203 protein-coding genes, 1 tRNA gene and 1 pseudogene (1 of these 205 cut by a window edge) are annotated in these 227,296 nt (G+C 69.2%); 79 read left to right on the top strand and 126 right to left on the bottom strand.

Going from position 1 to position 227,296, the window contains the following annotated elements; translation table 11 throughout:
• A protein-coding gene (locus RIN43_RS07755; protein WP_309128327.1) for a hypothetical protein crosses the window boundary here: on the bottom strand, nucleotides 1-369 show its 5' portion. The gene continues 153 nt to the left of window position 1, outside the view; 369 of the gene's 522 nt are visible here — the first part of the coding sequence; the start codon lies at nucleotides 367-369; the stop codon falls past the left edge of the window.
• A 93-nt stretch (nucleotides 370-462) separates the two neighbouring features.
• On the opposite strand from RIN43_RS07755, the gene RIN43_RS07750 reads away from it, so the two are divergent.
• The 3 genes from RIN43_RS07750 (at nucleotide 463) to RIN43_RS07740 (ending at nucleotide 3,577) form a co-directional block, all read left to right on the top strand.
• A complete protein-coding gene (locus RIN43_RS07750) occupies nucleotides 463-1,038 on the top strand; it encodes an SRPBCC family protein (RefSeq protein ID WP_309128326.1) in 576 nt (191 codons plus the stop codon).
• On the top strand, nucleotides 1,035-2,513 hold the full coding sequence (locus RIN43_RS07745; protein ID WP_309128325.1) for an NAD(P)/FAD-dependent oxidoreductase: 1,479 nt from the start codon (nucleotides 1,035-1,037) through the stop codon (nucleotides 2,511-2,513). The genes RIN43_RS07750 and RIN43_RS07745 overlap by 4 nt, the downstream gene beginning before the upstream one ends.
• 95 nt (nucleotides 2,514-2,608) lie before the next feature.
• Complete coding sequence (locus RIN43_RS07740) at nucleotides 2,609-3,577, top strand: SDR family NAD(P)-dependent oxidoreductase (RefSeq protein WP_309128324.1); 969 nt, start codon at nucleotides 2,609-2,611, stop codon at nucleotides 3,575-3,577.
• Here RIN43_RS07740 and RIN43_RS07735 read toward each other — a convergent pair.
• Together RIN43_RS07735 and RIN43_RS07730 are read right to left on the bottom strand one after the other, a co-directional pair.
• Nucleotides 3,568-4,109, bottom strand: a pseudogene (locus RIN43_RS07735) (YaeQ family protein). The gene RIN43_RS07740 and the pseudogene RIN43_RS07735 sit on opposite strands and share 10 nt — an antisense overlap.
• Nucleotides 4,110-4,146: 37 nt before the next feature.
• Complete coding sequence (locus RIN43_RS07730; protein WP_309128323.1) at nucleotides 4,147-5,622, bottom strand: DHA2 family efflux MFS transporter permease subunit; 1,476 nt, start codon at nucleotides 5,620-5,622, stop codon at nucleotides 4,147-4,149.
• Nucleotides 5,623-5,736: 114 nt separating this feature from the next.
• Here RIN43_RS07730 and RIN43_RS07725 point away from each other — a divergent pair, with 114 nt between their 5' ends.
• Complete coding sequence (locus RIN43_RS07725; protein WP_309128322.1) at nucleotides 5,737-6,372, top strand: TetR family transcriptional regulator; 636 nt, start codon at nucleotides 5,737-5,739, stop codon at nucleotides 6,370-6,372.
• A gap of 41 nt (nucleotides 6,373-6,413) precedes the next feature.
• Here RIN43_RS07725 and RIN43_RS07720 read toward each other — a convergent pair whose 3' ends face one another.
• Both RIN43_RS07720 and RIN43_RS07715 read right to left on the bottom strand, forming a co-directional pair.
• Nucleotides 6,414-6,779 (bottom strand): cupin domain-containing protein, encoded by a 366-nt coding sequence (locus RIN43_RS07720; RefSeq protein ID WP_309128321.1) that lies wholly within the window; start codon nucleotides 6,777-6,779, stop codon nucleotides 6,414-6,416.
• Nucleotides 6,780-7,487 (bottom strand): TetR/AcrR family transcriptional regulator, encoded by a 708-nt coding sequence (locus tag RIN43_RS07715; RefSeq protein ID WP_309128320.1) that lies wholly within the window; start codon nucleotides 7,485-7,487, stop codon nucleotides 6,780-6,782.
• Between the two features lie 141 nt (nucleotides 7,488-7,628).
• Here RIN43_RS07715 and pdhA point away from each other — a divergent pair, with 141 nt between their 5' ends.
• Genes pdhA through RIN43_RS07700 form a run of 3 tightly spaced genes read left to right on the top strand, consistent with a single transcriptional unit; the run spans nucleotide 7,629 to nucleotide 11,048 of the window.
• Entirely contained in the window at nucleotides 7,629-8,729 is a 1,101-nt protein-coding gene (gene pdhA, locus RIN43_RS07710; RefSeq protein WP_309128319.1) for a pyruvate dehydrogenase (acetyl-transferring) E1 component subunit alpha, read from the top strand.
• Nucleotides 8,726-9,721, top strand: a complete 996-nt coding sequence (locus RIN43_RS07705) for an alpha-ketoacid dehydrogenase subunit beta (RefSeq protein WP_309128318.1) — start codon at nucleotides 8,726-8,728, stop codon at nucleotides 9,719-9,721. Before pdhA ends, RIN43_RS07705 begins: the two co-directional genes overlap by 4 nt.
• A 10-nt stretch (nucleotides 9,722-9,731) precedes the next feature.
• Nucleotides 9,732-11,048: a dihydrolipoamide acetyltransferase family protein gene (locus RIN43_RS07700; RefSeq protein ID WP_309128317.1), complete on the top strand. Its 1,317-nt coding sequence runs from the start codon at nucleotides 9,732-9,734 to the stop codon at nucleotides 11,046-11,048.
• An 85-nt stretch (nucleotides 11,049-11,133) separates the two neighbouring features.
• Here RIN43_RS07700 and RIN43_RS07695 read toward each other — a convergent pair whose 3' ends face one another.
• The 7 genes from RIN43_RS07695 to RIN43_RS07665 all read right to left on the bottom strand — a co-directional run bounded on the left by RIN43_RS07695 (nucleotide 11,134) and on the right by RIN43_RS07665 (nucleotide 18,726).
• Nucleotides 11,134-11,796 carry a dihydrofolate reductase family protein gene (locus RIN43_RS07695; protein ID WP_309128316.1) on the bottom strand — a complete coding sequence of 221 codons (663 nt, stop codon included), beginning with the start codon at nucleotides 11,794-11,796 and terminating at the stop codon, nucleotides 11,134-11,136.
• Nucleotides 11,796-12,284, bottom strand: a complete 489-nt coding sequence (locus RIN43_RS07690) for a TipAS antibiotic-recognition domain-containing protein (protein ID WP_309128315.1) — start codon at nucleotides 12,282-12,284, stop codon at nucleotides 11,796-11,798. Before RIN43_RS07690 ends, RIN43_RS07695 begins: the two co-directional genes overlap by 1 nt.
• Nucleotides 12,285-12,373: 89 nt before the next feature.
• On the bottom strand, nucleotides 12,374-13,384 hold the full coding sequence (locus tag RIN43_RS07685) for a CNNM domain-containing protein (RefSeq protein WP_309128314.1): 1,011 nt from the start codon (nucleotides 13,382-13,384) through the stop codon (nucleotides 12,374-12,376).
• Complete coding sequence (locus RIN43_RS07680; protein ID WP_309128313.1) at nucleotides 13,381-14,790, bottom strand: hemolysin family protein; 1,410 nt, start codon at nucleotides 14,788-14,790, stop codon at nucleotides 13,381-13,383. Before RIN43_RS07680 ends, RIN43_RS07685 begins: the two co-directional genes overlap by 4 nt.
• A gap of 518 nt (nucleotides 14,791-15,308) precedes the next feature.
• On the bottom strand, nucleotides 15,309-16,082 hold the full coding sequence (locus RIN43_RS07675) for an alpha/beta hydrolase (protein WP_309128312.1): 774 nt from the start codon (nucleotides 16,080-16,082) through the stop codon (nucleotides 15,309-15,311).
• A 233-nt stretch (nucleotides 16,083-16,315) separates the two neighbouring features.
• Entirely contained in the window at nucleotides 16,316-17,773 is a 1,458-nt protein-coding gene (locus tag RIN43_RS07670) for a CoA transferase (RefSeq protein WP_309128311.1), read from the bottom strand.
• Nucleotides 17,770-18,726, bottom strand: a complete 957-nt coding sequence (locus RIN43_RS07665) for an NAD(P)-dependent oxidoreductase (RefSeq protein WP_309128310.1) — start codon at nucleotides 18,724-18,726, stop codon at nucleotides 17,770-17,772. Before RIN43_RS07665 ends, RIN43_RS07670 begins: the two co-directional genes overlap by 4 nt.
• A gap of 88 nt (nucleotides 18,727-18,814) precedes the next feature.
• On the opposite strand from RIN43_RS07665, the gene RIN43_RS07660 reads away from it, so the two are divergent.
• From RIN43_RS07660 to RIN43_RS07645, 4 genes are all read left to right on the top strand, one after another.
• A complete protein-coding gene (locus RIN43_RS07660) occupies nucleotides 18,815-20,269 on the top strand; it encodes a PLP-dependent aminotransferase family protein (protein ID WP_309128309.1) in 1,455 nt (484 codons plus the stop codon).
• 82 nt (nucleotides 20,270-20,351) lie between these two features.
• Nucleotides 20,352-20,678, top strand: a complete 327-nt coding sequence (locus RIN43_RS07655) for a cupin domain-containing protein (RefSeq protein ID WP_309128308.1) — start codon at nucleotides 20,352-20,354, stop codon at nucleotides 20,676-20,678.
• A complete protein-coding gene (locus RIN43_RS07650; protein WP_309128307.1) occupies nucleotides 20,675-21,421 on the top strand; it encodes an SDR family oxidoreductase in 747 nt (248 codons plus the stop codon). The genes RIN43_RS07655 and RIN43_RS07650 overlap by 4 nt, the downstream gene beginning before the upstream one ends.
• Nucleotides 21,355-22,434 carry an alpha/beta fold hydrolase gene (locus RIN43_RS07645; RefSeq protein WP_309128306.1) on the top strand — a complete coding sequence of 360 codons (1,080 nt, stop codon included), beginning with the start codon at nucleotides 21,355-21,357 and terminating at the stop codon, nucleotides 22,432-22,434. The genes RIN43_RS07650 and RIN43_RS07645 overlap by 67 nt, the downstream gene beginning before the upstream one ends.
• Here RIN43_RS07645 and RIN43_RS07640 read toward each other — a convergent pair.
• Nucleotides 22,413-22,503: transfer RNA gene (locus RIN43_RS07640), tRNA-Ser, on the bottom strand. The two genes, RIN43_RS07645 and RIN43_RS07640, sit on opposite strands and share 22 nt — an antisense overlap.
• 105 nt (nucleotides 22,504-22,608) lie before the next feature.
• Here RIN43_RS07640 and RIN43_RS07635 point away from each other — a divergent pair.
• From RIN43_RS07635 to RIN43_RS07625, 3 genes are read left to right on the top strand one after another with little or no spacing between them, the layout of a single operon-like run.
• Complete coding sequence (locus RIN43_RS07635; protein WP_309128305.1) at nucleotides 22,609-23,538, top strand: ornithine cyclodeaminase family protein; 930 nt, start codon at nucleotides 22,609-22,611, stop codon at nucleotides 23,536-23,538.
• Nucleotides 23,539-23,581: 43 nt separating this feature from the next.
• On the top strand, nucleotides 23,582-24,565 hold the full coding sequence (locus tag RIN43_RS07630; protein WP_309128304.1) for a proline racemase family protein: 984 nt from the start codon (nucleotides 23,582-23,584) through the stop codon (nucleotides 24,563-24,565).
• Between the two features lie 36 nt (nucleotides 24,566-24,601).
• Nucleotides 24,602-25,792, top strand: a complete 1,191-nt coding sequence (locus tag RIN43_RS07625; RefSeq protein ID WP_309128303.1) for an amidohydrolase family protein — start codon at nucleotides 24,602-24,604, stop codon at nucleotides 25,790-25,792.
• A 49-nt stretch (nucleotides 25,793-25,841) separates the two neighbouring features.
• Here the strand turns inward: RIN43_RS07625 and RIN43_RS07620 are convergent, their stop codons facing one another.
• From RIN43_RS07620 to RIN43_RS07560, 13 genes are all read right to left on the bottom strand, one after another.
• Nucleotides 25,842-27,320 carry an aldehyde dehydrogenase (NADP(+)) gene (locus RIN43_RS07620; protein ID WP_309128302.1) on the bottom strand — a complete coding sequence of 493 codons (1,479 nt, stop codon included), beginning with the start codon at nucleotides 27,318-27,320 and terminating at the stop codon, nucleotides 25,842-25,844.
• Nucleotides 27,321-27,330: 10 nt separating this feature from the next.
• Nucleotides 27,331-28,332, bottom strand: a complete 1,002-nt coding sequence (locus RIN43_RS07615) for a proline racemase family protein (RefSeq protein WP_309128301.1) — start codon at nucleotides 28,330-28,332, stop codon at nucleotides 27,331-27,333.
• A gap of 76 nt (nucleotides 28,333-28,408) precedes the next feature.
• A complete protein-coding gene (locus tag RIN43_RS07610) occupies nucleotides 28,409-29,341 on the bottom strand; it encodes a dihydrodipicolinate synthase family protein (protein ID WP_309128300.1) in 933 nt (310 codons plus the stop codon).
• Entirely contained in the window at nucleotides 29,338-30,774 is a 1,437-nt protein-coding gene (locus tag RIN43_RS07605; protein ID WP_309128299.1) for an FAD-dependent oxidoreductase, read from the bottom strand. The genes RIN43_RS07610 and RIN43_RS07605 overlap by 4 nt, the downstream gene beginning before the upstream one ends.
• The gene (locus RIN43_RS07600) at nucleotides 30,771-31,016 is read right to left on the bottom strand and encodes a (2Fe-2S)-binding protein (protein ID WP_309128298.1); all 246 of its coding nucleotides are present in this window, start codon (nucleotides 31,014-31,016) and stop codon (nucleotides 30,771-30,773) included. Before RIN43_RS07600 ends, RIN43_RS07605 begins: the two co-directional genes overlap by 4 nt.
• Nucleotides 31,013-32,173, bottom strand: a complete 1,161-nt coding sequence (locus RIN43_RS07595) for an FAD-dependent oxidoreductase (RefSeq protein ID WP_309128297.1) — start codon at nucleotides 32,171-32,173, stop codon at nucleotides 31,013-31,015. The genes RIN43_RS07600 and RIN43_RS07595 overlap by 4 nt, the downstream gene beginning before the upstream one ends.
• Before the next feature lie 91 nt (nucleotides 32,174-32,264).
• Nucleotides 32,265-32,978 (bottom strand): ABC transporter ATP-binding protein, encoded by a 714-nt coding sequence (locus RIN43_RS07590; protein WP_375163724.1) that lies wholly within the window; start codon nucleotides 32,976-32,978, stop codon nucleotides 32,265-32,267.
• On the bottom strand, nucleotides 32,975-33,883 hold the full coding sequence (locus RIN43_RS07585; protein WP_309128295.1) for an ABC transporter ATP-binding protein: 909 nt from the start codon (nucleotides 33,881-33,883) through the stop codon (nucleotides 32,975-32,977). Before RIN43_RS07585 ends, RIN43_RS07590 begins: the two co-directional genes overlap by 4 nt.
• Entirely contained in the window at nucleotides 33,880-35,037 is a 1,158-nt protein-coding gene (locus RIN43_RS07580) for a branched-chain amino acid ABC transporter permease (RefSeq protein WP_309128294.1), read from the bottom strand. The genes RIN43_RS07585 and RIN43_RS07580 overlap by 4 nt, the downstream gene beginning before the upstream one ends.
• Before the next feature lies 1 nt (nucleotide 35,038).
• On the bottom strand, nucleotides 35,039-35,926 hold the full coding sequence (locus RIN43_RS07575) for a branched-chain amino acid ABC transporter permease (protein WP_309128425.1): 888 nt from the start codon (nucleotides 35,924-35,926) through the stop codon (nucleotides 35,039-35,041).
• A gap of 69 nt (nucleotides 35,927-35,995) precedes the next feature.
• On the bottom strand, nucleotides 35,996-37,180 hold the full coding sequence (locus RIN43_RS07570) for a branched-chain amino acid ABC transporter substrate-binding protein (RefSeq protein ID WP_309128293.1): 1,185 nt from the start codon (nucleotides 37,178-37,180) through the stop codon (nucleotides 35,996-35,998).
• Between the two features lie 124 nt (nucleotides 37,181-37,304).
• Complete coding sequence (locus tag RIN43_RS07565) at nucleotides 37,305-37,970, bottom strand: GntR family transcriptional regulator (protein ID WP_309128292.1); 666 nt, start codon at nucleotides 37,968-37,970, stop codon at nucleotides 37,305-37,307.
• A gap of 104 nt (nucleotides 37,971-38,074) precedes the next feature.
• A complete protein-coding gene (locus tag RIN43_RS07560) occupies nucleotides 38,075-39,121 on the bottom strand; it encodes a hypothetical protein (RefSeq protein ID WP_309128291.1) in 1,047 nt (348 codons plus the stop codon).
• 111 nt (nucleotides 39,122-39,232) lie between these two features.
• Here RIN43_RS07560 and RIN43_RS07555 point away from each other — a divergent pair, with 111 nt between their 5' ends.
• On the top strand, nucleotides 39,233-40,006 hold the full coding sequence (locus RIN43_RS07555; protein ID WP_309128290.1) for a hypothetical protein: 774 nt from the start codon (nucleotides 39,233-39,235) through the stop codon (nucleotides 40,004-40,006).
• Nucleotides 40,007-40,054: 48 nt separating this feature from the next.
• On the opposite strand, the gene cydC is transcribed toward RIN43_RS07555, so the two are convergent.
• The 4 genes from cydC to RIN43_RS07535 form a co-directional block, all read right to left on the bottom strand.
• Nucleotides 40,055-41,716 (bottom strand): thiol reductant ABC exporter subunit CydC, encoded by a 1,662-nt coding sequence (cydC, locus tag RIN43_RS07550; protein ID WP_309128424.1) that lies wholly within the window; start codon nucleotides 41,714-41,716, stop codon nucleotides 40,055-40,057.
• 121 nt (nucleotides 41,717-41,837) lie between these two features.
• Complete coding sequence (gene cydD / locus RIN43_RS07545; RefSeq protein WP_309128289.1) at nucleotides 41,838-43,499, bottom strand: thiol reductant ABC exporter subunit CydD; 1,662 nt, start codon at nucleotides 43,497-43,499, stop codon at nucleotides 41,838-41,840.
• Between the two features lie 103 nt (nucleotides 43,500-43,602).
• On the bottom strand, nucleotides 43,603-44,631 hold the full coding sequence (cydB, locus tag RIN43_RS07540; protein WP_309128288.1) for a cytochrome d ubiquinol oxidase subunit II: 1,029 nt from the start codon (nucleotides 44,629-44,631) through the stop codon (nucleotides 43,603-43,605).
• Nucleotides 44,632-44,646: 15 nt separating this feature from the next.
• Nucleotides 44,647-46,062: a cytochrome ubiquinol oxidase subunit I gene (locus RIN43_RS07535; RefSeq protein WP_309128287.1), complete on the bottom strand. Its 1,416-nt coding sequence runs from the start codon at nucleotides 46,060-46,062 to the stop codon at nucleotides 44,647-44,649.
• 237 nt (nucleotides 46,063-46,299) lie between these two features.
• Between RIN43_RS07535 and radA the strand changes: the two genes are divergently transcribed.
• On the top strand, nucleotides 46,300-47,667 hold the full coding sequence (radA, locus tag RIN43_RS07530) for a DNA repair protein RadA (RefSeq protein WP_309128286.1): 1,368 nt from the start codon (nucleotides 46,300-46,302) through the stop codon (nucleotides 47,665-47,667).
• Between the two features lie 31 nt (nucleotides 47,668-47,698).
• Here the strand turns inward: radA and RIN43_RS07525 are convergent, their stop codons facing one another.
• The 13 genes from RIN43_RS07525 to RIN43_RS07465 form a co-directional block, all read right to left on the bottom strand.
• Entirely contained in the window at nucleotides 47,699-47,941 is a 243-nt protein-coding gene (locus RIN43_RS07525) for a hypothetical protein (RefSeq protein WP_309128285.1), read from the bottom strand.
• A complete protein-coding gene (locus RIN43_RS07520) occupies nucleotides 47,941-48,351 on the bottom strand; it encodes a dehydrogenase (RefSeq protein WP_309128284.1) in 411 nt (136 codons plus the stop codon). The genes RIN43_RS07525 and RIN43_RS07520 overlap by 1 nt, the downstream gene beginning before the upstream one ends.
• 252 nt (nucleotides 48,352-48,603) lie before the next feature.
• Complete coding sequence (locus RIN43_RS07515; protein WP_309128283.1) at nucleotides 48,604-49,263, bottom strand: hypothetical protein; 660 nt, start codon at nucleotides 49,261-49,263, stop codon at nucleotides 48,604-48,606.
• A gap of 10 nt (nucleotides 49,264-49,273) precedes the next feature.
• Nucleotides 49,274-49,777: an amino-acid N-acetyltransferase gene (locus RIN43_RS07510; RefSeq protein ID WP_309128282.1), complete on the bottom strand. Its 504-nt coding sequence runs from the start codon at nucleotides 49,775-49,777 to the stop codon at nucleotides 49,274-49,276.
• A 122-nt stretch (nucleotides 49,778-49,899) separates the two neighbouring features.
• Complete coding sequence (locus tag RIN43_RS07505; protein WP_309128281.1) at nucleotides 49,900-50,289, bottom strand: Rieske 2Fe-2S domain-containing protein; 390 nt, start codon at nucleotides 50,287-50,289, stop codon at nucleotides 49,900-49,902.
• Nucleotides 50,286-50,594, bottom strand: a complete 309-nt coding sequence (locus tag RIN43_RS07500; RefSeq protein WP_309128280.1) for a hypothetical protein — start codon at nucleotides 50,592-50,594, stop codon at nucleotides 50,286-50,288. The genes RIN43_RS07505 and RIN43_RS07500 overlap by 4 nt, the downstream gene beginning before the upstream one ends.
• The gene (locus RIN43_RS07495) at nucleotides 50,594-51,859 is read right to left on the bottom strand and encodes an amidohydrolase family protein (protein WP_309128279.1); all 1,266 of its coding nucleotides are present in this window, start codon (nucleotides 51,857-51,859) and stop codon (nucleotides 50,594-50,596) included. The genes RIN43_RS07500 and RIN43_RS07495 overlap by 1 nt, the downstream gene beginning before the upstream one ends.
• Nucleotides 51,860-51,884: 25 nt before the next feature.
• Nucleotides 51,885-53,042, bottom strand: a complete 1,158-nt coding sequence (locus RIN43_RS07490; protein WP_309128278.1) for an ABC transporter ATP-binding protein — start codon at nucleotides 53,040-53,042, stop codon at nucleotides 51,885-51,887.
• Nucleotides 53,043-53,078: 36 nt separating this feature from the next.
• Complete coding sequence (locus RIN43_RS07485) at nucleotides 53,079-54,218, bottom strand: extracellular solute-binding protein (protein WP_309128277.1); 1,140 nt, start codon at nucleotides 54,216-54,218, stop codon at nucleotides 53,079-53,081.
• A gap of 84 nt (nucleotides 54,219-54,302) precedes the next feature.
• Nucleotides 54,303-56,069, bottom strand: coding sequence for an iron ABC transporter permease (locus RIN43_RS07480; protein ID WP_309128276.1), 1,767 nt, complete (start codon nucleotides 56,067-56,069; stop codon nucleotides 54,303-54,305).
• Between the two features lie 180 nt (nucleotides 56,070-56,249).
• On the bottom strand, nucleotides 56,250-57,296 hold the full coding sequence (locus tag RIN43_RS07475) for an aminotransferase class I/II-fold pyridoxal phosphate-dependent enzyme (protein ID WP_309128275.1): 1,047 nt from the start codon (nucleotides 57,294-57,296) through the stop codon (nucleotides 56,250-56,252).
• Nucleotides 57,297-57,388: 92 nt separating this feature from the next.
• On the bottom strand, nucleotides 57,389-58,069 hold the full coding sequence (locus RIN43_RS07470) for an FCD domain-containing protein (protein WP_309128274.1): 681 nt from the start codon (nucleotides 58,067-58,069) through the stop codon (nucleotides 57,389-57,391).
• A 121-nt stretch (nucleotides 58,070-58,190) separates the two neighbouring features.
• Nucleotides 58,191-59,804, bottom strand: a complete 1,614-nt coding sequence (locus tag RIN43_RS07465; protein WP_309128273.1) for a thiamine pyrophosphate-binding protein — start codon at nucleotides 59,802-59,804, stop codon at nucleotides 58,191-58,193.
• Nucleotides 59,805-59,908: 104 nt separating this feature from the next.
• On the opposite strand from RIN43_RS07465, the gene RIN43_RS07460 reads away from it, so the two are divergent.
• Together RIN43_RS07460 and RIN43_RS07455 are read left to right on the top strand one after the other, a co-directional pair.
• Entirely contained in the window at nucleotides 59,909-61,108 is a 1,200-nt protein-coding gene (locus RIN43_RS07460; protein WP_309128272.1) for a helix-turn-helix domain-containing protein, read from the top strand.
• Nucleotides 61,109-61,260: 152 nt separating this feature from the next.
• Nucleotides 61,261-62,637 carry an aldehyde dehydrogenase family protein gene (locus tag RIN43_RS07455; protein WP_309128271.1) on the top strand — a complete coding sequence of 459 codons (1,377 nt, stop codon included), beginning with the start codon at nucleotides 61,261-61,263 and terminating at the stop codon, nucleotides 62,635-62,637.
• A gap of 22 nt (nucleotides 62,638-62,659) precedes the next feature.
• On the opposite strand, the gene RIN43_RS07450 is transcribed toward RIN43_RS07455, so the two are convergent.
• The 10 genes from RIN43_RS07450 to RIN43_RS07405 form a co-directional block, all read right to left on the bottom strand.
• Entirely contained in the window at nucleotides 62,660-64,363 is a 1,704-nt protein-coding gene (locus tag RIN43_RS07450; protein WP_309128270.1) for an FAD-dependent oxidoreductase, read from the bottom strand.
• Nucleotides 64,364-64,374: 11 nt separating this feature from the next.
• Entirely contained in the window at nucleotides 64,375-65,019 is a 645-nt protein-coding gene (locus tag RIN43_RS07445) for a 4-carboxy-4-hydroxy-2-oxoadipate aldolase/oxaloacetate decarboxylase (protein WP_309128269.1), read from the bottom strand.
• On the bottom strand, nucleotides 65,016-65,675 hold the full coding sequence (locus RIN43_RS07440; protein ID WP_309128268.1) for an RraA family protein: 660 nt from the start codon (nucleotides 65,673-65,675) through the stop codon (nucleotides 65,016-65,018). Before RIN43_RS07440 ends, RIN43_RS07445 begins: the two co-directional genes overlap by 4 nt.
• Nucleotides 65,676-65,689: 14 nt before the next feature.
• Nucleotides 65,690-66,361 (bottom strand): 4-carboxy-4-hydroxy-2-oxoadipate aldolase/oxaloacetate decarboxylase, encoded by a 672-nt coding sequence (locus RIN43_RS07435; RefSeq protein ID WP_309128267.1) that lies wholly within the window; start codon nucleotides 66,359-66,361, stop codon nucleotides 65,690-65,692.
• 1 nt (nucleotide 66,362) lies between these two features.
• On the bottom strand, nucleotides 66,363-67,379 hold the full coding sequence (locus tag RIN43_RS07430; protein ID WP_309128266.1) for a hypothetical protein: 1,017 nt from the start codon (nucleotides 67,377-67,379) through the stop codon (nucleotides 66,363-66,365).
• 28 nt (nucleotides 67,380-67,407) lie between these two features.
• Nucleotides 67,408-68,409 (bottom strand): amidohydrolase family protein, encoded by a 1,002-nt coding sequence (locus tag RIN43_RS07425; protein ID WP_309128265.1) that lies wholly within the window; start codon nucleotides 68,407-68,409, stop codon nucleotides 67,408-67,410.
• A gap of 155 nt (nucleotides 68,410-68,564) precedes the next feature.
• A complete protein-coding gene (locus RIN43_RS07420; RefSeq protein ID WP_309128264.1) occupies nucleotides 68,565-70,430 on the bottom strand; it encodes an FAD-dependent monooxygenase in 1,866 nt (621 codons plus the stop codon).
• A 190-nt stretch (nucleotides 70,431-70,620) separates the two neighbouring features.
• Nucleotides 70,621-72,069 (bottom strand): aldehyde dehydrogenase family protein, encoded by a 1,449-nt coding sequence (locus RIN43_RS07415; protein ID WP_309128263.1) that lies wholly within the window; start codon nucleotides 72,067-72,069, stop codon nucleotides 70,621-70,623.
• A 148-nt stretch (nucleotides 72,070-72,217) separates the two neighbouring features.
• A complete protein-coding gene (locus RIN43_RS07410; protein ID WP_309128262.1) occupies nucleotides 72,218-73,891 on the bottom strand; it encodes a thiamine pyrophosphate-binding protein in 1,674 nt (557 codons plus the stop codon).
• A gap of 201 nt (nucleotides 73,892-74,092) precedes the next feature.
• Nucleotides 74,093-76,612 carry an ATP-dependent Clp protease ATP-binding subunit gene (locus RIN43_RS07405; RefSeq protein ID WP_309128261.1) on the bottom strand — a complete coding sequence of 840 codons (2,520 nt, stop codon included), beginning with the start codon at nucleotides 76,610-76,612 and terminating at the stop codon, nucleotides 74,093-74,095.
• A gap of 234 nt (nucleotides 76,613-76,846) precedes the next feature.
• Between RIN43_RS07405 and RIN43_RS07400 the strand changes: the two genes are divergently transcribed.
• From RIN43_RS07400 to RIN43_RS07385, 4 genes are all read left to right on the top strand, one after another.
• Entirely contained in the window at nucleotides 76,847-77,467 is a 621-nt protein-coding gene (locus RIN43_RS07400; protein ID WP_309128260.1) for a hypothetical protein, read from the top strand.
• Nucleotides 77,467-78,063: a hypothetical protein gene (locus tag RIN43_RS07395; protein ID WP_309128259.1), complete on the top strand. Its 597-nt coding sequence runs from the start codon at nucleotides 77,467-77,469 to the stop codon at nucleotides 78,061-78,063. Before RIN43_RS07400 ends, RIN43_RS07395 begins: the two co-directional genes overlap by 1 nt.
• Nucleotides 78,060-78,332: a helix-turn-helix transcriptional regulator gene (locus RIN43_RS07390; RefSeq protein ID WP_309128258.1), complete on the top strand. Its 273-nt coding sequence runs from the start codon at nucleotides 78,060-78,062 to the stop codon at nucleotides 78,330-78,332. The genes RIN43_RS07395 and RIN43_RS07390 overlap by 4 nt, the downstream gene beginning before the upstream one ends.
• A 123-nt stretch (nucleotides 78,333-78,455) precedes the next feature.
• Nucleotides 78,456-79,910 carry a dicarboxylate/amino acid:cation symporter gene (locus RIN43_RS07385; protein WP_375163721.1) on the top strand — a complete coding sequence of 485 codons (1,455 nt, stop codon included), beginning with the start codon at nucleotides 78,456-78,458 and terminating at the stop codon, nucleotides 79,908-79,910.
• Between the two features lie 87 nt (nucleotides 79,911-79,997).
• Here RIN43_RS07385 and RIN43_RS07380 read toward each other — a convergent pair whose 3' ends face one another.
• Both RIN43_RS07380 and RIN43_RS07375 read right to left on the bottom strand, forming a co-directional pair.
• A complete protein-coding gene (locus RIN43_RS07380) occupies nucleotides 79,998-81,707 on the bottom strand; it encodes a sodium:proton antiporter (RefSeq protein ID WP_309128257.1) in 1,710 nt (569 codons plus the stop codon).
• A gap of 92 nt (nucleotides 81,708-81,799) precedes the next feature.
• Nucleotides 81,800-82,435, bottom strand: a complete 636-nt coding sequence (locus RIN43_RS07375) for a phosphoribosyltransferase family protein (RefSeq protein WP_309128256.1) — start codon at nucleotides 82,433-82,435, stop codon at nucleotides 81,800-81,802.
• Between the two features lie 92 nt (nucleotides 82,436-82,527).
• Between RIN43_RS07375 and RIN43_RS07370 the strand changes: the two genes are divergently transcribed.
• Nucleotides 82,528-83,571: an LLM class flavin-dependent oxidoreductase gene (locus RIN43_RS07370; protein ID WP_309128255.1), complete on the top strand. Its 1,044-nt coding sequence runs from the start codon at nucleotides 82,528-82,530 to the stop codon at nucleotides 83,569-83,571.
• A 7-nt stretch (nucleotides 83,572-83,578) separates the two neighbouring features.
• On the opposite strand, the gene RIN43_RS07365 is transcribed toward RIN43_RS07370, so the two are convergent.
• The 6 genes from RIN43_RS07365 to RIN43_RS07340 are packed head-to-tail and all read right to left on the bottom strand — an operon-like array spanning nucleotide 83,579 to nucleotide 89,884.
• Nucleotides 83,579-84,427, bottom strand: coding sequence for an ABC transporter ATP-binding protein (locus RIN43_RS07365; protein ID WP_309128254.1), 849 nt, complete (start codon nucleotides 84,425-84,427; stop codon nucleotides 83,579-83,581).
• The gene (locus RIN43_RS07360; RefSeq protein ID WP_309128253.1) at nucleotides 84,424-85,215 is read right to left on the bottom strand and encodes an ABC transporter ATP-binding protein; all 792 of its coding nucleotides are present in this window, start codon (nucleotides 85,213-85,215) and stop codon (nucleotides 84,424-84,426) included. The genes RIN43_RS07365 and RIN43_RS07360 overlap by 4 nt, the downstream gene beginning before the upstream one ends.
• A 4-nt stretch (nucleotides 85,216-85,219) precedes the next feature.
• A complete protein-coding gene (locus RIN43_RS07355; protein ID WP_309128252.1) occupies nucleotides 85,220-86,071 on the bottom strand; it encodes an ABC transporter permease in 852 nt (283 codons plus the stop codon).
• A complete protein-coding gene (locus tag RIN43_RS07350; protein ID WP_309128251.1) occupies nucleotides 86,068-87,018 on the bottom strand; it encodes an ABC transporter permease in 951 nt (316 codons plus the stop codon). Before RIN43_RS07350 ends, RIN43_RS07355 begins: the two co-directional genes overlap by 4 nt.
• A 3-nt stretch (nucleotides 87,019-87,021) precedes the next feature.
• Nucleotides 87,022-88,671, bottom strand: coding sequence for an ABC transporter substrate-binding protein (locus RIN43_RS07345; RefSeq protein ID WP_309128250.1), 1,650 nt, complete (start codon nucleotides 88,669-88,671; stop codon nucleotides 87,022-87,024).
• A gap of 28 nt (nucleotides 88,672-88,699) precedes the next feature.
• Nucleotides 88,700-89,884: a C45 family peptidase gene (locus tag RIN43_RS07340; protein ID WP_309128249.1), complete on the bottom strand. Its 1,185-nt coding sequence runs from the start codon at nucleotides 89,882-89,884 to the stop codon at nucleotides 88,700-88,702.
• Nucleotides 89,885-90,005: 121 nt separating this feature from the next.
• Between RIN43_RS07340 and RIN43_RS07335 the strand changes: the two genes are divergently transcribed.
• Nucleotides 90,006-90,893, top strand: a complete 888-nt coding sequence (locus tag RIN43_RS07335) for a MurR/RpiR family transcriptional regulator (RefSeq protein ID WP_309128248.1) — start codon at nucleotides 90,006-90,008, stop codon at nucleotides 90,891-90,893.
• Nucleotides 90,894-90,939: 46 nt separating this feature from the next.
• On the opposite strand, the gene pheA is transcribed toward RIN43_RS07335, so the two are convergent.
• Nucleotides 90,940-91,884, bottom strand: a complete 945-nt coding sequence (pheA, locus tag RIN43_RS07330; RefSeq protein WP_309128247.1) for a prephenate dehydratase — start codon at nucleotides 91,882-91,884, stop codon at nucleotides 90,940-90,942.
• 129 nt (nucleotides 91,885-92,013) lie between these two features.
• On the opposite strand from pheA, the gene pgm reads away from it, so the two are divergent.
• Nucleotides 92,014-93,657 (top strand): phosphoglucomutase (alpha-D-glucose-1,6-bisphosphate-dependent), encoded by a 1,644-nt coding sequence (pgm, locus tag RIN43_RS07325; protein WP_309128246.1) that lies wholly within the window; start codon nucleotides 92,014-92,016, stop codon nucleotides 93,655-93,657.
• A gap of 64 nt (nucleotides 93,658-93,721) precedes the next feature.
• Here pgm and RIN43_RS07320 read toward each other — a convergent pair whose 3' ends face one another.
• From RIN43_RS07320 to RIN43_RS07295, 6 genes are all read right to left on the bottom strand, one after another.
• Nucleotides 93,722-94,825 (bottom strand): glycerate kinase, encoded by a 1,104-nt coding sequence (locus tag RIN43_RS07320; protein WP_309128245.1) that lies wholly within the window; start codon nucleotides 94,823-94,825, stop codon nucleotides 93,722-93,724.
• Nucleotides 94,822-95,850: a LacI family DNA-binding transcriptional regulator gene (locus tag RIN43_RS07315; protein WP_309128244.1), complete on the bottom strand. Its 1,029-nt coding sequence runs from the start codon at nucleotides 95,848-95,850 to the stop codon at nucleotides 94,822-94,824. The genes RIN43_RS07320 and RIN43_RS07315 overlap by 4 nt, the downstream gene beginning before the upstream one ends.
• Before the next feature lie 67 nt (nucleotides 95,851-95,917).
• Complete coding sequence (locus RIN43_RS07310) at nucleotides 95,918-96,673, bottom strand: TIM barrel protein (protein ID WP_309128243.1); 756 nt, start codon at nucleotides 96,671-96,673, stop codon at nucleotides 95,918-95,920.
• A gap of 36 nt (nucleotides 96,674-96,709) precedes the next feature.
• Nucleotides 96,710-97,576, bottom strand: a complete 867-nt coding sequence (locus RIN43_RS07305) for a sugar phosphate isomerase/epimerase family protein (protein WP_309128242.1) — start codon at nucleotides 97,574-97,576, stop codon at nucleotides 96,710-96,712.
• Complete coding sequence (locus tag RIN43_RS07300) at nucleotides 97,573-98,742, bottom strand: dihydrodipicolinate synthase family protein (RefSeq protein WP_309128241.1); 1,170 nt, start codon at nucleotides 98,740-98,742, stop codon at nucleotides 97,573-97,575. Before RIN43_RS07300 ends, RIN43_RS07305 begins: the two co-directional genes overlap by 4 nt.
• A 4-nt stretch (nucleotides 98,743-98,746) precedes the next feature.
• Nucleotides 98,747-99,904 (bottom strand): Gfo/Idh/MocA family oxidoreductase, encoded by a 1,158-nt coding sequence (locus tag RIN43_RS07295; RefSeq protein WP_309128240.1) that lies wholly within the window; start codon nucleotides 99,902-99,904, stop codon nucleotides 98,747-98,749.
• A gap of 148 nt (nucleotides 99,905-100,052) precedes the next feature.
• On the opposite strand from RIN43_RS07295, the gene RIN43_RS07290 reads away from it, so the two are divergent.
• Together RIN43_RS07290 and RIN43_RS07285 are read left to right on the top strand one after the other, a co-directional pair.
• Entirely contained in the window at nucleotides 100,053-101,048 is a 996-nt protein-coding gene (locus RIN43_RS07290) for a hydroxyacid dehydrogenase (protein ID WP_309128239.1), read from the top strand.
• Nucleotides 101,045-102,988, top strand: coding sequence for a DUF2264 domain-containing protein (locus RIN43_RS07285; RefSeq protein WP_309128238.1), 1,944 nt, complete (start codon nucleotides 101,045-101,047; stop codon nucleotides 102,986-102,988). Before RIN43_RS07290 ends, RIN43_RS07285 begins: the two co-directional genes overlap by 4 nt.
• 13 nt (nucleotides 102,989-103,001) lie before the next feature.
• On the opposite strand, the gene RIN43_RS07280 is transcribed toward RIN43_RS07285, so the two are convergent.
• A complete protein-coding gene (locus tag RIN43_RS07280; RefSeq protein WP_309128237.1) occupies nucleotides 103,002-103,979 on the bottom strand; it encodes a LacI family DNA-binding transcriptional regulator in 978 nt (325 codons plus the stop codon).
• A 144-nt stretch (nucleotides 103,980-104,123) separates the two neighbouring features.
• Between RIN43_RS07280 and galT the strand changes: the two genes are divergently transcribed.
• The 3 genes from galT (at nucleotide 104,124) to RIN43_RS07265 (ending at nucleotide 107,200) form a co-directional block, all read left to right on the top strand.
• Nucleotides 104,124-105,353 (top strand): galactose-1-phosphate uridylyltransferase, encoded by a 1,230-nt coding sequence (gene galT / locus RIN43_RS07275; RefSeq protein WP_309128422.1) that lies wholly within the window; start codon nucleotides 104,124-104,126, stop codon nucleotides 105,351-105,353.
• 116 nt (nucleotides 105,354-105,469) lie between these two features.
• Nucleotides 105,470-106,648: a galactokinase gene (gene galK, locus RIN43_RS07270; RefSeq protein ID WP_309128236.1), complete on the top strand. Its 1,179-nt coding sequence runs from the start codon at nucleotides 105,470-105,472 to the stop codon at nucleotides 106,646-106,648.
• Between the two features lie 27 nt (nucleotides 106,649-106,675).
• Nucleotides 106,676-107,200: a GNAT family N-acetyltransferase gene (locus tag RIN43_RS07265; protein WP_309128235.1), complete on the top strand. Its 525-nt coding sequence runs from the start codon at nucleotides 106,676-106,678 to the stop codon at nucleotides 107,198-107,200.
• A 6-nt stretch (nucleotides 107,201-107,206) separates the two neighbouring features.
• Here the strand turns inward: RIN43_RS07265 and RIN43_RS07260 are convergent, their stop codons facing one another.
• From RIN43_RS07260 to RIN43_RS07245, 4 genes are all read right to left on the bottom strand, one after another.
• The gene (locus RIN43_RS07260; RefSeq protein WP_309128234.1) at nucleotides 107,207-108,514 is read right to left on the bottom strand and encodes an MFS transporter; all 1,308 of its coding nucleotides are present in this window, start codon (nucleotides 108,512-108,514) and stop codon (nucleotides 107,207-107,209) included.
• Nucleotides 108,511-109,428 carry a polysaccharide deacetylase family protein gene (locus RIN43_RS07255; RefSeq protein WP_309128233.1) on the bottom strand — a complete coding sequence of 306 codons (918 nt, stop codon included), beginning with the start codon at nucleotides 109,426-109,428 and terminating at the stop codon, nucleotides 108,511-108,513. Before RIN43_RS07255 ends, RIN43_RS07260 begins: the two co-directional genes overlap by 4 nt.
• Nucleotides 109,428-110,561, bottom strand: a complete 1,134-nt coding sequence (locus RIN43_RS07250; protein ID WP_309128232.1) for an ROK family transcriptional regulator — start codon at nucleotides 110,559-110,561, stop codon at nucleotides 109,428-109,430. Before RIN43_RS07250 ends, RIN43_RS07255 begins: the two co-directional genes overlap by 1 nt.
• Nucleotides 110,562-110,628: 67 nt before the next feature.
• A complete protein-coding gene (locus tag RIN43_RS07245; protein ID WP_309128231.1) occupies nucleotides 110,629-112,059 on the bottom strand; it encodes a gamma-aminobutyraldehyde dehydrogenase in 1,431 nt (476 codons plus the stop codon).
• A gap of 100 nt (nucleotides 112,060-112,159) precedes the next feature.
• On the opposite strand from RIN43_RS07245, the gene RIN43_RS07240 reads away from it, so the two are divergent.
• The 3 genes from RIN43_RS07240 to RIN43_RS07230 are packed head-to-tail and all read left to right on the top strand — an operon-like array spanning nucleotide 112,160 to nucleotide 114,400.
• Nucleotides 112,160-112,627, top strand: coding sequence for an Lrp/AsnC family transcriptional regulator (locus RIN43_RS07240; protein WP_309128230.1), 468 nt, complete (start codon nucleotides 112,160-112,162; stop codon nucleotides 112,625-112,627).
• A gap of 31 nt (nucleotides 112,628-112,658) precedes the next feature.
• Nucleotides 112,659-114,053, top strand: coding sequence for an FAD-dependent oxidoreductase (locus RIN43_RS07235; protein WP_309128229.1), 1,395 nt, complete (start codon nucleotides 112,659-112,661; stop codon nucleotides 114,051-114,053).
• Nucleotides 114,050-114,400 carry a cupin domain-containing protein gene (locus RIN43_RS07230; protein WP_309128228.1) on the top strand — a complete coding sequence of 117 codons (351 nt, stop codon included), beginning with the start codon at nucleotides 114,050-114,052 and terminating at the stop codon, nucleotides 114,398-114,400. Before RIN43_RS07235 ends, RIN43_RS07230 begins: the two co-directional genes overlap by 4 nt.
• Nucleotides 114,401-114,435: 35 nt before the next feature.
• Here RIN43_RS07230 and RIN43_RS07225 read toward each other — a convergent pair whose 3' ends face one another.
• Nucleotides 114,436-115,977 (bottom strand): PucR family transcriptional regulator, encoded by a 1,542-nt coding sequence (locus RIN43_RS07225; RefSeq protein ID WP_309128227.1) that lies wholly within the window; start codon nucleotides 115,975-115,977, stop codon nucleotides 114,436-114,438.
• Nucleotides 115,978-116,044: 67 nt separating this feature from the next.
• Between RIN43_RS07225 and RIN43_RS07220 the strand changes: the two genes are divergently transcribed.
• From RIN43_RS07220 to RIN43_RS07210, 3 genes are read left to right on the top strand one after another with little or no spacing between them, the layout of a single operon-like run.
• Complete coding sequence (locus RIN43_RS07220; RefSeq protein ID WP_375163720.1) at nucleotides 116,045-117,565, top strand: CoA-acylating methylmalonate-semialdehyde dehydrogenase; 1,521 nt, start codon at nucleotides 116,045-116,047, stop codon at nucleotides 117,563-117,565.
• Between the two features lie 23 nt (nucleotides 117,566-117,588).
• Nucleotides 117,589-118,998 (top strand): aspartate aminotransferase family protein, encoded by a 1,410-nt coding sequence (locus RIN43_RS07215; RefSeq protein ID WP_309128226.1) that lies wholly within the window; start codon nucleotides 117,589-117,591, stop codon nucleotides 118,996-118,998.
• Nucleotides 118,995-120,374, top strand: coding sequence for an aspartate aminotransferase family protein (locus tag RIN43_RS07210; protein WP_309128225.1), 1,380 nt, complete (start codon nucleotides 118,995-118,997; stop codon nucleotides 120,372-120,374). Before RIN43_RS07215 ends, RIN43_RS07210 begins: the two co-directional genes overlap by 4 nt.
• Before the next feature lie 134 nt (nucleotides 120,375-120,508).
• On the opposite strand, the gene RIN43_RS07205 is transcribed toward RIN43_RS07210, so the two are convergent.
• From RIN43_RS07205 to RIN43_RS07185, 5 genes are read right to left on the bottom strand one after another with little or no spacing between them, the layout of a single operon-like run.
• Complete coding sequence (locus RIN43_RS07205; RefSeq protein ID WP_309128224.1) at nucleotides 120,509-122,164, bottom strand: amidohydrolase; 1,656 nt, start codon at nucleotides 122,162-122,164, stop codon at nucleotides 120,509-120,511.
• A 1-nt stretch (nucleotide 122,165) separates the two neighbouring features.
• Nucleotides 122,166-123,026 carry an ABC transporter permease gene (locus tag RIN43_RS07200; RefSeq protein WP_309128223.1) on the bottom strand — a complete coding sequence of 287 codons (861 nt, stop codon included), beginning with the start codon at nucleotides 123,024-123,026 and terminating at the stop codon, nucleotides 122,166-122,168.
• On the bottom strand, nucleotides 123,023-123,949 hold the full coding sequence (locus RIN43_RS07195; RefSeq protein ID WP_309128222.1) for an ABC transporter permease: 927 nt from the start codon (nucleotides 123,947-123,949) through the stop codon (nucleotides 123,023-123,025). The genes RIN43_RS07200 and RIN43_RS07195 overlap by 4 nt, the downstream gene beginning before the upstream one ends.
• On the bottom strand, nucleotides 123,942-125,123 hold the full coding sequence (locus RIN43_RS07190; protein WP_309128221.1) for an extracellular solute-binding protein: 1,182 nt from the start codon (nucleotides 125,121-125,123) through the stop codon (nucleotides 123,942-123,944). Before RIN43_RS07190 ends, RIN43_RS07195 begins: the two co-directional genes overlap by 8 nt.
• Before the next feature lie 47 nt (nucleotides 125,124-125,170).
• Nucleotides 125,171-126,322 carry an ABC transporter ATP-binding protein gene (locus RIN43_RS07185; RefSeq protein ID WP_309128220.1) on the bottom strand — a complete coding sequence of 384 codons (1,152 nt, stop codon included), beginning with the start codon at nucleotides 126,320-126,322 and terminating at the stop codon, nucleotides 125,171-125,173.
• A gap of 206 nt (nucleotides 126,323-126,528) precedes the next feature.
• Here RIN43_RS07185 and RIN43_RS07180 point away from each other — a divergent pair, with 206 nt between their 5' ends.
• Together RIN43_RS07180 and RIN43_RS07175 are read left to right on the top strand one after the other, a co-directional pair.
• Entirely contained in the window at nucleotides 126,529-127,971 is a 1,443-nt protein-coding gene (locus tag RIN43_RS07180; RefSeq protein ID WP_309128219.1) for a carboxylesterase family protein, read from the top strand.
• Nucleotides 127,972-128,069: 98 nt separating this feature from the next.
• Complete coding sequence (locus tag RIN43_RS07175; RefSeq protein WP_309128218.1) at nucleotides 128,070-128,969, top strand: S41 family peptidase; 900 nt, start codon at nucleotides 128,070-128,072, stop codon at nucleotides 128,967-128,969.
• Between the two features lie 8 nt (nucleotides 128,970-128,977).
• Here the strand turns inward: RIN43_RS07175 and RIN43_RS07170 are convergent, their stop codons facing one another.
• Both RIN43_RS07170 and RIN43_RS07165 read right to left on the bottom strand, forming a co-directional pair.
• A complete protein-coding gene (locus tag RIN43_RS07170; RefSeq protein WP_309128217.1) occupies nucleotides 128,978-129,838 on the bottom strand; it encodes a phosphotransferase in 861 nt (286 codons plus the stop codon).
• Nucleotides 129,839-129,942: 104 nt separating this feature from the next.
• Entirely contained in the window at nucleotides 129,943-131,511 is a 1,569-nt protein-coding gene (locus RIN43_RS07165; RefSeq protein ID WP_309128216.1) for a multicopper oxidase domain-containing protein, read from the bottom strand.
• Between the two features lie 194 nt (nucleotides 131,512-131,705).
• Between RIN43_RS07165 and RIN43_RS07160 the strand changes: the two genes are divergently transcribed.
• The gene (locus RIN43_RS07160) at nucleotides 131,706-132,905 is read left to right on the top strand and encodes a sensor histidine kinase (protein WP_309128215.1); all 1,200 of its coding nucleotides are present in this window, start codon (nucleotides 131,706-131,708) and stop codon (nucleotides 132,903-132,905) included.
• The gene (locus RIN43_RS07155; protein WP_309128214.1) at nucleotides 132,902-133,555 is read left to right on the top strand and encodes a response regulator transcription factor; all 654 of its coding nucleotides are present in this window, start codon (nucleotides 132,902-132,904) and stop codon (nucleotides 133,553-133,555) included. Before RIN43_RS07160 ends, RIN43_RS07155 begins: the two co-directional genes overlap by 4 nt.
• A gap of 4 nt (nucleotides 133,556-133,559) precedes the next feature.
• Here the strand turns inward: RIN43_RS07155 and RIN43_RS07150 are convergent, their stop codons facing one another.
• The gene (locus tag RIN43_RS07150; protein WP_309128213.1) at nucleotides 133,560-134,168 is read right to left on the bottom strand and encodes a GNAT family N-acetyltransferase; all 609 of its coding nucleotides are present in this window, start codon (nucleotides 134,166-134,168) and stop codon (nucleotides 133,560-133,562) included.
• A gap of 275 nt (nucleotides 134,169-134,443) precedes the next feature.
• Between RIN43_RS07150 and RIN43_RS07145 the strand changes: the two genes are divergently transcribed.
• Together RIN43_RS07145 and RIN43_RS07140 are read left to right on the top strand one after the other, a co-directional pair.
• The gene (locus tag RIN43_RS07145) at nucleotides 134,444-134,896 is read left to right on the top strand and encodes a hypothetical protein (RefSeq protein WP_309128212.1); all 453 of its coding nucleotides are present in this window, start codon (nucleotides 134,444-134,446) and stop codon (nucleotides 134,894-134,896) included.
• A gap of 212 nt (nucleotides 134,897-135,108) precedes the next feature.
• Complete coding sequence (locus RIN43_RS07140; protein WP_309128211.1) at nucleotides 135,109-135,474, top strand: DoxX family protein; 366 nt, start codon at nucleotides 135,109-135,111, stop codon at nucleotides 135,472-135,474.
• 26 nt (nucleotides 135,475-135,500) lie between these two features.
• On the opposite strand, the gene RIN43_RS07135 is transcribed toward RIN43_RS07140, so the two are convergent.
• Genes RIN43_RS07135 through RIN43_RS07125 form a run of 3 tightly spaced genes read right to left on the bottom strand, consistent with a single transcriptional unit; the run spans nucleotide 135,501 to nucleotide 138,694 of the window.
• Nucleotides 135,501-136,433, bottom strand: coding sequence for a carbohydrate ABC transporter permease (locus RIN43_RS07135; protein ID WP_309128210.1), 933 nt, complete (start codon nucleotides 136,431-136,433; stop codon nucleotides 135,501-135,503).
• Between the two features lie 9 nt (nucleotides 136,434-136,442).
• Nucleotides 136,443-137,399, bottom strand: coding sequence for a sugar ABC transporter permease (locus tag RIN43_RS07130; protein ID WP_309128209.1), 957 nt, complete (start codon nucleotides 137,397-137,399; stop codon nucleotides 136,443-136,445).
• Entirely contained in the window at nucleotides 137,396-138,694 is a 1,299-nt protein-coding gene (locus tag RIN43_RS07125; RefSeq protein WP_309128208.1) for an extracellular solute-binding protein, read from the bottom strand. The genes RIN43_RS07130 and RIN43_RS07125 overlap by 4 nt, the downstream gene beginning before the upstream one ends.
• Nucleotides 138,695-138,925: 231 nt before the next feature.
• On the opposite strand from RIN43_RS07125, the gene RIN43_RS07120 reads away from it, so the two are divergent.
• Genes RIN43_RS07120 through RIN43_RS07105 form a run of 4 tightly spaced genes read left to right on the top strand, consistent with a single transcriptional unit; the run spans nucleotide 138,926 to nucleotide 143,918 of the window.
• Nucleotides 138,926-140,053, top strand: coding sequence for a substrate-binding domain-containing protein (locus tag RIN43_RS07120; RefSeq protein WP_309128207.1), 1,128 nt, complete (start codon nucleotides 138,926-138,928; stop codon nucleotides 140,051-140,053).
• A gap of 33 nt (nucleotides 140,054-140,086) precedes the next feature.
• A complete protein-coding gene (locus RIN43_RS07115; RefSeq protein WP_309128206.1) occupies nucleotides 140,087-141,079 on the top strand; it encodes a Gfo/Idh/MocA family oxidoreductase in 993 nt (330 codons plus the stop codon).
• On the top strand, nucleotides 141,076-142,494 hold the full coding sequence (locus tag RIN43_RS07110) for a sulfatase-like hydrolase/transferase (protein ID WP_309128205.1): 1,419 nt from the start codon (nucleotides 141,076-141,078) through the stop codon (nucleotides 142,492-142,494). The genes RIN43_RS07115 and RIN43_RS07110 overlap by 4 nt, the downstream gene beginning before the upstream one ends.
• Nucleotides 142,491-143,918 carry a sulfatase-like hydrolase/transferase gene (locus RIN43_RS07105; protein ID WP_309128204.1) on the top strand — a complete coding sequence of 476 codons (1,428 nt, stop codon included), beginning with the start codon at nucleotides 142,491-142,493 and terminating at the stop codon, nucleotides 143,916-143,918. Before RIN43_RS07110 ends, RIN43_RS07105 begins: the two co-directional genes overlap by 4 nt.
• Here the strand turns inward: RIN43_RS07105 and RIN43_RS07100 are convergent.
• The gene (locus tag RIN43_RS07100) at nucleotides 143,908-145,323 is read right to left on the bottom strand and encodes a sulfatase (protein ID WP_309128203.1); all 1,416 of its coding nucleotides are present in this window, start codon (nucleotides 145,321-145,323) and stop codon (nucleotides 143,908-143,910) included. The genes RIN43_RS07105 and RIN43_RS07100 overlap by 11 nt on opposite strands.
• 125 nt (nucleotides 145,324-145,448) lie before the next feature.
• Here RIN43_RS07100 and RIN43_RS07095 point away from each other — a divergent pair, with 125 nt between their 5' ends.
• Nucleotides 145,449-147,863 carry a polysaccharide lyase 8 family protein gene (locus RIN43_RS07095; RefSeq protein ID WP_309128202.1) on the top strand — a complete coding sequence of 805 codons (2,415 nt, stop codon included), beginning with the start codon at nucleotides 145,449-145,451 and terminating at the stop codon, nucleotides 147,861-147,863.
• Nucleotides 147,864-147,999: 136 nt separating this feature from the next.
• Here RIN43_RS07095 and RIN43_RS07090 read toward each other — a convergent pair whose 3' ends face one another.
• Nucleotides 148,000-151,455, bottom strand: coding sequence for a bifunctional proline dehydrogenase/L-glutamate gamma-semialdehyde dehydrogenase (locus RIN43_RS07090; protein ID WP_309128201.1), 3,456 nt, complete (start codon nucleotides 151,453-151,455; stop codon nucleotides 148,000-148,002).
• 89 nt (nucleotides 151,456-151,544) lie between these two features.
• On the opposite strand from RIN43_RS07090, the gene RIN43_RS07085 reads away from it, so the two are divergent.
• Nucleotides 151,545-152,435, top strand: coding sequence for a LysR family transcriptional regulator (locus RIN43_RS07085; protein ID WP_375163723.1), 891 nt, complete (start codon nucleotides 151,545-151,547; stop codon nucleotides 152,433-152,435).
• A 70-nt stretch (nucleotides 152,436-152,505) separates the two neighbouring features.
• On the opposite strand, the gene aztD is transcribed toward RIN43_RS07085, so the two are convergent.
• The 4 genes from aztD to aztB form a co-directional block, all read right to left on the bottom strand.
• Nucleotides 152,506-153,696 (bottom strand): zinc metallochaperone AztD, encoded by a 1,191-nt coding sequence (gene aztD / locus RIN43_RS07080; RefSeq protein WP_309128199.1) that lies wholly within the window; start codon nucleotides 153,694-153,696, stop codon nucleotides 152,506-152,508.
• An 89-nt stretch (nucleotides 153,697-153,785) separates the two neighbouring features.
• Nucleotides 153,786-154,703, bottom strand: coding sequence for a metal ABC transporter substrate-binding protein (locus RIN43_RS07075; protein WP_309128198.1), 918 nt, complete (start codon nucleotides 154,701-154,703; stop codon nucleotides 153,786-153,788).
• Nucleotides 154,700-155,902 carry a hypothetical protein gene (locus RIN43_RS07070; protein WP_309128197.1) on the bottom strand — a complete coding sequence of 401 codons (1,203 nt, stop codon included), beginning with the start codon at nucleotides 155,900-155,902 and terminating at the stop codon, nucleotides 154,700-154,702. Before RIN43_RS07070 ends, RIN43_RS07075 begins: the two co-directional genes overlap by 4 nt.
• Nucleotides 155,899-156,771 (bottom strand): zinc ABC transporter permease AztB, encoded by an 873-nt coding sequence (gene aztB / locus RIN43_RS07065; protein WP_309128196.1) that lies wholly within the window; start codon nucleotides 156,769-156,771, stop codon nucleotides 155,899-155,901. Before aztB ends, RIN43_RS07070 begins: the two co-directional genes overlap by 4 nt.
• Nucleotides 156,772-156,825: 54 nt before the next feature.
• Between aztB and aztA the strand changes: the two genes are divergently transcribed.
• Nucleotides 156,826-157,533, top strand: a complete 708-nt coding sequence (gene aztA, locus RIN43_RS07060; protein WP_309128195.1) for a zinc ABC transporter ATP-binding protein AztA — start codon at nucleotides 156,826-156,828, stop codon at nucleotides 157,531-157,533.
• Here the strand turns inward: aztA and RIN43_RS07055 are convergent.
• From RIN43_RS07055 to RIN43_RS07035, 5 genes are all read right to left on the bottom strand, one after another.
• Nucleotides 157,490-158,416, bottom strand: a complete 927-nt coding sequence (locus tag RIN43_RS07055) for a DNA-methyltransferase (protein ID WP_375163722.1) — start codon at nucleotides 158,414-158,416, stop codon at nucleotides 157,490-157,492. The two genes, aztA and RIN43_RS07055, sit on opposite strands and share 44 nt — an antisense overlap.
• Nucleotides 158,413-159,462: a lipoate--protein ligase family protein gene (locus RIN43_RS07050; RefSeq protein WP_309128193.1), complete on the bottom strand. Its 1,050-nt coding sequence runs from the start codon at nucleotides 159,460-159,462 to the stop codon at nucleotides 158,413-158,415. The genes RIN43_RS07055 and RIN43_RS07050 overlap by 4 nt, the downstream gene beginning before the upstream one ends.
• 33 nt (nucleotides 159,463-159,495) lie before the next feature.
• The gene (locus RIN43_RS07045) at nucleotides 159,496-160,356 is read right to left on the bottom strand and encodes an alpha/beta hydrolase (protein WP_309128192.1); all 861 of its coding nucleotides are present in this window, start codon (nucleotides 160,354-160,356) and stop codon (nucleotides 159,496-159,498) included.
• Between the two features lie 78 nt (nucleotides 160,357-160,434).
• Entirely contained in the window at nucleotides 160,435-160,839 is a 405-nt protein-coding gene (locus RIN43_RS07040; RefSeq protein ID WP_309128191.1) for a PRC-barrel domain-containing protein, read from the bottom strand.
• Between the two features lie 176 nt (nucleotides 160,840-161,015).
• The gene (locus tag RIN43_RS07035; RefSeq protein ID WP_309128190.1) at nucleotides 161,016-161,765 is read right to left on the bottom strand and encodes a copper homeostasis protein CutC; all 750 of its coding nucleotides are present in this window, start codon (nucleotides 161,763-161,765) and stop codon (nucleotides 161,016-161,018) included.
• A gap of 94 nt (nucleotides 161,766-161,859) precedes the next feature.
• On the opposite strand from RIN43_RS07035, the gene RIN43_RS07030 reads away from it, so the two are divergent.
• From RIN43_RS07030 to RIN43_RS07020, 3 genes are read left to right on the top strand one after another with little or no spacing between them, the layout of a single operon-like run.
• Complete coding sequence (locus tag RIN43_RS07030; RefSeq protein WP_309128189.1) at nucleotides 161,860-162,300, top strand: MarR family transcriptional regulator; 441 nt, start codon at nucleotides 161,860-161,862, stop codon at nucleotides 162,298-162,300.
• A gap of 5 nt (nucleotides 162,301-162,305) precedes the next feature.
• Nucleotides 162,306-163,649 (top strand): MFS transporter, encoded by a 1,344-nt coding sequence (locus RIN43_RS07025; RefSeq protein ID WP_309128420.1) that lies wholly within the window; start codon nucleotides 162,306-162,308, stop codon nucleotides 163,647-163,649.
• Between the two features lie 60 nt (nucleotides 163,650-163,709).
• Nucleotides 163,710-164,075: a hypothetical protein gene (locus tag RIN43_RS07020; protein ID WP_309128188.1), complete on the top strand. Its 366-nt coding sequence runs from the start codon at nucleotides 163,710-163,712 to the stop codon at nucleotides 164,073-164,075.
• An 86-nt stretch (nucleotides 164,076-164,161) separates the two neighbouring features.
• On the opposite strand, the gene rocD is transcribed toward RIN43_RS07020, so the two are convergent.
• The 3 genes from rocD to RIN43_RS07005 form a co-directional block, all read right to left on the bottom strand.
• Nucleotides 164,162-165,367 (bottom strand): ornithine--oxo-acid transaminase, encoded by a 1,206-nt coding sequence (gene rocD, locus RIN43_RS07015; RefSeq protein WP_309128187.1) that lies wholly within the window; start codon nucleotides 165,365-165,367, stop codon nucleotides 164,162-164,164.
• Nucleotides 165,364-166,242 carry a dimethylargininase gene (gene ddaH / locus RIN43_RS07010; RefSeq protein ID WP_309128186.1) on the bottom strand — a complete coding sequence of 293 codons (879 nt, stop codon included), beginning with the start codon at nucleotides 166,240-166,242 and terminating at the stop codon, nucleotides 165,364-165,366. The genes rocD and ddaH overlap by 4 nt, the downstream gene beginning before the upstream one ends.
• 213 nt (nucleotides 166,243-166,455) lie before the next feature.
• A complete protein-coding gene (locus tag RIN43_RS07005; RefSeq protein WP_309128185.1) occupies nucleotides 166,456-170,169 on the bottom strand; it encodes a bifunctional proline dehydrogenase/L-glutamate gamma-semialdehyde dehydrogenase in 3,714 nt (1,237 codons plus the stop codon).
• Between the two features lie 170 nt (nucleotides 170,170-170,339).
• On the opposite strand from RIN43_RS07005, the gene RIN43_RS07000 reads away from it, so the two are divergent.
• From RIN43_RS07000 to RIN43_RS06990, 3 genes are read left to right on the top strand one after another with little or no spacing between them, the layout of a single operon-like run.
• Nucleotides 170,340-171,038 carry a hypothetical protein gene (locus tag RIN43_RS07000; RefSeq protein WP_309128184.1) on the top strand — a complete coding sequence of 233 codons (699 nt, stop codon included), beginning with the start codon at nucleotides 170,340-170,342 and terminating at the stop codon, nucleotides 171,036-171,038.
• On the top strand, nucleotides 171,035-171,610 hold the full coding sequence (locus RIN43_RS06995; protein ID WP_309128183.1) for a hypothetical protein: 576 nt from the start codon (nucleotides 171,035-171,037) through the stop codon (nucleotides 171,608-171,610). The genes RIN43_RS07000 and RIN43_RS06995 overlap by 4 nt, the downstream gene beginning before the upstream one ends.
• Nucleotides 171,607-172,203, top strand: coding sequence for a hypothetical protein (locus tag RIN43_RS06990; RefSeq protein WP_309128182.1), 597 nt, complete (start codon nucleotides 171,607-171,609; stop codon nucleotides 172,201-172,203). Before RIN43_RS06995 ends, RIN43_RS06990 begins: the two co-directional genes overlap by 4 nt.
• Here the strand turns inward: RIN43_RS06990 and RIN43_RS06985 are convergent.
• Together RIN43_RS06985 and RIN43_RS06980 are read right to left on the bottom strand one after the other, a co-directional pair.
• Nucleotides 172,089-173,558 (bottom strand): hypothetical protein, encoded by a 1,470-nt coding sequence (locus tag RIN43_RS06985; RefSeq protein WP_309128181.1) that lies wholly within the window; start codon nucleotides 173,556-173,558, stop codon nucleotides 172,089-172,091. The two genes, RIN43_RS06990 and RIN43_RS06985, sit on opposite strands and share 115 nt — an antisense overlap.
• Nucleotides 173,559-173,697: 139 nt before the next feature.
• Nucleotides 173,698-174,258, bottom strand: a complete 561-nt coding sequence (locus RIN43_RS06980) for an acyl-CoA thioesterase (protein WP_309128180.1) — start codon at nucleotides 174,256-174,258, stop codon at nucleotides 173,698-173,700.
• 109 nt (nucleotides 174,259-174,367) lie between these two features.
• Between RIN43_RS06980 and RIN43_RS06975 the strand changes: the two genes are divergently transcribed.
• Nucleotides 174,368-174,877, top strand: coding sequence for a GNAT family N-acetyltransferase (locus RIN43_RS06975; RefSeq protein ID WP_309128179.1), 510 nt, complete (start codon nucleotides 174,368-174,370; stop codon nucleotides 174,875-174,877).
• Between the two features lie 58 nt (nucleotides 174,878-174,935).
• Here the strand turns inward: RIN43_RS06975 and pntB are convergent, their stop codons facing one another.
• From pntB to RIN43_RS06950, 5 genes are all read right to left on the bottom strand, one after another.
• Complete coding sequence (gene pntB, locus RIN43_RS06970; protein WP_309128178.1) at nucleotides 174,936-176,336, bottom strand: Re/Si-specific NAD(P)(+) transhydrogenase subunit beta; 1,401 nt, start codon at nucleotides 176,334-176,336, stop codon at nucleotides 174,936-174,938.
• Nucleotides 176,333-177,889 (bottom strand): Re/Si-specific NAD(P)(+) transhydrogenase subunit alpha, encoded by a 1,557-nt coding sequence (locus RIN43_RS06965; RefSeq protein WP_309128177.1) that lies wholly within the window; start codon nucleotides 177,887-177,889, stop codon nucleotides 176,333-176,335. The genes pntB and RIN43_RS06965 overlap by 4 nt, the downstream gene beginning before the upstream one ends.
• 171 nt (nucleotides 177,890-178,060) lie before the next feature.
• Nucleotides 178,061-179,797, bottom strand: coding sequence for a cytochrome b/b6 domain-containing protein (locus tag RIN43_RS06960; protein WP_309128176.1), 1,737 nt, complete (start codon nucleotides 179,795-179,797; stop codon nucleotides 178,061-178,063).
• Nucleotides 179,798-179,799: 2 nt separating this feature from the next.
• The gene (locus tag RIN43_RS06955) at nucleotides 179,800-180,768 is read right to left on the bottom strand and encodes an electron transfer flavoprotein subunit alpha/FixB family protein (protein ID WP_309128175.1); all 969 of its coding nucleotides are present in this window, start codon (nucleotides 180,766-180,768) and stop codon (nucleotides 179,800-179,802) included.
• A 1-nt stretch (nucleotide 180,769) separates the two neighbouring features.
• Entirely contained in the window at nucleotides 180,770-181,546 is a 777-nt protein-coding gene (locus RIN43_RS06950; protein ID WP_309128174.1) for an electron transfer flavoprotein subunit beta/FixA family protein, read from the bottom strand.
• Nucleotides 181,547-181,689: 143 nt separating this feature from the next.
• On the opposite strand from RIN43_RS06950, the gene RIN43_RS06945 reads away from it, so the two are divergent.
• Nucleotides 181,690-182,226, top strand: a complete 537-nt coding sequence (locus tag RIN43_RS06945; RefSeq protein ID WP_309128173.1) for a MarR family transcriptional regulator — start codon at nucleotides 181,690-181,692, stop codon at nucleotides 182,224-182,226.
• Nucleotides 182,227-182,240: 14 nt separating this feature from the next.
• Nucleotides 182,241-182,687 (top strand): SRPBCC family protein, encoded by a 447-nt coding sequence (locus tag RIN43_RS06940; RefSeq protein WP_309128172.1) that lies wholly within the window; start codon nucleotides 182,241-182,243, stop codon nucleotides 182,685-182,687.
• Nucleotides 182,688-182,699: 12 nt separating this feature from the next.
• On the opposite strand, the gene surE is transcribed toward RIN43_RS06940, so the two are convergent.
• Together surE and RIN43_RS06930 are read right to left on the bottom strand one after the other, a co-directional pair.
• On the bottom strand, nucleotides 182,700-183,440 hold the full coding sequence (gene surE, locus RIN43_RS06935; protein ID WP_309128171.1) for a 5'/3'-nucleotidase SurE: 741 nt from the start codon (nucleotides 183,438-183,440) through the stop codon (nucleotides 182,700-182,702).
• Complete coding sequence (locus tag RIN43_RS06930; protein WP_309128170.1) at nucleotides 183,437-184,423, bottom strand: PfkB family carbohydrate kinase; 987 nt, start codon at nucleotides 184,421-184,423, stop codon at nucleotides 183,437-183,439. The genes surE and RIN43_RS06930 overlap by 4 nt, the downstream gene beginning before the upstream one ends.
• A gap of 120 nt (nucleotides 184,424-184,543) precedes the next feature.
• Between RIN43_RS06930 and RIN43_RS06925 the strand changes: the two genes are divergently transcribed.
• A complete protein-coding gene (locus tag RIN43_RS06925; RefSeq protein ID WP_309128169.1) occupies nucleotides 184,544-184,987 on the top strand; it encodes a YdeI/OmpD-associated family protein in 444 nt (147 codons plus the stop codon).
• A gap of 157 nt (nucleotides 184,988-185,144) precedes the next feature.
• Here the strand turns inward: RIN43_RS06925 and RIN43_RS06920 are convergent, their stop codons facing one another.
• The 7 genes from RIN43_RS06920 to RIN43_RS06890 form a co-directional block, all read right to left on the bottom strand.
• Entirely contained in the window at nucleotides 185,145-185,594 is a 450-nt protein-coding gene (locus RIN43_RS06920) for a putative immunity protein (RefSeq protein ID WP_309128168.1), read from the bottom strand.
• Nucleotides 185,591-186,367, bottom strand: coding sequence for an enoyl-CoA hydratase-related protein (locus tag RIN43_RS06915; RefSeq protein WP_309128167.1), 777 nt, complete (start codon nucleotides 186,365-186,367; stop codon nucleotides 185,591-185,593). The genes RIN43_RS06920 and RIN43_RS06915 overlap by 4 nt, the downstream gene beginning before the upstream one ends.
• Nucleotides 186,368-186,521: 154 nt before the next feature.
• Entirely contained in the window at nucleotides 186,522-187,406 is an 885-nt protein-coding gene (gene mmsB / locus RIN43_RS06910) for a 3-hydroxyisobutyrate dehydrogenase (RefSeq protein ID WP_309128166.1), read from the bottom strand.
• On the bottom strand, nucleotides 187,403-188,614 hold the full coding sequence (locus tag RIN43_RS06905) for an acyl-CoA dehydrogenase family protein (protein ID WP_309128165.1): 1,212 nt from the start codon (nucleotides 188,612-188,614) through the stop codon (nucleotides 187,403-187,405). The genes mmsB and RIN43_RS06905 overlap by 4 nt, the downstream gene beginning before the upstream one ends.
• A gap of 38 nt (nucleotides 188,615-188,652) precedes the next feature.
• Nucleotides 188,653-190,155 (bottom strand): CoA-acylating methylmalonate-semialdehyde dehydrogenase, encoded by a 1,503-nt coding sequence (locus RIN43_RS06900; protein WP_309128164.1) that lies wholly within the window; start codon nucleotides 190,153-190,155, stop codon nucleotides 188,653-188,655.
• Nucleotides 190,156-190,484: 329 nt separating this feature from the next.
• Nucleotides 190,485-191,504 (bottom strand): MerR family transcriptional regulator, encoded by a 1,020-nt coding sequence (locus tag RIN43_RS06895; RefSeq protein WP_309128163.1) that lies wholly within the window; start codon nucleotides 191,502-191,504, stop codon nucleotides 190,485-190,487.
• Nucleotides 191,505-191,593: 89 nt separating this feature from the next.
• Nucleotides 191,594-192,754, bottom strand: a complete 1,161-nt coding sequence (locus RIN43_RS06890) for an ROK family transcriptional regulator (protein ID WP_309128162.1) — start codon at nucleotides 192,752-192,754, stop codon at nucleotides 191,594-191,596.
• A 118-nt stretch (nucleotides 192,755-192,872) separates the two neighbouring features.
• Here RIN43_RS06890 and xylA point away from each other — a divergent pair, with 118 nt between their 5' ends.
• Nucleotides 192,873-194,063, top strand: a complete 1,191-nt coding sequence (gene xylA / locus RIN43_RS06885) for a xylose isomerase (protein WP_309128161.1) — start codon at nucleotides 192,873-192,875, stop codon at nucleotides 194,061-194,063.
• Between the two features lies 1 nt (nucleotide 194,064).
• On the top strand, nucleotides 194,065-195,447 hold the full coding sequence (gene xylB / locus RIN43_RS06880; RefSeq protein ID WP_309128160.1) for a xylulokinase: 1,383 nt from the start codon (nucleotides 194,065-194,067) through the stop codon (nucleotides 195,445-195,447).
• 33 nt (nucleotides 195,448-195,480) lie between these two features.
• Here xylB and RIN43_RS06875 read toward each other — a convergent pair whose 3' ends face one another.
• Genes RIN43_RS06875 through RIN43_RS06855 form a run of 5 tightly spaced genes read right to left on the bottom strand, consistent with a single transcriptional unit; the run spans nucleotide 195,481 to nucleotide 201,010 of the window.
• On the bottom strand, nucleotides 195,481-196,662 hold the full coding sequence (locus RIN43_RS06875) for a thiolase family protein (protein WP_309128159.1): 1,182 nt from the start codon (nucleotides 196,660-196,662) through the stop codon (nucleotides 195,481-195,483).
• Nucleotides 196,662-197,852 (bottom strand): bifunctional 2-methylcitrate synthase/citrate synthase, encoded by a 1,191-nt coding sequence (locus RIN43_RS06870; RefSeq protein WP_309128158.1) that lies wholly within the window; start codon nucleotides 197,850-197,852, stop codon nucleotides 196,662-196,664. Before RIN43_RS06870 ends, RIN43_RS06875 begins: the two co-directional genes overlap by 1 nt.
• A 43-nt stretch (nucleotides 197,853-197,895) precedes the next feature.
• A complete protein-coding gene (prpB, locus tag RIN43_RS06865) occupies nucleotides 197,896-198,807 on the bottom strand; it encodes a methylisocitrate lyase (protein WP_309128157.1) in 912 nt (303 codons plus the stop codon).
• Nucleotides 198,807-200,336 carry an MmgE/PrpD family protein gene (locus RIN43_RS06860; RefSeq protein ID WP_309128156.1) on the bottom strand — a complete coding sequence of 510 codons (1,530 nt, stop codon included), beginning with the start codon at nucleotides 200,334-200,336 and terminating at the stop codon, nucleotides 198,807-198,809. The genes prpB and RIN43_RS06860 overlap by 1 nt, the downstream gene beginning before the upstream one ends.
• Entirely contained in the window at nucleotides 200,333-201,010 is a 678-nt protein-coding gene (locus tag RIN43_RS06855; RefSeq protein WP_309128155.1) for a GntR family transcriptional regulator, read from the bottom strand. The genes RIN43_RS06860 and RIN43_RS06855 overlap by 4 nt, the downstream gene beginning before the upstream one ends.
• A gap of 183 nt (nucleotides 201,011-201,193) precedes the next feature.
• Between RIN43_RS06855 and RIN43_RS06850 the strand changes: the two genes are divergently transcribed.
• Genes RIN43_RS06850 through RIN43_RS06835 form a run of 4 tightly spaced genes read left to right on the top strand, consistent with a single transcriptional unit; the run spans nucleotide 201,194 to nucleotide 203,475 of the window.
• Entirely contained in the window at nucleotides 201,194-201,550 is a 357-nt protein-coding gene (locus tag RIN43_RS06850; RefSeq protein WP_309128154.1) for a PadR family transcriptional regulator, read from the top strand.
• 1 nt (nucleotide 201,551) lies between these two features.
• Nucleotides 201,552-201,923 (top strand): DUF1048 domain-containing protein, encoded by a 372-nt coding sequence (locus RIN43_RS06845; protein ID WP_309128153.1) that lies wholly within the window; start codon nucleotides 201,552-201,554, stop codon nucleotides 201,921-201,923.
• The gene (locus tag RIN43_RS06840) at nucleotides 201,920-202,711 is read left to right on the top strand and encodes an ATP-binding cassette domain-containing protein (RefSeq protein WP_309128152.1); all 792 of its coding nucleotides are present in this window, start codon (nucleotides 201,920-201,922) and stop codon (nucleotides 202,709-202,711) included. The genes RIN43_RS06845 and RIN43_RS06840 overlap by 4 nt, the downstream gene beginning before the upstream one ends.
• Complete coding sequence (locus RIN43_RS06835) at nucleotides 202,708-203,475, top strand: ABC transporter permease (RefSeq protein ID WP_309128151.1); 768 nt, start codon at nucleotides 202,708-202,710, stop codon at nucleotides 203,473-203,475. Before RIN43_RS06840 ends, RIN43_RS06835 begins: the two co-directional genes overlap by 4 nt.
• A gap of 98 nt (nucleotides 203,476-203,573) precedes the next feature.
• Here RIN43_RS06835 and RIN43_RS06830 read toward each other — a convergent pair whose 3' ends face one another.
• Both RIN43_RS06830 and RIN43_RS06825 read right to left on the bottom strand, forming a co-directional pair.
• Nucleotides 203,574-204,098 carry a putative glycolipid-binding domain-containing protein gene (locus RIN43_RS06830; protein ID WP_309128150.1) on the bottom strand — a complete coding sequence of 175 codons (525 nt, stop codon included), beginning with the start codon at nucleotides 204,096-204,098 and terminating at the stop codon, nucleotides 203,574-203,576.
• A gap of 26 nt (nucleotides 204,099-204,124) precedes the next feature.
• Nucleotides 204,125-204,424, bottom strand: coding sequence for a hypothetical protein (locus RIN43_RS06825; RefSeq protein ID WP_309128149.1), 300 nt, complete (start codon nucleotides 204,422-204,424; stop codon nucleotides 204,125-204,127).
• Nucleotides 204,425-204,658: 234 nt separating this feature from the next.
• Here RIN43_RS06825 and RIN43_RS06820 point away from each other — a divergent pair, with 234 nt between their 5' ends.
• Nucleotides 204,659-205,549: a nucleotidyltransferase domain-containing protein gene (locus RIN43_RS06820; RefSeq protein WP_309128148.1), complete on the top strand. Its 891-nt coding sequence runs from the start codon at nucleotides 204,659-204,661 to the stop codon at nucleotides 205,547-205,549.
• 376 nt (nucleotides 205,550-205,925) lie between these two features.
• A complete protein-coding gene (locus RIN43_RS06815) occupies nucleotides 205,926-207,320 on the top strand; it encodes a DUF222 domain-containing protein (protein ID WP_309128147.1) in 1,395 nt (464 codons plus the stop codon).
• A 326-nt stretch (nucleotides 207,321-207,646) separates the two neighbouring features.
• On the opposite strand, the gene RIN43_RS06810 is transcribed toward RIN43_RS06815, so the two are convergent.
• Nucleotides 207,647-208,609: a DMT family transporter gene (locus tag RIN43_RS06810; protein ID WP_309128146.1), complete on the bottom strand. Its 963-nt coding sequence runs from the start codon at nucleotides 208,607-208,609 to the stop codon at nucleotides 207,647-207,649.
• Nucleotides 208,610-208,648: 39 nt separating this feature from the next.
• On the opposite strand from RIN43_RS06810, the gene RIN43_RS06805 reads away from it, so the two are divergent.
• From RIN43_RS06805 to RIN43_RS06770, 8 genes are all read left to right on the top strand, one after another.
• Nucleotides 208,649-209,185: a CGNR zinc finger domain-containing protein gene (locus RIN43_RS06805; RefSeq protein ID WP_309128145.1), complete on the top strand. Its 537-nt coding sequence runs from the start codon at nucleotides 208,649-208,651 to the stop codon at nucleotides 209,183-209,185.
• A gap of 206 nt (nucleotides 209,186-209,391) precedes the next feature.
• Nucleotides 209,392-210,663, top strand: a complete 1,272-nt coding sequence (locus tag RIN43_RS06800) for an ABC transporter substrate-binding protein (RefSeq protein WP_309128144.1) — start codon at nucleotides 209,392-209,394, stop codon at nucleotides 210,661-210,663.
• Nucleotides 210,664-210,726: 63 nt separating this feature from the next.
• Nucleotides 210,727-211,686 (top strand): sugar ABC transporter permease, encoded by a 960-nt coding sequence (locus RIN43_RS06795; RefSeq protein WP_309128143.1) that lies wholly within the window; start codon nucleotides 210,727-210,729, stop codon nucleotides 211,684-211,686.
• On the top strand, nucleotides 211,686-212,582 hold the full coding sequence (locus RIN43_RS06790; protein ID WP_309128142.1) for a carbohydrate ABC transporter permease: 897 nt from the start codon (nucleotides 211,686-211,688) through the stop codon (nucleotides 212,580-212,582). Before RIN43_RS06795 ends, RIN43_RS06790 begins: the two co-directional genes overlap by 1 nt.
• A 2-nt stretch (nucleotides 212,583-212,584) precedes the next feature.
• Nucleotides 212,585-214,492, top strand: a complete 1,908-nt coding sequence (locus tag RIN43_RS06785) for a hypothetical protein (protein ID WP_309128141.1) — start codon at nucleotides 212,585-212,587, stop codon at nucleotides 214,490-214,492.
• Complete coding sequence (locus tag RIN43_RS06780) at nucleotides 214,489-215,295, top strand: ribonuclease activity regulator RraA (protein ID WP_309128140.1); 807 nt, start codon at nucleotides 214,489-214,491, stop codon at nucleotides 215,293-215,295. Before RIN43_RS06785 ends, RIN43_RS06780 begins: the two co-directional genes overlap by 4 nt.
• Nucleotides 215,265-216,209, top strand: a complete 945-nt coding sequence (locus RIN43_RS06775; protein ID WP_309128139.1) for an aldo/keto reductase — start codon at nucleotides 215,265-215,267, stop codon at nucleotides 216,207-216,209. Before RIN43_RS06780 ends, RIN43_RS06775 begins: the two co-directional genes overlap by 31 nt.
• Before the next feature lie 2 nt (nucleotides 216,210-216,211).
• Nucleotides 216,212-217,009 (top strand): amidohydrolase family protein, encoded by a 798-nt coding sequence (locus tag RIN43_RS06770; RefSeq protein WP_309128138.1) that lies wholly within the window; start codon nucleotides 216,212-216,214, stop codon nucleotides 217,007-217,009.
• A gap of 7 nt (nucleotides 217,010-217,016) precedes the next feature.
• Here RIN43_RS06770 and RIN43_RS06765 read toward each other — a convergent pair whose 3' ends face one another.
• From RIN43_RS06765 to RIN43_RS06755, 3 genes are read right to left on the bottom strand one after another with little or no spacing between them, the layout of a single operon-like run.
• Nucleotides 217,017-217,670 carry a GntR family transcriptional regulator gene (locus RIN43_RS06765; RefSeq protein ID WP_309128137.1) on the bottom strand — a complete coding sequence of 218 codons (654 nt, stop codon included), beginning with the start codon at nucleotides 217,668-217,670 and terminating at the stop codon, nucleotides 217,017-217,019.
• Nucleotides 217,671-217,688: 18 nt separating this feature from the next.
• Entirely contained in the window at nucleotides 217,689-218,291 is a 603-nt protein-coding gene (locus RIN43_RS06760) for an SGNH/GDSL hydrolase family protein (RefSeq protein WP_309128136.1), read from the bottom strand.
• Complete coding sequence (locus tag RIN43_RS06755) at nucleotides 218,282-222,349, bottom strand: Ig-like domain-containing protein (RefSeq protein WP_309128135.1); 4,068 nt, start codon at nucleotides 222,347-222,349, stop codon at nucleotides 218,282-218,284. The genes RIN43_RS06760 and RIN43_RS06755 overlap by 10 nt, the downstream gene beginning before the upstream one ends.
• Nucleotides 222,350-222,695: 346 nt before the next feature.
• Here RIN43_RS06755 and RIN43_RS06750 point away from each other — a divergent pair, with 346 nt between their 5' ends.
• The 4 genes from RIN43_RS06750 to RIN43_RS06735 are packed head-to-tail and all read left to right on the top strand — an operon-like array spanning nucleotide 222,696 to nucleotide 227,223.
• Nucleotides 222,696-223,550, top strand: a complete 855-nt coding sequence (locus RIN43_RS06750; RefSeq protein WP_309128134.1) for a sugar ABC transporter permease — start codon at nucleotides 222,696-222,698, stop codon at nucleotides 223,548-223,550.
• Complete coding sequence (locus RIN43_RS06745) at nucleotides 223,547-224,455, top strand: carbohydrate ABC transporter permease (RefSeq protein ID WP_309128133.1); 909 nt, start codon at nucleotides 223,547-223,549, stop codon at nucleotides 224,453-224,455. The genes RIN43_RS06750 and RIN43_RS06745 overlap by 4 nt, the downstream gene beginning before the upstream one ends.
• 34 nt (nucleotides 224,456-224,489) lie before the next feature.
• Nucleotides 224,490-225,815 (top strand): extracellular solute-binding protein, encoded by a 1,326-nt coding sequence (locus RIN43_RS06740; protein WP_309128132.1) that lies wholly within the window; start codon nucleotides 224,490-224,492, stop codon nucleotides 225,813-225,815.
• A 10-nt stretch (nucleotides 225,816-225,825) separates the two neighbouring features.
• Complete coding sequence (locus RIN43_RS06735) at nucleotides 225,826-227,223, top strand: BNR-4 repeat-containing protein (RefSeq protein ID WP_309128131.1); 1,398 nt, start codon at nucleotides 225,826-225,828, stop codon at nucleotides 227,221-227,223.
• The last annotated feature ends 73 nt before the right edge of the window (nucleotides 227,224-227,296 follow it).

Genomic DNA, 227,296 nt, shown 5'->3' with positions numbered 1-227,296 from the left:
GATCAGGCAGAGGCGCAGCGCAACGGTCTCCACCTCGACCCGAGCCTCCCCGCCGTCGGTGCGCCAGCGAAGCATCCGCACCTCGTTGAGCGACGCGATCATCAGGGCGACGACCGCTCCCCCGATGCTCACGAGCGCGAAGCCGATCGCCCAGCCGCCGGCGAGGGTGAGCAGGTAGGGCAGCAGGTCGAGCCCGGCCCCCGAGAGGTACCAGGGCGCCGCCACTGCGAGCAGCCGGATGCCCCACAGCCAGGCGCTACGCCAGGGCCGCAGCCGCCGCGGCGTCGGCGCGAGGACCTCGGGTGCACGGATGTCGGCATCCACGGCTTGTCTAGAGTCCGCGTCGAACTCGCGATCCGCTGGCGGCATGCCACACGGCGCACGAGGACGCAAGCCGTTCGTGCCCGTCCGTGCGAGGGTCTAACGTCGAACGCACGAGGACGACGACGGAAGGCCGAGAACATGTCGCGCAACGTGAGGGTGTTGCACTGCGCCCCTGAGGACGTGTTCGAGGTGCTCTCCGACGGCTGGCTGTACCCGTCGTGGGTGGTCGGCGCCTCCCGGATGCGAGAGGTCGACGAGACCTGGCCGATGCCAGGGGCGCAGCTGCATCACTCATTCGGAGTGTGGCCGGTGCTCATCAACGACAGGACGGTCGTCGAGGAGATCGCCCCGCCGCGCACCATGGTGATGCGTGCCCGCGGATGGCCCGTCGGAGAGGCACGCGTGACGATCGATGTGAAAGCCAGGGGCGACGAGACGGTGGTGCGTATCCAGGAGGAGGCCATCGCCGGCCCCGCCCGGTTGGTGCCGCGCCCGATCATGGACGCCTTGCTGCTGTGGCGCAACGCCGAGACCCTGCACCGCTTGGCGTACCTCGCCGAGGGTCGGGCCGTGATCCGCTCGTCCAGCACGACGGCTGATCGAGAACTGGCCGACGACGAGGATCGGATCAAGGCGAGCGAGAAGGACGAGCGAAACGGGTCGCGCAGGCAGCCGGAACCGCACGCGGACGGTCAGGAGAGCCGGGAATCGTGAGGGTGCACCGTCGGCGTGGCGACGCAGGTCTGGATGCTGTCGTCGTGGGAGCCGGTCCGAACGGCCTCGCGGCAGCCGTCACGCTCGCTAGAGCCGGGCTTCGCGTGCGAGTGTACGAGCGCGCCGATCAGGCGGGGGGCGGCACGGCGACCCGTGAGCTGACGCTGCCCGGCGTCCGGCACGATGTGTGCTCGGCCGTGCATCCGATGGCGTTCGAGTCGAGGTTCTTCCGCGAGTTCGGCTTGCGCAGACGCGTGGAGTTCGTCACGCCGGAGGTGTCGTTCGCGCAGCCGCTCGACGGTGGCCGCGCCGGCATCGCCTATCGCGATCTCTCGCGCACTCGCGAGGCGCTCGGCGTCGACGGACCGGCGTACGAGCGGTTGATGCGTCCGCTTGCGGACCGGTCGACGAAGGTGGCCGACTTCACGGGATCCACGTTGCTGCGCGTCCCGCCCGATCTGACCACCGCCGTCCTCTTCGGACTCCGCGCCCTCGAGCAGGGCACCGGTGCGTGGAACGTCCGCTTCCGCGAGGATGCCGCACCGGCGATGCTCACCGGCGTCGCCGCTCACACCATCCTGGCGCAGCCGAGCGTGGCCGGCGCGGGTGCCGGACTGGCGCTCACCGCGTACGCCCATGCGCAGGGCTGGCCGATTCCGGTAGGCGGGAGCCAGGCGATCGCGGATGCGATGGTCGACGACCTTCGCGCCAACGGCGGAGAGGTCATCCTCGACCACGAGGTGAGCTCGCTCGACGAGCTGCCTGCCGCGACGGTCACCCTCCTCGACGTGACCCCGAAGGCCCTGATTCGCCTGGCCGGAAGCGCCATGCCCGTGCGCTACCGGCGCGCACTGGAGCGTTTCCGATACGGCGACGGCGTGGCGAAGGTCGATTTCGCGCTGAACGCGCCCGTCCCCTGGCAGCATCCCGAACTGCACCGCGCCGGTACCGTGCATGTCGGCGGAACGCGGGCGGAGGTCGCGGATGCCGAGAACCAGGTGCATCGCGGCCGCCTGCCCGAGCATCCGTACGTCCTCGTGTCGCAGCCGTCGCTGTTCGACGCCACGCGCGCGCCCGACGGGATGCACACCCTCTGGACGTACACCCACGTGCCAGCGGGCAGCACCGCTGATCGTCAGGAAGCCGTGGTGCGTCAGATCGAACGTTTCGCTCCCGGCTTCCGCGACACGATCGTCGCCAGCAGCTCGCGCACCGCGCGAGAGGTGGAGCAGCACAATCCGAATTATCCAGGCGGTGACATCGCGGCAGGAGCGCCGGACCTGTGGCAGCTCTTCAACCGCCCCGTCCTGAGCCCTGATCCCTGGCGGACGCCGATCCCGGGTGTCTATCTCGCCTCCGCCTCCGCAGCGCCGGGGCCGGGCGTCACGGGAATGCCGGGCTGGCTCGCCGCGCTCAGCGCGTTGCGGCACGATTTCGGAACACGGACCCTGCCCGACCTCTCCCCACGTCCCTGATGTCGCCATCCGCCTGCGCTGTCAAGGGGGACGCCGGGAGGCATCGTCCCGCATAGCCTCACCCGCATGGACTCCGACCTGGCCTCAACCCGAGCATGAAGTCGAAGCGCATGCCCGTCGTCGTCATCACCGGCGCGTCGAGCGGGATCGGCCGGGAGACGTCGCGGAGATACGCCCGCGAGGGCGCGCGGCTCGTACTCGCCTCGCGCAGCCGGGCAGCCCTCGAGACCGTCGCGCAGGAGTGCCGCGAACTGGGCGGGCAGGTGCTGGTCGTGCCGACCGACGTATCGGATGAAGGAGCCGTGCGCGCGCTCGCCGCAGCGGCCGTGTCGAGATTCGGCCGTATAGACGTGTGGGTGAACAACGCCGGGGTGTTCGCGTACGGCGCCTTCGCAGATCTGCCTTCGGACATCTTCCGGCAGGTGGTCGAGACGAACCTCATGGGTCAGGTGCACGGCGCCCGTGCGGTGCTGCCGTACTTCCGGGCGCAGCACGGCGGAACGCTCATCCTGGTCGGCTCGCTGTACTCGCGCGTCGGCTCACCGGCGATCACGCCGTATGCGACGAGCAAGTTCGGTCTGCTCGGATTCGCCGAATCGCTGCGTCCCGAGCTGCGACGCACCGGCATCCGCCTGCGCCTGATCGTCCCCGGCTCCGTGGACACCCCGGTCTACCAGCACGCGGCGAACGTGACCGGCCGCCTCGTGCGCCCGCTGTCCCCGACGACGTCACCGGCGCGAGTGGCACGCGCAATCGTGCGAGCACCGCGGCGTCGCCGCTTCGCGACCTATATCGGTCGCGCGCAGACCGCGATCCTTCCCGTGCACGATCACGCCCCTCGTGTATTCGACGCCCTGGCGTCGTGGCTGATGGATCACGTAGAGCTGCACGGACGGAATGCTGAGCGCTCGGCTGGCACCGTGTTCGCGGCGCCAGAGGAGGCGAGTCCCGTAACGGGCGGCTGGCGCAGAACACGACTGCGCGTGCTCGTGGGGGTGATCCTGACGGTCACGGTGCTGACAGCGGTGCGGACGACGAGTCGAGCCGTCGACGTTCAGCCGTGAACGGGCTGCTCGTGCAGCGCCGAGCTGAGATGCACTCCGTTGATCTCGAGATAGAGCTGACGCTCGGTGACCGAGACGGTGAGGGTGTTGCGGCGCTCGAGTGCGCCGGCGGCGCCATCGATGAACCCGGGGTCGAAGCTTCGCAAGGGGATCCGATCGGCCTCGTGAATGGTCTTGCCCGCCCACTGCAGGGCGACCTTCGCGGGATCGCGGTGCGTGTAGACGACGGTGCGATCGGCGAGCTTGCTGCCGAAATGCAGCCGTGAGGCGTCCGGAGCGCCGACCTCGATCCAGGCGGTGACGCGACCGGTGAGGTCGCGCACCAGCACTGCGGGCTCATCGACCGAGGAGATGCCGGCGGTGAAGGCGATGCCCTCCTCATGCTCGAGGCAGTACGCGAGCAGTCGCGTGACCATGTAGGCGTCGGTCTCGGAGGATGCCGTGCCACGCGCAGTGACAGCTCCTCGTAGACGCCCCTGTCGACGTCCGCCAGGTTCACATCGAAGGTGTGGATCGTCGCGCCTGCTGCCATGAGTGTCGAGCTTACGGGTTCGCCGTCGCCGGCGATGTCAGTGGTGAGGCGCCGGGGCCGGCTCCTCGACGGCGGCCGGGCGCCGCACGAACAGCGTCAGCGCCACGGCAGCCGAGGCGACGCAGGCACCGAGCAGGAACGCGGCGTGCACACCTTCGCTGATCGCCGTGACGGCATCCGCACCGGCGGCCAGCGCCTCGGCTGATCCGACCGACATCAGCGTGACGAACAACGCAGTGCCTGCCGCGCCCGCCACCTGCTGCAGCGTGCTGGTCATCGCGCTTCCGTGGGAGTAGAGGTGATGAGGCAGCGAGCCGAGCGCCGACGTGAGCAAGGGCGTGAAGACGAAACCGAGCCCGAGGTTGAGCGCGACGTGCACCGCGATGATCCAGCCGACCGAGGTGTGTGCGTCGAAGGTCGCCATCCCCCAGAGTGCTCCGGCGGCGACGACCATACCGGGAAGGACCAGCGGCCGAGGACCGTAACGGTCGAACAGCGATCCGACGATGGGGGCGATGACTCCCATGAGGATGCCACCGGGGAGCAGCATAAGGCCGACCGCGAGCGTGTCGAGCGCGAGCACCTGCTGCAGGTAGATGGGCAGCAGGATCAGCGAACCGAAGAGCGCCGCCATCACGACGACGACCAGGACCACGGCCAGCGAGAACGAGCGGGAGGTGAAGGTGCGCAGGTCGAGCAGGGCGGAGTCCGACTTCTGCAGGCGCAGCTGCCGAACCACGAAGACCGCCAGGGATGCGGCGCCGACGACGAGAGGGATCCACACGGGGACGGGCGCATGGCCCGAAGCGGATTCGCCGATCGAGCTCAGTCCGAAGACCAGCCCGCCGAAGCCGAGGGCCGAGAGCACAACGGAGAGTGCATCGAAACGCGCGTGCCGGGTCTCAGTGATGTTTCGCACCCAGACCGCGCCGAGCGCGAGCGCGATGACCACGATGGGCAGGACAAGCCAGAACATCCAGCGCCAGTCGAGGGCGGAGAGGATCACGCCGGAGACGGTCGGGCCCACCGCGGGCGCCACGGCGATGACGATCGAGATGACACCCATCATGCGCCCGCGGTGCGTAGCGGGGACGACGTTGAGCACGGTGGTGAACAGCAGCGGCATCATGATCGCCGTTCCGGATGCCTGCACCACACGCCCGGCGAGCAGCATCTCGAAGCCCGGCGCGACGGCGGCTATCAGCGTACCGGCGGCGAACAGCGACATGGCGGTGATGAAGAGCGAGCGCAGGGGGAACCTCGCCAGCAGGAAGCCGGTGAGCGGGATGACGATAGCCATCGTCAGCAGGAATCCGGTGGTCAGCCACTGCGCCGTCGCGGCGGTGATGTCGAGGTCGACCATGAGCCGCGGCAGCGCGACGCCCATGATCGTCTCGTTCAGGATGACGACGAAGGCCGAGGCGACGAGCAGCGCGATGACGGAGCCCGTTCGGGCTGGCAGGACGGCATCCGTCGGGACGGGAGCGGTGGCCGGGTTCTTCTCGAGGGTCACGGGGTGCTTTCTGGTCTGTGCGCGAGGCGGCGGACAGGCACACCGGTGGGCCACGAGGTTACGAGTATATATGGCAGACACTGCCAATACGGCAGAGGGTGCGAGAATAGTGGTGTGATCGAAGCACCGAGATCTGCGGCATCCGCGGCGCCAGGATTGCGGGAACGCCGACGGCGTGACACGCGGCGTGAACTCGCCACCGCCGCGCTCGAGTTGTTCGAGCGCAAGGGGCTGCGCCACACCACGACCGAGGAAATCGCCGAGGCCGCCGGCATCTCGACGCGGACCTTCTTCCGCTACGCGGAGACGAAGGAGCACGCGCTCTTCGCGGATGACGACGGCTTCGACATTCTCGTCGAGCGCGTGCGCGACGCACTCGACGAGAACATCGACGTCATCACCGCCATCGAGCGAGCGCATCTGAAGCTGATCGACGACTTCGACCGGGAGTCGGCGGATCGTCAGTCGCACGCCCTGCGCGTGCGACGCCTGGTGATCGCCGAGCCGAGCCTTCTCGCGATCGCTCTGGCCGCGGATGCCGAGCGCGCGCTCGTGCTGCTCGAGATCGTGACGAACGCGGACGCAGCGATCGGCGAACTCCAGGCGCGCACAGTGCTGACCGCGATGGGCACAGCGGTGCGACTGAGCTTCGACGAATGGGTGATCAGAGTGGAGCGCGGCGAGCGCGTGTCGGTGCGGTCACTGCATCAGCAGGTGCTCGAGAGACTGACCGCGTACTTCGGGCGGTGAGCCTCGATCGACAACACCGAAGCCGGGCCACCGGCGAAGGGTCAGTCGAAGACCTGCAGGGGAGCGGTCATGTCACCGCCGGCATCGCCGGTGTTGACTGTGCCTTTCCGCTCGAAGAGGATCGCATGGACTTCAGCTTCGGCCTTCGGGCGGTGCTCCACCCCCTTCGGGACGACGAACGCGTCGAGGGGCCCCAGGATCACGTCACGATCGCGCAGCTGGATTGTCAGCCGACCGCTCACCACGACGAACAACTCGTCGGCTTCGGGGTGCGAATGCCAGACGAACTCACCGAGGAGCTTGACCACCTTCATGTCGTAGTCGTCGATGCTCGCCAGCCTGAACGGCTGCCAAGGGCCCGGGACCTGTGCGAGTGCTTCGGCGATGTTGCGCGCACCTTCAGACATTCAGTCGACCTCCGTTCGTGCCGCCGAGGGGATCCGCGGTTCTTCCTGTGCATCGACCGGCCCTGAGGAATGCCGACGCCCGTTCGGGCTCCGACTTCCGGGTGCACCGTCGAGGCCGAGAAGGCTGAGCGCTTCGAGCGCGTACAGGCGAGCGGCATCCTTCGTCGGAGCCGGTGACAGGCCGAGAAGTCTGCGGCGATGCGGTTCGCCGAGCAACAGCCCGAAGAGGGCTTCGGCGACCTGCGCCGCGTCTTCGGCGATGGAGGTCTTCGTGAGAATGGACGCAAGCAGCTCGACGTATCCTCGCGGGCCGCTGTCATAGAAGTTCGACGCCAACTCCGGGAACTGCTGGCACTCGCTGATCATGAGACGGTGCATGCCCACCGCATCGTCCGCATGCAACACCTGGATGATCCCTGCGGACACGTCTTCGATGGATCTCGCGGGCCGCGCGAGATCCTTTAGCGCACGGAGGCGGAATCGTTCGATCGCCGCCGTGAAGACCTCGGCCTTGTCGCCGAAGTACGTGTAGATCGTCCGCTTGGTGACGCGAGCGGCAGAAGCGATCTCATCGATCGTGACGCGGCCGTATCCGTGCGCTGTGAAGAGCTCTACGGCCGAGTCGAGTATCTGGTCGCGACGTTCCGCCCTCTCCACTTCGGTGGGGCGGCCCCTTTTGCGGGATGTGCGTGCCGGCTTTTCGCTCACGTGGTCCTCTCGCTCGCCCTGCCGGTCGCGACCGGCGCTTGCACCATCCTATAATGACACGTACTCGTATCATTACATCACTCGACCATCACCGAGCGATGGACACCAGAGCCCGGGTAAGGGCGTGACAGGAGGAGCCCGATGGCCGGCCGCAAGTCGACGACATCACGGAAGCCGATCGCCACCGCGCCGCGGAAGGAGGAAACCGCTGATCGCGACGGGCTACTGGCCTTCTACCGGCAGATGGTGCTCATCCGGCGGTTCGAGGAGCGCGCGGCCCGGTCGTACACCCAAGCGGAGATCGGTGGATACTGCCATCTGAACCTGGGCGAGGAAGCGACCGTCGTCGGCGTGACCTCCGCCATGCGGCCGAGCGACTACCTGTTCGCGAACTACCGGGAACACGGATATGCGCTGGGTCGCGGAATCGCGCCTGGACGGATCATGGCCGAGCTCTACGGGCGCAGCGGCGGCGTATCCAGAGGATGGGGCGGTTCGATGCACCTCTTCGACATGGAATCGCGACTTCTCGGCGGTTACGGCATCGTCGGCGGTCAGCTGCCCCTGGCCACCGGAGCAGCCTTCGCCGTCGACTACCGTCAGGGCACCGAAGCGGTCGTCTGCGTCATGGGCGACGGCACGACAAATATCGGCGCGTTCCACGAGTCGCTGAACATCGCCGCGCTCTGGAACCTGCCCATCGTCTACGTCATCGTCAACAACGGACTCGGAATGGGAACCACGGTCGAGAAGGCATCCGGAGAGCCCGAGCTCTACAAGCGCGCCGCGTCGTATCGGATGTCGTCGGCGCGAGTGGACGGTAACGATCCTGTCGCGGTCCACGACGCGACTTCGGCCGCACTGTCCATGGCGCGTGAGGGAAGGCCTTTCCTCCTCGAAACCGTCAGCGCACGCCTGAAGGGCCACTCGGTCGTGGATCCGGCGAAGTACCGGACGAAGGCTGAGGCGGAGACGTTGAAGGCCGGTGATCCGATCGCCGCATTCGCTGTGCGCCTCGCAGAAAAAGGAATCCTCACCGATGAGGCGATCACCGAGATCGATGCAGCAGCCGCCCAGGACGTCGCCGATGCCGTCGCATTCGCCGAGGGAAGTCCGCATCCCGCGACCGACACGCTGTTCGACTACACGTACGCCACGCCGGTACCCAACGACTCGCGGCGGCTGCCAGGGCAAGCGCTGTTCGAACCGGCACCCTTCGCCACGATCGGAGCATCCGAATGACCCTCATGACCTACCGGCAGGCCCTGCACGACACGCTGCGCTCGGAGATGTTGCGCGATGAGAACGTCGTCCTCCTGGGTGAGGAGATCGGCGTCTTCGAAGGCTCTTACAAGATCACGGCGGGCATGCTCGCCGAGTTCGGCGAGAGGCGGGTGCGCGACACGCCCATCGCGGAGGAAGGATTCACGGGCGCGGCGATCGGGGCCGCGATGCTGGGGCTGCGCCCCGTCGTCGAGATCATGACCATCAACTTCTCACTCCTCGCCCTCGATCAGATCGTCAACCACGCGGCGAAGATCTACGGCATGTTCGGAGGGCAGGCCAAGGTTCCGCTCGTCATCCGCACGCCGGGCGGCGGAGGCCAGCAGCTCGGTGCGACTCACTCGCAGAACATCGAGCTCTACTACGCCTTCGTCCCAGGGATGAAAGTGGTGGCGCCGTCCAGCCCGGCAGACGCGAAAGCCCTCCTCCTCGCGGCGATCCGCGACGACGACCCCGTGCTCTTCCTCGAGAACCTCGCTCTCTACAACAGCAAGGGCGACGTCCCCGATGAGGACGTGCCCGCGGAGATTGGTCGCGCGGCCGTCACCCGAAAGGGAACGGACATCACCGTCGTCGCATACTCGCGCATGGCCGCGGTGGCTCTGGAGGTCGCAGAGCGTCTCGCCGAGTCCGATGGGATCGACGTCGAGGTCGTCGATCTGCGAAGCCTGCGTCCTCTCGATCGCGAGACAGTCATCGCCTCGGTGAGGAAGACCCACTGTGCGGTCGTCCTCGAAGACGACTGGCTCACCTACGGCATCGGTGCCGAGATCGCCGCCACGATCTCGGATGGCGCGTTCGACTGGCTCGACGCCCCCGTGCGTCGCGTCGCCATGGCCGAAGTGCCCCTCCCCTATTCCAAGCCGCTGGAGACGGCGGCCCTCCCCTCCGCGGCCGACGCGGAGACCGCGATCCGGCAGACGCTCCTTGCCGTCTCGCGCCGCGCCTGAAGGACGACTGATGATCGACATTCACATGCCCCGCCTCTCCGACACCATGGAAGAGGGCGCCATCGCCGCGTGGCACAAACGACCTGGCGACACAGTCGCCGTGGGCGACGTCCTGGTCGAAATCGAGACCGACAAGGCCGTGATGGACTACGAGGCCTACGACTCCGGAATCCTGCGAGAGATCCTCGTCCCGGCCGGGGAGGAGGCGGCCATCGGTACCGTCATCGCCCGGCTGGACGACGGCGCGGAGGCGGCGGCGACGGAGACCCCGCGCCTCACCGCCGCCGATGCCGGCGGTGAGGATCGGGGTAGCGAACCGGCGACCGGTCAGGGCGTCGCGAACGTTCGCGCCACGTCGGTTGATCGCGTGGCGCAGGCCGATGCCCGGGCTTCGGCGGCGATCTCGAGCGCTCGCCCAACGGGACGGGTACTCGCCACCCCTCTCGTGCGTCGGCTCGCCCGCGAGCACTCCGTCGACCTCGACGCGGTCAAGGGATCAGGTCCCGGAGGCCGAATCGTGCGTGCCGACATCGAGGACGCGCTGGCGCACCACGGCACGAACGCAGAGTCGGAGGCGACGGTGTCAACGGCGCCCGAGGTGCCGGTGGCGAGGGACGCATCCGATCCTCGGGGCTCCGAAGCAGTGCCGTTCGACAAGGTCCGTCAGGTCATCAGCCGTCGCCTGGCCGAGAGCAGCAGCACGACGCCTCACTTCTCCGTGACTGCTGTGGCCGATGTCGAGGATCTGCTCGCCCTCCGAGCGGAACTCAACCTTCAGCTCGAGGAGTCTCGCACCAGGATCAGCGTGAACGACCTCGTGGTCCGCGCCTGTGCGATCGCCCTCCGGCTGCACCCGGATGTCAACGCCTCGTACTCGGCAGAGGATCGAGGAAGCACGCTGCTTCACGGACGCGTGAACATCGGCATCGCAGTTGCATCGGAAGCCGGCCTGGTCGTGCCGGTCATCCCGGATGCCGATGAGAAGACCGTCTCCCACATCGCTGCGGAGTCCAAGCATCTGGTGAGGCTCGCGCAGGCGCAGGGTCTCAACGCGACTCACCTGACGGGTGGCACGTTCACGATCAGCAATCTCGGAATGTACGGCGTCGAACAGTTCACGGCGATCATCAATCCCCCCGAGGGTGCGATCCTCGCCGTGGGTAGCGCGCTGCCCGAAGCCGTCGTCCGCGACGGCGAGATCGCAGCCAGACACACGATGCGTCTCACCCTGTCCGCCGACCACCGCATCATCGACGGCGCACTCGCAGCACGGTTCCTCGACTCGCTCACCACCCTGATCGAGCATCCGATGCGCCTCCTCGCGTGAACGGGCGTCCGCCCGGTGTGCTGACGACTGGATCGCCAGCACACCGGTCGAGGTCTCGCCGGCCGACGTTTACGACTCGTCGGTCTCAGGACGATTCGATCCGCTGCCCTTCGTCCACCAGATACGAGCCCGCGTCCATGCGGCCCACATACGCAGCGCGCAGTGTCAGCGCCACGGTCCCGTTTCCGAGAATCCGTGACTCCGCCGAGTCCACGGTGTAGCCCGCAGGCACGGCATCCACCGGGAAGAGACGCTTCCCGGAGCCGACGACGACCGGGAACTGCAGGATCCGGACGATGTCCACCAGCCCCGCATCGTGCAGCGCGCGAGCCAGCCGCCAGCTGCCGTGTACCTGGAGCTCGCCATCACCGGGCGTCTGCTCCTTCAGCCGTCGGATGTTCTCGACGAGATCGCCGCGCAGAACGGTCGTCGGCCCCCAGGCGGCATCCTCGTCGGAGAGCGTGTCGCTGACGACGTACTTCGGCCAGGTGTTCAACGCGGTGGCGACGATGTCATCAGGATCGGTGACCCGAGACCAGTAGGCGCGCATCATCTGGAAGGTGTTCCGTCCCACCAGAATCGCGCTGGCTTTGCGGAACCAGCCGTTGACCACGGCGTCGGATTCGTCCGTGACGAGTGGAACGATCCACCCTCCGCGGTCGAACCCACCGCTCTCATCTTCGTCGGGAGCTCCCGGTCCCTGCATGACGCTGTCGAGACTGACGAACGTGTTGACACTGAGAAGCATCATCCCTCCTTCGTTTCCTGATCCATCGCGGGCTGCCCGTGACGGGCGGCGTTCGCGACGATCGCGTCTCTGAGCCACTCGGCGGCGCCGGGACGCGTGTTCTCTTCGATCCCTGCGCGGAATCGCGGATCATCGACATAGAGGGCGCTCTTGAGCACCTGGAAAGCGTGGTCCATCGGATAGAACCACCGGTCGATGTGGGCGCGCTGCGCCTCGGCGACAGCCATCGCCTCTTCGCTCGCCGGTGAGCATCGCGCATCCATGAGCTCGGCGATGCGGATCTCGATCTGCGCGTTGGCGGCGTTGATCAGTTCCCATTCCTTTCTGCCGTATTGGGATACGCGACGAGCCGACTCCTCGTAGGCCGCACTGTCACCCCAGCGGGCTTGGACCTCATCGAGAAGCTCTTCCTCGTGATCGGCGAACTCACCCCAGAGTTCTCTCTTCTCTGCGCCTGACAATGGCGACTGCATCCTTCGTGTGGTCATGACGACGACGGTAAACCTTTACGCAACGTCAAGCTCAACAGTGGATTTCCGAGAGGTGGTGAGGGGCAGGTCGATGGATGCCCGCGGGCTCAATCGTCGCCCGGCGCGCCAGGCAGCACTTCGGTCAGCAGGTCGTCGAGCGTCACGACGCCTATGAGTCGCCCTTCCTCGACCACCGTGGCCAGCTGCTCTCGACCGCGGCGCATCCTTGCCAGCGCTTCGTATGCGGGCACGTCCGGTGCGAGCACGAGCGGTGCGCGGGCGACTGTCGCCGCGGGCACCCCTCCGTCCAGGCCGAGAGTGTCGCGCACGTGGGCGACGCGGGCTCCCGGGCCGGTTCCTACGAGGATGCGCAGATGGCCGGACGCCGCAGCCGCCGCCTGCAGATCTGCGACTGTCGCAGATTCCGGGACCGCGACGGGGTCGTGCTCTATTCGCGCGACGTCCGCGATGGTGAGAGTGCCCAGGGAGAGCACACGGGCAATCGGCGTGGAGTACTGCTCCTCGAGGGTTCCCGCCGCCTGCGAGTGCGCCACGAGCGCACGGATCGTCTCGACGTCCTGACCGCCGACCGCCGCCTTCTCCACGGGCTCGACTCCTGACGCCTTCACCAGACGGTTGGCAATCTGGTTGATCCATGTCAGGAACGGCCGCAATGGCCAGGCGAGCGCGCGTGCCGCGATCGCGGTGGCCTTCGCCGCTGTCTCAGGGTGCGCGATAGCCCATGACTTCGGCGCCATCTCGCCGATCACCAGGTGCAGGAACGTCACAAAGATCAAAGCCAGCACGAATGCGGTCACGTCGGAGAGAACGTCCGGCATTCCCCAGGTCGCGAACAGTGGCGACAGCGCGTAGTCGATAGCCGGCTTCGTGATCGCGCCCAGGAGAAACGTGCATGCCGTGATCCCGAGCTGCGCGAACGCAAGCATGATGGTGAGCTCGTTGACACCGCGAAGCGCCGCGCGCACAGACGCGCTCCGCTCCGCCTGCTTCTCAAGTCGGTGCGTTCGCGCCGCGAGAAGCGCGAACTCGACGATGACGAAGAACGCGCTGGCGACGATGAGCACTCCGGTGATGATCGTCACCATCCACCAGCTCATCGATTCACCTCCTCGTCGTCGGCGAGCGGTCCTTCCGCGCTGTCGTCATGGTTCCCCGAGGGCTGCACGTCGTGCAGCCGGAGCTCGAGCCGCGACGGTACGTGCCGCCCGACTTCTGTGACCTCGATGTCCAGCCAGCGCTGTCTGCTGTTGCCCTGGACGGCCTCGCGCGGACGTTCGGGAAGATGAACGCGAACCACCGTGCCAACGGGCGCGAGGTCGCCGTGCACCCCGATGACCAGGCCTGCGACGGTCTGAGAGTCATGCGGGATGTCGTGCCCGATCAATCGCTCGACCTCGTCGAGCGGTACCTCTCCGGGCAGCGACCAGCGGTCGCCACCGAGGGGCACGACCTCATTCACATGCAGGTCGTACTCGTCCTCGATCTCTCCGATGACTTCCTCGGTCAGATCCTCGGTCGTCAGGATGCCGTCGAAATTGCCGTACTCGTCGACGACGCAGGCGAGCTGGTTGCCTGATGCGCGCATTCGTCGGAGCGCGACGGGAAGCAGCATGGACGTGGGGACGATGACGGCATCACGCATGACCGACAATACGGGCGCATCCAGCGAATGGGGCTCACGCAGCAGGTCCACGAGTTCGACCACTCCCAGCGGTTCGTCCTCGTCGCCGACAACGGGGTAACGCGTGTGGCCGGACGCCATCATGGTTCGCACCTGTGCGATCGGGGTGTCCGCCGTGACCGATTCGACCCGCGAGCGCGGCACCATCGCGTGCTCCACATCTCGCCGCGGAAAGTCCAGGATCCGATCGATGATCAAGGAGAGGTCGTCTGGAAGGTCGCCGGTCGCGCGTGAGTCCTCGATGATCGCCTCCAGGTCGCGTGGAGTCGCGCTTTCATCGACATCTTCCAGGGGCTCGATGCGCAGCAGGCGCAGGAGGGAATTGGCTGCGATGTCGAACACGGTGATGAGCCACCCGAAGAGAAGCAGATAGATGCGGGTCGGCACGGCCAGCGCTCGCGCCAACGGCTCGGGGCTCGCGATGGCCAGATTCTTCGGGTAGAGCTCGCCGAAGATCATGGTGACGACCGTCGCGAGCAGCAGAGCGCCGGTCGTGCCGATCAGCACTGAGACGGCCGGTTCGACACCGACTCCGCCCAGCAGTGTTCCGATCGACTCGCCGATGAGCGGCTCCGCCACGTAGCCGATGAGCAGCCCGGTCACGGTGATGCCGAGCTGCGCACCTGACAACATGAACGATGTTCGCCTGGTTATCGCGAGGACACGCTGGGCTTGCGCGTCTCCCTCCGCCGCACGGGCGGCCATCCGCGACCGGTCGACAGACATGTATGCGAACTCCTGCGCAACGAAGAAGCCGCAGGCGGCGATGATCGCCAGAGTCAGCAGGATGCCGAGCAATAACGTCAGCGTTGCTTCGAGCATCAGATCTCACCCCCTCTCAGAACGAGGGGGTACGAAGATCGACCCTCCTGATCGGTGGAGGTGCGTTGGTGGCTCACGGGGTACTCCTCGTGGGTCAGATGTAGTTTGAGGCTCACAATAGCGGTCGCGTCCTAGGCGAGAGATGTGTGGCGCCTCCGGCTCAGGGCCGGCGTGCTTCGATGAGGTGCCTCGTGGAGTGCGCCACGAACGAACCGTCACGTTGGATCAGGTCGCGGAGGTCACGCCGCCGCCGGTCTGGATGTCCAAGGAGGATGATGCCGCGCTCAGCCGCTCCGCGAGCCGATCGGCGTATCGCCACGGCGGGCGCTTCACTGCGGCCCGGCCGTCCAGCCAGGAGAAGTCCCAGCCGGAGACGTCGGCAGACGCCCCCTCATCGATCAAGGTCTCGAACGACGTGCTCCTCCGTCGATTCCGGCACCGACGCGCCAACGGATGCTTCGAGCAGACCAGCCCGGCGCGACGCGGATCGCTCGGCCACCGAGTGGACGCCAACGCGCCTACTGCCCCACCGTCCGAGGATGCTGCAGCACCTCGCGAAGCCTGGCGGCGAAGGCCTCGGGCTGGCCTGCGTAGCCGAACTCCCCGCCCATGAACCCGCCGTGGTGGCTCGGGAACACAGTCGGCTCCTGCCCGAGCTGCTCTGCCAGCGCGATGGCGGCTCGACCGGTGTAGACCTTCAGCGACTCCTCACCGACCGCGATCACGATCCGCGTCGACGCGGCCTTCAACGCCTCCAGGTCGGGCCGGTAGAGGGGCACGGCCCACGACGCGTCGGAGAGCAGCGGATCCGATCGGTCGCCGTCGTCCTCGGTCGGCATCCCGAACGCCGCCGGGTCCGGCGCCGGCTGGGCGAGGAACTCGTCGGTGACCTCGCCCTCCCACGCGGTCATCGCGATGAAAGCTGCCATGCCGGCGCCCCAGCCCTTCTCGCGGTATACCCGGGTGTAGGCCTCCCTCGCCCGCTGGACGGCATCCGCGTCGGGCAGCACAGCGTCGATCGGAGGCTCGTGCGCGACGAGGGTCGCCACATCCGTGGGGTACGCGGTGACCAGGGCGAGCGCGGTCACCGCGCCTCCACTGCTGGCGAACATGTCCACCGGGCCTGCGCCGAGCGCTTCGATGAGTGCATGCACGTCCTCGGCCTGAGTCTCGGGCTCGTTCGTGACGCGCCCGTCTTTGCGCGTGCTCCGACCAAGACCGCGCGGGTCGTACGTCACGACGGTACGGTCCTCGAACAGCCTCACCTGCGCCTGGAATCCGCTCGCGTCCATCGGCTGACCGATCATCATCAGCGGTGGGCGCCCGTCCGCGGTCGCAACGGGCCGTGCACGTCATAGACCAGATCGACTTCGGGCAGAGCCAGCGTGTACTGCACCATGGTTGTCTCCCTCGCGGATCGAGTCCCTCGGATGCTATGACGCGCGGCGCCGGTCGCGCTAGGCCGATGGGACCGGTTCGGTCGGTCGGTCTCGGCATCCACGCCCATCCGGACACGTGGTCCACCTCATTCGACGACCCATCGAGGCTGATCGCTTCCCCACACATGAACTGGTGACGGGTACTCGCTCGGCGCTCCCGGGAACGCGAGCGCCGGCGGTGCGCAGGTGACGGCGGTCGGCCCGTTCCCAGTCACCGGCCGGATCGAGACCTGCGTAGTGAGCAGCTCCGGCGTTTCCCTTGCTTCCGGCGCGCCGTGCGAACGGCCGGCCGCGAGGAGCTCATCGGCGATTCTCGCGAGGCTGATGTTGATCGCATAGGAGCCACCGCTGGTCCGTTGCGCCCGGAGCGCGGTCACTATGGCCGCGGACAAGAAGTGACCTGCCGAATGGTCCAGGGCTTGCACGGGCAGCGCACCGGGCGTCGCGCCGTCGTCGGGGCTTTCGATCATGGCGATGCCCGTGGCGGCCTGAGCGAGGCTGTCGAATCCGCGTCGATCTCCCCACGGACCTTGTACGCCCCACGCTGAGAGCTGGGCTACGACGATCCCCGGGTACTCCTCGTGCAGAGTCTGGGCATCGAGTCCGAACTGCGAGAGCGCGTTAGGACGGTAGCCGTGAACGAGAACATCAGCGTCGTCGAGCAGGGCATGCAGTCGCTCGAGGTCGGCGGCGTCGGCGAGGTCGAGCAGGGCGGATCGCTTCTCCTGGCCGGTGTCGAGATGCTGCCATGCTGCCTCCGGAAGCCAGGGAGAATCGATGCGCAGCACATCGGCACCCGCGATGGCGAGGTCCCTCGTGGCGACGGGACCGGCGATCACCCGAGTCAGGTCGAGGACACGAATCCCGGACAGAGGCCGGTCACCGCGACCCGACCACGCACGGGGACCGGCTCCTGATACGGACTCCAATCGCACGACGGGGCTCTCACGGAGCGCCGCGTGCTGCGGGTGCGCCTCCCACTCGGAGGAGCTCCGGACCGCTACGGCGAGCGCTCCCGCCTCGGCCGACCGTCTCTCGAGTTCGAATCGAGACCAGCCGAGCATCGCACGCTCCACGGAGGATCGGTCGGCGGTCGCCGGAACACCGAGCAGCCGCGCGAGCCGCTCGGCGTGATGGGGATAGTTGCCGTGCGTCCGCACCCAACCGTCGGCGACCTTCCAGAACCCGGAGAGCGGCGCCCAGATCGATGGCGCGACGCCATCGACTCGGAGCACCTTCTCGCTGCCGAAGGATGCCTGCACCTTCGCGGCGTCGGAAGCGACACGTTGATCATGTGGTCGGATGCCGCTACGGTCCGCTCCGACGAGCGCGACCGCCAGGGAGGCGAGGGCCACACTGTCGTACGCGAGTTTCCCGACTCCGAGGTTCGACCTCCAGTCCGGCAAGGCTTGAACAGGACTGAGGGCCGCCAGTTCATCGGCGTCGATGCCGATGCTCTGCGCGACGTTCGCACCGAATTGATGGAGCGCTGAGGATCGGCTGGTCGCCGAGCCGCTTTGACCGCGCGTGGATGAATCAGTCATGATGCCCCGCCTTCATCCAGGTCATGCGGCCAAGCCCTCGCTTCGGTCGCCGCTCGCGTGCGATGTCGGAGGGCTGCGATCACCGCCGCCATGTCATCTCCCGAGCGACCGAGAGATTCCGCCTCAGCGTACAGCGCAGTGCACACTTCCATCAGCGGGGTCGCATTGCCGGTCTTCTGCGCGTGATCTTGAACCAGGCGGCTGTTCTTGAGGACATCGGGAATCGCTGCGTGAGGCGTCCAGTCCTCGGCCGTGATCTTGGCGCTCTTCGCACGAGAAACCGCCGATGCCATCGGACCGACATCGAGGATCGAACGCAGCAAGTCCCGATCGAGGTCGTTGGTCTCCGCGAAGTGGAACGCCTCGGCGAGACCGGTGACGAGGGTGATGAGAAAGGTGTTCACCGCGAGCTTCATTGTGAGACCCGACGGTACGGTGCCGCACCGGAACGCCGTCGTGCACATCGTGCGGATCAGTGGTTCGACGTCGTCGAGTGCGCTGTCGTCTCCGGCGAGCATCGAGATCAGAGTGCCGTCTATCGCGGGTTGCCGCGATCCGGAGACCGGTGCTTCGACGTAGGCCCCGCCGGCTTCTCTCACTCTGCCCGCTAGCGCTTCCGAGAAGGACGGGGCGACCGTGCTCATGAGGACGACGGTTCGTCCCCTGATGGAATCGGGATCGACAGCCATCAGCACGGCGTCGATGGCGTTCTCGTCCGAGAGCATGATGAACACGACAGCGGCGTCGTCGAACACCGCTTGGGCCGAGGGGGCGACGATCGCGCCCGCGCTGCGGAACGGCTCGCAAGCCGTGGCGGTGCGATTCCATACGACGAGCTGCGCCTGCTTCTGCAGGTTCGCGGCCATCGCCGACCCCATGAGACCCAAGCCGATGAACCCGACCCGTGCGGTGGGCGTCTGCGGCGTGGAGCTCAGCCAGGGATGCGCGTTCATCAGGGTTCCTCGACTAGGGATGACCAATGAAGCGATCCAATCTGATGGTGACGCACGACGGACAGTGCCACCTGAATAATGTGGACTTATGGCCGCTGGAGCTGGCACCCGCATCTCCGCCCGTCAACTGATCGGGTTGATAGGCGAGCTCGATCCGGGCAAACCCGTCTACGACGCGTTGGCCGAACGCGTACGTCTCCTCGTCACGGATGGTCGCATACCAGCGGGAACCCGCCTTCCCTCGGAGCGGGAGTTCGCCGTTCAGACGGGCAGAAGCCGCACGACCATCGTCGCCGCGTATCAGTCGCTACGAGATGCGGGTTATCTCGTAAGCCGACGAGGCTCGGGGAGCCGTGTCACACTCCCCGGATCGGATCGGCGCAACGCCGCGGCAGGATCGCGGACGATCGATTTCGCGCGGGCAGTGCCGCCGCCCGTGGAGGGACTGCGCGACATCGTCGTCCGCGCCGGCCACCGAATGGCCGAAGCGCTGGATGGGCCAGGGTTCGACCTACTCGGAAACGTCACGCTGCGCGGCTCCATCGCCCAGCGGTACACAGAACGCGGTCTTCCGACGACCCCTGATCAGATCATGGTGACGATGGGCGGCCAGCATGCCATCTCCCTGATCGCGCACACGTTTCTCGCGCGCGCCGACGTCGCTCTGATAGAAGCGCCCACCTACCCGCACGCCTACGACGCGCTCCGGCGCGCGGGCGCCCGCCTCGTCACAACGCCTGTGACCACCGCGGGATGGGACCTCGAACATCTGCGGGATACCCTCGCAGCCGCAAGGCCGGCACTGGCGTATCTCGTCCCGGACTTTCACAATCCGACCGGAGCATCCATGCCGCCCGAGGTCAGGGTCGAGGTCGCCAGAGCAGCCCGTGCGCTCGGCACGACCCTCGTCATAGATGAGACGACGGCCGACCTGAACATCGACCGCGCCTGGGACGACGGCCCGTTCGCCCGCCACGCGAAACGCCGATCCCCGTCGGACGGATCGGGCATCATCACGGTGGGATCGTTGAGCAAGTCGATCTGGGGCGGCCTGCGACTGGGATGGATACGCGCTGACACGGCAGTCATCCGTCGTCTCGCGAACGCACGGCCCGCCGGCGATCTCGGCACCCCGCAGATGGAACAGATCTTGGGCGAACAGATCCTCGCTGCGATGCCGCAACTCCTTGGCCGCCGCCAAGAGCTGCTCATCGAACATCGGACCGTGCTGACGAGGTTGCTGCAGGAGCATCTGCCGCAGTGGATCGTGCCGCATCCCGAAGGCGGGCTGTCGCTCTGGGTTCAACTGGACAAGCCTGCAAGCTCGGCGCTGACGAGTCTCAGCGAGGCGCACGGGCTCTCACTGGTCGCCGGGCCGAAGTTCTCCGTCGACGGTGCCTTCGAACGCCACATCAGACTTCCGTTCACCTCGCCGATCGCCGATCTGGAGGACGGCGTTCTGCTGCTCGCTCAGGCCTGGAAGCAGTTCAGCGTCCGCGACGTGGCGGGACCCGAGGCGCCACGCCTTCCATCGATGGTCTGACACCGCACGGGTCCACTTTGTTCAAGTGGACATGTGGTGCACGCGTGTGAGGTGGTGGACTCCCCTGAGGAGGAACCCGCGCATGGAACAACTCGTCAACCCGCCACAACAGGCCGATCGCATCGCGTACACGGAAGTGCTGAGGGTGCCGACGATGAGCGTCGGCACCTACCATTTGCCTGCTGGAGCGACAGACCCGCAGAGCCCGCACACCGAAGACGAGGTCTACGTCATCCTCAGAGGGCAAGGCATACTGCGCGCCGAGAGCGGAGACGCTCTCGCCGTGCCAGGAGCTGCCCTCTTCGTACCCGCAGGCGAACACCATTCCTTCGTGGAGATCGTCGAGCCGCTGCTCATGTACGTCGTGTTCTCGCCCGGCGAGGGAACCAACGCGACAGCAGATCTATGAGCAGGACGGTCGCTATCGTCACCGGCGGAAGCCGGGGAATCGGCGCAGACATCGTCCGCCGTCTGGCACGCATCGGCCATCACGTGCTCCTGGTCTACGGGCACAACGAAACCGACGCCGCTGCGACGGTTCGGCGGTGCGCAACGCAGACCACGAAGGTCATCTCCCTCAAGTGCGACATCTCCGGGCTGGACGCGCCGCAACGCGTCTTTCGTCGCGCGTCGGAGATCGGCACTCCGGTCGCGCTTGTGAACAACGCGGGCATCACCGGTCAGATCAGCAGGCTCGAAAACGCGCACGAAGACACGATCCGGCGCACGATCGACGTCAACCTCACGGCGACCATCATGCTCTGCCGGGAGGCGATGCGACACTGGTCGGCGCCCGGCGCCGACACTCCGCGGAGCATCGTCAACGTCTCGTCCATCGCCGGCAAGACCGGGGCCCCTGGCGAGTACGTCTGGTACGCCGCGGCGAAGGCGGGTGTGAACGCGCTCACCACCGGCCTGGCAGTCGAAGGCGCGAGACTCGGCATCCGAGTGAATGCCGTGAGTCCTGGAACCACCGCCACGACGATCCACGCCAAAGCGGGCAAGCCCAACCGCGCCCAGGAAGTCGGCTCACGCTCACCGATGGGCAGACCCGCCACCACCGACGAGGTCGCCGCTGCCGTGGAATGGCTCATCAGCTCGGAGGCGAGCTACGTCAACGGGGCGATCCTCGACGTCACGGGCGGCACGTGATGACCGATTTCGATGGCGAGGATGTCGAAGTTCGTTGCGATGACGGCCAGGTGATCAAGGCCAGGTTGTACGCGCTCAGGGCATCGGAAGGAGAACCGCGAGGCGTGATCATCGCCCCCGCCACCGGAGTGCAGAGCAGTTATTACCGGCGGTTCGCGGGCTACCTCGCAGACAACGGCTTCAACGTCCTGGTGCCCGACTTCCGTGGGATCGGACGCTCTGCCCCACCCGACGCGAACGAGTATCGACGCCTCAAGGCGCGCTGGCACGAGTGGGGGACTCAGGACGTCGAGGCGTGCATCGCCTGGCTCCTGGATCGGCTTGGAGGCCGGCCACGGATCAGCGCCGTCGGCCACAGCTTCGGAGGATTCGCGAGCCTCCTCGCGGAGCACGCCCACCAGTTTGAGCGAGTGATGTTAGTGGGAGCACAGCACGCGCACTGGACGGACTACGACAGGCATCGACGTCTCGCTTTCATCCTCAGATGGCACGTCTTCATGCCGGCCGTGACCATGCTGCTCGGATACTTCCCCGGAAAGAAGCTCGGCTGGCTGGAGAACCTGCCCCGCGGAGTCGCGCTCGATTGGGCTCGCGGAGCCTCCGATTACGCGAAAACCATCGGCACCGACGGCGAGAGGATCATGCACCGGGTCTCCCAGCTCACGCTGCCCGTGCTTTCGGTGAACCCCACGGACGATCCGTACGCCACGCCGGCGGCGGTGCGAAGAACGCTCCGGTATCTGTCATCCGCTACGTGTGAGGAATGGTTCGTCGATCCCCGAGACCTCGGAGTGGACGAGATCGGACACTTCGGCCTCTTCCACCAGCGATTCCGCGAAACCTTCTGGCCGAAAGCGCTTCATTGGCTTCTCGGCACGGAAACGACGATCGACATGCGGCCCGATGACGCGCATCGCGACGCACGGTGTGATGACCTTCCGCGACTGCCCCTCCGCATACGCGAAAACCCCCGATTTCTCGGGGGTTTCCATGGCGGTGACGGTGGGATTTGAACCCACGGTAGGGGGTTACCCTACACAACTTTTCGAGAGTTGCACCTTCGGCCGCTCGGACACGTCACCGCGGACAAGTTTACGGTAAGCCGGCCCGCCGCGCGAATCGGGCATCTCGGTCCGCGCCCCGACATAGCGCGTGACATATTACTGCTCGCGACTTACATTGGAATCATGCTCGATGTGATCGCCAATCTCGCCCTCGTCAGTGCCCGACAGGTCGAGGAGCGCGTCAGCATGTCCGGTGCGATCGCCGCCATCCAGACCACCCTGCGCGACGGCTTCGACCCCGAGGACGACCTCGCCCGTTCGATCGTCGACGTGCCGAACGGGCAGCTGCTGCTCATGCCGGCGGCGGCGGGCGGTGCGGTGGGCCAGAAGCTGGCGAGCGTGGCGCCAGGCAACCCGGCACGGGGTCTCGAGCGCATCCAGGCCGTCTACATCCTCATGGACGGCGACACCCTCGCCCCGATCGCCCTGCTCGACGGCACCGCACTGACCAGCCTGCGCACCCCCGCGGTCTCCGCCGCCTGCGCCGACCTCGTCGCTGGCCCAGACGCCGGCGATCTCGTCGTCATCGGAACGGGTCCGCAGGCCATCCGCCACGTCGAGGCGTTCGCGGCCATCCGCCCCCTCCGCACGGTGCGCCTCGTGGGCAGGGATGCCGGACGCGCAGCATCCGCCGCCGAAGCCGCCCGCGGGTACGCACCCGAGGCCGACGTCCGCGCCGGAAGCCTGGACGACATCACCGCCGCCGACCTCATCGTGTGCGCGACCACGGCATCCACTCCCCTGTTCCCCTCCGACGTCGTGCGCGACGATGCCACGATCGTCGCCATCGGGTCGCACGAGCCCGACCGCACCGAGCTCGACCCGGCCCTCCTCGGGCGTTCGCAGGTGATCGTCGAGAGCAAGCGCGTCGCACATACCGAGGCCGGTGACGTCATCGTCGCGGTCGAGGCCGGGATGCTGCGCCACGACGACCTCGTGACCATGCACGAGCTGTTCACCGCCGGCTTCTCGCCTGCGGGCGACCGCCCGCGCGTCATCAAGACGTGCGGCATGGGCTGGCAGGATCTCGCGGTCGCCCGCCTCGCCGTCTGACCCCTGCCCCAAACGGCACGACCACCGGAAGAGGAGCCCGCTAATGCGCTGGAGCACCGAGGACTGGCACACCGCCGGCGAGCCGTTTCGCATCGTCGAGGGGGTCGCGACGCACGGTTCCACCGTCGCGGAACGCCGTGTCGAGGCGATCGCGGGCGAGGCGGATGCGGTGCGCCGCTTCCTCTGCCTGGAGCCGCGCGGCCACGACGACATGTACGGCGGCTTCATCACCCCGCCCGACGACGACGGCGCCGACTTCGGCGTGCTGTTCTGGCATAAGGACGGCTTCTCCACCGCGTGCGGGCACGGCACGATCGCGCTCGGCGCCTGGGCCGTGCGCACCGGTCGCGTGCCGTCAGACCCCGACGGCGAGACGACCGTGACCATCGACGTGCCCAGCGGCCGCGTGCAGGCGCTGGTGCGGCGCTCCGGCGGCGCGATCGACGAGATCGTGTTCCGCAACGTCGAGTCCCGGGTTCTGGAGCGCGGCATCCGGCTGAGCACCTCGCGCGGCGAGGTCGACGTCGACCTCATCTTCGGCGGCGCCGTGTACGCCACGCTCTCGGCAGCATCCGTCGGGCTCGAAGTCACGCCGCAGAACACCACTGACTTGATCGCGATCGGTCGCGAGATCAAATGGGCGCTCAACGAGCATCCGTCGGCGCAGCTCGCCGACGACCGCCTCTCGGGTGTGTACGGCACGATCCTGTTCGACGACCTCGGCCGCACCGACGACGGACCCTGGCAGCGCAACGTCACCGTCTTCGCCGACGGCGAGGTCGACCGCAGCCCCTGCGGCTCAGGCACGGCCGCGCGCGTGGCGCTGCTCGCGGCAACGGGGGAACTCACCGAAGAAGAGGTACTCACGCACGACTCGATCGTCGGCACCCGCTTCCACGCCCGCATAGCCGAGCGCACCCCAGCGGGTGTGATCCCAGAAGTGAGCGGACTCGCCTTCAGGGTGGGCTCGTCCTCCTTCGAGCTCGACGAAGGCGATCCCCTGCCCGACGGCTTCAGCCTCCGCTGACAATCCCACCGCGAACGTTCAAGGAGCAGAGCGAGCATGCCAGAAGAGTCATTGTCGATCATCGGCGCCTACGTCTGGGACGGTGCGGCATTCACCCGTCGCGACGTGCACATCTCAGGGGGCAGAGTCGCAGCGGAGGCGGCTGAGGGCACTGCGACCCTCGACGCCGCGGGAAGATGGCTCGTGCCCGGCCTGATCGACGCGCACTTCCACGCCTACGCGACCAGCATGGACGGTCTCGAGAACGAGCGAGGGCCGCTCAGCTATGCCGCGCTGAACGGCGCGCGACGCCTGACCCGCGCGCTGCAGCGCGGCTTCACAACAGTCCGAGACGTCGCCGGCGGCGACATCGGGCTCGCACAGGCGGTGGATGCCGAACTGTTCCCCTCGCCGCGGTACCACTTCACCGGTCCTGCACTCAGCCAGACCGGCGGGCACGGCGACGCACGCTCGGCACACGTGGACGTGTGCTTCTCGCACGGTCACATGTGCGAGGTCGTCGACGGGGTCGACGCGCTGCGTGTGGCCGTGCGTGAACGGCTTCGCACTGGAGCGCACGCCATCAAGGTGATGGCGTCAGGGGGCGTCTTCTCGCTCACCGACCCGATTCGCATCCCGCAGTACTCCGCCGACGAGCTGCGCGCCGTGGTCGATGAGGCCACTCGTCGCGGAAGCTACGTCGCCGCGCACGCCTATTCGTCAGAGGCCGTGCAGCACGCCGTCGCGGCCGGCATCCGATCCATCGAGCACGGCAACCTGATCGATCGTGAGACGGCCGGACTCATGGCCGAGGCAGGGGCGTACCTGGTGCCAACGCTCGCCGCCTACGACGCCATGGACCGTCGCGGTGCCGAGATCGGCCTCAACCCGGTCTCGCTCGCGAAGAACGCCGAGGTGCTGTCCAAGGGCCAGGAGGCCGTCCGGCTTGCGCACACGGCCGGCGTGCGCGTCGGATTCGGCACCGACCTGATGGGCGATCTCGAAGACGATCAGCTCACCGGCGTGAAGCTGCAGATCGAGGCGAGCGGCCCCGCGGCAACCCTGCGATCGATGACCGCGGTGAACGCCGATCTGATCGGTGACTCCGCACTGGGGCATCTGGACGAAGGGGCGTACGGCGATGCCGTGCTCTTGACCGGGGACCCCCTCGCCGACCCTTCGGTGCTATGGCGGCAGGAGGCGCGGGAAGCGGTGATCCGCGGCGGGCGGCGGGTCGTGCAGCCCTGACGGCGGGAGCCCCTCACGATCGACATGAGGGGCTCCCTCGCCGAGTGGTTCAGCCCGCGAAGGAACCCCACGACGTCGAGTGCCCTGGCTCGCTGCGCTGCTGCGGCACGCCCCACGGGTTGTCGTCGCGCAGCGGCGCGGGCAGCAGCTCCTGCGGAGCGCCCTGGTATGCGACACCGCGAAGGAAGCGCGTGATCGCGGCGGTGCCGACGCTCGTCGCGTCGCTGGTGGTCGCCGGGTACGGTCCGCCGTGCTGCATCGCAGGGGTCACCGAGACGCCGGTCGGCCAGCCGCCGAACAGCACGCGACCGCTCGTCTCCGCCAGCGCGTCGACGAGCTCCGAGAGCGACCCGTCGGCGAGCTCCTCGGCGCGGGCATGCACGGTCGAGGTGAGGTTGCCCGGGAACAGCTCGGCGTGCAGCGCGGGCAGCGCGTCGCGGTCGGCGTAGCGCACGATCACCGACAGCGGCCCGAACGACTCCTCCAGCAGGGCCTCGCGGTGCTCGGCCAGGGTGTCGACGTCGACGGTGACCACGGTGGGCGTCGCGTAGGTCTGACCCGCGTCGTCGACACGCACCTCACCCTCCGAGAGCACGGTCACTCCCTCCGCGCCGAGCACGTCGTCACGGCGCTGGGCGAACGCCCGGCCGATCCCGGGGTTCAGCAGGCGGTGCTCGCTGACGGATGCCGCGGCATCGCCGACCGAGCTCAGCTCCGCCCCTTCGGGCACGAACAGGAAGCCGGGCTTGGTGCACAGCTGTCCCGCAGAGCCCGAGACCGATGCGACGAAGCCGTCGAGCAGCGCGGCATCCGCATAGGTGGCGTAGACCGGGTTGACGCTGCCGAGCTCGCCGTAGAACGGGATCGGCACCGGCCGGGAAGCGGCGATGTCGGCCAACATCCGCCCGACGTGCGTGGAACCGGTGAAGGCTCCGGCGCGGATGCGCTCGTCCTTCAGCAGCGCGACGCCGTTCTCCTGGCCGGAGATGAGCTGGAACACGCCGTCGGGCATACCCGCTCGTTCCAGCGCACCGGCGACGACCTCGGCGGTGCGGCGCGAGAGCTCGGGATGCCCGGAGTGAGCCTTCACGACCACCGGGCAGCCGGCGGCGAGCGCGGCGGCGGAGTCGCCGCCGGCGACCGAGAAGGCGAACGGGAAGTTTGATGCCGCGAAGTTCAGCACCGGCCCCACGGGCTCCAGCATCCGTCGCACATCCGGCCGAGGGCCGATCACGTAATCCGGGTCGGCCGGGTCGATGCGCGCGTCGAGGTAGCCGCCGTCGACGATGGTGTCGGCGAACAGCCGCAGCTGCCAGGCGGTGCGACGCAGCTCGCCGGTCAGCCGCGCCTCGGCCAGGCCGGTCTCGCGCATGGCGATGCCGACCAGTTCCGGGCCGGCCGCCTCGAGGGCGCCTGCCACGGCGACCAGCGCCGCACCGCGCTCGCGGGGGCTGGTGCGGGCGAACGGGCGTGCCGCGGCGGCCGCGCGGGCGGCCACCTCGTCGACGGTGATCTCGTTGTCGGTCACGTTTCTCTCCTTAGAAGACGAATCCCTCGGGGAACGGGTCGTTCTCGTCGAGCATGTACTGCCCCAGCCCGGTCACCCAGGCTCGCCCGGTGATGGTCGGAATGACGGCGGGCCGGTCACCCACCGCGGTCTCCCCCACCAGCCGGCCGGTGAACTCGGTGCCGATGAACGACTCGTTCACGAAGGGGCTGTCGAGGGCGAGCTCGCCGCGCGCGTGCAACTCGGCCATCCGGGCGCTGGTTCCCGTACCGCAGGGCGAGCGGTCGAACCAGCCGGGGTGGATGGCCATGGCGTGGCGCGAGCGCACGGCGTCCGATCCCGGCGCGATGAACTCCACGTGGTGCACGTGGTTCGCTCCCTCGAGCACCGGGTGCACGGGGGGCGCCTGCGTGTTGATGGCGTCCATGATCGCCAGGCCCGCCGAGAGGATATCGTCCTGACGGGCGCGATCGAACGGCAGGCCGACCTGGTCGAGATCGACCAGGGCGTAGTAGTTGCCGCCGAAGGCCACCGAGTAGGTGATCTCGCCGATGCCAGGCACGTCGATGCGCTCGTCGAGCCTGTCGACGAAGCTCGGCACGTTTTCGATGGTCACGTCGACCGCGCGACCGTCCTCGACGCGCACGCGGGCGATGACCAGCCCGGCGGGAACATCGAGGCGGATCTCGGTGACCGGCTCGGCCACCTCGACCATGCCGGTCTCGACGAGCACCGTCGCCGCTCCGATCGTGCCGTGTCCGCACATCGGCAGGAACCCTGATGCCTCGATGAACACGATGCCCCAGTCGGCGTCATCACGGGCGGGCGGCTGGAGCAGCACACCCGACATAGCGGCATGACCGCGAGGCTCGTTCATCAGGAACCCGCGCAGCCCGTCGAGATGCTCCATCGCGTACAGGCGCCGGTCGTTCATGGTGGCGCCGGGGATGCGGCCGACGCCACCGGTCACGACGCGCGTCGGCATCCCCTCGGTGTGGGAGTCGACGGCCTGAATGGTGCGGCGAGCGCGCATCAGCTGCCTCCATGGAGAGTGGGGGTCTGGCGGGGACGCCGCGCCGCGGCATCCCCGCCAAGCATTGTCACACGTGTTACGCGGCCACTGTCGCGCGGGCGGCGAGAGCAGTGAGCGCGCGCTCGGTGTCGGCGGTCACCTGGGCGCGCTGCTCGTCGGACAGCGGGCCGCGAGGCGGACGCGTCGGGCCGCCGTAGGAGTTGCCGCAGATGTCCATCGACAGCTTGATCGCCTGCACGAACTCGGTGCGCGAGTCCCACCGGAACACGGCGACGAGCTGCTCGTACAGCGCCTTGGCCTCGTGCCACTGCCCGTCACGGCACAGGTTGTACAACTCGACGGCCTCGCGCGGGAAGGCGTTCGGGTAGCCGGCGAACCAGCCGACAGCGCCGTTGACCATGAGCTCGAAGAGCACGTCGTCGGCTCCGGCGATGATGTCGATGTCGCAGAGCTCCTTGATCTCGTAGACACGACGGACGTCGCCCGAGAACTCCTTGATGGCGACGACCTCGGGGATCTCGGCGAGCTTCGCCACGAGCGAGGGCACCAGGTCGACCTTGGTGTCGAACGGGTTGTTGTAGGCCATGATCGGCAGGCCGACCTTAGCGACCTCCTCGTAGTGCGCGATGACCTCTGACTCGTTGGCGCGGTAGATGGTCGGCGGCAGGAGCAGCACGCCGTCGGCACCGTCCTCGCGGGCGTACTCTGCCCACTTCCGCGCTTGGTGGCTGCCCACGCCGTGCACGCCCGCGATCACGATGCCGCGACCGTCGACGGCCTCGACGGCGACCTGGATCACCTTGCGGCGCTCCTCGTCGCTCAGCGACGAGTACTCGCCGAGCGAGCCGTTCGGGCCGACGCCGCGGCATCCGTTCGCCATGAGGAAGTCGACGTGCTCGCCGAACTTGTCGTAGTCGACGGCGAGTCCTGCCGGCGCCGACGCGTCTTCCTTGAACGCGAGGGTGGTGGCCACGACGACGCCGCCGAGGTCCATGTTCTGCTCAGTCATCTCTTCTCCTGTGTGGTGTGAGCTTGTGTGGTGTGGAAGTGCTCGGCGTGTGTGGCCGAATCCGCCGCGTCCCCGGGGTCGGGGGCTGGGCTGCAGTGCGCGGCGAGCTCGCCGATGCGCACCGAGGAAAGCACGGGCCGGCGGTCGAAGCCGAACGGGGCGCCGAGGATGTCTTCGACGCTGCGGCCGCAGGTGCGGCCCTGGCAGGCGCCGAGCCCGGCGCGGGTCGCGAGGCGCATTCCACGCGAGGAGACCCCGGAGTACTCGTCGATCGTCGCCTTGCGCACCGACTCGCATCGGCACACGATGGTGTCGTCGTCGAGCCAGGTGGTCCAGCCGGAGCGGATGCCGTGCACGTCGAGCCGGGCGGCGAAGGCGCGCATGCGGCGGCGCGCGGCCAGCGGAGCGCGGTAGCGAAGGTCGGCCTCGGCGACGCCGGCGGCGGCGAGCCCGGCGATCTCGCCCTCGGCGAGCGCGGCGTCCGCCCCGCCGATGCCCGTGATCTCACCGGCGGCGTACACGTCGGGCGTGCTGGTGCGCTGCTGGGTGTCGACGCGCACGAAGCGATCCGGCGTGACCTCACAGCCGAACTGCAGGGCGGCCTCCAGCCGGGGCGTGAACCCGTGGCCCAGCGCGACGGCGTCGCACTCGACCGTGCGCGCGGTGCCCGCGATGGGCCGCCAGTCGCGGTCCACACGCTGCACGGTGACCGCTTCGACGCTCGAGCCGCCGTGGATGCGGGTGACCGCGCTGCCGAACCGGTAAGGGGTGCGGCGCCTCAGGAGCGATGCGACGTACGAGCCGAGCTCGCCGGCCTTGTCCACCGCCGCCGTGAGCTCCCAGGCACGCGCGCCCCAGCCCCGCAGAATGGTGCCGACGGATGCCGCCTCGACGACCTCGGAGACCTCGCCGCCGAGCAGCGTGATGCTCTGCGCCACCGGCAGCAGGAACGGCCCGGCGCCGGCGACCACGGTGCGGGTGCCCAGCGTGATGCCGTCGCGCTTGGCGAGGGCCTGCGCTGCGCCGGCAGAGGTGACGCCGGGCAGGGTCCAGCCCGGCACCGGCAGCACGCGGTCATGCGCGCCGGTGGCGATCACGACGGCATCCGCCACCAGGGTCTCGCCGCGGCGGCCGGCCCCGTCGGCCGGGCCGACCAGGGCGTGGACGCGCAACGGCATTCCGGGTTCGACGCGCCAGACGCTCGCAGACGACAGCATGCGGACGCTCTCGAGGGCCTGCCTCAACGCCGCGAAGCGACCGAGCTGATGCTGCAGCCGACCGTCGGTGAAATCCGGGTGATGGCGCCAGAACTGGCCACCGACGCGCTCGCCCTCGTCGACGATCACGACCTCTGCCCCGGCGGCGGTGGCGGATGCCGCGGCCGCGAGCCCCGCAGGCCCGGCACCGATCACGACGACGCGGCGGATGCTCATGAGCGCCCCTCCCGCTCGATGACGTCGCCGTCGCACGCGGTGCGCTGGCAGGCTCGCACGCCCTCGACGCCGTTCACGGTGAGAACGCAGTCCTGGCAGATGCCGATGCCGCAGAAGATGCCCCGCTCCGCTCCCGCCGCATCCCGCCACGTGCGGCGGCCGTTCGCGAGCAGGATGCCGGCGATCGTCTGCCCCTCGCGCCCGGCGAGCTCGTCGCCGTCGAACCGGATGCCGACGCTCATGCGGCCACCCCCTGCAGGGTGCTGCGCGACGGCAGGAAGGGCGTCGGGTCGAGCGGCGCGACGGTACCGAGCACGGCGTGGGCGATCAGCGCGCCTGTCGTCGGGGCGAGGCCGATGCCTGCGCCCTCGTGCCCCGCGGCGTGGAAGAGTCCGGCGATGCGAGCGTCGGCGCCGATGGCGGGCAGGTGATCGGGCGCGTACGGGCGGAATCCGAAGTAGGTGCGCAGCAGCATCGTGTCGTGCAGGAACGGGAAGAGACGCGTCGCCTTCGCAGCGATCTCGGCCAGTGGCGGCAGCAGGCCGTGCTCCGAGAAGCCGACCCGCTCGCGGCTCGATCCGATCAGCACGGTGCCCGACGGGGTCGATTCCACCACGGTGGAGGTCTGCAGCGCGGCATCCCCCGAGCCGACGGCGCCGACGTAGTCCGCGTCGTAGACCTTGTGGAAGACGCGCTGCGGCATCGCGGTCGTCACCAGGATGGTGCCGCGGCGCGGGCGGATGTCGAGTTGAGCCCCGAACAATGCTGCCGCCTCACCCGCCCACGGGCCCGCGCAGTTCACGACCGCATCCGCGTCGATCCGGCCCTCGCCGGTGAGCACGCTGCGCACGCGATCGCCGTCGACGACGGCGCCGGTCACCTCGGTGATGCGCAGGCGGGCGCCCAGGTGACGGGCTCGGGCCAGCATCGCCTGCGCGGCCAGGCTGGGCTGCACCTGCGCGTCGTCGGGGTAGTGCACCCCGATCGCGAGATCGGGTGCGAGGTGCGGCTCAGCGGCGCGCAGGGCCCGCTCGTCGAGCACGTCGACACGGATGCCGATCTCCCGCTGAGTGGCGGCGAAGCGCTCCAGCGCGGAGGCTCCCTCGGCGAACGCGACGACGACGCCGCCCTTCGCCTCGAACTCGGTCGCGGGCTGACCCGGCACACGGTCGGCGTCGAGCCGCTCGGCCAGCTCGCGCCACGCGCGATTCGCCTCGATGGCCATCAGCGCTTCGGCGCCGGGTTCCTTGTCGGAGACGAGGATGTTGCCCTCGCACCGGCTGGAGGTTTCGCCGGCCACCCCGCTGCGATCGACCACGATCACCTCGGCGCCGGCCTCGGTGAGGGCGAGCGCGCAGGCGGCGCCGACCGCGCCCGCACCGATCACGATGATCCGCATCCCGACCCCCTTCCAACTTAGTGACGTGTGACATATTACCTTGGAAGATTGAGACGCACCACCCCGTCATCGGGATGGCGCGTCTCCCGATTCACCCGCCCAGGTACGCGTCGATCACGCGGGCATCGGCCGCCAGCTCCGAGGCCGGGCCCGACATGGTCGCCTGCCCGGTCTCGACGACGTAGGCGCGGTCGGCGATCTTCAGCGCGGCCCTGGCGTTCTGCTCGACGAGCAGCACCGTGGTCCCCTGCGCGTTCACGGCCTGGATCGTCTCCATGACCTGCTTCACGACCAGGGGCGCGAGACCCATCGAGGGCTCGTCGAGCAGCAGCAGCTTGGGCCCGCCGATGATGGCACGGCCGATCGCGACCATCTGCTGTTCACCGCCCGACAGCGTGCCGCCCTGCTGCTTGCGCCGCTCGGCCAGCCGCGGCATCAGCGAGTAGACCTGCTCGACGCGCTGGGCGATCACCTTCTGATCGCGAACGGTGTACCCGCCCAGCAGAAGGTTCTCGTGCACGGTCATGGTCGAGAAGATCCGGCGCCCCTCCGGCACGTGGATCAGCCCTGCGGCCACGATGTCCCAGGGCTTGGCCGTGGTGAGGTCCATGTCGCCCCACCGGACCGCCCCCGACTTCGGGCGTACCAGCCCCGACAGCATGTTCATGGTGGTCGACTTGCCGGCGCCGTTGTTTCCCAACAGGCACACGATCTCACCCGCGCGCACCTCGAAGCTCAGCTCGCGCAGGGCGTGCACCCGGCCGTAGTAGACGTCGGCGGCGTCGACGGTCAGCGTGCTCATCAGCGCTTCTCCTTGCTGTTCTTCTCGAGCAGCGACAGATCGACGGTGCCGGTCTGCAGCTTCGTGTCGTCGAGTGGTTCGTCCTCGACGCCGAGGTAGGCCTCGATCACGATCGGGTCGTTCTTGATCTGCTCCGGCGTGCCCTCGGCGATCTCCTTGCCGTAGTTGAGCACCACGATCCGCTCCGCCAGCTCCATGATCAGCCCCATGTCGTGCTCGATGAGCACCACCGCGACGCCCAGGTCGCGGATGCGGCGGATCAGCTGCATGAGCGCCTGCTTCTCGTTGAAGTTCAGGCCGGCGGCAGGCTCGTCCAGCAGCAGCAGCTTGGGGCCGGTGGCGAGCGCTCGGGCGATCTCGACCCGGCGCTGTTCGCCGTAGGGCAGCTGCGTGACGTACAGGTTCTCGTCGCCCGTGAAGCCGACGAAATCGAGCCACCCGCGAGCCTGCTCCGCGCACTCCTGCTCTGCCCGGCGGTAGCCGGGCGTGTGCAGCAGCGTCGCCCAGAAGCCCTCGCGCAGGTTGGCGTGCATCGCGGTCTTGACGTTGTCGAGCACGCTCAGCTCACGGAACAGCCTCAGGTTCTGGAACGTGCGTGCCATGCCCCACTTGGTGACCCGCGAGGGCAGCACCCGGTAGAACCCGAAGCTCTGCAGCAGATCGACCATGCGCAGGGTGCGCCAGAACGCCGGCGCCTCGCGCACGATGTCCTTGCCGTCGAACACCACCGAGCCGGAGGTGGGCAGGTAGAACGCCGAGATGCAGTTGAACGCGCTGGTCTTCCCGGCACCGTTCGGCCCGATGACGGCGAGGATCTCGCCCGCCTCGACAGAGAAGCTGAGCCCGTCGACGGCCTTCACGCCGCCGAACTGCAGGCGGAGGTCCTTGACTTCCAGCAGAGCGCTCATCGGTCCTCCTCGCGTTCCACGGGCTCGAGATCCTCGTTCGCCGACGCCTGCGGCACCGCCATGAAGCCCGCTGTGGCCGGCGGAACGGGCCGCTTCTTCTTCAGCCACGGCAGCACGGCGGTCGCCGGCCACAGCCCCGCCGGGCGGAACAGCATGACCACGATCAGCAGCAGGCCGAAGATCAGGAAGCGCCACTCCGAGAAGTCACGCAGCAGCTCGGGTGCGAGCGACACGAACAGCGCGCCGATGATCACGCCCGGGGTTGAGCCCATGCCACCGAGAACGACCGCCATCAGGATCAGGGCCGAGTAGAGGAACTGGAAGCTGTTCGGGCTGATGGCAGACAGGTGCGTGGCCATCAGCTGTCCCGCGATGCCCGCCCAGACCGCGCCGATGATGTAGGCGGTGATCTTCGCGACGTAGGTGTTGATGCCCATCGCCTCAGCCGCGTCCTCGTCGTCGCGCACCGCCTTCCACGCCCTGCCGAGCCGACCCCTGGCGAGGCGGCCGGCGCCGATCACGCCCACGAGCACGACGACCATCGCGACGAAGTAGTAGAAGACTACGCGCTGCGGGAACTCCAGGCCGAACAGGCTGAACCCGTCGGCGAAGCTCCAGTCTCCGAAGGTCCAGGTGGGGATGCCGTGGATGCCCGAGGGACCTCCGGTGATGTCGAGGTTGTTCGCGGTGATGCGGATGATCTCGCCGAAGCCGAGGGTGACGATGGCGAGGTAGTCGCTGCGCAGCCTCAGCGTGGGCGCGCCGATGATGATCCCGGCGAGGATGCAGGCCAGGATGGTGGCCGGCAGCGCCGCCCACATCGGCCAGCCGACCACCGTGGTGAGGATGCCGGAGATGTACGCGCCGACGGCGAAGAAGGCGATGTAGCCCAGGTCGAGCAGCCCTGCGTAACCGACCACGACGTTCAGACCCATGCAGAGCATGATGTAGATCAGCGCGCTGGTCGCGATCGACATCGTGTACCGAGAGGCGTCGAGGAACGGCAGCACGGCCAGCAGCACGATGCTGAGCATTCCGAGCGCGCGCAGGAATCCGCTGTTGGAGGTGAAGACGCCGCGTGCCGCGGCTGGGCGTTCGAACTGCGGCGAGGGTGCGCGCAGCGCCGCGTCTCGCGTGAGAGTGGAGCGGGACATGTCACATCCTCTCGACGACGCGGGCGCCGAGCAGCCCGGTCGGTTTGAAAGTGAGGAACAGGATGAGGAAGGCGAACGAGAAGACGTCTCGCCATTCGCCGCCGAACCAGGCCGACCCGAAGGATTCGAGAAGTCCCAGCAGCAGCCCGCCGAGCATGGCGCCGTAGAGGTTGCCGATGCCTCCGATGACGGCTGCGGTGAACGCTTTCAGCCCGATGATGAAGCCCATCAGGAAGTCGATCGAGCCGTAGTACGCCCCCGCCATGACACCGGCGGCGCCCGCCAGCGCCGAGCCGATGAAGAACACGGTGGCGATAACGCGGTTGACGTTGACGCCCATCAGCTGGGCGCCCTGCGGGTCGAGGGCGATGGCGCGCATCGCGCGACCCTGACGGGTGCGCTCGACGATGTGGGCCAGCACGAGCATGAGTCCCGCAGCGATCACGACGAGGACGATCTGCGAGGCGGTGATACGCATGCCGGCGAAGTCGAAGCCGCTCGAGGCGAGTCGCACCGGGAACGCCTCGGGGTTGGGGCCGAAGATCTGGCGCACCGCGTACTCGAGGGTGAACGAGACGCCGATCGCCGTGATCAGCACGGCCAGCCGTGGGCTCTTTCGCAACGGCCGATAGGCGACGCGCTCGATGCCGACGCCGATCAGCCCCGTCGTGACCATCGAGAGCAGCAGGATGACCAGCAGCAGGGGGATGGAGGTCTCGTTCGAGATGCCGAAGGCCGACATGGCCGCGAAGCCGGCGAACGCGCCGAGCATGTAGATGTCACCGTGGGCGAAGTTCAGCAGCTTGATGATCCCGTAGACCATGCTGTACCCGAGGGCGACCAGGGCGTAGAACGAGCCGACGATCAGGCCGTTCCAGATGAGTTGCATCACTGAGGATGTCCTTCCGCGTCGAGGGACGACGAGAGCGGGGCGGCTCGCGCCGCCCCGCCTGGTCGATCAGCCCTGAAGGTCGTCCTCGAGCACGAAGCTGCCCGTCGCCGGGTCGATGCCGACGATCACGAATCCACCGCCGGAGAGCGTGTGGTCCTCGGTGAAGGTCAGCGGTCCCGCGAAGGTGTCGAAGTCCTTCAGCCCCTCGAGTGCGGCGACCACCTCGTCGAACTCGGTGCTGCCCGCCTCCTTGATCGCCTCGGCGATCACGCGCACGGCATCGTACGACTGGGTCGAGTACGGCCCGGGCTTGCCGCCCGCGAGTTCCTCGTAGTCGGCGATCCAGTCCTCGGCACCCTCGATCATGTCGGGCGTCTGCGTGAACGTGCCGAGCACGTGCTCGGTGTACCCGTTGCCGGCGATCTCGGCGAACTTGGCGTCGACCGAGCCGTCACCCACGAGGAACGCCCCTTCGTAGCCGGCGTCCGTCGCCTGGCGGACGATCAGACCGCCCTCCTGGTAGTAGCCGGTCCAGTAGACGAGGTCGGGCTTCTCGGAGGCGAGCTGCGTGGCGACGGCCGCGTAGTCGTTCTCACCCGGCGTGACGGTGGCCTCGAACGACACCTCGAGCCCGGCGGCCTCTGCCTGCTCGACGAACGACTTCGCCAGGTCGGCCGAGTACGCCGTGGCGTCGTCGATGGTGGCGACGGTGGTGGCACCGCTCTTCTGCGCGTACGTCACCGCTGCCTCGGCCTGCTGGGTGCCGGTGCCGTTGATGAGGAACACGCCAGGCAGCTGCTGCTTGACGAGTTCGTTCGAGTTCGCCGCCGGGATGACCATGGGGATGCCGGCCTCGTCGAAGATCGGCAGCGTGGGCAGCGTGGCGCCCGAGCAGTATCCGCCGACCGACGCGACGATGCCTTCTGTGACCAGCTTGTTCGCCGCGGACACGGCCGCGGTCGCGTCGCACGCATCGTCTTCGACGACCAGCTCGAGCTCGCGTCCGTCGATTCCGCCGTCCGCATTGATCTCGTCGACGGCGAGCTGCGCGCCGTTCTGCATGTAGTCGCCGAAGGCGGACTCGCTTCCCGAGAACGGAGCGAGCATGCCGAGCTTGATGGGCCCTTCCTCGGACCCGCCGTCGTCACCGCCGCCTGCCAGACCACCGGAGCAGCCTGCGGTGAGGATGATCGCACTGGCCGCTGCTGCCAGCGAGAGTGCGCGCGCGAGGCGCGGGGTTCGGGTGTTCATGTGATGGACCTCCTGGATGCTTCGTTGCACTGCGACCGGATAGCACGTGACACATTACTCAGTGGGTCGTCGAAACGGAACAGCCGAGATGAATCCGTGACCGAACGATCGGTCAGCGCGTCATTCAGTGCTCGTCGCGTCCGCTCCACACGCCGCCGACATGCCGGATGTGCTGCCGCATGAGAGCCTCGGCACCTTCGCCGTCGCCGGCCACCAGCATGTCGACCAGCTCACCGTGCTCGAGCGCGGTCGACATCAGCGCGTCGGTCTCGGCCAAGTGCGCCAGCCCGACGAGGCGCGTCTGCTGCCTCAACTCGCGGACGACCTCCACAAGCGTGCGGTTACCCGCCATCTCGAGGATGCGCAGATGGAACGCCGTGTCGGCGGCGAGATACTCGGCGAACCGGCCGTCCCGCCCGGCTTCGACGATCTCATCTGCCAGCGCGCGCAGCTCGGCGACGACCGAGTCGGTCAGAGTGCCCGCGATCTGCCTCATGGGCGGCGCCTCGAGCAGCGTCCGCACCTCTCCGAGCTCACGGAGCTCATCATCCGAGACCTCGGTCACCTCGAATCCGCGGTTTCGGATCGGGCGCAGGAACCCGCGGCGGGCGAGATTGAGCATCGCCTCGCGCACCGGTGTCGCGCTCACGCCGAAGTCTCCGGCGAGGGTGGGCACCGTGAGCACCTGCCCCGGCGGGATCTCTCCCGACACGATGCGGGAGGACAGCTGATTCTCGACCTGCTCCCGCAGGCTCTCGGCGGGCGCGAGCAGCGTGCCGAAGCCGCTCACGCTGCACCTCCAACATGTGTCATGTGGCACATGCTACCCGGGGAGGAGCCCGCGAGCACAGCGGCATCCGGAGGTTGCCGGCCACGCAGATGCGCGCACGCGGGTCACCAGGCTGCGGCGACCTCGGCGTGCGTGTGCAGGATCGCCTCCGTCGTTCCTCGGGGCGCCCTGCCGATGCCGCATTCCGTCGCCACACCGTAGTCCGTGACGAAGCGGGATGCGGCCGCGATGCGCCGGCGCGCACCCTCTGCACCGTCCTCGCGGTGCACCAGGCCGAGGTACAGCTCGGCGACGGGCGCGAGCTGCGCCAGCGGTGCGAAGTAGGCATCGTCGTCGCGGTCGATCGGCACGGGCAGATGCAGCCAGTCCAGCCGCCTGGTGGATGCCGCGATCACGGCGTTCGCGTAGCGCACCAGCGGTCCGGCATCCGTCGGCTCGATGAAGTGCCGCTCCCCCGCGTCGCCGTAGCAGAGATGCACGCCCGCCTCGACCCCGGTGGGTACGGCATCGACCAGCGACACGAGCCGCGCGACGAGCCCGTCGAAGGGGTCGCCCTCCCACCAGGCCTCCATCGTCTTGCCGTATCCGGAGGCACGCTCGATGATGCCGAGCTCACTGGCGACGTCCCACTGGATCGCGAGGTCGCCATGCGGGATGGCATCGAGGATCCGTGCCAGCTCGCGCAGGAGAGCCTCCGCGTACACCGGCTCGATGGCTGCACGATCCTCACCGGAGAAGAACGACGACACGACGGCCACGGGAGTGGGCAGCGACACCTGGAAGCGCACGCCCTGCGGCACGTCGCCGGATTCGCGGAGTCGCGAGAACACCGAGTACGACGAGATCGCCGCATCCGCGTATCCGAGTGACGGCAGCTGGATGGGGGCTGCATCCACGCCGTCCGCGATGCGCAACGGGCGGGCGTCGAGCCCCGCGCCGAACGGGATCGGCTGCTCGCCGACGCGCTCGATCCCTTCGGCCTGCCCGAGCACGTCGGGCTGGAACATGATCCAGTGGAATCTCTTGCCCACCTCGCCATCCGGGATGCGCCTGAGCCGGTCGCCGAGCACCTCCGCAGCGGTTCGCATGGTCTTCTCGGCGTCGTCATAGTTCACGCTGCCGACGAGCAGCGCACCTTGAGGCTGGGTCATGACTCCAGGCTAGGCCGCGCGAACGCGCTTCTCGCTCACGGCCGGGCTCACCGACCCCACACGCAGACGGATTAGGATCGCCTCAGTACGGATGCCGGAACGGAGATCGCGATGGGATTCCTCACCTCGGCCGCTTTGAGCGCCACCGGTTACGTCGTGCTCGATCGCGACGAACGGTCGGTCGACCCATCGGAATGGCTCGACCTGGAGTACATCGGCTGGCGCTCCTCCGGCATCACCCGTTTCGCACCACTGGCCAGCTACGCCGGCGACCTCGAGTGCAACGGCTTCTGGAATCACACGCCGCCACGCGCCGACAAGGACGGCGTCTGGGTGCGCTCACAGATCGAGAAGGCTCCCACGCTGCAGAGGCTCGCCCTGGAACCGGACGCGAACGTCGGTCGCTGCCGGGTGATCGAGCTGCAGCCCAACACCTACGCTGACGCGATCTACAACCTGCATCAGGACGACAACAACCGTCTCAACGACGACGGAACCGGCTGGGTGGTGCGCTCCTGGCGCAACCTGACCGACGACGCCGATTCACTCCTCATCCTGCGCTCAGACCGCTTCGATCCGACGACCGAGGTGCGCCTTCCCCTGCCGACCGGCTCCCGGATCATCGTCGACACCCAGCGCTTCTGGCATGCCGTGTGGCATCGCGGCGGCGCTCCGCGCTACGCGCTCATCACGTCGTGGACGTCCGGTCCCGAGCTCGACGCTTACATCGCCGATGGCAACGGCGACCCGAATCCGCGCTCCGTCGACCTGCCCGAGGCACTCGTCGCCGAGGCGCAGGCCGAGATGCATCGCCGCATCGAGGAGCGCCGCCTGGCCTTCGAGGCGCACGGCATCGTCATGGAGCCTCCGGCGCCACTCAACTGACTGACGGCGAAGGTCGGCGCTTGCGCAGGACGGCAGCCGTGAGAGCGCTCAGACCGTGCGCCCGTCGGCGATCCGCAGAGTTCGATCGACCGTTCCGTCGGGCGGAGCGACGTGCGAGATCAGTACGACGGTCTGCTCCCCGGCCGCACAGAGCAGGTCTGCCAGCAGGGCGTCGGACGCCTCAGGATCGACTCCCGCGGTCGGCTCGTCGAGGACGAGCACCGGGAAGCCCCGCAGAAGGGCACGTGCCAGCGCGATGCGCTGCGCCTGGCCCCCCGAGACCAGTGCGCCCCTGTCGCCGACACGCGAATCGAGCCCGCCGTTCCTGCGCACCCAGTCGCCGAGGCCGACGCGGTCGAGCACGTCGAGCAGCTCGTCATCGGTCGCGGTGTCGCGGGCGAACAGCAGATTCTGGCGAAGGTCCTCGTCGAACAGCTGCGGCGTCTGCTCGCACAGGCCCACCGTTGCCCGCAGGGCAGGACCGGGGATGCTCCTGGCGGCAGTGCCGTCGACCTCGTACAGGCCCTCGTGTGCCAGGAAGCCGACCAAGACGGCGGCGAGCGTCGACTTGCCCGCACCGCTCGCGCCGGTCACCAGCACGCGTTCCCCTCGTGCGACATCGAGGTCGACGCCGTCGAGCGCGGGCCGGGATGCGCCGGGCCAGGATGCCCGGATGCCCCGCAGTCGCAGCGCCGGGCCGCCGCCGGCCGAGCCCTCTACCGCCTCCGGTTCGTCGCGCCTCAGCTCTGCAGGGATCGCGTCGGGGAGCACCCCGTCGATCCGCTCGGCGCTCGCCGCCACTCCCCGCCACCAGGCCGCCGCCTGCGGCACCACGGAGAACACCTCGAATACGGCCATCGGCAGTAACACGGCCACGGCGAACCACGCCGCGTCGGACGCACCGCCGGGCGCCCCCGGCACCGCGACCGCCAGCGCCCAGATGGAGGCGGCCCCCGCCGCGGCCGAGACGACCGCAGCCGAAAGCGACTGAGCCAGGGTCGCGCGACCGACCGTGCGGCGAAGATCCGCATCCGCAACGCGGATGCGCTCGCGGGCGTCTGGCTCCACGCCGTAGGCGATCAGGACATCCAGTGCGGTGAGGTAGTCGACCAGCGCGGCCGACAGCTCGGACCGCCGGGCCGCGACCCGCCGCTCGGCACGGGCACCCAGCACCCAGCCGATCAGCACGGCGATGGCGACGGTGACGACGAGGCACACCGCGAGCGCCAGCGCGGCGGCCGGCGAGACGATCGCCATCACGGCGATCGACGCGAGAGCGACCAGGCTTCCTGTGACCAGCGGCTGCACGACGCGCAGCGGCAGATTCTGCAGGTTCTCGACGTCGTCGACGAGCGCCGACAGCACCGCTCCGCGGTCGGTGGCTCCGAGGCCCGCAGGGGAGAACGGGATGAGTCTGCGCACGATGCCAGAGCGCAGCTCAGCGAGCTGCCGTAGCGCCGCGTCGTGCCCTGCGAGCCGCTCCAGGTAGCGGAACACGGCGCGCGACACCGCGAAGAAGCGCACGCCGACGACCGCCATCGACAGCGGTACGAGCGAGTCGACGACCGAGGCGCTCACGATCAGCCAACCACTGACCAGCAGCAACCCGATCGCCGCAGCGCCCGAGAGCACTCCGGCGATCAGCCCGGGCGCGAAGCGGCGAAGCGGCGGCATCGCCTGCCGCAGGATGCCGCGAGTGTTCGCGCCCATCATGACGGCATCCGATCGGCCTGCGCGCCCCGAGTCTGAAGGACGAACGCGATTCTGACGGATCGCAAGGCGCCGAGCACCCTGAGTTCCTGCAGACGTCCTGGAGTCGTGCGCACCGCACTCATGCCGGCACCCCGAGTTCGACGACGGAGTCGGCGACCTCGCGCGCCGAGCGGCGGTGCGAGACGAGCAGCACGGTCATGCCGGCGTCTGCCGTCGCGCGCAGCGAGGTCCACAGTCGCCCCTCCGTGTCGGCGTCGAGCGCACTGGACGGCTCGTCCAGTGCGAGCACACGGATGCCGCGCGTGCCCGTGCGATACAGCGCGCGGGCGACGGCGACGCGCTGCGCCTGACCGCCGGAAAGCCCCCCGCCCTGCACACCGAGCACCGTCGCCGGATCCAGGCCCGATGCGCACGCCGTGTCCAGCGCGCGGCGGACCCGCGCAGCATCCGGCCGCTGATCGCCCAGGGCGACGTTCGCGGCGATGCTGCCCTGCAGCAATCCCGGTCGCTGACCCGCCCAGGCCAGCCAGTCCGCCGGTTCGAGCAGCCGGACGTTGACGTCGTCGAGGCGTGCTTCGCCGGAGAAAGGCGCCGCTCCCCGCAGCGCCGCCAGCAGGCTCGATTTGCCCGACGCGCTCGGCCCTTCGATGAGCGTGATCGTGCCAGGCGTCGCGTCGAACGATACCGGAGGCAGCCCCCGCACCCGCAGTTCGCGCACCTGCAGCATCCCCGCGGCTCCTGAAATGTCGCGAGCGGGCGAGACCGGAGCCGTCTCGCGACCGACCTCGGCGCTCCGGGAGGTCTCCGCCTCCTCCGAGCCGACGGCGCAGCGATCCTCCGCCTCGAGCACTTCGAACACCTGCTCGGTCGCGGCGACACCTTCCGCCGCGGCATGGAACTGCACTCCGACCTGACGCAGCGGCAGGAACGCCTCGGGGGCGAGCAGCAGCACGAACAGGCCCACCCCCAGCTCCATGTCGCCCGCGAGCAGCCGGAAGCCGACGGCCACCGCGATGAGCGCGACGGCAAGGGACGACAGCAGCTCAAGGGCGAAACCCGACAGGAACGAGTACCGCAGCACGCGCATCGTCTCGGTGCGGTACCGGTCTGCGGTGTCACGGGTGCGCGCGGCAGCGCGACGCTCCCGGCCGAAGATCCGCAGGGTCGACAGGCCCTGCACCGTGTCGGTGAAGCGAGCCGCGAGCTGTTGCAGCACCTGCAGCTGGCGGCGCTGCACACCGCGCGTCGCCAGACCGATCAGCACGAGGAACAGCGGGATCAGCGGCAGAGTGAGCGCCGCTGTCAGGCCGCTCGGCCAGTCCGACAGCCATATCACCCCGACGATCACCGGCGTGGCGACGGCGGTGAGCACCAGCTGCGGGATGTAGCGAGAGAAGTACGGGTCGAGCGCATCGAGCCCGTGCCCCGCCGTGACCGCGAGAGCCGCCTGGTTGCGATTCGCCAGCCACGCCGGACCGCGCCGGCCGATCGCCGCGAGCAGCGCCGCGCGCAGTTGAGCACCCGCCCTCGCGGCGGCTGCCGACCCCCACGCCTCCGACGCCCACAGCAGGACGCCGCGCGCGACGACGATCAGAGCGAGCAAGGCCGGCGTCGCGGCATCCGATCCTCGGCCCTCGACGACCGACGTGATGCCGTCGGCGATCAGCCACGAGAAGGCGATGGTCACGGCCGTCTGCGCCATCGCGATCAGAGCGGATGCCGCCAGGTACCGGCGGGCTGAGGGCGCGTACCGCAGCAGCCGGGGGTCGACCGGCTTCATGAGCGGCGCCCGTTCAGCGGATGCCGTCCCGATCTGCCCACGTTCTCACCGAATCCCTCCGCAGATTGGGACGAAGTCCGCGAATGGTGACCGCACACCTGGCTCATGCGTGGGCCGGCGCCGCCTCGATCGACCTGCGGGTGACGCGCTTGCGGAACACCCAGTATGTCCACGACTGGTAGGCGATCACCAGCGGCAGGGCGACCAGGGCCGTCCAGCTCATGATCTGCAGGGTGTACGGCGTACTCGACGCGTTCTCGATCGTCAGACTGTTCGCCTCGGCGATGGTCGAGGGCAGTACGTACGGGAACAGCGCGGCGAACAGCATCACCACGGCGAACAGCACGGCGACCACTCCCCCGGCGAACGCGCGTCCGTCCCGCTCCCGCACGGAGAGCACCACCGAGACCAGCAGCGCGACCGCAGCGACGACGCCGGCTGCGATCACCGCCCACAGCCCGGGAGCGTCGCGGCCGGAGGCCAGCAGCGCCGTCCAGATCACCGTCGCCGCGGCCGCGAGCAGAGTCGGACCGGCCGCCAGCTTCGCCAGACGACGAGCATCCGCCTGCACCCGCCCGTCGGTCTTCAGCGCGACGAAGTACACGCCGTGCAGGAAGAACAGCATCAACGTCGTGACGCCCACGAGCAGCGCGTACGGGTTGAGCAGTGCGAAGACGCCGCCCACGTGGACGTGATCGGCGTTCAGCGCCACGCCCTGCACGATGTTGCCGAAGGCGACGCCCCACAGGAATGCGGGCACGACCGAGCCGATCACGATCATGCGGTCGAAGCGGGCCCTCCAGGCCGCATCCTCACGCTGATGCCGGTATTCGAACGACACCCCGCGCAGGATCAGCGCCAGCAGGATGATCAGCAGCGGCAGGTAGAACCCGCTGAACAGCGAGGCGTACCACTCGGGGAACGACGCGAACAGGCACGCGCCCGCGACGATCAGCCACGTCTCGTTGAGATCCCAGATGGGGCCGATCGTGTTGATCACCTGCCGGCGCGAGATGTCGTCGCGGCCGAGGAACGGGAGCGTCATGCCCACGCCGAAGTCGAACCCGTCGAGCACGAAGTAGCCGACGAAGAAGAAGGCGATGAGCCAGAACCAGAGGTAGGAGAGGTCCATGAGCAGTCCTTCCGATCAGTAGACGACCGACGGCACAGGGGCGGCCTCGTCGTGGGTCTCCGTGGTGTCTGGGCCCTTCTGCGCGGCCCTGACGATGAGGCGGATCTCGACCACGGCGAGCGCGGCGTAGATAGCGGTGAAGGCGACGAGAGAGATCAGCACGTCGACCCCGTTCACCCCCGGCGAGACACCGTCCTGCGTGGTCATCAGGCTGAAGACGATCCAGGGTTGGCGCCCCATCTCGGTGAAGACCCAGCCGACGATGTTGGCGCCGAGCGCCAGCGGGTACGACCAGATCGCGATCTTCCACATCCACGGCGCGGGCGTCGTCTTCGCGCTCTTGCGGGTGACCCACAGTCCGACCAGCGCGATGAAGGCGTGCAGCATGCCGAGGCCGATCATCCAGCGGAACGCCCAGTAGGTGATCCACAGCACCGGGGTGAAGTCGGTGAGCCCTGTCGCCTCGCCGAACCGGTCGACGTACTCGGCGTTGAGGTCGTTGATGCCGTGCACGCAGCCGTCGAGTGTGTGATTCGACAGCACCGAGAGCAGATACGGCACGCGGATGCTGAACAGCTCGGTCTTGCCGTCCGGCGTGCCGAGCGTGAACAGGCTGAACGCGGCGTCCTTTCCGCACACCGTGTTGAACGTCGCCTCGGCCGCGGCCATCTTCATCGGCTGCGTGGCGTACATCGCCAGCCCCAGCTGATCGCCGGTGAGCACCACGCCCGCGGTGGAGACGAGCATCGCCCACAGGCCGAACTTCATCGACACCCGCATGACGTCGGTGTGCTGGCCTCGAGCGAGGTGCCATGCCGAGACCGAGATGATGACACCGGAGGCGAACATGAACGCGCCGAAGATGGTGTGCGGGAACGCGGCGAGCGCGACCGGGTTGGTCAGCAGCGCCCAGAAGTCGACCAGCTCGGCGCGGTTCGTCACCGGGTTGTACTCGTAGCCGACCGGGTTCTGCATGAACGCGTTGGCAGCGATGATGAAGTACGCCGAGAGGGTGCTGCCGATCGAGACGCACCAGATGGTGGCGAGATGCAGCTTCTGCGGCAGCTTGTCCCACCCGAAGATCCACAGCCCGATGAACGTGGCCTCGAAGAAGAAGGCGAGCAGCCCCTCGAAGGCGAGAGGGGCGCCGAACACGTCGCCGACGAACCGGGAGTAGTCCGACCAGTTCATGCCGAACTGGAACTCCTGCACGATGCCGGTCACGACGCCCATCGCGAAGTTGATGAGGAAGATCTTGCCGAAGAACCGTGTGAGGTGCAGGTAGTGCACCTTGCCGGTGCGCACCCACGCGGTCTGGAAGATCGCCGCGACGGTCGCCATGCCGATCGTCAGCGGCACGAAGAGGTAGTGGTAGATGGTGGTCAGCCCGAACTGCCACCGCGACAGCGCCAGGGGGTCAAGCCATTCCATGCACGTGTCCTCGCTCTCGTCCGGAAGAGGTGGGGCGCGGCGCTGCGCGGGGTGGGATCGGCCCCGGGCCGGGACCGCCGCCTGCTCTGCCTCCATTATCGGCCGGTGGTGTCGCCCGGCAGGGGTTTCGGACAGTGAAAAAGCCCCGATGACGATAGGAATGCCGGATGCCCGTGATAGCGGGGGTGCATCATGCTCCGGCGAACGGATGTCGTACGGCGCGGATACCCTTGCAGCATGGCCACCCGCAAACCCGCACCACCCGCCTTCGTCTGCACGGAATGCGGCTGGACGACGGCGAAGTGGGTGGGCCGTTGTGGCGAATGCCAGCAGTGGGGAACCGTGCAGGAGCAGGCCGCGAAGACGGGCATTGTCCGCCAGCTCGATGCCGTGACACCCGCCCCCGGGCGCACCGCTCGCCCCATCACGCAGATCACCACGGCGGATGCTCCGCGGCGCACGAGCGGCGTCGGAGAGTTCGACCGCGTGCTGGGCGGCGGCATCGTTCCCGGCGCTGCCATCCTGCTCTCCGGCGAACCCGGCGTCGGCAAGTCGACGCTGCTGCTCGAGGTCGCCGCGTCCACCGCCCGTGCCGGACGACGCGTGCTCTACGCGAGCGCCGAGGAGTCGCCGGCCCAGGTGCGTCTGCGCGCCGAGCGCACCGGCGCGCTGCATGATGATCTGTATCTCGCGAGCGAGACCGATCTCGCCACGATCCTCGGCCACATCGACGAGGTGCGCCCCGAACTGGTGATCGTCGATTCCGTGCAGACGGTGTCTTCCGGCCTCGTCGACGGCTCAGCCGGGCAGCCCAGCCAGGTGCGCGAAGTCGCCGCCACGCTGATCCGCATCGCCAAGGAACGCGATCTGCCGATCATCATCGTGGGTCACGTCACGAAGGACGGCCAGGTCGCAGGGCCCCGCGTGCTGGAGCATCTGGTCGACGTGGTGTGCCACTTCGAGGGAGATCGTCAGACCGCGCTGCGCTTCATCCGCGCGCTGAAGAACCGCTTCGGACCGACCGATGAGGTCGGCTGTTTCGAGATGACCGGTGCGGGCATCGCCGAGGTGCCGGATCCGAATGGGCTGTTCCTCTCGCAGGGCGCCGCCGAGCCCGGAACCTGCGTCGCGATCGCTCTCGAGGGCCGGCGAGCCATGCCGGTTGAAGTGCAGGCGCTCACCATCGAATCGAACGCGCCGAATCCTCGGCGGGTGGTGCACGGACTGGACTCGTCGCGCGTGGCGATGGTGCTGGCGATCCTCGAACGACGGGCGGGAATCGCGACCTCGAAGCTGGATGTCTACGTGTCGACCGTGGGCGGGGTGCGCTTCACCGAGCCCGCCGCTGATCTCGCGATCGCCGTCGCCGTCGCCGGTTCGATCCGCCAATTCTCCGTGCCGCGCACCGTCTCGGCGGTGGGCGAGCTGTCACTGGCGGGCGAGATCCGGCCGGTCACTCAGGCCGCGCAGCGGCGCAGCGAGGCCGCCCGGCTGGGATACAGCCAGGTGGTCGACGATCGTTCGAAGACGCTGCGCTCCGCTCTGGCGGACGTGCGCTCGCGGGCGACGGCGCGTCGCGCGGAGGAGGAGATCCCGGCGTTCTGATCGCGTGGGCGCCCCGGCGGTTCGCGGCGGTTCAGGTGCGGCGAGGATCGCTCGGTCCGCCCCTGGTGCCCTTGTGCGCCTCCTCGATGATCCGCACGTTGCGCACCTCGACGGTGGCCGCCATCAGCAGGTCGAGCGAGGTGACGAACAGGCGCCCGATCTCCTCGTCGGTGGCGTCGGGTCCGGGCAGATCCACGCGGAACCCCTGGGCTTGAAGCGCGCCGTCGTTGGCGAACGTCACTTCGGCGTCGAAGACCGCACGGTACTGCGGCATCAGGTCTCCAGGGCTCTGAGCAGCTCGGACGGCGGCGCCTGCATGGGATGAGGGCCGGCGATGTCGAGGAACACGGTGGTGATCGTGTCACGGTGCGAACTGAGGAACGACTTCAGCCACGCCGGCGAGTAGATGCCCACCCCGGGCGGGAGGTTCGCCGGCTTGTTCGTGGCGTCGCTGAACAGCAGCAGGGCCACGTCGCCGGTGTTCGGGTCGCGGTAGGTCCACACCTCTCCGCCGTCGAGCGGGTTGTCGCGCGCACCGGGCTTGATCAGCGGCACGACGGTGTTGCCGTTGCGCAGCGCGAGGGCGACAGCCGCCATGTCCTGCTTCTCGAGCGCCTGTGCGAGCGCTTCGGAACGGAAGTCCTCGGGAGCGGGGCGCTTGCGGGCAGGTCTCTTCTTCGCCATGAGTCCAGCCTAGGAGAGCGTGCCCCTGCGGACGTGATGGGGCCCTCTCGAATCCTCCATTGGGGACTGGGGAACTCGAGAGGGCCCTCTGGCTCTCAGAGCGGCGACTGTCGAAGCGCTGGGGACGCTGGAATCGACACCACTGGGGATGGCTGTGCCGCATGATCCGGAGAACCAGATTCCATGGTATCCCAAGATTCTGGCCGTGTCAGCCGTATCCGCACCGGGATTCGGCCCGGCGTGGAACCGGCCTCAGCGCAGGATGATCTGCTTCGTCATGGCGCTCTCGAAGCCACCGATCGACACGGCCAGGTGGTACGAGGCACCGTTGCCGGGTGCCCGCGGACGGTTCTTCTGATCGCAGGTGTCGACCGACGAGCGGGTGCGATCCCACACCACCGGTGTCACGCTGCTCACGTCGGTGCCGGCCTTCAGCGTGACGATCATGTCGCTCGGATCGGTCTGGCAGTCTGTCGATCGCCACCACACGTCCGTACCGCTGGAGACCGTGAACTTCTGGGTGCTGGAGCCGACGTTGATCGTGCAGTCCTGGTCGCTGACGTTCGAGAGCGCGATCGACAGCTGCGGCAGATCGTCGGCGGCGTACGAGTCCGCATCCGTCACCGCCTTCACCTCGACGTCCTTGGCCGTGCACGCGACGATCTCGGGCGTGCTGGACGGCTCCGGCTCGGCGGAATCGGTCGGAGCGGGCGATTCGGACGCGTCGCCGGACGGCGTCGCGGTGGCCGTGGAGCTCGGCGCCGACACGGATGCCGCATTCCAGGGTTGCGCGATGGCGAGCCAGGCCCCCGCTGCGACGGCGGCGACCACCAGGACGAGCACCATGAGCACGGCCAGCCTGCGGCGGCGATAGACCGCCGGCGAGTGGCGGCGTGCGGGAGTTCCTGGCATGCGTTCCAGGCTAGTTCAGGTGCTTGAGCATCCTGGTGTTGCCGAGCGTGTTCGGCTTGACGTGGGCGAGGTCGAGGAACTCCTCGACGCCGGCGTCCCCGCTGCGAAGCAGCTGCGAGTAGACGTCGGCGTCGACGATCTGCTCGCCGATGGGCGCGAACCCGCGGCGGGTGAAGAACTCAGTCTCGAAGGTGAGGCAGAACAGCCGCGACAGGCCGAGTTCGCGCGCGCGGCGTTCGAGATCCTCGACGATGGCGCGGCCGACTCCGTGGTGCAGCCAGTCATCGCGCACGAGCAGGGTGCGCACCTCGCCGATGTCTTCCCACATCACGTGCAGGGCACCGCAACCGATCAGCACGCCGTCGGCCTCAGCGACGACGAACTCCTGCACAGCTCCGTACAGCACGGCGAGATCCTTGCCCAGCAGGATGCGCTGGTCGACGAGGGGCTCGAGGAGGGCGTGGATGTCGGCGATGTCGGTGCTGCGCGCCGCGCGCACGATGTAGTCGCTCACGGTTCAAGCCTAGAACCGCCCGGTTGGGAGCATCGTGTGCGACCCGGTGTCGCGGAGACGACGAAGGGGCGCGGATGCCGCAGCATCCGCGCCCCTTCGAGTGGGTTCCCGGTCTGGACGCCTCAGAGCGTGACGATGACGTCGTCGCCCTCGACCCGCACCGGGAGCGGTCGCAGGCCGACTCGCTGGTCGGCCGGGTGCTTTCCGGTGAGGATGTCGAACTCGAACCCGTGCCAGGGGCAGACAATGTTGCGGTCGGTGGGGTGGAACCCCGGCCCGCCGCTCTTCAGGCCGTCCTCGCCGCGCACAAGCTGCACAGTGCGCGGCATGATCTTTCCCTGACAGACCGGACCGCCCTGGTGGGGGCAGATGTTGTGCCAGGCGCGCACCTCACCGGCATGGAAGTACAAGCCGAACTCGGCGCCGTCGACGTCGAGCACGATCCGCTCACGCTGTCTGAGGTCCTCGAGGCTCGCGACGACGATGTCACGACGCACTATGGCGGCGCTCATACGGCCCTCCGGTACCAGATCGCCATATCGAACAGGTTCACATCCGCAGCATCCAGCAGCGCCGTCACGAGCACGACGGTCTCGGTCGCGTTTAGCGCATCTTCGCGGATCGGCCAGGCGATCTTCCCGACCCGATCCTGCTTCGCAGAGAACAGTCGTGCGGCGGCGTACAGCACGTCCGCGATCTGCTCATCGGAGACCTCAGCGCCGAGCTCCCGTTCGGTGACATGGCGAGTCAGTTCACCGAGACGGGAGACGAGGCCCTGCAGCTCCGCGAGCTCCGCGGCGGCGATCGGTTCAGTCATCACGAGACTCCTGGTCGGTTCTGGAGCACCTGCTCCGCGGTGGGCTTCTGGCGGTCGGTTGGGAGGTTGAACACCCGCGCTGCGTTCAGGCCGAGGATGTTGCGCTTCGCCTGCTCCGACAGGAACGGCAGGCGAGTGATGGTCGACGGTGCATCCCAATCCCAGTGCGGCCAGTCCGAGGAGTACAGCAGCTGCGTCTCGGCGTTGAACGACTTCATGGTCGCTTCGAGCAACTCCATGTTGGTGCGCTCCATCGGCTGCGTCGTGTACCACATCTCCTTCATGTACTCGCTCGGCAGCCGCTTGAGCCCTGGCGCCTCGCTCGGGCGCATGAGCACCTCGTGGTCGAGTCGCTGCATCAGGAACGGGATCCACGCCAGACCGCTCTCGACCCACACCATCTTGAGCTTCGGGAACCGCTCGGGCATGCCGTTGATGATCCAGTTGGTCACGTGGATCTGGTTGTAGTGCGTGAATGACAGTGCGTGCATCGACAGGAAACGGTTCAACTGCGCGAACGAGGGGTCTCCCCAGTGGTAGCCGGAGTGGAACGCAAGCGGCTTGCCGCTGTCCTCGATGAGCTTGTACAGGCGCGTGTAGACGTCTGAGTGCACCGGGTTGTTGCGAGTCGAGCACACCGTGTAACCGATGATGCCCGGGTCGTCTGCATACTTCTCGACGAGCTCCTCGCAAACCTCGGGGGTGTTGTAAGGCAGGTAGAGCATGCCCTTCAGGCGCGGGTTCGGCGGCAGGATGGCCTCCGTCAGCCAGCGGTTGAACGCTCGGCCGAGCACGACCTCCACCTCGTCCTGCGGGTGCATGCCCAGCAGCAGCATGGCGCTGGGGAACACCACCTGGTAGTCGAGGCCCATGGCGTCCATGCCGCGCTTGGCCGCGGTGACGAACGGATGGCCCTCGGTGCCCTCCACGGGCTCCTTACGGCCCTGATGACCGATACGTCCGCCGACGCTCTGGTGTGACATTCCGGGCTGGATGTTCAGCAGCGCGTTGTTGCCGGCGAAGCCGGCGTACTGACTCATGCCCAAGTCGCGCCACACGTCGTTGTCGATGAGCTCGAGCACTTCACCCCAGAAGTGGTCCTCCGAGACGTGAGCGTCGATGTCGACGATGAAGTAGTCGTCGTAGTCGTCCTTTGCCTGCTTCGTAGCGTGTGCGAGCACGTCGCGGGTGTCGGAGCGTCCTCCGATCTCGGCTAGCTCGCGGACGCGCGGCCCGTCGGAACGGGGGGCGGGCAGATCACTCATGTTTTCCTCTCTGCGGTCGGGTGCGTCAGCGGGGCGAGACGATCGCGTTGGTCTCGACGGTCAGGTAGTCGTCTTCGGCGGATGCCTGCGGGATCACGACCGCACGGGCGGGGTTGACCGCGAAGCGCAGCGCGTCGCCGACGCCCGGCACGTCCTCGGCGCGCAACTCCGAGGTCTCCACCCGCACACGCAGCGGCAGGCCGTCGGCGCGGACGAGCAGGTTCACGGCGCTGCCGAGGTAGGTGCTCCGCTCGACCGCTCCCTCGAAGCGTCCGGCGCCGGCGGCGGCATCCTGCGCATCGATGCGCACATGGGCCGCGCGGAACGCGACGTCGGCGCGATCCCCGACGGCGACGTCCTCAGTGGCCGTGCCGGCGATCACGAGGGCGGTGCCGTCGACCCGCACGTCGGCGATGCCGTCCGACACGGCGACGACCGTGCCGGGCAGGATGTTCTGGAAGCCCATGAAGTCGGCGACGTATGCCGAACGCGGGCGGTCGTACAGCTCCGCCGGCGCACCATCCTGCACGATCGCGCCCTCGCTCATCACGATGATGCGGTCGGAGAGGGTGATCGCCTCCTCCTGATCGTGGGTGACGTAGACCGAGGTGGTCTCGAACCGGTTGTGCAGCGCCCTCACCTGCTGACCCATCTGGTAGCGCAGCTTGGAGTCGAGGTTCGACAGCGGCTCGTCGTAGAAGATGATGCCCGGTCGGGCGGCCAGCGCACGCGCGAGTGCGACGCGCTGCTGCTGACCGCCCGACAGGGCCGTGACGGGACGGTTCTCGAGATCGGCCAGGCCGACGGCGCCGAGCATCTCGCGCACACGCTTCTGCCTGTCCTGCCCACCGAGGCCTGCAACCTTGAGCGGGTAGGCGACGTTCTCGGCGACGCTCATGTGCGGCCAGAGCGCGTAGCTCTGGAACACCATGCCCACGTGCCGCTTGTCGGCCGGCACGAACGTGCGCCGCTCGGTGTCGACGACGATGCGCTCACCCATCGTGATGCGGCCCGTGGTCGGCCTCTCCAAGCCTGCGAGGCAGCGCAGCGTCGTCGTCTTGCCGCAGCCCGAAGGGCCGAGCAGGGTGACGAACTCCCCCGAGCCGATCGTGAGATCGAGCCCGTGAAGAGCGGACTTGCCGCCGTATCGCTTGGTCAGTCCGGAAACCTGGACCTCAGTCATGCTGATGTGCGCTCTCTCTGTCGTCCCGTGCGGTTCTTACTGGGCGTTCGGGTTCTTGAACGTCTTCTCGATGTACTCGAAGAAGGGCTTGTTGAACTCGGGGTCGGGGTTCGCGAAGGGCAGCTTGTCGATCTTGTCGAGCGACGCCATGCCCTCCGGGCCGGGGGCGGTGGGCGTGTTGCCGTACGAGAGGTCCTTCTCGGCAAGGGCCTGCTGGCCCTCCTCGGTGAAGATCCAGTTCACGAACAGCTCGGTGGCCTCAGCCGCGGGGCCGTCCTTGGCCGCGCACAGGCTGGAGCGACTCAGGAAGTTGCCGCCGCCCTCGAGTGGGAAGACGAACTCGACGTTGGCGCCCTTCTCCTTCTGCTGCAGGTAGTAGCCGTAGAACACTCCGGCGCCGACCGGGAAGCGGCCGCTGGCAATCTCGGCCGAGACGTTGCGCTCGGGGTCGACGTACTGCAGGTCCTGCGCGGCGAAGTCCTCGATGAACTCCTCGCCAAACTTGTCCTTCTGCCCGTCGGGGCGCAGCATCCCGGTGAAGATGTGACGGAGGGCACCCGCGTTCGGGTCGCCCATCGCGATCTTGCCCTTCCACTCCGGCTCGAGCAGGTCGTTCCAGCTCTTGGGCACCTCGTCCTCGCTGACCTCGTCGCTGTTGTAGGCGAAGCCGAACATCCGGTACGCGAAGTAGATCAGGCGGTCCTCCTCGGCGGTCGGCGGGTCCCAGCCCTCGGGGCCGGTGACGACGTCGATCGGCGTGCAGATGTCGGCCTCACGTGCGGCCTGGATCGAGTCGCCGCCCCACCACAGGTCGCCGACGCGCTGACCGGTGGCGGCCTCGGTCTGCATGGTGGTCAGGATCTGCGCGTCGGCCATGTCCTTCAGTGTGACCGAGACCTCCGGGAAGCGGTCGGTGAAGACCTCGAGGAGCGCCTGGGAGGTGCTCGCCGACGGACCGTAGAACACGATGTCGGTGTTCCCCGACTCCACGGCCGCCTGGTACAACTCGTTGAGCTTCTCGGTGGCCTCGGCGCTCGCGCCGGGGATCTCGATCGTCTCGCCGGAGCCACCCGGCTCGGCGGGCGGTGCGGCGGAGCTGGAGCAGGCGGCGAGCGAGGCGAGGCTGCCGATCGCGACGGCGGCTGTCGCGACGCGCAGGGCGGATGTGAACTTCATCATTCTTCTCCTTGGTGGTTCGGGACGGGTGCGGCGCTGGATGTTCGTCGGGTCACGATGTCGGTCTTGGCGCCTGGGTGATCGTCAGGATGCGATGTGGGAAAGGGAGGTGCCGGATCGGCCCCTGCGGGCCTGCAGCGCCGAGACGGCCTTCATGATGACGGCACCGGCCACCACCACGACCGTGGCGGCGAGCAGGATGATCATGAACAGCGCGGCTCCGGTGCTCATCTCACCGGAGAGGAACAGCTCGTACGCCGCCATGGCGACCGGGGTGACCTTCGGCGGGGCGAGCAGCAGCGGCACCGCCAGGTTGCCGATGATGAACAGAGCCGCGAGGAACCATCCGGCGAAGAAGCTCGGCAGCACCAGGCGCAGCACGATGCTGACCAGCACCCGCATCCGGTTGGCGCCGGAGATCGCACCGGCCTCCTCCAGCTCGGGCGACAGCTGCGCGAGCGCGCCCTCGGCGATGCGGCTGGAGACCGGGATGGTCGCGACGATGAGCACGATCGTCATCAGCGCCGAGGTGCCGTACAGCGGGCGGAATGCCGGGATGTAGAGGATCGCGAACATGTAGGCCAGGGCGAGCACCAGTCCGGGCAGGGCCCATGGGATCCACACCGCGAACGAGGTGTAGGCCTTGAGGAAGCCGCCGCGCCGCGCGACGACGTAGGTGGTGAGCAACGCCACGGCCATGGAGCCGAAGCCGCCGAGCAGGGCGAGCTGCGCGGTGGTGGTGAGTGTGGCGCTGAGCTTGGGGTCGTCGAGGATGGCGACGTAGTTGTCGAGCGAGAGTCCGAGGCTCATCACGCCGTAGATCTTCTGCATGCTGCCGATGATCATGGCCGCCAGCGGGAGGATCAGGTTCAGCAGCATGAAGATCCAGATCAGCACCGCGAACACCCAGCGGACCGGCCCGAGCTCCTGCGGCTCGCGGCGCGATGTCTTGCCGGTGAGGGTGGTGAAGCTGCGTCCGCGCAGCAGGGCGCGCTGCAGCAGGAACAGCACGAGCACCAGCACGATCAGGATGAGGGCCAGCGCGAAGGCCCGGGTGTACTCGGCCGGCACGGAGTCGCGGATGTAGCGGTAGATCTGCGTCGAGAAGACGTGGATGCCGGCCTGGCGGCCGATCATCTGCGGGCTGTCGAACGACTGGAACACCAGCACGGCGATGAGCAGCGCAGCCCCGGTGATGGCGGGCCCCACCGAGGGGATGGTGATGGTGAAGAAGGTGCGCAGCGTGCCCGCGCCGCTGATGGCGGCGGCCTCGTCGAGGGCCTGGTCGCGGTTCTTGAACGCGCCCAGCATCAGCAGGTAGGCGAAGGGCATGTAGCCAAGCGACAGCAGCATGATCAGTCCCGGCCAGGACTGGATGTTGATGAAGCCCTCGGGCAGGCCGACGAGCTGGGCGAGCTGGTTGAGCAGTCCGTTCTGCTTGTTGCCCAGCATGAGCCAGCCCATGGTGTGGAACAGCGGCGGAATGAAGAGGTTGATCACCATCAGCGGGGTGAGCCAGCGCCGGCCCGGCACGTTGGTGTTGGCGCCGACCCAGGCGAACATCGCACCGCCGGCGACCGCGATCGCGCCGCACACCACCACGAGGATCGTGGAGTGCAGCAGCGTCTCCCAGGTCATCTCCGACGTGAAGGCGTCGAGGAAGCCCTGGAGCGTGAGCGGTGCGGCCTGTGTGGGCAGCCCGTCGCGGAACGTGCCGATGATGATCATCGAGACCGGGTACACGAAGACCAGCGCGAGAGCGAGCACGAATGCCGACCACAGCGCACCGCCGGTGATCGAGCGGCGCAGCGAGGCCCGCCGGTCGCGCTCGAAATCCATCGTCGCGGTCACTGCCACTTCCCTTCGCGCAAAGTGTGGGCGTCGTCGCGGTCCCGCTTCGGGTGCGGACCGCTGCGTCCGTGGTGTCTGGTCAGCGTACGAACCGAGGGTCGGGATGAGCATCGGTCGCCGCTCCGAAGTCCTCCCCGGCCTCTCCGACACAGTGTCGGAGGCCGGTTCGGACAGGTCCGCTCAGAGCAGGGCGGACAGGGCCGCGTCGTTCTCCTCCGGCAGCCCGACGGTCACGCGGGCACCCCCGGACTGCGGGAACGGGCGGGCGAGCACGCCCTGCGCTGCGAAGCGGGTCATCAGGTCCTGCGCGTCGCCGTGCAGGAAGATGAAGTTCGACTGACTGGGCAGGAACGAGACGCCTGCGGCGCTGAGCGCCTGCTGCATCCGCTCGCGCTCGGCCGTGATCGCGGCGATGCGCTCTGCCGACACGACTTGGGCCTCGGGGCCGAAGGCGGCGATCACGGCGGCCTCGGCGACGCCGTTCAAAGCGAAGCCGACCGAGGTGCGTCGCAGCGCCTCGGCGACGCGCGGCGAGGCCGCCGCGTAGCCGGCGCGGATGCCGGCGAGGCCGTGCGACTTCGACAGCGTGCGCAGGATGACCAGGTTCTCGAACTCGTCGAGCAGCGTCTGCGTTGCATCGACCGGCTCGGCGGTCACGAACTCGCGATAGGCCTCGTCGAGCACGACCAGCACCTTCGAGGGCACGGCGCTCAGGAACTCGCGGATGCCTTCGACGCCGACGAACCCGCCGGTCGGGTTGTTGGGGTTGCACAGGTAGACGATGCGGGTGTCGTCGCCGATCGCCGCCTGTATGGCGGGCAGGTCCATGGCGCCGTCGTCGGCGAGCGCGACAGGCGTGCGGCTGGCGCCGGCGAGGCCGAGCGCCGCCGGGTAGGCCTCGAAGGAGGGCCAGCAGTACACGCCGTTCACGCCGGTCTCGCACACCAGCCGGGCGAGACCGTGCAGCAGCGAGCCGGAGCCGTTGTCGATCGCGACGCGCCCGGCGTCGAGCCCCATCGAGGCGGCGACGGCCTCGCGCGCGGCGGTGCGGTGGTAGTCGGGGTAACGGTGCGCGGTGCGGGCGGCCGCCGACATGGCGTCGACGATCACGTCGGCGGGGCTCCACGGCATCTCGTTCTGGGAGAGCCGGATGGGCGGCGGCGTGGCCCCGGCCGGTCGGTTGGGGGCGGCCAGCATGTCGTCGATGACGCTGCGGAACTCGAGCATCAGGCAGCTCCTTCTGAGCGCAAGAAATTATTAATATTGAATATGAACATTAGGTGGCCAACGGTCTGCTGTCAACCCTCTGCAGGGGCGGATCAGGACAGCACGTCGGCCATCGAGGTGCCGCGATGCCGCTCCACGGCGGATGCGGCGAGCGCATGATCGCGGCGTGCGATGGCCTCGGCGAAATCGAGGTGCGTGCGCAGCCGCTCGGGGGTGCTCGGGGCGGTCGCGCCCTCCAGCTCCTCGAGCGTGATGTAGTCGACCAGGTTCGTGTACAGACTGCGCAGCAGCTCGTTCGGCGTGACCCGCGCGATGCGCGCATGCAGGACCCAGATGGCGGATGCGGCATCCGGCGCGCCCCAGGCGGCCTCGAGCTCCTGCGCGAGACGGCTGATGTCGGCGATGTCTGCCTCGGTGGCGTGCTCGACGGCGTCGAGCAGCACGGCGCCGTCCAGCGCGTCCAGCACCCGCAGGCAGTTCGTCAGGGTCGCGCTCCCCTCACGCAGCCGCAGCAGCTGGTCGCTCAGCTGCATGAACGGCGAGCGCGCGGCGACGAAGATGCCCCCACCCGGACCCGGCTTGGCCTCGACCACGCCGCGGGAGCGCAGCAGCTGGATGGCCTCGCCGAGCGTCGCCGGAGCCACGCCGAACCGCGCCGCGAGCTCCTGCCTGCGCCCGACGAAGTGCCCGGGACGCCAGCCGCCCGAGGTGATCTCCTCCTCCAGGGCACGGGCGACCTGCACCGCGACGGCGGCGTTGGTGATCTGCGACATGACGCTCCCCTTCGATTCCGACGACGACCACCGAGGGCAGGCGTGTCTACAGATTAGACATACACGATGCATCCCCGCGCGCGCCGCCGTGACGGACCCGCATCCGGCACGGCGGGCGCGGTCAGTGCTTCTTCTCGTGGATGAAGCCCCACGGCGACGGGAACACGTCGACCGGCACCTTGATCACCGCGGGTCGGCCGGCGGTGATCGCCTGGCCGATCGCCCGCTGCACGGCATCCGCATCCTCGGCGAGCGTGAAGTCGATGCCGAACGCCTTGACGAGCAGCTCGAAGTCGGGGTTGGTCAGGTCGGAGCCGATGAAGCGCCCACCGTAGGTGTCACGCTGGATGCGCCAGACGTTGCCGAACCGGTTGTCCTCGAAGAGCACCGTGATCAGCGGGATACCGTACTTCTTCGCCGTCGCGAACTCCTGCAGCGACCAGCCGATGCCGCCGTCGCCCGTAACGACGACGACCGGGCGTCCGCCGGCGCCCACGGCCGCGCCGAGCGCGGTCGGCATCGCGTAGCCGAGCGTGCCCTGGTAGCCGGGCCAGACGTAGGAGTGCGGGGCGTGCACGGGATAGCCGTAGGTGGAGACGTAGCCGATCTGGGTCAGCTCGTTGACGAAGATGCCGTCGGCGGGAAGCGCGGAGCGGATGGCGTCGACGAAGGCCATCTGCGGGGCGACCTCGGCGCGCACCCGCGCCTCGCACTCCTCGCGAAGCCGGCGCAGTTCGCCACCCCAGCCCTCGCGGCGCTCGACGCGGTCGACCAGCGCCTCGAGCACGGCGGTGGCGTCGGCGTTCACTGCGATGTCGGGCCGGCGCGGCGCGCGCAGGTCATCGGCGTCGATGTTGACCAGCGCGAGGCGGGCGTCGCCGATGTTCAGCTGCTGGCCGAAGGGGGTCAGGAAGCGACTGCCGAACGAGACCACGGCATCCGCGGTCTCACGCAGCCCCCACAGCGCGAACGCCGGCAGCGCGTGCGGGTCGCGGGCGTCGATCGCGCCACGCCCGTTCTCGCTCATGACCACGGGTGCGTCGACCAGGTCGGCCAGGCGGGCGACGAGCTCGAACGCCTTCGGCCCGCGTACGCCGCCGCCCACGTGGAAGACCGGCTTGCTGCTCGCGGCCAGCATCGCCGCGATCTCGGCGACCCCGTCCTCGGGGGCGACCGGCGCCTCGACGGCGAAGGGATCGCCGACCTCGAGATCGGCGACGGCGTGCAGGATGTCGGGGCCGAGTTCGAGCGCCACGGGGCGCGGACGCCCGGTGCGCATCTGGCGGAAGCCCTCGTGCACGAGCTCGGGGATCTCCTCGACCCGGGTGGGCCGCGCGGTCCACTTGGTCAGGCCCTCGATCGTCTCGGTCTGCTTCGGGATCTCGTGCAGCGCGCCGAGGCCGGAGCCGACCAGCGTCGATGGGATCGTGCCGGCCAGCAGCATGACCTGCGAGGAGCAGGCGTAGGCGGTGGCCATGCCGGCGCCGGCGTTGAGCACTCCGGGACCGGGCACGACCATCGCGACGCCGGGACGGCCGGTGACGCGGTGGTACCCGTCGGCCATGTAGGTGGTGCTCTGCTCGTGGCGCGGCACGAGCAGGTCGAGCTCGTCCTGCCGGCGGTACATGCCGTCGGTGAGGCCGTCGAGCTGCACTCCCGGGATGCCGAAGACGGTCTCGGTCCCCTCGCTGATCAGGGCCTGGGTGAGCGCGTCGCCGCCTGTCATCTTCGCCATACGTTTTCGCCTCTCTCGGAAAATAACTATATTGAATATAGATCGTTGTTCCGGGGGCCACAAGTCGCGCGGCCCCGGCTCGGACGACGACATACAATCGGGCGGTGCGCGCACCGCGCCGCGTAGTGAGGTGGGCGATGAATCTCGAAGGGCAAGTACAGGCGTACGCCGACCGGCTCGGCCGGCCGATCATCGTGTTCGACGTCGACTTCAACGTCATCGCCTTCAGCGTCCACGACCGCGACGTCGACCATGCCCGGCTCGCGATCATCCTTTCGCACCGCGGATCTTCGCGCGCCCGCGACTCGATCCGCGAGTACCGGGTCGGGCAGGCCGACGGCCCCGTGCGGATCCCGCCGCTGGACGGCGGGAAGACCCGCCACGTCGCGCCGGTGCGCCATGAGGGCCACCTGGTCGGGTACATCTCGGCGACGATCCCCGACGAGGCGCCGGATGCGGAGCTCGTCGAGGACGACGCGATCCGCGAGGCGAGGGCGCAGATCGGCATGATCCTCGCCGCGATGGCCCTGGGCAACCGCGAGGACGAGGACCGCGCGCTGCGACTGGTGACGGCGCTGCTCGACGGCGACCCCGATCAGCGCGCCAGGGCGGCCGACGAGCTGCTCACCGGCGGGCTGATCTCGCCCGTGCCGCACTACACCGTGATCACCCTCTCGCCCCCGCCGGGCGCTGATGCCGGCTCGGCGACCCTGCGGCTGGCGCTCGACCGCGCACTGGCCTCCATCCCGGTGTTCCCCTCGCTCAAGGCGGTCGGAACCGTGATCGACGGCGAGGCCGTGCTCGTGGTGCCCTATGAGATCGATCGGGAACGACTCGCGGCGCTGCTGGCCCTGCCCGCCTTTACGTCGTTGCGCGCGGGAGTCGGCGGGGCGCACTCCCCGCTGGCCGCTGCGCACCGCTCGCGCCGCGAGGCCCGGATCGCCGCTCGCGGCGCGTCGATCGATCCCACCAGGGGCCCCGTCGTGCACTGGGACGAGCTGGGCCTCGACCGGGTGCTGCTGCAGCTGCCGCTCGAGAGGATCACCATGAGCGACCTGCCGGCGCCGGTGCAGCGACTGCTCGACGAGCAGTCGGGTCCCGACCTCGCCCGCACCCTCGAGGCCTACCTCGACTGCGGTTGCGATGCGCAGCGCACGGCGCAGGAGTTGCACGTGCATCGCAGCACGCTGTACTACCGACTCGACCGGGTGCGCGCGATCACCGATGTCGATCTGTCCGACGGACTGGTGCGGCGGGAGCTGCACGCCGCCCTGCGCGTCGCGACGCTCGCCGGCCTGCGCTGAGCCCCGCCCCAGCCCCGCGACTGTGAGCGGACCGACCAGGTGGCACACCGGCGGCCGGGGCCTGGCGCCACATCTACGAATTGAATATATTGAATGTATCTCATAGCTCGCGCGGCGACGGCGCCGTCCGCTCCGCCGGGAAAGGACCCGCAATGAACGCACTCCTGTCCGCCGTGTCCGCCGATGCCGGCACCGGTCGCCCGATCCTGGATGCCGCGACGCGGGAGGTCATCGGCCATGCGCCCGTGCAGACCGTCGCCGACCTCGATGCGGCGATCGTGGCCGCGTCCGCCGCGCAGCCCGCCTGGGCCGCCCTCGGGCACGCCGAGCGATCACGGCTGATGCGCCTGATCGCCGACGACATCGACGCGCAGGCCGAGGAGCTCGGCCAGATCATCACGCACGAGCAGGGCAAGGTCGCCGGCGCCGGCGAGGCGCACGGCGCGGCGCACTGGCTGCGCGATACCGCCGACATCGTCCTCGAGCCGCAGCGCATCGGCGACGGCGCCGAACTGCATTACGTGCCGCTGGGCGTCGTCGCCTCGATCGGGCCGTGGAACTTCCCCGTGATGATCGCCGTCTGGCACATCGCCCCCGCCCTGCGGATGGGCAACACGCTCGTCATCAAGCCGTCCGAGAACACGCCGCTGAGCGTGCTGGCCCTCATCGAGATCTTCAATCGGCATCTGCCCGAGGGCGTGGTCACCGCCGTCTCGGGCGACCGAGAGGTGGGCGCGGCGCTGGCCTCGCACCCCGGCGTGGCGAAGATCGTCTTCACCGGCTCGACCGCCACCGGCCGGCGCATCGTGGAGAGCTCGGCGAACAACCTCGCCCGCCTCACGCTCGAGCTGGGCGGGAACGACGCGGGCATCGTGTTGCCTGGCACCGACGTCGACGCCGTCGCGGACAAGCTGTTCTGGGGCGCGTTCATGAACACAGGCCAGGTGTGCGCGGCGCTCAAGCGGCTGTATGTGCACGATTCGGTCTACGACGAGATGGTGGCCGCCCTCGCCGAGCGCGCGGCATCCGCTCCGATGGGCTCGGGACACGACAAGAGCAACCGCCTCGGCCCGGTGCAGAATCCGTCGCAGTTCGACATCGTCTCGCGTCTCGTCGACGACGCCCGCGAGCGCGGCGCCCGGATCGTCACGGGCGGCGAGCCCGCCGCCGAGCTCGGCCCGCTGTTCTACCGCCCGACGATCATCGCCGATGTGGAGGACGGCGCCGCAGTCGTGGACGAGGAGCAGTTCGGTCCGGTGCTGCCGGTGATCCGCTACTCAGACGTCGACGACGCGGTGCGTCGCGCGAACGGCACCGAGCAGGGACTGGGCGCGTCGGTGTGGGGTGCGGATGCGGATGCGGCAGCGCAGGTCGCCGAGCGGCTGCAGGCGGGCACGGTGTGGATCAATCAGCACGGCGGCGTCGACCCGCAGGTGCCCTTCGGCGGCACCAAGGCCTCGGGCTACGGCCTCGAGTTCGGCGTGGAGGGGCTCAAGGCCATGGCCGCGACCAAGGTCATCCGCCGCTGAGCACGGCGTGGAAAGGGGCCGGTCACCGTCGGGTGATCGGCCCCTTTCCATCGTGCGATGCGCGCTCAGACGGATGCCGTGACCGTGCGCCGCGCAGCAGCTCCCACAGCTCCGCAGCGCGGTCGGCGTCGACGGCCTGTCCGCGCCACACCACCTGCTGGTCCTGGCGGACCAGGGTGAGCGGCATCCGGTACTCGGGCGGCAGCGCGGTGGCGTCGACCTCGACGATCCGGAACGGGATGCCGCGGGCCTCGGCCTCCGCGGCGAGCGCCGCCGCATCCGTCCCCCGCCGGGCGACCAGCGTGTACCCCGCCGAGAGCCGGTCGTACAGCGAGGAGCCGTCCTCGAGCGGGAAGTGCGGCGCGCGGCATCCGGGCACCGTCGACGGGGTGTACTCCCCCATCGAGTACCCGGGCGCCTGCTCCCCGTCGTACGCGATGATCGGCGAGGCGTCGTAGACGTAGCCGTAGTTGAGGCCCGCGGCAGCGAACTGCGGTTCGTTGAGCGTGCGCACGGCGGCGCCGAACGCGGCCCTGGCCTCCTCGCCCTCCGGAGTGGGATCCTCGAGCTCGACCGGCAAGGCCGGCTTGGCCAGCTTCCGCTGGTGGTTCATGGCGAAGTGCGACACCTGTTCGGTGATCGGCCTGCGCTCGGCCTCATAGGCATCGAGGATGCCCTCCTCGGCCCAGCCGCCCAGGTGCGCGCCGACCAGCCAGGTGAGGTTCAGCACGTCGGCGATGCCGGCGTTCATGCCGAAGCCGGCGAACGGTACCCACAGGTGGCTGGCGTCTCCGGCGATGAAGACGCGGCCGTCGCGGAAGCGGTCGGCGAGCAGCCGGCGCGCGATCCAGTCCTCCTTCGAGACGACCTCGTACTCGAAGTCGTCGTCGACGCCGAGGATGGCGCGGATCGCGGCGTCCCTGTCGACCGAGCCGTGCTCGGCCTCCTCCGACGTGAGGTACGTGTGCACCAGGAAGGTCTCGCGGCCATCGATCGCGTAGACGTGCCCGAGCCGGCGCGCGTTGAAGGTGTAGTACCCCCACGCCCGCGGCTCGGCAGCGGTCATGCGGTCGTAGAGCTCGGCCGAGCGGATGCACGTGGACTGCACGTGCTGCAGCACGGGGTCGCCGCTCAGCTTCGCGCCGATCTGCTTGCGCACGTTCGAGCGGCCACCGTCGGCGCCGATCAGGTAGCGGCCGCGCAGCTCCCGCTCGTTCTCGCCGTCGAGGTCGGACACGACCACGGTGACGCCCTCGGCATCCTGCCGCAGCGTGTGGAACAGGGTGCGGTTGAGCAGCGTCACCCCGGGCGCCTGCGCGGCGTGACGCGCCAGGATCGGCTCGAGGAAGGTCTGGTTGATGCGGTGCGGCGGCTCCGGTGTGCGCCAGCTGGTGTCGGGGCCGGCGCGCGAGGTGTACCGCTCGCCGCTCGCCGGGATCGGGATACGGGCCAGCTCGACGCCGGTGAGCGCCGTGCGGAAGGCGACATCCTGCGGGTAGTCGGCGGGAAGGCCGGCCTCGCGCACCTCGGCGGCGATGCCGAGCCGGCGGAAGCTCTCCATGGTGCGCGAGGCGACGTGGTTGCATTTCACGTTCGGGGGCTCGAGGAACTCGCGCTGCTCGACCACGATGACCGACACGCCTCGCGCGCTGAGGTCGAGGGCCGCGACGAGGCCCACGGGCCCTGCGCCGATGATGAGGACGTCCGCGTCCGGCTTCTGGCTCATGTCTCTCCGTCTCAGCGGTCGGTGCCGTGGATCGGCTCGCCGAGCCCGCGGAAGTCGTACACGTCGAGGGTCGTCTCGCCCGCGCGCAGCCGCGCCATGAAGGCGTCCTCCTTGACCGCACGCTCGCGCGAGGCGGCGAGCACCTCGTCGTAGCGCTCGGCGGGGATGACGACGATGCCGTCGCGATCGGCGACGATCACGTCGCCGCGGCGCACCACCCGGCCGCGCAGGGTGATCGGCGCACCCACAGCGCCCGGCCACTGCTTGATCGTGCCGCGGATCGAGATCGCGGTGCTGAAGGCGGGGAACCCAAGGGAGGCGAGCTGGGCGGTGTCGCGCACGCCGCCGTCGATCACGAGACCGTGGATGCCGCGCGCCTGGGCGGCGACTGTCATCACCTCGCCCCAGTAGCCGTACGCCCCGGCGCCCGCGTCCACGACGAGCACGTCGCCGGCGCCGGCCGACTCGATGCCGTGGTGCAGCGCCAGGTTGTCGCCGAGCTGCGCCGACACCGGGAACGCCCGTCCGACGAGCTGCGCGCCGCCCCACGCCGGGCGGAAGGCCGGGTCGAGGAAGAGGTCGCTGCGGGATGCCTCGTAGAGGGTGGCTGTGCCCAGTCGCAGCAGCTCTTCGGCATCCCGATCGAGGTCGGTCATGCCTCCGCTCCCGCGCGCTGCAGGTCGTGGTACCCGAACTGCGCCCGCGCCTCGGCGATGGACGCGCCGCCGAGCGCGGCGGCGAGGATCGACTCCTCCCGGGCGTGGATCATCTCGGCGGTCTCGAGGATCTGCTCCTCGATGTCCTGCGGGATCGCCACGACCCCGTCGGAGTCGCCGAGAAGGATGTCGCCGGGGCGCACGGTGACGCCGCCGATCGTGACGGGCCCCTGCTCCTCGGCCACCTCGACCCGGTCCTTGCCGGTGCGCATGAACCGGCCTCGGCTGTAGATCGGGTAGCCGATCGACAGGGCGCGATGGGTGTCACGGCAGACGCCCTCGATGACGGTGCCCGCGATGCCGCGGTGGTGGGCGACGGCGGTGAGGATGTCACCCCACACCGTGCAGTCGACGCGGCCGTCGTTGTCGAGCACGACCACCTGGCCCGGCTCGACCTGGTCGATGAAGTCGCCGACGGTGCCGGCGGGCACCTGCGCGCTGACGTAGCGCACGGTGAACGCGCGACCGGCCATGTGCTGGCCGTCGGCGAGCGGCGCGAGGCCGAGCAGGCTGCCGGGGCGCTTGTGCTTGTCGAGCGCGTCCGAGACGGTGGCGGTGCCGAGCGCGGCGAAGCGCTCGATGAGGGTGTCTGACATGTCTGCTCCGGCTGCTAGTGCTGGTCGGCGGTGACGGTGGGGAACTGCGAGTCGTGCATGACCTCGCTGACGTCGCGGCCGCTGCGCACGGCCTCGGCCATGCGCGCCTCACGGTCGGCGATGCGCTGCGCGAGGGCGATCACGCGTTCGGCCTGATCGGCTGCGACGAACACGACGCCGTTGACGTCGGCGATCACGTAGTCGTGCGACGCCACCGAGACGCCGGCGACCTGGATCCGCTCGTCCATGGCCTGCTGCACGATGCGCCCGCGGGCGCTGACCGGCACGGCCTGGCGTGCGAAGACCGGCAGGGCGAGCGCCTCGCTCTCCTGCACGTCGCGGCAGGCGCCGTCGACGATCACGCCGGCGATGCCGCGCTGCACGGCGGCCTCGGCGAGCAGGCCGCCCCAGCACGAGACGTCGATGCGGCCGTGGTTGTCGATCACGACGACGTCGTCGGGCTCGGCGATCGCGACCAGCGGCGTCGCGATGTGCGTCGCCGGCCCGGCCGCCGCCTTCGGCGCCGCGGTGACGGTGCGCACCCGGCCGGCGACCGTGCGGCCGGCCGGCCACATCGGCCGCAGCACGGTCACCGCACCGGGCAGCCCCAGGGTGTCGAGGGCGTCCGACACGGCGCAGCTGTCGAGCATCCCCAGCGCCGCGACGATCTCGGATGGCGAGGTCATCTCAGGCGCGCTCCCAGATGACGAAGCCCATCGCGTTGCCGGTGCCCGCCTCGGTGCGGTAGCACGGCTCGTAGTCGACGCCGGTGACCTGCAGGCCGACCTCGTCGGCGATGCCGGCGACGGCGATCCAGTTGCGCAGTTCGGAGGCGCCCGACATCATCTCGGATGCCGGCACCGACGACAGGTACTCGGCGTCGTGTTTCCGCATCGCCTCGATGAACTCGCTGTCGAGCTTCTCGTCGATCACGAAGTGGCTGAGGCCGCCGGAGGCGACGACGCCGACGCGCAGGTCGCCGGGGAACGACCTGATGGCGCGGCCGACGGCGCGGCCGAAGTCGTAGCAGCGCTTGGCGCTGGGCGGGTTCGGCTCCCAGAAGGTGTTGATGAAGATCGGCACCATCGGCACCGTGGACTCCTCGCCCATGAACCGCTGGTAGATGAAGCCGAAGCCGTGCGGGATCGAGTGGTTCTCGTAGCGACCGGCCGGCACGATCTCGGTGGCGCCGGTGTCGAAGTCGTCGGCCTGGGTGGACTGGATGATGTGCTTGCCCAGTTCACGGTGCGTCGGGCGGACGATGGTGTGGTCGGGCACGTCGCCCATGGCGGCCTCGGCGAGGCCGGGCGCCATCTCGTCGAGCTGCGCCTGGGTGAACGGCACGTGCGCCACCTCGTCGCCCCAGAACACCGAGAACGGCGCGAGCCACTCGTCGCCGTAGGTCTCCTTGTGATCGCTCGACACGATCACGAGCACGTCGACATCCTGCTCGGCGATGAAGCGCGACAGCTTGTCCATCGACGCCTGGCAGCTGTCCCAGCGGCGCTGCATGACGTCGTGCGTGATCTCGTGCGAGAAGTCCTCGCGCAGCTCGCGCAGTTCGTCGTAGGTGTAGGTGCCCCCGCGGAACTTCAGGCCCTTGCTACGGCGATCCGCGACGCCACGCGTCTCCCATGCCTCCGGCGGGGCGGCCTTCAGCTGCGGCCCGTGCGAGGTGCCGAATCCGGCGACGATCTCGGTCATGGTGGATTCCCTTCTCGAAGTGCGTTGCTCAGAGCCGGAACAGGCTGCGGGCGTTGTTCTCGAGCACGTCGGCGCGACGGTCGGAGTCGAGCCACTCGATGTCGTCGATGAGCAGGTGGATGTCGTCGAACCAGCGGCCTGTCTCGGGGTCGATCTGCGACCCTGTCCCCGGCTTCTCGGAGCCGAACAGCACCCGGTCGGTGCCGACGACCTTCATCAGCAGCTCCAGGCTGTCCTGCGTGTACAGGCAGGAGTCGAACCACAGGCTGCGGAGCTTGTCGAGGTACGAGACGCCGGTGCGCACCACCGAGGGCAGGAAGCGCCCGACCTGGTAGGGGATCGCGCCGCCGCCGTGCGAGACGATGACCTTCAGGTCGGGGAAGTCCTTCAGCACCTGCGAGTTGACCAGGCTCCACACCGCGACCGTCTCCTCCTGGATGAAGTGCAGGCTGTACGGCTCGCGGGCCGGGGGCTTGCAGCCGGCGGAGTGGATCATCACCGGCACGTCGAGCTCGCACAGCGTCTCGTACACCGGATACCAGTAGCGCTCGCCGAGCGCGGGCGGCGTCTCGGTGCCCTCATGCGGGTCGGTGTTCAGCATCGCGCCGACGAAGCCGAGCTCGGCGACCGTGCGGCGCAGCTCGTTCGTCCATTCGGCCGGCGACAGGTCGGGGCTCTGCGGCATCCCGGCCACGCCCTTGAAGCGCCCGGGGAACAGCTCGGTCGCGCGGTGGATGAGGTTGTTGGTCTCCTCGGTGAACCACTGCACGAGCTTGGCGGGCCGCTCGCTGTGCATCATCTGGAACGGACGCGGCGAGATCATCTGCAGGTCGATGCCGGCGCCGTCGATGTGCGCCATGTGCGAGACGTTTCCGAAACTCGGGTGCGGCGCGTTGTACGACTCGATCAGGGCGTCGTCGCTGATCACGGGAGGCTTGCCGCCGTGCGCACCCCGATGGGAGAGCAGCGAGGCCTTCCACGCGTAGTACGCGTCGGGGGCGGACATGTGGCCGTGGACGTCGATGATCACGGTTTCTCCTTGAGGCTGCAGAGGTCGGGAAGCGGCGCTGGTTCGACGCTACGAGAGCGCCGTTCCGAGAGGATCGGTGCGCTGCGGGAAACTTGCGCCAACCGATCCGACACCGTGTACGAACAGGCGGTGCGACCGGCGCGAGCATCCCGTCATCACTGCACCAGCACGTTGGCCGCGGCCCGGATGCGGCGCAGGTACGGCTCGGCGGGGTCGTGGTCGAGGCGGTCGCCGCCGCGCACGATCACGGCGAGCGCGTCGGCCAGCGCCGCCGCCGGATCGGCCGGGAGGGATGCGGCACGCCACGCCACCTTGCGATCGGGGCGCACCAGCAGCGCGCCGTCGTCGCCGGTCTGCCTGGCGTCGCGCCAGGCGACGTCATCGTCGGCGATCGCTACGACGACGACGGGCATGCCGCCGCCTGCGGCCTGGACTGCCTCGCGCCAGGCGGGCGCCGCCGACGCGGAGGTGAGCAGCGTCAGTCCAGCGGGTGCGATCAGATCGTGCGAGGAGACGTGCTCGCCCTCGGTCGACAGCCACACGTGCGGCAAGTGGTGGCCGGGGCGGGAGGTCGGGTGAAAGGCGACCGGGTCGGACGGGTCGCCCGGCACGGGGGTGCCATCGGGCACGAGCGCACCGTCGTCGTAGTGGTACCCGGCCTCCACGCCGAGCTGGCTGTAGTCGTGCGCGTTGTGCGCCACCTCGGCCGCGACCTGTGCGCGCATCGCCTCGCCATCCTGGGTGTCGCTGACGAACACCTCGAGGTTGCGGAAGCCCTCCTGCTCGTCGTCGCCGAACCCCAGCGCCGCGGCGATCGGAGGATGCCGGTTGGCGTTCTCGAGCGAGTGCGCCGTGTACCAGGCGACGATCGGGCGGCGCTCGGCCTGATAGCTGTCGAGCAGAGCGTCGGGCGCCTGACCGGCGATCACGGCCCCGATCTTCCAGCACAGGTTCTGCGCATCCTGGATGCCGCTGTTGAGCCCGAGCCCGCCGGTGGGTGGATGCTTATGCGCGGCGTCGCCGGCGAGGAACACCCGGCCGACCCGGAACCGGTCGGCGACCAGGCCGTGATAGCTCCACCGGGTCATCGAGTGCATGGTGATCTCGTGATCGTCGGCGAGTCCCAGCATCCGCCGGATGGAGGCGAACAGGGCCGCCTCGTCGTCGGTGTCGCCCTCGACCATCCACGCCGCGACCGACACCAGCCATTCCTCGGAGTCCCGGTTGTAGTGCGTGGGGCCGAGCGCCTGGATCGTGCCGCGCCGGCGCGCGCCGCCGGCGGGGTGCAGGAAGTGGCCGAGCAGGGCGTCCGGCTCCGACCACGCAGAGAGGTCCATGCTGACGTGGTAGTTGACCACCTCGCGCATGTCGCGCGGGCCCTCCAGCCCGACGCCGAGCATCTCGGCGCTGTCGCGCCCGCCATCGGCAGCGATCACATAGTCGGCGCGGATGCGGCGGGTCTCGCCGCTGTCGCGATCGCGGATCGTGACGACGGCGGAGTCGGCGTCCTGGTCGATGCCGATGACCTCCTGGCGCTTGCGGATGCGGCCGGGCGCAGCGTCGAGCGCGTGCCGGTACAGCAGGGGGTCGAGGCGCAGCTGCGGCATGTTGGCGAACGCCCGCGGGCTGGAGGAGCGGTAGCGCTCGGCATCCTCTCCCCCGCCCCACGCGGGCACCTCTCCGATCTTCATGCCGTCGAAGCGGCCGGGCCCGGTGGCAGTGGTGTACCAGACGGCCTTGCGCCAGCGGTCGTGCGTGGGGGTGGCCGCGTAGATGTCGTCGGCGACGCCCATGTCGCTGAACGCCTCCATGGTGCGAGGGTTGAGCAGATGGGCGCGCGGGAAGCGGAACACGAAGTCGCGACGCTCGACGAGCAGCACCTCGATGCCCTGCTGTGCGAGCAGCATCGCGCACGACAGGCCGACGGGCCCTCCGCCCATGATCAGGACCTGCGTGTCGTTCCAGACGTCTTCGTCGATGGGCGGCAGCGGGGCGCGGGGGCTCTTCACGGATGCGGGCACGGACTCCTCCTCGGATGCGGGAATCCCAGGCTAGGAAGCGCCGATCCGGCGCCGATACGTGAGGAAGATGCGAAACTCCGCGGCTCGTTCCGACACGATGTCGCATCGCGGCATCCGCGCGGGCACGACGAAGGAGAGCGGGCCATCCCCCTCAGGCCGACCCGCCCTCCTCCCTGGCGCAGGCCGGGTCTCAGCCTGTGATCGTCGGGACGGTCACCCACTGCCAGTAGGTGAACTCGTCCAGGTTCCAGTGGCCGCCGTGGCGTCCGCCGTTGCCCGAGGCGCCGATGCCACCCATCGGGATGTGCGCGGCGTCGTAGATGGTCTGCCCGTTGAGCGCGACCATGCCGGCGCGCAACCGCGACGCGAAGCCGAGCGCCTTGGCGACGTCGCGGCTGTGGATGGCGGCGGTCAGGCCGTAGTCGCTGGCATTCGCGAGGGCGAGGGCCTCGTCGTCGGTCGAGAAGCGGGTAACCGGCGCGACGGGTCCGAAGATCTCGCTGCGGAACGCGGCGTTGTCGGGGGCGACGGCATCGAGCACGGTGGGCTGGTAGAAGACGCCGTCGTGCGATCCGCCACGCACCAGGCGGGCGCCGTCGGCGAGAGCCGTGTCGACGATGCCCTGCACCCGCTCGGCCTGGCCGACTGTGATCAGCGGGCCGAGCGTGGTGCCCTCGGCGAGCGGGTCGCCGAGTCGCATCCCGTCCGCCGCGGCGGCGAGCCGTTCGACGTACTCGTCGGCGACGCTCTCGTGCACGAGGTGGCGGCCGGTGGCCATGCAGATCTGGCCCTGGTGGCGGAACGATCCGCCGACGCCGCAGGCCACGGCGTGGTCGAGGTCGGCGTCGGGCATGACGATGAAGGCGTTGTTGCCGCCGAGCTCGAGCACCACCCGCTTGAGCATCCCGCCGGCGACCTCGCCGACGCGCCTGCCCGCGGCCGAGGAGCCGGTGAAGGAGATGACGCCGGTGTGCGGCGAGCGCACCACGGCCTCGCCCGTCTCGGGTCCGCCGGGCAGGATGTGCAGGATGCCGTCGGGGAGCCCTGCGCGGCTGAAGATCTCGGCGATGAGCGCGCCGCCCGAGAAGGCGGTCTTCACGTCGGGCTTGACCAGCACGGCGTTGCCCAGGGCGATGGCCGGGGCGACCGAGCGGATGGCGAGCATGAGCGGGGCATTCCACGGCGAGATCACGCCGACCACGCCGACCGGGATGCGGCGGGCGATGCCGAGCGTCGTCGGGTCGTCGACGGGCAGCACGTCACCCTGCGACACGGTGACGAGGCTCGCCGCCTCGACGAGCTCGTCGATCGCCTTGTCGATCTCGTGCCTGGCCTTGGCCGGCAGCGAGCCGCTCTCGCGGATCAGCACGTGCTCGGCGTCTTCGCGGATGTCGCGCAGCGCCTGCGCGGCCCTGGTGAGCACGCCCGCGCGCTCGCGGTACGACGCGGCGGCCCAGGCGGGCTGTGCCTCGACGGCACGGGCGCCGGCGCGCTCGACGTCCTGCTCGTCGGCGATGCCGACGGTGCCGACGAGTCCGCCATCGCCGGGCGAGCGAACGGGCTGGTTGCCGCCGCCGGGCTCGCGCCAGCCGTCGGAGTGGATGCGGCCGTCCACCGCCTCCCTGTCCCAGCGCGCCATCGCGCCCTCCTGCCTGTCGCCTGTTCGGCCGTCGCGTGATCCGAAGCCCTTGCGATGCTAGCCGCTGCCTGAGCGGGCCGGCTTCCGCGCCGCGTAGCGAAATCGGAGAGCCGCATCCGACGCGGTGTCGCGGTCGGCCTCTGCGCCGCTACTGCCAGAGCGCGTCGCTGACGCGCACCTCGATGAGCCGGGGCCCGTCCTGCGCGGTGCGGCCGAGCTCAGCTGCGACGGCCGCCCGCAGTCCGGCGGCCCCGGTCACCGTCTCCGACGGGATGCCGAAGGAGCGGGCGAGCCCGCCGATGTCGAGACCGCTGATGTCGGTGAGCGGGTACTCCCCGGTGCGACTGGCGGCGCCGCCGCTCTTCATCAGCCCCGAGATGACGGCCTGATAGCGCCCGTTGTTCACCACGAGATAGGTCACGGGGATGCAGTGGCGCGCGGCGGTCCACAGCGCGGGCACGCCGAACTGCAGCACGCCGTCGCCGACGACCGCGATGGTGCGCTCTGCCCTGGCCAGCGCCACGCCGGCCGCCGCGCCCATCCCCCAGCCGAGCGATCCGCTCGCAGTGGCGAACAGCGAGTCGTCGTCGTCACGTTCGAGGAATCGCAGCAGCGGCAATGTCGAGGTCACGCCGTCGAGCACGAGCACTCCCTCGGTGCCGAGGGAATCGGCGAGCACGCGCATGGCGACGGCGGCGTCGAAGGCCCCGCCCTCGGCATCCGCCGGGACATCACGCCGCCACCCCGCGAGCCGGGACTCGTGCTCGGCTCGGGCCTGCGCGAGATGCTCGCGCTGCGGGGCGGAGTCGACGACGTCCCGCGTCGCGGCGTCGAGGGTGGCGGCGAGGTCTGCCAGTGCGGCGGCCGTGTCGCCCACCAGTGCCGCGGCCGGCGCGTAGCGCCGTCCGGCCTCGGCCGCGTCTTCGGTGATGTGCAGCACCGGCACGCCGTGCGGCAGGATCGCGACCTCTGCCGAGAACTCCAGCGGCGTCGGCATACCGGCGAGGATCACGAGGTCGCTCTCCGCGACCGCCGGAGTGCGCGGATCAAAGAGACCGCAGTGGTGCGGGTGCGAGGTGCGCAGCGGCCACCTCTCCAGGTCACGGCGGGACTCCGCGTACAGCGGCGCCCCGATCCGCTCGGCGATGCTCTCGAGAGCGGCGGTCGCCCGCCTGCGCGCCACGTCGGAGCCTGCGACGATGACCGGCCTGCGGCTGGCGCGGATCGTTTCGACGGCGCATACAACGGATTCCGCGGAGGGGCGCTGGCGCGCCGGCATCCTCCGTCCGGCACTGGTCCCGGTCGCGTCCGCGGCGGCGAGGTGATCCTGCGGGACGGCGAGGATCGAGGGCTGCTCGGGCACCACGGTGCTGCGCCACAGGGCGCGGTCGACGTCGTCGACGAGCGCGTCGGCGCGCAGGTTGAGCCACGCGTGCCCGACGTACGGCGCCGCCGTGTCGAGCAGGCGCGGGGAGGTGGTCAGAGCACGGTGCGGCAGCGTGGCCGTGCCCTTCACACCCACGATCACCGCGACGCTGCTGCGGGCGACCTGCGCGGCATAGAGGTGCGCCAGCCCGTTCGCCAGGCCGACGTTGGTGTGCAGATAGGCGACGCCGATGCCACCGGATGCGCGGGCGTAGCCGTCGGCCCTCGAAACCGAGATCGCCTCGTGCGTGGTGAGCACGAACCGGGGGTCGCGATCGCTGTACTCGGGTTCCGCCAGGGCATCGAGCAGCGGGATCTCGCTCGTACCCGGGCAGCAGAACACGTGCGGCACGCCCCAGGCCCGCAGCGTGTCGAGCATCTGGCTGGCGGCGGACATCGCGCTCCTCGCGGTCGGTGTGCCCCCGACGCTACGAGGCCGGCCGGCCGGCCGCCTCCCCCACGGTGCCGGAACCCCGGGGGCGCGCGTCCGACGCCGTGTCGCCCGCCGCACCACGGGTCGCGTGCCATCCCCTGAGACGACGAAGGGGCGCGGATGCCGCAGCATCCGCGCCCCTTGGAGCGGTTTCGATCAGTCCGTTCAGCCGGCGGCGAGATCCGGCGTGGCGGAGATGCCGCCACCCGTGTTCACGCCCACCGAGACCTTCTCGCCGCGCGGAGCGTGCTGGAAATCGAACTTGCCGTCCACGACGTCGACCTTCACATGGTCGCCGGCGTTCAGCTGACCGTGCAGGATGCGCTCCGAGAGCTGGTCCTCGATCTCACGCTGCATGGCGCGGCGCAGCGGCCGGGCGCCGAGAGCCGGGTCGAAGCCGATCTCGATCAGCTCGTCCTTGGCGGCATCCGACAGCTCCACCGTCATGTCGCGATCGAGCAGGCGATCCCCGAGCTGCTTGGTGAACAGACCCACGATCTGACGCAGCTCGTCCTTGTTGAGCTGCGGGAAGACGATGATGTCGTCGACGCGGTTGAGGAACTCGGGCTTGAAGTGGCGCTTGAGCTCCTCGTCGACCTTGCCCTTCATCCGCTCGTAGGTGGTCTGCGCGTTGCCCTCGATCTGGAAGCCGACCGGACCGCCCGCGATCGCCGACGAACCGAGGTTGGTCGTCATGATGATCACGGTGTTCTTGAAGTCGACGATGCGTCCCTGACCGTCGGTCAGACGACCCTCCTCGAGGATCTGCAGCAGCGAGTTGAAGATGTCGGGGTGCGCCTTCTCGATCTCGTCGAACAGCACCACGGAGAACGGCTTGCGGCGCACCTTCTCAGTGAGCTGTCCGCCCTCTTCGAAGCCGACGAACCCGGGAGGGGCTCCGAACAGACGCGAGACGGTGTGCTTCTCGCCGAACTCCGACATGTCGAGCGAGATCAGTGCGCCCTCGTCATCGAAGAGGAACTCCGCGAGCGCCTTGGCGAGCTCGGTCTTTCCCACGCCGGTGGGACCGGCGAAGATGAACGAGCCCGAGGGGCGCTTCGGGTCCTTGAGACCGGCGCGCTGACGACGGATCGTGCGCGACAGGGCGGCGATGGCCTCTTCCTGGCCGACGACGCGCTGGTGCAGCGCCTTCTCCATGAAGACCAGACGGCTGGACTCCTCCTCGGTGAGCTTGAACACCGGGATCCCGGTCGCCTGGGCGAGCACCTCGGCGATCAGGCCCTCGTCGACCACGGCGTGCGACTGCACGTCGCCCGCGCGCCACTGCTTCTCCAAGCGCAGCCGCTCGCCGAGCAGCTCCTTCTCCTGGTCGCGCAGCGCGGCTGCCCGCTCGAAGTCCTGCTCCTCGCTGGCTGTCTCCTTCTGCTCGCGCACGTTGGCGATGCGCTCGTCGAACTCGCGCAGCTCAGGCGGGGAGGACAGGATGCTCAGGCGCAGTCGCGCACCGGCCTCGTCGATCAGGTCGATCGCCTTGTCCGGCAGGAAGCGGTCCGAGACGTAGCGGTCGGCGAGGTTCGCAGCGGCCACGATCGCGCCATCGGTGATCTGCACCTTGTGGTGCGCCTCGTAGCGGTCGCGCAGGCCCTTCAGGATGTTGATGGCGTGCGGCAGCGTGGGCTCGTTGACCTGCACCGGCTGGAAGCGGCGCTCGAGCGCGGCATCCTTCTCGAAGTACTTGCGGTACTCGTCGAGCGTGGTCGCGCCGATGGTCTGCAGCTCGCCGCGGGCGAGCAGCGGCTTCAGGATGCTGGCGGCGTCGATCGCGCCCTCGGCAGCGCCCGCACCCACCAGGGTGTGGATCTCATCGATGAAGACGATGATGTCGCCGCGGGTGCGGATCTCCTTGGTGACCTTCTTCAGACGCTCCTCGAAGTCTCCGCGGTAGCGGGAGCCGGCGATCAGCGAGCCGAGGTCGAGCGAGTACAGCTGCTTGTCCTTCAGCGTCTCGGGCACGTCGCCCTTGACGATCGCCTGCGCGAGGCCCTCGACGACGGCGGTCTTGCCGACGCCGGGCTCGCCGATGAGGACGGGGTTGTTCTTGGAGCGGCGCGAGAGGATCTGCATGACCCGCTCGGCCTCCTTCTCGCGGCCGATGACCGGGTCGAGCTTGTTCTCGCGCGCGGCCTGGGTGAGGTTGCGGCCGAACTGATCGAGTACCTGCGAGCCACCCTGCGCGGACTGCTGGTTCTCGTTGGCGGTCGCCCCGACGGCCGCGGGCTCGCGACCGGGTGCCCCGGAGAGCAGCTGGATGACCTGCTGGCGCACCTTGTTCAGGTCGGCGCCGAGCTTGACGAGCACCTGGGCGGCGACGCCTTCGCCCTCGCGGATCAGACCGAGCAGGATGTGCTCGGTGCCGATGTAGTTGTGGCCGAGCTGCAGCGCCTCACGCAGCGACAGCTCGAGCACCTTCTTGGCGCGCGGGGTGAAGGGGATGTGGCCGGTCGGCTGCTGCTGACCCTGACCGATGATGTCCTGCACCTGCTCGCGCACTGCGTCGAGGGAGATGCCCAGACTCTCGAGCGCCTTGGCGGCGACGCCCTCGCCCTCGTGGATGAGGCCGAGCAGGATGTGCTCGGTGCCGATGTAGTTGTGGTTGAGCATCTTCGCCTCTTCTTGGGCGAGGACGACCACTCGACGGGCTCGGTCCGTGAATCTCTCGAACATGCTGTGACTTCCTTTCGCACGCGGCGAAGCGGCGGTAGCGCCTTGTACATCGAGCGTAACGAGCGAGCGGATGCGGCAAGGCCGTGTTCGCCCTCGGCATAGCGGGGTTGATTTCCGGGCAGTGCGCGAGATCGGCCCTGCAAGCGGATCTGCCGTTGACGCCCTTATCGACTGTCGTTATGTTAACGAAAAGCGATAACAACGACTGTCGATATGGAAGCGAGCAGAACGATCATGAACGGTGCCTCTCCCCTGTCCCGCGCCGACGGCTTCGGCCTCGGCCTGATTGCGACGGGCGCGGTGAGCGTCGCCGTCGCCGCGCTGGTGGCCGTGGTCAGAGGCGCCCTCGAGGTCTTCGGCGCGGACGTGGCGGTGCGGATGCCGGTCGATGGCGGCGCAGCCGCACCGCTCGCTGCGCTCGACGGGGTCGACTCCGCCGCGTACTCACAAGCGGAGGTCACCTTCGAAGCCCTCTCGGCCGGTGCCAGATGGATGCTGCTGCTGGAGGGCGCGCTGCCCGCGCTCGCGACGGTGGGGGTGTGCGCGGTCGCCTGGCGGCTCGGAGTCTCGCTGATCCGCGGGCGTCCGTTCCGCAAGACCATGTCGACGACCATCGGCATAGCGGCATGCCTCGTGGCGGCGGGCGGATTGTTCAGTCAGATCTTCGGGGCCATCGCCCGCGCGATGATCGTCGACCGGCTGGCGGCATCCGACGATGGCGTCTACGACTCCTTCGCCGCCTTCTCGCTCGATCTCGATCTGGCTCCCCTCGGATGGGGCTTCGCCCTCGCCCTCGTGGCGATGGCGTTCACCTGGGGCACGCGCCTGCAGCGCGAGACGGAAGGACTGGTGTGATGAACGTGAAAGCCCGTGACAGACTCACCAGCGGACAGCTCATCGGCACGATCATCGTCGCCGTGTTCACGATCGTCGGCATCGCGTTCGTCGCGGCGAACCGGTTCCTGACGGCGTTCACCGCCGATGGGCTCGCGCTTGAGGTGCCGATCCCCGCGGAGCATGGCGCCCCAACCTCTCCTTCCGGCGCAGCCTTGCAAGTGACGCAGGCGATCGTGACAGTACCGAGCGCGAATGCCGGCCTCGCGGCGCTGGCCGTCGGAACTATCCTGCTCGCCGCCTTCGCGGGCATCGCCGTCGTGATCCTGTATCTCGCGCTCGCACTCGAAATCTCCCGCGGCCGGCCGTTCTCGCGCAGGTCGAACCGCCTGCTGGCCGCGATCTCGGCTGTCGTGCTGCTCGGAACCACTGGCTGCTATCTGCTCGACAGCGCGATCGCTCGCAGCGTGCGGTCGGCGGCGGGGTTCGGAGAGATCGGGAGCTGGACGCCGCTGAGCTACTGGATGGGCTTCGCGATCGTCGGCGCGCTCGGACTCATCGCCTACGCGTTCCGTCGTGGTTCGGTGTTGCAGCGCGAGACGGAGGGATTGGTATGAGCCCCGCGGATGCGGACGAGGAGTTCACGGGCATCCACTGCCGGCTCGACGAGCTGCTCGCGGAGCGCGGAATGACGCTGACCGAGCTCAGTGCGCGCGTCGGGGTGAGCATCGTGAACCTGTCGGTGCTGAAGAACGACAGGGCGAGAGCGATCCGATACTCCACACTGCGCGCTGTGTGCGAGGCGCTCGAGTGCGAAGTGGGCGATCTGCTGGTCCTGGCCCGCGAAGCAGCATCCACGCGATCGAAGCCGAACCGCATGACCTGAGTGGCGACTTCGACGTCTCCTCCCATCCGTCATCCTTCGTCATATCCGCCCCGGGAATTCCTGGCTGCTCCTAACGTTGACTCCCATGGCGCGCACCGTGCGCGCGGAAGACATGGAGATCCCGTGAGCACCAACGCACGCGCACAGAAGGCGCCAGACACCCGAGGACCGGTCCGCAAGCTGCTGACCTCCTTCGGGTTCCAGATCATCGCAGCTCTGATCCTCGGCATCGCCGTGGGTGTCATCGGACGCAACCTCGGCGCCAGCGCCGACAACCCGACCGTCCTGTCGGACACCCTCGACACGATCGGCGGTTCGTACGTCACGCTGCTGAAGGCCGCCGTGGTGCCGCTCATCTTCACCGCGATCGTGGCGAGCATCTCGAACCTGCGCCGCGTGCAGAACGCCGCCCGCCTGGCGGGGCAGACTCTGCTGTGGTTCGCGATCACCGCATTCATCGCGGTGACGATCGGCATCGTGCTGGGTCTCGTGATCCAGCCCGGCTCACGGGCCGGTGCGGGCCTCGAGACCGGTGAGCCGCACAGCGTCGGCACCTGGTGGAACTTCCTGCTCGGCCTGATCCCGCAGAACTTCCTCGGCATCGGCGCGTCGACGTCTCTGGACCTCGAAGCCGGCACAGCCACCACCGGCGTCAGCTTCAACATCCTGCAGGTCATCGTCGTCGCCGCCGTCGTCGGCATCGCCGCCCTCAAGGCGGGCAAGAAGGCCGAGCCCTTCCTCGTCTTCACCGAGTCGCTGCTCAAGGTCATCCAGCGCGTGCTGTGGTGGATCATCCGCATCGCCCCGATCGGCACCTTCGGCCTGATCGGCTCGGCGGTCATCAAGTACGGCTGGGACAAGCTCACCTCCCTCGCCTGGTTCGCCGGCGCGATCTACATCGGCCTCGCTCTGGTGATCTTCGTCGTGTACCCGATCCTGGTTCGCACCCACGGACTTTCGATCAAGCAGTACTTCTCGGGCGTCTGGCCCGCCGTGCAGCTCGCCTTCGTCAGTCGCTCGTCGATCGGCACCCTGCCGCTCACCGAGCGCGTCACCGAGCGCAACCTCGGCGTGCCGGCCTCGTACGCCTCGTTCGCCGTGCCGTTCGGCGCCACCACCAAGATGGACGGCTGCGCCGCGATCTACCCGGCCATCGCAGCGATCTTCGTCGCCCAGTTCTTCGGCATCGAGCTGAGCTTCATCCAGTACGTGCTGATCGTAGTCGTCTCGGTGCTGGGCTCCGCGGCCACCGCGGGCACCACGGGCGCCACCGTGATGCTCACGCTGACCCTGTCGACCCTGGGCCTGCCGCTCGAGGGCGTCGGACTGCTGCTCGCGATCGACCCGATCCTCGACATGGGACGCACCGCGGTGAACGTCGCAGGGCAGGCGCTCGTGCCGACCATCGTCGCCAAGCGTGAGGGAATCCTCGACGAGGACCTGTACAACGCTCCGCGAGGCGGCCTGCCGTTCGCCGACGAGGACATCGATGACGCGGATGCCGCCGCCGACGCAGCTGCGGAGAGCCCGGAGGCCGAGCCCGGTGCTGCCGGCAAGGAGTCCGTCGGCGCACGCTGACCCCGTTCCTCATTCAGAGCGCCTCGCCCCTCCCGGGGCGGGGCGCTCTGTCGCTCCCCTTGAACAGCCTCATCGTGTGCGACCGATTCACGCCCGCGGCTGCGGACGCGTGGCGCCGCGGGTGTCGAGCGCGAGCTCCTCGGCATCCATCGCCGTGATCAGCTCGTGCATGACCTCCTCACTGAGGTTGCCGGCATCGCGCTCCTCGAGGAGCACCTGCCTGCGCACCGCCAGCCAACCCTTGGACAGCGTGAGGAGCTGTTCGTAGGTCGGTCGCGGCTGCGCCTCGGCATCAGCACGCTCGGCATCCGACTCGATCTTCACCAGCCGCTTCGCGAAGGCGTCGAACGCCGGCAGTGCAGCATCCCCCTGATCGCTCGCCCACTCGCGGCGCATCGAGCGCAGGTACGCCTTGCCGGCCTCGCGGCTTCTCTCCCGCACTGCGGCGAGCTGCCTGGCATCCTCCTGCGCCTCCGAATCGTCCACGACGTCGAGGCGACGGATCAGCCACGGAAGGGTCAGCCCCTGCAGCAGCAGCGTTCCCACCGTGACCACGAACGCCACGACCACGATGGCGTGAGCCGCGTCCTCCTCGAGCCCTGCGAGGTCGGCGGCGGCCAGCGCCGTCGCCAACGTGACCACTCCGCGCATGCCCGCCCACGAGATGACGGCGTTGTCGCGCCACGACAGGCTCGTCTCGGCGAGTCGGCGCCGCAGCTGCTCGTCCGTGAGCGGATGCCGACCCCGCCTCGTCTGCACCGTAGCCTGGCCGTGCAGCGCCTGGATGCGCTCCCATTTGCGCAAACGCATGCGCGTCCACCACTGACCCCATGCACCGGCCGGGTAGACGAACAGCGGCCGCACCACCAGCACGACCAGCAGCACGACCCCCGACAGCAGCAGCACCGGGCCGACGTCGCCGTCGTTCAGTTCGCTGATGACTCGCGGCAGCTGCAGACCGATGTAAGCGAACACGAAGGACTCCAGCAGGAAGTCCGCCGAGAGCCACAGCGGCGCCTCCTGCTGACGGGTCGTGTAGCTCGTGCGGGGTGCGTTGAACCCGACGAAGAGCCCCATCGCCACCACGGCGAGAACGCCCGAGCCGCCCAGCGCCTCGGCGATCGCGTAGGCGCCGAAAGGGGCGAGCAGCCCGAACGTGCCATGGACCACGGGGTCGCTGACGCGCATGCGCAGCTGATGCATCGCTGCGCCGAAGAGGATGCCCACGACCACGCCCACGATGACGGCCACCACGAACTGCCAGATGGTCTCGCCGAGGTCGAACGCCGCGGAGCCGGCCACGATCGCGGCGAACACGCGATACATGGTCAGTGACGTGGCATCGTTGATGAGGCTCTCACCCGACAGCACTGTCATCACCCGCCGCGGCAGCCCGAGCCTGCGGCCGATCGCGGCGGCCGATACCGCATCCGGCGGGGCGACGATCGCTCCGAGCAGCAGCGCACCCGGAAGCGTGAGCGACGGCATCAGCCACCAGGCGACCAGTCCCACGATCACCGCGGTGACGACAACCAGGCCGATGCCGAGACGGCGGATCTGCGGCAGGCTCCGCTGAAAGCTCACGAACGATACGTCCAGGGCCGCGGAGTACAGCAGTGGCGGCAGCACGAGGTTGAGCAGGACGTGCCCGTCGATCGCGAGGTCGGGGATGAAGGGCAGGAAGGATGCCGCGAGCGCCACGACCGTCACGAGCAGCGGTGCCGGCCAACCCCTCGATCGTGCCACCGCCGCCACGGCGACCGCTCCGACGATGACGACGAAGATCCCAGCGTCCATGCGGAAAGGTTAATGCCCGGCTCCCACCCGTCCGTGGGCGCATCGCCGCGGTCACCGCACTGCGCAGCTTCGTTGAGCTCGCGCCGTGCCCATCAGCCCGCGGCCGCGAGCAGCCGGACGACCTCCTCGTCGGACGTCTGCCGGAAATCGATGTAGTGCATCCCGACCGCCATGAAGCTGCTCGGGGCGGTAAGCACCACGATCTCGTCGGCCGTCGTGCGCAGCTCGTCGATCACCTCCGGAGGTGCGACGGGCACGGCGACGACGATGCTCGCGGCGCCGCGTGCGCGCGCGATCTCGCATGCGACGCGGATGCTGGCGCCGGTGGCGATCCCGTCGTCCACGATGATCGCCGTTCTGCCCTCGATCGGCTCGGCCTCCCGACCTGCCCGCAGCATCCGCGATCGCCGCTCGACCTCTGCTCGCTCGCGATCCTCCGCGGCGGCGAGCGTCCGCTCGTCGATGCCGGCCGTGTCGACGACGGCCTCGTTCCGCACGGCGGCGCCATCCTCCCCCACCGCCGCCATCGCGACCTCCTCGTGACCCGGGACCCCCACCTTGCGCACGATCAGCACGTCCAGCGGCACCGCCAGCGCGCGAGCGACAGGGGCCGCGACGGGAACGCCGCCGCGCGGAAGCGCGAGCACAACGGCGTCCTCCTGCGCACGATGGCTCAGCCGCCTGGCGAGCTGCCATCCGGCGTCCGTGCGGTCCTCGAAACTCCACATGACGTCTCCTGCCACCTGGACTACGCCACCCGAGCCGAGACGGTCAAGCCCCTCGCGGAATGCTCGAAGCGCACCCGCGGTTGCCCCTGAAGATGACTTCTCCCGCACTCTCCATACTCGACCTCGTCCCCGTGCGCACCGGCCAGACCAGCGCGCAGGCCGTGGCAGCGTCGCTCGACCTCGTCCAGCGGGCCGACGAGCTCGGCTACCGCCGCTACTGGTTCGCCGAGCATCACAACATGCCGTCGGTCGCATCGACCGCCCCGCCGGTGCTCATCGCGGCCGCGGCCGCGCGAACCGCCCGCATCCGGGTCGGGTCGGGCGGGGTGATGCTGCCCAACCACGCGCCTCTCATCGTCGCCGAGCAGTTCGCCGCGCTCGAGGCGATCGCCCCCGGCCGCATCGATCTGGGCATCGGACGAGCGCCCGGCAGCGACCCGGTGATCACGCAGCTGCTGCGCGCGACAGGCACTGCAGGCGACGTGGAGCGCTTCCCCTCGCATGTGCAGGACATCGCGCTGATGCTGCGCCCGGAAGGGGCGACGGTGCAGTTCACGAGCGGCGGGGAGTACGCGGTGCTGGCCACGCCCGCGGCATCCGCCGTGCCGGAGATCTGGTTGCTCGGTTCGAGCGACTATTCCGCGCAGCTGGCAGCGTCGCTCGGCATGCCGTACGTCTTCGCGAACCACTTCTCCGGGCAGGGGCTGGAGCGGGCCCTCGACCTCTACCGTTCGGCGTTCCGTCCGAGCGAGACCCTTTCGGAGCCGCGCACCTTCCTCACGGCCAATGTGGTCGCAGCCCCGACGGCGGAGGAGGCGGAGGAGCGGGCGCTGCCGCAGCTGCGGATGATGGCGCGGCTGCGCCGCAACCAGCCCCTCGCTGCGCTCGAGACGGTCGAGCAGGCGAAGCAGGGGCTGCAGGCCACCGCCGATTCCGAGGAGTGGACGCTCATCGACGGCATCCGCTCTCGCTGGTTCGTCGGCGGCGCGGCGGGCGTGCGTTCGTCGGTGGCTGAGTTCGCCACCAGGCACGGCGTCGACGAAGTGATGATCTCACCTGTCGCCGGGGCCTACGACTCCGAGCCGCTCGACGCCGCCGCCGGTCGCGCCCAGTCCCTGGAGCTGCTGGTCGGGTGAGCGGGGATCAGGCCTCGGTCACGACGGACATGCGCTGTGTGAACGTCATCCTCGCCTGGGCAACTCGTTCCGGCTTCCAGTCGGGACCGGGGGTCGACGCCAGCAGCAGCTGGGTGTACGGGTGGTCGGGCGCGTCGAGCACCTTCCGCGTCTGCCCCCGCTCGACGATGCCGCCTCGGAACAGCACGATCACCCGCTGGCAGATCTCCTGCACGACGGCGAGGTCGTGGCTGACGAACAGGTAGCCGACTCCGGACTCCCGTTGGATCTCGCCGAGCAGGTCCAGCACCTGAGCCTGCACGGAGACGTCCAGCGCGGACACCGCTTCGTCGAGCACCACGAGCTTCGGCGAGACGGCTAGCGCCCGGGCGATCGCGACGCGCTGGCGTTGTCCTCCCGACAGCTCGTGTGGCTTCGCCTCGGCGTGCCGTTCAGACAGTCGCACGCGATCAAGGAGCGCTAGCGCCTCGGAACGCGCGGCGACGCGTCCCGAGACGCGACGATGCAGGAGAAGCACCCGCTGCAGCGATTCTGTGACCGACAGCCGGCGGTCGAGTGAGCCGTTCGGGTCCTGAAAGACCATCTGCGCAGCCTGCGCCCGCGCCAGCCTCGCCCGCCGCCCATGAACCGGTCGCAGCCGGTCCACGCCGTCGATGCGCACCGCGCCCGAATCGGCGCGCTCGAGACCGACGAGGATGCGGGCGATCGTGCTCTTGCCGGATCCGGACTCGCCGACGAGTCCGAGCGCCTCGCCGGCATCGATGTGGAAGCTCGCCCGGTTCACGGCCGTCACGTCATCGGCGCCGCGCCCCATGCGGAAGACGCGGTGCAGGTTCTCTACCTCGACGAGGCTCATGATGCGGTCCTCCGCTCCAGCGCCGGTGCGGCGTCGATGAGTGCACGGGTGTACGGATGCTCGGCTGCGTCGAACAGATTGCGCCCTGCCAGAGTCTCCACGATCTCACCGGAACGCAGCACGTACACGCGGTCGCAGATGGCTCCGGCGAGATGCAGATCGTGTGTGATGAGCAACATGCCGAGTGCACGCTCCCTCATCTGGCTCTGGAAGATCGCAACGATCTCCGCCTGCGTGGTCACGTCCAGTGCGCTCGTGGCCTCGTCCGCCAGGATCAGCTTCGGGTCCGTGCTGAGCGCAGCTGCGATCACGACGCGCTGCAGCATCCCGCCTGACAACTCGTGCGGGTACTGCCGCATGCGTCTGGCGGGCTGGGTCAGCCCGACCTCGGCGAGCAGATCGAGGATGCGCCGGTCGGCTTCTCTGCGTCGCATGCCGTGGACGCGCACGAGCCGTTCGGCGAGTGAATCCCCGATCCGGCGCACCGGGTTCAGCGCCCCCCGGGGATCCTGCTGGACCAGGGCCACGGACGAGGCGCGGGTTCGCCGCAGAGTCGCCGCGTCGGCACCGACCATCTCGGTGCCTTCGATCCGGATGCTTCCCGTCACCTCCGCCTCGTCACCGTACAGCCGCAGGGCGGCACGGACGGTCGTCGATTTGCCGGAGCCGGATTCGCCGACGAGGCCGACCATCTCGCCGGGCGCGACCTGCAGGTCGATCCCGTGCAGGATCCGCGTCGGCGTGTCGCCCGCGAAGCTCAGATGGAGGTTGTGGATGTCCAGGAGCATCAGCTCATCCCTTCGCAAGCAGGCGGTCGGCGATACGGACTCCGACGACGTTCACTGCGACCACCACGAGGGCGATCGCGACGCCGGGGACGAGGGTCGGAAGGAAGTGCCCCTGCACGAGCCCTGCCTGACCTTCCTGCACCATCAGCCCCCACTCGGAGCTCGGCGGCTGCGCACCGAATCCGAGGTAGCTGAGCGTCGCCAGGCTCATCAGCGCCTCACCGAACAGCACAACGAGATAGCCGACCAGGGCGGGCAGGAGGTTCGGTATGACGGCGCGGATGCAGATCGCCAGCCCGCCCAACCCTTGCACGCGGTAGGCATCCACGTACGGCCGCGCCATCTCGCTCAGCGCGAGACTGCGCGTGTACTTCGCGATCACCGGAGCGTACGCGAGGGCCAGAGCGATCACAGCGGTGACCGGCCCCTTGCCGAAGACAGCGATGACGAGGACGACGAACAGAAGGCCGGGGAAGGCGAACATCACGTCGGTGACGCGGGCGAGCAGCGTGTCGATCCATCCTCCGTGCCAGGCGGCGAACACGCCGATCGCGACGCCGAGCAGCGAAGCGAGGATCAGCAGCAGGACAGGGCCGACGAGTGTCTCGCCTGTGCCGACGAGGAGCCTGGAGAGGAGGTCGCGCCCGAGTTGGTCGGTGCCGAGCGGGTGCGCGACGCTCGGACCCGACCAGATTGCGCCGAAGTCGATCTCGTCGGATTCGTGCGGGGCGAGCACCGGGCCGAGCAGCGCTGCTACGACCGCCAGCACGAGGAAGCCGAGCGCCACCCAATAGCCGATGGCCGGGCCGGAACGGCGTTGTCTCGCGCGCAGTCGCGGAAGCACCAGAACGGTCATGACGAGACCACCCTTCGGTTGATTCGCGGATCGAGGACCGGCAGGAGCAGGTCCACGATCGTGGTCACGACCATGTAGGCGACCACCATGAACAGCAGCACGGCCTGCACCACCGGGAAGTCATGCGTGTTGATGGCCTCGACCAACAGCGAGCCGACGCCCGAGAGGCCGAACACCGTCTCGACGGCGACCGTTCCCGCGATCATGCTCGCGATGACGAGGGCGACCATCGTGATGATGGGCCCCCATGACGCGCGAAGCACGTGATCGCGGACGATGAAGCGCTCGGAAAGGCCGGTGGCACGCGCCGCCTCGACGTGCTCGGACGAGAACTGCTCGATCATCGATTGCCGGGTCACACGGCTCACGATCGCCAACGCGCCGATGGCGAGAGTCACCGCAGGCAGCGTCAGCGCATACAGCCGATCCGGTCCGCCCGTGCCGGCGCCCGCAACGGGAAACCACCGCAGCTGCACGGCGAAGAGCGCGACCAGCGCGATGCCGACCACGAAGGAGGGGACGCTGGCGGCGAGAGTGGTGGCGCCCACGACCAAGGTGTCGGGGGTGCGTCCGCGTTTCACCGCTGCCAGCACGCCCAGCCCGATGCCGATCACGATCAGCAGGACCGCCGCGTATCCGACGAGGGCGAGAGTGACGGGGATGCGCGCCGCAAGGATCGCGCTGACAGGCTGGTGATACTGGAACGACTGGCCGAAGTCGCCGGTGAGCGCGCCCGCGGCCCAGTGCCAGTACTGGGCGAGCATCGGCTCGTCCAGATGGTACTGGGCCCGGACGCTGGCGATCCGCTCCGGAGTCATGTTCTCGGGGTTGCCGATCAGGAAGGTGACCGGGTCTCCGGGCGCGGCGAACATGGCGACGAAGATGATGAAGGACGCGACGACGAGCGTGATGACCATGCCGCCGAGCTTCCGGATCGCGTGGAACATCGCTCAGCCCTTCGTGCTGCCCAGGTCGACCGCCCACGGGTAGTAGATGTATGCCGCTGAAGACGGCACGCCCGTGACGGTGTTCGCCATGATGAGGGTCGATGGCGTGGCCACGACCGGCAGCCACACGGCGTCCTCGACCCAGCGGCGCTGCAGATCGATGGTGATCTCCGCGCGCTCGGCATCGTCCGTGGCCGCGTACCCGGCGGCCACCAGCGCGTCGTACTCCGGGTCCGCGAAGACGCCGAAGTTCACGCCCGCGTCCGACTTGCCGTTCTTGTAGAACCCGAGCGGGTCGTTCTTCGAGATGTAGTACTCGTCGGGCCACAGGTCTGCCTTGTCGCGCAGCTCGGCATCCGAGTAGAAGTCCCCGTACTGCGCCTCCGGCACGACGGTGATCTCGGCGTCCAGTCCGATCGACTTCGCCGCAGCGACGAGTGCGTTTGCGATCACGTTGTGCGTGGACGATCCGTTCGAGGCGACGATCAGCGGTTCGGACGGCACGCCGGCCTCCTGCACCAGCTTCTTCGCCTGCTCGAGGTCCTTCGCGCTCGGCTTCGACGGTGCGCCGGTGAGTTCGTCGTACGCCGCCTGGAACTCATCCGCCTCGTAGCCCCAGGCACCCGCGCCGACCGGCGTCTTCCACGGCTGAGCGAGGCCACTGAAAGCGGCCGCCGAGATGCCCTCACGGTCGAGCGCGAGGGAGAGCGCCCGCCGCAGCCGCACGTCGGTGAGGGCCCCGCGATCGGTCGTCTCCAGAACCCAGGCGTTCGTCGAGGGCCCTTGGAACACCGACACGCTGTCACTGCCCGCGAAGGTCACGGCCGCACCGGCGTTCTCGAGGTAGGCGCCGTGCGCTTCTCCCGTCGTGAGGCTGTTCACGGTGGCCGACTCATCGGCCCAGCGGAAGACGACCTTCTCGGCGAGCGCCTCGACCTCGGCGTCCCAGTAGTCGTCGACCTTCGTGATGGTCAGCTGCGAACCGGGCTCCCACGACTCGATCTGGTACGGACCGCTGCACGCGGAGGCCGAGGCGGGCCCTCCGAAACCATCACCTTCCGCCTCGATGACCCGCGGGTTCCACACGATCCCGCCGTCACCGGCCATCGCCTGCAGGAAGATCGCGTCGGGCTGCGTCGTGGTGACGGTGATCTGGTCATCTGCGGTCTGCGACATCGAGACCACGTTCTGGTACTCATCGGACTCAGCAGCCCCTTCGGCCGCATGGCGGTTCATGCTCCACAGCACGTCGGCCGTGGTCACAGGACTGCCGTCGTGGAACACGGCATCCTGACGAATCGTGAACACGACGTGGGTGTCGTCGATCCACTCGGCCTTCGACGCGATGCCCTGGCCGAGAGTGAGGTCGGGCTGCACCTGCATCAGGCGATCGCAGGTGTTGGCGAGCACCGTGTCGTCGGCGGTCGTCGCATCGATGTCGGCATCCATGGTGGTCGGCTCCGAGCCGAGCATCCAGGTCACCGACTCGATGGGACCCGCTGCCTTCGCCGTCACCGCCGCGAAGGGCGCGTCGAGCTTGACCTCGGGCTTGTTCTGTTCTCCGCCCGCCGCGCAGCCTGTGAGCGCGAGCGCCGCGATGGCGGCGACTCCCAGGGCGGTGCGGGGCAGACGGCGGTGCTGTGATTTCTTCATTGAAACGCCTCCTTCTCGGGATTGACAGTCAGGGGTTCCGCGGAGCCTCCCCCGGGCCGTCATACAGGCTCCAGGGCAGTGCTTCGTAGTCGGTCTCGCACGGGAATCCGGCGGCGATCCGGTAGACGCCGGTCGTCAGGTCGACGCAGCTCGACAGCAGGGTCGACCACTGCCGCAGCCTCGGCGCGCCCGGATCGGGATGCGTGCAGACGCCCTCCGGGTAGCCGAGGTGGTCGGACATGGCTGCCTTGACGCGAGCGACGCTTTCGGCGTCGTCCTTCGCATCGGCGACCTCCGCGAGTCTGGCACGCACGCGCGGCAGACGCAGCAGCGAGTCGGCGGAGACAGGCCGGTAGCGTCCCGCCAGCTGGGGCGGAACGGACGCCTGGAAATGGTTCGCGTGCGCGATGACGCCGTGATCGTCGGGGTAGATCCAATCCACTCCGTCAGGGGTCGTCTCGACATCGATCGCGTAGCCGCTCTTGTGAGCGAGCAGTGCGTTGCTGGCGATGTGCGGGCGCGTCTTCACGAGCGTGTTCAGCGCCCCGGCGAGGTTCGACTGATCGAGCACGAGGCGCCGGATGAGGGTCTGCGGCAGTCCGATGGTGTCGCCGAAACTGCCCCCCAGCCCGTTGGCGTTGAGTGCGATTCCCGCCGAGTTCGCGCCATGCCTTCCGACCTGGCCTGCTTCTACCTGCATGACGACGGTGGGCAGCGGATCCTGCACGATACGGATGACGAGCGTCGTGTCGGCGGTGAGGGTCCGCCAATCCCAGTTCTGTCCGACGAGCGTATGGCCGGTTCCACTGGCCGCCCCGGTGAGGAAGAAGGAGGTGCAGCCGTCGACGGCGTCCCGCTCCTCATCGTGCTCGAGTGCCGAATCCCGGGCGGACGATCCCGACACTCGGGAGTCGTAGACGAACTCACCGCGGACGTTGAGTGTGAGCACCTCCGCGAAGGAAATGCCTGCCCCTTCGGCGATGCCGCGCATCTCTTCCACGAGGTGCGGCGCGAGCTGCTCGGAGATCGGAAGCCACTTCGACACCGAGTCGGTGATCTGGTTCCAGGTCAGTCCGGTCTGCTGGGTGAGCGCTTCGGCGTAGTAGGCGAGAGAGGCCGCGATGAGATCGCGGGCGCCCTCGCCGTGCTGGCGACCACGTTCGCGGGCGCTGCCGCTGACCTCGAGCACGCGGATCTGCCGTACATCGCCCATCAAATCCTCCTCGATGTCTCACGGCGTGGCCGCGTTACAGGGTTGCGATTCCCTGCGGCCCAGAGAATGATGGTGGAACATCCGTTACGGATTCCCTCCACTGGGAAGAGACGATACATCAATGGACTCATTTGTAACAACCGATACAGACAATCTCGCGCTGACTCGACTCCGCGATCGCATCTCGGAACGGTGGAATGAACTGTCGAAGTCGGAACGTGCAGTCTGCCGCGTGCTGATGGCGATGTCGGCCGAGCGGATGCTCTACTCAAGCGCGGCAAGCCTTGGAACGCAGAGCAACACGTCGAACGCATCCGTGGTGCGCACCCTGCAGACCCTGGGTTACTCCGGTCTGTCGGAACTGAAGCAGGAGGTCGCGACGCCGTTCAGTTCGAGTGTCGCCCCCGACGTGCGCCTGCGCAGTCGTCTGGAGCACCTCGGCCGTGATCTGGCTCAGATCCAGCGGGAGATCTGGGCCGAGGCCGAGGAGCTCATCGACCTCGCGAGTCGCACGAACAGCGATGCGGAGTACGAGGCGGCGGTCGGCCTCATCGTCCACGCCGACACCGTCTTCTCGTACGGCCTCGGTGCCTCGGGAATGCCCGCCGAGCATATCGCGCTGCGGCTGCGGCGGATCGGCGTCTCGACACGGCGCCTCACCGCCGACGGCTTCCGCCTCGCCGACGAAGCGCTGGCTCTCGGAGCGCGAGACCTGCTCGTCCTCTTCGCGCCCGGCCGTGTCACGCGCGACATGGAGGTGTTGCTCGATCAGGCCCAGCTCGTCGGCGCGAGCACGCTGCTGATCACCGATGAGCTGCACGAGGTGCTCGCCTCACGGGTGAACGTCGTGCTGAGGGCACCGCACACGCCGACAGGCCTGACCGCCGAGGGAATGCCGGGGGTCCTCGTCAGTGACGTGCTCGTGCAGGCGGTGTCGGCAGTGGCACCCGACGCGGCGCTGCGCTCATCGCAAGCGCTCAATGATCTACGGGCCAGGTTGGGGTATTGACCTTCCCCGTCGACACCGGGGCTCGCCGACGCGGATCGCGCCGGCGTCAGCCCTCTTCCGGCTCGCCGGCGATGAGTCCGCGCAGCCAGTCGCGCGCTTCGACGAAGATCTCGTCGGCGTAGCGGTCGGGGTACTGCACGATGCGGCGGTCGGCGCGAGGGTACGAGCCCAGGAACACCACGCGGGGGCTGAAACGACGGATGCCGAGCAGGGCGTCGGCCATCCGCTCGTCCTGGATGTGCCCGTCGGCGTCGAGCACGAACCGGTACCGGCCGAGCTCGTCGCCGATCGGACGGGACTCGATGAGCGACAGGTTGATGCCGCGGGTCGAGAACTGCTCGAGCATCTCGAGCAGCGCGCCTGGCCGGTCATCGGGCAGCTCGACGATGAGGGACGTCTTGTCGGCCCCGGTCGGCTCCCCCGGCGCCACGGTGCGGGCCACCAGCACGAAGCGGGTGACGGCGTTGTCGTTGTCTCCGATGTTCTCGGCGAGCACCTCGAACTCATGGTGCTGCACGATGCCGGGGGCCGCGATCGCGGCCTGCGCGGGCAGGGTGCCGTCGAGGATGCCGAGGGCGGAAGCCACGTTGCTCGCGGCGGGCACGTGCGCGTGCCGAGGCAGATGCGCGCCGAGCCAGCTGTGGCACTGGGCGTAGGCGACGGGGTGTGCGGCGATCACGGTGACGTCATCGAGCGAGATGCCCGGATTCGCGACCAGCACGAAGTTCACCTTCACCAGGTACTCGCCCACGATGCGGAGTCCCGGTTTCGTGGCCAGCGCGTCGAGAGTCGTCGACACGCCTCCCTCTATCGAGTTCTCGATCGCGATCATCGCCGCATCGCTGCGCCCCTCGAGCACGTCGGCGAGCGCCTCGCCGACGTTGTGCACGGGCTTCCACTCATGCCCGCGCGCCTCGGGCACCTGGTCGAGCGCCGCCTCGGTGAAGGTTCCGGCAGGGCCCAGATAGCTGTAGGTGCGGCGTTCGATCACCCGGCAAGCCTACTGGCGGCCCGCGCGCTCCGACTTCCCGTGCCTGTTCGGTTACAGATGATGCCGGACGCCGGAGGCCGGTTGCACACCGAGGATGCATCCCGGCGCCCAGCGGGGCAGACTATCCCCATGACGAGCCGAGCTGGCCTCCCCGCGGAGGAAAAGGACCTCATCGACGTCGACGAGCTGATCGCGGCGTACTACGACCGGCATCCGGACCCGCAGGTCGCGACCCAGCGCGTCGCCTTCGGCACGAGCGGCCACCGAGGCTCCTCCCTGTCATCGAGCTTCAACGAGGACCACATCCTGGCCACCACCCAGGCCATCGTCGACTACCGCCGCGAGCAGGGCATCGAGGGGCCTCTGTTCCTCGGTCGCGACACGCACGCCCTGTCGTTGCCGGCCGAGCGCAGCGCCATCGAGGTGCTGATCGCGAACGGCGTCGACGTGCGCACCGACTCCCGCGACTCCTGGGTGCCGACACCAGCCCTCAGCCACGCCATCCTCACCTACAACCGCGGCAGGGCCGCGTCCGATCGGGGTCGGGCCGACGGCATCGTCGTCACCCCGAGCCACAACCCGCCCCGCGACGGCGGCTTCAAGTACAACCCTCCGCACGGCGGTCCCGCCGACACCGACGCCACCGGCTGGATCGCGCAGCGCGCGAACGCGCTCATCGAAGCGGGCCTGGAGGGCGTACAGCGCATCCGCTACGCAGACGTCGACGGCGACTCCATCGGCGAGTACGACTTCCGTGACGCCTACGTGCGCGATCTGCCGTCGATCATCGACATCGACGCGATCAAGCGTGCCGGTGTGCGCATCGGCGCCGACCCGCTCGGCGGAGCATCCGTGGAGTACTGGGCCCTGATCGCCGAGATGCACGGGCTCGACCTGCGTGTGGTGAACCCCGAGGTCGACCCGACCTGGCGCTTCATGACGCTCGACTGGGATGAGAAGATCCGCATGGATCCGTCCTCACCCAGCGCCATGGCGTCGCTCGTCGCGAAGCGCGGCGACTACGACGTGCTCACCGGCAACGACGCGGATGCCGACCGGCATGGGATCGTCACGCCGGACGCCGGCCTGATGAACCCGAACCACTACCTCGCCGTGGCGATCGACTATCTCTTCTCTCACCGCGCGGACTGGCCTCGGGACGCCGTGATCGGCAAGACGCTGGTGTCGTCGATGATCATCGACCGGGTCGCCGACTCGCTGGGGCGCCGCCTGCTCGAGGTACCGGTCGGCTTCAAGTGGTTCGTTCCCGGCCTGCTCGACGGCACCGTCGCGTTCGGCGGCGAGGAGTCCGCCGGCGCCTCCTTCCTGCGCATGGACGGCAGCGTCTGGTCGACCGACAAGGACGGCATCCTGCTGTGCCTGCTCGCGGCCGAGATCATCGCGGTCACCGGCAAGACGCCGTCGGAGCGCTACCGCGAGCTCGAGGAGTCTTTCGGGTCGTCCGCCTATCAGCGGGTCGACGCGCCGGCGACGCCGGATCAGAAGGCGACGCTGGGCAGGCTCGCGCCGGATGCGGTGGGCGCCACGGAGCTGGCCGGCGAGCCGATCACCACGAAGCTCTCGCACGCGCCCGGCAACGGCGCGGCTATCGGGGGGCTGAAGGTGCAGACCGAGCACGCCTGGTTCGCGGCGCGCCCGTCGGGCACCGAGGACGTCTACAAGCTCTATGCCGAGAGCCTGCTCGGGCCCGACCATCTCGCGCAGGTGCAGGAGGAGGCCAGGTCGGTGGTCGCCGCGGCGCTGGACGCCTGAGCACGCACCCGACGGGGAGCGGAGCACCTGCCGCCGGCGCCGTCGGTCCCACGCGCGGCCGGGGTCAGCCGAGCTGGCGCGCCAGCCTGATACCCGCCTCGTGCAGCCAGCGTGCGGGCTCCGCCAGGGCGGATGCCGGCGAGCCGGCGAGGTCGGTGAGCGATGCGGATGCCGCGAACGGCCGAGTGTCGGCCTCGGCGGTGATGCGTCCCGCGACGAGCGCCGCGCGTGCCCCGGCCTCGGCGGCCAGCTGCGCGACGAACGACGGCACCTTGCCTTCGCCCGACTGACCGTCGTACGACCCTTCGCCGGTCACCACCACGTCTGCTGCGGCCACGGCGTCGCCGAGTCCGATCAGCCGCGCCACCTCCGCAGCGCCGGGCAGGAGCTTCGCGCCCCATGCGACCAGAGCTCCGCCCACGCCGCCCGCCGCGCCGGAGCCGGCCACAGTGGGATCCAGTCCGAGCAGTCGAGCGAGACGCCCGAGGCCGGCATCGACGAGCGCGCGGTCAGTGGCATCCGCGAGCCCCTTCTGGGGACCGAACACTTCGGCGGCTCCTCGCGGCCCGATGAGCGGATTGGTCACATCGGTGAGCACCAGCGCCTCGGGCACGGGGCGCAACTGCGAGAGATCGACGTGCACGACCGCTGAGAGGCCCCGCGCTCCCGACGCCACGGGCATTCCGGTCGCGTCGTCGAAACGGGCGCCGAGGGCCCGCAGCATCCCGATGCCGCCATCGGTCGATGCGCTCGATCCGATGCCGAGCACCAGCCGTGACACCCCGTGATCGAGGGCGGCGGCGATCGCCTGGCCGAACCCCGTCGAGTCGGCGTCGAACGGGCGCAGCTCGTCGAGCAGCTCGATGCCCGACGTCGATGCCAGATCCACCACACCCGTGCCGTGCGGGGCACCGTCGGAGGGTGGCAGCAGCAGCCACGACGTCTCGACCGGGCTGCCGACGGGACCATCGACCACGATCGGCATCCGCTCCGCACCGGGAACCGCCGCCGCGAACGCCGCGACCGTGCCCTCCCCGCCGTCGGCCATCGGCCGCAGCACGACATCGGCCTCGGGATCGACCGTTCGCCAGGCATCCGCCAGCACCAGGGCCGCATCGGCCGCCGTGACCGTGCCCTTGAAGCTGTCCGGCGCGAAGACGACCCTCATCGGGCGATGCCGGGCGTGCTGTCGCGCAGCAGCACCTCGAGTTCAGCCGGTTCCTGCTGCCACTCGGCATCGACCGTCGCCCGGAACGCCTGGTACCCGAGATCGCTCAGCGGCACGCGAACGGTGGTGAGCTGCGGAGTGACGTCACGGCTGACCGGCACGTCGTCGAAGCCGCATACCGCGATGTCGGCGCCGACCGCACGGCCAGCGTCGCGGACGGCCGTCATGGCGCCGATCGCGACCACATCGCTGAGCGCGAAGACGAGAGTGCCCGGCTCGATCCCGTCGGCGAGCGCCCTCGCCATCGACTCGGCGCCGGACTCGCGCTCGAAGGTGCCGCGGTACACCCGCTCGACTTCTCCCCCTCCCGACTCGAAACCGGCGGTGAAGCCGTCGAGGCGATCGTCCGAGGTGCGCACACCCTCGACAGCTCCCAGTGCCACGGCGCGCCGGTAACCGAGCCCGGCCATGGCGCGCCCCAGCCGCTCGGCACCTCCGCGGTTGTCGATGCGTATGCTGCGGTCACCCCCTGGACCGAAGGTGACCGTTCGTCCGCCGAGCGCGCGGAAGGCGGCCAGCTCGCCGGAGGTCATGGTCTCGCCCTCCTCCGACCTGGATGCCGCGAGGATCACACCGCGGGGTCGCTGTCCGCGCAGCGCGTGAAGGATGCGGGCCTCGCGCTGCGGTTCGCGTTCGGTGATCGCGACGGTGACGATCAGGCCGTCCTCGTCGGCGCCGCGCGCGACGCCGGAGGCGATCAGGCCGAAGTAGGGGTCGGCGATATCGGCGACCAGCAGTGCGATGACCTGCGAGGTGCCGCGCGCGATGGCCTGCGCCGAGAGGTTCGCGGTGTAGCCGAGCTCGGCCGCCGCCGCCTCGACGCGCTCCCGGAACGAGTCGGCGACCTTGCGCTCAGAGCCGTTCAGCACGCGGGATGCCGTGGCCAGGGAGACGCCGGCCGCCCTCGCCACATCGTGCAGCGTCGGGGTGGTGGCGCGTCCCGCACGCCGTGCCGCATCAGTCATGTGCAGAGCCTATCGATCGACATCTCGAACTCGTGGGTGCGACGGGAGCGCTGATCCTCCGCGACCATCACTGCGCCGCGGCGATCCAGCCGCGCAGTGTCGCCGCCTCGGCGGGGAGCAGAGCGGGGTCGTCGCCGGGTACGAATTCCAGCAGGGCGTCGCGCGGCGGGGAGGGCAGAGCTGATGCTTCGCCGAAGAGCCGCTGCCAGAGCGCTTCCCTCTCGTGCAGGCGCAGCCGCTCGGCCGCCGGCCACCACGAGAAGACGTGCACGGCATCGACATGCGCGGCGATCGCGTCGAACTCGGCGAGCGCCTGGGCGTCGGGCGCGTCCACCGCCGGCTGCCAGTACGTGCCCAGGCCGGGCACGTACTGCAGCAGCCGGTTCACCGACGCGGGGTCGGGGGCGAGAGTTCGACGGTGGTACTCCAGGGAGAGACGGATGCCGCGCTCCGACGCCTCGGAGACGGCATCCTTCAGGCGGCCGGTCACTGCCGCCCAGTCGGCGTCGTCGGCGTCGGAGGCGTCGACCGTTCCCGCCCAGACGCGGACGCGGTCGGCCCCCAGAGCCTCGGCGCTGTCGAGGATCGGGGTGAGCTGCTCGTCGGCGCCCGCGCGGAAGTACGACCCGTACGAGCACACCTCGAGTCCGGCATCCGTCGTCGCCTGCGCGACCTCAGCCGCCCGCTCGGGGTCGCCGGGCGGCACGTGCACGTCGCCGCCCCACTCGATCACCTCGAGACCGGCGCCGGCGGCTGCCGCCACGACCTGCTCGGCGGTGAGCTGCCGGAACGTCACCGAGCAGAGTCCTGGTCTGATCGTCATCTGCCCATCCTCTCGTGCTGCCGATCCCCTCGCCGGTCAGGGCAGGTGCGGGCTGATCGCCTCGGCGAACGAGGCCGCGGTGCGCGCGACCACGCGTGCGGGGTCGTCGGCCCAGATGTCGGCGTTGAAGATCTCCACCTCGATGTCGCGGTCGTACCCCGTCTCGACCACCGCGCGGGTCAGCGAGCCGAAGTCGATCACGCCGTCGCCGGTGTAGTGCCTCGACAGCAGCACGTCCTCGGCGAGCGGTGTCCTCCAGTCGCACACCTGGTACGTCGCGATACGACCCTCGCGTCCGGCGCGGGCGATCTGCTCCAGCACCTGCGGGTCCCACCAGATGTGGAAGGTGTCGACAGCAGCGCCCACGACCGACGCGTCGAAGTCGGCGGCGATGTCGAGCGCCTGTCCGAGCGTCGACACGACGCAGCGATCCGAGGCGTACATCGGATGCAGCGGCTCGATCGCCAGCGTCACGCCGCTGCCCTTCGCGTCGTCGGCGAGGTCGCCGAGCGCGTCGCGCACCCGCTCCCGGGCGCCGACCAGGTCGCGGGAGCCGGCGGGCAGTCCGCCGGCGACCAGGACGAGCACCGCGGTGGAACCCTCGGCGCCGGCGGCGGCCAGCGTCGCGGTCTCCTCGATCGCGCGACGGTTGTCGTCGAGCGCGGCAGAGCGCTCGGGGCCATCGGGCAGCGTGAAGAACCCGCCGCGGCAGTGCGTCGTGAAGCGCAGCCCGGAGTCGGCCAGCATCTTCGCCGCGACGTCGAGGCCGACGGCGTTCACCGGTTCGCGCCAGAGCCCGATCGCCTGGATGCCGGCATCCGCCGTCACCGCCAGAGCGGTCTCGAGGTCGGCGTACTTGATGGTCGCCTGGTTGATCGACAGGCGGGGATCGACGGCGCTCATGCGTCCACTCCGTTCAGGCGCAGCATCCCGTGCCACCGTTCGCGTGCGAGGTCGGGATTCTCGAGCGCGAGCGACGCGTTCGCGAGCTCGACGATGCGCGACAGGTGCGGCAGGCTGCGCGCGGAGTGCAGGCCACCCACCATCTGGAACGCAGGCTGATGGCCGTTCAACCAGGCCAGGAACGCGACGCCGGTCTTGTAGTAGAACGTCGGCGCCGCGAACACCTGGCGGCTGAGCTCCTCGGTCGGACCGAGGATGCGCTCGTACGAGGCGGGGTCGCCGGCGTCGAGTGCCTGGATGGCTGCGGAGGCGACCGGAGTGATGGCTGCGAAGGCACCCAGCAGCGCGTCGGAGTACGGCCGCTCGCCGACGCCGGAGTCGCCGATCAGCGAGACGTAGTTGAAATCGTCCCCTGTGAACATCCGCACGCCCTCGGGAAGGCGCTCTCGCACCGAGATCTCGCTCTCGGCGTTCAGCAGGCTCATCTTGACGCCCGCGACCTTCCCCGGGTTCTCCTGGATGATGTCGAGCAGCACGCCGGATGCCGTCTGCCAGTCGTCGGCGCCGAAGTAGCCCTGCAGCTCAGGGTCGAAGGCGGTGCCGAGCCAGTGCAGCACCACAGGGGTGGTCGCCGACTCGAGCACCGATCGGTACACGCGACGGTAGTCGTCGGCGGATGCCGCGACCCTGGCGAGGTGACGGGACGCCATCAGCACGGGTCCGGCGCCCTGCTCCTCGGTGAGATGCAACTGCTCCTTGTAAGCGTCGATCACCTGATCGAGCGCGATGCGGGCCTCATCGACATGGTCGGTGTTGACGCCGACGACGACCGAGCCGCCCTCCTCGCGCGCGACCTCGGCGCTGCGAGCGATGAGCTCGCGGGTCGCCGCGGCGTCCAGCCCCATGTTCCGCTGTGCCGTGTCCATGGCGTCGGCGACGCCGAGGCCCCAGGAGTAGACGTTGCGGCGGAACGCCAGTGTCGAGTCCCAGTCGATGTCGGCCGGCTGACCAGGAGTGTTGTCGGCGTGCACCTTCGGCACGACGTGTGCGGCGGCATAGGCGACCCGGCTGCGAAGTGCCGACGAGGGCCTCTCGTACCCGCCGGAGTCGTTGAGCGCAGCATCCGTCGCCGTGCCATCGGCGGAGAGAAGACGAAGAGTCCTCATCGGATCAGTCCAGGCTCAGCGCCGACAGCGAGATCTTGCGGCCCTCGGCGCTGGAGGCCAGCCCGGCCTCGGCGAACTGCACACCGCGCGCGCCGGCGAGCAGGTCGAAGGCGTAGTCGGTTCCGAGCACGTACGAGGTCAGGTACTCCTCCCACTGCTGGCGGAAGCCGTTGAGGAACACATCGTTCGTCGGCACGGCCTGCCAGTCGGCGTCGTAGTCGTGCGCGTCCTCGAGGTCGGGGTTCCACACGGGCTTCGGAGTGGCGTTGCGCGGCTGGATCTTGCAGCCGAACAGCCCCACCACGGCCGAGCCGTGCGTGCCGTCGACCTGGAACTCGACGAGCTCGTCGCGGTTCACGCGCACCGTCCACGAGGAGTTGATCTCGGCGATGATGCCGCCCTCGAGCTCGAAGATGCCGTAGGCGGCGTCTTCCGCTGTGGCGGTGTACTTCTCGCCCTTCTCGTCCCAGCGCTCGGGGATGTGCGTCGCTGCCTGCGCGTAGACGCTCTTCACCTCGCCGAACAGGTTCTCGAGCACGTAGTTCCAGTGGGGGAACATGTCGCTGATGATGCCGCCGCCGTCTTCGGTGCGGTAGTTCCAGCTCGGACGCTGCGCGGGCTGCCAGTCTCCCTCGAAAACCCAGTAGCCGAACTCGCCGCGCACCGAGAGGATGCGCCCGAAGAAGCCGGAGTCGACCAGGCGCTTGAGCTTCTGCAGGCCGGGCAGGTACAGCTTGTCGTGCACGACGCCGGTCTTCACGCCGGCGCTCCTGGCCAGGCGCGCGAGCTCCATCGCCTCCTCGACCGACTCGGCCGTCGGCTTCTCGGTGTAGATCGCCTTGCCTGCCGCGATCGCCTTGCGGATCGCGGTCGCGCGCGCCTTCGTGACGAGGAAGTCGGCGTAGATCTCCCACCGCGGGTCGGCGAGGGCGGCGTCGAGGTCGGTCGTGTAGTCGGCGATGCCGTGCTTCGCAGCGATCTCAGCCAGCTTGCTCTCGCTGCGGCCGACGAGCAGGGGCTTGACGGTGACCTTCGAGCCGTCCGGAAGCTCGATGCCACCCTGATCGCGGATCGCGAGGATCGAGCGCACCAGATGCTGCCGGTACCCCATGCGCCCGGAGACGCCGTTCATGATGATGCCGATCTCGCGCACGTCTGCCATGGTTGTCCGTTTCTGTCGTTCGGGGTGGGAAGCTGATACGCTTCGGGTAAACGCTTTCCGCCATGAAAGCAGGTTCTCGCCGTAACTGCAAGCCTGCGGGCGGTCCGCACTGTGGCAGGGTGCGTGTAGGACTCACCAGGGAGACGATGTGGCAAGAATCCGCGCGCAGGCGATGATGGCTGCGGACGCCTTCGCCCTGCTGTTCGATGACACCAGGCGAACGCGATTCGCTCAACTCGCCGAGGTGACGGGCCCCATGCTGGTGAGTGACGACCCGGCGGTGGCGGGCGCACTCGCAGAGACCGAGGTTCTCATCACGTCATGGGGCGCGCCTCGGCTGGATGCGGCCCGTCTCGAACGGATGCCGCGCCTGCGCGCGGTGCTGCACGCCGCGGGAAGCGTGCGCGACATCGTCACCGAGGAAGTGTGGGCACGGGGCATCAGGGTCACGTCGGCCGCCGACGTCAACGCCGTTCCCGTGGCCGAGTTCACGATCGCCGCCATCCTGTTCTCGGGCAAGCGGGCGCTGACTCACATTCGCGCGCCTTACGACGGGACTTGGGACGCCTGGTCGCAGCGGAGCATCGGCAACGTCGACCGCACGGTCGGCATCGTCGGCTTCTCACGCATCGGCCGCCGCGTCGTGGAGCTGCTGCGACCGTTCGACGGCCTCCGCGCCGTGGTCGCCGATCCCTTCGCCGACCCGGAGGCCGTGGCAGCCGCCGGGGCCACGCTGATCCCGCTCGACGAGGTGCTGCCCCAGGCCGACATCCTCTCACTGCACGCCCCCTCCCTTCCATCGACGCGACACATGATCTCGGCGCGCGAGCTCGCGATGCTGCCCGACGGTGCGACGTTGATCAACACCGCGCGCGGCGCGCTGGTCGACCATGAGGCGCTGCTCATGGAATGCCGCACGGGCAGGATCGATGCGCTGCTCGACGTCACCGAACCTGAGCCTCTGCCAGCCGACGCGCAACTGCGTCGGCTGCCGAACGTGGCGATCACACCGCACCTGGCCGGATCGCTCGGCACGGAGGCTCGCAGGCTCGCCGACGCCGCGCTCGACGAGCTGGCCGCATACGCGTCGGGGAAGGCGCCTCTGCATCCGGTGACGAAGGCCGAATTGGAGATCAGCGCATGACGATCGCCCTGCCCGCCGAAGACCCGGCGATCTCGCCGTACACGGGCTGGACCCGCGCACACTGGACGACCGTGGCCGACTCGATCCTCGACGGGGCTGCGCGGTACGCGAGCCCGGCGGGATCGCTGATCTGCTACCCGGGCGAGCCGGGAGGCCTCGGTCGCGACATCGACCGCCTCGAGGGCTTCACTCGCACGTTCATGCTCGCGTCGTTCCGGATCGCCGGCGATGAGAAGGCCACCGCGCATCTCGCCGAACGATACGCACAGGGCATTGCGGCCGGTGTGGACCCCCGTCACCCGGAGCGCTGGCTGCGTCCCGACGAGCACGACCAGGCCAAGGTCGAGGCGGCGGCGCTCGCGCTGGGTCTGCACCTGACACGCGACACGGTGTGGGCGAGGCTCGATGCGAAGGCTCAGCAGCAGACCATCGACTATCTGGCGACATTCATCGGCGCCCCGTACCCGCCGAACAACTGGGCGTGGTTCCGCATCATGGTCGAGCAGTTTCTCGAGAGCGTGGGCGGACCGTTCTCCGACGCCGACCGGGAGCAGGACTTCGCTCTGCTCGATTCCTTCGACCGCGACGGCGGATGGGTAGCCGACGGTGACGGCCGCAACTTCGATCACTACTGCGGCTGGGCACTGCCGTTCTACCCCGTGATCTGGGCGGACATGGTGCGCGACGATCCGCAGCACTCGAGCCGAATCGCGCGGTACGCCGCCCGCCTGGACGATTATCTCGACGATGCCCTGCATCTCATCGGCGCCGACGGTGCACCGCTGCTCCAGGGACGCAGCCTGACGTACCGCTTCGCCGCCGCAGCGCCCGCATGGGCCGCCGCGTTCCACGGTCGTTCGCGGCACGATCCTGGGCTGCTGCGCCGCGCGGCCAGCGGTCAGGTGAGGCACTTCGTCGAGCACGATGCCCCCGACGCCGACGGCGTGCTCACCCTCGGCTGGCACCACCCGTGGCGGCCCCTCGCTCAGACCTACTCAGGGCTGGGCTCGCCGTACTGGGCGTCGAAGGGGATGCTCGGGCTCGCCCTGCCCACCGAGCACCCCGTCTGGACCGCGCGGGAACAGCCCCTGCCCATCGATCGCCGCTCGTTCGCACGGGTCATCGCCGCGCCGGGCTGGCTGGCCATCGGCACGGCCGACGACGGCATCGTGCGGGTCGTCAACCACGGCACCGACCACCGCGTCGAGGGCACCCTGCACCCGGACGCCCCGTTGTATGCGAAGTTCGGATACTCCACGGCCACCTCACCCGTGCTCGACGGCGCCACCGCGATCGCTCCCGTCGACGGCACGGTCGCACTGCTGCGCGACGGGCAGCCCAGCCACCGGTCGGGGTTCGTCGCGGGGCGCACGGCGCGGCTGGACGACCAGACCCTGATCGGTTCGTCGACGGCACGCTCGCACTGGCCGATCGGCTTGCGGCTCGCCGCCGACATCGGAGTCGGCACGCACGCCGGCCGCACCGACGAAGGCCCCTGGATCGACACGGTCTCGGTGGTGCGCGGTGCGTGGGAAGTGCGGTTCGTCAGGGTGCGCGAAGCGGATGCCGCGGCATCCGGGCGACTGCGCGTCGGCGGCTGGGCCCTCACCGCGCCGGACAGCCAGGTGCGCGAAGGGGCATGGGCGCAGTCGCCTCGACTGGCCACTCGCGTCATCGCGCTGCACGGCCTGAAGGACGTGACCGAAGGGGTGCTGCTGCAGGACGACGTCACGCCGCTGAACGGGCGCACCGCCGTTCCGTGGATCGAGACGGAGGCGTCACCGGGAGACTGGCAGATCGTCGCCGTCTTCCTGGGTGCGCCCGCCGCCGCCCCGCCGGCACCGTCGGCAGAGGCCGCCGGTTCGCCGGTGTTCCGCATCACCTGGCCGGACGGCGAGCGCACCGAGATGCGGCCGGACGAGGCGGCTGCACTGCGCTGAGCCGGGTGACGCGTCAGCCGCTTTCGCGCATCACCAGCTCGGGCACCAGCCGCAGGTCGCCGGATTCCTCGCCGGCCTCGACCGCGGCCACGAGGGCGCGCACGGCGTGTTCGCCGAGCGCGTCGAAGTCCTGGCGCACGGTGGTGAGCGGAGGGATGAACTCTGCCGCGTCTGCGATGTCGTCGAATCCGATGACCGCGACATCCTGCGGCACGCGCCGCCCCGATTCCGCGATAGCGCGCAGCGCGCCGAGCGCCATCTGGTCGTTGGCCGCGAACAGCGCCGTGACCTGCGCATCGAGCATCCGCTCCGCCTGAGCACGGCCGGAGGCCGATGTCCAGTCTCCGCGCAGAGGTTCGGATGCCGGCGCCCCGGCGGATGCGAGGGCCTCCCGCCAACCTCGCTCCCGCTCGGCGGCGGCGAAGGAGCCGGATGGGCCCGCAAGATGGTGCACCGTGTGGTGCCCTGCCGCGAGCAGATGCTCGGTCGCGGCCCGCGCCCCGGCGGCGTGATCCGTCGCCACCACCGTGAAGCGCTCGTCGGGCGGCGAGTCGACCACTACCAGTCGCAGGCCGGCGGATGCTGCGCCGCGGGCGAGGGCGCTCGCCTCGTTCAGCACGATCGCACCGTCGACACCCTGATCGTGCAGCCGATCGAAGGCACCGGCGATGTCACCGTCTGCGCCGAGCGTCACCACGGTGAGCGCGTATCCACGCGCGGCCGCGGCCTCGGCGACCGACTGCAGCATGCGCGAGTTGCCCACGCTCGCGAGCGTCTGCGCGACGAGTCCCAGCGTGTGCGTGCGACCGGTGCGCAGGGCGCGGGCGGCCCGGTTCGGCCGATAGCCGAGCTCGGACATCGCCTGCTCGACCCTGCGCCTGGTCTCCGGGTCGACCTTGGGGCTGTCGTTCGCCACCCTCGAGACGGTCTGCCCCGACACCCCGGCACGCTCGGCCACCATCGCCATGGACACGCGTCTCGCCTGCGGCATCCGCTCTCCCCGCACTCCGCAACTCTCCTACCGGCGTTGCCGTGCATGCGGCACGACGACCCGGCCCCGTCGCGGCCGGCCCGTGCCGGGCATGGCCGCGTGTTGACGCTACCACGGTCGACGGACTATCGTGTTTACGTGAACATGCCGAGATCCGCTGAGCTGAGCACCGAGACACTCGGGGCAGGCGTCACCAAGCGCAGCGACCTGCTCGCCGACGGACGCGAGCTGTTCTACTACGACGACCCCGGAACGTCGCTCGGTCCCGAGCGCAGCGTGGACGCGCGAGCACTCGACCCGCGCCCGGAGTCCGCCACCATGCGGCAGGACGTGCTCAGCGGCGACTGGATCACCTTCGCCACCAAGCGCCAGAACCGGGTGATGCTGCCCAGCGCCGACGCCGACCCGCTCGCCCCGCAGACGCCGTCCAACCCCTCCGAGATCCCTTCGCGCTACGACGTCGCGGTCTTCGAGAACCGCTCCCCCTCGTTCGGCCCGGCGCTTGCCGAGGCGACCGGCGGCGCACCAGCGGCATCCGACGCGCCGCGCGGCCTCGGCGATCTCGCCCACCTCGGCCTCGGCCGCACCCGCACGAGCATCGGCCGCTGCGAGGTGGTGTGCTTCAGCCCCGACCACTCCGGCTCCTTCGGCACGCAGTCGGTGACCAGGGCCCGGACGGTGATCGAGGCGTGGGCCGACCGCACCGCCGCCCTTTCCGCGCTCCCGGGCATCGAGCAGGTCTTCCCGTTCGAGAATCGTGGCGAGGCGATCGGCGTGACCCTGCCCCACCCGCACGGCCAGATCTACGCTTACCCGTACGTCACGCCGCGCACCCAGCGCCTGCTCGAGAGCATCGACCGCACCGCACCCGATCTGTTCGCCAGAGTGCTGGCGTTCGAGCAGGCCTCCGAGCGGGTCGTGCTGAGCGGCGAGCACTGGACCGCCTTCGTGCCGTTCGCCGCGCGCTGGCCGCTGGAGGTGCAGCTGATGCCGCACCGTCACGTACCCGATATCGCCGCGTTGAGCGACGCCGAGCGCGACGAGCTCGCCCCGTTGTACCTGCGTCTGCTGCGGGGCGTCGACGCGCTGTATCAGCCCGAGCGCAGTGCGCCCGCTGCCGAGGGCTCGCTTGAAGTTCCGGCACTGGCGGCCGGCCCGACGCCCTACATCGCCGCATGGCACCAGGCGCCGGTGCACGTCGGACGAGACACCGTGCGACTGCGCCTGGAACTGACCAGCCCCCGACGCGCTGCCGACAAGCTGAAGTTCCTGGCCGGATCCGAATCGGCGATGCACGCCTGGACCGCCGAGATCCTGCCCGAGACGGCAGCCGAGCGACTGCGCGCCGCCGTCGAATCCGTCCCCGCCCCCTGACCCCCGCCCGCACCACCCTCGCAGATCTGCGCAGATTCGCAGAGGTTCCGACCGCCGCATCCGCAGAACGGCAGATCTGCGACGAAGCGTGACCTCCGATCCTTCCGGGAGACACCATGACCGCCCTGCACGACGCCCGCACGCTGTTCGCCGACCTCACCGGCCGAGAGCAGGACGGCGTGTGGTCGGCGCCCGGCCGGGTGAACCTCATCGGCGAGCACACCGACTACAACGAGGGCTTCGTGCTGCCGTTCGCCATCCAGCACCGCACCTTCGCCGCCGCGGCGGCGCGCGATGACGACCGCATCCGGGTGGCCTCCACCTTCGCCGACCACCCGGTCGAGGTGTCGCTCGGCGATCTGAAGACGCTGTTCCCCACTGCTCCCGGCACCATTCCGGCCGTGCCGGAATGGTCGGCGTACGCACTGGGCGTGGCGTGGGCGCTGGGCGCGCTGCGGGTGGACGCCCCGATCGGTGTGGACATCGCGATCGCCTCCGACGTACCGGTCGGCGCGGGCCTGTCGTCGTCCGCGGCCATCGAGGGCGCCGTCGCAGCGGCGCTCGACGAGCTGTGGGCACTCGGCCTCGACCCGGTCGCGCTCGCCCAGGCCGGACGGCGCGCCGAGAACGAGGCCGTCGGCGCCCCCACCGGCATCATGGATCAGATGGCATCGACGCTCGGCCGAGCGGATGCCGCGACCTTCCTCGACTGCCGGACGCTCGAGACGCGCTCCATCCCGACGGGTTTCGAGGCCGCGGGTCTCGAACTGCTGGTGATCGACACGCAGGTGAAGCATGCGCACTCCACCGGGGGCTACCGTGAGCGGCGGGACGCCTGCGAACGCGGGGCCGCCCTGCTCGGCATCCGGTCGCTGCGCGACGCGACCACCGCCGACCTGCCCCGTGCGGCCGAGCTGATGGACGACACCACCTTCCGCCGCGTGCGTCACGTGATCACCGAGAACCAGCGCGTGCTCGACACCGTCTCGGTGCTCGAGACCGAGGGTCCGCGCGGCATAGGCGACCTGCTCGTCGCGTCGCACGCCTCGATGCGCGACGACTTCGAGATCTCCATCGCCGAACTCGACACTGCCGTCGACACCGCCCTCGCTCAGGGGGCGCTCGGCGCCCGGATGACCGGCGGCGGCTTCGGCGGCGCGGCGATCGCCCTTGTCGAGCGCTCGCAGGTGGCCCCCATCGCCGACGCCGTGGAACGGGCCTTCGCGGAGGCGCGCTTCACCGCCCCGCACATCTTCACGGTCACCCCCTCCGACGGGCCGCGACGCGACACGTGAGGCGCTCGCCTCGGGCAGAATGATCGGATGCTGACAGGCGAACTGCTGTTGAGGACAGCCGAACCGCGCGACGCGCACGGCATCGCCGTGGTGCACGTGCGCGGCTGGCAGAGGGCGTACCGCGGTCTCATGCCGCAGGATGTGCTGGACGGCCTGTCGATCTCCGACCGCGAGGCCGGCTGGGAGCGGATCCTCGACGATCCCGATCGGCGCTCGCTCACCCTGGTCGTCGAGCGCGACGGCACTGTCGCGGGCTGGGCGGGGTTCGGCGCCGCCCGTGACGAGGATGCTCCCGGAACGGGCGAACTGTGGGGCATCTACGCCCACCCCGACGCCTGGTCGACCGGGGTCGGTCATGCACTGCTCGGCGGTGTCGAGGAGGCACTGCGCGCCGCTGGCCACGAGATCGCGTACCTCTGGGTGCTCGCCGGCAACGAGCGTGCCATACGGTTCTACGAGAGACACGGCTGGCACGCCGACGGCGGAACGAAGATCGAGGAGAGGCCCGGTCTGGTGCTGAACGAGCTGCGTCATGTGAAGAGGCTCGGCTGAGCCGTCTCACAGGTCGCGCGTGCGGATGGGGTACAACCAGAAGCACAGCCAGGCGAGCGCCGTGAGCGCGAGGGGTACGAGCGTGAGCATGATGCGGATGCCGCCGTCCACCGAGTCGGGCTGAGCGTCGCCGAGCGCTGCGTCGAACCCGCTCGCGTTCAGCACCCAGGCGGCCACGACGGCCTGCAGCACGACCGAGCCGCGAACCACGAAGCCGTTCACGCCGAAGTACACGCCCTCGCGGCGGTGTCCGGTGCGAGCGGCGTCCTGGTCGATGATCTGGGCGAGGACCACCTCGAGCAGCTGCAGCAGCCCGCCGACGCCCACTCCCACGAGCGCCGCGCCGAGCACGTCGCCAGGCAGCAGATAACCCACCACCGCAACGCCGAAGACGGCGACCGACCACAGCAGCGCGGTGCGCGGGGTGGTGCGGCGCACCACGGCGCTCCACAGCACGATCGCGGGGATGGCGGTCACGAACACCGCGCCGAGCAGGATGCTTCCGCTGGTCTCATCGGCCCGCAGCGAGAACTCGACGTAGAACGGGATGGCGGCGAGGATCACCGCGATCGCGCTCTGCACGAGAAGGGAGCCGAGCACGTACGGCACGAAGGCGCGGTTGGCGAACGTGTGGCGCAGCTGATCGCGCCACGGCATCGGCGGAGCCGTCGCCACTGCGCCGTGCCTCTCGATCATGCCGCCCGCGAACGACCAGATCAGCAGCACGAGGCACACCGCGGCGAGCGCGATCGCCATCCCGTGCCAGCCGATCGTGCCGTACAGCAGCGGCGCACCGGCCGTGCCGAGCACCATGCCCACGATCGCGAAGATCTGCCGCGGCACGTTCCCTCGCGCTCGCTCCTCGGTGGTGCGGAACATCTCGGGGAACAACGCGGAGATGTTCAGCACGACCACCACGAACGCGATGTCGTAGACGGCGACGACGACGAGGAACCATGCGATCAGGCCGGCGGCCGGCAGAGCCGGCGGCATCCAGATCAGTGCGAAGGCGGCCGCGAGCGGCACGAGCCCCACCCCGATCCAGGGGATGCGGCGCCCCCACGGCGAGCGGAGCCGGTCGGACAGCGCACCGACGACGGGGTTGAGCGCCGCGTTCAGGACGCCGTGCGCGATCATCGCGACGGCCACCCAATCCGCAGGCACTCCCAGTCGGGCGACGTAGAAGTACACCACGAACGCCGAGAAGGTCTGCGTCATCAGCTGGATCGGGAATCCGGATGCCCCGAAGGCGATCGACTGGGCGCGCGTCGGCGCCCCTTCGAGGCGACGCTCGCGGATACCGGCGAGGCTCACGCGTCTGCTCCGCCGAGGCGCTGCAGGTCGCGCAGTGTGCGCCACCGCAGCCGCACGAGCCCTTCATCGGCGATGGTCCGCTCGACCACGGGGTCGGCAAGCAGACGCAACTCGTACCCGCGTTTCGCCGCGCCGTAGTCGACCGCGCCGCGAAGCTCATCGCCGTCCGCCATCGGATGCAGATATACCTCGGTCACACCGGCGGGCACCTTCCGCAGCATCGCGATGAAGGCGTCGCGCACCTGCTCGTACGTCTCCTCCTGCGGCGTGCCCTCGCCGGCAAGCTCGAACGCGTGCGTCCAGAGCCTGTCGGGGATCACCACGCCGGCGGCATCGGCCGCAGCCACTGCCTGCTCGAAGCGCTGCAGTTGAGCGGCGTCCAGCTGCAGGCCCTCGGAGATTCGCGGCAGCCGGAACGGCAGACCGTGGCGAGCGGCGAGCTCGAGCACCGGTGCGAGGAAGTCACGGCCGGTCTCCATTCCGTAGACAGAGCCCATGTGGTTGTCGAGATGCGTGACGTCGACTCCGGCCGCGAGCGCCGCGTCCAGCTGTGCCTCCAGCTCACGAGCCACCTCCTTCGCATCCGCGCGGTCCTCGACCTCGCGGACGGTGCGAGGGAAGTACCCGCCTGCGTCGGTCAGCGTGGCGGCGGGGGTGAGCGGGCGCCAGCGGTAGTTCGACCATTCGCTGGTCAGCACCAGGTGCACGCCGACGTCGAGATCGGTGCGGGCCGCCGAGAACGCCAGTGCCTCGGGCGACCAGGCGCACGGCACCATGACCGTGGCCGAATCGAGGCGGCCCTCGTCGAGCAACGCCGCGATCGCCTGGTTCGCGGCATGACACATGCCGAAGTCGTCGGCGTTGAGGATGATCGCCCTGGCCTCAGCGCCGAGACCGAGCCGGGTGGTGAGCATCAGCGTCTCCTGTTCTCGGGCGACAGCGCGTGGGAGAAGAGCGTCGAACGCAGAGCGGAGGCCGCCTGGGCGATGGCTCCGACCAACGGAGCCTCCGTTCCGAACGATGCCGCCGCGAACTGCAGCGGCAGCCTGTCGGCGAACTCGGCCGCAGCGTCGTGGACGGCCGCCGCCAGCAGCGGGTGCGTCGCGGCCCCCGCGAGCACGAAGACCTCGGGGTCGAGGATGAGGGCGATGCTGCCGCAGGTGAGGACGATGCGCCTGGCGACCTCGGCCACCACCTTGTGCGCGGCGGGATCGCCGTGCTCGGCTGCGGCGATCTGCGCTCGCAGGCCCAGAGCGGGGTCGCCGTCGTGCGCCAGCGCGAGGTCGGCGATCACCTCGGGGCTCAGCACCGGCGCACCGATGGGCAGCGGTGTCTGCGGCACGTACTGCACTTCGCCCGCCAGGCCGGAGGCACCGCGGTGCAGCACGCCGTCGATGATGAAGCCTGCGCCCATGCCGTCGTCGAGCAGCGCGAGAAGGGCGAAGCTGCCGGTGACGGCACCGACCGGGCCGGAGAGCTCGGCGAGCGCGGCGAGGTTCACGTCGTTCTCGATGCGCACCGGGCATCCGAGCAGCTCGGCGAGCGTGTGGCGCAGGGCACCGCCGTCCGGACCGAGGTCGTCGCGGACCTGGCCGTCCCCGGTGACGATGCCCGGCGCGGCCACGACCACCGCGTGAAGCGGCGCGGAGCGGCGGCAGCCGTCGACCAGTCGTGCGATCACCTCCGCGCGCTCCGAACCGGCCGGCAGGGGTGCGCTGTCCTGTGCCCGCACGTTGCCTGCCGGGTCGACGATCACGGCGTGCGCTGTGCGGTGGTCGAGATGAACGGCGGCGGCGAAACCCAGCTGCGGGTGCAGCGAGACGCGAGCGGCGGCGGGCCCCTTCGGCGTGCGGTCCTCGCCGGCCGGCGCCACGAAACCTCCCCCGTCGAGCATCCGCAGCACCTGTGTGACGGCGGTCCTCGACAAGCCGGTCTCGCGCATGAGCTCCGCGCGGGTCAGCGCGCCTCGCCTCGCCAGTGCTTCCAGGATGGCCCGCGCGTTGAGGGATCGCAGCAGGCTCTGCGGTCCGGCAAGCGGTCGTGTCACGGTGGTCCTCGCGTGTCGATCGGGCCCCAGTCTGGCACCTCGCGTCACACGTGTCGAGCCGTTCGGCTCAGTCCAGCGCGGTCATCACGTGCTTCACGCGCGTGTAGTCGTCGAAGCCGTACTGCGAGAGATCCTTGCCGTACCCGGAGTGCTTGAACCCTCCGTGCGGCATGTCGGACACGAACGGGATGTGGGTGTTGACCCACACGCAGCCGAAGTCGAGGTCCCTCGTGAAACGCATGGCCCTGGCGTGGTCCCTCGTCCACACCGAGGCGGCCAGCGCGTATCGCACGCCGTTCGCCAGCGCGAGTGCCTCGTCGTCGGTCTCGAACGACTGCACCGTCAGCACGGGCCCGAACACCTCGTTCTGCACGGCCTCGTCATCCTGTCGCATGCCGGACACGATGGTCGGCTCGAAGAAGTACCCTCTGTCACCGTGGCGGTGCCCGCCCGTCTCCACCCGTGCATGCGCGGGGAGGCGATCGACGAACCCCTGCACCTGGGCCAGCTGCGCCGCACTGTTCAGCGGCCCGAAGAACACTCCCTCTTCGTGCGGCCCTCCCGTGCGGGCGTGCGTGGCGGTGCGGGCGACCAGCAGGGCGATGACCTCATCGTGCACCGATGCGTGCACGATGAGCCGCGTCGCGGCCGTGCAGTCCTGGCCGGCGTTGAAGAAGGCGGCGCTGACGATGCCCTCCGCGGCCTTGTCGAGCGGTGCGTCGCCGAAGACGACCGCAGGGGCCTTGCCTCCGAGCTCCAGATGCACGCGCTTCAGGTCGGATGCCGCCGACCGGGCGACCGCCATTCCGGCGCGCACCGAGCCGGTGATCGCGACCATCTGCGCCGTCGGGTGCCCGACGAGCGCCGCACCGGTCTCCCTGTCCCCCAGCACCACGTTGAGCGTTCCGGCCGGAGTGTGCTGCGCGACGATCTCTGCGAGCAGCAGCGTGGAGCGCGGGGTGGTCTCGGCGGGTTTGAGCACGACGGTGTTGCCCGCGGCGAGCGCGGGTGCGATCTTCCACACCGCCATGTTCAGCGGGTAGTTCCACGGCGTGACCTGGCCGATGACGCCGATCGGCTCACGACGCACGAACGAGGTGTGGCCGGCGAGGTACTCGGCTGCCGCGCGGCCCTCGAGGCTCCTCGCGGCGCCGGCGAAGAAGCGCAGCTGGTCGACGGACTGGTCGATCTCGTCGGTGACGAGCGTCGCTCGGGGCTTGCCGGTGTCCTGCGACTCCAGATCGGCGAACTCCTCGGCACGCTCCGCCATGGCGTCGGCGATGCGGAACAGCGCCAGCTGCCGCTCGGCAGGGGTCGTCTCGCGCCAGATGGGGAAGGCTGCGGCGGCCGCGGCGTACGCGGCGTCCACGTCGGCGGCATCCGAGATCGGGATGCTGCCGTGCACGTCCTCGGTCGCCGGATCGATCAGGTCGAGTCTTCCCGTACCGGCAGCGTCGCGTGATGCCCCGGCGATGTGGTTCTTCAACGTGGTCTGCATGCGCCACACGATAGCCGTTCTGCTACGAATTCGGCACTGTTGAGACAGAAACTCTGCGAATTCAGTTGCCAGAGACGTCTGGTATTGACAGAATCGACACATGAGCGACAAGACGAAGGCTCCCGTGCTCGACGATGTGTCCAAGCGCATCATCGAGCTGCTGCAGCAGGACGGCCGCCGCCCGTACGCCGAGATCGGCCGCGCTGTCGGCCTCAGCGAGGCCGCCGTGCGCCAGCGCGTGCAACGCCTGACCGAGTCGGGGATCATGCAGATCGTCGCCGTGACCGATCCGCGCCAGCTGGGCTTCGCACGGATGGCGATGATCGGCATCCGCGTGCAGGGCGACCCCCGCGAGGTCGCTGAGGCCGTGAAGGCGTACGACGAGATCGCCTACGTCGTCGTGACGCTCGGCGCGTACGACGTGCTGGCGGAGGCGATCTGCGAGACCGACGAGGATCTGCTGGAACTGGTCTCCACGCGGGTGCGCACCATCCCGGGCGTCGTGCACACGGAGTGCTTCCTCTACGCCGGTTTGCACAAGGACTTCTACAACTGGGGAACGCGCTGAGCGTGTGACCGTTCGCAACGGAGCGACACTCATGGGAACAACCGTCTTCGAACGGCTCCGACCCGCCGCGGCAGTCGTGGACCACGCGCTGCACGACACGCGTCACAGCGTGTTCTGGCTCGACGAGCTCGAGCGCACCGCCCACCCGGCACTGAACGGCGAGGTGCGCGCCGACCTCGCCGTGGTCGGCGGCGGGTACGCCGGGCTGTGGACCGCCATCCGCGCGAAGGAACGCGATCCGCAGCGCAGCATCGTGCTGCTCGAGGCGAATCGGGTGGGCTGGGCGGCATCCGGACGCAACGGCGGTTTCTGCGAGGCCAGCCTCACCCACGGTCGCGAGAACGGCATGAACCGGTGGCCACGGGAGATGGTGCAGCTCGAGCGGCTGGGGCTGGAGAACCTCGACGGCATCCAGCACACCATCGAGCGCTACGGCATGGACGTCGAATGGGAGCGCACCGGGCAGCTGGCAGTCGCCGTCGAACCCCACGAGGTCGAGTGGATGCAGGGAAAGGACTTCCTCGACCAGGCGGAAGTGCAGTCCGAAGTGGCCTCGCCCACCTACCTCGCCGGATCATGGGATCGCGAAGGCTGCGCCATGGTGAACCCGGCGAAGCTCGCGCTGGAGCTGGCCCGCGTCGCGACCGAGCTCGGTGTGCAGATCTTCGAGCGCACGCGTGTCACCGGGGTCTCGGGCAACGGCATCCAGACCGTGAGCACCGAGCGGGGATCGGTCGTCGCCGAGCACGTGGCGCTCGCCACCAACGCCTTCCCCTCCCTGCTCAAGCGCAACCGGCTCATGACCGTACCCGTGTACGACTACGTGCTGATGACGGAGCCGCTCACCGCCGAGCAGCGTGAGGCGATCGGCTGGCGGAACCGTCAGGGCCTCGCCGACAGCGCCAACCAGTTCCACTACTACCGGCTCACCGCCGACGACCGGATCCTGTTCGGCGGGTACGACGCGATCTACCACTTCGGCGGCAAGGTGCGCGAGCGCTACGAGGAGCGTCCCGAGAGCTTCCGCCGGCTCGCCTCGCACTTCTTCACGACCTTCCCGCAGCTGGAGGGACTGCGGTTCACCCATCGCTGGGCGGGAGCGATCGACTCGTGCAGCCGGTTCTGCGCGTTCTTCGGCACCGCACGAGGCGGCCGGGTCGCCTATGCCACCGGTTTCACCGGGCTCGGCGTCGGCGCCACCCGGTTCGCCGCCGACGTCATGCTCGATGAGCTCGCAGGCGTGAGCACCGAGCGCACGGAGCTCGAGATGGTGCGCACCCGCCCCATCCCCTTCCCACCTGAGCCCGCGGCGGCGATCGGCGTGAACCTCGTGCGGGCGGCCATGAACCGGGCCGATCACAACCAGGGCAGGCGCAACCTGTTCCTGAAGGCGCTCGACGCGGTCGGCATGGGATTCGATTCATGACACCGCTCAATCCCGGCACGGCGGCGGATGCCGCCGGCGTCTCTCTCGCACATGAGCCGCTGCCGGCATCCGACATCCGGGCGGGAACCCCGAGCGCGGGCGCGCTCGAGCTCGGCGCATTCGGGGGCGCCGAGCTCGGGGTGTGGGAGATGACGCCGGGGGTCGCGGCGGATGTCGAGAGCGATGAGGTGTTCGTCGTGCTGTCCGGCCGGGCGCGGATCGAGTTCGAATCACCCGCGCTGCCGTCCGTCGACATCGGCCCCGGCTCCGTCATGCGCCTGGCGTCGGGCATGCGGACGGTGTGGACGGTGACCGAGACTCTGCGCAAGGTGTACCTGACTCGCTGACCCGCACTCGTCGTGCGCGGGTTCCGACCGTTTCCTCAGGAGCGATGCGCGAGCAGGGCGAGATGCAGCGCGGCGAGCGTCTCGCCGTCGTCCAGATCGGCGCCCGTGAGTTCGGAGATGAGCGCCAGCCGCTGGTAGAACACCGACCGCGACAGATGCGACGCCGCCGCGGCGGCCGTGCGACTGCCCGGATGCGCGACAACCGCGCGCAGCACTCGGAGGAGATCACCGCCGTTCGCCGCGTCGTGGCGGATCAGCGGCGCCAGAAGCCGCGTACTGTGCCGGCGGAGCCTGTGATCGCCGCCCAGCTCCGCCGCCAGGCGCGCGAGGGGATGCTCGGCGACCCGCAGCACCTCCCCCGAGCCGGTGGTGCGTGCGAGCCGGCGCACCACTGTGAGCGCCGATCGCAGTTCCTCGACTGAGCCAGCTGCATCGCTCACGGCGAGCGCACCCAGCCCCGAGAGGATCTCGTCCGGCAGCCGGCGCCCTCCGGGCAGCGAGACCAGCACGAGAAGCTCGGGGCCGACGGCCGCCGACAGGCACCGCGCGCCGTGCTCCGCGAAACGCTCCGCCAGTGCCTGGGGATGCCAGGCAACGTCGTGCACGGCCGGCCCAGCGGCGATCGCGTGGAGTGCGCGCCCGTGCACGGGGAATCCGGATGCCTGCAGGCGCGCCTCGATGTCGGACTCGGCGACGAAGCGCTCGCCCAGCAGCGCCCCGAGCAGCAGATCGCCTCGCAGCCTCTCCCACCGGTCCGATGGCTCGGCCAGGCGCGAGAGGGCGAGGGCCGTCGCCGCCTGTTCGAGCACGGTCGCCCGGCCGGCAGGATGCGCAGGCCCCTGCAGAGCGACCAGCTCTCCCCAGTGGGTGCCGCGGGCGGCGACCGGAACGCGCGTCCACTCCGCCGGCCGGCGCGCCGAGCGGTCGACCCACCCGCCGAGAGCCTCCCCGTCCGGGAGGTCGAACGCGTCGGCGACGATCACCTCGTGCGCGAGGTCCTCGAGGACCACCGGTGCACGCAGCGCGCGTGCGGTCTCCTGCACGACCACCTCGGCGGCGGCACCGCGCAGGCTCAGGCCGGTGAACAACTCATGCAGCCGTTGACGCTCCTGCAGCGCATCGAGCTGGCCCGTGATGATCCGGCGGTGCACGGCTTCGGTGACGGTGACGAACTTCACCTCCCGCTCCAGTGCGATCAGCGCGAGTCCCCGTTCACGGCATGCCGCCGCGAACGCCGGCGGCACGACGGTGAACCGGGTGCCGAGTTCGAGCACGACTCCCGCGACGCCAGCCTCGGTGAGGGATGCGGCCAGCGACACCAGAGCTCCCGTCGTCCCCGGCCATCCGGCCGCCGTCGTCAACAGCAGCTCGCCTCCGTCGAGCAGGGCAGCCACCCTGTCGCTGTCCGAGACGTGCACCCAGCGCACCGCGGCGTCGAGCGCGGTGCCGCCGACGAGCACCTCCGGCTCGCCACGGCGCAGCGCCTCGACCTTCAGCACGTCACGCACACTGGGCAGCGCCACAGCATCCGTACGCTCTGTACGACGATGTGCCAGATTCCGACGATCTGCAGGCATACATCCATCCTGTCCTCTGAAACCATGGGCGACAACATGCATCGTTGCGCTCGGTCAGAGTGTACGGATGCCCGAACCTCGACCCATCCACCCGGGAGCAGCAGTGACCACGATCCGACACTTCATCCACGGCGCCGAATCGGGCGAGGCCGCCCGCACACTACCCGTCTACGACCCGGCCACGGGCGAGGCTCACCGCCAGGTCGCCGCCGCCTCGACTGCCGAAGTGGGAGAGGCCATCGCCGCTGCGAAAGCGGCGCAGCCGGCATGGCGGGCCTCGAGCCTGATCAAGCGCGCCGATGTCTTCTTCCGGCTGCGCCAGCTGCTCGCGGAGCGCACCGACGAACTCGCGGCGATCGTCACCAGCGAACACGGGAAGGTGCTCTCGGATGCGGCGGGCGAGGTGTCCCGAGGCATCGAGAACGTCGAATTCGCCGCGGGCCTGCTGCACCTGCTCAAGGGCGAGCGGTCCGAGCAGGTCTCGCGCGGGGTCGACGTGCACTCGGTCAAGCAGCCGGTCGGGGTCGTCGCCGCCATCACGCCGTTCAACTTCCCTGTCATGGTGCCGCTGTGGATGGTGGCCAGCGCCATCGCCTGCGGGAACACCGTCGTGCTCAAGCCGAGCGAGAAGGACCCCTCGGCGGCGATCTGGCTCGCGAGGGCCTTCCAGGAGGCCGGTCTGCCCGACGGCGTGCTCAACGTCGTCAACGGAGACAGGGAGGCGGTCGACGCACTGCTCGATTCCGACGACATCGCCGCCGTGAGCTTCGTCGGATCCACCCCCGTCGCGCAGGCGATCTACCAGCGCGCGGCCGCGAACGGGAAACGGGTGCAGGCGCTGGGCGGCGCGAAGAACCACATGGTCGTGATGCCGGACGCCGATATCGACGGCGCCGCGGCCGCGGCGGTCTCTGCCGCCTACGGATCGGCGGGCGAGCGCTGCATGGCCGTGTCGGTGCTGGTCGCCGTCGGCGACGTCGCAGACGACCTCGTCGAGGGCATCCGCTCGCGCATCGCACAGCTGCGCATCGGTCCCGGCACCGACCCGGCCAGCGAGATGGGCCCGCTCATCACGCGCGAGCACCGCGACAGGGTCGCCTCGTACGTCTCGGGAGCCGAGGCGGAGGGCGCCACCGTGGTCGTCGACGGCACGAGGAAGACCTTCGAGGGCGACGGCTTCTTCGTCGGCGTCTCGCTGATCGATGGGGTGCGACCCGGCATGAAGGTGTACGAGGACGAGATCTTCGGCCCCGTGCTCGCGGTCGTGCGCGTCGACTCGTACCAGGAGGCGGTCGAGCTCATCAACGCCAACGCGTTCGGCAACGGCACCGCCATCTTCACCCGCGACGGCGGCACCGCCCGCCAGTTCGAGTTCGACGTCGAGGTCGGGATGGTGGGGGTGAACGTGCCCATTCCCGTCCCGGTCGGCGCGTTCTCGTTCGGCGGCTGGAAGAAGTCGCTGTTCGGAGACTCGCACATCTACGGTCCGGAGTCGATCCACTTCTACACGAGGTCGAAGGTGGTCACGACCCGCTGGCCGGACCACACCCCCGCCCAGGTCGACCTCGGTTTCCCGAGCAACCACTGACGCCGACGACGAAGGAGCACGACATGGCACAGTTCACCGACCGGCACGGCGTGACGCACCCCCTCCCCTCCGCCGAAGCCGAGGCGCAGGTGCGAGCAGACGACCGCGCGCACGTGTTCCACTCCTGGAGCGCCCAGGCCCTCATCGACCCGGTGCCGGTGGCCGCGGGCGAGGGGTCCACCTTCTGGGACTATGCGGGCAACGAGTACCTGGACTTCTCCAGTCAGCTGGTGAACCTGAACCTGGGCCACCAGCATCCCGACCTGGTCGCCGCCATCCAGCGGCAGGCCGGTCGCCTCGCGACCATCCAGCCCTCCGTCGCCAACGATGTGCGCGGCGAGCTCGCCCGGCTCATCTCCGAGGTCGCACCCGCCGGCTTCGAGAAGGTGTTCTTCACGAACGGCGGCGCGGAGGCGGTGGAATACGCGGTGCGCATGGCACGGCAGTCGACCGGCCGCCGCAAGGTGCTGTCGATGTATCGCAGCTACCACGGCTCCACGTCGACGGCGATCTCGCTGACCGGCGACCCGCGCCGCTGGGCGAACGATCCGGGCGACAACGGCGCGGTCCGCTTCTTCGGGCCGTATCTGTACCGCTCTCCGTTCCATTCCGAGACGCCCGAGCAGGAAGCCGAGCGCGCGCTCGCCCACCTCGAGCAGACCGTGCTGCTCGAGGGCCCTTCGACCATCGCCGCGATCATCATCGAGACCGTGGTCGGCACCAACGGCGTCATCCCGCCGCCGCCCGGCTACCTGCAGGGCGTTCGGGAGCTGTGCGACCGACACGGCATCCTCTACATCGCCGACGAGGTGATGGTCGGGTTCGGGCGCCTCGGCGAGTGGTTCGGCATCGACGCGTTCGACGCTGAACCCGACCTCATCACCTTCGCGAAGGGCGTGAACTCCGGCTACGTCCCACTGGGCGGGGTGGTGATCTCGGATCGGGTCGCCTCGCATTTCGACACCGTCCCGTTCCCCGGTGGGCTCACCTACTCCGGTCATCCCCTCGCCTGCGCCGCGGGCGTGGCGACCTTCGAGGTCTTCCGGCGCGACGGCATCCTGGAGCGCGTGCGCGACCTCGGCGAACGCATCGTCGAGCCGACCCTGCGCTCGTGGGTCGACACGCACCCGAGCGTCGGAGAGGTGCGCGGCCGCGGCCTGTTCTGGGCCGTGGAGCTGGTGCGCGACAAGCAGACGCGCGAGCCGCTGGTGCCGTTCAACGCGACCGGCGCCGACGCCGCCCCGATGGGCGCGTTCGCGGCGGCGGCGAAGAAGAGCGGCGTGTGGCCGTTCATGCATTTCAACCGCACTCACATCGCGCCGCCGCTGGTGATCTCGGAGGAGGAGCTGGTACGCGGCCTGTCGGCAATCGACGAGGCGCTGTCGGTGGCGGATGAGTACGCGGATGCGGCAGGCGAGAGGACGACGGCATGAGCGCGCAGAGCGAGCGGTGGCAGCAGCAGGCGTCCGACCACCTGTGGATGCACTTCACCCGACAGTCCACGATGCACGCCGGGCACGTGCCGATCATCACCAGGGGCGAGGGGCACCACATCTGGGACGCCGACGGGCGAAAGTACATCGACGGACTGGCGGGGCTGTTCGTGGTCAACGCCGGGCACGGCAGGCGCCGCCTCGCCGAGGCCGCGGCCAGGCAGGCTGAGGAGCTGGCCTTCTTCCCGCTGTGGTCGTACGCGCATCCTTCGGCGATCGAGCTGGCCGACCGGCTGGCCGAACACGCCCCGGGCGATCTCGACCGGGTGTTCTTCAGCACCGGCGGAGGTGAGGCCGTCGAGACCGCGTTCAAGCTGGCCAAGCAGTACTGGCGGCTGGTCGGCAAGCCGGGCAAGCACAAGGTGATCTCGCGATCGGTCGCGTACCACGGCACCCCGCACGGCGCGCTGGCGATCACCGGCATCCCCGCGATGAAGGAGATGTTCGAGCCCGTGGCGCCGGGTGGCTTCCGGGTGCCGAACACGAACTTCTACCGCGCCGCCGAGATGGGCGCGCCGTCCGACGACCCCGAGGCCTTCGGCCGCTGGGCCGCCGACCGCATCGAGGAGATGATCCTCTTCGAAGGCCCGGACACGGTGGCAGCGGTCTTCCTGGAGCCGGTGCAGAACTCGGGCGGGTGCTTCCCTGCCCCTCCCGGCTACTTCCAGCGGGTGCGCGAGATCTGCGACCGGTACGACGTGCTGCTGGTCTCCGACGAGGTGATCTGCGCGTTCGGGCGGCTGGGCCACATGTTCGCGTGCGACGGGTACGGATACGTGCCCGACATGATCACGTGTGCCAAGGCGATGACCAGCGGCTACGCGCCGATCGGGGCGACGATCGTGTCGAACCGCGTCTACGAGCCGTTCTCGAAGGGGCAGACCTTCTTCCCGCACGGCTACACGTTCGGCGGGCATCCGGTGTCGGCGGCCGTGGCGCTGGAGAACCTCGACATCTTCGAGGAGGAGGGTCTGAACGCGCACGTTCGCGAGAACTCTCCCCTGTTCCGCGCCGAGCTCGAGACGCTGCTCGACCTGCCGATCGTGGGCGATGTGCGCGGCGACGGTTACTTCTTCGGTATCGAGCTCGTGAAGGACAAGTCGACCAGGGAGACCTTCGACGCCGATGAGTCCGAGCGGCTGCTGCGCGGGTTCCTGTCGAAGGCGCTGTTCGACGCCGGCCTGTACTGCCGCGCTGACGACCGCGGAGATCCCGTCATCCAGCTCGCCCCGCCGCTGACCATCGGCCAGCCGGAGTTCCGCGAGATCTCCGGCATCCTGCGCGGGGTGCTGAGCGAGGCGGCCGGCATCCTCTGACCTCCGCTGCGCGGGCGCCGCGCCACCGACGCGCCCGCGCAGCGGGCAGTCGCCGAGAACAGGAGATTCGCCGAGAACAGGACGATCTCGCGAGAATCGTCCTGTTCTCGGTTACCGTCCTGTCGTGGCGCGCCTCATTCGGCGGTGTAGACCCGCTCGCCCTCGACCCACGTGCCCAGCACCCGTGTGTTGCCGATCTCGTCGGCGGGGCCGTCGAACGGATCGCGGTCGAGCAGGGCGAGGTCGGCGAGCATCCCGACCCGGATGCTGCCGGTCTCGGGCAGACTGTTCACCCGAGCCGAACCCGCCGTGTACGCCTGCAGTGCCGTGCCCAGGTCGATCGCCTGCTCGGGCAGGAACGCCGGATAGTCGCCCTCCCACTCCGACGGCGCCGAACGACGGTTCACCGCCGTGTGGATCGCCGCCATCGGGTCGGGAGTCGACACCGACCAGTCGCTGCCGGCGGCCAGCGCGGCGCCGGCACGGAGCAGGTCGCCGAACGGATACTGCCAGCTCGAGCGCTCATCCCCGAGGAACGGCAGCGTCAGCTCCACCATCTGCGGCTCAAGCGTCGCCCACAGCATCTGCATGTTGGCGGTCACCCCCAGCCGGCGGAAGCGCGGCACGTCGTCGGGGTGCACCACCTGGATGTGCGAGATGTGATGCGGGTTGCCCCGCGGCCCGTTGCGGCGCAGCGCCTCCTCGACGGCGTCGAGGCATTCCCGCACCGCACGGTCGCCGATGGCGTGGAAGTGCAGGGTGAACCCGAGCGCGTCCAGCCGGGCCGCCGCCTCCTTGAGCAGTTCCGGTTCCACGAACGAGATGCCGGAGTTGTCGGTGCGGTGCCCGTGTCCGTCGCAGTACGGCTCCAGCATCGACGCCGTGAAGTTCTCGGCCACACCGTCCTGCATGATCTTGATGCTCGTCGCGGCGAAGCGGCCTGCTCGGCCGGCCTCGCGCATCGCGACGAGGTCGTCGATCTGCTCGAGCCCGCGATTGCGGTCCCACCACAGCGAGCCGACGACGCGGGCAGAGAGCTCGTCCGCCTGCGCGGCCGCGACGTACACCGGCAGCGGATCACCGGCGTCGCCGTACTGGGTTCCCACGATGGCGTCCTGCCAGGCGGTGATCCCGAAAGAGTGCAGATGCCGCTGCCCGACAGCGAGCGCCTCACGCAGGCGCTCGTGCGGCTCGGGCGGCAGCAGCCGGTTCACGAGACCCATCGCACCCTCATGCAGCGTGCCGGACGGGTTGCCGTCGGTGTCGCGCTCGATCCGGCCGTCCGCTGGATCCGGTGTGTCGCGGGTGATGCCGGCGAGCTCCAGCGCGCGGGTGTTCACCCAGGCGCCGTGTCCGTCGCGGTTGGGCAGGAAGGCCGGCCTGTCGGCCACGGCGGAGTCCAGCGCCGCCGCCGTCGGGGTGCCGCCGGGGAAGGCCGACATCTGCCACCCGCCGCCCAGCACCCACTCGTCGTCCGGATGCGCGCCGGCGTAGCGGCGGATGCGATCCAGGTACTCGTCCTGCGTACCGATATCGGCCAGATCGCAGCGCAGCATGTCGAGCCCACCCCACAGTGGGTGCACGTGGGCATCCTGGAACCCGGGGATGAGCAGGCGCCCATCGAGGTCGACGACCTCCGTGCCGGTGCCGATCAGCTCAGCGGCATCCGTACCCACGGCGACGATTCGGCCGTCGCGGACGGCGACGGCGTCCGCGCGGGCGCGCGACGCGTCGGAGAGGAACACGCGCCCGCCGAAGGCGCCTCCGGTGAAGACGAGATCGGCGTGCATGTCAGCCTCCTGCCATGGTGCGGGCGATCTGGGACGCCGAGTCCCCGGCGCGTTTGAGCACGAGGGCGACCAGTCCGAGCGCGATCAGGGTGAGCGCCAGCATGACGGTCGACACCGCGGCGATCTCCGGGCGCAGGCCGCTGCGCAGTGAGCTGAGCACGTACACCGGCCACGGGGTCGTTCCCGACACCTGCACGAAGGCCGACACGATGGTGTTGTCCAGGCTCAGGGTGAACGACAGCAGGAATCCGGCGAGCACCGCGGGCATCGCGAGCGGCAGCGTCACCTTGAGGAAGGTGCGAGCGGGCGTCGCGTAGAGGTCGGCCGATGCCTCCTCGAGGCGCGCGTCCTGCCCGACGAGGCGGGCTCTGACGATGTACGACACGATCGCGATCGAGAAGAGCGAGTGGCCGATCACCAGTCGTGCCGTCCCGTCGCTGAACAGTGCCATGCCGAGATCCTGGCCCAGGAACACGAGCCAGGGCAACAGCGCGACGGCGTCGACGATCTCGGGGGTCACCGAAACCAGCAGCAGCAGCCCGAGGAACCACCACGTCCACCGGCCGGGGCGGCGCGCCATGGCGATCCCGGCGAGCGTTCCCAGCAGCGACGCCAGCAGTGCGGCGATCAGGCCCGTGCGCAGCGACACCATGACCGCCTCGCGGATCACCGGCCGCTCGACGAGCGCGGCGAACGGCGCGAGGCTGAAGCCATCCCAGGCGACCAGCAGGCGTCCCGAGTTGAAGGACGAGATGATGATGACCACGATCGGCAGGAACAGGAAGGCGAACACGAGCACAGCCCAGACGGTGAGCAAGCGGTCGCCGACGCGGCCTGCACGCCGCCGTGACTGCGCGGTCATACGGCCGCCTCCTTCGTGACGGGGCCGGCGGTGGAGGCCGTCGGTTCGGGGCCGAGGACGAGCCGGTCTCGCAGGCGGAAGGGCAGCGAGACCAACCAGAGCGCGGCGGCGGCGACCGCCACGGTCAAGGCGATGACCAGGATCAGCATCACAGCCATCGCCGAGCCGAGCGCCCAGTTCTGCGCCGTGCCGAATTGGCTGGCGACGAGCTGGCCGATCATGTTGCCCTGCGCACCGCCGAGGACGGTCGCCGTGATGTAGTCGCCCATCAGCGGGATGAACACCAGCAGCACGCCGGCGATGATGCCGGGCTTGGCGAGCGGGACGGTCACTCTCAGGAACGTCGATGCAGGGCCTGCTCCGAGATCGTTGCTCGCCTCGCGCAGCGGGGCGGTCACGCGGTCGAAGGCGACGAACAGCGGCAGGATCATGAGCGGCAGGTAGTTGTAGACCACGCCGATGAGCACGGCCGAGCGCGTGTAGAGGATCTCGAGCGGGCCCTCCGTGAGCCCCACGCCCTGAAGCAGCGACGACAGCCAGCCCTCCGGCGCGAGCACGACCTGCCAACCGAGGGTGCGCACCAGGAAGTTCGTCCAGAACGGCACCATCACGAGTGCCAGCAGCAGTCCCCGGCGTTCCGGCGGCGCCTTCACGGCCATCCAGTAGGCGACCGGCAGGCCGATGATCAGGCACAGCACCGTGCCGAGCACCCCGACCCAGAGTGTGTTCTGGAACGTGGCGAAGAAGGTCGGCGAGAGCGCCTCGAGGTATCGGTCGAAGGACAGCCGGTCGTTCGCGTGCGTGCCGAAGATGCCCGGCTTGTACCCGAAGCTGAACCACACCACCATCGCGATCGGCGCGACGAAGAAGAACAGCAGCCACGCCCACGCAGGCAGCGCCAGCGCGAAGCGCGGGCTACGCACCGGCAGCGGCCTTCGTCTTGTTCCAGATCTCGACGACGCGCTCCTGCGCCTCGGTGACCTTGCCCTCGTGCATGGTCTTGACCTGCGCCTCGTCGAAGAACACCATGTCGAGCATCTCGAGCCCAGCCTCCTCCGCCGCCTGGCGGATGCCCTTGGCGCCGGTGTCGTATCCGATGTAGTCGACCTGGGCGAGCTGGTTCTCGGGGGTGAGGATGAAGTTCAGGAACGCGTGCGCGGCTTCGGGATGCGGCGCGCCGGTCGCCAGAGCCCAGTTGTCCATCCACAGCTCGGTGTCGGGTGCGCCGAGCACCCACTGCCAGCGATCCGGGTCGGGAGACTCCATGATGCCGATGCGCGCGTCGCCGTTCCACACCTGCATCAGCACGTGCGACGCCTGCGGGATGGCACTGCCGCCGGGGTAGGAGTCGAACGCCGAGATGTGGGGGGCGAGCTCTTCGACGAGGAACTTCTCGCAGGCGTCGAGGTGTTCAGGGTCGGTCGTGTTCCAGTCGATCCCGTTCGCCCAGTAGTAGATGCCGCCCAGCGGCGCAGGATCATCGAGGACGGAGGTCTTGCCGGATGCCTCGTTCTGCGCGGCGTCGATGAAGTCGCTCCAAGTCTTGAGCTCACGGGTGATGACGGTCTTGTCGTACACGAAGCCGGTGGTGCCCCACGCCTTGCAGATCGAGTACTCGTTCTCGGGATCCCACGCGCGACCGAGGAACGCCGGGTCCATGTGCTCGATGTTGGGGATCAGGTCGAGGTTGAGCTTGGCGAGCAGGCCGTTCTCGATCATCTGCGGGATGAACACCCCGGTCGGCACGACGAGGTCGTAGCCGCTCGTGCCCTTCGCCGCGACGAGTTTGGCGATCATCTCCTCGTTCGATGCGAAGGTGTCCATCACGACCTTCGCGCCGTGCTCGTTGGTGAACGCCTCGACGACCTCCGGGGCGTCGTACTCGCCCCAGCTGTAGACGGAGAGCGTGTCCTCGACGGTTCCGCCGGTGGCCTGCGGTGCGGGCTGCCCCCCGCCCCCCGGCGAGCACGCGGTGAGGACTCCCGCGGCCCCCAGCGCCGCGAGGGTGCCGATGAAGCCGCGGCGCGTGAGCTGATGCCGCAGCACGGGTGCGAGGCTGCTGTCGGCGAGGATGCGGATGCCGGGTGCGTCGTTCATGTCTGCACTCCTTCGTGCTTTCGGGCTGTGGTCGGTCGGTCTTCTGGTCAGGCTCGCACGGTCTCGGGGAGCGCGATGACGTGCGTGGCGGTCGTGGGCACACCCTCCGCCCCGAACAGCCGCACATGTTCGGGCGACCAGGTGCAGCGCACGGGATCGTCTTCCTGCACGCGGGGCGCGGTGGGTGCCGGGGTGCGCACGAGCAGGGTCTCGCCGTCTCCGATTCCGACGACCACCTGGAGCGTCTCGCCGAGGTGTGAGACGCCGAGCACGCGCCCGTCCACGCCGGTCCCGACGGAGTTCGCCGGTTCCAGTCGGATGAACTCGGGCCGGATCGCCGCGAGCGCGGCTTCTCCCGCGGCGACCCGCTCTCCACCCCAGCGCCCCTCGAACCTGCCCCGTGCGGTCTGCACGTCGTCCGCCTCGCCGGCGGTGCCGTGCAGGAAGTTCTGCTGTCCGATGAACGAGGCCACATAGGCCGAGGCGGGCTCGGCGTAGATGCTCGAGGAATCGCCGAGCTGTTCGATGCGCCCGTTGCGCATCACGGCGATCCGGTCGCTCATCGACAGCGCCTCGCCCTGATCGTGGGTGACGAAGACGAACGTCGTCCCCAGACGCGCCTGCAGGAGCTTGAGCTCCACCTGCATCTCCTCGCGCAGCTGACGGTCCAGCGCCGCGAGCGGCTCGTCGAGCAGCAGCACGCTCGGGCGGTTGATGAGCGCTCTCGACAGGGCGATGCGCTGCTGCTGGCCGCCCGACAGCTGCGTGGGCTTGCGGTCGGCGAATCGGCGCAGCTGCACCATGTCGAGCGCTTCGGCGACCCTCTGCCGCTGCTCGGCCTTGGGCACGCGGCGCTGCTGGAGCCCGTAGGCGACGTTCTCGGCCACCGTCATGTGCGGGAAGAGCGCGTAGGCCTGGAAGACCGTGTTGACTTCGCGCCGGTGCGGCGGCAGGCCCAGCACGCTGCGCCCTGAGATCCGGATATCGCCGTCGTCGGGGTGTTCGAACCCGGCGATCATGCGCAGCGTCGTCGTCTTGCCGCATCCTGACGGCCCCAGCAGCGAGAGGAATTCTCCCGGCTGGACGGACAGCGACAGGTCATCGACGGCCGTTGCGTCGCCGTAGGTCTTCGTGACCCCGGCGATCTCGACCCCGCCTGTGCGCGTGCCGCCATCCGACGACGTTGCCTGAGCACCCATTGGACCTCCGCATCGAGGAATACCGTGCCGACAGTCAACCACAAGGAGACCGAGTTCGGAAGCGAAAAGCGAAGAACATTTCGCAGAATGCGACGGGATCCGTTGTGAGATCACCTTTCGACAACGAATACGTGGACAACACTCGCGTCGTTCGTCTGGATGCCGTATGCCAGCACGACCGCGATACTGGAGGCGAGGTGATGCTCATGACAGAAGCGCCGATCGTGCAGACCGCAGAGGGCCCGGTACGCGGTCTCCGCCGCGACGACGACCTCGCATTCCTCGGCATCCCGTATGCGGCACCGCCGACAGGCCGGCGCAGGCTCCTCGCCCCGCAGCCGGTCGAACCATGGACCGAGGTGCTGGATGCGACCACGTACGGCGCCACACCGCAGCGACGTGAGGAGCCGAACGCGCTCATCCCCGAACCGAGCGTGCCGGGCGCGAGCACACTGAACGTGAACGTTTTCACCCCCGCCGTGGAAGGCTCTCTCCCAGTGCTGGTGTGGATCCACGGCGGCGGGTATTCCGCCGGTTCCCCTGCGAGCCCCTGGTACGACGGCCGGTCGTTCAGCCGCGACGGCGTGGTGACCGTCACCCTGTCCTACCGGCTCGGGTTCGACGGCTTCGGCGTCATCGACGATGCGCCCGACAACCGTGGGGTGCGCGATTGGCTCGCAGCCCTCGAGTGGGTGAAGCGCAACATCGCGGCGTTCGGCGGAGATCCCGAGAAGGTGACCATCGCCGGACAGTCCGCCGGGGGCGGGGCGGTGCTCACGCTGCTCGGCATGGCGAGCGCCCAGCATCTGTTCCGCGCCGGGATGGCGTTCAGCGCGGCACTCGGCGATCTGCCCCGCGAACGCGCCCGTCGGCGCAGCATCCAGCTCGCGGGGATGGCAGGCGTGACCGAGGCGACGCTCGACGGGTTCAGAGCGGTCAAGGAGCGTGAGCTCACCCGACGCCAGTACGAGGCGTCGCTGCTCGGCAAGGCCGGACTCGCCGCGACCACGGCCGTGCTCACCGACGGACTGCCCTGGGGCCCCGTCATCGACGGTGAATTGATCGAGCGCCCGGCGCCGGAGTCTCTGGCGGCGGGCGTCGGCGCCGGCAAGCCGCTGCTCCTCGGGGCCACCGACGACGAGTTCACGATGGTGTTCGACACCGCACCGCGGATGCTGCGCCGCATCCCCGCGCGTCTCGCCCTTCGGCTGCTCGAGACGGCCGGCCCGCGACGCCGCCGATGGCTGCGGGCGAACCGCACCCGCCGCGGGGCCGTCGCCGTGCTCGGCCGATTCGTCACCGACAGGGTGTTCCGCTCGCTCGTGGTGCGCGTGGCCGAAGCGCGACGCGGCTCCGACACCTGGGTCTACCGGTTCGCGTGGGTCTCACCGGCGCAGGGATGGTCGTGTCACTGCCTAGACGTGCCGTTCTGGTGGGACTGCCTCGGCGAGAAGCACGTAGCCGCCCTCGCCGGCGAGGACCCGCCGCAGTGGCTCGCCGACGACATGCACGCCGCCGCCGTCTCCTTCGTCCGTGACGGCGACCCGGGCTGGCCCGCCTGGCGCACCGAGCCAGGCATGACCCGGGTGTTCGGCGATCAGCCGAAACTCTCGCGTTCGGCGTACGACGACGCGCTGCCGCTGGCTTGAGACACCGATCGACGTGAGTCGTCGCTCTGGGGCGACATCGCCCGGACCGACGGCTCACTATCGTGGCGCATCCATGGACTCACAAGAGGAGATACGTCGTGACGAGCACCACCACCCCTCCCGGCCCGACGATCCGCTGGGTCACGGCGGCCGCCCAGCGGCAGGCACTCGACGGCCTTGCGGACCTTATCGAGAAGCACTACGTCTTCCCCTCCGTTGCGGACGTGTGCGCGGACGGGCTGCGTCGCCGTCCGGTGCGTTCCAGCGGACTCTCCTCCTCGGCGCTCGCTCGCGAACTCACTGCGCAGCTGCGCACCCACGACCGTCACTTCGCGGTGACCTGGGGGGCGCCATCATCGCTGATTCGCTCGGTTCCCCAGCGCGATGCCGATTCCGATTCCGCGATGAGCTTGCGCGCCGTGGGCGGGATCGGGATCCTCGCGGTCAGCAGGTTCGACGACGCGATGTCGGCGGATGCGGCCGCACTCGCCGACGACTGCCTGACCGGTCTGGAGCACTGTGACGCGGCCATCGTCGATGTGCGTGGCAACCCTGGCGGCTGGCCGTCGATGACCGAGCACCTGCTGTCCGCATTCCTTGGGCCGGATGCCGTGCACGTACTCACCTTCACCCGCAGAGGCGAGCCGGCACGCGTGGTCCGCACTCGTCCGCGCCGTCCGGCAGGCCGGCTCGCGGATATTCCGCTTGTCGCCCTCGTGGATGAACGAACGGCGTCGGCGGCCGAGAGCCTGACCTACACGCTGCAGAGTACGGGCAGAGCCGTGATCGTCGGGCGGCGGACCGCCGGTGCAGCCAACCCGGTGGAGAGCTTCGCCGATCGCAGCGGCTTCCATGTACTCATCCCGACCGGGGCCCCGGTCGATCCGCGCACCGGCACCAATTGGGATCAGAACGGCATCACTCCGGATGTCGTCGTCGGCGATGCCGATCATCCGCTGGCGCGTGCTCTGGCGGAAGCGCGGCGGCTGCTGCGCTGACGGCACGCTCACCGCGTCGTGGCGAAGGTGTGCTCGAAGGTGCGGTCGGCGTTCGCGAGATAAGCCGCGCGGTGCACCGGATCCTGCACAGCGAACGCCATGTCTTCGATCCATTTGCATCGGGCGTGGAAGACGATCCTGCCGAACTCCGCTTCGGTCACCGCGATGCTCAGGCCTGATGCCGCCCCGCGCATCACGTTCTCGCCGAAATCGCGGAAGATGGACCCGAGGTCGCGGGCGCGGTCCGCTCGTGCGGCATCGGCCCAGTCGACGATCCCCGTCACCCGTCCGGCTTCATCCACCAGGATGTGCTCGGCACCGAGGTCGTTGTGCTGCGGCTCGGATTCTCCTCGGGTCGGCGGCGGGGGCTCGTCGAGGAAATCCTCGACGAGTCGGATGCGCTGGCCGGAGAGGTGCCCACGGACCGCACGAAACCCCTCGACCGCGTCTCGGTGCCACGCTTCGTTCGGATACAGGTCGGCGAGCAGCCCTACGGGCGGGCCGACGCGGCGCAATGCCGTCAGCACGTCGACCACTGCACGCTGCACGGATGCCGGGTCGCATCGCGAGCCCCGGATGACCGGCGTGCCGCGAAGCCGTCGCGTGACGAGCACCCCGAGGGTCGCCTCGTGGACGAGGGGAGTCGGGACGGGAACACCCCCCGCACTCGTGAGAGCGGCGAGCAGCGCGGCTTCCCGTGAGACGGCCTCGCCGTCACCGTGCCGGACGATGCAGCCGCCGACGGCGAAGGTCGTGCTCTCGACGCTCCTCGCGAGTACGTCGACCGCGTCCGAGCGGCTCCAGAGCCGGTGCCGGCTGTTCACGCGCCGGAGCAGGTCCCTTTCCTGCTCATCGGGTTCGATGCTCAACGTCGGACCTCTTTTGTCCGGGCCGGGGCGGTCTCCTCGCGGACCACACACCACAGCGATCGTGCCAGCACCGCCGCCGCGAGATCCATCTCCCGGTCGCGCCGTCAATGCCCGTGGCCGTCACCGGAGCCGCCCATACCGGAGTTGCGGCTGGGACGGTCATCGCTGACCACGAACTGCGACATGAGCCCCTCGTCCTCGTGGAGCAGCAGATGGCAGTGGATCATGTACGGATTCTCGTCGTCGACGTAGTCCTCGAATCGCATCATGATCCGGTACCGCCGTCGCGGTTCGAGATAGATGGTGTCCTTCCACCCTCTGAGCTCTTCCGGCGGAGCCTTCCCATCGATGTCGAGCACCTGGAACTGCACGTCGTGCACGTGCCAATTGTGCGGGAAGAGATCGCGATTGGTGACGTTCCAGAGCTCGGTCGAGCCCACCTGCATCACTTCGTCGATGCGGTCCATATCCATGCGCTGGCCGTTGATCTCCCGATTCTGCACCTCGAACGTCCGGGTGTTGTCGGCGTCGGATTCAGCGAATCGCTCTATCTCGGCGAACTGCTCGGCGAGCGGTGCGGACGGCTCGAGCACGTCGGCCGCTCGCAGCAGCATCACGTCGAACTCGGAGTTGCCTCCGAAGGCGAACGGCTCGGCGACGTCACCGAGGTCGGGAGGCAGCGACCGCAGCATCGTCTCCGTCCCGGGCTGCATCGCGACGACGATCTCGGCGCGCTCACCGGGCGAGAGACGCACGTGATCGGTGGTGACCGGCCGTTCGAGTAGTCCTCCGTCGGTGGCCACGAGAGCGAAGTCCCGTCGGTCGTCGCGGGCGAAGTCGTAGGTGCGGGCGCTGGAGCCGTTGAGGATGCGCAGGCGCACGAGTTCGGTGGTCACGTCAAGCATCGCACCCCATGCACCGTTGACGAGCACCATGTTTCCCAGCAGGCCGATCTCGTTGCCCTCGGAGTCCAGCGCGAACTCCCCGTCGGAGCGGAGGCGTTTGTCCTGCACGATCACCGGAACGTCGTCGACGCCGTACTGGGAAGGCAGCCCAAGAGCGCCGGATCTCTCGTCGTCGAGGATGAACATCCCGGCGAGTCCGCGGATCACATGCTCCTCCGTCTCGCCATGCGGGTGCGGGTGGTACCAGAGGGTCGCCGCCGGCTGGTCGATCCGCCACTGCGGACGCCAGTTCCCGCCGGCCTCGATCGGCTGGTGGGGCCCACCGTCCATAGCGGCGGGGAGGTGCATGCCGTGCCAATGCACCGTGGTCGTCTCGGCGAGGTGGTTCGACACTTCGACAGCGACGTCCTCGCCGCGTTGCGCACGAAGCGTCGGCCCGAGATAGTCGCCATTGAAGCCCCAAGTCGTGGTCATCACGCCGTCCACGAACTCCGACATGCCTTCCTCTGCCGTCAGCGAGAAGACCCGCACGCCGTCGATCACCTCGGAATCGGCCAGCGGCGGAATGGGCAGCGCCATGTCGAAGGACGGCGGGCTCTTTGGCGCGAACACCGTCGAGTCCGAGCGGAGATCCGACTCGAAGGCGCAGGCGGTGAACGTCGTCGCCACGACCAGCACGGTCGCGCCGAGGAGAATTCCAGGACCGATCAGCCTGCCGGTGTGTTTCCGACTCCGGCCGTGCCGGCTGCGATCTGCTCTCTGTGTCATGTCGTGCACGTTAGGGATGGCGAGGAGGCCGCCGCGTACGTCGGTGATCGACAGACCCGTCGTCCGGAGGCGACAGCGCCGCGGAGGTCCGTTCGCGTGGGTCCCGCTTCGGACCCTCACCGCGCCCGCGCCGCGCGCGGGATGTCGCCTGCGGGCGACTCCGCGGTGGTGACCGCAAGATCTAGCATGACTGCATGACAGGCAAGGCCCACGCGGAGGACGACCGCATCGCGCACCCGCGGCCGCGGTTCCTCGACGTCATACTCGGGGTGGGCGTGACGCTCATCGTGTCCCTGTTCATCGCGGCGGACATCGAGAACGCCGATCCGGACGGGTGGGCGTACCTGTGGGCATTCGGTCTGGGCGGTCTCATGCTCGCTCGCCGGCGGTACCCGGTCGTGGTCGTCGTCCTGTCCGCCGCCGCCGTCCTGTCGTACTATGCGGCGGGATACCCCGCCATCGGCGTTGCGGTGCCGCTCGCCGCGGCCGTGTTCTCCGCCGCGGAGCGCGGACGGATGACGGCCGCCATCATCACGTCGGCCGCCCTCCTGCTGATCTCCGTCGCCTACCGCCTCGCCGCCGGCCAGGACCCGGCCGTGGTCGTCGGCTACGACCTGCCGGGCCACGCACTGCTCCTCGGCGGAGCCATCGCGTTCGGCGACAGCGTGCGCTCCCGGCGATCGCTGCGACAGCAGGCATCCGAGATCGCGTCGCTGGTCGCGGAACGGTCCCTGCGAGAGGCGGAGAAGCAGACGATGTCAGAACGGCTGGCGATCGCCCGAGAGCTGCACGATTCGGTCGGGCACGCGCTCACGGTGGTGACCCTGCACACGCAGATCGCCGAGGAGACGCTCGACGCCGACGAACGACCGTACCCGGACGACGCGACCATCCGCGACTCGCTTCGGGTGATCTCCGAGACCGCGTCCGGCTCGTTCGAGGAGCTTCGGCGCACCGTCGCGCGCCTGCGAAAGGAGGACGGAGCGGGTCATGCGGCGCCCAGGCTCAGCGAGTTGGAGACGGCGATCCGTCCCGCGCGCCAGTCCGGTCTCACGGTACACACGCACGTGTCGGTGCCGTCACCGCTGCCGCCCGGGGTGGAGGAGGCGATCTACCGGATCGTGCAGGAGTCGATCACGAACGTCGTGCGCCATGCCGCGGCGTCCCGCGTCGACGTGAACATCATCCGGCGGGAGGGCCATGTGGACGTCAGCGTCGTCAACGACGGGGTGGGGGACCGCACGCCTGCGGACCCGCGAAACCGAGTGTGGAAGGGACGCGGCCTTGCCGGGATGCAAGAGCGAGTACTGCTCCTCGGTGGTAGCTTCTCGGCCGGTCGGGAAGCATCCGGATTCGCCGTACGCGCGTCGCTTCCGGCGGAGGCTGCGTCATGACCTCCGTCGTGCTCGTCGATGACCAGGATCTGGTGCGGACGGGGCTGCGGACGCTCCTCTCCCGCGACCAGTCGATCCGCGTTGTCGCGGAGGCCACCGACGGGCGTCGCGGTGTCGAAGCGGTGCGCCGACACCGGCCCGATGTGGTCCTGATGGATCTGCGGATGCCGGTCATGGACGGCATCGAGGCGACACGGATGATCCGCGCGGACGACCGTCTCGCCGAGACCAGCGTCGTGGTGCTCACGACGTTCGACGACGACCAGGACATCGTCGAGGCCATTCGGGCGGGCGCCGTCGGCTACCTGCTGAAGAACACGCCCCGCGACGAGCTGCGCGCCGCCGTCCACCGCGCTGCGAACGGTGAGCGCCTGCTCTCGCCCGCGATCACCGAGCGGCTGATGAACATGGTCGCGACGGGGCGGGCCGCAGCTGCACCCGACCCGAGGCTGGCGTTCCTGAGCGCCCGCGAGCTCGAGGTGCTGGCACGGATCGGACACGGCGACACGAACGATGAGATCGCGGTCCGGCTGCATCTGAGCCCGGCCACCGCACGAACCTACGTCAGCCGCATCCTCGCGAAGCTCGGCGCCCGTGACCGACCGGAGCTCGTGGTGCTCGCGCACAGATCCGGGCTGGTCGAGGAGTGACCGATCACCCCGCCGGTCGGCGCATGAACCACGTGGGCACGCCGAGCACATCGGCTTCGCCGATGACCGCGTAATCGAACCGGTTGTAGAAGCCCACCGCCTCGGGGCGGTCCGTCTCCAGGTATCCGACTGCACCGATCGCGTCCAGTCTCGCGACGTGACGCAGAAGGAGCAGACTACCGATGCCGCGTCCGCGGAGGTGGCGGTCGACCGACACCGGCCCGAGATGCACGTGTGGTTCTGTCGGGTCGTGACGCGCCCACGTCCGGTTCCATTCGAGCAGCCGCGAGAGGATCGGCACGCCCAGCGTCGAGGCCGTCGCCAGCAGCCTCAATCGCGCCGGGGGATACGGCTGGCATCGTCCTGGCGCGGCTGAGGCGGCGACGCCGATGAGTTCGCCCGCCTGCTCCACGCCCTCGATGTCCAGCGCCGACGTGGTCAGCAGCGTTCGAGTGAGCCGCGCGTGGCAGCGGGCACGGTGCTCATCGCCCCCTCGGTACACCGCGACGTGGACGGGATTGTCTGCCATTCCTCTCCCGAGCAGCACAGCGGCGCGGTGCGTAGCGGTGCGGTCGAGGGTGATGACGTTCAGGTTCGGCTCTTTGATGCTCACGACGGTCCTCGCTCGTAGTGGACGATGCACGGACAGCCTGCTCGGCGGGTGGTGTCGGTGAAGCCCTCGAGGGGCGACTTCCACTGCTGATCCGCGACGGAGGCTGCCGTCGCTCCGGAGCGACGTCGCCCGTCGACGGGCGACGTCCGGGGAACGGTGCACGACCGGCACGATGAGTAGTCAAGCGGGTCGACGCGGATTGTCTCCTGCGCGCGACCGCGTTGTCGTCACCAAGCGGATGACGTGTCCCGATCCGGCCGCCTACCGTGGCGGGCATGACTCATCACGCGCCCTCCGAAACTCCACGGAACACCGGCCTCGGGTTCCCCTTCGTCGCACTGGTCGGCCTAGCGGCCCTCGGACTCCCCCGGGTGATCCTGCACGACCTTCACATCATCGAGCAGAACCACATCCTGAGCTGGGTGCTCGCTCTGGGTCCGATGGCGATCTGGATAGCAGCTGCCGTGATCAAGAAGGTTCCCAGCCCGTTCATCACGGTGCTGATCATCGGCGTCATCTTCGGCGTGATGCTCGTCACCACCCACCAACTGCTCTGGGAGGCGGCCTACCAGGGCCACCCACCGGCGCTCGGAGAGAGTCCGGGCGCGACCGTCATCCCCCGAATCGCGGCGCTGTTCAGCGGGATGTTCACCAGCGCGCTCACCGGCGCCGTCTGCGGCCTCATCGCGTGGGGCGCCCAGTCGGTCGTCAAGAGGACGAGTGCCTGACGATTCTGCGAGGCGGCGCCCTGCCCTCGAACTGGAGATGATGTTCGGGCTCCCGACGCCGACGCGCGATCATCGGCATCGTCGTGGCGTTGCTCGTCGACCGTCGCATCCGGCGGCGATGAACGGGCGGCCCTCGCCCCGGAAGACTCTGTACTCCGATTGTCCGGAAAGCCATCGCACCATCGATACGGTGCTCGAGAGGAGACATCATCATGTGGATCGCCTATTGGGCCGCGGCCGGCTCTCTCACCGTCCTCTTCCTCGTGGCGGGCGTCACCAAGCTGCTGCGGTCGAGATCCGCGCTCAAGACCGCCGGCATGGGTTACGTCGATGACTTCACCGATGCTCAGGTGAAGCTGATCGGCGCAGCGGAGATCGCGGGGGCAGCTGGGCTCGTTCTGCCGATGCTGTCCGGAGTCGCGATGGGCCTCAGCCCCGTCGCCGGGCTGTCGCTCGCCGCCCTCATGGCCGGCGCGATCGTCACGCACGCGCGTCGCGGCGAGCCGTTCCTGGTTCCCCTTGTGCTCGCTGTCGGGTCGGTCGCCGTGGCGGTACTGGGCCTCCTCGTCATCTTCTGAGGGCGCCGGCTCACTCGCCTGCCCGACTACTTGCCCATGCCGAGGGTGAGCCCTTCGGTCAGTCGTCGACCCAGCCACAGGTAGATGGCGAGCATCGGGAGCACGACGATGCACAGCCCGGCGAAGAGCCCTCCCCAGTCGGCACCGGAGTATGTCTGCTGCTGGATGAAAGAGATGAGCGCAACCGGGAGAGTGTACTTCTCGGTGGACTGGAGCAGCGTCAGCGCGAGCAGGGTCTCGTTCCAATGCGAGATGACCTGCAGCACGAATGCGGTGAGGATGCCACCCTTCGCGAGCGGTAGCGTGATGCGCCAGAACGTGCCGAACGCGGTGGAGCCGTCGAGCGCTGCCGCCTCCTCCATCTCGAGGGGGAGAGAGCGGAAGAACGCCGTCAGCAGGAACACGGTGAACGGCATCGAGACGCCGATGTACACCAGGTTGAGCCCGATCAGGCTGTCGGTCAGGTACACCTCGTTCAGCATCACGAACAGCGGGATCACGATCACCTGCGCGGGGATCCCGAGGCCGAGCACGAAGTAGAGGGTGAGGGAGTTCGTGACGCGGTTCTCCACGCGGCTGAGGTAGTAGGCGGCTGGGGCTGCGACCGCGACGGTGAGGAACGACGACACGACGGTGGTCACGACGCTGTTCATGGTGGCGGTCGCGAAATCACCGACGGTCCAGGCCGCGACGAAGTTCACCGGATCGAGGGAGGTCGGCAGCCCCCAGGGGTCGTTGAGGATGGAGCGGGTGTCGCGGAACGCCTGGATGACCATCCACACCATCCACGCGATGTTCAGCGCGACGAACAGCCACAGCAACACGAGGCCGATCCCGCGCAGCAGGCTACGGTCGCGTCCGATGGCGGCCCGCCTGGGGCGTGGTCGGCGACGATCAGGCGGGATCACGACGGTTCGGGTGGTCACGTCGGTGACGGGCGGCATCTCTGTCACGGTCACGGTCTTCTCCTAGAACTCGATCGCGTCGCGCTTCATCACGCGGCGCAGCAGCAGCACCAGCACCGACACCAGCGCGAGCGACAGCACCGCCGAGGCAGAGGCGGCGCCGTAGGCGGGCACGGATTCGCCGGAGAACGCGGTCACATAGGTGTACACGGCAGTCGTCCAGGTCTGAGTGGGCGGCATGCCCTGTCCGCTGGAGCCGCCGAAGATCCAGATGATCTCGAAGATCTTCACCGACGAGATCGTCCACAGCACCGCGCAGGTGCCGAAGACATCCCAGGTCAGCGGGAGGATGACGTAGCGCAGACGTTGGAAAGCGCTGGCTCCGGCGAGCGCGCAGTCCTCGTAGTAGTACGGCGGGATGCGGTCGACGCCCGCCATGAGGATGGTGGTGAAGTATCCCGTGGTTATCCAGGTGAGCATCACCATGATGAGGGGGAACAGATTGTCCTGCGACAGCCATGCCGGCGGCTCCTCGACGCCGAGACCGGCGAGCAGCGTGTTCACGAGCCCGCCGGGATTGAAGATGAAACCGGCCAGGACGCCGAAGATCATGGCGTTCACGAGGTGGGGGAAGAAGATCACCGACCGGGCGACCTTGCGCCCGACCATGTCGCGCAGCACCAGCGTGAGGCCGAAGGCGATGACGAAGATCGCCAGGCCGACGACGAACAGCAGCAGCAGCGTGTTGCCGAAAGAGCGCAGGAACAGCTTGTCAGCGAAGAGCCGCGTGTAATTGCCGAGTCCAACGAACTCCATGGGCCCCGCACCCGCCCATCTGTTGAAGCTGATCCAGACGGCGAACACGGCCGGTGCGACGAAGAGCACGGTGTAGAAGAGGAACGCCGGGCCGACGAAGGGCACGAACAGCCTCCGCCGGGCCTTGTCGATCGTGGTGCCCCCGCCTCGCCGTCCTCGCGGGACGGCGGGGCGGGCCACCGGCACCGTGGCCGCCTCCGTCATGAGTTCTGCTTCCAGTAGTCGATCTGGCCGTTCTTCATCGTCTTCACGAACTCGCCGGCGCCGGTCTTGCCCAGCACGAGGTCGTTGATCGCCGGCCAGAGCAGCTTCTCCGTGTAGCCGGGGAAGCTGATCCCGTCGTTCTGCAGGAAGTACCCGTCGGCGGCATCCAGCGCAGCCTTCACAGTCGACATCTCCTCGCTGACGGCAGCGTCCTGTCGGATCGGCAGGATTTTCGCGTCAGTGCCGAGCGCGTCCTGGTACTCCTTGCGCAGGAAGAACGAGGCCAACTGCTGCGCGTTTCCGGCGTTGTGCGCTCTCGCCGGCACCGCGAAGCCCACGAAGTCGGCGCGCTCGGCGTTGCTGCCGCCGTCGACGAGCGGGAACGGGAACGAGGAGTACTCCATGCCGTCCGCGGCGTAGGGCCCGGTCTCGGTCGGGATCCACGTGCCGTTGAACAGCAGTGCAGCGTCATCGCCGGCCCACGCCTGCTGCTGCGCCGGCCACTTGCTGGCGTTGTAGCCGTCGATGAAGTAGTCGCCGTCGACGAGCTGCTCGACGAGCTCGGCGGCCTCGATCGCCTCGTCGGAGTCCCACGCCTCACCGGTCTCGTCGGCGGCGATCTCCTTGAGCGACCCAGGACCGGCGACGCGCACCATCGCCGACGTGAACCAGTAGGCGTTGTATCCTGCGACATCGCCATCGATCGCGAGCGGCGTCTCGCCCTCAGCCTTCATCTCGTCCATGACCGCGAGGAAGTCCTCCCACGTTCTCGGCGGGCTGTCCGCGAGCTCGGGGTGACGCGCAGCGTTGAACCAGATCGCGTCGCTGGTGAGCGAGTAGGGCAGCATCCAGGGCGCGTCCTCACCCTCCACCGTGAGAACGTCACCCTTGAGATACGCCTCGGGCACCAGCGTGGAAACCTTCTCGCCGTCGACCTCGGCGTCATACGCCTCGACGAGCGGCTTGGCCTGCCCGGTCTCGGCGAGGACGGGCGCGAGCTTCGCGAACGATCCGTCGACCAGATCGGGGACCTTGTTCGTGTTCAACGTGGGGACGACCTTCTTGATGTTGTCGCGTCCCTGCCACTGCACCTTCACGTCGATGCCGGTCTCCTTCTCGAAGTCGGCGATCGCGGCGGCGACGACCTTCTGCTGCGCCTCGCCCTCCTTCCACATCGACCAGTAGGTGAGTTCCGTCGAGTCGGCGGAGCCGCCTGCGCCGGACGCGCATCCGGCAGCGGAGAGCGCGACCGCGCTGATGAGGGCGACTGCTGAGAGCTTTCGGATCTTCGCCATCGGATTTCCTTTCCCGTCTGAGAGCGGCGTCTTCGCCTGCGTCGGTCGACTCTCGCGCCAGTTGAAGTGAGCATTCAAGGAGTAATCGCAAACTCGTGGCGAAGAGATGATCGTCGAAACCGCCTCCATTCGGCAGCCACCGGCTAAACGGACCAGAGGAATCGGAAAATACGTCTTTATTCCTTCCTTACACGGCAACAGAATCGTAGGAAGCACGACGGAGGGATGGGCATGCCGGGAAAGCGCACAGCCGTGCGCGACGCGGAGTCGCGCGGGTTGAAGTTCGAGGTGCTCGCCGACCAGCTGCGCCGCGGCATTCTGGCCGGCACCTGGACAGCCGGCCAGAAGCTCCCGACGGAACAGGAGCTGTCGAAGGAGACCGGCCTGTCCCTGACCACGGTGCGCCGGGCGTTCGACGAGCTGGTCGCCGAGCGGATCGTTGTGCGCAGGCAGGGCGCTGGCAGCTTCGTGGCCCAAGCGCGACCGCGCGAGCAGAGCGTGCGCCGGCGCATCGGTGTGCTGCTGCCCGACACCCAGCTCTACTACCCCCGGGTGCTGCAGGGCATCGACGAGTCGCTGTCGGCGGCCGGCGCATCGCTTCAGCTCGCGACGTACCGATATCGCCCCGAGCGTGAAGACGAATCGATCGCCGCGCTCCTCGAAGCCGGAGTGGACGGCCTGCTGCTCGCGCCGACCCTGACGGGCATCGACGCGCCGTTCGAACGCGCTCAGCAGCTCATGGCGCTGCCGGTTCCCGTGGTACTCGTCGAGCGCAGCCTTCAGGAGCTGGGTCCGGCCGACACCACCGAGCACGTCTGCTCGGATCACGCGGGGGGCGCCTTCGACGCGGTCGCGCATCTCGCCCGGCTCGGCCACACGCGCATCGCGCTTCTCACCCGCTCCCGCACTGTGACCGAATCCGGCGTGATTCAGGGGTACCGCCGCGCTGTCGAGGATCTCCGGCTGCCCGCCGGTCTGGAGTTCTCGCAGGGCAAGGCGCAATGGGAGGCCGACGGCGCGGCATCCGCCTTCCGTGCGCTGCGCGAGTTCGAGGCCACTGCAGCGCTCATCTTCGGCGACCGCGAGGCGACCATGCTCGAAGGCGCCGCGCGCCGAGGAGGGGTCTCGATCCCCGACGATCTCGCGCTGGTGTCGTACGACGACGAAGTGGCGGATCTGGCCGAGGTCCCGTTGACCGCCGTCGCGCCGCCGAAGTATCGCATCGGCAGGATGGCCGGCGACATCATGCTCCGGCGACTCATCGAGGGAGATGAGTGCCCGCTGCATCAGATCAGGCTCCGCCCCCGGATCGTGATCAGGCATTCGTGCGGCACGAACAGCCGCCAAGAGAATCACTGACGAACAGCGGACCAAGGCCGACGAGGAGAAGACGTGCGCATCGGGTTGATCGGAGCAGGAGCGGTCGCACCGTTCCACATCACGGCAGCGACCGTGCTGGACGGGTTGGAGATGGTCGCGGTCTGCGACATCGACGAGAAGGCGGCACGGCGAGCGGTGTCCGGCCGTTCGGCAGCGATCTTCACCGACCACCGCGCAATGCTCGACGCCGGCGTCGTCGACGCGGTGATCGTGAACACGCCGCACGCCCTGCATCTGCCGATGACCCTGGACGCCGCGGCTGCCGGCGTGCACGTGATGGTCGAGAAGCCGATGGCCACGACCCTGGAGGACTGCGATCGGCTCGTCGAAGCCTGCGCAGAAGCCGGCGTGTCCCTCACGGTGGGTCACATCCAGCACTTCATGCCCGACAAGCTCGCCGCCCGCCGGATCATCGATTCGGGCGAGCTCGGGGCCGTCCGAATGATCCGCGACAACCGCAGCACCGACTATCGGCCGGGTACGCGCTCGGACTGGTTCTTCTCCCCCGCGGTCGCCGGCGGCGGAGCGCTGATGAACATCGGCGGTCACTGCCTCGACCGCTCGCTCTGGCTGGGCGGAGGGCGCGCAATCGAGGTGCTCGCCAGCGCGGTGAACCGCTTCGGATCGCCGGTCGAGACCGACGGCGGGATGCTGGTACGGCTCGACAACGGCGTCGGCGTCACGATCGCGGTGATCAGCGACCCGGCGACTCGCGGGGACAGCATGACGCTCGTATGCGACGGCGGCGTCATAGAGCTCGATCCGCGTCGCGGTGCCACCGTGCACGTCGACGGGCGTACTCGCGAGGTACACACCGCCGACGACGACGATATCCAGCGGGCGTTCACCGCACAGCTCGCCGACTTCGCCGCGGTCGTCGGCGGAGCCGAACCCGCCGTGCCGCTCGCGCACGCGCGCCACGTGGTCGAGGTGGTGCTCGCCGCGTATCGCTCCGCGCACGAGCGAGCCGCGGTGTCGTTCGACCGAGTGGATGCCGTCGTATGACCGCCTCTCCTCCGAACCTGGTCGTGATCGTCAGCGACGACCAGGGACCGTGGGCACTCGGCGCTGCCGGCAACCACGAGATACGCACCCCCGTGCTCGATGACCTTGCGCGGCGTGGAGTGCGCCTCGAGCGCTTCTTCTGCGCCTCACCCGTGTGCTCGCCGGCGAGGGCATCGCTGCTCACCGGCCGGATACCGTCGGCGCACGGCGTGCACGACTACCTCGACGGCGCGCACGCCGGCCCCACGAGTCGCGACCACCTGCAGGGTCTTCCCACCCTCACGGATGCGCTCGCGGACGCCGGCTACCGGCTGGGACTGTCGGGCAAGTGGCACCTGGGCGCGAGCGACGTCCCCCGCCGCGGCTTCGTGCACTGGTACGCGCTTGAGGGCGGGGGCAGTCCGTATCACCGCGCGGTGATGTATCGCGATGGCGTTCCGGAGCACGTCACCGGCTACCTCACCGATGTCATCGCCGACGACGCCGCGGCCTTCATCGACGCCGAGCAGGAGCATGACACCCCCTTCTTCCTGGCGGTGAACTTCACCGCGCCCCACAAGCCTTTCGCCGGACAGCATCCCGACGAATACACCGACGTGTACCGCGACTGCGCGTTCGAGACCTGCCCCCAGGAGCAGCCACACCCCTGGCTGCAGACACTGCACGGCGCCCCGATCGGCGGTGAGGTCGACACCCGCGAGGCGCTGATCGGGTACTTCGCCGCCGTGACGGCGATGGACGCCGCGATCGGGCGCATCCTCGAACGGCTGCGCGCGCACGGAATCGAGGACGACACGGTCGTCGTGTTCCTCAGCGACAACGGGTTCAGCTGCGGGCAGCACGGATTCTGGGGAAAGGGCAACGGCACCTTCCCGATGAACATGTACGACGAGTCGGTCATGGTGCCGTTCATCATCTCGGCACCGGGCATGCTGCCGCAGGGCGCGGTCAGCGACCGGCTGCTGAGCGCCTATGACCTGCCCGCCACACTTCTCGACCTGCTGGGCCTGGATGCGGGGCCGTTCGAGTCCGGGCCCGGCCGCAGCTTCGCCGGGATGCTGCGCGGCGAAGACACGGACGAAGCCGAACGGCCGGTGGTCGTGCACAGCGAGTACGGCCCGGTGCGGATGATCCGCACCGGCGACCGCAAGTACGTGCACCGGCATCCCTATGGTCCGCACGAGCTCTACGACCTGACGACCGATCCACGCGAGCGCGACAACCTGGTCGACGACCCCGCGCGGGCCGACGAGATCGCGCGGATGCGGCGCATGCTACGGGACTGGTTCGCGGCGTATAGTGTCGCGGACGCCGACGGACAGTCGCTGCCGGTGTTCGGCGCCGGTCAGATTCGGCCGCTGGACGATGACCCGCTCGGCGCGTTCGCCCTGCCGGCTTGGGACGGTGCCCGATGAGCCGGCCGAACATCCTGCTGATCGTCTCCGACGATCACGGCCACGCCGACCGCTCCGCCCTCGGCACCCCCGGCGTGCACACGCCGGTGCTCGACCGCCTGGCGGCCGAGGGGGCAACCTGCACCGACGCCTACGTCTCGGCCCCGATCTGCTCGCCCTCGCGAGCCGCGATCATCACCGGCCGTTACCAGCAGCGCTGGGGAGGCCTGTGGTTCGATTCCGCCGACATCGGCACCGCCCCCACCATCGCCGAGCGGCTGCGCGATGCCGGGTACACGACCGGCTACTTCGGCAAGGTGCACTATGGCGACGAGACCGTAGCCGACAGGGGCGCACCTCCTCACCACGGCTTCGACGAGTCGTTCTACGGTCTGGCCGGGCAGTCGATGGGCCGATTGCACTACCTGCACCACTCCGACGTGGCGGTCGCCGAATATGGCGAGGCTGCCCACCCGTTGGGGGTGCAGCCCTTCTGGTCGGGCGAGGAGCCTGCCGAGTTCGACGGCTTCACCACCGACGAGATCGCCGATCGGGCCATCGAGTTCATCGGCCGCCAGGCCGGAGAGGCGCCGTTCTTCGCGATGGTCGCCTTCAACGCCGTGCACAACTTCTGCTGGCAACTGCCCGAGGACGAGCTCGAGGCTCGCGGGCTCGCGGGTCACGCCGACTGGCACCCGGGTGCCGCTGAGTACCTGGACTGGTACGACGGTGCGATCAGCCCGAACCTGCCGAACGGGCGCGCGTTCTACCTCGCGCAGCTCGAACTCATGGATCGGGCGATCGGCCGTCTTCTCGATGCGCTGGAGGCGCAGGGCGCAGCCTCCGACACGATCGTCGTCTATCTCACCGACAACGGCGGATCGCAGTGCAACTACGGCGACAACGGCGGGCTGCGCGGCACGAAGTACACGCTCTGGGAAGGCGGCATCCGGGTGCCGTTCCTGGTGCGCTGGCCCGGCGTCGCCGAAGCCGGCTGCATGGTGAGCACACCGGTCAGCGCGCTGGATCTTGCCGCCACGTTCGCTGCCGCGGCCGGCGTGCCTGGGTCGGATGACGACGACGGGAAGGACCTGCGGCCCGTGCTAACCGACGCGGGGCGCGCCGCGGGCGTCTCTGCGCGTGCCGCTGGTGTGTCGGCGCCGGACCGCGAGCTGCACTGGGACTGCGGCTGGCAGTGGGCGGTGCGCCGTGGCCGGTGGAAGCTGCTGTCCGTCTCGGGGAACGACCCGACAGCGGCCCACGTGCGCGAGATCGAGCACACGGAGACCGGAGACGGGCTCATCCTCACCGACCTCGCCGGCGACCCCGGTGAGCGCGACAACCTCGCCGCCCGACGACCGCAGCTCGTGCAGGAGCTGGAGCGGGCGCACGTGCGCTGGCGTGCGGAGGTCGGGCTTCCGCCGGACCCTTCGATCAGCCCGTGACGCGAGCCCCTGCCGGGTAGGCCGCGGTGAGCGCGCTGCGGCCCGCCCACGGGTCGTCGGTCGCGTCGAGCACCCGCAGCAGTTCGCCGGCGAGCGCAGCCGCGTCCGCGCAGGACGGCCGGCTGTCGAGTTCGAAGGGGTCGCTCACGAGGTCGAAGAACTGCACATCCAGCCCGGTTTCGGGATGCCACGTCGCGATGACCTTGGCAGTCCGAGTTCGCAGGCCCCGCCCGCTGGCCGGGTCCGCGCGCGACGCGTGCCGCAGATACAGTGCGGCCTCGCTGTCATCTGCGCCGGCGGCTGACGACTCCGCCTCGAGAAGCACCGCGGAGCGATCCCGCCCGACCATCCGCGGGTCGTCGGCGGGTATGCCTGCGAGGCCGAGGATGGTGGGCGCGAAGTCCAGGGAGTCGATGATCAGCCCGGTCTCTCCCGCCGGAACCATCCCCGGCGCATGGACGATGAGAGGCAGGCGCACCGACTCCTCGTAGGCGACGTTCTTGTACAGCAGCCCATGACTGCCGAGCTGCATCCCATGATCCGAGGTGAAGAGGGTGACGGTGGGGCGCGACCCTTCGCGGCGCGCGACCGCCTCGGCGAGGCGGCCTACCTGCTCGTCGACGCCGGTGACCGCGGCGAAGTAGTCACGGGCGATCGCGGCGGCCTCCTCCGCGACGGGCGTACCGTGCGCCACGTTGGGGCGGTTGAGCAATGTCCGCTCGTCGAGATCGGCGTACGGCGCGCGGTAGCGGTCGGGCACCTGATCGAACGGCTGATGCGGTGGGTTGAGCGAGACCATCAGCGCGAAGGGCGCGGCATCGTCGAGGTCGGCCAGATACGCGATCGCGACATCGGTCTCATGCTCGGCCGACCAGCGGTCCACCTCGACGCGCTCGTGTCGTTCGGCGTCGGTCGTCCAGTAGTGCGGCGCGAGGTGACGGTCGGTGGCGCCGTAGGAGTACCAGAAGTCGAATCCGAACCGGCGTGCCGGCGGGGACCAGGCATCCCACACCTTGCCGTCGTCCCTGCGCCCTTCGCCGTGCAGTTCGTCCTCCGCGACGGGCGGTTCGAGATGCCATTTGCCGATGTATCCGGTGCGGTAGCCCCGGTCGCGCAGAAGGCTCGCCCAGGTGGGCAGCCCGTCGCGCAGGCCCACTCCGTCGAGCGCCGACTCGGAGTGCACGTTCAGCGTGACGCCGTTGACCTCGGGCCGCATGCCGGTCAGGAACATGGCCCTGTGCGGGCTGCACACGGGGTACGAACTGACCGCCTGCGTGGCGAGGCACCCCTCCCTCGCCAGACGATCGAGATTCGGGGTGTGCACCGGATCCTCACCCAGGACGCCGAGCGCCGAGGCGCGGAACTGATCGGCCATCACCACGAGGATGTTCGGTCGCATCGCCATGGGCTCCCTTCACGCCCGCGAGTGCGAGCACCCGCTCATTCAAGGCGCCGTGAAGATGAGGAATCAACATTGATTCCTCATCTTCATCGCTCCTAGCGTCGCTGCCAACGACCGAAGGAGTTCGCATGTTCACCCCCTCTCGACGCACCGTTCTGCAGTTCGGCGGTCTGGCCGCCGCCGCCACGCTGCTCACCGATGCGAGCCGTCCGGCAGCCGCGACGGCATCCGTCCGACCGTTCGCCGTCGACGTCCCCGAGATCGAGGCGCTGCGCGCCCGATGGGTCGAGACGCTCACCGGGCGCACGATCATCTCGGGTTCGCCCACTACCTTCGCCTCGGCGATCGCGCGCCAGGACAGGGCCACCGATGCGCTGCTCAGCAAGGTGAGCCCCACCGCCACCCGGTTCTTCTCCGATCAGGACTGGGCGATCGGCGCCACCGAGATCGCGAAGTCGAACTCGATGCGCATGAACTACGTCGGCATTCAGGCGCTGGCCGTCTCGTGGGCCACACCGGGATCGAAGCATCAGGGCTCCTCTGCGGTGCGGGATGCCGCGCTGCGCGGCCTCGCGCACATGCACGAGCGCGTCTACAACACCGCGACCTCGTGGTGGGGCAACTGGTGGTCGTGGAACATCGGCGCCGCGCAGCCCCTCGCCAACACGATGGCGATCCTCCACGACGAGCTCGAACAGGCCGACATCGACGCCTACTGCGCGGCCATCGATCACTTCCTGCCGGAACGCGACCCGCGCATGCAGCAGCATCCGACCGGGCCCAAGGAATCCGACGGCGCGAACCGCGTTGACATCTGCCAGGCGATCATCGTGCGGGCGATCGCGCAGCCCGATCCCGACCTGCTCACCGCCGCGGTGGCCGCACTCGGCGACACCTGGCAGTACGTGACGGAGGGGAACGGCTTCTTCCGCGACGGCTCGTTCATCCAGCACTCCACGATCGGGTACACCGGCACATACGGGCTGGTGCTGCTCGGCGGTCTGGCAAAGCTGTTCGCCCTGCTCGCGGGCACCGCGTTCGATGTCGCAGACCCCAGCAGGACCAACGTCACCCGGGTCGTCGAGGCGTCGTTCGCGCCGCTGATGTTCCGCGGCCAGATGATGGATGCGGTGCGCGGCCGCGCTGTCGCCCGCTATGCGGAGCGCAGCATCACGAACGGCAACGATCTCATCGAGCACACACTCCGTCTGGCGCAGTCGGCGGATCCCGCGACGGCTGCACGCTGGCGTGGGCTGTGCCGGCAGTGGATCGAGGGGAACTCTGCGGCGAACATCACCTCGACCACGAACGTGGTGCGGCTCTCACTGGTCACCGAGCTGCTCGCATCCGATACGGCGCTCGTGACCGATCCCACCGGCCCGCGCTTCTTCCCGGCGATGGACCGCCTTGTGCATCGCTCCGCGGATGGTTCTTGGGCGGTGTGCGTCGCGATGTGCTCGAACCGCATCGCCTGGCACGAGGGCACCGAGGCCGAGAACTTCGAGGGCGTGAAGACCAGTCAGGGCATGACCTACCTCTACCTGCGCGGCGACGAGGACCACTTCGACGACGAGTTCTGGTCGACGTCCGACCTTGCTGCTCCTCCCGGCACCACCGTCGATCTCACACCTCTGCCCCGCAATCCCGAGGGCGAGTGGGGCGAGCGCACACCTGGCAACGAGTGGACCGGCGGGGTGACCTTCGAGGACACCGCGCTCGCCGCGATGCATCTTGTCGCGCCGGGTGGCACTGGGCTCGTCGCCCGCAAGGCATGGCTCACCCTGCCCGACGCGTTCGTCGCACTGGGCGCCGACATCTCCACGGGCAGCGACGGCGAGGTGCGCACGGTGATCGAGCATCGCAACCTCGGCCAGCAGGCGAGGCGGCTTGTCGTGGACGGCGCCGGGGTGACGACGGAGAGGACCGTCGAAGGGGCGCGCTGGGCGCATCTCGAGGGGGTCGGCGGCTACGTCCTCCTCGACGATTCCGCAGCGCTCATCGCCGGCGTCTCGACTCGTGAGGGCACCTGGCGCCGTAACAGCACGAACGCAGTGGCAGGCACAGACGTGGTGCAGCGCAGGGTCTACGGTTCGCTGAGCCTGTCGCACGGCACGGGCACGGACGTCGGCGGGACCTACGCGTACGTCGTCCACCCGGGTGCCGACGCCGCAGCGACGGCTGACGCCTCGCGCTCCCCGCGCGCGGAGGTGCTTCGCAACGACGAGGGGGCCCAGGCGATCACGCACTCCGGGCATGTGACCGCGGCGGCCTTCTGGAGGGCGGGCACGGCGGGTGCCGTCAGCGTCGACCGAGCCGCATGCGTGATCGCCAGGATCACGCCCGGGATGGTGCGCATGTCTGTGAGCGATCCCACGCAGGCAGGTGCGGTGTTGACGGTCGACGTCGCCGGCACGGCCGCGACGCGTGTCAAGGGCTCCGATGCCGGCCGGGTCGCCCTCGCGCGGCACGGCGACGGCGTGCGCCTGACGATCAACGTTTCCGGCACCGCCGGCGCCACGCTCTCGTTCTCCCTGCACAACTGATCCTCGCTGCGCGGATCGGATACGCACCCCCGCTGACGCCGGAACCTGCGCCTCTGATCCACGTCGGCTTCGGCCCAGCGCATCGCGCCCCGGCATCCAGAGCGGATGCCGGGGCGCGGGGCGTTCAGGCAGGGGCTCAGCGCACCGGGTCGAGCAGCGGGATCTCGTAGCGGTGCGGGGTGCCGAAGCGGTGGGCGGTGACCGAGACCGCCTGCTCGCGCAGGAACGTCAGCATCTCCACGCGGCCGGCAGCGACCACGGGGTTCGCGTACAGCGCGAGGCTCGGGGAGCCCTTCACCGCCGACGCGGTCTCCGACACCTCGGCGCCGATGAGACGCACGCGGCCGCCGGTGCCGGCGAGACGGCGCGCATGTGCGGCCCAGGTCTGGGCGTCCTCGGTGGTGACGGCCACGTCGTGGGTGCCGAGCCAGGTGAGGATGCTCGCCGGCAGCGCAGCCGCCGCACTCACGGTGATTCGTGCGCGAACGCGCAGACCTGCGGCCACGACGCGAAGAAGCTCGGCGACCCGGTCGCCCTCGAATCGCACAGTGACGGGCAGAGCCTGGTAGCGCAGCGCGTTGTGCTCGGTGGTCAGGCCCGTGGCGTCGCGCACGACGCCGAACTCGGAGGACCAGGCGTCGATGTCGGTGGCCAGTGCACCGCGCAGCCACGCCGTGTCGTCGCCGTCGGCCAGAGCGAGGGCCGATCGTCCCAGCTCGTCGAGTTCAGTGGTGCTCGAGACCGGAGCATCCGCCCACTCCGAGAGGCCGACGAGGTAGTTCGGGCCGCCCGCCTTGGATCCGGCGCCGACGGCGGCCTTCTTCCAGCCGCCGAACGGCTGGCGCTGCACGATCGCGCCGGTCGTGCCGCGGTTGACGTACACGTTTCCGGCTTCGATGCGCGCGAGCCACTGCTGGATCTCGTCGTCATCGAGGGAGTGGATGCCGCTGGTGAGCCCGTAGTCGATGTCGTTCACGATGTCGATCGCCTCAGCGAGCGAATCCGCGGTCATGATGCCGAGTACTGGCCCGAAGTACTCGACCCTGTGGAACTCGCTGCCGCGCTGGACCCCGTCGCGGATGCCGGGGCTCCACAGCTGACCGGCGTCGTCGAGCTTCTCTGGCTGGAGCAGCCAGGACTGACCGGGGTGGAGTTCCGTGAGCGCGCTGAGCAGCTTGCCCTCGGCGGGACCGATCAGCGGGCCGATGCGGTTGCTGCCGTCGCTCGGGTCGCCCACCTCATAGGCGCGGACCGCGTCGACGAGCTGACGGCGGAAACGCTCCGACTTCGCCGCCGACCCCACGAGCACGACGAGGGATGCCGCCGAGCACTTCTGGCCGGCGTGGCCGAAGGCCGAGTACGCGACGTCCTTGGCGGCCAGGTCGAGGTCGGCCGACGGGGTCACGATGATGGCGTTCTTGCCGCTGGTCTCGGCGAGCAGGGGCAGGTCGGGACGGAAGCCGCGGAACAGCTCGGCGGTCTCGTAGCCGCCGGTCAGGATGACGCGGCCGACGGCCGGGTCGCTGACCAGCTTGGTGCCGAGTTCGCGCCCGTCGAGCTGCACGTACTGCAGCACGTCGCGCGGCACGCCGGCCTCCCACAGCGCTTCGACCATCACCGCGCCGGAGCGGCGCGCCTGACGGGCGGGCTTGATGATGACGGGCGAACCGGTGGCGAGCGCCGAGAGCACGGAACCGGCCGGGATCGCCACGGGGAAGTTCCACGGCGGGGTGACGACGGTGAGGCCGACGGGCTGCATGACGGCGCCGTCCACGTGCACGAGCTTCTTCGCGCTCTCTGCGTAGTAGTGCGCGAAGTCGATCGCCTCGGAGACCTCGGGGTCGCCCTGCTCGATGACCTTGCCCGCCTCGGAGCCCATGACCTCGAGCAGTTCTGCGCGACGCGCCTCGAGAACATCACCGGCGCGGTGCAGGATCTCGGCGCGGCCTTCGGCGCCCAGCGCGCGCCAGGCCTCGCCCGCAGCGACGCCCACGGCGATGCGCTCCTCGACCTGCGCGATCTCGTCGAGCGTGTTCGCCGCGACAGTGTCGTCCCCGAGAGTGGAGTCCTTCATGCGAGCACGGATGGCGTCACCCCAGGCGCGGTTGGCGGCGAGCGACGGGTCGGTGTCCGGAGTGTTCTCGAAGCGGTCGCGGGGGGCGGGAGCGGCCGGCTGCTGGCGGTTCTGTACACGGTTCGGGCCCGGCACCTCGGCGGGCATGGTCTCGACTGATGCCAGGAAGCGCTGCTTCTCGCGCTCGAACAGCGCGGGATCGGAATCGAGGTCGAAGACGGCCGACATGAAGTTCTCGTGCGACGCACCCTCTTCGAGCCGGCGGATCAGGTAGGCGATGGCGACGTCGAACTCATCCGGGTGCACGACGGGCGTGTACAGCAGCAGCGAACCCACGGTGCGCTTGACGACCTCTGCCTGCGCCGAGGCCATGCCGAGCAGCATCTCGAACTCGATGCCCTCGGTCACCCCGCGCTGCTCGGCGAGCAGCCACGCGAGCGCGATGTCGAACAGGTTGTGACCGGCGACGCCGATGCGCAGGTTCCTGATGTGCTCTGGGCGCAGCGCATAGTCGAGCACGGCCTTGTACGACGAGTCCGACTCCTGCTTGGTCGACCAGGTCGCCGGCGCCCAGCCGTGCGATTCCGCGTCGACGATCTCCATGGGCAGGTTGGCGCCCTTCACGACGCGCACCTTGATGGGCGCTCCGCCGGCTGCGACGCGGGCGGCGGCCCACTCCTGCAGGCGGATCATGGCAGAGAGGGCGTCGGGCAGGTAGGCCTGCAGCACGATGCCTGCTTCGAGGCTCTTGAACTCCGGGCGGTCGAGGATGCCGGTGAAGACCGCGATCGTGAGGTCGAGGTCCTTGTACTCCTCCATGTCGAGGTTGATGAACTTCCCCGACCTGGCGGCGATGTCGTACAGCGGGCGCAGCGCCTCGGCGGCGTGCTGCACGGCCTCGTCGAACGCCCACGGGCTGTGCGGGGCGACGGTCGAGGAGACCTTGATCGAGACGTAGTCGACGTCGTCGCGCCGTAGCAGGCGGCGGGTGCCTTCGAGGCGGCGGGTGGCTTCCTCCTTGCCGAGGATGGCCTCGCCGAGCAGATTGACGTTGAGGCGCACGTCGGCGGTGCTGCGGATGCGCTTGATGGCCGATCCGAGCTGAGAGTCGCGCGCGTCGACGATGAGGTGGCGCACCATGCCGCGCAGCACGCGGCGGCTGATCGGCACCACGATGCCGGGGAGGATCGGGGCGACGGCGCCCCCGAGGGCGATGGCGCCGCGCAGGGGTGCGGGCAGGAACTTCGGCGTCAGCGGCACGAGCTCGCGCAGCTTGCGGGCGGCGACCCTGGTGTCCTCCGGGCGCACCACGCCGTCGACGAAGCCGACGGTGAAGTCGAGCCCGTTCGGGTCGCGCAGCACGCCGGCGAGGCGCTGGGCGGCGACATCGACGGGGATGTCGCGGCTCTCGGCGAGCCAGCGGCGCACCAGCGCGACGGCGTCGTCAGCGAGGGCGGCGAGTTCGGCGCGGGATTCGGGGATGGATGCCGCTGAGGGGGCGGCCGCAGTGGTGCTCATGATCTCAGGATGAGGCTTGCGACTCACTATGAAAAGCGACTGTTTCTGAACGATAATATTCGAGATAATCGAATGGATAGGAGCGCATGGTGTTCGAGCTGCGCCGACTGCGCCTGCTGCACGAGCTGTCGCTGCGCGGCACGATCGCGGAAGTGGCGGCATCGCTGTCGTACAGCCCCTCGACCGTGTCGCAGCAGCTTGCGCTGCTGGAGCGCGAGGCCGGCGTCGCACTGCTCGAACCAGACGGACGCCGAGTGCGTCTGACCCCGCAGGGACGGCTGCTCGCCGAGCACGCCGCACGCGCGCTGGAGCTCGACGAGTCCGCTCGTTCGGCCCTCGCGGGGCACGCCGGCTGGGAGCCGGTGCGCTTGGCCGCGATGCCCACCGCCGCCGAGACCATCGTCCCCGCCGCGCTCACCCTGCTCGCCGAGCGCGCACCCGAGCTGCGCGTGGAGCTGGCGGAGCTGCCGCCAGAGGAGAGCCTGTTCGAGCTGTGGGCTCGACGCTTCGACCTCGTGATCGCCGAGCAGTACCCCGGCCATACGCGGGAGCGCCGCGACGGGGTCGTGCACGAACTGCTCGGCGAGGACCCGATCCGACTGGTCCTGCCGCCTGCCGAGCGTCCGGTGCCACTGCACGAGCTGCGCGACCGTGCGTGGGTGATGGAGCCGGAGGGCACCGCTGCTCGGCAGTGGGCGGTGCAGCAGTGCCGTGCCGCCGGCTTCGACCCCGACGTGCGCTTCGACGCCGCCGACCTGACCGCACATGTGCGGCTGATCGCCGCCGGTCACGCAGTCGGGATGCTGCCCGATCTCATCTGGGGCGATCGCGAACTCGAGGTCGTGCTCGCTCCGCTGCCCGGCGATCCGGTGCGCGAGGTGTTCACCGCGATCCGCGCGGTCAGCCGATCCGACGGCATCCGCGCTGTTCGCGGCGCTCTCGCCGATGCCCTCGCCTCCCACCGGGCCGCCGCCTCCTGACGGGAACGATTCCCGCTCCCGCCGGAGTCGGCCGTCGACGAAGGTCGACCCGCGACGGGAGCGGACGCCGTCATTCGACGGCGGCGATCTCGTTCGGCACCTCGGGGAGGTCGCCGCGCGCGAGGACTTCACCTGTGCCTGCGTCGAGGGCGACGATCTCCCGGTTCGCGGAGTCCGTCACGTACGCCACTTCGCCCACCACGGCGATGGCAGGGTGGGGCTGCTGCCACTCCGACGGACTGTCCCAGGCCTCGATCGCCTCGTGCGATGCGGTGATCTCGCCGGTCGCGGGGTCGATCACATGCAGACGGCCGTCCGAGCCGATCATGAGCGCCTCACCGGATTGCGCACGCACGACGCCGCGCCACGTGTAGCGGATCCCCTCGGGCAGTGCGGCCGTGGTCAGGCTCTTGGCCTCGGTGTCGACAAGGGCGAGCTTTCCCAGCAGGTAGCCCTCGGCATCCGGGTCGTCCTTGTAATCCATGACCACCAGGCTGCTGTCCTCCGTGGCATACGCGTTGCCGATCCGCCCGAACTCGTCGGGAGCTGCGAGCTTGGTGATCTCGCCGTCACGGTATAGGAGCGCACCGTCCTCGCAGCCGAACACCAGGGCCTCGTTCTGCGCCGCGCCTTCGCCGTGAACCCCGGGGCAATCGGCGCTCACCGCGATCTCGGACCCGTCGGGCCCTGTCACGCGGATGCCGGTGCGGCCCGTCTCATCGCCGACGGTGGTGGCGAACTGGCCGTTCTCGAGCACGACGGACACACCGTGGTGCGCTTCGACGCCGGGGACCACCTGCGACTCGGGAAGCTCGTCGTCCATGCCGGCGAGCTCTGCGCTCTCGAAGATCGTGGTGTCGCTGGTGGCGTCGTCGTAGAGGACGGTGCGCCCGGCGTGGCGCACCACGTGGCCGGCCGCTGCGGCCGGGACGACGTGCTCGGTGAGCGCGGGTTCGCGCATGTCGAGGAACTGGAATCCCCGTGAGGTCGTGACCACGACATGGCGGTCGTCGCCGGCCGGGTTCACCCTCACGAACTCCTCGGAGGCGAAGTCGTCGACCACCTCCAGCGTCTCGCCGTCGATCACGAGCACGCCTCCCGCGTACGCGACGGCGACGCGGGGACCGTCGTGCGCGGCAGCCGCACCCTCGGGCGACGCCTCCGCAGCGGGCTGTGCGGCGCATCCCGCCAGGACGGCGACGGCGAGGCCGGCGACCGCTGCGAGACCGACGGCGCGAGCGCTCCGATCAGATCCTGTCATGGTGTTCTTCCTTTCTTCTCGCCCCGTCGAGTGCAGGGCCGTTGTGGTCAGCGGGCCCTGATGGCCAGGGCTTCTGGTGGTCGGGCCGGTCATGGGCTGAGTCCGGCGACGATGCGCTCGGTGTTCACGCGCATCATGTCGAGGTAGGTGTCACCGGGGTCGCCCGGCGAAGCGAGGGACTCGGAGATCAGCTCGACGACGGCGACCTCCCGGTCCGCCTCCTCCGCCAGCACCTGCACGAGCCGGTCGGGCTGCGAGGACTCCGCGAAGATGGTCGTCACGCCCGCCTCGTCGATGGCGTCCACGAGCTCCTGGAGGTCGGCGGGGCTCGGTGCCGCGAGGGTGGTGCCACCGGGGATGACCGCGCCGAGGATGCGCACATCGAATCGGCGGGCGAGATAGCCGAACACATGATGGTTCGTCACCAGTGCGCGATGCTCCTCGGGGATGCCGCCGAGCGCGGTCGCCATCCGCTGCTCCAGCGTGTGGAGGCTGCGGCCGTAGTCATCGGCTCGGGCGAGCACGTCCTCGCGCCGGTCGCCGGCGAGGGGGGCGAGCGCCGCTGAGAGCTCCTCGGCGACAAGCGCCATCTGGCCGGGATCGGTCCAGAAGTGCGGGTCCGGCGCCGACCCCTCCGCGTACTCGACGACATCGACGTGGTCGCCGGCGGTGAAGACCCGCACTCCGTCGTCGGCGGCGGATTCGACGTGGTGCAGCAGTCCCTCCTCGAGGCCGAGGCCGTTGGCGACGATCAGATCGGCGTCCCGCATCCCTGCCGCCTGCTGCGCCGAGAGCTCGAAGGAGTGCGGGTCGGCGCCTGGAGGCATGAGAACGACGACCTCGAGATCGTCGCCCGCGATGGCCGCTGCGACATCGCCCAGGATGTTCGTCGTGACGTACACGGTCGGGCGGTCGTCACCGGCGGGTGCGCAGCCGCTCAGCGCGGCGGCCAGCACCAGCGCGGCGGAACCTGCTGCGAGGCGGAACCTGCCGCCGCGCAGGCTCATCGGCCGGTCCCTGCGAGGTGCAGCGGCTCGTCGTCCGTCGTGAACACGCGGGCGATGCGCGCGGCGTCCGCCGGATCGATCTCCCAGAGTGTCCTCTCCTTCGGACCGTTCAGGTACGCCCGCTTCTGATCCACCACGAAGCGGACATGGCCGGCCGTCTCGTCATCGGCCAGCGACTCCGCCACCAGTGGGGCGGTGCGCGCCACGACCGCACCGTCCGCCATCACCAGCACAGAGCCGTCCGCGGCGAGGACGAGCATGCGATCGTCGGCGTCGTCGATCGCCGTGGCGCGCACGATCTGCTGCCCTGCGTCCCAGACGGTCCAGCGCCTCGCCCTCGTGTCCAGGACCCAGAAGACCGATCCTCCTGTCGTGGCGGCGACGCTCGGACGGGCTTTGCGCGCGGCGAACTCGACCGCTCGCGAGGGCGCCTGCGCCGGGTAGGGGATGCGCTCGGTGTCGGTCGCATCACCGCCGACGGCGAGCAGGGCGCCGTCCGCGCATCCCACCACCACGCCGACGACGGTGGTGATGGTCCCCGCGGCGCGGGCGCACGGCAACCGGCCGCTCTCTTCGCCGGCTGCCGTCATCACCCGAACCTCCTGCGGTACGCCGTCGGCATCGGGAGCGGTGACGAGCGCGCCGGCGGCGAGCGGCACGACGAGCCCGTCGTGCTCGTCGACGTCGACGCGGAAACGCTCCACGATGTCGCCGTCGGCAAGAGCCGGTGAGTCGAGCAGCACAGCCACGTCGTCGAAGAGGATGCCCGTGCCGGTCTCGCCGGGCACGACGGTGGCGACGCCGCGACCCTTCACGTCCCCGATCACGCGTGATGGGGCCTCGTAGTAGTGGAAGTGGTCGATGTGGCTCCACGTCCAGACCCCGCTGTCGATCACTGTGACCGCGCCCTCACGGATCGCGAACAGGTAGCGCCCGTCGGTGATCACCTCGGCGGCCGGCTCTACCCGGGCGATCACGTCGCTGCGCTCGTCGAGCAGATCGAGGTGAGCGACCTCGCCGTCGGCCGACACTGTGGCCAGGTGCAGCGCCGGCTCGGCGAGCTCTCGCGCACCGGCGACCTCTCCGTGCCCGGCATCGCCCGAGGGCGGCGCCACAGGCGCCGGCGCGGGCGCCGCGGAGCATCCGGCCATGACGGCGATGAGCACGAGCGATGCTGCGGCGATCAGGGGGTTTCTCATGTGGTCCTTTCGACGGGGAGGTTCAGGGATGCGCCTCGGGTTCGCCGGGTGCGTGCGACGGTGGTCAGCTGCCGCAGCAGCGCCGAGAGCCCCGCCGCGAGGATGGCGATGAACGCGATCGTCGATCCGGCGGCGGTACCGGCGTGCCAGGAGATGAGCAGTCCGATGACCACGCTCCCCGCGCCGATCAGGGCCGCAAGCGCCATCGTCGAGACGATGCGCGCCGTCCACCGGCCGGCGGCCACCGCGGGGCCGAGCAGCATGCCGACGACGAGCAGCGAGCCGACAGCCTGGTACGCCGCGACCACGGCGAGCGTGACCATGCCGACCAGCTGGATGTGTGCGAGTCGCGGCCGCAGGCCCAGCAGCTGGGCCTGACGCGGATCGAGGGTCAGCGCCACGAACGCTCGATGGCCGCTGACGGCGAGCGCGAGGGTAGCGGCCGCCACGATCCCCAGGGTGAGGATGTCGCTCGCTTCGGCCGCCAGGATGTCGCCGAAAAGGATCGCCGTCGCATCGGTGGCGAAGCTGCGCGAGGCGGAGATGATGATCACCCCCAGCGCGAGGCTCGCGACGAAGAGCAAGCCGATGCTGGTGTCGGCCGACAGCCGCCCACGCCGCTGCAGCACGGCGATCCCCACGGCCATCGCCGTGGCGCTGACGCCGGCGCCGATAATCGGGGGCGCTCCGGCGATCGTGGCCACCGCGACGCCCGGCAGCATGCCGTGCGCCACCGCCTCACCGAGGAAAGCCATGCCGCGCAGGACCACCCATGTGCCGACGACTGCGCAGATCAGCGCGACGAGAAGACCCGCGGCAAGTCCGCGCTGCAGGAAGCCGGCGGCGAAGGGTTCGAGGAGAGAAGGCACCCGACAGACTGTAGCAGTTATTGATAACGATTCTCATTTGCAATAATGGAACCCATGACCGATCCCCCGCTGCTCGACACGACGCGCGTCCTGACCCTGCGCGATATCCACGTCGACCGAGAGGGCCACGTCGCTCTGCGAGGGGTGGATGCCGATGCCCACGCCGGCCGACTGCTGGCGGTGGCCGGCGCCAACGGCTCAGGCAAGTCGACGCTGCTCGACGTCGCCGCCGGGCTGCTCCAACCCCAGCGGGGTACGGTGCGACGACGTGATGATCTGAGAATCGCCCTGCTGCCGCAGACCACGGCTCTGCCGCCTCACCTGCCGCTGACGGTCACCGATGTGGTGTCGATGGGCACGTGGGCGCGTCTGGGGCCGTGGCGCAGAGCGCGACGCTCCGACAGGGCGGCCGTCGCGGACGCCATCGACGCCGTCGAGTTGCGACCTCACGCCACTCGGCGCATCGGCGCCCTGTCGGGCGGGCAGCGCCAGCGCGCGCTCCTCGCCCAAGCCCTCGTCCAGAGGGCCGACCTGGTGCTGCTCGACGAGCCGATGGCGGGCCTCGACACGCGCTCTCGCCGCATCATCGCCGACGCGGTCGACCGTCTCACCGCAGACGGCGCAGCCGTGATCGCCGTCACCCACGATCTCAGCGAGTTCCGCCGCGCAGACGAGGTCCTCACGCTGCACGAGGGCAGCGTCACCCGATCGGCCGCGCTCAGGAAGCAGTCACGCGCGCGTGCGGCATCCGCTCGCGCATGACGCGGATCGCCTCAGGACTGTGGTCGACGAGAACGGCGTCGCGGCCGAGCGCCGACGCCACGGCGCCCGTCGTGCCGGAGCCGGCGAACAGGTCGAGCACCCGGTCGCCGGGCCGGCTGGAGGCCTGCACGATGCGGCGCAGGATGCCCTCTGGCTTCTGCGTCGGGTAGCCGGTCTTCTCGCGGCCGGTCGTCGGCACGATCGTGTGCCACCACACGTCGGTGGGCAGCTTGCCGCGCGCGGCCTTCTCGGGCGTCACCAGACCGGGTGCCATGTAGGGCTCGCGATCGACCTCGTCGGAGTTGAACACGTACTCGCGCTGGTTCTTCACGTAGACCAGGATCGTGTCGTGCTTGGTGGGCCAGCGCCGGCGCGACTTCGCGCCGTAGTCGTAGGCCCAGATCAGTTCGTTCAGAAACGCGTCACGCCCGAAGACGGCGTCGAGCATGACCTTGGCGTAGTGCGCCTCGCGATAGTCGAGGTGCAGGTAGAGGGTGCCGTCGTCGGCGAGCAGCCGCCAAGCCGCCTCGAGCCGCGGCATGAGGAAGTCTCCGTAGTCGTCGAAGCGATCGTCGTACGCGCGCAGCATCCCGCGCACCCGCTCGTACGCGTGACCGTGGAAGCCGTGCCGGATCTCCTTCGCCGTGACCGGCGCCGGCGCCGACGACACCGCCTCTTCAGTGCTCGCAGGGTGGCTTCGGCGCGCCTCGATCACCTGGCGCTCCTGAGCGCGGCCGGTGTTGAACGGCGGGTCGAGATAGATGAGGGTGAAGGATGCCGAAGGCAGCGTGCCTGCCACGAGGAGGTTGTCACCCTCGATGATCTCGACGGATCCGGGCGGTTCATCCCGCTCTTCCCGCTCCTCGTGAGGCGCCGGGGTCATGGGACCCGGTGCAGCCATGCCTCGGTGGCGAACTTCGTCTGCACGAGCGCCTCCGCGTCGGCGTACTCGTCTGCGGCGATCGAGCCGTCCTCGGCGCCTGTGAGCGCGCGGAAGGTGTCTTTGAACCGCTCGATGATCTCGGATCGCGCCATGCCGGTCTGGGTGCGCAGCGGATCGACGCGCTTGGCGGCCGATGTCGTGCCCTTGTCGCTGAGCTTCTCCCGGCCGATGCGCAGCACCTCGGTCATCACCTGACCGTCGATGTCGTACGAGATCGTCGCGTGGTGCAGCACCCCGCCGTTGGCGAGGCGCTTCTGGGCCGCTCCGCCGATCTTGCCGGTCGGGGATGCGATGTCGTTGAGGGGCTGGTAGGTCGCATCGACTCCGACCGACCGCAGCGCGTGCAGCACCCAGTCGTCGAGGAAGGCGTAGGAGTCGGCGAAGGTCATGCCCTGCACCAGCGAGGCCGGCACGTACAGCGAGTACGTGATGATCTGCCCTGCCGCCATCAGCATCGCTCCGCCGCCCGAGATGCGGCGCACCACGTCGAAGCCGTGCTTGGCGGCACCCTCGGAGTCGACCTCGTTACGGTACGACTGGAACGACCCGATCACGACGGCCGATTCGTCCCACTCCCAGATGCGCAGCGTCGGCCGCCGACGGCCTTCCCCTACGCGGGATGTGAGCACCTCGTCGAGTGCGAGGTTCATGCGCGGCGACACGGCCTTCTCGTGCACGATATCCCAGTCGAAGTCGCGCCAGCCCGGCGCGGTGACCAGTGCGCGGCGCACCACCGTTCCGACGGCTTCGGGCGAGAAGCCGAGCAGCTGAGCGCCGGCCGGCAGCGCGCCGCGCACGGCGGCCGCGATCGTCGAGGCATCCGCTTCGACCGGCATCCCCTCGACGGCCGCGTTGATGGCGTCGAGCGCCGTGTCGGGCTCGAGGAAGAAGTCGCCGGCCAGCCGGAAATCGCGGATCAGCCCGTTCTCGACCTCGAGGTCGACGACGACGAGCTTCCCACCTGGGACCTTGTACTCACCATGCACGTCTCCAGCTTAGGCGGGCAGGCGGTGCAGAGTTCAGGTGCGGGCGGGCATGTGCTTGTCGAGCCACGCGAGCACGTCGGCGCGCACCTCGGCCTGGTTGATCTCGTTGAACAGTTCGTGTCGCGCGTCGGGGTACACCAGCGTGGTGACGTCGGTCAGACCCGATCGCCTCCGGTAGGCGTCGGCGAGCTTGTGCACGCTGCGCGGACCTCCCACCGGATCATCGCGCCCGACGATCAGCAGCAGCGGCACGTCGCTCTCAAGGTCCCGGCGCGGGCGGCCGTACAGCCGTGCGGCCTCGACGGGTCCGAACAGCTTCAGCAGCGGCGTCTCGGTCGTCAGCGGATCGTCGTGGAACGCCTGCCAGACCGCCTGGTCGCGCGACAGCCATTCGAGCCCGTCGGCATCCGGACCCTTCCACCGCGCGTTCAGCGGCGCCGCGTTCAGGTCGGCAGGGGTGAGATGCGCCGATCCGCTCAGCACGACGGCGTCGTAGGCCTTCGGGTCGCCGTTCAGCAGCTTCTGGGCGAGGAACGACCCCCAGGAGTGGCCGATCAGCACCAGCGGGAGGTCGGGATGCTCGGCGCGGATGATGCCGGTCAGCTGTGCGCAGGCCGCAACGGCCGCGCGCAGCCCCCCTGGCCCGAGCCGGCCCAGCTTCGCAGGACCGCCGTGCTGGCGTATCCCGGTGCGGCCGTGCCCGCGATGATCGTCGGCGTAGACGTGGAACCCCGCTGCCGTGAGCGCCTCGACGAGCGCGGCGTACCGTCCCGCGTGCTCGCCAACGCCGTGCAGCAGCTGCACGACTCCCCTCGGCGTGCCGGCCGCCTCGTGCACGTCGTAGACGATGGCGATCCCGTGGGCGTCGGTGAACTCCGTCGTGGTCGCGGTCATGGTGCGAGTCTACGGACAGACACGCTCATCGCCCCCGGTGGGCAGACCGACCGCCTCAGGGGTGCTGCGGGAACGCGCTCATCGGTAGTACGGGAACGCGGGATACACGTACCCCGCCGCCCAGAAGGGCGTGTAGCCGTAGTAGCCGAGCACGCTCTCGTTGTACTCGCGGTCGTTGATGAGCTCGGGATCGTAGCCGGGAGCGCCCGCCAGGTGCTCACGGCTCTGATCGACGCGCACTTCGTCGTCGTCAACGCCCGTCACGGCGTCGACGGGAATGTACGACTTGTGCTCGCCGAGGCCGAGGAACCCGCCGGACGCGACGACCAGGAAGCGCACCTTGTTCTCGGTCGTGTCGATCAGCAGTCCTTCGACCTTTCCGACGTCCTCGCCGTCGGCATCCCTGACGGTCCTGCCCCGGATGTCGTCATCCTCTGCGACGGTGCGATCGGTGTCCTGCAGCGGCACCAGTTCGTTGTCCATGTCGCTCTCCTCTCGTCTCGGAGACCACGATGCTCTTCGACGATGGCGAGCGCGAGGGGCTGGCGTCGCCGCATCCGAAGACGCATACTGGCTTCATCCGAGCCGCGCGAGGCGATTCTCGCGAGCGCGCGCCGGGGAGGGAACCTCTACGGGCGGACGGCGCTCTCGGGCCTCGGTCACACGGCGGCGAGTGCCGTCACGATCTCCAGTGCGGTCTCGCGGTCGGTGACCTCGTGGCCTCCGACGCCGTCAGCGGCCGACCCCATCCGCACCGAGCCACCGGCGCCTGCGATGTCGGACTCCACGGCGCGCTTGGCCGAGAAGTGCACGGCATCGACGCCGGTCGCCGCGATCTCGGCGACGTTCGATGCGCTCACGCCGCTGCCCGCCATGATCTCGATCACACCCGCAGCCTCGGCGACCAGGTCGCGCAGCACGTCGAGTCCGTCGATCGCTGCCGACGCACCACCGGAGCTGAGCACCCGCCGCATCCCGAGCTCCCTGGCGATGCGCAACGCCGAGACGGGGTCGGGAGTCACGTCGATCGCGCGGTGCAGGGTGACGGATGCTCCGCCGGCCGCGTCGACCAGACGGGCGAGAGCCTCGCGATCGAGGGCGCCGTCCGCCCGCTGGCATCCGATGACCACGCCGTGCGCGCCGGCGGCGAGAGCATGGCGGATGTCGCGCGCGGTGAGCGCGAGCTCGTCGGCGTCGTAGTGGAACCCGCCCGCGCGCGGACGAACGAGCACGTGCACCTCGGGCCCGCCGTCGCCTGCCGTCTCGAGCGCCGTCTCGATGGTCGCCGCGGAGGGAGTCAGCCCTCCCAGCGCGAGGGCCTGCCCGAGTTCGACCCTGGCGGCGCCGATCTCGCGGGCGATGCGGATTCCTGCGGGGTCCTGGACGGCGATTTCGAACGCGAGGGGCATTCCGCCATTTTCTCATCCCGACGCACGGCACCCGCGACCGCATGTCGCACCGAGGTGGATTCGCGACCAGAAGATTAGTTAGACTATCTAAGTAATGACTGCCTCCCCCGAAGATCTCGACGACACGGCGACGCAGTTGCGCCTCGCCGTCTTCCGCCTCGCCCGGCGGCTGCGCTCCGCCAGGGCCCTCGACGCCATGAGCGATGCCCAGCTCGCCGTGCTCGCCGCACTGCGCCTGCACGGGCGGCACACCCTCTCCCGTCTCGCCGAGCGGGAACGCGTGACGGCGCCGACCATGAGCTCCATGATCAACGGCCTCGCCGACCAGGGGTTCGTGGTGCGCATCCCCGACGACGAGGACCGCCGGCGCGTGCACGTCGAGATCACCGAACAGGGCGCCGAAGTCGTCACCGAGACCATCCGCCGCCGCGACGAGCTGCTGGCCGGCATGCTGCGCGACGCCGACCTCGACGATCACGATCTGGCGGTGCTGCGCGAGGCGGCCGCGCTGTTGCGAAGGGTGGTCGAGGCATGAGCGCGATGTTCCGATCGTTCCGTTCGTTCAACTACCGCACCTGGTTCTTCGGCGCGGTCGTCTCGAACATCGGCGGCTGGATGCAGGCCACCGCGCAGGACTGGGTGGTGCTCACCGAGCTGACCGACAACGACGCGACCGCCATGGGCGCGACGATGGCACTGCAGTTCGGCCCTCCCCTGGTGCTGGTGAGCCTGACCGGATGGGTGGCGGATCGCTTCGACCGGCGCCGCGTGCTGCTGGTCACGCAGTCGACCCTGATGCTGCTGGCCGTCGCGATCGCGGTGCTGCTGCTCACCGGGGTGATGACCCTGCCGCTGATGCTGTGCTTCGCCGCCGCGTTCGGCATCACCAACGCCTTCGACGCTCCGGCGAGGCAAGCGTTCGTGTCCGACATGGTGAGCCTGGAGGACACGTCGAACGCCGTGGCTCTCAATTCGGCCTCGTTCAACATGGCGCGCCTGATCGGTCCCGCGGTCGGCGGTCTGCTGATCGTCGCGCTGGGCTCCGGCTGGGTGTTCATCGCGAACGCCGTGACGTTCCTCGCGATGCTGGTGGCGCTCATGCTCATCCGCACGAGAGAGCTCGTTCCGCGGGTCGTGAACAGCCGCAGCGGCGGCGGCCTCGCGGCCGGCTTCCGCTACGTGATGGGTCGTCCCGACCTGGTGGTCGTGTTCGTGATGGTCTTCCTGATCGGCGCGTTCGGCATGAACTTCCCGATCTTCGCCTCGACCATGGCGCTGGAGTTCGGCAGAGGCGCCGACGGCTACGGCCTGCTCAGCTCGGTGCTCGCCATCGGGTCCCTGGCCGGTGCCCTGCTGGCCGCCCGCCGCGACCGCGCCCGCGTGCGGGTGCTGGTGCTCGCCGCAGGCGGCTTCGGGGTGGCATCCGTCATCTCCACGCTGATGCCGTCGTACTGGACGTACGCCGCCGTCCTCGTGTTCGTCGGGTTCTCGACAGTGACGATGCTCACGACCGCCAACGGGTACGTGCAGACGACGACGGATGCCGCGCTGCGCGGCCGGGTGCTGGCGCTGTACATGGCCGTGATCATGGGCTCCACCCCCATCGGCGCCCCGATCGCGGGTTGGATCGTCGATGCGTTCTCGGCGCGCACGTCGATCATGGTCGGCGGTCTGGCCGGCATCGTCGCCTTCTCGATCGGCATCGGATGGATGCTGTGGTCGGGTCGGCTGCACCGTCAGGAACACACCCGCTTCCTGCTCACGCTCGACGAGACGCGCCCGCTGTCGGTCGTGCGCGCCATGGAGCCGACCTCCTTCGACGATCGCACCGCCGCGACGACGCCCATCCGCCTGCCGCGGGACGACGACCGGCGAGCCGACTGAGCCGGGCGCGTCTGTCAATGCCCTCGTACGGGGGAGGATGCGCCGTCTAACCTCGCTCCCATGAGCGATCAGCACAGCAGCCCGCGAGACGACGCCGGTCAGTATCCGCACTCCCCCGGGCAGGATCCGGACGGCAGCGGCGAACCGCGCCAGCCCGAGCCGACCGGCCAGGAGGACTCACCTCCGCGCAGCCCCGTCGTGCCGGAGTCGCAGCGCGACACCGCCGGCGGCGCCGAGCAGCCCGGCGGCCACACGGGCGCGCCGGAGGACATCCCCGCGCACAACACCGCCCCCGATGGGCAGCCCGGCGACAGCGGCGACGCGCCGCTGGGCGGCGACGAGACGACTGAGCAGCAGCTCGAGGCGGACACCGCCGTCGAGCGAGATGCTCTGAAGGGACTCGACCCCGACGACTCGCCGGCCTGAGACCGCAGCGGCCCGGCGGGAATCGACCGCCCGCACGAGACCCGCCGTCGTTGCCGACGTGTCTCGTGCGGGCGGGATGCTCCGGGTCAGCCCTCGAGCACCAGGCGCAGCTGCTCGACGGCCCAGTCGAGCTCGGTGGCGCGGATCACCAGCGGCGGGGCGATGCGAATCGTCTGCCCATGGGTGTCCTTGACGAGCACACCGCGATCGAGCAGCTTCTCAGCGATCTCCCGACCCGTGCCGATGGCAGGGTCGATGTCGACTCCCGCCCACAGTCCTGCGATGCGCACGGCGGTCACACCCTGGCCGATCAGGGGCTCGAGCCTGCCCGCGAGATGAGCGCCGAGGGCACGGGCGCGCTCCTGGAACTCGCCGGAGGCGAGCATCTCGACGACCTGCGTGCCCACGGCGGCGGCGAGCGGGTTCCCGCCGAAGGTGGAGCCGTGCTCACCCGGGTGGATCACGCCGAGCACGTCGCGATTGCCGACGACGGCCGAGACCGGCAGCAGGCCGCCTCCCAGTGCTTTGCCCAGCAGGTACAGGTCGGGCACGACGCCCTCGCGATCGCAGGCGAACGTCTCGCCCACGCGACCGAGGCCCGACTGGATCTCGTCGGCGATGAAGAGCACGTTCCGCTCATCGCAGATCTCGCGGATGCGGCGCAGGTAGCCCTCCGGCGGGATGATCACACCACCCTCGCCCTGGATGGGCTCGATGAGCACAGCGGCGGTGTCGTCGGTGACGGCGGCGGCGATCGCCTCGGCGTCACCGTACGGGACGATGTCGAATCCCGGGGTGTACGGACCGAAGTCGGCGCGCGCCTGCTCATCGTCGCTGAAGCTGACGATGGTCGTGGTGCGCCCATGGAAGTTGCCGGCGGCGACGATGATGCGCGCCTTCCCGGCGGCGATGCCCTTGACGCGGTAGCCCCACGCACGAGCGACCTTGATGCCGGTCTCGACCGCTTCGGCACCGGTGTTCATCGGCAGCAGCATGTCCTTGCCGCACAGGTCGGCGAGCGCGGCCGCGAACGGCTCGAGGCGATCGCTGCGGAACGCACGGCTGACCAGGGCGACCCGGCCGAGCTGCTCGGTGAGCGCGGCGACGAGGGCGGGATGCCGGTGTCCGAAGTTCACCGCCGAGTACGCGGCCAGCAGGTCGAGGTAGCGCTTGCCGTCGGCATCCGTCACCCAAGCGCCCTCGGCGCTCGCGATGGAGATCGCCAGCGGGCTGTAGTTGTTCGCGACGTGCGGCTCCACGGCCGTCGTCGTCTCCGACACGACCGCGGTCACTTCGCGCCTCGCAGCTCGAGGGTGCAGCACTTGATGCCGCCGCCGCCGAGGAGCAGCTCGGAGAGGTCGACGGTGATCGGGTTGTAGCCGCGCTCGCGCAGCTGCTTCTCGAAGCCCGTGGCGCGCGGCGAGATGATGACGTTGTAGCCGTCACTGGCCGAGTTCAGACCGAACACGGCACCATCGTCGTCCGAGACGAGGATCGCGTCGGGGAAGCGCTCCTCGAGGATCGCGCGGCTCGCGTCGTCGAAGGCACCGGGCAGGTACGCGATGTTGGCGCGCTCCGGCCCGCCGTTCTCCGCACCCTGCACAGGGTCGAGCACCGCGATCGCCGTGTCGAGGTGGTAGAAACGGGGGTCGATGAGGTTGAGGGTCACGACTTCGCGGTCGAACACCTCCCCGACTTCGCTGTGGCTGTCGCCGGTCGAACGGAACCCGGTGCCGGCGAGGATCACGTCGCCGACGAGCAGGAAGTCGCCCTCGCCTTCGTTGACCTCCTTCGGCATGACGGTGTCGAAGCCGTTGGCGCGGAACCATTCGGCGAACGCCGGCGCCTCGCCCTGTCGCTCGACGAAGCGGAACTCGGGCACGTAGGCCCGACCGTCGATGACGAAGCCGCCGTTGGCGGTGTAGACCATGTCGGGGTAGCCGGCGAGCGGTTCGATCAGCTCGACCTCGTGACCGAGCTCGAGATACAGGTCGTACAGCCGCTGCCACTGCGCGATCGCCTTGGCCGTGTCGGTCGGCCTGGCCGGCTCCATCCACGGGTTGATCGTGTAGCTGACGGTGAAGTGCTCGGGGCGGCACATCAGATAGCGCCGGTGATGCGCGGTGCGTGCCGGCGCGGTGGCGGTCGCGGTCTCAGGCGTGGACATGGATGCTCCTCATGAAGACGCGGCGGACGCTGTCCAGGGGCCCGGCGGAAGTTCGACCCGCGCCGCCCGTACCGGGCAGCGCGCGGGGAAGATGCGACACGGGCACGCCACCTATATTTTTGCATCCGGAGCCTGGGCACCGCCAGGGCGGGTTCAGCTGATGACTTCAAGCGGCAGCGACACCTTTTTCGACCGCAGGCGCCCGCCGGCCTCTCAGATCACCCCGGCACTCCATGAGTCGGGATTGCCGAAGCGGTGCGCGGTGATCGAGATGGCCTGCTCGTGCACGAACGGAAGCAGCTCGATACGGCCGGCCGAGGTGACCTCGTCGGCGTACACCGCGAGGTCGGGGTCGCCTCCCGTCGCAACGGCCAGCGACGAGTGCAGTTGGGCGACCGTCTCTCGCCCGCCGACGAGGCGCACGCGCCCCGCGACCGCCGGCGCAGGCGTCGCGGGCTGCGCGCCCTCGCTCGGCGGTTCCTCCCGGCGGAGCATCCGCTCGACCCATTCCGCATCGCTCTCCACTGCGACCATCACGCCGAGCGCTCCCAGCTCGGCGCGCACGGCGGCGGGAACGCCCTCCGGGATCGACACGAGGAAACCGGCCCCCGACCGGATGCCGGCGAGCACCACGCGCAGCACCTCGTGCAGTCCGGCATCGGATGCCGCCCGCACCATCACCGGCACGGGGCGATAGCGGAACAGGTTGCGTTCCACACCAAGCTGCGACACGTCGCGCACCTGGCCGAACTCGCGATCCCAGGCGACGGCGTCCGACAGGGCGGCCTGGCGCAGCCACTCGAACTCCTCGAAGCCGAGCGACGGCTGGGCCGATTCGATCAGGCCCGAGATGCGGCTGTCCAGGCCGCGAAGGTGAAGCGTGCTCGACGACTTGCCGCGGGGCCGCGAGTGCCAGGAGCCGAGGCCGATGAGGTAGTTCGGACCGCCCGCCTTGGCTCCTGGCCCGACCGACGAGCGCTTCCAACCGCCGAACGGCTGACGCTGCACGATCGCGCCGGTGATGCCGCGGTTGACGTACAGGTTGCCGGCCTGCACGCTGTCGAGCCACAGCGCGAGGTCGTCGGGATCCTGCGTGTGCAGGCCTGCGGTCAGCCCGTAGGCGACGGCATTCTGCATCTCGATCGCGGCGCTGAGCGTCGGAGCGTGCATGATGCCGAGCATCGGCCCGAAGAACTCCTCCAGGTGCGTGCGCGCACCGGGCTGCACGCCGACGCGGATGCCGGGGCTCCACAGCCTGCCCCGATCCTCGGGCGCGCAGGGCACGACGTCGTCGAGCAGGCGCGGCTCGATCAGCCACCTCTCCTCGCCTTCGAGCTCGGAGAGGGCCCAGGCGAGCTTGCCGTGCGGCTTCTCGATGACCGGCCCGATCTCGGAGCGTGGATCCGACGGCCAGGCGACGTGCAGAGAGCGAGTCGCGTCGACCAACTGGCGGGCGAAACGCTTGGAACGGCCGACCGGGCCGACGAGGATGGCGAGGGATGCCGCCGAGCATTTCTGGCCGGCGTGGCCGAACGCGCTCTTGACCAGGTCGGCGACGGCGAGGTCGAGGTCTGCGGTGGGGGTGATGATCATCGCGTTCTTGCCGCTGGTCTCGGCCAGCAGCGGCAGATCGGGGCGCCAGGAGCGGAACAGCGCCGCCGTGTCCCACGCGCCGGTCAGGATGACCCGGTCCACGTCGGGATGGCTGATCAGACGCCGCCCGAGTTCCCGCTCCTCCAGGTCGACGAGCACCAACACGTCACGCGGGATGCCTGCCTGCCAGAGGGCCTCGGCGATGACGGCGCCACAGCGGCGCGACTGATGCGCGGGTTTGAACACCACGCCAGAGCCGGCGGCGAGCGCCGCCAGCACGCCGCCCGCAGGGATCGCGAGCGGGAAGTTCCACGGCGGGGTGACGACGGTGACCTTCGCGGGCTCGAAGGCGGCGCCCGTGATGCCGTCGAGCTCACGGCAGGTCGCCGCGTAGTACTTCGCGAAGTCGACCGCCTCGCTCACCTCGATGTCGGCCTCGGCGAAGACCTTGCCCGTCTCGTCGGCGGCGACCTCGATCAGCTCCGCTCGCCGTGCCGAAAGGGCCGCTGCCGCGCGCAGCAGGATCTCGGCGCGTTCGGACGCCGGGCGCGCTCCCCATGACGCGGCGGCCGCCTTCACCCGTGCGACGGTCTGCACCAGCATCCCCTCGTCATCGATGCGCGATGCACGCACGGTGGCGACGCCGAGCGGGGATGCGGCGGCGGCCGCGAGCCGGTCGAACACCCCCCTCGCCCAATCCCGGTTGGCGGGCAGCGCCGGGTCGCTGTCGGGGGTGTTCGCGAACCCGGGAGCTCCCGCCGCCGCCCCCGCTGCGGACAGCTCCTGCCTGGCGTACACGGCCGTCTCGAGGAACGCCTCGCCGGCGTCGTCGTCGGCAGAGCCGCGGGCGATGCCCAGCACGACGCCGGTGAGATCCTCGTCGGCGGTCGCCGGTTGCGTGAGCGGGCGCACGGATTCGTGCATGGGCGCCCCACGGTCCTGCGTGCGGCGCGGCCCGGCGAGCAGGGAATGATCCTTCGCCCGGCTGACGGAGTCGACGAAGCGCAGTCGCTCGCGTTCGAACAGCGAGGGGTCGTCCGCGAGGTGGAAGGCCGCGGAGAGGAAGTTCGATGTCGAAGCGTTCTCCTCCAGTCGGCGCACGAGATAGCTGATGGCCACGTCGAACTCGTCGGGCCGCACCACGGGCACGTACAGCAGCACCGGTCCCACAGTGCGCGACACGGCGGCGACCTGCGCCTGCGCCATGCCCAACAGCATCTCGAACTCGACGGCGTCCCGCACGCCGCGCTCGCCTGCGAGCAGCCAGGCGTACGCGATGTCGAACAGGTTGTGCCCGGCGACGCCGATACGCACCGCCGCGGCGTCACGGGGCTGGAGGGCCGCATCGAGACAGCGCAAATAGTTCGCGTCGGTGTCGAGCTTCGAGCCGTACGGCGCCTGCGGCCAGCCGTGCATGACGGCATCCACCCGCTCCATCGCGAGGTTCGCGCCCTTCACGAGCCGCACCTTGATCGGCGCGCCGCCGTGCTCGGTGCGCTCCCGCGCCCAGGCCGTCAGCTCGCGCAGCGCCGGCAGCGCGTCGGGCAGATAGGTCTGCAGCACGATGCCCGCCTCGAGTCGCTTCAGGCGGGGATCCTCGAGGATGCGGGTGAACACCGCGATCGTCAGGTCGAGGTCCTTGTACTCCTCCATGTCGAGGTTGATGAAGGTGCCGTCATCCGCGGCGGTGACGTACAGCGGCGTGAGGCGCGACACCACCTCGTCGACCACCTCGTCGAACGCCCACATCGAGATGCGGCTCATGATCGCGGAGACCTTGACCGACACGTAGTCGACATCGGGGCGGCGCACGAGATCGTGGATGCCTTCGAGCCGGCGCTTCGCCTCGGCTTCGCCGAGCACCGCCTCACCGAGAAGGTTGAGGTTGAGCCTGGCGCCCGATTCGCGGATCTTCTCCAGCACGGGCCCGAGCTTGTCGGGGCGGGCGTCGACGATGAGGTGCCCCACCATCTCGCGCAGCATCCGCCTGGCCACCGGCACCGTGGGCATGGGCAGCACCGGCGCGACCCCGCCTCCGACGCGCACCAGCCCGCGCAGGTACCAGGGCAGGAACTGCGGTGCCAGCGGAGCCACCCGGCGCAGGTTGGATGCCGCGGCTGACAGACTCTCGGGCCGCATGACGCCGTCGACGAAACCGAGTGTGAAGGACAGCCCGTCCGGATCCTGCAGCACACCTGCCAGCCGCTCCGCCGCGGGGTCGACGTCGGCGGCGGCGGCCTCCTGCACCCAGCGGTGCGCGAACTCGACGGCCGCGTCGGAGAGACGCGCCTCTGGCGCACTCGGATACTGTGCGGGCGACGACTGCTCTGGCATGCGTCCAGCCTAGGCACGTGGTCGGCCGGAAGGCGGATGATCGAGGCGGTGGCGTGCGAACCGCCGCGCAGGCTTCGTACGAGCCGTCCGTGGATCGGAAGGCAGCGCCGAGACCGGCGCCGGATGCCTCTTTGATCCACCGTGCCGAAAGCCACCCCTATGCTGATGCCGTGAACAGCACACCGCCGGAGGGGACGGCGCCGCAGCAGGATGCCGCCGCCGTGGCGCGCTCCAACGCCGACGCGCGCGCGAAGGTGCTCGCGTGGGCTCGGCGCAGCATCGACCTCATCCCCACGAAGTGGCTGATCACGGGCGCTGGTGCGGTGCTGCTCGCGGCCACCGCCGTCTTCGGCGGACTGGAGACGGTTCCCGCCTCCCCTGTGCCTGAGCTCGCGGTCGGCGACACCTTCGCCGGATCGGACTTGGAGGTGACCGTGCGGGCCGTCGAGCTCCGCGATGAGCGCGGTGACGCCGCGGTCTTCCCCGACGAGGGGAAGGGCGAGAAGGCGCTCGTCGTCGTGCTGGACGTGGTGAACACGTTCACCTCCGCGCGCAGCGCCGCGACGGCCGATCGGCCGTCGCCGGCTCTCGACGGGATCCGCGTCGACGGCGTGGAGGGAGCGCCGGCGCTGACTCGCGCGGGCGACGAGGGGCTCGTCACTCCGCGGCTGCAGCCCGATGTGCCCGTCCGGGTGATCGCCGCGTGGGTCGTCGGTCCGAAGGATCTGCGGCCCGGTGAGTCCGTGCGCATCTCGCTTCCCGATTCGACCCACTACGTGGGAAAGAGCGTGATGAGCGGCGACTACTGGGCGGATGTCCGGCTCGGAGCCTGGGTCGACGCCCGGATCGAGGCGGTGGCGGCGCCGTGACGGCGACGTGGCTGCGCTCGAAGCCCGCGATCTGGCTGCTCACCGGGGTGCTGCTGGCCTGCGCCTGGGGCGTATCGAAGATCACACTGCCGGAAGACGCCGCCAGCGCCCCGTTCCCCACGGCGGCGCAGTTGGGCGAGCTGGCGACCGCGCGCGATCTCGAAGTCACCATCGACGAGGTGCGCGCCGCGAAGCGGGTGACCGATTCCACGGGCTGGTCGGCCGAGGGCACGTGGCTCGTCGTCGACCTGGAGGCCTCCGCCGTCCTCTCCCAGGGCTCAGTCCTGGGACTGCACGACCTTGTGATCGGGGAGCGCACCTTCACGGCGACGGAGCGCGGCACCACGTTCCGCGGCCAGGCGCTGATCCCGGGTGTCCCCCGCGAGGGCAGCCTGGCCTTCGAGCTGCCGGCCGACGCCCTGCACGGGCAGGCGACGCTGCGACTCGGCGCGCCGAGCGGTCCTCGGCTCGACGCGCCACTCGACGGCATCATCGAACTGCGCCTCGACCTCGACCGGGTTACGCGGCACGACGAGATCACCCTTCGCGAGAACGGCTGGGCTCGCCGATGACCATTCCCCCCGTACCCGCCGCCCCCGCCGCGACGGACGAGTCCGAAGCCGCTCTCGCCTCCCACCCGGCATCGTGGTGGCGGAGGAACCGCTGGGCGCTGCTCGCGATCGCCGTCCTCGCCCCTGTGACCGCGATCGCCATCGGATGGCACGAGTGGCACGGCTGGTACGGCTACGGCGCCCGCCCCTACATGCCGGTCGTCGCAGAGGAGAAGGAATCCCTCGAGCTGGCGGACGCCACGTGGGGGCCGGTGCGCAGCGCTGAGATCGACGATCTCAGCGGCCTTGATGTGCCAGGGGGAACGATGGTCATCGCGGCCGCCATCCCGGTCGACCCGGAGGTCGAGGGGGTGGCCTGCGCGACACCGGAGCTCGTGCAGCAGAGCACGGGGCGCACGTGGAGGCCGGTGCGATCGGAGATCGGTCTGGGCTACGACGCCGACGAGCCGTCCACCTGCCTCTCGACCGAGACGACGCCCTACGAACTCGTCGTCGCGTTCGTGCTGCCCGACGACGTCGAAGGACCGTTCTGGGTCGACGTCGCGCCCTCCTCCACTGCGGGTGCGTTCGTGAGATTCCGGATCGACCCCTGACCGCTCACCGCGTCGCGGTTCTGGGCCGTGACCACCGCGGCGGCGACCGCATCGACGGATGCGGGCAGCAGTCCTGCGGCGTCCGCCACTGCGCGCACCTCGGCTTCTGCTGTCGAGAACTGCCCGGCCTCCGGACGCTCGCTCTGCCTGCGACGCAGCCGCCCGAGCGTGGCATCGTACGCACCGGCGATCACCGCGATGCGCAACGGCTCGACGATGAGCGCCGGGATGAGGAAGAGCACGGATCCGGCGACCGCCCAGAACAGGAACTCCTGCGGTCCCACGAGCCTGCTGACGGCGAGGCCCAGGTATGACTCGAACGCTTTCACCGCCACGTAGACCAGCGCGTACGAGGCGACCAGCAGCGGACCGGCGCGCCACATCAACAGCAGCGCCCTGCCGATCGGCCGGAAGCGAGCCCCGAGTTCTTCCCCGAGGTCCTTCAGCCGCCGCATCAGCGGGTTCGGCACGAAGGCGGCGTGCTCGCGCAGCCGGGTGAGCACGCGGTGCTCGATCCGCAGCTTCTCTGCGACGATGGCCTGGCCGTAGACGATGCCGCCGATCGTCAGCCACGCCAGCGGCGCCAGCAGCACCGGTCCCGCCTCCGCGGTGACCCAGCCGATCGCGTCCCACAGCCAGCGCAGCGGCGCGACGGCGTCCAGCACCTGCTCGCGCAGCCGCTCGAGGAACGCGATCGCGGCTCTGCTGTCGATCCAGCCCTTGACGGAGTCGGTGACATCGCCGATGACCATCACCGAGAAGAACACCCACACGACCTCGAAGTACACGGCCAGCGGCGACAGCCATTTCGCCAGCCGTGCCGACCATTTCGACCACGCCCAGCGCGCCGCGAACGACACCACGATGATCGACACGGTCCAGACGTTGAGGGGCAGGTTCAGGACGGTGTCGACGCTGCTCACCGGCTCCTCGCCCGTCAGGGCGGCGACGACGACCACGTCGGTGCGGATCTCCAGGGCGCGGGCGGAGTACGCCTGCACGTCCTCACTGAGCAGACCCTGCGCCCAGTACACCGCGAAGAACGGCAGGATGCCGGCGAGCAGCGCCGAGAGGAAGGTGCGCCGGCGCTCAGCCGGCGACTCGGGAAGCGGCGCTATCGCGCCGAGCTCGCGCAGCCCGTCGCGGAGCACGAGGAACATCGCGACATAGCTGATCAGCCTGGCGAGGATCGCGAGCGGCAGGATAAGGAATCCGAGCGTCGCGGATCGGCCGCCAACGGCTCCGGCGAGCTGCACGATGACGTAGTGCGCCAAGATGCCGGCGAGATACCACGCGAGCATGGCCGGCCAGTGCCGCCAGAGGCTCCGGCCGGTCGACACCAGGATCTCCCGCACGCGCTCAGATTACCGCGCGGCGGACCCGCGACCCACACCAGGCCGGATCGGAAATGCTGCTCCCGGCCGCGGCGAGCAGCATCTTTGATCCGCGCAGGCGCAGCGGCGGAAGTCCGGGGTCCGTCGGGCGGGCGCGCCGTCAGCGCCAGACGCTCGGCGCCGGTCGCTTGGTCGAGGGCAGAGCCGATGCGGCTGCCCACTCATGGATCCATTCGGCGATGTCGGGCACACCCTCGGGCCGGCCGAGTGTGGCGAACAGCTCGTCGTGCGGCACAGTGCCGCCGGTGCGGCGCAGCATCCGGGCCCTGACGATGACCCTGGCGTACATCTCACCGTCGACGACCACCCTGTGCTCCATGAACAGCGCGCGGTCGTCGTGGCCCGTGAAGCGCGACTCGATGTCGAAACGCTGCCACAGCTCCAGCGACTTGCGGAACGTGACCGTCTCGCTCGACACCACCGCATACCAGCCGCGCTTGCGCATGGCGTCGAACAGGCCCGTGCGGATCAGCAGGTCCCAGCGACCGAGGTCGAACAGCGACAGGTAGCGGCCGTTGTTCATGTGCCGCAGGATGTCGAGGTCGGTCGGCAGGGTGGTGAGCCGGATGCGGCCGACCGCCGTGGGCTCGAGGGTCTCGCCACGGCGGGCGCGCCGTCGGGCCTGCCAGATGATGAGGAGAGTGCGCCAGATCACGTTCACGGTCAGCGATGGTAGCCATCGTGGACGGACACCCAAACTCCATTGGCGTATTTCTACAGGGGCGGCGCCCGATTTCACCTGTGGCGCGAGCGCGCGTAGAGTCACGGGCATGAGCGCCGAAGCCCAGCCCGAGATCATCGTCCGTCCGGTCCGCGATGTGGATGCGGAGGCTCTGGGTCGCGTGCATGCGCAGTGCTGGCACGAGACCTACGACCACCTGATCAGCAAGGCCGCGCTGGAGAAGATCTCTCCGCGTCGCATGGCCGAGCTCTGGACCCACTGGGCCGCCCAGGGTCCCGAGTTCAAGATGAGCGCAGCACTCGTCGACGGCGAGATCGTCGGCTTCGTCGGCTCAGGCCCCGCGCGCGACAAGGATGCTCCGGCGTTCCGCGAGCTGTACTTCATCTATCTCCTCGATCAGTGGCACGGCACCGGCATCGGCCAGAAGCTGTTCGACGCGGCCGTCGAGAAGGACGAGCCGCTGTACCTGTGGGTCGCAGAGGACAACCCTCGCGCCCACCGCTTCTACACGCGCAACGGCTTCTCGCTCGACGGCGCCAGCCACACGGAGCCCTTCCTGGGCGAGACCCTCACCGAAGTGCGATTCGTTCGGGCCTGACCTCGCGATGAAGCCCCTCCCGCGCTCAGCGGGAGGGGCTTCATCGTGTGCGGATCCGTCACAGCGCCTTGATGATGTCCTCCACGCGCTCCTTGGCGTCGCCGAACAGCATCTGCGCGTTCGCACGGAAGAACAACGGATTCTGCACACCCGCGTAGCCTGCGGCCATCGACCGCTTGAACACGATCACGTTCTCGGCCTCCCACACCCGAAGCACCGGCATCCCGGCGATCGGGCTGCCGGGATCCTCCGCGGCCGCGGGGTTGACGGTGTCGTTGGCGCCGATCACCAGCACGACGCTGGTCGACGCCAGATCGTCGTTGATCTCGTCCATGCCGAGGACGATGTCGTACGGCACCTTGGCCTCGGCGAGCAGCACGTTCATGTGCCCCGGCAGACGCCCGGCCACGGGATGGATGCCGAATCGCACTTCCACCCCGCGGTCGCGGAGCCGCGAGACGAGCTCGGCGACGGGGTACTGCGCCTGCGCGACGGCCATGCCGTAGCCGGGAGTGATCACGACGCTCTTCGCCTCGGCGAGCAGGGCTGCGGCAGCATCCGCCGTGACCTCGCGGTACTCCCCGTATTCCTCGTCGCTCGAGGCGGAGGCGACGATGCCGAATCCGCCCGCGATCACCGACAGGAACGAGCGGTTCATGGCCTTGCACATGATGTACGACAGGTACGCACCCGACGAGCCCACCAGTGCACCGGTGACGATGAGGAGATCGTTGTTCAGCAGGAAGCCGGCGGCGGCGGCGGCCCAGCCCGAGTAGCTGTTCAGCATCGAGACGACCACGGGCATGTCGCCGCCGCCGATCGACGCCACCAGATGCCAGCCGAGGGCGAAGGAGAGCGCCGTCACCGCGATCAGCAGCCAGAGCTGCTGATCGACGACGAACCACACCGTGAGCGCCAGGAACGCGGCGAGCGCGAGCACGTTCAGCACATTCTTGCCCGGCAGCATGAGCGGACGGGAGGAGATCTTCGCCGAGAGCTTCAGGTACGCCACGATCGAGCCGGTGAAGGTCACGCCGCCGATGAAGACGCCGATGAACACCTCTGCGTTGTGGATGCCGACCAGCTCGGCCGGCAGCACCGGATGCGCCAGGTGGCCGTTCCAGCCGACGAGCACGGCGGCGAGGCCGACGAAGCTGTGCAGCAGGGCGATGAGCTCGGGCATCCCGGTCATCTGCACGACCCGTGCGCGCCACAGGCCGATGGCGGCGCCGACGAGCACGGCGACGCCGAGCAGCACGAGGCCGGTCGTGGAGCCCGCGCCGCCCCACGCCTGGGCGACGGTGAGGGCGATGGTCGCGACCAGTGCGATGGTCATGCCTGCGATGCCGTAGATCACGCCCGCACGGGCGGACTCGTGGCGGCTGAGCCCCGCGAGACTCAGGATGAACAGCAGGGCGGCGACGATGTACGCCGCGCCGGCGAGCGCGTCGACAGTCACTTCCGGCCGCCCTTCGCGGAGTTTCCAAGGGTGAACATGGCGAGCATTCGTCGGGTCACGGCGAAGCCTCCGAAGATGTTGATGCTGGCGACGAGCACCGCGATCGCGGCCAGTGCCTGCACGAGCGGGTTCGCGTCGGTGATCTGCAGCATGGCGCCGACGACGATCACGCCCGAGATGGCGTTGGTGACCGACATCAGCGGGGTGTGCAGCGCGTGGTGCACCTTGCCGATGACGTAGAACCCGATCACGACCGAGAGCATGAGCACGGTGAAGTGCTGCGGCAGCGGGGCGGGTGCGAACAGGTTCACGAGGAAGAGGGCCACGACGCCGGCGGCGATGAGGCCCGCCTTGCGTCCGACGCCCATCGGCTTCTTCTCGGCCGCGATCGCCGGCGCGGGGGGCGGGGTGGATGCGGCGGGCGCCACGGCGACCTGCACCGGAGGCGGTGGCCAGGTGATCTCGCCGTCGCGCACGACCGTCACCGCGCGCTGGACGACGTCGTCGAAGTCGATCGTCAGCAGGCCGTCCTTGCCGGGGGTGAGCAGGGCGATGAGGTTGGCGACGTTGGTGCCGTACAGCTGCGACGCCTGAGTCGCGAGACGCGAGGCGAGGTCGGTGTAGCCGAGGATGACGACGCCGTTGTCGGTGACGACGCGCTCCCCCGCCACCGAGCCCTCGACGTTGCCGCCCTGGGCCGCGGCCATGTCGACGATCACGCTTCCCGGCTTCATGAGGGCGACGTCGGATGCGGTGATGAGCCGCGGTGCGGCACGGCCCGGGATCAGCGCAGTGGTGACGATGATGTCGACTTCCGCGGCCTGCTCGGTGTAGATCTCGGCTGCGCGGCGATCGTAGTCGGCGCTGGTGGCCTTGGCGTAGCCGTCGGTCGACTTCTCCACCTCCACGTCGACCGCGAGGTAGGTGCCGCCGATCGACGACACCTGGTCGGCGACCTCGGGGCGCGGGTCGGTGGCCCGCACGATGGCGCCCAGACTCGAGGCCGCACCGATCGCGGCGAGACCCGCGACGCCGGCACCGGCGACGAGTACCTTGGCGGGCGGCACCTTGCCGGCGGCGGTGACCTGCCCGGTGAAGAAGCGCCCGAACTCGTGGGCGGCCTCGACGACGGCCCGGTAGCCGGCGATGTTCGCCATGGAGCTCAGCACGTCCATCGACTGCGCGCGCGAGATGCGCGGAACCGCGTCGAGCGAGATCGCGGTGATCCGCCGCTGCGCCAGCCCCTCGACGAGATCGGGGCGCAGCGCCGGCGAGAGCAGACCGACGATCGTCGCGCCGTCCGAGAGCCGGGTGATCTCAGCATCCGTGGGTGCGGCGATCTTCAGCACGATCGCACTGGCCCACGCGTCGTCGGCCGTGACGATCTGCGCGCCGGCCTCGCGGTAAGCCTCGTCCGGATATGACGCACGGCTGCCCGCCCCTGCTTCGACGGCGACGGCGTACCCGAGCTCCAGGAGCGTCCTGACGGTGGCCGGCGTCGCGGCGACCCGCGCCTCATCCGGCCCTTCCTGCACGATTCCGATCTGCAACACTGCGATCCTTCCATCCGGCCACTGCGCCGGGTCGACGGCCGCGTCGGGGGTGCGGCCTGATGCTCCGCTCAGACTACTGACGCGTCTGGAAGGAATCGGGGTGCATCGCGCCGGATGACGCAGAAAGAACTCCGCTTCTTGTTTCCGGGGAAAACCCTGTGTCGAGTGGACTCAGCGCCCCGAAACCTGCCCGAACAGCTTCGCGATCGGCGCCAGCACGAGCGGACGCGCGGCGAACCAGCCGACGGCGATCACCGCCATCGCCGCGACGAACACCCAGAACCCGAGCCAGCTGTCCGACTGCTGCGAGGCGAACATGTGGTTGAGGTTGCCGAGCATTCCCGTGAGGAACACCAGCGCCACGTGCGCGATGATGAACGCCACGAAGTACAGCATGATCGGGAAGTGCAGCGCGCGCGCCCACTCGACCGGGTAGGCCTTCGAGAGCTTCTCGGCCTTCTTCGGCCACAATCCCGACATGCGGAACCCGGTGACGGTGGCCAGCGGCGCGGCGACGAACACCGTGATGAAGTAGGCCAGCTGCTGCAGGCTGTTGTAGTTGTTCCAGCCGTTCTCCGCCGGCCAGTCGAACGACACGTACTGCAGCCCGGCCGAGACGGCGTTCGGGATGACCTCCCAGCTCGTCGGCACGATACGCGCCCAGTGGCCGGTCGCGAACAGCAGGATCACGAACATCACGCCATTGATCAGCCAGAGCAGGTCGAGCGACTGGTGGAACCACAGCGTGAGGCTGATCTTGCCCTTGCTGTCGCGACGCGGGGTCCAGAACACGGTGGGACGCTTCTCGGAGCGCACCCGCAGGCCCGAGCGGATGATGAGCACCATCAGGAACATGTTGAAGAAGTGCTGCCAGCCGACCCACGGGGCGAAGCCCGGCTCGACGTGCACGGCGGGTTCGTACTCGCCGGGGAACGCGACGAGGAAGTCCTGCATGAACGGCAGGCTGAGGAAAGCACGGACCAGGGCGATCGCCGCGAGCCCGAGGATGCCGAGTGCCGCGGCGCCGAGCAGACCCGAGATGGCCTGGGTCCAGGTGGGGCGCAGCTTCGATCGCTCGGGCTCGGCCACGCCGTGGCGAGGAGCCGTGCCCTGCCACACCGTGCGCGTGAACGGCAGCGGCGAGGAGACGTCGGGCCTGGTGGCGACGACGGCGGCTGGGGAAGCGACCGCGACAGCGGACGAATCGGCGGACGGCACACCACTCGTCGGGCCGGATGCGGGAATCGGTCCGACATCCGGCGTGTCGGCCCCCTGTGCGGGCTTCGGCGCAACCCGGGGTGCAACTCCGGCCTGAGGCCACGGTTCCCCGCCCTTGACGCGAGGCAGTCCTCGACGCAGCGCCGCACTCCCTGTTGCCGAGCCCGCACTCAGAGGCCGCGGGTCGAGTGCACCGCTCGCGGTCGACTGCACGGCTTCCTCGGGCACGGAGCCGGTGCGCTCGGCGGCATCGCGCGCACTCGGCGGCTCTCCTGCATCCGCGGGCGCGGCAGCCGCGGCGGGCGCCGCGGCGGCTGCGGAGGCGGATGCGGCGCTGACCCCACCGGCCGGAGGCCATGCCTCGCCGCCCTTCACCCGCGGAAGGCCGCGACGCAGGCGTACGCCTTCGGCATGCGGTGCAGCCGCCGTCGCACCCGCCGCATCCGCATCCGCGCTCGCAGCACCCGCCACCGCGGGGTCCGCCACGCCTCGGAGCGACGGATCGGGGGCCGAAACGCCACTCGCCGGACCGGATGCCGGGATCGGTCCGACATCTGGCGTGTCGGCCCCCGGGGCGCCGGCCCCCAGAACGTCATCCGCAGCGTCCGCCACGTCGACGGCACCGACGGGAGGCCAGGGCTCCCCGCCCTTCACCCGCGGGAGGCCGCGGCGCAGCATCCGCTCTGCCATGACTACTTCTTCCGCGCCTCGAGCGCCTCGATCACCTGCGGCACGACCGTGAACAGATCGCCGACGATGCCGAAGTCGGCGACCTCGAAGATGGGCGCATCGCCGTCCTTGTTGATGGCGACGATGGTCTTCGCGGTCTGCATGCCCGCGCGGTGCTGGATCGCGCCCGAGATCCCGAGGGCGACGTACAGCTGCGGCGAGACCGAGACACCGGTCTGACCGACCTGGTGGGCGTAAGGGATGTAACCGGCGTCGACGGCGGCGCGCGAGGCGCCGATCGCGGCCCCCAGGGCATCGGCGAGCTGCTCGACCAGCGCGAACTGCTCCTTCGACCCGAGGCCCCGCCCGCCCGAGACGACCTTCGTGGCGCCCCGCAGCTCGGGCCGGGAGGAGGTCTGCTCGACGGCGGCGATCTCGCCCGCCGTCGCCGCCGCAGCCCCGGATGCCGTCACGGCGAGCTCTTCGACGACGGGCGTGGTCGCTTCGGCACGCGTATCGACAGCGCCCTGGCGCACGGTGATGACCGGTGCGCCGTACGTGGGCGCGGAGTCGGTGAGATAGGAGCCGCCGTACACGGAATGATGCGCGACGATGCCCTCGTCATCGCGCGAGACGCCGATCGCGTCGACCGAGACGGCGAGCTTCTCGCGCACGGCGAAGCGCCCGGCGACGTCGCGGCCGGTGATGGAGTTCGAGATGAGCACGGCGTCCGGGCGCACCTGCCGGTACGCCGCCTGCAGCGCGTCGACGATCGGCACGGTCAGTGCGGTGGCGTCTCCGGCGGCCGTCAGCACCACCTGGGCACCGGCGGAAGCCGCGGCATCCGTGGCCGCCTGGCTGCCGCCGACGATGAGCGCGACAGGGGCGCCGATCGTCGAGGCCGCGCCGATCAGGGCGGCGGTGCTGCTCGCCGCGGCGCCCGAGGGGTCGACGTCGACGAGGACGAGGATCGGGTTCTCCGGGTATGCCATGTCACACCAGCCTGTTCTGTACGAGGAACTCGACGAGCTGCGCTGCGGCGTCGCCCTCATCCGTGATCTTGACGCCCGCGGCCCGCGGCGGCTTCTCGGCCACCGTGGTCATGATCGTGCGGGGGGCGGCAGCGGGATCGGCAGAGACGCCGAGGTCGGTGAGCGAGAGAACCTCGAGAGGCTTCTTCTTCGCGGCCATGATGCCCTTGAAGTTCGGGAAGCGCGCGTCGGGCAGTGCCTCGGTGATGGAGATGACCGCCGGCAGCGGAACCGTCACCTGCTGGGAACCGGCATCAGCCGCGCGAGTGCCGGTGAGCTGCCCGTCGCCGATCTCGACCGCGCTGAGCGCCGTCGCCTGTGCGAAGCCGAGGTGCTCGGCGAGCATGGCGGGGATCATCCCGCCGGAGCCGTCGGTGGAGAGGTTCCCGGTGATGACGAGGTCGGGCTCGCCACGGCGGATGGCGGCGGCCAGCACCTCGGCGGTCAGCCCCAAGTCGGCGCCGCGCAGCTCTTCGTCTACGACGTGCACAGCGGATGCCGCACCGATCGCGAGCGCCCGGCGGACGGATGCCGTCGATGTCTCGGGCGCCATCGACAGGGCGACGACCTCGGTGCCGGCGTTCTTGTCTGCGTACGACAGTGCCACTTCGAGCGCACGCTCAGTGATCTCGTCGAGCACCACATCGCCGGCCGCGCGATCGGCCAGCCCGGTCTCGAGATCGAGCTTGCGGTCACCGTAGGTGTCGGGCACTTCCTTCACCAGGACGTAGATCTTCATCGACATCTCCTCACGCCATGGCCGAGTCTATCCGCATCTGGGTCTATGTACCCAAAGCGGCTCTGACCACGCGGAACAACACACGGAACGCGGGCGTATGTATACATAACCGGGCGTTTCGTCACGAGCGATACGCTGAGACGGTGCCTCGTCCCCGCCCCCTTCCCATCGATCCGCTCGCCGAGGCGAAGCGCCAGTGGCTCGCTCACGGGTGGACGGATTCGGCCGACGGCATGGCCGTGGTGATCTCGGTGATGCGCGCGCAGCAGCTGCTGCTGGCGCGGGTGGATGCCGCGCTCAAGCCCTTCCGCCTGAGCTTCGCCCGCTACGAGGTGCTGCGCCTGCTCGCCTTCAGCCGCAACGGCCGACTGCCCCTGTCGAGCGTGGTGGCCCGTCTGCAGGTGCACGCCACCAGCCTCACCAGCACGGCGGAGCGGCTCGTGCGCGACGGCCTGGTCAATCGCGAACCGCATCCGCACGACGGTCGCGCTGCGATGCTCACCCTCACGGATGCGGGTCGTGAGCTGGTCGAGCGGGCGACCCTCGCGCTCAACACCGAGGTGTTCACGAATCCGGGAGTGGACGCCGACGACGCCGGCGCCCTGGTCGGGATCGTGGCGCGGCTGCGCCGCAACGCCGGCGACTTCACCGATCCGCGCCCCCTGCCCGACCCGCTCTGACCCGGACATCGTCGATGCCGTCGTTCGTGCTGGAGCGTGTGGTCCCCGCTTCGCCCTCCGAGGTGTTCGACCTCTCTCTCGACGTCGGGCTGCACGTGCGATCACAGAGGTCGCACCGCGAGCGCGTGGTCGCCGGCCCGACTTCGGGGATGCTGCGGGAGGGCGACTGCATCACGTGGAGCGCCAGGCATTTCGGCATCCGGTTCCGGCTGACCTCGGCGGTGTACGACCTCGACCGCCCGCACCGGTTCCGCGACAGGCAGGTCCGCGGCCCGTTCGCGTCGTTCGTGCACACGCACGAGTTCCTTCCGGATGCGGATGGCACGCGAATGCGCGACACGATCGAGTTCCGCTCGCCGTTCGGTCTGCTGGGCCGCGTCGTGGACGCGACTGCCATGCGGCGTCACCTGATGGCCGTCATCAGCGAGCGCAACGACGGGATCAGCGCCCACTTCTCCTGAGCGAGGCTCGCATCAGACGATGCCCAGCGGCACGTGCGAGACGGGATCCAGTCCCGTCACGGTGATCCAGCCGTCGGCGAGCTGCGCCGCGTCGCTGCCGGGGACAGGGTCGCGCGGAAGGTCCTCGACGGCGAGGCGCACGTTGTGCTCGTCGTGCTGGGTGAGTGTCGTCTGCACGATTCCGAACGGAGCGAGGTCGGCCTCGACGACGCCACGCCTGTCTGGCGTGTTGGGCACGTTCACGTTGATGACGGTGCCACGCGGATGCCGCAGCAGAGCGGGCACCAGGTCGGCAGCCGCCTCGGCGGCGGCATCCCACTGGAACTCCCGCGGCGCCAGGCCCACATCGAGTGAGACCGCGACGCCCCACGCCCCGTTGAGCCCGCCGGTGAGTGCGGCGCCCACGGTTCCCGAGTGCAGGATCGCGCGCCCGACGTTCGCCCCGTGGTTCACCCCGGATGCGACCACATCGGTCGGGTCGCCGAAGGCTCCCCTGGCGGCGATGAGCGCGATCAGTCCCGGACCGCCGTGCACGGCGTACGCCGGAATCTCCTCCAGCCCCTCCAGGGTGCGGCGCTCGACGCGGATGCGCCCTTCGGCATCCTCCGCCATGATCGATGCGCTCGATCCGCTGGACTGCGCCACCGGCGCGGCGATCACCACGTCCATCCCACGGCCGAGGAGGGCTGTGGCGAGGGCGTGCAGCCCGGGCGAGGCGATGCCGTCGTCATTGGTGACCAGGACGCGGGTCATCCTTCCTCCTCCGTCTCGATCAGCGATGCCAGGCCGTCGGGGCTCACACCCCGGCTTTCGTCGTCCTCGTGGCCGAGTGGACGCGTGCGCACGTGACCCCTGAGCTCGGCGATCGTGTCGGCGTCGCCCGTGCCGAGGCCGTGCCTGGTCACGTTCGTCGTTCCGGCGGCCGCTCCGAGCGTGATCGCCGTACGCGCCGGCTCACCGCGAACGAGGCCTGCGACCACTCCCGCAATCAGCGAGTCGCCCGCGCCCCGACTGTCTGCGACCTCGAGCTTCGGCGGGGTGACCTCGAGCATCCCCTCCGAGTCGAGCATCAGCAGTGGTTCAGCGGCACGGGTGACGATGACTGTTCCGGCGCCGCGCGATCGCAGCGAAGCCATCGCCTCGGTGAGCGCCTGCATCGAGCCGGTGTCGAAGCCGTGGTCGCGCAGTTCCTCGTCGCTGACCTTCAGCAGGTGCAGCCCGCCCTCGAGCGCTGCATCCAGCCGCTCGCCGGAGAGGTCGGCGACGACAGTGCATCCCGCCTCTCGCAGATCGGCCGCCATCCTGCGGTACGTGTCGGCCGGCAGCACGTCGTCAGCCACGGGCCCGCTGAGTATGACGGTGCCGGTGCGTATCCCCTCGCGGATGACCGCCCCGTAGAGTTCGTCGAGTTCGTGACGCGCGACCGGGTCGCCGATCTCGGCGCCGACCTCTCTGCGTTCGCCCCGGCGGCGGTCCTGCACATAGGCGGATGCACGGCCCGGCCGCTCGATGCCAACGACCTCCACCCCGTCGTCCTCGAGCAGGTGCCGGATGACCGCTCCGGCTTCACCGGCGAGGGAGCAGCACATCGTCACCGAGACGCCGAGCCGGCGCAGCATCCGGGCTTGCCACACCCCCTGCCCGCCCGCGTGGATGTGGATCTCGTCGGCGTCGCCCGCGTTCTCGACGGTCACCGTCAGTGTCGGCGAGGGGGCGAAGATCGTCACGTCGCTCATGGGTCGACGATAACCAGCCGCCTCCCCGCGCCGGACCCCCTTGCGAGGAGCCGCCTGCCCGGTTAGGCCTGCACGATCACCGCTGTCGACGTGAGAACCCCGCCGCGTATGATGCCTGGCATGAGCGAACTCCGCCTGCACACCGTCCTTCAGCCCATGGGTCCCGCCGGTGCCATCGTGCTCGATGATGAGCAGGTCGCGACGCTCAGCGCGGCGAAGACGTTCCCGGTCGTCGTCACGATCGGCGAACGCGCCGCGCGGCTGCGCCTCGCGCGGATGGGCGGGCAGAACCTGATCGGCTTCAGCAAGGCGGCGCGTGCCGAGATGGGTGTGGAGCTCGGCGATGAGTTCGATGTGGTGATCGCGCCAGACACCGCCGAACGGACGGTCGAGGTTCCCGAAGCACTCGCCGCTGCGCTGGAATCGGATGCAGACGCCAAGGCCGCCTTCGACGGACTGTCGTACTCGCGCCGCAAGGAGATCGCGCGCTCGATCGCCGAAGCCAAACAGGATGCCACCCGCGAGCGCCGTCTCGCGAAGGCGCTGGAGGAGCTGCGCAGCTGACGCTCGCGCCCCGTGTCGGCGCGCCCCGCGCGTCCGCGAGAAACCACGTTCGGCATGAGAACCCACGTGCGCGCGGGTGTTTCGTGCCAGAAGTGGTTTCTCGCGCAGGAGCCGTGTTCCGCCTGTGAGAGCGCTCGCGCCGGGCAGCGCGTCGACGCTAGTCGCCGTGGTACACGTAGTGGTCGAAGCGTTCAGGCACCTGCATGCGCTGCCAGGCGAGTTCCTCGTCGCGCCGCGACCGGTCGCCGGGGAACGCCTTGGCCGTGTAGCGGGGCACCTGCCTGGCGTGTCCCGCCATGTGCGCCACGGCGGCCGCCTGGCCGCACACCCGAGCCGCCGCGATGGCCGACGGATCGCGAGCTTCGCGCGCGGCGGCATGGCAGGCGAAGGCGCGCTCGCGCACCTCGCCGATCTGCAGCTCACCCCGCAGGAAGGCCTGTGCGGCGTCGAGCGCCTCACGGGGCCGGTCGTCGTCCGGTCGCTCCGCACGGAACAGCGGCAGCAGTCGCTCGGCGCACGCCACCGTCCACTCGACGAGCGCGCGACGATCGGTCTCGGGAAGAGTCAGGTCGGCGTCGTCGGGCAGCACGTCGATCGCGCCGCTCATCGGTGCACGAAGTGAGGGGGGCGCTTCTCCCGGAATGCGGCCATCCCCTCCTTCTGGTCGGCGGTGTCGAACAGTGCCGCGAAGGCCTGCTTCTCGTGCGCGAGGCCGTCGGACAGGGAGGTCTCCATCGCCGCATCCAGCGCCGCCTTCGCCGCGTACACCGACGGCAGCGACTTCGAGGCGATGGTCTCGGCGAGCTCGCTCGCCTCTCGGAGCAGATCGGATGCCGGCACCACGCGCGACACCAGGCCGATGCGCTCGGCCTCGTCGGCCTTGATCAACCGGCCCGAGAGGATCAGCTCGGCGGCCTTGTAATAGCCCACGGCGCGGATCAGGCGCTGCGTGCCACCCATGCCCGGCATCACGCCGAGGTTGATCTCGGGCTGGCCGAAGGTGGCCGAATCCGCGGCGAGGATGATGTCGCACATCATCGCCAGCTCGCACCCGCCTCCGAGCGCGTAGCCGGAGACCGCGGCGATCACCGGGGTGCGCACGGCGGCGAAGGTGTTCCATGCGCCGAAGTGGTCGGTGTCGAGCATCTCGGCGCCGGTCTTCGACTCCATCTCCTTGATGTCGGCTCCGGCCGCGAACGCCTTCTCCGATCCGGTGACGACGATCGCGCCGATTCCCTCATCCGCGTCGAATGCGGACGCCGCCGCAGAGACCTCTTCGGAGACCCGGCCGTTGAGAGCGTTGAGGGCCTCCGGCCTGTTGAGGGTGATCCATCCCACCCGTCCTCGCTGTTCCACGAGGATCGTCTCGTACTCGGACATGTTCGCTCCCTCCGCCGCGGCGTTGCGGCCCCTCCAGTATTCCAGGCGTGCGCACGCCCGGGCGTCGCAGGCCCCCGTCCGCGCACTCGTTCACCGCCTGTTCCGCCGATGCGAACCTCGGACAGCAGCTCGCGCCGATCGCGCGGCCGGCCGCTCAGCCCGCGACGCGGATATCCGTGATGATGCCGGAGAAGTCACGTCCGGCGCCGGAGCCCGCGGCGAAGGCGGCGTAGATCTGCTCTGCGAGACGCCCCATTCTGGCATCCGTCCCCGTGCCCTCGATCGCCTGCAGCGCGAGCCCGAGATCCTTGGCCATCAGCGCCCCTGCGAAGCCCGGCTGATAGTCGCGGTTCGCGGGGCTGGTCGGCACGGGTCCGGGCACCGGGCAGTTGGTGGTGAGCGCCCAGCACTGACCTGACGCCTGCGAGACCACGTCGTAAAGGGCCTGATGCTCGAGGCCGAGCCGCTCCCCCAGCACGAAGGCCTCCGCGACGGCGATCTGCGATATTCCGAGGATCATGTTGTTGCACACCTTCGCCGCCTGCCCCAGACCGGGCCCGCCGCAGTGCACGATGCGCTTGCCCATCGCCTCCAGCAGCGGCAGGGCCTCAGCGAAGTCCTCGTCGGAGCCGCCCACCATGAAAGCGAGCGTCCCGTTCTCCGCCCCGACGACGCCGCCGGAGACGGGGGCGTCGACATTGCGGTGCCCCGCGGCGATCGCCATCTCATGTGCTTCGCGCGCCTCGTCGACCGCGATCGTGGAGGACTCGATGAACAGCGTGCCCGGCTTCGCCGCGCCGAGCAGTTCGTCGCGGTACGCCGCGATCACGTGCTTGCCCGCGGGGAACATGGTGATGACGACGTCCGCGTCGGCGACGGCGGCAGCGCCACTGTCTGCCACGGGGATGCCCGCCGCCCTGGCCGCCTCGTCCGCGGCGGGCACGACGTCGTAACCGTGCACCTCGTGTCCGGCGGCGACGAGGTTCTTCGCCATGGGCAGTCCCATGTGCCCGAGGCCGAGGAAGGCGATACGGGTCATGATGCCTCCCGGTCTGCGCCGCTGCGCTGGAGCGAGGCGGAACCCGCGGGCCGCAGCATCTCGCGCCCGACGATGAGTCGCATGATCTCGTTCGTCCCTTCCAGGATCTGGTGCACGCGCAGGTCGCGCACGACCCTCTCGATTCCGTAGTCCTGAAGGTACCCGTAGCCGCCATGCAGCTGAAGGGCCCTGTTCGCGACGTCGAACGCGGCATCCGTGGCGAACCGCTTGGCCATGGCGCAGCGCATCGTGGCATCCGGCGCCTTGTCGTCCACCGCCTGCGCACCGTCACGCATCATCAGCCGCGCCGCCTGCAGATCGGTGCGCATGTCGGCGATGGTGAACAGGATGGACTGCTTCTCTGCAAGCGGCTCGCCGAATGCGACCCGCTCGTGCACGTACTGCACGGCGCGGTCGAGCGCCCACTGCGCACCGCCGATCGAGCAGGCCGCGATGTTCAGTCGTCCGCCGTTGAGCGCCGACATGGCGATGGCGAACCCCTCGCCCTCGCCGCCCAGCCTCGAGGAAGCGGGAACCCGCACCCCGTCGAAGATGACCTGTCGGGTGGGCTGCGCATGCCAGCCCATCTTCTTCTCGGGGGCCCCGAAACTCAGTCCCTTGGCGTCGCCGGGAACCAGGAACGCCGAGATACCCTTGGCGCCGGAGGAAGCGGAGCCGGTGCGTGCCATCACGACGTACACGCCGGCTTCGCCCGCGCCGGAGATGAACTGCTTGACGCCTGTCAGCACGTAGTCGTCGCCATCGCGCATGGCACTGGTGGCGATGTTCGCCGCATCCGATCCCGCGCCCGGCTCGGTGAGGCAGTATCCCCCGAAGGCCTCCATCGCCGCCAGCGGCGGCACCCACTGCACTCGCTGCTCCTCCGTGCCGTACGTGTCGATCATCCAGGCGACCATGTTGTGGATCGAGATGTACGCCGCGACCGCGGTGTCACCCTTGGCGAGTTCCTCGAAGATCGCGACCGTGTCGACACGGCCGAGCCCGGTGCCGCCGAACTGCTCGCGCACGTAGATGCCGCCCAGCCCCAGCTCGCCCGCGCGATGCAGGCTCTCGCGGGGGAAGATGTGCTTCTCGTCGCGCTCGGCGGCGAACGGCGTGAGCTCGGCTTCGGTGAACTCGCGCACGGCGCCGAGAATCGCCTCGCGCTCCTCGGCGGTGGTCGTGACGGTGGTGGCAGTGGTGGTCATCTTCAGTTCCTTGTACGAGGTGGTCCTGGGAGCGGGGATCAGTGCAGAGTGGGGATCACGAAGCTGGCCCCCTCGCGGATGCCGTGGGCCGGCCAACGGCTGGTGACGGTCTTGGTCTTGGTGTAGAACCGGAACGCGTCGGCCCCGTGCTGGTTGAGGTCGCCGAATCCGCTGCGCTTCCAGCCGCCGAACGTGAAGTACGCGATCGGCACGGGGATCGGCACGTTCACACCGACCATCCCGACGTTGACCCTGGCGACGAAGTCGCGGGCGGCATCCCCGTCTCGCGTGAAGATCGCGACACCGTTGCCGTACTCGTGGTCCGAGGCCATGGCGAGCGCCTCTTCGTAGTCGGATGCTCTGGCGATCACGAGCACCGGCCCGAAGATCTCTTCGCGGTAGATCGCCATGTCGGTCGTGACATGGTCGAACAGGGTGGGCCCGAGGTAGAAGCCCTCCTCGTGCCCCTCGACGGTGAAGCCGCGACCGTCGGCGAGCAGGGTCGCTCCCTCGTCGACGCCCTGCTGGATGTACGCGGTGACCCTCTCGACCGCGGCGCGCGTGACGAGCGGGCCGTAGTCCATGCCCTCGTCGAGCGAAGGGCCGACCTTCAGCTCGGCCACACGCTCGGTGAGCTTGGCGGCGAGCGCATCAGCGGTCTGCTCCCCGACGGGCACGGCGACCGAGATCGCCATGCAGCGCTCGCCTGCAGATCCGTACCCGGAGCCGATCAGGGCGTCTGCGACCTGGTCGAGATCGGCGTCCGGCATGACGATCATGTGGTTCTTCGCACCGCCGAAGCACTGTGCGCGCTTCCCGTGCGCGGTCGCCGTGGTGTAGATGTACTCGGCGATGGCCGTCGAGCCGACGAAGCCGACCGCCCGCACGCGCGGGTCGGTGATGAGCGTGTCGACCGCCTCCTTGTCACCGTGCACGACGTTGAAGACGCCGGCGGGCAGACCCGCCTCGAGGAACAGCTCGGCGAGGCGCACCGGCACAGACGGGTCGCGCTCACTCGGCTTGAGCACGAACGCGTTTCCGGATGCGAGTGCCGGGCCCGCCTTCCACAGCGGAATCATCGCGGGGAAGTTGAACGGCGTGATGCCGGCGACGACGCCGAGCGGCTGGCGCATCGAATACACGTCGATGCCGGCACCCGCCCCTGTCGCATACTCGCCCTTCAACAGGTGCGGTGCTCCGATGCAGAACTCGATCACCTCGATGCCGCGCTGGATGTCACCCTTGGCGTCGTCGAAGGTCTTGCCGTGCTCGCTCGACAGCAGCCGGGCGAGCTCGTCCATGTCGCGGTGCACGAGCTCGACGAAGCGCATCATCACGCGGGCGCGCTTCTGCGGGTTCGTCGCCGCCCATTCCGGCTGGGCCGCCTCCGCGTTCTCGATCACGGTGCGAACCTCGTCGGCGGTGGCGAGCGGCACGCGCGCCTGCACGGCCCCCGAGCTGGGGTCGAAGACGTCCGCGACGCGGCCGCCGGCGGTCTCGACGTGCCTTCCGCCTACGAAGTGTGGGATCAAACGAGTCATTGTGCTGACGCTCCTCCGTGCCTTCTTTGGCACAGTGATCAGGATAGTCGGCGGGCAGACGAAATACTAGGGACACCAACTATCTGTCGACCCCGCCCAGCTCGACCCGCTCGTCGGCTCGCCTCCGCCCACCCGATGGGGCCGCCTCGCAGATGTTCCAGCCGCGTTCACCGACGCGTCACCTTGCGCAGGTACAACTGTCTCTGCGCGGAAGAGACTCAGACCGGATCGGGTGCTGCCGAGATCTCCGCGCCGCGGTGAGCGATGCTCCCGCCGCGGTCACGGACCGCGAGACCCCCGCCGAATCGGGTCGGCGGGGGTCTCCTTCGTCAGTCTTCGATGTCGACGACCACGATTGCATGGTTGTCGGGCTCTCCGGCCTCATGCACCGCTGCCATCGTCGCCGCCACCGCGGCGTCGGCATCGCGCTCCGTCAGCAGCGCGCTCAGCTCGGCCTCGGAGAAGAGGGCGTGCACGCCGTCCGTCGTCAGCACCAGCCGGTCTCCCCGCCGGACCGTCGTGCCGATGACATCGGGATCCGTCGAGGTCCCCGAGGTGAGCGCCCGGTTGAGCATCGCACGACGAGGATGCAGCCGCGCCTCCTCCTCTGACAACCTGCCTTCCTCGACCAGAGCAGCGACCTCGGTGTGGTCTGTGGTCAGCTGGCGCAGCACGCCATCGCGCAGCAGCCACGCGCGCGAATCGCCGAGATGCGCGATCGTCGCGACGTCGCCGCGCAGAGAGATCGCCGTGAAGGTGCTCCCCCGCGCTTCACCGCCGATCTCCGCCGCGCACTCCGCGGCCAGCAGATCCCACCGCTCGGCGCTGATCGGCTGCGGCTCGGCGGCCAGCAGGTCGACGAACCGGCCGCTCACCGCCGGCGCGCCGCCGAAGCCGTCGGCGACCGCCCACAGCGCATCGGCGATATGAACGGCGTCGAGCTGCTCGGCTCTTGCGCCCAACCCGAGGGCGTGAGCGACACGGGTACCAGGGGTGCGTGCAGTCGTCATGGTGCTCTCCTTCGATCGAAGGTCGGCGATGAGGGCGAGAACCTGGGTGCGCCGTGAGCGCAGGTCGGCCTCGGTCTGGCGCCAGAACGCAGTGACCTCGGCGGCGACCGCGGCGTGTGGAAGGGCGAGCGCCACCCGGATGCGCTCGAGTGGCATGCCGACACGACGCAGCGCCGCGATCAGGCGTGCGGCTTGCAGCTGATCGGCCGCGTAGTACCGGTAGCCGTTGCGCTCGTCGACTTCAGCCGGACGCAGCAGGCTCAGATCGTCGTAGATGCGCAGAGCCTTGGGCGTCAGGCCTGCAGCTCGGGCGAAGTCGCCGATCGACATGAGTTCCATGCGTTCCCTCTCATCGCGTCGGCGACCTTCGCCGACACCGCAACGGTGGTGTCTCCCCCCGGGGCAAGGTCAAATACGGCTCTTGCTCATCAGCCGAGCGGGTCGGCGAGCAGGCGGTCGAAGGCCGCGTCGGCGGCCCCGATGAGCAGCCGATCAGCGGCGAGCGCCGCAGACGAGAGCAGCACGCCCTCTCCAGACGCCGCCAGTGCGCGCCGGCTGACCTCGCGGTCGAATCCGTCTGCGTCGGTCTCGCGGAGCACGCCCAGGAATCCGGCAAGCACGATCATCGACGGGTTCAGCACGGTGACGGCATTGCCGAGGGTCGCGGCCAGGATGCGGCGCTGGCGCGCGACCTCCTCGGCCGTCTCGACCGCGCCGGGTGCGGTGAGCGCCTCTTCGAGTCGGGCGTCGTCCGCATTGTGCAGGCCGGCGGATGCCAGCAGCCGCGCGCGATTCACCTCGTCCTCGAGCACGCCGCCCTGGACCCGGCGATCAGCCGGGTCTGAGAAAGCCGCAGCCGTCTGCCCCCACTCGCCCGCATACCCGCCCGCCCCGCCGATGAGCCGTCCGTGCAGGATCAGCCCGCCGCCGATCCCGCTCGCGCCGCCGTTCAGGTACACGATGTTCTCGTGCTCCTGCGCAGCGCCGAACGTCCTCTCAGCGCGAGCGCCGAGCGAGGCGTCGTTGCCGACGGTGACGGGCAGGCCGAGGGCGGTCGCCAGAGGACCTGCGATGTCGGCGTCCCGCCACTCCAGGTGCGGCGCCAGACGCACGAGCCCGTCGGCTGTGCGCACCAGACCGGGCACGGCGACGCCGGCCCCGATGATGCGGCATCCCGCGAGCGCGCCATCCCGCCACCCCGCCACCACCTGCGCCACCACCTCGACGACCTCGGCGATGCCCGGCTTGTCCGCGTCGATGCGCGTGCGCTCACGCACGCGACCGCCCAGTGACACCGCACCGATCTCTATCGCGTCGATCTCGGGATTGACGCCGACCGCCAGAATATCCCGGCTCGGCGCCACGATGGGCGACGGCCTGCCGACGCGGCGGGTGGGATCGGGATCGCGTTCGTCGACGAGCCCCGCACTCACGAGCCTGGCGACGAGGTCGGACACGGTCGAGCGGTTCAGGCCGGTCTCCGCCGTGAGCGCGGCGCGTGAACGGGGTCCGCCGTGATGCACGAGTCGCAGGACGTCGCCGAGGTTCGCGCGACGGACGCCTTCGATCGTCGTGGCGCGTTCGATCATCCCGCCCTCCCGCCGCTGTGAGTCTTCAGGCTACCGACCGCTCCAGCGATGCACGACGGACGCCTGTGATATGTTTGACTCTACAACAATTCATCGACGACGCTGAAGGCTGATCATCATGGCACCCACACCCACCAGGGCCGACCGGTTCTCGTTCGGTCTTTGGACCATCGGCTACAACGGCACCGATCCGTTCGGCGGCCCGACCCGACCCGCGCTCGACGTGGTCCACGCCGTCGAGAGACTCTCGGAACTCGGAGCGTACGGCCTGACCTTCCACGACGACGACCTGTTCGCCTTCGGCTCGACGGATGCCGAGCGGCAGAGCCAGATCGACCGCCTGAAGCGGGCCATGGCCGACACCGGCATCGTGGTGCCGATGGTCACCACGAACCTCTTCAGCGCACCGGTCTTCAAGGACGGCGGATTCACCTCGAACGACCGCGGGGTGCGCCGTTTCGCGCTTCGCAAGGTGCTGCGAAACATCGACCTCGCCGCCGAGCTGGGTGCGAAGACCTTCGTCATGTGGGGCGGTCGCGAGGGTGCGGAGTACGACTCCGCCAAGGACATCCGCGCAGCCCTCGAGCGCTATCGCGAGGCGGTCAACCTCCTCGGCGACTACGTCACCGACAAGGGCTACGACATCCGCTTCGCCATCGAGCCGAAGCCGAACGAGCCGCGCGGTGACATCCTGCTGCCCACCCTCGGGCACGCCATCGCCTTCATCGATTCGCTGGAGCGGCCCGAGTTGGTCGGCCTGAACCCGGAGGTCGGTCACGAGCAGATGGCGGGGCTCAACTTCGCGGCGGGCATCGCTCAGGCGCTGTACCACGGCAAGCTGTTCCACATCGACCTCAACGGCCAGCGCGGCATCAAGTACGACCAGGATCTCGTGTTCGGCCACGGCGATCTGCACAACGCCTTCGCGCTCGTCGATCTGCTCGAGAACGGCGGCCCCGGCGGTGTGCCCGCGTACGACGGCCCACGGCACTTCGACTACAAGCCCAGCCGCACCGAGGACGAGGCGGGCGTATGGGAATCGGCCGCGGCGAACATGCGCATGTACCTGCTGCTGAAGGAGCGCGCCGCGGCCTTCCGCGCAGACCCCGAGGTGCAGGAGGCGCTGGCCGCCGCCAAGGTCGCAGAGTTGTCGCAGCCCACGCTGGGCGAGGGCGAGAGTTACGAAGACCTGATCGGCGACCGCAGCGCGTTCGAGGACTTCGACGCCTCCGCCTACCTCGGCGGGCACGGCTTCGGCTTCGTGCGGCTGCAGCAGCTGGCGACGGAGCATCTGATGGGCGCTCGCTGACGTGAGCCTCGTCATGGGCGTCGACTCGTCGACGCAGTCGTGCAAGGTCGTCATCGTCGATACGTCGACGGGTCACCTGGTGCGCTCAGGGCGCGCGTCGCACCCCGACGGCACCGAGGTCGACCCCTCCACGTGGTGGGAGGCGCTGCAGGCCGCAATCGCGGATGCGGGTGGCATGGACGACGTCGAGGCGTGGTCGATCGCCGGTCAGCAGCACGGCATGGTCGCCCTCGATGCGCAGGGCCGGATCATCCGTCCTGCGCTGCTGTGGAACGACACGAGATCGGCCGATGCCGCCGCCGATCTCATCGACGAGGTCGGCGCGATGCGGTTCGCCGAGCGCACCGGGGTCGTACCCGTGGCCTCGTTCACCGCCGCCAAGCTGCGCTGGCTCGCCGATCACGAACCGGGCGACGCGGGACGTGTCGCCGCCGTGGCGCTGCCGCACGACTGGCTGACGTGGCGGCTGCGCGGATTCGGGCCGGAGAACCCCGCCCTGGAGGAACTCATCACGGATCGCTCCGATGCCAGCGGCACGGCCTACTGGGGCGAGGGCGGCTACGATCTCGACATCCTCTCGCAGGCCCTGCGTCGTGAAGCCGCGGCGGTGGCACTGCCCCGCGTGCTCAGCCCGGACGAGTACGTGACGGATGCCGATGGGCGACGAGTCGCACCCGGTGCCGGTGACAACGCCGGCGCCGCCCTCGGTGTCGGGGCGCACAGCGGCGACGCGGTGGTGTCGATAGGCACCAGCGGCACCGTGTTCGCTGTGACCGATCGTCCGGTGCGCGACGCGACGGGGACGGTGGCGGGATTCGCGGATGCCGCAGGGGGCTGGCTTCCGCTCATCGCGACCCTCAACGCCGCTCGCGTCCTGGACGCGGCGGCCGATCTGCTCGGTGTGGGGCACGACGAGCTGAGCGCCCTGGCGCTCACCGCCTCGCCCGGCGCAGGCGGGCTGGTGATGCAGCCGTGGTTCGAGGGCGAGCGCACCCCGAACCGCCCTGATGCCACGGCGACACTGTTCGGCATGACGCTGGCGAGCACCACGCGCGCGAACCTCGCCCGCGCGGCGATCGAAGGCGTGCTGTGCGGACTCGCCGAGGGCCTCGCCGCGATCCGAGCCCAGGGCGTCGAGACCCACCGCATCCTTCTCATCGGCGGCGGCTCCCAGAGCGCGGCGGTGCGCACGATCGCGGCGCAGGTGTTCGACCTGCCCGTCGTCGTTCCCGAACCCCGCGAGTACGTGGCACAGGGTGCGGCCGTTCAGGCCGCCTGGGTGCTCTCCGGTTCACGACCGGGCTGGGAGACGGGCTCGACTGCGCCCACGGGCGGGGAGAGCAATCCGGTCATCCTCGAACAGTACCGCCGGCGGCTGCCGTAGTCAGGACCGCCCTCGTAACGTCACCGCGAGACCTCATCCCCTCTTCAGCAGTGCGGCCAGCGCCTGGCCCCCGCCGATGCACATCGTCACGATGGCGTACTCCTCACCGGTCCGCTGTAGCGTGAGCGCGGCGCGCACCGTGAGGATCGCACCGGTCGCCCCGACCGGATGCCCGAGAGCGATCGCCCCGCCGTAGGGGTTCGTCCTCTCGGGATCGAGCTCGGCATCGCGGATCACCGCGAGCGCCTGAGAGGCGAACGCCTCGTTCAACTCGACCGTCGACACGTCGGCGGGCGTCAGCCCTGTCTGAGCGAACAGCTTCCTCAGCGCGAGAGTCGGCGCGTAGCCCATGATCTCGGGCTCCAGCGCCGCGGTGGTCACGGCCTCGATCGTGGCGAGCACAGGAGCACCTTCGGCCCGCGCGTCGGCCTCGCGCATGAGCACGGTCGCCGCTCCGCCGTCATTGATCCCGGAGGCGTTGCCGGCGGTGACGGTGCCGTCCTCGACGAAGGCGAACTTCAGTTCCGCGAGAGCCGCCAGTGTGGTGTCCGGTCGCGGATGCTCGTCCTTCGAAACCCGAACGGGTCGGCGACCCGAGGTGGTGACGTCCACGATCTCCTCGGCGAACGCCGTCTGCGCGGCATCCGTCGACGCCCTCCGCTGGGATTCGAGCGCGAAGGCGTCCTGCTCCTCGCGCGTGATGCCGAAGCGGTCCGCGACGTTCTCGGCGGTGACGCCCATGTGCCGGTTCGAGAACGGATCGGTGAGCATCGCGATCGTGCCGTCGAGCAGCTGACGGTGTCCCAGCCTGTCGTTGAACCGCGCGTCGAAGTCGTAGAACGGCATCCGGGTCATGTTCTCGGCGCCGCCGGCGACCACGACGTCCGTGCTGCCCCACAGCAGCTCCTGCGCTCCCGACCAGATCGCCTGCAGGCCGGAGCCGCACAGCCGGTTCACCGTGAAGGCGGGGGTGTTGACGTCCAGTCCTGCCTCGAGTGCGATCCTGCGCGCGATGTAGGCGTCGCCTGCGACCTGCCCGATCGTGCCGATGACGACCTCGCCGACGCGGGCCTGGTCCACCCCCGAACGGCGCAGCGCCTCGACGACTGCGACCGCACCGAGTTCATGCGCTGGTGTGTCCCTGAACGCCCCGCCGAACCGCCCGACCGGCGTGCGTGCACCGGAGACGATCGCGACCTTCTGCCGGGCGGTCATCAGCTCGCCGCCTCCTCGGGCCGCTCCAGCACCTCGATGGCTGCGGTGTCGGGCTCGTATTCCTCGATGTGACGCTCGTCGGGGCCGTTGTACGCCGAGAGCGGCCGGATGAGCGCGTTCGACGACTGCTGCTCGGCGATGTGCGCCGTCCAGCCGGTGATACGCGCCGCGATGAACAGCGGGGTGAAGGTCAGCGTGTCATAGCCGATGAGGTTGTATGCCGGGCCCGACGGGTAGTCGAGGTTCGGGTAGATGCCCTTGCGCGAGACGAACTCGCTCTCGAGCGTCTCGTACAGCTCGGCGACATCGGGGCGGTCATAGTGCTCGACGAGACTGTCGAGCGCGGCCTTCATCGTCGGCACCCTCGAGTCGCCACGCTTGTAGACACGGTGACCGAAGCCCATGATCTTGCGCTTCTCGGCGAGCGCCCTGTCGAGCCAGGGCACCACCTGGTCGGCCGAGCCGATCTCATCGAAGATGTGCATCACGGCCTCGTTCGCCCCGCCGTGCAGCGGGCCCTTCAGCGCGCCGATCGCGCCGACCACGGCTGAGTAGAGGTCACTGAGGGTCGACGTGATGACCCGCGCGGTGAACGTGGACGCGTTGAACGAATGCTCCGCGTACAGGATCATCGATCGGTTGAAGGCGTCGACGACGACCGGCTCCGGGTCCTCGCCGAAGGTGAGCCAGAGGAAGTTCGCGGCGTAGTCGAGATCGTCGCGCGGCTCGATCGGTTCCAGGCCGCGTCGGCGGCGCTGACCGTACGAGACGATCGCGGGCAGCGCGGCGAACAGCTTCAGACTGCGGTCGAGGTTCTGTTCGGGAGTGCCGACGGCGTCGAGCACGTTGCCGGAACCGGCCGTCTCGATCGCGCCGATGACGCTGACGGCCGTACGCACCTCGTCCATCGGATGCGAGTCCAGAGGCAGCCGGTCGATGGCCTCCTTCACCTCCGGGGCGAGCGCGCGATTCGCACGCTCGGTCGCGCGGAGATCGGCGAGCTGCTCCGGCGTCGGCAGTTCACCGTGCCAGAGCAGGTGCGCGACGGCCTCGAACGGCTGCGTCGCGGCCAGTTCCTGCACGGGATAGCCGCGGTAGAGCAGGCTGTTCGTCTCGGGGTTGACCTTGCTGATCGCGGTCTCGTCTGCGACGACCCCGGCGAGGCCCTTCTTGATGTCGCTGTCAGCCATTCCGTGCTCCTTCGTCAGGTACGTTCCGTCTTGCTTCACCCGCTCAACGAGCGGAGGATCGTTCGATCGTGAAGTTGAAGACCCCCGAGTCGAACCGGTTGTAGGACTCGTAGTCGATCAGGTCGTAGAGGTCGGCGCGGTGCTGCATCTCGCCCAGCCTCGAGGTCAGATGCCCCTCGTCGTTCAGCGTATCCAGCGCACGCCCCGCTGCGCCCATGGCGATGCGCAGAAGCGAGACCGGCCAGATGACGATGTTCACACCGACGTCCCGTAGCTGGGCTGCCGAGAACAGGTCGCTCTTTCCGAACTCGGTCATGTTCGCCAGGATCGGCACGTCGACCGCATCCCGGATGGCCGCGAACTCGTCGAGCGACCGCATGGCCTCGGGGAAGATCGCGTCGGCTCCGGCATCCACCAGCGCCTTGGCACGGTCCTTCGCCGCCTCGAGACCCTCGACGGCGGCGATGTCGGTGCGCGCCATGATGAGGAAGTTCTCGTCGCGACGCGCGTCGACGGCGGCCCGGATGCGCTTGAGCGCTGTCTGCTCGTCGACGACAGCCTTGCCGTCGAGGTGCCCGCACCGCTTCGGATTGATCTGGTCCTCGATGTGCGCGCCGGCGAGCCCGGCATCCTCGAGTGTCTGGATGGTGCGGGCGACGTTCATCGGTTCACCGAAGCCGGTGTCGGCGTCGATGATGGCCGGCAGCTCGGTCATGCGGGCGATCTGCTGCCCGCGTCCGGCGACCTCGGTGAGCGTGGTCAGCCCGATGTCGGGCAGGCCGAGGTCGGCCGAGAGCACCGCCCCTGAGATGTAGACGCCTTCGAACCCCTTCTGCTCGATGAGCCGCGCGCTCAGGGGATTGAACGCACCAGGGAATCGCAGCAGCTCGCCCGAGGCGAGACGCTCACGCAACAGCCGCCGCTTCTCGTGCGCAGGGGTGGACGAGTACAGCATCAGAACAGCCCCTTCGGCGCCTCGGGCGCCGACGCCAGCACGCCGGGTCTGGCGACGATCGACAGCTCGGCCACCTCAGCCGCCGTCAGCTCGGGAAGACGCTGCACGAGCGCCAGGAAGCGCTCGATCTCGGCGGCGTCCAGCACGGGGTCGGCCAGGATGCGGAACTTGCGGATGTACTCCTCGCGACCGAACGGACGCGCCCCCAGCGGATGGGCGTCAGCGACGGCGATCTCGTCGACGATGGTCTCGCCGTTCGCGAGCGTGATCACCACTCGTCCGCCGAACGCCTTCTCGTCAGGGTCGACCGAGTGGTAGCGACGGGTCCACTGGGCGTCCTCTGCCGTGGTGATCTTCCGCCACAGCTCGACGGTGTCGGCGCGTCCGGCGCGTTCGGGGGCGTAGGAGTCGACGTGGTGCCAGGTGCGGTCCTGCAGGGCGACGGCGAAGATGTACGGGATCGAGTGGTCGAGGGTCTCGCGCGATGCCTTCGGGTCGTACTTCTGCGGATCATTCGCGCCCGAGCCGATCACGTTGTGCGTGTGATGGCTGGTGTGGATCACGATGCTCTCGACGTTCGCCGGATCGCTCAGCTCGGGGTGCTCGGTACCGAGGCGACGCGCCAGGTCGATCAGCGCCTGCGCCTGGTACTCCGCCGAGTGCTCCTTCGTGTAGGTGTCGAGGATCGCTCGCTTGGCCTCGCCCTTCGCGGGCAGTGGCACGTCGTAGGACGCGTCTTTGCCGTCGAGCATCCACGCGATCACGCCGTCCTCGCCCTCGTAGATGGGCGACGGCGAGGTCTGGCCGCGCATGGCCCTGTCCACCGCTTCCACCGCCATCTTCCCGGCGAAGGCCGGTGCGTGAGCCTTCCACGTGGAGATCTCGCCCTTGCGGCTCTGCCGCGTGGCGGTGGTGGTGTGCAGCGCCTGGCCGACTGCCTGGTAGATCGTCTCGGCGTCGAGGCCGAGGAGCGTGCCGATGCCGGCGGCGGCCGACGGACCGAGGTGGGCGACGTGGTCGATCTTGTGCTTGTGCAGTGAGATGGCGCGCACCAGGTCGACCTGGACCTCGTAGCCGGTGGCGATGCCGCGCACGAGCGCGCGGCCGTCGCACCTGGCGTGCTGCGCCACGGCGAGGATCGGCGGGATGTTGTCTCCGGGGTGCGAGTACTCGGCCGCGAGGAAGGTGTCGTGATAGTCGAGCTCGCGCACGGCGACGCCGTTCGCCCACGCCGCCCACTCGGGGCTGGTGCGCTCGGCGAGCTTCGCGCCGAACACCGTTGCCCCGTCGCCGCCAGTGGACACCGGGTGCGAGAAGGCCTGCGCGCGTGCGGCCACGATCGGCGCACGCGTGAGGGATGCCGCCGCGACCGAGGCGTTGTCGATGATGCGGTTGATGATCATCTCGACCACCTCACTCTCGACCTCCACGGGGTCGACGGCGACCTCGGCGATCCTCCAAGCCAGCTGCTGCTCGCGAGGAAGCTCCTCTTCGCTGCGGTAGACGCGGACGTGATGGGTGAGGGTCATTTCGTTCCTTCCGGGAGCGAGCTCTGCTGATCCAGAGACGCGAGGATGCTGGCGAGCGCGTTGTGCAGATGCACGTGCGTGGCGTGGGCGGCGAGGTCGGAGTCGCGCGCCGCGAGGGCGCGCGCGATGAGCAGGTGCTCGGATGCGGATGCCGCCAGCCGCTCCGGCTTGTCGCGCGCCATCCTGCGCACCCTTACGAGATGGGTGCGCACCGTGCGCAGCGCGGAGGTGAGGTAGTCGTTGCCGTGCGAGACGTCGAGTTGGGCGTCGAGCCGGGCGATCAGGGCGTAGTAGGCGTCACGGCCCTCGGCACGGCTCAGGTCGACGTGCTCGAACCCGTCGGCGAGCGCGGCGAAGGCGGCCGCGTCACCGCGCAGCGCGGCCAGCCGGGCCGATGTCTCCTCGAGGGCACGGCGGATCTCGAAGAGCGCCCTGATGTCGCCGGCGTCGAGGCCCGCGACGACGGTCACGCGCGGAGACTGCTGCACGACCAGGCCGTCGGCGGCGAGCCGCCGGAGTGCTTCGCGTAGCGGTGTGCGGCTGACGCCGAGCCTGGCCGCCTGCTCCACTTCGGCCAGCACGGCGCCGGCCGGCAGGGAACCCGACTGGATCTCGTCGAGCAGAACGGCATAGGCGCGGTCGCTCGCGCGGATCGGCTCGACAGCAACGGTCATGACCTCAGCGTATACACAAAACCATCCTTGGGCGACCCTTTATGGAATTCGATGTCATCTACGTATACATAATCTTTTCTGATTCAGGGCTTGCGCTCCAGCTACTCAGTAGTACTATGTAGTGGTAGTCAACATCACTGAGTACTAGTAGCCAGCATCACTGAGTAGCGAGTGGAGATCGCGATGGGAAAGCAAATGACCGAGATGCTCAAGGGCACTCTCGAGGGCATCGTGCTCGCACTGCTCGCCGGCCGGGCCGCATACGGATACGAGATCACCACGCAGCTGCGCGAACGGGGCTTCGAGGAGATCGCCGAGGGAACCGTGTATGCGCTGCTCGTGCGGATCGAGCAGAAGGGCCTCGTCGACGTCGAGAAGGTTCCGAGCGAAAAGGGACCGCCTCGCAAGGTCTTCACGCTGAACACGCAGGGCGAGCAGGAGCTCGCGGAGTTCTGGAGGACGTGGACCTTCCTCACGGAGCGCATCGAGCAGCTCCACACCCCGAACAACACCGAGAACACCTCTGAAGGAGATAACTGACATGGCCGCAAAGTGGATCGAAGCGCTGACCGGATCGCTCGAGCAGAAGAAGCAGTACAAGAACGCCAAGGCGCGGATCGAAGCGCTGAACGAACCCCACCGCTCCGCGGCGAACGCCATGCACCGGTATCTGCTCCATTACGGGGGCGTCACCGACGGCGACACCCTGGTGCAGATGTTCGTCGACCTCGCCGACCTTTGGGAGCGCGCGGCGATCGACGGCACGCCCGTGAGCGACATCGTCGGCGACGACCCGGTCGACTTCGCCGAGACGTTCGCGCAGTCGTATGGCGGCGCGCGCTGGATCGATAAGGAGCGCACCCGTCTCATCGAGGCGATGGAGGGTGCGAAGAAGAAGGAGAACCGCTCATGACCACCCCGACGATCTCGGTGCGCGGCATCGAGAAGTCCTACAAGGATCTGAAGGTGCTGCGCGGAGTCGACTTCGACGTCGAGCGCGGCAGCATCTTCGCCCTGCTCGGCTCGAACGGTGCAGGCAAGACCACCATGGTGCGGATCCTCGCGACGCTGCTCAAGGCGGACGCGGGCACGGCATCCGTGCGCGGTTTCGACGTGGCGGCGGAACCGCTCAAGGTGCGCGAGTCGATCAGCCTGACGGGCCAGTTCGCTGCCGTCGACGAGATCCTCTCGGGGCGCGAGAACCTCGTGCTCGTCGCCAAGCTGCGCCACCTGCCCGACCCCGGTCGGGTGGCGGACGACCTGTTGAAGCGCTTCCGCCTCACCGAGGCGGGCGCCCGCAAGGCGGGCACCTACTCCGGCGGTATGCGCCGACGGCTCGACATCGCGATGAGCCTGGTGGGCGACCCCGAGGTCATCTACCTCGACGAGCCGACCACCGGCCTCGACCCCGAGGCGCGAATCGAGGTGTGGGAGGTCGTCAAGGAGCTCGCGGGCAACGGCACGACGGTGGTTCTCACGACCCAGTATCTCGACGAGGCCGAGCAGCTCGCCGACCGCATCGCGATCCTGCACCAGGGGCGCATCATCGCGAACGGTACTCTCGCCGAGCTCAAGCAGCTGCTGCCGGCCGCGAAGGTCGAGTACGTCGAGAAGCAGCCGACCCTCGAGGAGATCTTCCTGGCGCTGGTCGGCCCGTCGACCACACCGGCGGCAGAGGACGAAAGGAAGGATGCAGCATGAGCACCCACTTCATCGCCGACACGGCGACACTGACCGGCCGATCGATGCGGCACATCTTCCGCAGCGCCGACACCATCATCACCACGGCGGTCACCCCGATCGCGCTGATGCTGCTGTTCGTGTTCGTCTTCGGAGGGGCCCTGCGGCAGAGCATCGGATCGGAGAGCTATGTGAACTACCTGCTCCCCGGCATCCTGCTCATCGCGATCGCCTCCGGTATCGCGTACACCGCGTTCCGTCTGTTCACCGACATGCAGGGAGGTGTCTTCGAGCGCTTCCACTCCATGCCGATCGCGCGATCCAGCGTGCTGTGGGCGCATGTGCTCACCTCGCTCGTCGCGAACGGCATCACCATCGCGATCATCTTCGCGGTCGGGTTCCTGATGGGCTTCCGCACCGGCGCAGGACCGCTCGAGTGGCTCGGCGTGATCGGGATCCTCGGTCTTTTCACGCTGGCGCTCACCTGGCTGGCCATCATCGCGGGCCTGTCGGCGAAGACCGTCGACGGTGCGAGTGCGTTCTCGTACCCGCTGATCTTCCTGCCGTTCATCAGCTCGGCGTTCGTTCCCACCGACACGATGCCCGGGCCGGTGCGCTGGTTCGCCGAGAACCAGCCGGTCACCTCGATCGTCAACACGATCCAGGCGCTGTTCGCCGGCGAGCCCGTCGGCGGCGAGATCTGGGTGGCGCTGGCCTGGTGCGTCGGCATCCTCGCCGTCGCCTACGCCTTCGCAATGCGCGCCTACCGGCGGCGCATCGGTTGAGCGCCCGACCGCGAAGCGCGCCTCGAAGCCCCGGATGCCGACCTCGGTCGCATCCGGGGCTTCGTCGTCGCCCTGGCACCTGCCGGGCTGACCGACCGCTACTGGGCGGCCCGCGCGAACAGCCCCGGGTAATCGATGACGAGACCCTCGTCGTCGACGGTCAGGGTGCGGCGGAAGTCGGAGTCGCGTGATTCGTACAGGTACTCGTTCGCGCTGAGACGGGTGTACCGCTGCGGATCGGCCATGACGTCGAGCCCCGGCACGCGAATGTACGCGGTGGTGATGTCGGCGCTCTCGCCGACGGCGAGGCGCAGCCTTCTGATCGGAAGGGTGTTGCTCAGCGGGGACGCCGAGATGTCGACCTCATGCGCCTCGCGCAGATCGTCGCGCGACAGGCCCGCGACCTTCCATCCGTCCGCGGTCCGGCGCACATCGAGCACCCTCTCCCCCACGCGAACCGCGATGTCGGTGAAGATCCAGTCATGCGTGGCGCGCAGGGTGTACGAGCACAGGATGCCGCCGTCCCGGATGGCGCTCCGCACGTGCACGCCGCCTTCGTCGACGTGGATCTCACACGTCTCCTGAGTGCGGCTTTCGATGCCGTTCCAGACGATCGAGGTCATGCCGGCTCCTTCGTCCCGCCGCTCCGCTAACCGCCGTCGTGACGTGAGCGATCGCGGTTGTGGATGGTGATCGCGACGAGCGCGGTGACCGGCCCGGCGACGACGATGATGAGTGGCCAGAACCAGGATTCGGTGCTCAGCAGCACCGCGCCGAGCACCAGCAGCCCGGCCCCGGCTGCCCTCAACGCGATCGAACCCGGCGGCACGATGGCCGCGTTTCGGCGGAACGGGACACGGACCGCCGAGTTCGCGCGCAAGGTCATGCCGAGCGACACATGGAACAGAATCGCCCCGACCGTGGCCGCGAGCACACCGAGCGCGAACATGATCCGACGCTACCGACCGCAACGGGACACGGGAAGGATCGCGTCCGATCTCACGCCATGAGACGAGCACACCGTGACGACGCGAGTCGGAGGATGCGATGAGCACTTTGCTCTGCATGGCGATGCCTGTCGGGAAAATGCGCCTCGACTGCGCCTCGGCTCCTGTGCCGGAACGTCGGAAAGGCCGATCCGGCGAATTCGGTTCCGACAGGAGGTGCGGCCGACCCAACCGGCGTGCAGAGCGTGATCCGCGCCGCGATCGTCGTCTGCCGAAAACGGTCGTTTCCGACGGAGCAGAAATCCTGCAACGGCTACTCTTCGACTGTGAACGAAGACCGCCTACGAGCACTCGCGGACGACTTGTGTGACGTCCGCGGCGTGGAAGCGGTAGCACTGGGCGGGAGTCGAGCCCGCGGGAGGCACCGACCGGATTCGGACTTCGACGTCGGCATCTACTACGAGACTGACCTGGATCTGGTCGCGCTCGAAAGTCTTGCTGCCCGATGGGCAGGAGCGCCGGTTCCGATCGCCGCACCTGGAGCCTGGGGTCCTTGGGTCAACGGCGGCGCATGGCTCAACATCGACGGAGTCCCCGTCGATTGGATATTTCGTGATTTGCACCGTGTTCGACGACAGTGCAACAGGGCAAGCAGAGGGGAATTCAGTTTCCACAGCCAGACGGGCCACCCGCTGGGTTTCCTCGATGTCGCTTATGCAGGCGAGGTCGCCACAGGTATCCCGCTGCGAGACGACAACTCGATGCTCGCCGCACTGGCGGAACGCGTGTCGCCGTACCCCGAAGCGCTGCGAGCCGCATTGATCGGCAACTTGTGGCAAGTTGACTTCATTCTCGACGGAGCCCAGAAGGGCGCCAGCGCTGGAGACACGGCGTACGTGGCGCTGTGTCTGACCACAGCGGCAATGCTCCTAGCGCACGGATGGCATGCTCTAGCCGGTGAGTGGGTCATCAACGAGAAGGGCATCGTGCCGGGTGTAGCAAGGCTGGCGGTCGATTCTCACGGCTTCAGCGATGAGGTCGCATCAATCCTCGCCAAGACTGGTTCGACTCCAGCAGAGCTCCGCGGCTCTGTTGACAAGATGCGATCAGCACCGCGCCCCAGCTAGCTGCGCTCCCCGCTGACGACGATCAACGGCACACCTGTGGCTCAGCACGTACTCGCAACGCGTTCGCGGCGGCGCCGAGTTCGGTGTAACCCCGGTCGCGTCCCAGCGTGTTCATCAGAATGAGCGTTTACGGCGCGGAGATGGCTCCGACTCCGCGCCTGGTCGAGCACTCGTCACAGGTTTCCGACACCTTCGCGAGACGCTCCGACAGCCTCTCGTGGGACGCCGACCCTTGTCGCGAGATCGGACGACATTCGGCGCCGAATGGACCGCGCACTGGGCAGGTTCGTGGTCGTTACCAGTTCGTGATGTCGCACCTATTTTTCGCCCCCGGATCTGGGGTTTGAATGTCGGTGGCTGCTGGTGTACTGGTCGTATGACGGCGCTGATGGATGTCTCTGCGGAGCAGGTGACCACGCTCGATGAGCTGGTCGACCTGGTGCAGAGCATCGAGCGCACGATCGGCAGTCTCCAGGCGGCACGGGATGGGGCTTTGGCGCTCGCGGCGCGGTGGGCGCTGTCGGTGGCCGAACAGGGCGATGGTGTCGAGGCGTCGGATCTGACGGTGCGGGCGGTGGCGGCGGAGCTGGGGGCGGCGTTGCGGGTCAGTGACCGGACGGTGCAGCGGCGGATGGCGGATGCGGAAACGAAGGTGAACGGGTTCCCCGCGGTGTGGCAGGCGCAGGGTGCCGGACGGATCACTGCCGGACACGCGCGGGTCATCATCGACGCCGGTGAGCACCTCGACGACCCGGATGCGCGGGAGGCGTACACCGCGCGAGTGTTGGAGTTCGCAGGCGATGAGTCGCCGAACAGGTTGCGGCCGATCGCTGCCCGCCTCGCCGAGCAGTACACCGCGCGTTCGCTGCAGCAGCGGCACGAGGATGCCCGCGAGAAGCGTGCGGTGTGGGTGAAGGATGCGCCAGACGGGATGGCCGAACTCGGCCTCCTCGGCCCGGCCGCCCTCGTGCACGGCGTGTTCGACCGGCTCACCTCCATGGCCAAAACACTCGATGCTGATGCTGATGCTGATGCTGATGCCGATGCGGCTGCGGATGCCGATCCCGCGGCGGCTTCGCACGAGCGCGATATTCCCGCGGATCCTCGCACGCTGTCGCAGAAGCGCGCCGACCTCGCCCTCGACCTCCTGCTCACGGGCACCCCGGCCGGTCACGACACCCCCGACGCGCCGCTCGCCGCGATCGTCCCCCACGTCAGCATCACTATCCCCGTCACGACCCTGATAGGCGCCGAGGGCGTGCACAACCCGCCGGCGGAGCTGGCCGGTCGTACCCCGGTCGACATCGAAACTGCGCGGCAGCTGGCCGGAGCGGCGTCCGGATGGGATCGCCTGCTCACTCACCCGATCAGCGGGGCGGTGCTCACGGTCGATCGGTACCGGCCCTCTTCGCAGATGCGACGTCGGCTGCAGGCGCGGGATCAGCGATGCCGGTTCGTCTGCTGCGGGATGCCCGCCCGTGACAGCGACCTCGACCACACGATCGACGCAGCCCTCGGCGGGAAGACCGATGAGGCCAACCTCGCCGGCCTGTGCCGCAGGCATCACATGATGAAGCACCATTCCCCGTGGCATGTGACCCAGCTCGGCGGCGGGCTTCTCGAATGGATCAGCCCGACCGGTCGCGCCTACATCGACCGACCACCACCCCAGAACACCGTCACCTTCACCGACGCCGACCCACCTCGTCGCGCGGGTCGCCCGGATGACCCGTGGGCGACCGCACCACTCGAGCTTCCCACCCCGTTCTGACCGGCCGACACGCCCTGCACCCCAGGCGACGTCTGAACGGCGCGATCGCCATGGGTGACCTGCCTCACCTCGAGTCGGGCGCGCCCGCACGCACGACGGCGACCGCGCTCGCGACGGAAACCCCCGACGGCGACGGCAATGGCAACCCCGACGGCGACGGTGACTGGCCTCTCCGGCGGTCGGGCGCGCTCGGACGCGTAACGACAACCCGGACGGCGACGATAACGGTGACGACAACCCCGACGGCGACGACAACCCCGACCGCGGACCGCGGACCGCGGTCAACCATCAGCGTTCGCCCGCGGCCACCGACCGCGGCGAGTCGCTCAGACGGTCACGGGCAGCGGATTCGGCTCCGCTACCGGTTCCCCCAGCTTCACCAGCACCACACCCGCGAGCACCAGCACGCCGCCGACGGCCTGCAGCAGACCGGGCAGCTGGCCCAACAGCAGCCAGCCGAACAGCATCGCCGCGATGACCTCGGCGAGCGCCACGAACGACGCGAGCCGAGAGCCCAGCATGCGCGTCGACGCGATGCCGAGGCTGTACGCCAGGGCGGTCGCCAGCACACCCATGGCCAGCACCGGCACGAACCACGGCAGCGTGCCGAAGCGGAACACCACGTCGTCGGTGTTCCACGCGACGGGCAGGATGCCGACCAGCCCGGCGACCGTGAGCCCCACCGCTCCGAGCATCAGCCCGAGCCCGGCGAGCGCGATCGGCGGCAGCCCTGTGTCTGCGCGAGCCGACAGCACGAAGTACGTCGCCGCGCCGACCATCGCCGCGAGCGCCCACACGATTCCGGCCGCATCCACCCGCGCCCCCGTCAGGATGTCGAGCATGAGCACAAGCCCGATGAAGGCGATCGCCGCCCCCAGGATGCTGCGCCCCGTCGGTCTCTCACCCCGCCGAGCCCACAGCCACAGCACCACCGCGACCGGCGCGGTGTACTCGATGAGAAGGGCGATGCCCACATCCATCACGGCGACCGCCTGGAAGTAGAACAGCTGCGTCGCGGTGACGGCGAGCAGCCCGTATGCGATCACCATGCCCGCATTGCGGCGCACGGCGCCCCAACGACCGCGAAGCGCGATCACCGTGGGCACCAGCAGCACCAGCGCGGCCACCCAGATCCGGGCGGTCACCGCCGCCCCCGGCGTCCAGCCGGCATCGATCAGTCCACGGGCCCAGCCGCCCGACATCCCGAACGAGAAGGCCGCCCCCAGAGCGACGAGCAGACCAACGCCCGCGCCCGCCTTCACCGCGGTGTCATTCGCCAAGGACCTCATGGGAAATGACGCTATTGCGCGTCGCGGTAAGATGTCAAGATGATCTTCACCAGTGACACCGAGGATGCGCTCCGCTCCGCGGTCGCGCTGGTGAACTCGGCCGAGAAGCCCGACACCCTCACCACGCGAGACGACCTCGTCGCCTTCCTCGCCGCCAACCCGTACTCGGGTCGCATCGATCGCGACGACGCCGAGCTTCGCGAGCTCCGCACCCTGCGCCCTTCACTGCGGGCAATGCTCCTCGCACCCCGCGACAAGATGGCGGAGCACGTGAATCGCGCACTGAACGACGTGCACCTCTCTCCGCGCCTCACCAGGCACGACGGCCTCGACTGGCATCTGCACGCCGTGAGCGACGACCACCCGCTCGCCGAGCGCATCCTCGTCGAGACCGCGATGGCGCTCATCGACGTGATCCGCATGGACGAGGGCAGCCGCATCGGGGTCTGCGCCGACGCGGACTGTGAAGCCGTCGCCCTCGATCTGTCGCGCAATCGCTCCAAGCGCTACTGCTCGACCACCTGCGCGAACCGCAACGCCGTCGCCGCCTACCGCGCGCGCCGCGCGAAGAACTGACGCCGCCGCCCGGCCTGCGAAGCCGCGCACCGGAGCAGGCGGTACACGGGCTCGACCGCGCGTACCTCCGGATGATCGGTCGGCCGGCGACCCCGCGACGCAGGGCCCGAACCACACGGAAGGAAACCGTTTCCATTCTTCACAAACGATTATCGATTAGTGTAATGTTCCTCGTGTCCCTCCAACGCATCAGGAAAGGATCAACGATGATCAAGGGCCGTGCAATCACCGCACTCGGCGTCGCCGCGACCGCCGCTCTCGCTCTCGCAGGCTGCAGCTCCCCTTCGGCCAGCGGCTCGGGCGACGCGGACGGCGAGAGGATCTCGCTCCGCATGCTCGTCAACGTCACCCCCAACCTCACCGAGGAGTTCTGGAACGAGCTCGTCGCGCCTTTCGAAGAGGCCAACGACGGCATCGATGTGGTCATTCAGAACCCGGGCGCGGAGGGGGTCCACGCCGCGATCCCCCGCCTGCTCGCCGCCGGCGACGCACCGGACATCGTCCAGTCCTTCGCTCCGACTCCCGAGATCGCGCCGGAACTCGTGGACCTTTCCGAGTACGAATGGGCGACTTCCGGCCCGCTCGCCGACCAGTACACCATCGATGGCAAGTACTACATGGCAGGCATCGGCGTGCAGCTGCAGAGCCTGTTCTTCTACAACAAGACCGCATTCGCCGAGGCCGGGATCGCTGAGACGCCGACGACCGTCGACGAGCTCACCGAAGCCCTCGGCAAGCTCAAGGACGCCGGATGGACGCCGGTGCAGACCGGGGGCGACTGGATGACCAGTCACACGCTGCAGACGCTCGGCCTGCCCTCGATCATCGCCGAGCACCCCGACTGGTTCCAGGAGCTGAACGCGGGGGAGCTCACGTTCAGCGACACCTACGGCGACGCGGTCGAGACCTACGCCGAGTGGGTCGAGGAGGGGTACATCCCCAAGGAGGCCCTCGGCATCAAGTACCCGGATGCCGAGCAGGCGTTCCTCTCGGGCAAGGCTGCGGTCTACTCGATGGGCAGCTGGTTCGCCGGCACGCAGGCGAAGGCCGCCGACTCGGCCGACATCGGCGTGTTCCGCGCCCCGGCCTTCGACGCCGACACGCAGCCGTCGATGGGCGCCAACATCGCCAGCCCCTACTCGATCATGAAGTCGAGCGAGCATCAGGATGCCGCCGCGCAGCTGATCGAATATCTCGTCACCGATCAGGATGCCGTCAGCACCCAGCTCGCCGTCGACGGGAACTTCCGCGATGGCTACGAGTACGAGATGACGCCGCTCGGCAAGGAGCTGCTCGCGATTGTCGCCGACACTCCCGCGGAGTCGTACACGCCGACCGGCCACGGCTACGGCGAGCGCCGCCTCCCGTCCGAGTACTCGGGCGAGATCAACACGCAGACGCAGGCGCTGATCGGCGGCACCCCCGCGCAGGAAGTGCTCGACGCCATGGACGCGTGGTTCCTCGCGAACGCGAACTGATCACGAACTCCGGGCGCGGGACTCACCCGCGCCCGGAGCCCCTCAGGACAGAGGATCTCGAAGATGAGTCAGACGATGACCGCCCCGCCGATCGCCGCGCCGCCACCCGCCGCGACACCGCCGCCTCGCCGCGAGAGGTCGGCGGCATCGCGCATCCGCATCGGCTTGCCCGGGTTCCTGATGGCGGCGCCCGCCGTGATCGTGTTCCTGCTCATGTTCGTGATACCGATGATCCTCGCCGGGGTGCTGAGCTTCACGAACTGGACCGGCTACAGCCTCAACTTCGACTTCGTCGGCTGGGAGAACTACGCGAAGGCCTTCCGCAACCCGCGTTCGGCATCCGCTGCCGTCTTCACCGGCATCATCGCGCTGGTCGGCACCGTGCTCTGCAACGTGGTCGGCCTGGCCCTCGCCGCTCTCATCTCCGGCCCCGGACGCGCGAACACGATCCTGCGCACGATCTTCTTCTACCCGTACGTGATCAGCGCGCTCATCATCGGCTTCATCTGGTCGGCGATGCTCGCGCCGAGTGGCGCCGTGAACGGCATCCTCGCCTCAGTCGGCCTGCCCGCCATGCCCTTCCTCACCGACCCGAACTTCGCGAAGGCGAGCATCATCTTCACGATCGTGTGGTCGCACTTCGGCTTCAACATGATCCTCTTCCTCGCCGGCATCAAGTCGGTGCCATCCGAGTACTACGAGGCCGCCACCGTCGACGGCGCCTCCCGCTGGCAGCAGTTCCGCTCGATCACCGTGCCGCTGATCGCCCCGGTGTTCACCGTGAACATCGTGCTCACCCTCGTCGGCCTGCTCAAGGTGTACGACGTGGTCCTCTCCCTCACCGACGGCGGCCCCGCCGGGTCGACGCAGACGATCGTCTACCAGATCCTCAAGGATTCTTTCGCGGACTCGGCGTTGGGCTTCGGCGCGGCACAGTCGATCGTGCTGCTCATCGTCACCGCTGTGATCGGACTCGGTGTGACGCTCCTGCGTCGCCGCGCAGAGCAGAAGGCGACTGACTGATGACCCACACACCCACCCTCCCGGCACGCACGCGCACCCTGACGAAGCAGACCCGCACCCGCCCCGCCGTCCTCACGAGCACGGCGCGGTGGATCGTGCTCGCAGTCGTCGCGATCACCATGCTGATCCCGATGTACACGATGGTCATCAACGCGTTCAAACCGCAGGCCGAGATCATCGAGAACCCCCTGCTGATCACCCCGCAGAGCTTCACCCTCGAGTTCCTCTGGGCCGCGATCACCAGCAGCCGTTTCAACGTCATCGCCGCCTACGGCGTCACCCTGCTGTTCGTCGTGCTGGTGAACATCTGCTGCATAGCACTGTCCGCTCCCGTCGCCTATGTCATCGCCCGCGGGCGCTCGAAATGGCACCTGGGGCTGCTGCTGCTCTTCGTCTCGGGACTGTTCATCCCCGGTCAGGTGACGCTGATCCCCGTGGTGTTCGTCCTTCGCCTTCTCGGGCTGATCAACACCATCCCCGGCTTCATCCTGTTCGAGACTGCGGCGACGCTGCCCGTGACGATCTTCCTGTTCACCGCCTACCTCCGGTCGGTGCCGCGCGACATCGACGAGGCCGCGGCCCTCGACGGAGCCGGCCGCATCCGCGCCTTCTGGGCGTGCATCTTCCCCATCATGAAGCCGGTCGTCGCCACCGCCGTGGTGCTCAACTCGATCGGCGTGTGGAACGACTTCGTCAGCCCGCAGATCATCCTCGGCCCGAGCTCCGGCATCTACACGGTCACGACCGGCGTCTACGCCGCGGTCGGCCAGTTCTCCACCGATTACACGCAGGTGTTCCCGACACTGCTGCTGGCCGTGCTGCCGGCGATGATCTTCTTCATCGTGATGCAGCGCCACATCATCGGCGGACTCGTGGCCGGGGCGACGAAGGGATGACGATGACAGACGCGCCGCTCTGCTCGCCGCTGCGCAGCATCCCCGCCTGGGCTGTGCTGCAGCGCCGGCTGTTCGACGAGATCGAGGAGGCCCGAAGGGTGTTCCGGGACCGGTACACCCTTCAAGACGGCAGACTGCGCGGCGTCGCCGAGTTCATCGATCGCGACGGCGTCGACGACCTGTACGAGCCGTTCTTCAACTGGCCCGCGTTCTATCTGCTGGGCGGCGACGACCAGGCGCTCTCCGACGCGAAGCGGCACTGGGAGGGCGTGACCGCCCAGCTCGCCGAAGCCGGCATGCTCACAGACGAGTACGAGAACGGCTACGACTGGTTCCACCAGGGCGAGTCGCTGCTGATGTTCGCCGGTATCTGCGCCGCCGACCCGACAGATGCCGCATTCGCAGAGCGGGCCCGTCGGTTCGCGGCGCTGTACACCGACCCCGTGCACGGCAACTACGACGCCGAGCGGAACATCATCCGCTCCCCGCACAACGGAGCGCTGGGCGCCCGCGTCGGCTTGGACGACACCGTCTCCCCATACGCGGCCGACCGCGAGGAGATGCGCCCGTACGGGCTCCCGATACAGGGCCTGGACGGCATCCGCGACTGGAGCGACCTGGCCGAGCCCGGCAACGCGTTGCGCATGGCTGAGGAGATGCAGCGTCGCGCCGCGGGCGACGTCGCCGTCAATCTCGCGTCGACGTCCCTGGCCGTCAACGCGTGGCTGTACGACGGCGACGAGCACGCCGCCGCCTGGGTGCGCCGCTACGTCGACGGCTGGATGCAGCGCGCGGCGGGCGGGATCATGCCCGACAGCGTAGGACCCGACGGCATCCCCGGTTCTCTGCAGGGCGGACGCTGGTGGGGCGGGCACTACGGCTGGGCCTGGCCGCACGGGCTGCACTCGGTGGGCATGAGCGCCCTGATCGGCGCTCTCAACCACGCACTCGTGACCGACGACGACATCGCCCTCGACCTGGTACGCACCATGCTCGACGCCGTGCTCGACGAAGCCAGGCCGGGTTCGGTCGCGGATTCGACGTACAGTCTGCGCGGCGGGTGGATGGCGCGCCTCGGCGACGCGGCCGGCGAGGACGGGATGCTCGTGCCCTATCGGCACGGCACCGAGGGCTGGTTCGATTTCGGCCCACTGCAGCTCGACCTGCCGCTGTGGCTGTGGTGGTGGTCGCGCTCGCAGGCCGACCGGGCACGGCTCGAGAAGGCGATCGCCGGGCTGCCGGCATCCGCCGACCCGGTGGCACCGTTCCGCGACAAGGAGGAGGCCGGCCACGAGGCGGGCTGGTACTCGTATCTGGCGGGCCGACTGCCCGACTACCCCGAACGGGCGCTGCAGATGGCGCTGGGCCAGGTGGCCAGGCGCACCGCGATGATGCTCGGCGACCACGACGATCCGGATGCCGCTCACCTGCACTTCTGGCAGCGCGTGAACCCCGTGGTCACCGAGGTGCTGACGCAGCTGGTCGGCGGCGCGCCGCAGGTGCTCTACAACGGTGGGCTCGGTCACACGGCGCTGCGCTATGAGGACGTCGACCGCAACCGGCCCGGCCTGCCGCAGGACGTCGCCGCCCTCGTGCATCGCCTCGATGACGACGGAATCGGCGTGACGCTCGTGAACACCTCGGTCGTGCACACACGAGCCGTCCGCCTGCGGGGCGGTCGTTTCGGGCTGGACCGCATCGTCTCGGCGACCGCTCACGTGGAGGACTCCAGCGGCTACCCCGGAGCATCCGGCAGCTATGCAGCCCCCCGCGGCGCGGTATCGGCCATCGACGTCTCCTGCGACGACGACCTGGTCATCGTGCTGCCGCCGGCGCACTGCGCCGATCTCGACCTTTCCATCGCGCGCGCGACAGGCTCGCCGCGCCACGCAACCGGAGGAGCCGCATGAGCGCCGACCTGATCAGACCCGATTTCGCACTACCGGTGCGAGGGTCGTCGTACACGCGACCGGCGCGAGAGCTCGTCGACTCGCTGTCAGCCGTCTCCTCGGCCACCGCCTGCGCGAAGCTGCACCAGTTCGGCATCCGCCGCAGCTATGTCGACGGGCCCGAGCCGCTCACCACCGGTCAGCGGGTCGTCGGTCCTGCGATCACCCTGCAGTTCATGCCCATGCGCGAGGACATGGCGCTCCCGCAGCGCGAGGACGGCGCCGCGGGAGTCGAGCAGGAGTACGCCGAGCGGCACACCGCGCTGTGGCACGTGCTCGAGGCCGTCAAGCCCGGCGATGTGCTTGTGATCCAGGCGTACGGCAGCCGGTTCTCGGGCTGCGTCGGCGACATCCTGGCCCGGTACTTCGCCCGCAGGGGCGGTGCCGGCATCATCGTGGACGGCCGCATCCGCGACGCAGGCCGCATCCGCGATCTGGGCCTGCCGGTGTGGTCGACGGGCACCACACCGCACTACGCGTCACAGTCCGAGCTGGTGCCATGGGCGTACGACGTGCCGGTCGCGGTGGGCGGCGCGCTGTGCATGCCTGGCGACCTGGTCGTCGCCGACGACGACGGCCCCGTGATCGTGCCACAGGCGATGGCCTCGCAGGTGGTGGAGTCGGCGCGCGATCATGAGGAGTGGGAAGTGTTCAGTCGAATGCGACTCGACGAGGGCGCACGGCTGAGCGACTACTACCCGCTGACCCCCGACAGCCGCGAGGAGTACGAGGCATGGCTCTCCGCCCAGAGCTCCGTCCGCTGACCCCCGTCGCCGGGCTGCGCGTGGGCGTGGGCCTCGGCTGCGCGCCGATCGGCAACCTTTTCTCTCCCGTCGCCGACTCCGATGCGGTGGAGACGGTGGAGGCTGCGCTCGAGAACGGCGTGCGCTACTTCGACACCGCCCCGCTGTACGGTTCCGGCGAGAGCGAGCGCAAGCTCGGCCTCGCTCTGCGCGGCATCCCGCGCGATGAGGTCGCGATCGCCACGAAGGTGGGTCGCCGCCTGGTCGATGGCGACGGGCGTGCGGTCGCGGGAGCGGCGAGCGGAGCATCGTCGGTCGCCGACCTCAGCCGGGACGGCGTATGGCGCAGCCTCGACGGAAGTCTTGCCAGACTCGGCACCGACCGAATCGACGTGCTTCACCTGCACGACCCGCTCGATGTCGATGCCGGACTCTCCGGTGCGATGACCGCCATGGTCGAACTGCGCGATCAGGGCGTCGTCAGGGCGCTGGGCGTCGGCCTCGGCCGGCTCGCCCCTCTCGAGCGGTTCACCGCGGAGGCGCCCCTCGACGTGATCATGGAAGCCGGGCGCCTCACGCTGCTCGACCGGACGGCGGAGGAGCGGCTGATGGCCCTCGCCGCCTCACGCGGTATCGACGTGATCGCCGCAGGTGTGTTCAACTCCGGCATCCTCGCCGATCCCGACGGCGCCCCCTACTTCGAGTACGCACCGGCGGATGCCGAGCTGCTCGACCGCGCACGACGGCTCCAGGAGCTGTGCACCCGGCATGGGGTCGCGCTTGCCGACGCCGCCGTGGTGTTCCCGCTCCGCCGCGGCGCGGATGCCGTCGTGATCGGCGCGCGGACACCGGCCGAGGTCGACTTGTTCGCAGCCGGCTTGGATGCCGAGATCCCCGAGGCGCTCTGGGCGGCGCTGGAGTACGAGGGGATCTGAGCGTGCGCATCGTCGATGCCCACGTGCACCTGTGGGACGTCGAGGCGTTCTCCGTGCCCTGGTTCCGTGACGAGCTGCAGCTGCCCCGGGTCGCCAGCGCGCGAATGCTGCGCGCCGCTGCCGCAGACGCAGACGCGGTGGTCGCCGTTCAGGTCGCCGACACGGCACGGGAGGCGCGCTGGCTGCTCGACGTGGCGCGGCAGGAGCCGCTCATCGCCGCGACCGTGCTGCAGTACGAGCCCGGCGCCCCGCATCCGCTCGGCGCGACGGTCGACGGGAGCACGGAGCGCTTCGCCGCGATGCGCGCCGCCGTGCCGCAGTTCGCCCCTGACCTCTCCGACGTACCGGGGCTCGACGCCCTCGCGAGCGCGCTGAGCGATGACGGGAAGGTGCTCGAGCTGCTCGTCCGCGCGGAGCAGCTCACCGGCGTCGCCGCGTTGGCCGGCCGGCATCCGCGGCTCGCGATCGTGGTGTGTCACCTCGGGCTCGGGCATGCCCTCGCCGATGGCGACTGGAAGACCGGCGTCGAGGCGCTCGCGGCGCAGCCCAATGCTCATGCCAAGGTCTCCGGCCTGCTGGCGCCCGGCCGCGGCGACGGCGAGCTCGCCGAGATCGTCGGAACCGCCTTCGGCACCCTCGGGGCCGAACGGCTGATGTTCGGCAGCGACTGGCCGATGTCGGCTCGCACCCATGCGCACTCGTCGGTGATCGAGACCACGCGTCGTGCGCTGCCCTCGCTCACAACCGCCGAGCAGAGCGCCTTCTGGTCGGGCACCGCCATCCGGCTCTACGGGATCTGACAGGTCGTCAGTCGTCGAGGAGCGTGCCTGCGGCGTGGCTGCGGAACAGCTCGGATGCCGCCTCGGGGTCGCCGCCTTCGAGCACGTCGAGCAGGCCACGATGCCAGTCGGCCACCTCGTGCCAGTCGCCGGTGAAGGCCGGGTCTCCCAGCACGTGCATCGAGCGCAGGCTGGGCTCGAGCAGATCCCACATCTTCGGCAGATACGCGTTCCCGCTGGCCTCGATCACGGCGCGGTGGAAGGCGAAGTCGAGCTCGCGGAACCGCGCCAGGTCGCCATTCTCAGCGGCGTCGTGCATGCGATCGATCAGGTCGACGAGATCCCGCCGACGGTCGGCCTGCAACCCCCCGCATGCGAGACGGCCGGCCAGCGCCTCCAGCTCGACACGGGCCACCTTCGCCTGATCGGCCTCCTCTGCGGAGTAGCTCGCGACGAAGTTGCCCTGATGGCGCACGTGCGAGACCAGCCCTTCGTGCGCCAACCGCTTGAGCGCGTCGCGCACCGGAGCCTGACTGACCTGCAGCTGACGGGCCAGCTGGGACTCGACGAGCTGCTCCCCCGGCGCCAATGTCGAATCCTTGATCATGGCCTTGATCATGGAGTAGATCTGATCCGACAGCAGCCCGCGCTGCAGGCCGGCCGTGCCCAGTACGTCCGTCATGATTCCCATTGTACGTCGTTATCGACTATCGCTAATGAATGACCGGGCAGCCGTTCGCCAGGCGTCGGCGATCAATGCGGACGCCGCAGGGGTGGGATGCACTCCATCCGGCGCGAGCGCGCTCGCACCGACGTGCGACGCGGCACTGCTGAGCACATCGTGCAGCGGCACCAGCGCCGCATCGAACTCACCCGCGAGATCGCGCACCGCCGCTCTCTTCTCATCGAGCTCGGCGATCCAGGAGTCCTGCTCCTCGCGCACAGGGAGCAGGTAGGGCTCCATCAGCACCAGATGAGTCGAGCCCGCCGAGGCGAGCAGCTCGCGCAGCGTCGCCTGGAATCGTGCGGTGGGAGTCGGGTCGTCGCTGTCGAAGAGGCGCCAGACCTCGTTGACGCCCACGTACACGGTGAGGAGATCGGCCCGCACTGGCAGCAGATCCGTCTGCCATCGCGCGGCGAGGTCGGCCGCCCTGTCGCCGGCGATGCCGAGGTTGCACACCTCGGCACCGCCCGCGATGAGCTCAGGGGCCAGCAGCGCCACATAGCCGTCGCCGAACGATGCGGGGTCGGAGCGATCCCGCCCCGCATCCGTGATCGAATCGCCGATGAAGGCTATTCGCATCGCTCCACCTCCGGCTGTTGCTTCTTCGGCTTCGGACGCACGGAGGTCTCGAGCGTCACCGTCGCGCCCTCGAACGTCACGGTCAGGGTCTGATGCGGGCGCACCTTGCTGCTGTCGAACCCGCTCACCATATCCGCCGACACCTGCTGCTGCGTCACGGTGCCGTCACTCCAGCTCACGTCCAGCAGCATGCCGGCGAGATCGAGCTCCTCACCGCGCACATAGCCGGTCTTCGGGTCCGCGTCCTTCGACCAGCAGATGCCGACCACGGTGGCATCCGAGGGCGCGGGACGAACGGTCATCACGTTCGTCTTGGCGTAGTGGTAGAGGTTGAGGAATCCCTCGGCGCCGATGCGCAGGTTCTCCCTCGAGTCCACGACGCTCCAAACCGTCTCGTCGTCCACACGCAGCACCACCCGCGTTCCGCCGTCCTCCGCGATCGCGCCCACTTCGATCACGTGGGTGCTCCCGGGTGCGATCACGTCATTGGGGATGACGTCCAGCATGGTCTGGCCGGGCGTCCAGCTCTGGAACTCGATCACATCCTCCTTGACCACGAACAGGTAGCCGGTGTTCGAGTTCTGCCATGCGGGCAGTCCCGTCTGATCGGAGCGCACCTGGAACCCGTACCAGCCGCCCTCGAACTCGCCGAAGTCGGCCTCGAACCTCACCAGGGTGTCGCCGAATCGCTCGCTCTCATAGCCGTGCACGCCCTGGCCCGAAATGCGCACCCCGTCGCCGTCGACCGAGATGGCGTCGGAGTCGGTCCAGTTCGCCGCATCCTTCAGCTGGGCGTCGAGGCGGACGGACGGGTATTCGGCATCGGCGACGGTCACTGTAACCGATGACGTCAGGGACGGGTCGGCCGTCGACGCGGCGGTGATCGTGGTCGTGCCGGCGCCCACACCGACGATGCGCCCTTCGGTCACCGTCGCGATCGCGGGATCAGCACTCGACCACGTCACGCGTGTGTCACTCGCATCCTCCGGGGCGACCGTGGCCTGCACTGTGCGTCGCTCACCGACCTTCAGATCCACGCTCTCGGCATCGATCTCGACGCCGGTCACCGGCACTGCCGAGAGCGAGAACCCGATGTCGTCGAAGTCCAGCGACGCATAGCCCTCGACGTAGAAGCCGACGCGGCCGGCGGAGCCAGGGCCCGGGTCGGCGGCTTCCAGCGCGACCTGCCCGTTCACCGAGATCCGGATGCGGCCGTCCTGGACGGCGGCACGCACATGAGATGTCTCACCGGCGGGCAGACCGTGTTCGGCCGGCACCACCTTCTCGGCGACGATCTTCCAGGCGTCATCGAAGATCGTCCATGTCGGGCCGGCTTCCGCGTTGCGATAGCGGATGTAGCCGCCACCCTTGCCACTGCGGTTGTAGACGATGAATCCGGAGTTCACGGGCGCGGTCTGCGGCGTGGTGACATCGAAGTCGAGGACGAACGATGTGAAATCGCGCGGCAGCTGGGCGTTGGCGCCCTTCACGATCCGGTACACCCGGTCGCCGGTCGCATCGATCTGGATGCTGCGGTTGGGGTCGGTCGGCCAGCCGTTCGCGCCCGACTCGAAGTCGGTGAAGTGCAGCACACCGTCGCCCTCCTCCACGATCACCTCGACGGTCGCGGTCTTCGTGGCATCCGCCTTCGCCGTGGCGGTGACGGTGGTGGTGCCGGGGCCCGCGCCGAGCACCACGCCCTTGTCGTTCACCGTCGCGACGGCCGAGTCTGCCGTCGAGTAGGTCACGGCGGCGTCATCGGCGTTCCACGGCAGCGGCACGGCTCGCACCCTCACCTCGTCGCCGGCGTCGATCCGGACCTGCGCACGATCGAACGCGATGGCCTCGAGCGGCACATTCTCGGGCTGCTGCGTCTGCCCGATACGCCCTTCGGTGCCGATGAGGTCGAACGCGATGGCCTCGAAGCCTGGAATCTTCTGGAACACCTCGGCATCGGGCTTGAAGCGGAAGTCGCCGTTCGCGGCGTCCACGAACCCGGGATCGGCGGATGCCACCCAGTTGCTCTCGTAGTTGAGCAGGTTCTTGCCGTCCTTGGCCCCTTGGTCGTTGAGGCCCGCGATCGGCGCGCGGTTCGGGTTCCACACGACGTTCTGGGCGAAGGTGCTGTGGTTCGGGAAGTGGTGGTCGTCCTCGAAGAAGTGAGCCAGCTCGGGGTACTTCTCGAGGTACGGCGTGCCGACGAAGTCGTCGTTCTCCTCGAACACCTGCCGCCACGCCGGCATGTAGTCGCTGTCGACGACGTTGCCCTCGTGGTTCCCCATCCACTGCTCGTAGTTGTCGTATGGCACGTGGGAGTCGACGAAGACGTTGTTGCGAGCCTCGATGTAGTCGGCCGACCCGCTCTTGATGGCACTGTTGCCCATGTTCACGAACACGTTCTTCTCGATGTGTAGATCCCACGTGAAGTTGTCCGCGTAGATCCCCTCGACTCCGGCCATGCCGACGCCGATGTCGTGGAAGTAGTTCTCACGGAACACGTGACCGCGCTGCTGCGGGGTCTTGCCCGAGTTCATGTAGATCGCGCCGAGGTCGTGGAACTGCTTGCAGACGTCGTAGACCTCGTTGCGCTCGAACAGATGGTCGTTGCCGTGCACGATGATGCCCGGGTGCGGGGCGTCGTGGATCTCGTTGTCGCGGGCGACGTTGCCGACGCCGTCGAACATCACTCCGGGGTTGTAGGCCTTGTGGTAATACGCGAAATCGGCGATCTCGGAGTTCTCGACCCTGTTCCGGCCCGGCTCGAGCGTGGTCTTGTCGCCGCCCTGCAGCACCACTCCGACGCCGCCGACGTGGGTGAGCCGGCTGTCGGTGACGGCGTGGTCGCGGCCGCCGCGGTTCACCGGGATGCCGTCGTAGGTGTAGCGCCCCGGAGAGTTGATCAGCACGCCTCCGTCGGTGAAGTTGCGGATGGTGCTGTGCGAGATGTTCACCTGCGACCCGCCCAGGATCACGGCCGCGGTCGCCCTGCCGTACTCCATGACGAGGTCGTCGAAGTTCACATGCGAGGTGCCGTCGGTGCGGAGCATGGGTTCGTCGAGCGTCGTCACGGTGACGTCGCCGCGCCCGGAGGTGAAGGCGGCGTTCGGGATCAGGTAGAGCTTTCCGACACCGCGATCGATGTAGTACTCCCCCGGTGCGTCGAGCTCTTCGAGCAGGTTCTGGGCGAAGTGGAAGTCGGGGAACCAGCTCTTCATGATTCCTGACATCTCGCCGTACCGGAGCGTGATCGTCTTGGCTTCGGTGTCGATCGATTCGACCTTGTTGTAGGACCACTCCCAGCTGTAGCCGAAGATCCCGTCGAGCCAGATGTCCTCGGCCTGCGTCCAGTGCTTCGGCCGGTCGTAGCCATAGCTGAAGGTGCCACCGCGCTCCTGCAGGTCCGCGTCCTTTCGGGTCGGGCCGGGATCGAGGATGTCGCCCATCTGAACCGTGGGCTGTGCCGCATCAGCGTTGGGCCAGCGGGCCAGTGTCATGCCCTGACCGTCGATGTAGAGCTCCATCGGAGGGGTCTTGCTGACGTCGTTGGCCATCCAGTAGCCGTGCCTGCTCAGCTCGCCGTAATCGGTCAGGCCGAGCGCCGCGAGGTCGATCTCGAGCACCTCGTCGCGCGCGGGGACGTCGATGATGCGGTCGCGCACGGCGGCGTCCTGCACCTTCGAGAACTCGTCGCGGGGCAGCTCCTGCCCTCCCGTGAGCGTGGCCGTCTCACCCGGGTACGACCGGTAGGTGATGGGCGCCGCCGCGGTACCGGAGTCCTGGGTATCGAGCAGGAAGGACCCGCTTCGGGCGTAGTCCCCCTCGCGCAGGTACACGGTGTACCCGCCCTCGGGCAGGCCTGAATCGGCCTTGAGCTGACGGATGCGGTCGCGCGCCCCCTCGAGTGTGGCCAGGGGTGCATCGACGGAACCGGATGCCTCGTCATCACCCCCCGGCGCGATGTAGAGGGCGGCGCCGTCAGCGGCTTGCGCCGATGGGGCGACGGCGATCGCCGATCCGAACAGTGCCACGAGGGCGAGGGATGACAGTGCACGCTTCATCGCGTCTCCGATGGTCTGAGGGGCTGCGGCGAGCCGCGGCGGCCGTTTGGGCGACCGTTCGACAGCGTAACCAATCGATAATCGCTAATCAAGCATCGATCTTCAACTTTCTCATCGCGATCACGAATCGCTCAATTACTACCATTCGTTCTCAGTTTTTCCCGTTACTTGATCGTGACCGTCTTCGGTTGACGAAAGCGCATGCTTACGTAAACACTGGATGCGCAGCGCAGTGACGCGGTGCGCGACCGTCTCACCCGAAGGCCAAGGACGCCCTCCCATGACAGAACTTCTCAATAGTTCACACAACAGCACAGACAGACGCCCCCGGCGACTGTCAGATGGCATGTTCGCGCTGCTTCTGACCGCCCCGGGCCTCGCCCTGCTCGGCGCAGTTGTGGTCTACCCCCTGATCACGGCGCTCATCACGGCGTTCTACAAGCAGAGCCTCGTCGTTCCAGGGCGCGAGTTCGTCGGCCTCGACAACATCGTCGACGTCCTCACGGGCGATTTCTTCCGGCTGCTCGGTCAGACGCTGGTGTTCACCCTCGGCACGACGATCGCGCCGTTCATCATCGGCTTCGCCCTGGCGCTCGCCCTGAACACGCGCATCCGCGGTGCGAAGGTTCTGCGCGGACTCATGCTCATCCCCTGGCTGATCCCCGGCGTCGTCGTCTCGTTCCTGTGGATGTGGATCTTCAACGCCAACTACGGCGTCGTCAACGCGGTGCTCGAGGCCGTCGGCCTGATCGACGAACCGCAGGCATGGCTCGCGAATCCCACCAGCGCGATGGTCGCGGTGATCGTCGCGAAGACGTGGCAGTCCTTCCCCTGGATGATGGTCATGCTGCTGGCAGGGCTGCAGACCGTGCCGCCTGAGCTGCATGAGGCCGCCGAGATCGACGGGGCGGGCACCGTGCGACGGTTCTTCTCGATCACCGTCCCGCAGACGCAGGGGATCATCGGTCTCGTGCTGCTGCTCGAGTTCATCTGGAACTTCCAGCACTTCGACATCATCTACGTGCTCACCGGGGGCGGTCCCGCCGGGTCCACCCAGACCTTCGCCACCGCGGTGTACTCGACCGCGTTCGACGGCTTCGACCTCGGGCGGGCCGGCGCGCTCGGGCTGCTCTGGATGGTGTTGCTCATGGGACTCGTCGTCGTCTACGTCCGCTTTTCCGAGAAGGGAGAGAAGCGATGACCGCGCTGCTCACCGAGACGCCCGCCGGCCCCACTGCGGCACCGCCGCCCGTCGCCGCACGCCGTCGCCGATCGAGGTCGGATCGCCGCGCCGTCACCGTGAGCGCATGGATCGCGGTCGTCGTATTCGGCGGCTTCGCCCTGCTGCCGGTGTACTGGCTGCTAGCCACCTCGCTCACGTCCCGCACCGAGGTGTTCGCGTACCCGCCGAAGCTCTTCCCCACCGAGATCACCTTCGAGGCGTACACAGCCCTCGCCTCGAACCCCGCCCTGTTCGGCTACCTGCGCAACAGCATCGTGGTCTCGGTCATCACCGCCCTGCTGTCGGTGATCGTCTCGGCGTACATGGGTTACGCGTTCTCGAAGTTCCGCTACCGCGGCCGCCGCAGCCTGATGTACTTCGTGCTCGCCTCGCAGATGTTCCCGCAGGCGCTGCTGCTGATCACCCTCTACGCCGTGTTCTCGGCCTACGGGCTGCTGAACACGTACGCGGCGCTGGTGCTGTCGTTCACCACCTTCACCCTCCCGTTGTGCGTCTGGATGCTGAAGGGGTTCTTCGACACCATTCCCGACGAACTGGTCGAGGCTGCTCTCATGGACGGCGCCTCGCGGATGCGCATCATCCACTCGATCGTCATGCCACTCGCCGCCCCCGGTCTCATCGCGGCCGGACTGTTCGCGTTCGTGCGCGGCTGGAACGACTTCATCTTCGCGCTCACCCTCGCCGGACCCGACAAGCAGACGCTCCCCCCGGGTCTGGTGAACACCTTCATCGGCGAGGCCTCCACCGCGTGGCCGGAACTGATGGCCGCCTCCCTGGTCGTGTCGCTACCCGTCGCGATCGCCTTCATCGCCCTGCAGCGGTACCTCGTCGGCGGCATGACCGCCGGCGCCGTCAAGGGCTGACCCGCATCAACAACCCTCGAAGAAGAGAGAACCCATGTCACAGAACACTCCCACCGTCTCGCGCCGCCAGCTGCTGCAGTTCGCAGGCCTCGGCGCGGCAGGCCTGATGCTCGCCGGGTGCATACCCAGCGGCGGCCAGGCAGGCACCGCCCCGGCCGGCGGCTCGGGCCTGACCGCAGGCGACTTCACCGCGAAGGACTTCTCGTTCGCGAGCTGGTCGCTCACCGAGGAGGCCGCTGCGCCCGCGATCCGCGCGCTGCTCGACGGCTACACGTCCAAGAACGACGTCGCGGTCGCGGAGGTGTCCTTCCCGTACAACGAGTACTTCACGCAGCTCATGCTGCAGGTGCGCGGCGGGCAGTTCTCCGGCGCAGCGCACGTGGACGTCGCGTGGCTGGCATCGCTGGCCGCCCTCGGCAAGCTCGAGGACGTCTCCGCGCTCACCAAGGACCGCGACTACACCGCCGCCTCGCTCGAAGCAGCGCAGTACGACGGCACTCAGTACGGCTTCCCGTGGACGATCGGGGCGATCGGTCTGGTGACCAACTCCGAACTGATCGCCAAGGCCGGCATCGACGAGTTCCCCACCACCATCGACGAGTACGAGACCGCGCTGAAGCAGCTGAAGGGTCTGGGCGGCGGACTCATCCCCTACGCCGCATCGACGAAGGCCGCCCAGCTCAAGGACATCCTCATCTGGATGCAGACCTTCGGCAGCGAGCTGGTCAAGGACGGCGAGGTCACGATCGGCGACGACGCCAGCGTTCAGGCGGTCACCTGGTACAAGTCGTTGTACGACCAGGGGCTGATCGCGGCCGACGTGGACCGGTTCGACGCCCGCTCGCTGTTCGCACAGGGCCGCGCGGCGATCTATGACGACGCCCCCGTCGGCCGCAACGCGGTCATGGGCGAATCCCCCGACCCGAAGCTCGGCGAGAAGCTGGTCGCCGAGTCGCGTCCCGTGCTGAAGAAGGGCGACACGCCCAGGGCGCTCGTGTGGGGTGGCGCGATCGTCGTCGTCAACGGCGACGACGCGGATGCCACGCGCACCGCCGCCGACTTCGGGCAGTGGGCGACCAGCGACCTCGACGCCGTGCTCGCCGACTACGAGGTGCGCGGGCTTCCGCCCGTCACCTCGAAGGCTCAGGCCTCCGATGTTGTCGCCGCCGACGCCTTCGGCGCTCGCTTCGCGGAGAAGATCACGGCGACGGCGAGCTCGAACCCGTTCTGGGCCTACCCGCAGTACGCCCAGATCGAGACCGAGATCGCGGACCGCGTCCAGGCCGTGCTGGTGGGTCAGCAGAGCGCCGAAGAGGCCATGGCCCAGGCCGGCGAAGCCGCGCAGAAGCTGATCGGCTGAGGCTCCGACCATGACCCGTCGAACCCTGCTGCTCACCGTGGCGGTCGCGGCCACCGCGACGGCCATCGCCGCCTCGCCCGCCTCTGCGGGTGTGCACGCCACCACAGTCGAGACCGTGCCTGTCACGGTGGACGGCTCCAACCAATCCGGGTGGTGGAACCCGCTGGCCGTGGTCGGCGATGAGACGTACTTCGCCTACAACGTGCCCGCCGGCATCCCGAACCGCCACCAGGTGCACCTCGCCGTGCGCTCGTCCGACGGCGAATGGACCTCTGGCTGCCTGCGTGACGACCTCGGCGGATGCGTCGACTACTTCAACGACAACGGGCACAATCAGCCGTCGATCGCCGTCGACGGAGACGGCAATATCCACGCGTTCGTCTCCATGCACCACGAGGACTGGAACTACTTCCGCTCCACCGTGCCCGGCGACGTCACCTCGCTCGTCGAGGTGAGCGCCGAGATGCCCGACGGCGGGGGAACCATCTCCTACCCCATCACCTCGGTCGGCCCCGACGGCGATGTCTGGCTGATGGTGCGCACCGGGCCGGACCACCTGGCCCGCCGTGACGGCGTGCTGTACCACTACGACCTCGACGCCGGCACGTGGGCGCGGGAGACGGTCATCGCATCCGCGACCAACTTCTCCGTGTACCCCGACGACCTCATCGTCGACGACGACGGTCTCGTGCACGTGCTGTGGGAATGGCACCGCTGGGCCGCCGGACCGTATCGCCACCTCGGCTCGTACGCCGTGTGGAATCCGGCCACGCAGGCCTTCTCCGATGTCGCGGGCTCGGCCCTGCCGACGCCCGTAAGGCCGGACACCGAGGGCGCCGTCGTGTTCCAGCCGTTCACCGGCGACGAGTCGATGACCAGCACGACACCCGCGTTCCAGACCGCGAAGATGGCGGTGCAGGACGGCGAGCTCGCGGGGATCGTCTATCGCTATTCGACGGCGGGGTCGACGCAGTTCGACCTGAAGTGGGCTCGATGGACGGGCGCAGAGTGGGTCCGCGAGACACTCGCCGGGCCGACTTCACTCGGTGCGGGCGTCGACACCATCGCCGCGATGGACGCCACCGCGCACGGTTCGAAGACACGCGCCTATGGGGTGCTCACGGTGCCCGTCTGCGGCGTCGCGACCAGCCAGGTCGTGATGTTCGAGTCCGCACGGGGCCGCACCGGCTGGGCGGTCGAGGCCATCGGCGAGCCGATGACAGGGCAGCAGCGCATGCGCGCGGCGGTCGGCGGGGACGGAGACGATGTGCTCTACCTCAGCGCCCCCGCCACTGCGGGCGGAGGCACGCTGCGATATGCGGAGGTCCCGCGATCCGGTCAGAAGCGCACCGGCGGCTCGCTGGACACCATCGTCGCGTCGATGCGCTCCGGCGAGTGCGGATCGTGAGCGGAGCCACGCCCCTCACGCCTACCCGCAACTGAAATCAGCGTGGTGGGTGGCGCCGGGCCCGCGGAACCCC

The sequence above is a fragment of the Microbacterium sp. genome, assembly GCF_031178445.1.
Classification (GTDB): domain Bacteria; phylum Actinomycetota; class Actinomycetes; order Actinomycetales; family Microbacteriaceae; genus Microbacterium.
Note: the sequence above shows the minus strand (reverse complement) of the source record. Positions and strands in the feature narration are given on the sequence as shown.

Coding starts and splice junctions, on each gene's coding strand:
- RIN43_RS07750 (WP_309128326.1), top strand. CDS start 463: ATGTCGCGCAACGTGAGGGTGTTGCACTGCGCCCCTGAGGACGTGTTC.
- RIN43_RS07740 (WP_309128324.1), top strand. CDS start 2,609: ATGAAGTCGAAGCGCATGCCCGTCGTCGTCATCACCGGCGCGTCGAGC.
- RIN43_RS07720 (WP_309128321.1), bottom strand. CDS start 6,779: ATGTCTGAAGGTGCGCGCAACATCGCCGAAGCACTCGCACAGGTCCCG.
- pdhA (WP_309128319.1), top strand. CDS start 7,629: ATGGCCGGCCGCAAGTCGACGACATCACGGAAGCCGATCGCCACCGCG.
- RIN43_RS07705 (WP_309128318.1), top strand. CDS start 8,726: ATGACCCTCATGACCTACCGGCAGGCCCTGCACGACACGCTGCGCTCG.
- RIN43_RS07700 (WP_309128317.1), top strand. CDS start 9,732: ATGATCGACATTCACATGCCCCGCCTCTCCGACACCATGGAAGAGGGC.
- RIN43_RS07695 (WP_309128316.1), bottom strand. CDS start 11,796: ATGCTTCTCAGTGTCAACACGTTCGTCAGTCTCGACAGCGTCATGCAG.
- RIN43_RS07690 (WP_309128315.1), bottom strand. CDS start 12,284: ATGACCACACGAAGGATGCAGTCGCCATTGTCAGGCGCAGAGAAGAGA.
- RIN43_RS07685 (WP_309128314.1), bottom strand. CDS start 13,384: ATGAGCTGGTGGATGGTGACGATCATCACCGGAGTGCTCATCGTCGCC.
- RIN43_RS07680 (WP_309128313.1), bottom strand. CDS start 14,790: ATGCTCGAAGCAACGCTGACGTTATTGCTCGGCATCCTGCTGACTCTG.
- RIN43_RS07675 (WP_309128312.1), bottom strand. CDS start 16,082: ATGGACGCGAGCGGATTCCAGGCGCAGGTGAGGCTGTTCGAGGACCGT.
- RIN43_RS07670 (WP_309128311.1), bottom strand. CDS start 17,773: ATGACTGATTCATCCACGCGCGGTCAAAGCGGCTCGGCGACCAGCCGA.
- RIN43_RS07665 (WP_309128310.1), bottom strand. CDS start 18,726: ATGAACGCGCATCCCTGGCTGAGCTCCACGCCGCAGACGCCCACCGCA.
- RIN43_RS07660 (WP_309128309.1), top strand. CDS start 18,815: ATGGCCGCTGGAGCTGGCACCCGCATCTCCGCCCGTCAACTGATCGGG.
- RIN43_RS07655 (WP_309128308.1), top strand. CDS start 20,352: ATGGAACAACTCGTCAACCCGCCACAACAGGCCGATCGCATCGCGTAC.
- RIN43_RS07650 (WP_309128307.1), top strand. CDS start 20,675: ATGAGCAGGACGGTCGCTATCGTCACCGGCGGAAGCCGGGGAATCGGC.
- RIN43_RS07645 (WP_309128306.1), top strand. CDS start 21,355: ATGGCTCATCAGCTCGGAGGCGAGCTACGTCAACGGGGCGATCCTCGA.
- RIN43_RS07635 (WP_309128305.1), top strand. CDS start 22,609: ATGCTCGATGTGATCGCCAATCTCGCCCTCGTCAGTGCCCGACAGGTC.
- RIN43_RS07630 (WP_309128304.1), top strand. CDS start 23,582: ATGCGCTGGAGCACCGAGGACTGGCACACCGCCGGCGAGCCGTTTCGC.
- RIN43_RS07625 (WP_309128303.1), top strand. CDS start 24,602: ATGCCAGAAGAGTCATTGTCGATCATCGGCGCCTACGTCTGGGACGGT.
- RIN43_RS07615 (WP_309128301.1), bottom strand. CDS start 28,332: ATGCGCGCTCGCCGCACCATTCAGGCCGTCGACTCCCACACCGAGGGG.
- RIN43_RS07610 (WP_309128300.1), bottom strand. CDS start 29,341: ATGACTGAGCAGAACATGGACCTCGGCGGCGTCGTCGTGGCCACCACC.
- RIN43_RS07605 (WP_309128299.1), bottom strand. CDS start 30,774: ATGAGCATCCGCCGCGTCGTCGTGATCGGTGCCGGGCCTGCGGGGCTC.
- RIN43_RS07600 (WP_309128298.1), bottom strand. CDS start 31,016: ATGAGCGTCGGCATCCGGTTCGACGGCGACGAGCTCGCCGGGCGCGAG.
- RIN43_RS07595 (WP_309128297.1), bottom strand. CDS start 32,173: ATGCGGATCATCGTGATCGGTGCGGGCGCGGTCGGCGCCGCCTGCGCG.
- RIN43_RS07585 (WP_309128295.1), bottom strand. CDS start 33,883: ATGAGCGCTCTGCTGGAAGTCAAGGACCTCCGCCTGCAGTTCGGCGGC.
- RIN43_RS07580 (WP_309128294.1), bottom strand. CDS start 35,037: ATGTCCCGCTCCACTCTCACGCGAGACGCGGCGCTGCGCGCACCCTCG.
- RIN43_RS07575 (WP_309128425.1), bottom strand. CDS start 35,926: ATGCAACTCATCTGGAACGGCCTGATCGTCGGCTCGTTCTACGCCCTG.
- RIN43_RS07570 (WP_309128293.1), bottom strand. CDS start 37,180: ATGAACACCCGAACCCCGCGCCTCGCGCGCGCACTCTCGCTGGCAGCA.
- RIN43_RS07560 (WP_309128291.1), bottom strand. CDS start 39,121: ATGACCCAGCCTCAAGGTGCGCTGCTCGTCGGCAGCGTGAACTATGAC.
- RIN43_RS07555 (WP_309128290.1), top strand. CDS start 39,233: ATGGGATTCCTCACCTCGGCCGCTTTGAGCGCCACCGGTTACGTCGTG.
- cydC (WP_309128424.1), bottom strand. CDS start 41,716: ATGGGCGCGAACACTCGCGGCATCCTGCGGCAGGCGATGCCGCCGCTT.
- cydD (WP_309128289.1), bottom strand. CDS start 43,499: ATGAAGCCGGTCGACCCCCGGCTGCTGCGGTACGCGCCCTCAGCCCGC.
- cydB (WP_309128288.1), bottom strand. CDS start 44,631: ATGGACCTCTCCTACCTCTGGTTCTGGCTCATCGCCTTCTTCTTCGTC.
- RIN43_RS07535 (WP_309128287.1), bottom strand. CDS start 46,062: ATGGAATGGCTTGACCCCCTGGCGCTGTCGCGGTGGCAGTTCGGGCTG.
- radA (WP_309128286.1), top strand. CDS start 46,300: ATGGCCACCCGCAAACCCGCACCACCCGCCTTCGTCTGCACGGAATGC.
- RIN43_RS07525 (WP_309128285.1), bottom strand. CDS start 47,941: ATGCCGCAGTACCGTGCGGTCTTCGACGCCGAAGTGACGTTCGCCAAC.
- RIN43_RS07520 (WP_309128284.1), bottom strand. CDS start 48,351: ATGGCGAAGAAGAGACCTGCCCGCAAGCGCCCCGCTCCCGAGGACTTC.
- RIN43_RS07515 (WP_309128283.1), bottom strand. CDS start 49,263: ATGCCAGGAACTCCCGCACGCCGCCACTCGCCGGCGGTCTATCGCCGC.
- RIN43_RS07505 (WP_309128281.1), bottom strand. CDS start 50,289: ATGAGCGCCGCCATAGTGCGTCGTGACATCGTCGTCGCGAGCCTCGAG.
- RIN43_RS07500 (WP_309128280.1), bottom strand. CDS start 50,594: ATGACTGAACCGATCGCCGCCGCGGAGCTCGCGGAGCTGCAGGGCCTC.
- RIN43_RS07495 (WP_309128279.1), bottom strand. CDS start 51,859: ATGAGTGATCTGCCCGCCCCCCGTTCCGACGGGCCGCGCGTCCGCGAG.
- RIN43_RS07490 (WP_309128278.1), bottom strand. CDS start 53,042: ATGACTGAGGTCCAGGTTTCCGGACTGACCAAGCGATACGGCGGCAAG.
- RIN43_RS07485 (WP_309128277.1), bottom strand. CDS start 54,218: ATGAAGTTCACATCCGCCCTGCGCGTCGCGACAGCCGCCGTCGCGATC.
- RIN43_RS07475 (WP_309128275.1), bottom strand. CDS start 57,296: ATGCTCGAGTTCCGCAGCGTCATCGACGACATGCTGGCCGCCCCCAAC.
- RIN43_RS07470 (WP_309128274.1), bottom strand. CDS start 58,069: ATGTCGCAGATCACCAACGCCGCCGTCGCGGTGCAGGTCGCCCGTGCC.
- RIN43_RS07465 (WP_309128273.1), bottom strand. CDS start 59,804: ATGGCGAAGATGACAGGCGGCGACGCGCTCACCCAGGCCCTGATCAGC.
- RIN43_RS07455 (WP_309128271.1), top strand. CDS start 61,261: ATGAACGCACTCCTGTCCGCCGTGTCCGCCGATGCCGGCACCGGTCGC.
- RIN43_RS07450 (WP_309128270.1), bottom strand. CDS start 64,363: ATGAGCCAGAAGCCGGACGCGGACGTCCTCATCATCGGCGCAGGGCCC.
- RIN43_RS07445 (WP_309128269.1), bottom strand. CDS start 65,019: ATGACCGACCTCGATCGGGATGCCGAAGAGCTGCTGCGACTGGGCACA.
- RIN43_RS07440 (WP_309128268.1), bottom strand. CDS start 65,675: ATGTCAGACACCCTCATCGAGCGCTTCGCCGCGCTCGGCACCGCCACC.
- RIN43_RS07435 (WP_309128267.1), bottom strand. CDS start 66,361: ATGACCTCGCCATCCGAGATCGTCGCGGCGCTGGGGATGCTCGACAGC.
- RIN43_RS07430 (WP_309128266.1), bottom strand. CDS start 67,379: ATGACCGAGATCGTCGCCGGATTCGGCACCTCGCACGGGCCGCAGCTG.
- RIN43_RS07415 (WP_309128263.1), bottom strand. CDS start 72,069: ATGGCGCGCTGGGACAGGGAGGCGGTGGACGGCCGCATCCACTCCGAC.
- RIN43_RS07410 (WP_309128262.1), bottom strand. CDS start 73,891: ATGTCCGCCGCCAGCCAGATGCTCGACACGCTGCGGGCCTGGGGCGTG.
- RIN43_RS07405 (WP_309128261.1), bottom strand. CDS start 76,612: ATGTTCGAGAGATTCACGGACCGAGCCCGTCGAGTGGTCGTCCTCGCC.
- RIN43_RS07400 (WP_309128260.1), top strand. CDS start 76,847: ATGAACGGTGCCTCTCCCCTGTCCCGCGCCGACGGCTTCGGCCTCGGC.
- RIN43_RS07395 (WP_309128259.1), top strand. CDS start 77,467: ATGAACGTGAAAGCCCGTGACAGACTCACCAGCGGACAGCTCATCGGC.
- RIN43_RS07390 (WP_309128258.1), top strand. CDS start 78,060: ATGAGCCCCGCGGATGCGGACGAGGAGTTCACGGGCATCCACTGCCGG.
- RIN43_RS07380 (WP_309128257.1), bottom strand. CDS start 81,707: ATGGACGCTGGGATCTTCGTCGTCATCGTCGGAGCGGTCGCCGTGGCG.
- RIN43_RS07375 (WP_309128256.1), bottom strand. CDS start 82,435: ATGTGGAGTTTCGAGGACCGCACGGACGCCGGATGGCAGCTCGCCAGG.
- RIN43_RS07370 (WP_309128255.1), top strand. CDS start 82,528: ATGACTTCTCCCGCACTCTCCATACTCGACCTCGTCCCCGTGCGCACC.
- RIN43_RS07365 (WP_309128254.1), bottom strand. CDS start 84,427: ATGAGCCTCGTCGAGGTAGAGAACCTGCACCGCGTCTTCCGCATGGGG.
- RIN43_RS07360 (WP_309128253.1), bottom strand. CDS start 85,215: ATGCTCCTGGACATCCACAACCTCCATCTGAGCTTCGCGGGCGACACG.
- RIN43_RS07355 (WP_309128252.1), bottom strand. CDS start 86,071: ATGACCGTTCTGGTGCTTCCGCGACTGCGCGCGAGACAACGCCGTTCC.
- RIN43_RS07350 (WP_309128251.1), bottom strand. CDS start 87,018: ATGTTCCACGCGATCCGGAAGCTCGGCGGCATGGTCATCACGCTCGTC.
- RIN43_RS07345 (WP_309128250.1), bottom strand. CDS start 88,671: ATGAAGAAATCACAGCACCGCCGTCTGCCCCGCACCGCCCTGGGAGTC.
- RIN43_RS07340 (WP_309128249.1), bottom strand. CDS start 89,884: ATGGGCGATGTACGGCAGATCCGCGTGCTCGAGGTCAGCGGCAGCGCC.
- RIN43_RS07335 (WP_309128248.1), top strand. CDS start 90,006: ATGGACTCATTTGTAACAACCGATACAGACAATCTCGCGCTGACTCGA.
- pgm (WP_309128246.1), top strand. CDS start 92,014: ATGACGAGCCGAGCTGGCCTCCCCGCGGAGGAAAAGGACCTCATCGAC.
- RIN43_RS07320 (WP_309128245.1), bottom strand. CDS start 94,825: ATGAGGGTCGTCTTCGCGCCGGACAGCTTCAAGGGCACGGTCACGGCG.
- RIN43_RS07315 (WP_309128244.1), bottom strand. CDS start 95,850: ATGACTGATGCGGCACGGCGTGCGGGACGCGCCACCACCCCGACGCTG.
- RIN43_RS07310 (WP_309128243.1), bottom strand. CDS start 96,673: ATGACGATCAGACCAGGACTCTGCTCGGTGACGTTCCGGCAGCTCACC.
- RIN43_RS07305 (WP_309128242.1), bottom strand. CDS start 97,576: ATGAGCGCCGTCGATCCCCGCCTGTCGATCAACCAGGCGACCATCAAG.
- RIN43_RS07300 (WP_309128241.1), bottom strand. CDS start 98,742: ATGAGGACTCTTCGTCTTCTCTCCGCCGATGGCACGGCGACGGATGCT.
- RIN43_RS07295 (WP_309128240.1), bottom strand. CDS start 99,904: ATGGCAGACGTGCGCGAGATCGGCATCATCATGAACGGCGTCTCCGGG.
- RIN43_RS07285 (WP_309128238.1), top strand. CDS start 101,045: ATGACGATCGCCCTGCCCGCCGAAGACCCGGCGATCTCGCCGTACACG.
- RIN43_RS07280 (WP_309128237.1), bottom strand. CDS start 103,979: ATGCCGCAGGCGAGACGCGTGTCCATGGCGATGGTGGCCGAGCGTGCC.
- galT (WP_309128422.1), top strand. CDS start 104,124: ATGCCGAGATCCGCTGAGCTGAGCACCGAGACACTCGGGGCAGGCGTC.
- galK (WP_309128236.1), top strand. CDS start 105,470: ATGACCGCCCTGCACGACGCCCGCACGCTGTTCGCCGACCTCACCGGC.
- RIN43_RS07265 (WP_309128235.1), top strand. CDS start 106,676: ATGCTGACAGGCGAACTGCTGTTGAGGACAGCCGAACCGCGCGACGCG.
- RIN43_RS07255 (WP_309128233.1), bottom strand. CDS start 109,428: ATGCTCACCACCCGGCTCGGTCTCGGCGCTGAGGCCAGGGCGATCATC.
- RIN43_RS07245 (WP_309128231.1), bottom strand. CDS start 112,059: ATGCAGACCACGTTGAAGAACCACATCGCCGGGGCATCACGCGACGCT.
- RIN43_RS07240 (WP_309128230.1), top strand. CDS start 112,160: ATGAGCGACAAGACGAAGGCTCCCGTGCTCGACGATGTGTCCAAGCGC.
- RIN43_RS07235 (WP_309128229.1), top strand. CDS start 112,659: ATGGGAACAACCGTCTTCGAACGGCTCCGACCCGCCGCGGCAGTCGTG.
- RIN43_RS07230 (WP_309128228.1), top strand. CDS start 114,050: ATGACACCGCTCAATCCCGGCACGGCGGCGGATGCCGCCGGCGTCTCT.
- RIN43_RS07225 (WP_309128227.1), bottom strand. CDS start 115,977: ATGCCTGCAGATCGTCGGAATCTGGCACATCGTCGTACAGAGCGTACG.
- RIN43_RS07220 (WP_375163720.1), top strand. CDS start 116,045: ATGCCCGAACCTCGACCCATCCACCCGGGAGCAGCAGTGACCACGATC.
- RIN43_RS07215 (WP_309128226.1), top strand. CDS start 117,589: ATGGCACAGTTCACCGACCGGCACGGCGTGACGCACCCCCTCCCCTCC.
- RIN43_RS07210 (WP_309128225.1), top strand. CDS start 118,995: ATGAGCGCGCAGAGCGAGCGGTGGCAGCAGCAGGCGTCCGACCACCTG.
- RIN43_RS07205 (WP_309128224.1), bottom strand. CDS start 122,164: ATGCACGCCGATCTCGTCTTCACCGGAGGCGCCTTCGGCGGGCGCGTG.
- RIN43_RS07200 (WP_309128223.1), bottom strand. CDS start 123,026: ATGACCGCGCAGTCACGGCGGCGTGCAGGCCGCGTCGGCGACCGCTTG.
- RIN43_RS07190 (WP_309128221.1), bottom strand. CDS start 125,123: ATGAACGACGCACCCGGCATCCGCATCCTCGCCGACAGCAGCCTCGCA.
- RIN43_RS07185 (WP_309128220.1), bottom strand. CDS start 126,322: ATGGGTGCTCAGGCAACGTCGTCGGATGGCGGCACGCGCACAGGCGGG.
- RIN43_RS07180 (WP_309128219.1), top strand. CDS start 126,529: ATGACAGAAGCGCCGATCGTGCAGACCGCAGAGGGCCCGGTACGCGGT.
- RIN43_RS07165 (WP_309128216.1), bottom strand. CDS start 131,511: ATGACACAGAGAGCAGATCGCAGCCGGCACGGCCGGAGTCGGAAACAC.
- RIN43_RS07160 (WP_309128215.1), top strand. CDS start 131,706: ATGACAGGCAAGGCCCACGCGGAGGACGACCGCATCGCGCACCCGCGG.
- RIN43_RS07155 (WP_309128214.1), top strand. CDS start 132,902: ATGACCTCCGTCGTGCTCGTCGATGACCAGGATCTGGTGCGGACGGGG.
- RIN43_RS07145 (WP_309128212.1), top strand. CDS start 134,444: ATGACTCATCACGCGCCCTCCGAAACTCCACGGAACACCGGCCTCGGG.
- RIN43_RS07140 (WP_309128211.1), top strand. CDS start 135,109: ATGTGGATCGCCTATTGGGCCGCGGCCGGCTCTCTCACCGTCCTCTTC.
- RIN43_RS07130 (WP_309128209.1), bottom strand. CDS start 137,399: ATGACGGAGGCGGCCACGGTGCCGGTGGCCCGCCCCGCCGTCCCGCGA.
- RIN43_RS07125 (WP_309128208.1), bottom strand. CDS start 138,694: ATGGCGAAGATCCGAAAGCTCTCAGCAGTCGCCCTCATCAGCGCGGTC.
- RIN43_RS07120 (WP_309128207.1), top strand. CDS start 138,926: ATGCCGGGAAAGCGCACAGCCGTGCGCGACGCGGAGTCGCGCGGGTTG.
- RIN43_RS07110 (WP_309128205.1), top strand. CDS start 141,076: ATGACCGCCTCTCCTCCGAACCTGGTCGTGATCGTCAGCGACGACCAG.
- RIN43_RS07105 (WP_309128204.1), top strand. CDS start 142,491: ATGAGCCGGCCGAACATCCTGCTGATCGTCTCCGACGATCACGGCCAC.
- RIN43_RS07100 (WP_309128203.1), bottom strand. CDS start 145,323: ATGGCGATGCGACCGAACATCCTCGTGGTGATGGCCGATCAGTTCCGC.
- RIN43_RS07095 (WP_309128202.1), top strand. CDS start 145,449: ATGTTCACCCCCTCTCGACGCACCGTTCTGCAGTTCGGCGGTCTGGCC.
- RIN43_RS07090 (WP_309128201.1), bottom strand. CDS start 151,455: ATGAGCACCACTGCGGCCGCCCCCTCAGCGGCATCCATCCCCGAATCC.
- aztD (WP_309128199.1), bottom strand. CDS start 153,696: ATGACAGGATCTGATCGGAGCGCTCGCGCCGTCGGTCTCGCAGCGGTC.
- RIN43_RS07075 (WP_309128198.1), bottom strand. CDS start 154,703: ATGAGCCTGCGCGGCGGCAGGTTCCGCCTCGCAGCAGGTTCCGCCGCG.
- RIN43_RS07070 (WP_309128197.1), bottom strand. CDS start 155,902: ATGAGAAACCCCCTGATCGCCGCAGCATCGCTCGTGCTCATCGCCGTC.
- aztA (WP_309128195.1), top strand. CDS start 156,826: ATGACCGATCCCCCGCTGCTCGACACGACGCGCGTCCTGACCCTGCGC.
- RIN43_RS07055 (WP_375163722.1), bottom strand. CDS start 158,416: ATGACCCCGGCGCCTCACGAGGAGCGGGAAGAGCGGGATGAACCGCCC.
- RIN43_RS07045 (WP_309128192.1), bottom strand. CDS start 160,356: ATGACCGCGACCACGACGGAGTTCACCGACGCCCACGGGATCGCCATC.
- RIN43_RS07040 (WP_309128191.1), bottom strand. CDS start 160,839: ATGGACAACGAACTGGTGCCGCTGCAGGACACCGATCGCACCGTCGCA.
- RIN43_RS07035 (WP_309128190.1), bottom strand. CDS start 161,765: ATGCCCCTCGCGTTCGAAATCGCCGTCCAGGACCCCGCAGGAATCCGC.
- RIN43_RS07030 (WP_309128189.1), top strand. CDS start 161,860: ATGACTGCCTCCCCCGAAGATCTCGACGACACGGCGACGCAGTTGCGC.
- RIN43_RS07025 (WP_309128420.1), top strand. CDS start 162,306: ATGTTCCGATCGTTCCGTTCGTTCAACTACCGCACCTGGTTCTTCGGC.
- RIN43_RS07020 (WP_309128188.1), top strand. CDS start 163,710: ATGAGCGATCAGCACAGCAGCCCGCGAGACGACGCCGGTCAGTATCCG.
- ddaH (WP_309128186.1), bottom strand. CDS start 166,242: ATGTCCACGCCTGAGACCGCGACCGCCACCGCGCCGGCACGCACCGCG.
- RIN43_RS07005 (WP_309128185.1), bottom strand. CDS start 170,169: ATGCCAGAGCAGTCGTCGCCCGCACAGTATCCGAGTGCGCCAGAGGCG.
- RIN43_RS06990 (WP_309128182.1), top strand. CDS start 171,607: ATGACCATTCCCCCCGTACCCGCCGCCCCCGCCGCGACGGACGAGTCC.
- RIN43_RS06975 (WP_309128179.1), top strand. CDS start 174,368: ATGAGCGCCGAAGCCCAGCCCGAGATCATCGTCCGTCCGGTCCGCGAT.
- RIN43_RS06960 (WP_309128176.1), bottom strand. CDS start 179,797: ATGGCAGAGCGGATGCTGCGCCGCGGCCTCCCGCGGGTGAAGGGCGGG.
- RIN43_RS06955 (WP_309128175.1), bottom strand. CDS start 180,768: ATGGCATACCCGGAGAACCCGATCCTCGTCCTCGTCGACGTCGACCCC.
- RIN43_RS06950 (WP_309128174.1), bottom strand. CDS start 181,546: ATGAAGATCTACGTCCTGGTGAAGGAAGTGCCCGACACCTACGGTGAC.
- RIN43_RS06940 (WP_309128172.1), top strand. CDS start 182,241: ATGCCGTCGTTCGTGCTGGAGCGTGTGGTCCCCGCTTCGCCCTCCGAG.
- surE (WP_309128171.1), bottom strand. CDS start 183,440: ATGACCCGCGTCCTGGTCACCAATGACGACGGCATCGCCTCGCCCGGG.
- RIN43_RS06930 (WP_309128170.1), bottom strand. CDS start 184,423: ATGAGCGACGTGACGATCTTCGCCCCCTCGCCGACACTGACGGTGACC.
- RIN43_RS06925 (WP_309128169.1), top strand. CDS start 184,544: ATGAGCGAACTCCGCCTGCACACCGTCCTTCAGCCCATGGGTCCCGCC.
- RIN43_RS06920 (WP_309128168.1), bottom strand. CDS start 185,594: ATGAGCGGCGCGATCGACGTGCTGCCCGACGACGCCGACCTGACTCTT.
- RIN43_RS06915 (WP_309128167.1), bottom strand. CDS start 186,367: ATGTCCGAGTACGAGACGATCCTCGTGGAACAGCGAGGACGGGTGGGA.
- mmsB (WP_309128166.1), bottom strand. CDS start 187,406: ATGACCCGTATCGCCTTCCTCGGCCTCGGGCACATGGGACTGCCCATG.
- RIN43_RS06905 (WP_309128165.1), bottom strand. CDS start 188,614: ATGACCACCACTGCCACCACCGTCACGACCACCGCCGAGGAGCGCGAG.
- RIN43_RS06900 (WP_309128164.1), bottom strand. CDS start 190,155: ATGACTCGTTTGATCCCACACTTCGTAGGCGGAAGGCACGTCGAGACC.
- RIN43_RS06895 (WP_309128163.1), bottom strand. CDS start 191,504: ATGGAACTCATGTCGATCGGCGACTTCGCCCGAGCTGCAGGCCTGACG.
- RIN43_RS06890 (WP_309128162.1), bottom strand. CDS start 192,754: ATGATCGAACGCGCCACGACGATCGAAGGCGTCCGTCGCGCGAACCTC.
- xylA (WP_309128161.1), top strand. CDS start 192,873: ATGGCACCCACACCCACCAGGGCCGACCGGTTCTCGTTCGGTCTTTGG.
- RIN43_RS06875 (WP_309128159.1), bottom strand. CDS start 196,662: ATGACCGCCCGGCAGAAGGTCGCGATCGTCTCCGGTGCACGCACGCCG.
- RIN43_RS06870 (WP_309128158.1), bottom strand. CDS start 197,852: ATGGCTGACAGCGACATCAAGAAGGGCCTCGCCGGGGTCGTCGCAGAC.
- prpB (WP_309128157.1), bottom strand. CDS start 198,807: ATGCTGTACTCGTCCACCCCTGCGCACGAGAAGCGGCGGCTGTTGCGT.
- RIN43_RS06860 (WP_309128156.1), bottom strand. CDS start 200,336: ATGACCCTCACCCATCACGTCCGCGTCTACCGCAGCGAAGAGGAGCTT.
- RIN43_RS06855 (WP_309128155.1), bottom strand. CDS start 201,010: ATGACCGTTGCTGTCGAGCCGATCCGCGCGAGCGACCGCGCCTATGCC.
- RIN43_RS06850 (WP_309128154.1), top strand. CDS start 201,194: ATGGGAAAGCAAATGACCGAGATGCTCAAGGGCACTCTCGAGGGCATC.
- RIN43_RS06845 (WP_309128153.1), top strand. CDS start 201,552: ATGGCCGCAAAGTGGATCGAAGCGCTGACCGGATCGCTCGAGCAGAAG.
- RIN43_RS06840 (WP_309128152.1), top strand. CDS start 201,920: ATGACCACCCCGACGATCTCGGTGCGCGGCATCGAGAAGTCCTACAAG.
- RIN43_RS06835 (WP_309128151.1), top strand. CDS start 202,708: ATGAGCACCCACTTCATCGCCGACACGGCGACACTGACCGGCCGATCG.
- RIN43_RS06830 (WP_309128150.1), bottom strand. CDS start 204,098: ATGACCTCGATCGTCTGGAACGGCATCGAAAGCCGCACTCAGGAGACG.
- RIN43_RS06825 (WP_309128149.1), bottom strand. CDS start 204,424: ATGTTCGCGCTCGGTGTGCTCGCGGCCACGGTCGGGGCGATTCTGTTC.
- RIN43_RS06815 (WP_309128147.1), top strand. CDS start 205,926: ATGACGGCGCTGATGGATGTCTCTGCGGAGCAGGTGACCACGCTCGAT.
- RIN43_RS06810 (WP_309128146.1), bottom strand. CDS start 208,609: ATGAGGTCCTTGGCGAATGACACCGCGGTGAAGGCGGGCGCGGGCGTT.
- RIN43_RS06805 (WP_309128145.1), top strand. CDS start 208,649: ATGATCTTCACCAGTGACACCGAGGATGCGCTCCGCTCCGCGGTCGCG.
- RIN43_RS06800 (WP_309128144.1), top strand. CDS start 209,392: ATGATCAAGGGCCGTGCAATCACCGCACTCGGCGTCGCCGCGACCGCC.
- RIN43_RS06795 (WP_309128143.1), top strand. CDS start 210,727: ATGAGTCAGACGATGACCGCCCCGCCGATCGCCGCGCCGCCACCCGCC.
- RIN43_RS06790 (WP_309128142.1), top strand. CDS start 211,686: ATGACCCACACACCCACCCTCCCGGCACGCACGCGCACCCTGACGAAG.
- RIN43_RS06785 (WP_309128141.1), top strand. CDS start 212,585: ATGACAGACGCGCCGCTCTGCTCGCCGCTGCGCAGCATCCCCGCCTGG.
- RIN43_RS06780 (WP_309128140.1), top strand. CDS start 214,489: ATGAGCGCCGACCTGATCAGACCCGATTTCGCACTACCGGTGCGAGGG.
- RIN43_RS06775 (WP_309128139.1), top strand. CDS start 215,265: ATGGCTCTCCGCCCAGAGCTCCGTCCGCTGACCCCCGTCGCCGGGCTG.
- RIN43_RS06765 (WP_309128137.1), bottom strand. CDS start 217,670: ATGACGGACGTACTGGGCACGGCCGGCCTGCAGCGCGGGCTGCTGTCG.
- RIN43_RS06760 (WP_309128136.1), bottom strand. CDS start 218,291: ATGCGAATAGCCTTCATCGGCGATTCGATCACGGATGCGGGGCGGGAT.
- RIN43_RS06755 (WP_309128135.1), bottom strand. CDS start 222,349: ATGAAGCGTGCACTGTCATCCCTCGCCCTCGTGGCACTGTTCGGATCG.
- RIN43_RS06750 (WP_309128134.1), top strand. CDS start 222,696: ATGTTCGCGCTGCTTCTGACCGCCCCGGGCCTCGCCCTGCTCGGCGCA.
- RIN43_RS06745 (WP_309128133.1), top strand. CDS start 223,547: ATGACCGCGCTGCTCACCGAGACGCCCGCCGGCCCCACTGCGGCACCG.
- RIN43_RS06740 (WP_309128132.1), top strand. CDS start 224,490: ATGTCACAGAACACTCCCACCGTCTCGCGCCGCCAGCTGCTGCAGTTC.
- RIN43_RS06735 (WP_309128131.1), top strand. CDS start 225,826: ATGACCCGTCGAACCCTGCTGCTCACCGTGGCGGTCGCGGCCACCGCG.